Consider the following 215,518-nt stretch of genomic DNA (forward strand, 5'->3'; position numbering starts at 1 on the left):
GAACACCAGCGTCTTGCCGGCGAGTTCGTGGTTGAAGTCCACCGCGACGGCGTCGTCTCGCACCGCCGTCACGTCCCCGTGGAGCCCGTTCTCGGCCTCGACGTGGAGGCCCACCTCCGGCGACTTGCCGACCATCGCCTCGAACGTCTCCGGGTCGTACTCCCGGACCCGCTCCTCGTCGGCCTCGCCGTAGGCCTTCTCCGGCGGGACCGTCACCGTCGCCGTCTCGCCCTCTGCCATCCCGACGAGGGCCTCGTCCAGCCCCTCGATGATGTCGCCGGCGCCGACGGTGAACGCAAGTGGCGCGTAGTCCTGCGGGTCGGCGTCCTGTGCGTCCAGAAGACCCTCCTCGCGGGCCACGTCGAGTCGCGAGGTGTCGAAGACGCTCCCGTCCTCGAACCGGCCGACGTACTCGATGGAGACCCCGTCTCCGGGTTCGATTGCCATGGGCGGGAGTCAGTGGAGCAGGGAGATAAATCCCGGCACACGGCGGTCCGTCGTGAACAATCGGGAGGGATTCGCGAACGCTTAAGCCGACCCCGGTCCACGTCTCGCCCATGTTCGACCCCGACGAGCTGGACGAGATCCGCGAGGCGAAAGCCGAGTGGGAACAGGAGGACGTCCAGCCGACCGTCGACCGGTTCGGCGAGCGCAAGGAGACGTTCACGACGGACACCGAGGGGCACGAGGTACAGCGCCTGTACACGCCCGAGGACGTCGCCGACCTCGACTACGAGGAGGACCTGGGCTTCCCGGGCCGGGAGCCGTACACCCGCGGCGTCTACTCGACGGGCTACCGGGGCCGCCTCTGGACGATGCGCCAGTACGCCGGGATGGGCACCGCCGAGGAGACCAACGAGCGCTTCCACTACCTGCTGGACGAGGGCCAGACCGGGCTCTCGATGGCGTTCGACCTGCCGACCCAGATGGGGTACGACTCGGACCACGCGATGGCGGCCGGCGAGGTTGGCAAGACCGGCGTCGCCATCGACTCGCTGGACGACATGGAGACGGTGTTCGACGGCATCCCGCTGGACGAGGTGTCCACGTCGATGACCATCAACGCGCCCGCCGCGGTGTTGCTGGCGATGTACATCGCCGTCGGCGACAAGCAGGGCGTCGACCGCGAGGAGCTGCGCGGGACCATCCAGAACGACGTGCTCAAGGAGTACATCGCCCGGAACACGTTCATCTACCCCCCGGAGCCGTCGATGCGGCTCATCACCGACATCTTCGAGTTCTGCGCGGCAGAGGTGCCCAACTTCAACACCATCTCCATCTCGGGCTACCACATCCGCGAGGCCGGGTCGACGGCCGCCCAGGAGATAGCGTTCACGCTGGGCGACGGCATCGAGTACGTCGAGGCCGCCATCGAGGCGGGACTGGACGTCGACGACTTTGCGCCGCAGCTGTCCTTCTTCTTCGCCTCCTACAACAACATCTTAGAGGAGGTGGCGAAGTTCCGCGCCGCCCGCCGCCTCTGGGCGAAGATAATGGACGAGCGGTTCGACGCCGAGAACCCCAAGTCCAAGCAGTTGAAGTTCCACACCCAGACCGCCGGGTCGACGCTGACCGCCCAGCAGATAGAGAACAACGTCGTCCGCGTCGCGTACCAGGCCCTCGCCGCCGTGCTCGGCGGCACGCAGAGCCTCCACACCAACGGAAAAGACGAGGCCATCGGCCTGCCGACCGAGGAGTCGGTCCGGACCGCCCTGCGCACCCAGCAGATTCTCGCCCACGAGTCCGGCGCGGCCGACACCATCGACCCCCTCGCCGGGAGCTACTACGTCGAGTCCCTGACCGACGAACTCGAGGCGGACGCCCGCGCGCTCATCGAGGAGGTCGACGAGCGCGGCGGGATGCGGCGGGCCATCGAGGACCAGTGGGTCCAGCGTCAGATTCAGGACGTGGCCTTCGAGCGCCAGCGCGAACAGGAGGCCGGCGAGCGCGTCATCGTCGGCGTCAACGAGTACGAGGTCGAGGAGGAGGGCGAACAGGACATCGAGGAGGTCGACGAGGCCGTCGAGGCCGCCCAGCAGGAGAACGTCGCCGCCGTCCGCGAGGAGCGAGACGACGACGCCGTCGAGGCGGCGCTGAACGACCTCGCAGACGCCGCGGCGGGCGACGAGAACCTCATGCCCTACATCGTCGACGCGGTGAAAGCGTACGCCACGACCGGCGAAATCTGTGACGTGCTCCGGGACGTGTTCGGCGAGTACCAGCCCGGCTCCTCGATGTAGCCGACTTTCGAATCGAAGATTTCCGCCGCCACTCTGTTCAGTATCGTAACAGGAACGCCATTGAATCAGGCCCGTGTACCTCTAGGTATGCACCCGACCCGACACGCCGGAGGTGTGCGACGATGAGCGCGACCGAACGAGACAGCCGTCTCGTGGTGCTGGTCCTCCTCGCCCTCGGAGCCCTGCTCCTCCTGCCGGCCCTCGTCATGGGGTTCGGGATGATGGGCTACGGGATGATGGGGAGCGGCATGTGGGGCGGTGGCGGGATGTGGGGCGGGGCCGGTACGGGGTGGCTGTGGCTCGTCGGCCTCCTGTTCCAGCTGCTGTTCCTCGCCGCCATCGTCGGCCTCGGCTACCTCGTCTATCGGGCGGTCGCCGGCGGCGACGGCGGCCGTGACGCGGCCGTCGCGGAACTGCGCGAGGCGTACGCCCGCGGCGACCTGAGCGACGAGGAGTACGAGCGGCGGCTCGAACGGTTGCGCGAGGAGTGAGTCGGGGCCCTCTCAGTGGGTGTGCCCGAGAATCTCGTTACAGCGGTCGTTGAGCGTCTCGATTTTGTGTCGCGTCTCCTCGGGGAGTGACTCGGGCGGTTCCTCGAGCGCAGGTTGGTCGTGGGGGTCGGGGTCGCCGACGATGACCGTGCCGACCATCCCGAGGGACTCGTGGGGTTCGCAGTAGTAGTGATAGACGCCGGGCGTCTGGAAGGTGTGTTCGAACGCTGCACCGTCGCCGCTTATGATGCCGCTGTCCCAAGACGCCGCACCCTCGGGGACGAGTCGTGGTTTGTCGTTGTCGGGGTGATAGGCCGCCGACGCGTGCGACCCGCTCTCGTTGACGAAGGTGACGGTCCCACCCTCGTGGACGCGGACGACGTGCGGCGCGAAGTGGTAGCCGTCCTCGGTGGTCTGCATCGCTACGTCCGCCGTGTCGGTGGGTTCGCTCGCTGCCTCGTGCATGTGCCCATCGTCGCTCCCGTCGTGGTGGCCGCCCTCCTCGATGTGTTCGGTCTCGCTGTGGGAGTCGGCGTGGTCGCCCGACTCAGTGTGGCTCTCTTCGGTGTGTTCGCTCTCGCTGTGTGCAGTCGTCGATTCTTCCACTGGTTGCTGTCCACCGGTCTGCGAACAGCCAGCGAGTGCGAACGCACCGACGGCTGCCGCACGAATCACCTGTCGTCGGGAGAGACGTTGGGTCGTCATGGTGGGATACAGTCGGAGCTACGACGGGGTAGGATAAAGCCCCAGACGGCGATTTGCTGGGCCTGCAAACCGGCGGTCATTTTTATACCACACTCGTGCAACTGTCGTATGTGAGCCCGGACTACGCCCCGGCGGACGTCTTCGCCGTCCTCGACGACGACTACTCCCGGGCGATACTCGAAGCCACGCGGACGAGCCCGAAGTCCGGGAAAGAACTCAGCGAGGAGTGTGACATCTCCCGGGCGACCGTTTCCCGGCGGGTGAACGACCTGTTGGACCGGGGGTTCCTCGTCGAGCGGACTCACGTCGACCCTGACGGGCACCACTACAACGAGTACGAGGCCGTCCTCGACAGAGTCGACGTCCATCTCGACGGGGACGGCTTCGACGTCCGCATCGAGGTAGAGGAAGACGCTGCCGACCGGTTTGCTCGTATCTGGACCGAAATGCGTAACGACTGACCATGCACATCGAACTCGTCATCGCCAAACTCGTCACGACCGCCCTCGGTATCGCCATCGCGTATCAGGCGTACCGGGCGTACCAGCGGAGCCGGATGAGCCCGCTACTGTACGTCGCTATCGGGTTCGTGTTCATCAGCGTCGGTGCGGTCCTCGAAGGCGTGTTGTACGACGTCGTAGGGTTCTCGATATTCGATGCCGGGACGATTCAGACGGCTATCGTCGCTGTGGGGATGGTGTTCATCCTGTACGCGCTCTACGGTGGCAACCGTGACCTCTCCGAACGGGGTGACGAGCCGTGAGTGGGGTCTCGACTGCGGTTCTGACGGGAGCCAGACTGGTGGTCCTCGCCCTCGGCGTGACAATCACCTACTACAGCGCGGCGGCGTACCGGCGGACCGGTGCGGCGTACCTCCGGAGCGCCACTGCGGGGTTCGCCATCATGACCGCAGGCGTCCTCGTCGAGGGGGTCCTGTTCGAGTTCGGTGGACTGGACCTCACCGCCGTCCACATCGTCGAGTCCGTCGCCATCGGACTCGGTTTTCTCGTGTTGCTGTTCTCGCTGCGACAGTAGCGGCGGTTCGACGGACCACCGGCGACCGGAGTTAAATACGGCCCGCCCGAACCGTCGCGCATGCAGTTCGACCACGCCGGCGTCGCCACCGACGACACCGACACGCTGGCGGCGCTGTACGAGACCGTCTTCGACGCCCCGGTCGCCCACGAGGAGGAGTTCGACGGGCTCCGGGTGACGTTTCTGGACCTCGGGAACGGCTACTTCGAACTCCTGGAACCCCTGCCGGACGCTCAGGGCGCGATACCGCGCTACATAGAGCGCAACGGCCCCGGCCTCCACCACGTCGCCCTCGCGACCGACGACATCGCGGCGGCGTTAGAGACCGCCCGCGGCGCCGGCGTCGACCTCGTCGACGAGACGCCCAGAGCGGGGGCGTGGGGCCACGACGTCGCGTTCTGCCACCCGCAGTCGACCGGGGGCGTCCTCGTGGAGTTCGTCGAGCACTGAACGGGCGCGGTCAGGCCTCGTCGGCCGCCGTCTCGCCGTCGCGTTCGTCGCCCCGGTCGCGCGCTTCGAGGAACCGCTCCCAGAGCCGCTCGGCGCCCTCGGTCATGTGTTCCGGCGGCTCCGCGAACCACGCCGCGCCGACGAGTTCGGACTCGTCAACGTCTATCGCCCCGCTGGCGTACTCCGCGCGGAAGTAGACGTCGAGCGTGTGGACCGACCCTTCGGCGTCGGTCTCCGGGTAGTACTTGCGGTGGAACACCTCTTCCACGCCCTCGATGGTCCCGCGGACGCTCGTCTGCTCGGCCATGCGGCGGAGCGTCGTCCCCTGCATGGACTCGTACTCCTGGCCCTGTCCGCCGCCCGGGAGCGCCCACAGGTCGGCCCCGCGACCCAGCACCATCAGGACGCGGTCCCGCGTGTCGTGGCCGGCCTGTTCCGGGATGTTCTCGCTCAGCTCCGGGAACGTCTCCCCGTCACGGACGAGGAAGGCGACGCTGTTGCCGTCGTACCCCGTGCTGTCCGTCGCGGCGAACACCTCCGCGTACTCGCCGGCCGAGAGCTCGTACGTCTCCTCGGTCACCGGCACCTCGTACATCGCCCGGAGGTCGTCGAGCTTCTGCTCGACGTTGACGTGGTTTATCTTGTCGATGACGTTCTCCCCCTGCTCGGCGGCCGTCTCGGCCAGTGCCGAGTCGAACGTGTCGTCGGCCGTCGCGTCCTCGCCACCCGCGTCCTGCGTGCCGTCGTCCCCAGTCATACGTGGGACGTTCCCGCCGACGCCGATAAATGGACCGGTGCCGTCAGATGAAAAGGAACTTGTCCGTCGGTGGTGTCGCCCCCGGTATGAAAGCGATAGTCCTCGCCGGTGGGTACGCGACGCGGCTGTGGCCGGTCACGAAACACCGGCCCAAGATGCTCCTCCCGGTGGGCGACTCGACCGTCATCGACCGCATCCTCTCGGACCTGGAGTCCGACGACCGCATCACGGACATCTTCGTCAGCACGAACGAGCGGTTCGCCGACGACTTCGAGGCCCACCTCGCCGAGAGCGGGTACGAGCACGTCTCGCTCACCGTCGAGGACACCACGGAGGAGGACGAGAAGTTCGGCGTCGTCGGGGCGCTGGCCCAACTCGTCGACCGGGAGGGCCTCGGCGACGAGGACCTCCTGGTCGTCGCCGGCGACAACCTCATCAGCTTCGACATCTCGGAGTTCATCGACCGCTTCGAATCGTACGGCGACCCGACGCTCGCGGCCTACGACGTGGGGTCCCTGGAGAAGGCCAAGTCCTACGGCCTCATCGAGACGGCCGGCGACGAGGTCGTCGACTTCCAGGAGAAGCCCGACGATCCGAAGAGCACGCTCGTCTCCATCGCCTGCTACGCCTTCCCGGCCGACGCCATCCGCTTCGACGAGTACCTCTCGGGCGGGAACAACCCCGACGAACCCGGCTGGTTCATCCAGTGGCTCGTCCAGAACGGCACCGTCCGCTCGTTCACGTTCGACGAGGCCTGGTACGACATCGGCACCCCCGAGAGCTACCTCGAGGCCGTCGGCTGGGAGCTCGACGGCGAGAACGTCGTCGCCGAGGACGCCACCATCGAGAACACGACGCTGGGGGACAACGTCCACGTCCTCTCCGGGGCGGAGGTCGTCAACTCCAGTCTGGACAACACGGTCGTGTTCCCGAACGCGACCATCGTCGATGCCGACATCCGCAACTCCATCATCGACAAGGACACCCACATCGAGAGCCTCGACCTCGCCGGCGCGCTCATCGGCGCGCACACCCAGTTGACCAACGGGAACTGACCCGTCGCCGCTTCTCAGGCCGCCGTATCGAACAGCGTCGTCGCCAGTGCGCCCGCCAGCGCGACGCCCGTCGCGACGGGGACGCTCGTCGTCGCGGCGTCGACGTCCGCGGCCCACGCCTCGTACTCCTCGTCGTCGGCGAACACGTGGACGTAGCCACACACCTGTCGGTAGATGCGCTCCAGCGTCGGGTCCGCGTCGGGGTCGACGTGGTCGGAGACGCCGATGGAGACGACGGCGTCCGCGTGCGAGCGGGCGATGCCGTCCGGCGCGACGCCGACTTCGACCGTCTCGCCGCGCTCGGGCGTCGTCGACCGGACCGTCCCGGGTTCGTCGCGCAGGAACGGCACGACGAGCGGGTCCAGCACGCAGACGTACTCCTGCCGGTAGTCGGTCCCGACGAACGCGTGCAGGCCGTCGTCGGTCGTGCACAGGTCGTCGACCGTCGGGTTCCGCCCGTCCAGTTCCCGCTTCGTCGCCCGCATCTCCGCGACCCACTCCGCACCGGTCTCCGGCGGGTCCGACCCGAACAGCGTCCCGAGGTTCGCCGCCACGTCCGGCGGGAGGGCGAAGCTATCGAGGTCCAGTTCCAGACCGAGCGCGTCCGCGTCGATGGTGTCGTCGGACATTGCGCCTTGACTTTGCGATGCGAAGTTATTAAGCTGTGAAGTCCAAAGTATCAGAGCAAGTCCACGGAGACGAAGCTATGGAAGGATTCGACTGTGCCACCGACGACCCCCGGTGTTACTGCCTGCTCTCGGACGTGCTGGACCTGCTCGGCCGGAAGTACGTGATGGACGTCGTCTGCGTCGTCGCCGTCCACGGGACGGTCCGGTTCGGGACGCTGGAGGACCACGTGCCGGAGGCGAGTACGTCGACGCTGTCGGCCCGGCTGGACGCGCTGGAGGACGCCGGCCTGCTCACCAGAGAGCAGTACGACGAGATTCCGCCGCGCGTCGAGTACGAACTGACCGACGACGGCGCGGAACTGGCCGAACGGCTCCTGCCAGTGCTGGAGTGGGCGCAGGAACGAGAGACGGGTGCGGCGTAGCGATTATTCGGCCAGCCACGCGTCCTCGACGACGATAGTGCCACGAGTCCCGTCCCACTCCGTCTCGTACTCCAACGCGATGCGCCGGTCCATGTGCGGGCCGTCGGTCACTAGCGTCTCGAACTCCCCTGCCGTACCTTTTTCGTCGTCGGGTTTCCTCGCGCCGACGGCGCTGCGGGAACCGCTCCTCGAAAAATCTACGCTAAAAAGGCCGGCCACTCGTTCGCACGACTCACTCGTGGCCGGTTGGCATCACTCCAGCCACGCGTCCTCGATTTTGAGCGTTCCCCGCGTCCCGTCCCACTCCGTCTCGTACTCCAACGCGATGCGCCGGTCCATGTGAGGGCCGTCCGTCACCAGCGTCTCGAACTCGCCGCCCTCGCCGAGGATGTGGACGCCGTACTCGTCGTTGAGCGCCTCGAGTTCGTCGAGCGCGTCGGCGTCGAGGCGGCGGCCGAGCCACGACTCGTCGAGTCCGTAGGCGGCGACGCGGATGATGCGAATCTCGAAGCCGGCGTCGAGCATCGCGTCCGCGAGGTCACGGGGGTCCTCCTGCCAGAGCGGGGCGAAGACGTTCGCTTCGAGCCGTTCGGCCATCGCCTCGATGCGGGTGGTCTGGTACTCGCTCTCGACGGCCCCGGCGGTGAGGCCGCCGACGCCGTCCGGCAGGTCCGCGTCGAGGTCCCGCAGCGCGGCCTCCAGCGGTTCGAGTTCTTCGTCGCCCTGCTGTCCCGAGTCCGAGACGTCGTCGGCCCCGAAGTCGTCGGGTTCGACCTCCAGGAGCGGGATGCCGATGCTCTCGGCGGCCAGCGAGGCCAGATGCGTCGCCGGGACGTGGTACATGTAGGAGTCGCCCTCGGGGTGGACCGTCACCAGTCGCTCGACGGGGTAGCCGCGCTCGAGGGCCCGGTACAGCGCCCACGAGGAGTCCTTGCCGCCGGAGAACAGCGAGACCCACGCGCCGTCTGTCATGCTCGTCCGTAGCCTGCGGCGGCCTAAATCGCTGTCTATTCGACCAGTTCCTGCTCGATGTCGGACTGGCTGACGTAGGCGGCGACGCGGACGCCGACGAGGCTGATGAGAATGCCGGCGAGGATGAAGATGGCCAGGCGGGTCCCGGCCTCCATCGGGAAGCTGTTGACCTCGACGATACCGAAGTCCATCGCGGGCACGCGGAAGGCGTCGAAGACGCCGGCCCGTTCGAGGAAGTACGCGGAGAAGCCGCGGACGACGAGGCCGACGGCGACCGCACCGAACGGGAGGTTCACGTACGCGTTGCGGACGCCCTCGCGCTGGAGGAGTTCGTCCAGCAGGCGTCCGAGCGAGGCCGCGAGCGCCGCCGCGGTCAGCCACGGGACGCTCTCGAAGAGGAACCGGTTGCCGAGGATGAAGGGACTGGTCGACGCGACCGACGATATCTCCAGCACACCGGCGAACACGCCGACGACCGAGAGGCCGGCGGCGACGACGTAGGTGACGAGCGACACCTGCCCGGAGTACAGCGCCTCCCGTATCTGGCCGGGCAGGCGCGAGAGGTAGGTGTCGATACCCAGCCCCTTGTAGATGAGGAACACGCCGAAGGCCGCCGCGATGGCGCCGACGGCGATGGTGGTGCTGTCGGCGACGATGAGCAGGACCGGGAAGGCGAGCATCGCGAGTCCCAGCGGGACCAGCACCGTCTTGCGGAGCTCCTCGTCGGCGAGGAACTGCTTGAGCAGGTAGTAGGTGGACTCGATGTCGCGGGCCTGCCGGACGACGACGCGGTCGACGGCGTCGACCCGGACGCGGCTCTCGATTATCGGGACGAGGCGCTCGTCGTCGGCGCTGTCGACGACGACGACCGCGGAGTCGGGGTCGTACTCGGCGACGAGGTCGTCGGTCTGGTCGGCTATCTTGCGGTCGGTCCCCACCGAGTCCCCGCCGCCGCCGACCACCGCGACGACGGTGTCGTCCCCGTCGGCTTCGAGGTCGTCGGCCACGCGGAGGCCCTCCAGCAGGCAGTTGATGCGACTGTCCTCCGGGTCGACGATACCGGTCTCGGTGATCATCGACTCGACGGCGTCGCTGCCGACCACCGGGCACTCGTCCGCTACCGGGCTGTCCCGGTCGATACACACCACCAGCGTGGTCACAGTACCCGAGAGAGGGGCCCGGAACAAAAAACCCTCGCGACCCTCAGCGGCGGAAGGAGAGGCCGTCGACGTCGCCGTCGACGGTGCTGGCGAGACCAGCGCCGAGCGCGAAGGCGACGCGCTGGGCGCCGCTGCGGAGTTTCCCCATCAGGCCTCGCTGGGGTTCGAACTCGGCGACCGTCACCGCCTCGCCGAGGCGTGCTTCGAGGCGGTCCTCGACGTCCGCGCGGGTGCCGATGTCGTCGACGAGGCCCCGTTCGTGGGCCTCGCTCCCGAGGAAGATGCGGGCCTCGGTCTCCCTGAGGGTCTCGTCGTCCATGTCGCGGCCCTCCGCGACGGTCTCGACGAACTGGTCGTAGTAGTCGTCGACGATGCCCTGCAGGTACTCGCGCTCCGCCTCGGTCATCTCCTTCAGCGGCGTCCCGGCGTCCTTGTACTCGCCGGCGGTGAACTGCTCGTAGGAGAGGCCGGCGCGGTCGGCGAGGTCCTTGGCGTTGACGCGGGAGCCGATGACGCCGATAGAGCCGACGATAGAGCCCTCCCGCGCCCACAGTTCGTCACAGCCGGCGGCGATGTCGTAGCCGCCGCTGGCACAGACGTCGGTGGCGTAGGCGACGGTCGGGCCGTCGAACCGCTCGGCGGCGAGGCGGATGTCCTCGCTCGGGACGATCTCGCCGCCGGGCGTGTTGAGCTTCAACAGGAGGGCATCGGCGCCCGTGTCCTCGTCGGCCCGCTCTATCTGCTCGACCACGTCGTCGGCGCTGGCGCCGACCGGCGGACTCGTGATGCCGCCACCGCCGTCCCGCGAGATGGGGCCCTCGACGGCGACCTCCGCCACGTTGTGGGCCGGGACGACCGAGCCGGCGACGTTGCTCCCGAAGCGGGCGGCGACGACCACCGTCGCCAGCACCAACAGGACGCCGACCAGTTCGGCGAAGTCGTCGGGGATGGCGACGAAGACGACCCAGCCCAGCAGCACCGCGAGGACCACGGCGGCGAGGACGATACCCCCGCGTTCGAGTGTGTCGGCGTCCACCATTACTGATACATCCCCAGCGGTCGCGCGCTCGTGCTCTCCTCGTCGGCCTCGCGCATCTGTTCGGCCAGCCGTTCTTTGGCCTGTCCTATCTCCTCGGCCTGTTCGACGAGCGCCTCTGTGTCGACCTCGAACGAGCCGAGCGGGCCGATGGCGGTGTTCAGGAGCGCGCGGGCGGCCTCCGGGTCGGGGAACTGCGGGTCGGCCTCGACGACGAGGCCGACGCCGGTCAGGCCGACGCGCTGGGCTTCGTGGACCAGCGCCCCCGTCGGCCCGGTGACGGCGCCGGACTCCGTGGGTGCGCTCACCTCGGCCTCCTCCAGCAGGGCCGCCCCGTCGCCGGTGGCGATGCCGTAGACGGACGGCACGTCGCCGTCCTTCTCCGCGGGCATTCCGCTGAGGAATATCGGCGTCACGTCGTGGCTGACGAACCACCCGACCATGCACGTGGCGAACTCCTCTGCGGCCGACGGCGAGACGGGCGCGTCGCTCTGGAGGACCAGCAGGTCGCGCTCCTCGTCGGCGTAGATGCGGACCGGCGCCTTGACCGTCGGGTCGCCTTCGCTGTACACCGCAATCTCCGGGAGACCCTCGCAGTGGGCCGTCCCGTAGTGGACCATGTCGTAGGCGTCGACCAGATGGTCGGCCGCTATCTTGCCGACCAGTCCCACCCCTGGGAGCCCCTCGACGAGCGTCGGCTCGTCGAGTTCGACGTCGTCCCGATGGACCTGTACGTGTGCCATACCCGGAGACAGGACCGCCGTACGCTTGAAAGGCATGGCTACTGGGGGCCGAGTCCGGGCGAGGAACCGAGGCGTCGGCCCGTCGAGACGCCGTCCACAGCTTCGAAACCCACAAACAGACTCCCGCCGAACCCCGTTCCAATGGAACCCATCGAACGGTATCGCCCCATCGTCGACGACTGGGCGGCGTTCCGGGCGGCCTGCGACCGCCCCCTCCCGTCGGCGATACGGGTCAACACCCTCAAGGCCACCGTCGCGGACGTACGGACGGCTCTGGACGAGGCCGGCGTCGCCTACGACCCGGTGGACTGGCACGACCTGCTGTTCGTCCTGCCCGAGGACTCGCCCGGGCGGAACTGGCCGTACTTCCACGGGTGGATTCACGGACAGGAGGAGGTGTCGGCGGTACCGGCCACCGTCCTCGACGCTCAGCCCGGCGAGCGGGTGTGGGACGCCTGCGCCGCGCCGGGGACGAAGACCACCCAGCTGTCGGCCCAGATGGACGACACCGGCGAGGTGGTGGCGACGGACAACAACCTCGGGCGCATCTCTGCGCTCCGGTCGAACACCGAGCGACTGGGCGCGACGAACGTCGCCGTCACCCACGAGGACGGCCGCAACCACTCGCTGAAGCCCTTCGGCGGCGCCGAGTACGACCGCGCGCTCGTCGACGTCCCCTGTTCCTGTGAGGGGACCATCCGGAAGAACCGCGACGCCTTCGACGACTGGTCGCTCTCGCACGTCGAGGGCATCGCCGGCGTCCAGAAGGGCATCCTCACGCGGGCCGTGCAGGCGACGAAACCGGGCGGCACCGTCGTCTACTCGACGTGTACGTTCGCCCCGGAGGAGAACGAAGCGGTGCTCGACTACGCGCTGGCCGAGGAGGACTGCAGCGTCGTCGACTACGACCTCGACCTGACCCACCGCGAGGGCGTCACCGAGTGGGAGGACGAGGCGTTCGACCCGAGCGTAGCGAAGGCCAAACGCATCTACCCGCACCACAACGACACGGGCGGGTTCTTCTGTGCGAAACTGGAGGTGACGGGATGAGCAACGACAGCACGCAGTTCACCCGCCTGCCCGCAACGGCAGCCGAGCGCGAGGACGACGGGCGGGCGACCCGCGAGGAGGTGCTGGACTTCTGGGCGGACCGCTTCGGCGTCCCACGGGAGACGTTCGCCGACCACACCTTCTGGGAGCGCGGGGCCGGGAAGATATGGTGTTACCGCGGCGACCCGCCGTCGCCCGTCGACGTCGAGGGACTGGGGATGACGTTCCTCCGGACGCGGCAGGAACACTGGAAGCCGACGCTGGAGGCCGTCCAGCGGTTCGGCGACCGCGCCACGGAGAACGTCGTCCACCTCTCCGAGGGCGAGGCGACGGCGTTCGCCGCCGGCCACGACCAGGAGCTCGACTGGGAGGGCGACTGGGGGTATCTCGTCGTCACCCACGACCTCGCGGGGCGAACCGAACCCGTCGGCGTCGGCCTGTACGTCTACGGCGAACTCCGCTCGCAGGTCCCGAAAGGGCGGCGGCGGGACCTCGACGACTAGGTCACTGCTGGTGGTGGACGGGGAACGCCACCTCGACGGTGGTCTTGTACTCCGTTATCTGTCCGTCCTCGACGTTGGCCGTCCAGTCCTCGACTTCGACCCCGTGGATGTCCTCGATGGTCTCGCTGGCCTGTGCGACCGCTTCGCGGGCGGCGTCCTCCCACGACTCCGTGGACGTGCCCAGTACCGTGACTATCTTGACTGCTGTCATGCGGTCCCCAGTCGAGGGAGCGACGGCTTAGCTATGCTTCGGCTATCGCCGACGCGGCGAGGTAGGCCGGTGTTAGCCGAGCGCGGGGTCGGCCTTACCCCGCCTCAGCCCTCGCGCTCTCGGACGGTCCCGCCGCCCAGTCCCTCCCACTCGACGCGGTAGCCGAGGCGTGCGAGGACGGCGCTGTCGTCGTCGACGCCGTACCCCTCGAGGACGGTCGCCGCGTCCGAGAGGGCCATCCCGGCCTCGATTTCGTCGCCGAGGTCCTCGAGCACCGTCGGTCGAAGCAGCGTGCGGCCGACGCGCTCGTGGGCCGGGAACGTCTTGTCCTCGACGGCCTCCTCGCTGACGCCGTACTCCTCGGCGAGCGCCGCGAGCGACACCACGTCGGCGTCGGGCCGCAGTTCGTCGGGGATGTCCGCCGCGCTCTCGGCGACCAGTTCGTCCTCGTAGGGCCGGAGGACGTCCCGGACGTCCTTGACCCGGACCGTCCCGGAGTACGGGATCGCGCGGTGGTCGCTGGCCTCGATGGCCTCGCCGACGCCCAGCGACTCGTCGACGGCGACCAGCATCTCGACGCCCGCCATCGCGGCGAGGCGGTCGAGCTTCTTCGCGACGTACTCCGGCGTCCAGAAGCCCATCACCTCGAAGAAGACGCGGAACGGGGCGTCGGGGTCGGTGGTGTCTCGCACCGTTCCGTCGCCGCCCGGCGCCCACTCGAAGGCGAAGTCGGGGACGACGACGTGTTCGCCCGCCTCGAGCGGTTCGGGTTCGCGGACCAGCCGCCAGTCCAGCCCCAGCGCCGAGAACCGGGCGGCGAAGTCGGCCTCGACGCCGCTGTCGTACGTGACCTCTGTCACCGGGTCGACGCCGGGGACCGATACGTCGGCGTCCGAGAGGTGGAGTTCGCGCTCCGTCCCGCGGTCGTCGACCGTCGCCGTCAGCTCCCACTCGCTCGCCTGCGCGACGGTCCGCAGGAGGCGAGCGAAGCGCGTGCCGTAGCGGCGCGTGTTCGAGAACAGGGCGTCCGGGCCGGTGACGACCACCTCCCGGCCCGTCGGCGTCGTCCGTATCTCGTACATGAGGCGGAGCCGCTTGACCGCCGAGACGAGCGTGGTCGGGTCCGAGGAGCGCACCCGGACCTCCGTGGCGTCGAACAGCGCCGTCTGGGCCAGCGAGAGGTTGTACTGCGTGACGAGGTCGGCCGGTGTCCAGCGCGAGTCGACGTCGGTGAGCACCTGCCGGTCCTCCAGGTCGGCGTACAGGGCGGCCGCCGTGGCCTCGGCGTCCACGCCGAGCCTGTCCGCCGCCCGGTCGAGGGCCTCGCGTCGCTCCGCTTCGGTGACGACGCCGACGGCCTCTGCGGCCTCGAACACCCGTCGTCGCGCCCGCTCCGGCGGGACCGCCGCCCGCGTCTCGAAGGTGGCCTCCCGTTCGACGAGCTTCGCGAACCCGCGGACGAGTTTGAAGTCCTCGGCCTCGCCCTCGAGGTCGGTCAGCGCCGCCTGCAGGTCGGCCCGCGTCTCGCCGACGTGGCCCTGATACACGCCGAGGACGCGGGCGGCGAGTCGCTCCCGAGCGTCGTCGACGAACTGCGGGTGGTAGCCGCCGCCGGCCCGCGAGACGCGCAGGAGGTCCTTCGTCAGCACGTCACCCACTCCGGCGGCGACGGACAAAAACGCCGCGTGTCGCTCGGGCGGTGCAGCGACGCCGGCGACCCGACGGCGACGGCCCGGCCGACGGCGTAGTCGCGCTACGACGCGGAAGCCTGCCGATCGACGAACGTCACCTCGACGGTCGTCTCCTCGTCGATGGCCTCGGTTACTTCGGCCGCCAGCCTGTCGGCCAACGACGGATAGGCCGCGTCGTCGGGCCGACTCACCTCCACGGATACCTCGCGGTCGAGTCGGTAGACGCTGACGCCGCCGAATCGGGTCCGGACCGAAAGCAGGTGGAGGTCCTCGTACGCCGCCTCCGCCAGCACCTCCTCGACGGCGTCGTTGACCGACGTCTCGACCTGCATCTGTCGCACCGTCACCGTGCTCGCGCCGGCGAACGTCGCCAGCAGGACGAGCAGCGCCATCGCCGTCGGGGCGTACCTGCGCGCCGTGCCCAGCGACGGGCGGCCGTCGGGCCAGTCCCGGGGTCGGAAGCCGAGGCCCCAGAGGACGAGGAAGCCGGTGAGGTTGATGGACGCGGCGTTCACCAGCAGGAGGATGCCAGCGCCGAGCGCCACCGCCGGGAGGCCCCAGGCGATGCCGACGCCGACGGCGGCCGCGGCCGGGATGAGCGCCGCGGCAATCATCACGCCGACGAGCGAGACCGGGAGCGCCGTCGCCAGCCCGACCGCGCCGGCAGCGCCTGCACACAGCCCGACGGCCAGCGAGAGAAAGCCCGGCGAGATGCGCTGGGCAATCTGCTGGACCGTCGTCACGCGCAACTGACCGGGGACGAATCCGACGTTCCGCACGGCGACCCCGAACGCGGCCGCGCTCACGACGGCCAGTAAGAGGCCGAGTATCTGGTCGCGGAACCCCTCCCGTACCAGCGGTCGGTCGTCCAGCGTCGTCCCGACCGCGGCGATGAGCGCCGACCCGACCTGCGGCGCGATGACCATCGACCCGACGACGATGGCCGGCGAGTCCAGCAGGAGGCCAGCCGTCGCGACCACCGCGCTCAGGACGGTCATCCCGTAGTAGGTCACGACGCCGGGGTTCATCCCGACCGCCCGGCCCCGCAGTTCGTCGTGGGAGATGCGGTCCTCGTGGTCCTCCGCGGCGACGGACTGGTCCGGCCTGGCCGTCTCCGCGGTGGCGACGACGGCGTACCGGTCGGGGTCCAGCCCCGCCGCCTCCAGTTCCTCGAACACCTCGTCGACGGCCTCCGGTGGGATGGGGAACTGGAGGAGCGAGGCCTCGCCGTCGGCGCTCTCCTCGTCCGTCTGGACGTAGCTTATCTCGCGGTCGTCGAGGACCTCCCGCACCGTCGCGAGGTCCTCGTCTTCGACCCGTATCTGTATCAGTCGCACCGCTCGCGCCTCCGCGCGACCGTCGAGCCGAGAGAGAAAACCGACTGCATCCGTCTCGGTCAACCCACCGTACCCCGTTATTTATGCGGCTCCTATGCGGCCGTGGGTCGACCTACCGACGGCCGGCCCCCGAGAGTGCGAGCGCTACCGGCGCCGGCGGGCCACGCGCTCCTCGGCCGTCGACTCGGTGACGAGTTCGTAGAGGAGCGCCCGTCCGCCGTCGTCTTTCGGGCGCAGGATGCGCCCGAGTCGCTGGGTGAACTCCCGCTCGCTCCCGCTCCCCGAGAGGACGACGGCGACGTTCGCGTCGGGGACGTCGACGCCCTCGTCGAGGACGTTCGCGGTCACCACCCGGGAGTAGGTGCCCTCGCGGAACCGCTCCAGAATCTCGCGGCGCTCGCTCGCCCCCGTCTCGTGGGTGATGGCCGGCAGGAGGAACCGCTCGGAGAGGCGGTAGACGAGGTCCGTGTAGGCGGTGAAGACGATGACGCGGTCCCCCCGGTGTCGGTCGAGGATGTCGGCCAGTCGGTCGACCTTCCGCTGGGCGTTCATCATCACCTCCCGGGCGCGCTGCTTCGCCAGCAGGGCCTCGCGGGCGGCGGGGTCGGTGCCCGAGCGCTTGACCAGTTCCTGGTAGTCGCTCCCCGAGCGCAACTGGATGTCAGACCGCTGCAGGTAGTCCGTGAACGTCCCCTGTTCGGCCTCGTAGCGCTCCCGTTCGTCGTCGGTGAGTTCGACCGCGACGCGCTTGATGTCGTAGTCCGCGAGGTGGTCGCCGGCGAGGTCGTCGACCGAGAGGTCGTAGACGAGGGGGCCGACGAGCGTCTCGACGACCTCGTGGGCGCCGTCGGGGCGCTCGAACGTCGCCGTGAGACCCATCCGGGCCGGCGCGGCCAGCAGTCGGGCGATGTCGCGGTACCCCTCGCCGCCGAGGTGGTGGACCTCGTCGAAGACGACGAGGCCGAACCGGTCGCCCAGTTCGTCGGCCCGGAGGTACGCCGAGTCGTAGGTGGCGACGGTGACCGACTCGACGCGTTGCTCGCCGCCGCCCAGCCGGCCGATGGGGCGGTCGAACTCCCGTTCGAGTTCGCGCTGCCACTGCTCCAGCAGGTCGATGGTCGGGACGACGACGAGCGTCGGCGTGTCCAGGGCCACCATCGCCGCGATGCCGACGACGGTCTTCCCGCTCCCGGTCGGGAGTTCCAGACAGCCACGGTCACCGGCCTCGCGCCACGCCGACAGCGCCGCCCGCTGGTACTCGCGCAGGTCGTACGTCGTCGAGAGCGAGAGCGGTGCCGTATCGAGGACGCGGTCGGTGTAGTCGACCCCCCGTGTGTCCAGCGCGGCCCGGACGTCTGCGTAGCGGTGGGCGGGGGCGCGGGCGCTCTTCGAGCGGTCGTCGCGCTCGACGCCCGGCAGGTCCGGTGGCGGGTCCCCGTCGAGTCGGACGGTGCCCGACTCGAAGGTCAACTCCAGCACGGACGGCGGTTCGGCGGGCCCGCCGATAACGGTTTCGCGGCGTCACCGGCGCCCGGCGAGGACGGCGTTGAGGACCCCGCCGGCGAGGACGATGGCGCTCCCGAAGAACAGCCACGTCACGAACAGCACGACGGCACCGAGCAGGCCAGAGACCGTGCGCGACCCGACGGCGAGGTAGAGGTCGAAGGCGATGCGGAGCAGTTCCCATCCGCCGGCGGCGAGGACGGTGCCGGGGAGCACCTCGGTCACGGCGAGGTCCGCGTCGGGGAGCGTGTAGTACAGCGGCCAGAGGAGGACGGCGACGACGACCACCCGCACCAGCGCTCCCGCCGGGCCGGTCGCGGTCGCGCCCGTGGCGTCGGCGAGGAGGCGGGCGCCGAGGATGACGGCGACGGCCCCGCCGACGCCCAGCATCGCGAGGATGCCGCTGGAGAACCGACCGCCGACCGAGGACTCCGTCCGGTACACCCGGGCGAGTGCGGCGTCGAGCCCCCGGAACAGTCGGAGGACGCCCCAGACGAGGACGACGGCGCTCCCGAGCGAGGCCTGCCACCGACCGGCCGCGCCCGTGACGGCGTCCCGGAGCAACCGCGTGCCCGCCGGGGAGAGTGTCTCGCCCGCCGCGGTGACGAGCGCATCCGCGACCGCCTCGCCCCAGACGGCGGTCACGGCGACCGTCGCGAGGACGGTGGCGGGGACCAGCGCGACCAGTCCGTAGTACGCGAGCGCCGCCGCCGTCAGGCCGAAGTCCATCTCCCGACCGACGGCGACGACCCGGCGTCCCGTCTCACGGAGCGTCGCCGGCCGGTCGGTGGCGTCCATACGCCGTTCGGTGGCCGTCGGCGGTTAGCTATTGCCAGCATACCGGCGGGGGACCGATTAACGACGAGATTACCGCTCATTATCAGCCCGGTAACAATGTTCGGCCGGGTCCGTACGTTCGGTATGGCCAGTTCTATCGCCACGGTACCGCTCCAGTTCAGTGGCGAGTTCTTAGAGTACGCGCTCGTCTTCTTCGTCCTCGCAGTCGTGGCCGGACTGGCCGGGTTCCGTGGTATCGCCGGCCTGAGCATGAGCATCGCGAAGCTACTCGTCGTCATCTTCCTCGTGCTCATGGTGGTCTCGCTCGTCCTGTGAGCGACCGGTAACCGAACCAACACCTATACGCCTGCGAGGGCTACGCTCGGTATGGACCGGTGGGTCGACCCGGACGAGACGGACCCGCGGACGTGGCGGGGCAGCGGACCGCACGACGACCTCCGCCGGGGCGAGGAGATAGGGACCGTGCTCCAGCGGGCGGCGCGGACCCCGCTCCCGTACCAGTACGAGGAGGACCGCTACTACGCCGAGGACGTCGCCGAGACGTTCCGGAGCCGCCAGTTCACGAACGCCCGGGTCATCTACAACTGCGGCGTCGACACCGAGCGCCGCGTCAAGATGCTCACCAGAGGGCTGTTCTGGGGCGGGGGCGAGGACCACCAGCGGTTCAAAGCCCAGTACCGCCGGTCGCCGCCGCCGACCGACAGCGTCCCGTTCGACGAGTACACCGTCTGGACCCGGTACCAGTACGGCCACATCGAGCGCACGGACGACGGCGTGAGCTTCACGCCGGACGAGCGTGCACCGGAAGAGCGGCTCGACACCCTCGCGTGGGCCGAGCTCTACGAACCGGTGCGGCAGCGGCTCGTCGAACTCGAACTCGTGCGGAACCCGCCGTTCGCGAGGTACCGGTTGCGGGAACTGGACGAGTGGGACGACTACCGGACGCAGTTCCGGTACGACGACGACGCGTTCGCCATGGGGCCGTGACGTTTCTGAATCCTTTTATTCGTGTGACGACTCCTGTCGTGTATGACCGAGCAGGACGCCGCCGAGGAGGAGACCCCGTCGAGCGAGGACGCTCCCGAGGACGTCGAGGTGGAAGCGGCCCCCGACGACGTCGACGCCGACGACATCGACCTCGACGACGTGACCGGGACGGACGAACCGGTCGACGAGGACCTGGTCGACCGCGTCGCCGAGTCCGACCCCGAGGACGTCGCCCGGGAACTCGCGGCGCTCCGGACCCGTACCGAGAGCCTGGAAGGGCAGGTCGACGACCTCGAGGCGGAGGCCGAGGAACTCGAAGACAAGCTCAAGCGCAAGCAGGCGGAGTTCCAGAACTACAAGAAGCGGATGGACAAGCGCCGCGAGGAGGAGAAACAGCGCGCGACCGAGGACCTCGTCACGCGGATACTCGACGTCCGGGACAACCTCGAACGCGCCCTTCAGCAGGACGAGGACGCCGAGATCCGGAGCGGCGTCGAGTCGACGCTGCGCCAGCTGGACGACGTCCTCGCGGCGGAGAACGTCGAGGTCATCGACCCCGAACCCGGCGAGGACGTCGACCCGACCCAGCATCAGGTGCTGGCCCGCGTCGAGAGCGAGGAGGCCGGTGGCTCCATCGCCGACGTGCACCGCCCCGGCTACGAGATGGCCGAGAAGGTACTCCGAGAGGCCCAGGTCACCGTCAGCGAGGAGTAGCGGGGGCGAGGACCGAACGGTAGTGCGGGAGCCGCCCCGCCGAGAGTGGTCGCTCCAGAGGGCGGCGAACGGTCGGATTGCGGTACTTCATATATTCTCCGGTCGTCGCCGTCGAGAGTGTCGAAAACCGCCGGGAGGCGGCCACTCGTCGCGGTTCACGAGTCGACCCATCTAGCAACTTTTAACCGGCCGAGTCCGCTATCAGCGGGTAAGATGGCGAGCAACAAGATTCTGGGTATCGACCTCGGGACCACGAACAGCGCGTTCGCGGTCATGGAAGGTGGCGACCCCGAAATCATCGTCAACGGCGAAGGCGAACGGACGACACCCTCCGTCGTCGCGTTCGACGACGGGGAGCGCCTCGTCGGCAAGCCGGCGAAGAACCAGGCGGTCAAGAACCCCGACGAGACGATACAGTCCATCAAGCGGCACATGGGCGAGGACGACTACTCGGTGACCCTCGACGGCGAGGAGTACACGCCCGAGCAGGTCTCGGCGATGATCCTCCAGAAGATCAAGCACGACGCCGAGGAGTACCTCGGCGACGAGGTGGAGAAGGCCGTCATCACCGTCCCGGCGTACTTCAACGACCGCCAGCGACAGGCGACGAAGGACGCCGGCGAGATCGCCGGCTTCGAGGTCGAGCGCATCGTCAACGAGCCGACCGCGGCCGCGATGGCCTACGGCCTCGACGACGAGTCCGACCAGACCGTCCTCGTCTACGACCTCGGCGGGGGCACGTTCGACGTCTCCATCCTCGACCTGGGCGGCGGCGTCTACGAGGTCGTCGCGACCAACGGGGACAACGACCTCGGCGGCGACGACTGGGACCACGCCATCATCGACCACCTGGCCGACGAGTTCGAGGCCGAGCACGGCATCGACCTGCGCGACGACCGGCAGGCCCTCCAGCGGCTGACCGAGGCCGCCGAGGAGGCCAAAGTCGAACTCTCCTCGCGCAAGGAGACCCGCATCAACCTCCCGTTCATCGCGACGACCGACGACGGCCCCCTCGACCTCGAACAGAAGCTCACCCGCGCGACGTTCGAGTCCCTGACCGAGGACCTCATCGAGCGCACCGTCGGCCCGACGGAGCAGGCCCTCTCGGACGCGGGCTACGACAAGTCCGACATCGACGAGGTCATCCTCGTCGGCGGGTCCACCCGGATGCCGCAGGTCCAGGAGAAGGTCGCCGAGATGACCGGCCAGGAGCCGAAGAAGAACGTCAACCCCGACGAGGCCGTCGCACTGGGTGCAGCCATCCAGGGTGGCGTCCTCTCCGGCGACGTCGACGACATCGTCCTGCTGGACGTGACGCCGCTCTCGCTGGGCGTCGAGGTCAAGGGGGGCCTCTTCGAGCGACTCATCGACAAGAACACCACGATTCCCACGGAGGAATCGAAGATATTCACCACGGCTCAGGCCAACCAGACGCAGGTCCAGATCCGCGTCTTCCAGGGCGAGCGTGAGATAGCCGAGGAGAACGAACTGCTCGGCGCGTTCACACTCTCTGGCATCCCGCCGGCCCCCGCCGGAACGCCCCAGATAGAGGTGTCGTTCAACATCGACGAGAACGGCATCGTCAACGTCGAGGCCGAGGACAAGGGCTCCGGTAACAAGGAGGACATCACCATCGAGGGCGGCGCTGGCCTCTCCGACGAGCAGATAGAGCAGATGCAGGAGGAGGCCGAACAGCACGCCGAGGAGGACGAACAGCGCCGCGAGCGCATCGAGGCCCGTAACGAGGCCGAGGCGTCCATCCGCCGCGCCGAGACCCTCCTCGAGGAGAACGAGGAGGAGCTCGACGACGACCTCACCTCGGACATCGAGGCCAAGATCGAGGACGTCGAGGAGGTCCTCGAGGACGAGGACGCCACCAAGGAGGACTACGAGCAGGTGACCGAAGAGCTCTCCGAGGCCCTGCAGGAGATCGGCAAGCAGATGTACGACGGACAGGCCCAGCAGGCCGCCGGCGGTGCCGGTGGTGCCGCGGGCGCCGGACCGGGTGGCATGGGCGGCGCCGGCCCCGGTGGCGCCGCAGGCGGCGCCGCGGGCGGTGCGGCCGGACAGGGCGAGGAGTACGTCGACGCCGACTTCGAGGACGTCGACGACGAAGATGAGGACTGAACACCGCGTCGTCTGCCGATAGACGCGTTCGTTTTTCGATGCTCTCGGACCGTAGCCGCGCTACTCCTCGCGGTGAATCGACTCGCCGCGGAACAGGCGATGGGCGATAGTGAACGTCTGCTCCCGTTCGCGTCGCGTCGGGAAGTGGGCGGCGAGGTATCGGGCGGTCGCAATCAGCGGGAGACGTCGTTCGGCGTCGGTCTCAGCGAAGGCCGCCTGTCGGAACGCGGCCTCGACGTTCTGGAGTTCGTGGAAGCCGGCGTCCTCGCGGAGCAGTCCCTCGCCGAGGGTCTGTTTCAGCGCGTCGACGTCGCCGCCCGCGTCGAAGTGTTCGGCGACCAGTTCGCCCGCCTCGTTCACGCGGCCCTGTTCGTCGAACGTCGCCAGCAGGTCGTCGCGAACCGTCTCGGGGTCGCGGTCGGACTCGCCGGCGTCCGGTATCGGCGCGGGCGGGGTGTTGAGGAAGCGGTCCAGGTAGACCGACATCGCGCCGTCGAAACAGGGCTTGTAGGCCTCGAGAGCGTCGGTGCGGGCGGCCAGCGCGTGGGCGGCGTTGGCGTAGCTGAACGTGTGGTGGACCGTGTTCCAGTCGCCGAACTCGTTGCTGGTGGCGAACTGGGCGACGCGGCGGGTGGCCGCCAGCGCGACGGCGCGGGTCACCTGTTCGGCCGTCGCGCCCTCGCGGATGGCGGTCCGGAGCGCGTCGAGCACGGTCTCGGGGTCGTCGGCGAGCAGCGTCTCGACGAAGTCGTCGGGTCGGTCCCACTCGCGGCCCTCGCCCGCGGCCACGAGGTCTGGGAGGGCGTCGTGGGCGTCGAAACACAGGGCCGCCACGTCTATCGGCTGGCGCCACTGGGAGAGCTCCTCGCTCCTGCTGGCGTCGGTGAACTGGTCGACGAGCGAGGCGAGGACGTCCTCGGCGTTCCCCCACCCGACGTGGTCGAGCGTCTCGACGGCCTTGTTCACGAAGTCGAGCGTGTGGCTCGCGTTCATGTAGAGGTGGTCCGTCGCCGCGGCCAGCAGGACCTCGACCACCTCGTCGGGCGGGAGGACGGCGGCCGCGGTGCGGAGGCAGCGCTCGGCGCCGTCGCCGTCACGGACCTCGCAGGTCTCGCGGAACCACGACTTCAGGCGGGCCTTCGAGAGGGCGTCGTTGCTGAGTTCGTACTGGTCGAAGCGCGGCGGTTCGCCCGAGCAGTCGTCGGCGACTTCGGTGACGCCGACGTACATCGCCCGCAGTTTCTCGTCGTGGGCCACGTCGTCGTAGAGGTTCGCCATCGCACCGAGCGTCGTCAGACCGCGGCCCCACCCCATCGAGCGGTACGTCGTCCCGAAGTCCACGGCGGTCTCCAGCGGCGTCGAGAAGCCCTCGCCGAGGTCGTCCAAGTTGATGATGGCCTTCGCCGCGACGAGGTCGATGTCCTCCTGCATCGCGTCGGCCAGTCGGTTCCGCCAGTGGGTCTCGGGCGGCACGTCCGGTTCGGGGTCGGGGTCGACGTACACGTCGCCGTCGCGTATCTCGACGGGGAACGTCTGGACGTCGTCGGCCCACGGGTCCAGCGTGTCACCGCGGGCCAGCTCGAAGCGCGCGTGGTGCCAGTGGCAGGTCAACAGGCCGTCGTCGACGGTCCCCTGCGAGAGGGGAAACCCCATGTGCGGACAGCGGTTGTCGACGGCGTAGACGGTGTCCTCGTGGTGGAAGAGGGCGATGGACCGCCCGCCGACCCGCGCCACCTGCGGCGCGTTCTCGGCGAGGTGGTCAAGGGGGAACAGTTCGCGGTAGGCGTCCTCGGTAGCCATGTGTGAACGGTCGACACAGACGAGTGTAAAGATTCGCCGAAACGACTTCGAGTTGGGTTCCCGACAGTTATCCGGTCCCGTTCCCGACCGTGACCGTCCCCAGCGTCGCCGTCCGTTCGTTCGGGGCACCGACGAGTCGACCCGTCCAGACGACGGCGACGGTGTCGCCCGCGTCGAGGTAGAAGCCGACCGACCCGTCGCCGTCGAGGTAGTCGCCGTCGCCGTCGCCGTCGACGCGCGGGTCGTCGACGGTGAAGGCGTCACCCGCGGTGACGGGGAACTCGGCCTCCTCGTCTGCCCACGTGAGGGCCGTCGTCGCGTTGCGGTCTACGTCCGTGACGACGACGGCGAGTCGGGTCGTGCTCGTGGCCGTCAGCCGGTCCCCGCCCGCGTGTGACACCGTGACCGCCCCGGCCTCGGCGTCGTAGGTGCCCTGCACGTCGACGCTGGGAGTCGCCGTCCGCAGGTCGGCGCCGGGGCCGGCGACGAGCGCCGCCAGCCCCGCCACGGCCAGCGCCGCCAGTAGCCAGACGGCGACGCGTTCGACGGTCACGACTCCGCGCGAGTCCGACCGGGGAGTCCCCCTCATTGGTGCAACCCTCCAGCGGCACGGAGATAAGCGCCCCGGTCACGCGTCGGTAGCGACCGGTACCAGACCCGTTCCGTTGAAGTGGCTGAATCCAGTATCCACGCACAACGAATGAGTCAGGATTTCTACGAGATACTGGGCGTCTCGCGGGACGCCTCCGAGGACGAGATACAGGAGGCGTATCGCGAGAAGGCCCGGGAGTTCCACCCGGACGTGAGCGACGACCCGAACGCCGAGGAGAAGTTCAAGAAGGCGAAGAAGGCCAAGGAGGTGCTCACCGACGAGGAGAAGCGCCAGATGTACGACCAGATGGGCCACGAGCGCTTCGAACAGGCCGAGAAGCGCGGCGGCGCCGGGGGCGGTGCCGGCGGCCGCGGCGGGATGGGCGGCGACCCGTTCGGCGGCGGCGCCGGCGGGTTCGACATGCAGGACATCTTCGACCAGTTCTTCGGCGGCGGCGGTCGCCGCGGTGGCGGCAACCGCCCGCGGCAGGGCCAGGACCTCCAGACGCGTCTGGAGATAGACCTCGAAGACGCGTACGACGGCGTCACGAAGCAGCTGACCGTCACGCGCCCGGAGACCTGCGACGACTGCGACGGCAAGGGACACCCGCCGGGCGCCGACTCACAGACCTGTCCGGAGTGCAACGGGCAGGGCCAGACCACGCGGGTCCAGCAGACCCCGATGGGGCGGGTCCAGCAGACCGCCACCTGTCGCCGCTGTGAGGGCGAGGGGACGCTGTACGACGAGACCTGTTCGACCTGCGGCGGGAACGGCACCGTCCAGAACGAGGCCACACTGGAGGTGGAGGTCCCGCCGGGCGTCGAGGACGGCCAGAGCCTCCGGATGGAGCGCGAGGGCGCACCGGGCGAACGGGGCGGCCCCAACGGCGACCTCCTCATCCAGTTGTCGGTCCGGGACCACCCGGACTTCGAGCGCGAGGGCGACGACCTCTCGCACCAGCACCCGATATCGTTCCCGCAGGCCGTCTTCGGCGACACGGTCAGCGTGCCCACGCTGGACGGCGACGTCGAGATGGACGTCCCCTCCGGCACCCAGAGCGGCGAGGTGTTCCGGCTGGAGGGCAAGGGGATGCCGCGTCTCCGCCGCCGGGGGAACGGCGACCTCTACGTGCAGGTGCAGGTCGTCACGCCCGACAGCCTCAACGACGAGCAGCGCGAGGCCCTCGAGCAGTTCGCCGAGGCCGGCGGCGAGGAGGTCGACGTCGAGGAGGGCTTCTTCGAGAAACTGAAGAACTCGCTGTAACCGACGGCTCGACGACCCCGCTCGGAGCGAGTTCCGTCTGGCTTTTGTCCGCTGACGCCCAACAGAGGGACATGCAGGTACTCGGCGACCTCGTCGCAGACGGCCGCGGGCGTGAGGGCTCCCTGTTCACCGCACCGGAGCGAACGGCGCCGTACAGCTATCGGGACTTCTGTACGAACGTCTGGAAGGGCGGAAACCTGATGCGTCACTACGGCGTCCGGCACGGGACCCGGGTGGCCGTCGTCGCCGGCCCGAAGAACCCCGTCGACGGCGACGAACCGGGGTCGCTCGGGGACGCCCCCGACCCACTGCTGGCCGTCCTCGCGGCGACGCTCGACGGCGCTGTCGTCGACGTGGACCCGCCGGGCGCGGTGGACGCGACGGCGCTCGTCGCCCCGGCGGCGTGGCTCGACCGCTACGAGCTCGGGCCGGGGACGAAGGCGCTGGCCTACGGCGGGCCGAGCGACGACCCGACCGTCGCCCAGTTCGAGCGCGAACTGTGGAGCGAGAACCCGCTCCAGCCACCGGGCGAGGTCGGCCCCGACGACCCCGCGCTGGCCGGCGACCGGACCTACACGCACGGCGACCTGCTGGCGGCGAGCGAGCGAGTCGTCGCGGACCACGACCTCGATGGCGACACCGAGGTGGCGCTGCGGGCGCCGGTCACGTCCGCGGGCGCGCTCGTGGCCGGCCTGCTCGCGCCGATGCGGGCGGGCGCGACGGTGCTCTTAGGCGGCGAGGGCGACGTGGCCGTCGCGCCCGAGGGGACGACCGTCCCCGAGGAACGGGTGATACGGCCGACCGACGCGGTGTGAGACGCGAGTCGCCGCCGGAACCGTGGGGAGAGGCCGAACCAGGCGGCTCTCCGTGCGCCCCCGGACCGTCCGGTTCCAGGCCACTCCCTGTCGGTCCGGTCCCCCGATGACTCCGATTTCTTAACGGTTTTGTCCGTTCGCCCGTAAGAGCGGGTATGGAATTCGACTTCGCGCGCTCCGTTGGCCCCCTCGTCGTGATTGTCGCCGTCGCGGCGGTCATGCTCACGAACGTGATGGCCCCCTCGACAGTGTTCATGATGGTCCTCCCCTCGATGATCGTCTTCTCGGTCGTCGCGTTCCTCTTCGGGATGAAGTACGGCGAGTTCCGCGCCGGCGCGTAAGACGGGGAGAAATTCTGAGGACCGACCGGAACCGGTCTGTCCCGTTCCTCGACACGGTGGCCGATACAGTTCCTCGGCTACTCGGTCGGGCGAGCGAAGTCCGCGAGCGTCACCAGCAGTCCCAGCAGCCAGCCGACGGGGAACGAGATTGCGACCCACATCACCACGTACGCCGAGCCCTCGAGCTCGAAGGTCCGGGAGAACAGCTCGGCGAGGCCGACGGGGGCCAGCGCGTTGTCGAGGAGCCACTGCGCGAGGGCGGTGCTGTTGGGGAGGACGACGGCGGCGAGCGTCTTCGAGAACAGCGCCGCGACGACGGGCGGGAGGAAGATGGCGGTCATCGCGAACGGGTAGGCCAGCGCGACGGTCGTCCCGCGGCCGCCGAGGGCGCGGGTCCCGACCGCCAGCGCCGCGGAGACGGTGGCGACGGCGCCCGCGAGGCCGATGGCGAGGACGCCGCCGGCGACCAGGTCCAGTTCGAAGCGCGCGAGCGCGGTGAGGCCGCCCCACACCAGGACCGAGAGGAGGACGACCCCGACGAGGCCCAGTCGCGTCGCCGTGCCGTCGATGCGACGGGTCTGGAACCGGACGAACGCGCCGAGCAACACGAGCGGGTAGACCAGGCCGATGACCGGGACGCCGACGGCCGACCAGAGCCGGTACAGCAGCATCCCGAACTGCGAGTCCGGCGTCCACGTGCCCAGTACGGTGTCGCCCGCGTTGCGCTGGCGCGGGTAAACTATCTCCATCCACGTCTCGTGTAACCGCCTGAGGTCGACGCGTATCCCACTGACGACCCCGTCGCTCCCGGTAGCCATACCCGCCAGTTTACCCCTCCCACCGTTAAAGGTTTCAGGCCGAGACGGCCGTCCTGACAGCGCAGCGATAGGGTTGCGGCCGAACTCGCGTCAGTCCCAGGCGTCCGGACCGAAGTCGGGGTCGACGCGGCGGTCGGTCCGCTCGATGTCGTCGATGCGGGCCACCTCCTCGTCCGAGAGGTCGAGGGTGATGCTCGACAGGTTGTCGACGATGTGGTCGCGACCGGTCGCCTTCGGGATGGCCGTGACGCCCTTCTCGCGGAGCCACGCGAGGCTGACCTGTGCGGCGCTGACGCCGTGGTCGTCGGCGATTCCGGTGAGCACGTCGCTCTCGAACACCTCGCCGCGGGCCAGCGGCGAGTAGGCGACGAGCTCGTAGTCGTTCTCGGCGGCGTGGGCGCGTAGCTCCTCCTGCGGGAGGAACGGGTGCATCTCGACCTGGTTGGCGAACACCGGCGCGTCGAGCACGTCCATCGCCTCCTCGACGTGGTGGGGTTCGAAGTTCGAGACGCCCACGTTGCGAATCGACCCCTGGTCGTACAGTTCGTCGAACGCGGCCAGCGTCTCCTCGGCGTCGTACTCGCCGCTGGGCCAGTGGACGTACAGGAGGTCGACGGCGTCGACGGCGAGGTCGTCGAGGCTGTCGGCGACGCTGTCGAGGACGTCGTCGTGCGCGAGGTTCGAGGTCCACACCTTCGTCGCGAGGAAGACGTCCTCGCGGTCGACGTCGGCCGCGGCGATGCCGTCGCCGACGGCGTCCTCGTTGCCGTAGGCCTGTGCGGTGTCGACGTGCCGGTAGCCGGCCTCCAGCGCCGTCTGGACGCTCGTCGCACACTCCGCGGGGTCGTCGTTCTGCCACGTTCCGAGGCCGAGCATCGGCATCCCGCTCGCGCGCGGGACGCTATCGGCGTTCGGGTCTTGTCGAGACATGTACCGGACCCAGGTGCCTGCGCCCGAAAGGGATTGGGAAAGCGGCCACGGGGGCCGATTGGAAACCGACATATTGACGACGGGGACCACCCAAAGCCCGAGTATGACAGACGGTAGTGCGGACGTGTCTCGCCGGGCGTTCATGCGGACCGCCGCAGGGGCCACCGCGGCCTCCGCCGCCGCGGGGACCGCTGCTGCACAGGAGAGCGGCGGAAACAACACGAGCGACGGCGGCGGAGGTGGCGGCAGCGCCGGCCCGCCGGACTACGGGAGCTGGTTCAGCGGCGTCGGGAACTTCGACGGTGAGACCGTCGACGCGACCGGACAGGACGAGGTGACCGTCACCGTCGGTGCCGACGGCAACGGCGGCGCGTTCGCCTTCGACCCGCCCGCGGTCCACGTCGACAACGGCGCCACGGTCAAGTTCGAGTGGACCGGCAACGGCGGCGGTCACAACGTCAAGTCCGACGGTGACGGCCCCCTCGACTCCGGGTCGGCGGTCGCCTCCTCCGGCGTCAACTACGAACACACCTTCGAGAACGACGGCATCTTCAAGTACGTCTGTGTCCCCCACGAGGGGCTCGGCATGAAGGGTGCCATCGTCGTCGGCACCGACTACCCGACCTCGGGCGGCGGTGGCGGCGGGGGCGGCGGGGGCGGTGGCTCCCCCGAGGTCCCGGGCAGCGCGAAGACGCTCGGCGTCGCCACGTCGTTCGTGATGGTCGCGACGCTGGGGCTCGCGTACTTCTTCATGCGGTACGGCGGCGACTACGAGACCCCCGACGTGGAGTGACAGACGGGTACTAGAGACTCAGACCGAGTCCGGTCCGGTGTGTATCTCCAGGTCGACGTCGCGACGCTGTCCTTCGATGTCCGCGACGACCCGCTCGACGATCCGCGTCGCCTCCTTGCGGATCAGCGGCTTGACCTTCTCGACGACCCAGTCCAGCGAGACGAGTCTCGGCAGGTCGACGGCGTTCGACGACGCCGAGTCGGGGTCGAACTCGATGTGGAGGACGACCCGCGAGGCGACGTCGACGCCGTCGGGCGCGGGCACCTCCTCGACCTGCCAGTACCCGTCGGCGTCGATGTCCTTGACGATGCGCCAGTCGATGCGTTCGGGTTCGTCGACGCCGGTCACCTCCGAGCGCGCGGTGTAGGTGAGCTTCCACCACGAGAACACGAGGTCGTAGTTGGTCCCCGGCGTCCCGTCACCGTCCTGCGTGACCCGGTCGATGTACTCCGAGTAGCGCGCGTACCCCGGAAAGTCGAGCAGGAACTCGTACATCTCCTCGGGGGGTGCGTACACGACCGTGCTGACCTCGACTTCGTCCACACGCGCAATGCGGTGGGGTCCGGAGGTAAACTTTCGGGCGTGACCGCCGAACGCGGCCGATAATGTTGCCGGAAGATTTCTGGTACGCATGAGACAGAAGGAGAAATATTATTATCCTGTATGCGATAGGGGAGAGCACATGAGTGCATCCGACGTCCAACACGTCGACGACGAGGACGACGACGCGGTCGGGTGGGAGGCCGTCAGAGACCTGCCGCCGAGCGCGAAACTCGTCGCGAAGGTGCTGGAGTACAACGAGACGCTCACCCAGAGCCAACTCGCCGACGAGACGTTGCTGCCGCCCCGTACCGTCCGGTACGCGCTGAACCGTCTCGAAGAGGTCGGCGTCGTCGACTCCCGGTTCTCCTTCGCGGACGCGCGAAAGCGCATCTACACGCTCAGCATCGAGTGAGCACGCCCGCGGTGGGTCGCTGAGCGTTCCCCAGCGACCGGTGTGGGCTGGCCGTCGTCCGCCAGCGGGGCAACGTTGATTAGTTCCCCGACAGAGACCTTGCACATGAAAGTCGTCCTGATTGGTGTGGGACAGGCCGGTGGGAAGGTCACACAGTCCCTCGCAGAATTCGACTACGACATGGGGTTCGACGCCGTCCGCGGCGCGCTCGCGGTGAACACGGCCCGACCGGACCTCCAGAACCTCGACATCGACACGGCCCTCATCGGCCAGGACCGGGTGAAGGGCCACGGTGTCGGTGGCGACAACGAACTGGGCGCTCAGATAATGCAGGAGAACGCGACGGAGGTGCTCGACAACCTCGACGGCCGCATCACCACCGAGGCGGAGGCTGTCGTCGTCGTCGCCGGCCTCGGCGGCGGGACCGGCTCGGGGGGCGCGCCGATGCTGGCCCGCGAACTGAAGCGCATCTACGAGATGCCCGTCTACGTCCTCGGCATCCTCCCGGGCAAGGACGAAGGCGGTCTCTACCAGGCCAACGCCGGTCGCTCGCTCAAGACGGCCGCCCGCGAGGCCGACTCCCTCCTGCTCGTCGACAACGACGCGTGGCGCGGGAGCGGCGACAGCGTCGCCGAGGGGTACGAGCGCATCAACGACGCCATCTCCCAGCGGGTCGGCCTCCTGCTCGCCTCCGGTGAGGCCGTCGAGGGCGTCGGCGAGAGCGTCGTCGACTCCTCGGAGATAATTAACACGCTCCGGGGCGGCGGCATCTCCTCCATCGGCTACGCCAGCGCACAGGCCAGCGAGGACCCCGGCGAGAACGTCAACACCATCACGAGCGTCACCCGCAACGCCCTCCTGACGAGCATGAGCCTCCCCAACGCCGTCGAAGCCGAGTCCGCACTGCTGGTCGTCGCGGGCGACCCGGAACGCCTCTCCCGGAAGGGCGTCGAACGCGCCCGCCGCTGGGTCGAGGACCAGACCGGCAGCATGGAGGTCCGTGGCGGTGACTTCCCGCTCGGGTCCGACAAGATAGCCGCGCTGGTCGTCCTCTCGGGCGTCGAGCGCTCCGGCCGCATCGACGAGTTCATGCAGAAGGCAAACGAGGCCGCGAAGTCACAGGGCGAGCGTGTCGACCCCGACGAGTTCGACAACGAGGACCTGGACAGCCTCCTCTAGAGCGGGTTCTCAGCGAGCCGGTCCAGACCAGCGACGTCCGGCCCGCGGACGGAGAGCGTCTCAGACCAGACTGCTGCCGTCGAACTCCGTCCGGTCGTAGTCGTGCTCCAGCAGGTCCAGGATCGTCGGCGCGATGTCGTAGAGGTCGGCGTCGTCGATGCGCGCGTCGGCGTCGTCGACGAGGAGCGTCGCGTTGTCGAACGAGTGCATCCCGTTACGCGGGCCGACGTCGAAGACCTCCTCGCTCCCCTTGAACCCGGCCTTGAGGTCGAAGCCGTGGTTCGGGACGACGACGAGGTCCGGTGCGATGTCGTCGTGGTCGCCGCGGAACGCGTCCTCGCGGGTGACCACGCGGTCGGCGACCTTCTTGCCGTTCGGTCCCTCGAGAGCCTCGATTTTCTCCTTGAGGTCGGCCCGGACCGACTCGTACTCCTCCTCCGGGACGCCACCGTTCGGTTCGCGGCCGTCTAAGTTGATGTAGAACCGACCCGGGATGAGCGAGTAGGCCTGAGCGTCCTCGCCGATGTCGCCGAGTTCGGAGTGGTCGTCGGTCTCGTACTCCAGCCACCCCTCCTGTTCGAGCCACTCGTTGAAGTGGACCTCGTACTCAAGCGTGGTGAAGCCGTGGTCGGAGGCGACGACCATCGTCACGTCGTCGGCGAGCTGCTCGCGGAGCCGCCCGAGGTACTCGTCGACCTTCCTGTAGAAGTCGAAGAACTCCTGCTGGTACTCGCCGTCCTGCTCGTAGTGCTTGAACAGGAAGTGGTTGACCCGGTCCGTGGTCATGAACACGCCGAAGAAGAGGTCCCAGTCGTCCTGCTGGACGTAGTGCGAGAACGTCTCGTAGCGCTTCTCCAGCGTCTCGTGGGCGTCCTCGACGAACTCCGTCTTGTCCTCGTCGTGGCCCAGCTTGGCGTTGACGTCGATGCGGTAGTTCGTCTCCTCGAGCCGGTCACGGAGTTCGTCCGGGTAGGCGGCCTTGTCGACGCCGGGCGAGAGGAAGCCGGAGACCATCCGCTGGACGTTGCGCTGGGGCGGGAACGTCACCGGGACGTTCAGCACCGTCGCGTCGCGGCCATCGTCGGTCACCCGGTCCCAGAGGCGCGTGGCCTGTACGTCCCGACCCATGGGGACGTACGTGTCGTAGGAGCCGACTTCGCGGTCCTGGAAGCCGTAGACGCCGGTCTCGCCGGGGTTGACCCCCGTCGTCAGGGCGGGCCAGCAGGCGCTCGACTCGGGCGGCACGATGCTGTCGATGGGGCCGCCGCTGCCCTCCGTCTTGAGTTCGGTGAGGTTCGGGAACACGTCCGGATGCTCGTCGATGAGGCTGTACGGCACGCCGTCGATGCCGAAGAAGGCGACGCGGGGGGCGTCGTCACCTTTCAGACGGTCGAATAGACCCATGCCCGTCGTTAGACCGGTCGGGGACAAGAAGCTTCTTTTCGTGGCTCTGTCACTGACACCGGCAAGACGCTCGTCGCCGCCGCCGACCCGCCTACCGCTCGGCGTTCTCCGGGACAACCGTCAGGTGTGCGATTCCCGGCGTCGTCGGGTCCTCTCGCTCCGGTCCGCCTGCGGGGTCGGCCAGCGTCGTCTCGGACTGGTCGGTTGCCATCGTGTCCGTACCACCGGCCGCCACGCTGAAAAGATTACCCATGCTCATACATAATCGGCAACGCCTGCCGATATTATCTGCGGACATACCTCGCGTCTCGCGAGCGGGTGCAGCGGCTGACGTGGACGGCGACGCGACCGGCGAGAAGCTGGCGTCGGGCGAGGTCAGTTGAAGTGCTCGTCGTAGAGGTCCTGAGCGTGCTTGATGGCGTCCATCGCGGCCTGTTTGTCCTCCCATCCCAGCGTCTCGACTTCCTTGCCCTCTTCGAGGTTCTTGTACGTCGCGAAGAACTCGTCTATCTCGTCGAGTTGCTGCTGGGGGATGTCGTCGAGGTCCTCGATGTGGTCGTAGCGCGGGTCCTCGGTGGGGACGGCGATGACCTTGTCGTCCTGTTCGCCGTCGTCGTCCATCTTCATCAGGGCGACGGGACGGGCCTCGATGATACAGCCCGGGAACGTCTGGTCCTCGACGAGGACGAGGACGTCGAAGGGGTCCTCGTCGTCGTAGTACGACTGCGGGATGAAGCCGTAGTCGGAGGGGTAGTGGACGTTGGAGTGGAGCACGCGGTCGAGGACGACGCCGGGGACGTCCTTGTCGTACTCGTACTTGTTGCGCTCGCCCTTGAGGCACTCGACGACGGCGTAGATCTCTTCGGGCGGGTTCGGTCCGGTCTCGAGGTCTTCCCAGAGGTTCGTCATCACCCGCGACTGCGCGGCGGCGTCAAAAGTTACTTTCGTAATCGTCCCGGAGCGAGGGAGCGCGCCGGAGTCCGGTGGTGGTCGGGCCACAGTGGCGTCGGGGCCGTCCGGCGTGCTTCGGAAGGCGCAAAGTATTTATCCAGTACTCTTGCACGATTATCTAACAGGCGCCAGCGTCCGGTTCAGTCACACCCTACGCGCCGACGACCGGACCCGTTTCGGCCGTACAGCCACAACACATACCGTGTTTTCGATAGTTGTTGCTACGTGAGATATGGGTCCCCGTCGTCCGGTCGTAATCGTCCGTACGTCGAAGTTAACAAGTGTTAAATAGCTTGATGACATTTAGCTAACCATGTCAGAGGCACAATCCATCAAGGGCAGCCCCGGCGTTGCAAAGGACCTGACCGCGTTCCAACAGAACATCCTCGTCATCCTCGCAGAGGAGCCGCGATACGGTCTCGCTATCAAGCGGGAACTCGAGGAGTACTACAGCGACGAGGTCAACCACGGCCGTCTGTACCCCAACCTCGACGACCTCGTCGAGATGGGGCTGGTCGAGAAGAGCGAGCTGGACAAGCGTACCAACCAGTACTCGCTGACCGACGACGGCAAGGACGCCGTCCTCGACCAGCTCGGCTGGGAGTTCTCGAAGTTCGTCACCGGTGAGGACCGCGCCGACGAACTCCGCGACCTCGTCGACGCGCAGGAATAGACGGCTTACCGCTCCGGTACCCGTCCACCGGCTTTTTCGACGGTCAGACGAACGGACTCTTCGAGGAGCGCCCGCTGTTCGTCTGTCGGCCAGACGTTCCGCGGGAAGTACTCCTCGCGGAACTCACGCAGTTCGTCGGGCGTCGCGTCGGCGATAGGCTTCGCGTAGTGGTTCCCCATGAAGTCGGCGAGCGCGTCGGCCGTCGCGCCGTGAGCCTCCCCGTGGTCGGCGCGAACCGCCTCGACGACGGCCCGGTTGGCCTCGTCGACGGTGTCCCACTCGTCCGGGTCCTCGGGCCCGGACAGTCGGATTTCGACGCCGCGGTCGGTGTCCTCGACGCGGTCGGGTCGGATGACGCCGTCCTCGACCCACTCGGCGGGGTGACAGACGAGCACCTCGCCGGTGTCCTCCTCTCGAATCCGCGACGTGTACCCGTGGTCGTCGAGGAGCGACTCGCGTTCGGCCCGGTAGGCCGCCGCTTCGTCCTCGTCGACCGCGTCGCGGGCGAGTTCGGTGAGTCGTTCCACCTCGTCGACCGTCTCGCTTGGCAGGTCAGTCATCGAGTGCGTCGTTGGCTAGTTTGTCCGCGCGGTCGTTTATCTCTCGCGGAACGTGCTCGATGTCCCACTCGTCGAACTGCGCGAGCAGTTCGCGGACCCGGACGCGTTGCTCGCGGAGGTCCGGGTCGTTCGTGTTCCACTCGCCGCGGACCTGCTTGACGATGAGCTCCGAGTCCCCGCGGACGTGCACCTCGTCGAACCCGAAGTCGGCGGCGACCTCGAGGACCTTGACGAGCGCTGCGTACTCGGCCTGGTTGTTGGTCGCGCGGCCGATGGTCTCGCCGCCCTCGGCGACGATACCGCTGTCGTCGACCAGCACGTACCCGACCGACGCCGGGCCGGGGTTGCCGCGACACGCGCCGTCGAAGTAGGCGTGCACCCGTCCCCCGTCCCCGCCACGCAGGAGTGCCTCCAGTCTGGCCGTGTCCTCGCCCTGCACGACGACCTTCCCCTCGTAGGCGACCGCGGTGGCGCCGCCGTACTCCGCCCGCCAGCGCTCGTGGTCGGTGTTGCCCGCCTCGATACTGACGCCAGCGTCGGCTAACTGCGCTCGGGCGACACTCTCGTCGCACTCTATGACCGGCATCGTTCGAGAAGCGCCCGGGAGCCGCAAAAACCGTTGTGGTCCGCCCTAGTTGCCGGACCGCTTCGCGATGCGCTGGGCGCCGGTCTCCCGGCCCTCCTCGCCCAGCACGTAGCGCTCGGCCAGCGAGGCCACCGCGCTCGCCGTGACGACCAGCCCCAGCAGGAGCATCAGCGTCAGGAACGGGTCGACGGGGTACAGGAGTATCGGCGACACCGTCAGCAACAGCCCGGCGACGAGCGCCCCCACGGCGGCCGCCGGTGCGGCCTGTTTCGTCGACGCCGCGCGGTACGCGGAGTGACCGACGGTGAGTGCGGCGATCTCGCCGAGCAGGAGGTTCCCGAGCGCCTGCGTGTGCGGCACCGGGAACACCGAGGGCAGCAGGATGATCGCTATCGCCGCGACGGTGCCGACCACGCCGAGCCACTTCGTGACGTTGATCATGATTTATATCACCTGTTGTTACTGAGTCCAGGTACGTAATACTTGTTCACGCAGGTCCGTCGGGGACAGGTTCATGCCCGACAGGATCGAACCGTGGGTAGATGCAGCTCGACGAGTTCATCGAGGGGTTCGAACGCGACGCGGCCGCGGAGAAGCGCCGCCTCGCCGAGGAGAAGTCCTACGCCATCACCGACCATCTCGAGGACGTCGAGCGGCAGTTCGAGGAGACGGTGCAGGGCGACGCCCTGTTCGGCTCGACTGCCCCCGAGATATTCGTCGGTCGGTCGGGCTACCCGAACGTCTCGACGGGCCTGCTCTCGCCCGTCGACCGCGACGCCGCCGCCGAGGGGTTCGCCACCAGTAGCGAGTGGTACGAGGCCGGCCTCGGCATCGAGGACGTCCTCCAGCGACGGACGGGGATGCTCAACTCGACCCGACCGACCGCCGTCGACGCCGTGAGTACGGGGGGTCGCCGCGGGAGCGACGCGGGTGGTGCCTACGACGTCTGGAACGGGTTCGTCGGCGTCCAGCGCGAGGTCGCCATCGCCGACCACCCGGTCGACGTCGAGGTCGGCCTCGACGGGACGCCGGAACTGGACGTGCAGTTCGACGACGTGGGGACACCGACCGGGCCGCGGGCCCACGCGACCGGCGCCGACCTCGCGGAGAACCCCCACATCCCCAGACCGGTCGAGAAGACCCTCTCGGACGACGACTGGCAGGCCGAAGGGGCGATGACGTACCTCTACCGGCGGGGCTTCGACGTCTACGACATCAACACCATCCTCTCGGCCGGGGCGCTGGGACAAGCCAGCGAGCGGTCGCTCGTGCCGACCAGGTGGTCCATCACCGCCGTCGACGACACCGTCGGCCAGTACCTCCGCGGGACGACGCGCAACAGCGACACCATCGACAAGCCCGAGGTGTGGTACAACGAGTACATGGGGAACCGCTACTGGGTCCTGCTGGCGCCCGGCCGCTGGGAGTTCGAACTGGTCGAGATGAAGGCGCCCGAAAGCGTCTGGAACCCCCGGCCGGGCACGGGCTACTACATGTCCAGCGCGCACGAGGGGTACGAGGGAAGGACGGGGTACGTCGAGGAGACGGCCGGTGCGTACTACGCCGCCCGGTTGGGCGTCCTCGAGCACCTGCAGGAGCGCGGGCGACAGGCGAAGTGTCTCGTCCTGCGGGAGATCACCGACGACTACTGGGCGCCCGTCGGCGTCTGGCAGGTCCGCGAGGGGGTCCGCAACGCGTTCGACGGCGAACCCGGCGTGGGCCAGTCGTTCCGCGAGACGCTCTCGGCGGTGAGCGACCAGCTCCCGGTGAGCACGGGTGCGCTCCGCCGGAAGTCCGAACTGGTCGCCGGCCTCCAGTCACAGCTCTCGGACTTCTGAGGGGCGGCGTCCCAACGGTTAAGCCGCGCTCGTCGGTACGGTGACGTATGCGCCCTCCCCTCCTCCTGTTTCCCGGCCTGCCCGGCGGGATAGAACTGCTCGTCCTGTTCGTGATGATGCTGTTCCTCGTCGTCCCGCTCGCCCTCGTCGTCGTCGCGTACCTGTTCGGAAAGCGACGCGGTCGGGCCGAGATGGCCGACGGCGACGGGACCGAGCGTGTCGAGTAGGAGACAGTGAGTCGGCGACTCACGGCCGCTGTGGCCCGAATCGACTGGTTTAACCGTCCGAATCCGTGAGTTCCGGTGTGTCCCCTCAGCCCGCAGACACCGCCCCGGCAGAGGAGCTGACGAGTCAGGCCTACCACATCACCGTCGACGACGGCCGCGACTCGTTCTGTGCGCTCAGCATCGAGTCGCCCGACGTCGAGACGGCGTGGCTCATCTCCGACACGGTCCGCTCGCTCGAGAACATGCGATAGCGTCGCAAAAGCGGTTTGAGCCCACCCGTGTTACCCCCAGCCATGTATCTGCTACTGCAGGGGCCGGACCCCGGCGGGTTGGTCGTCGTCCTCCTCCTGCTGCTGGCGATGGTGGTGCCGGTCCTCGTCGTCCTCGGTATCGCCCTCTATCTCACTCGCGACCAGTGGGACGACCGGAAGGACGTGGTCGGGACGCCCGCGGACCCGACGGTGGACGCGGACGAGACGTCCCCAGAAGACCAGCGCGCCGACGACGAGTCGGCGTAGTCACTCGGTCGGGACCGGACCGGTGCCGACGACCTCTCGCACCGCGGCCTCGAACTCGTGGCGGTCGGCGAAGTACGGTTCGTCGACGTCCGCCATGACCTCGGCCAGTTCCTGCGGCCCGTCGGGCGTCCTGATGGTGGTGTCGCCCTCGCGGTCGACGACCGTACTGTGTTCGATGCCCCACGTGAGCCGTGCGGTGACGCGGGCCAGCGGTGCCCCCTCTACGTCGGGACCCGAACCGAGTTCGACGGCCGGCGCCTCCTCCTCGCTGTCGTCGTCGCTCATACCCGAACTGTTCCCGCCGGCCCGATTAGTGCTTTCGGAATGTGAGCGGCCCGCTGGCGGCGCCTCCGCGCGTCGCTCGCGCGCACGTCATGCGCCCGTCTGACGGGTAGTTTTGGGGAACGCCGTCCTAGAGGCCCCTATGACCAGTTTGACGGACGTCTACGAGGGGGAGGTCGGCCGCGTCGCGTCGCGCCGCCAACAGCTCGTCGGGTCGGGGCTGTTCCTCGGGGGGGTCGCCGGACTCGTCGCCGCCATCGCGCTGGCGACGACGGACGTGGGGGTGACGGTCGGCACTGGGGAGTACGCCGGCCGGCGGGCCGCCGGCATCCTCGCGGGCGTCGGCCTCCCGGCCGTCGTCCTCGGCGTCTTCGCGGTCCTCCCGGCCAGCAGACGAATCCGGGCGACGGCGGTGCTCGGGGCGAGCGTCTCGCTGCTCGGCGTCGCCGTCTTCCAGCACATCTACCCGTACGACTGGATGACGAACGCGCCGCTGCAGGCGCTGGGGACCAGCATCGTCTACGCCGCCGGCGTCCTGACGACCTTCTGGTGTCTGTTCGCGGCGCTCGCGACGTTCAACACCCGGAAGTCGCCGGGCGGCACTGCCCGGATGGAGGTCACCGAGGAGGGCACTATCGAACTCGTCGAGGAGGCCCGCTCCATCCCCGGGATGGGCGGTATCGGCTTCTTCGGCGACGACCCCGACGGTGGCGTGGAGACCCAGACGAACCGACGTGACGAGGGGCGTGGCACCGTCAGCGACGGCGGCGACGGGAGCGAGGTGCTCCGGTCGCCGACCGGCTCGGGCGGACCTGGCGAGACGGCCTCCCCGACCGGCCCAGGGCGCGGCGGTGGGCAGTCGGCCGACGAGGGCCGTCAGCGGGCGGCGCGAACCGGCCCGTCGGAGCACGACCTCGACCCGAGCGTCGCCAGTGCCGGACCGGAGTCGTCCCACAGCACGGACGGGGGGACCACGCCACACACCGGACAGGACCCCATCACGGAGACAGCCGTCCACCGTGGCGAACCCGACAACTACTGTGGCAACTGCCGGCACTTCCAGTACGTCATGGACGGCGACGACGTCGAACCGTACTGTACGTTCCACGAGGAGAAACTGGACGACATGGACCCGTGTCCGGCGTGGGTCGACAACGGCTGAGCCGAACCCGGGTGTTTAACACGGGCGCGTTGCCTACGGATGGACAACAATGGAGTTCTGCGACGACTGCGGTTCGATGATGAAGACAGAGGGCGATATGTGGCTCTGCGAGAGCTGTGGCTACGAGAAGGCGCGCAACGCCGACGCCGAACGGGAGATGGCCGTCACCACGCAGGGCCAGGAGGAGTCCGAGGTCGTCGACACCTCCGAGGTCGAGGCCGAGGACATGGGACCGACGACCGGTGCCCGCTGTCCCGAGTGTGGCAACGAACGTGCCTTCTACGAGATGAAACAGATCCGGGCCGCCGACGAGTCCGAGACGCGCTTCTTCACCTGCACCGAGTGCGAGCACAAGTGGCGCGAGGACGACCACTGAGGCGGTAGTGTGTCCGACGACGCCTCGTTCCCGGACGTTCCCGCTGACCGCCTGCACGACGAGGGGTGGGAACTGACCGACGAGAGCGTCGAGACGGTGTTCAAGCTGCCGACGGCCAGCGTCGTCGGCGCGACCGAACTGTACGACGACGTGCGGACGCGCGAGGCCGTCGAGGCCGCCACCGGTATCGACCACCAGTGGCGCTTCTTCTTCGCGACGGCGCTGACCTTCCGGCCCCCGCTGGCCCCGGGCATCGGCCCGGCCATGATCCTCCCGACGGTCCGCTCGGAGGCCAACTCGACGTTCGCCGACGAGCTGCGTGACCGTGGCTTCGAGAACGTCGACCGCGGCCGGCGAGAGCGGGTCCGGACCGACAGCGGCGACCGGGCCAGACTGCGGGAGTACACGGCGTCGATGCCGCTCCCGGCGGCCGACACGACGCTCTCGATAACCGGCTGGGTCGGGGTGTGGCACGGCGACGGGTTCCGCATCGCCGCGGGTGCCTATCCGAACGAGGCGGTCGGCGAGACGCTGGGTCTGTCGGACCCGCCGGACCGACTCCGGCGACAACCACGCGACTACCGCGACGAGCTGCTCTCGCTCATCCGCGCCGTCGAGTGAGGACGGCGAGGAGCGGCCCCTCGGGGACGAGTTCGACGGGGCCGAGCCCCAGGCGGCGAGCGACGGCGCTCGGGTCGGCGGCGTCGCCGACGCGTGCGACTGGGACGCCGCGGACGGCCAGTTCGGCGGTCAGACCGACGGAGGCGAGCGCGGCCGCCGCGTCCATCGTCTCGACCGGGACCTGTCGCCAGAGCGAGAGCGCGGCGGGGAGCGACGACACGTCGACGGTGACGACGTCGTCGTAGCCGACTACGGAGAGGCCGTGGCCCGCCACCTCGACGTCGAGGTCGGCCTCGACGGCGAGCGACGGCCGGCTGTCGAGGGCGTCCAGTAGCTCCGCGACCGTCTCGATGGGTTCACGCCGGCCTCGCTCGGTGGTCGTAGTCACTCGTTCTCGCGGGTAGTAACAGTCAGCGTGCCGTCGACGCGCCAGTGTGCGTAGTCGGCGTCGTCGCCGGTCTTGCTCGGTACGTCGACCTCCATGTCCTCGAACTCGTAGGTTATCTCCGCGTTACGGCCGGTGAGTCGGTCGTACAGTCCGATCGCGAGTTCGGGCCACGTCGTCGTCTCGTCTGGAGCTTCGGCTTCGCTCATGCAATCGGTCATACGTGTCAATGGGGCTTGAAACCACGGCCCAACTAGTCGGGGAGGGGGAGTTCGGGCCTGAAATTTCAGGGCCGTCTGGCGAACGTGAGATAGCCCGTGTGTCCGACGCCGCCGGTGGCAGGGCGGGACCCCCTGTCGTCGAAGTCCATCTCTCGCTGGATGGTGTCCAGCGTCTCTATCTGCTCCAGCCCCACCTCCTCGGCGGCCGCGACGGCCGCGCGCGTGTTCTCGACGAACGGCGAGTACACCGCGAGGGACCCGCCCCGGTCGAGCAGCGTCGGCGTTCGCTCGACGACGGTCGGCGCGTCCTCGGTGTCGAGCGTCACGACGTCGAACCCCGAGAGGTCGTCGAGATCGTCGGTCACGTCGCCGGTCCGGACCTCGACGGCGTCCTCGACGCCCGCGACCGCCATGTTCTGGCGGGCCACCTCGGCGAAGTCCGGGTCTCTCTCGTAGGTCACCACGTCGGCGCCCAGTCGGCCCATGTACGCGCTGAGGATGCCGGTGCCGGTCCCCGCGTCGAGGACCCGGTCGCCCGCGGCGACGCCCGTCTTGCCGACGACGAGGCCCACGTCGCGGGGCATCATCGGCGCGCCGGTCCGTTCGAGGTGGTTGAACAGGTCCGGGCCGCGGAGGCGGCGGACGGTGAAGCCGGTGCCCAGATGCGTCTCGACGACGTCGCCGGGCGCGACGTCCTCGGGGACCTCGAGGATGCCGAGGTCGGACTCGAAGCGCTCGCCCGGGTCCAGCAGGTACTCGCGGTCCTCGTGGACGAACAGGTAGGACACGCTACTCCAGCTGGTCGACGGCGTCCGCGAGGTCGCCGTCGTTCTCTTCGAGGGCCTCGCGGGCCGTCTCCTCGTCCACGCCGGTCCGCATCGAGACGAGCTCGACGTCGTCGGCATCGACGACGTTCCCGTCGTCGCTGGCCGCGTCGCCCTCGTCGGCGCTCTCGGCATCGCTCGCGGCGCCGCGCTCACGGGACTCCGGGTCGCCGACGACCTGGTAGGTCTTCTGGCCCTGCGCCTCCATCAACTGGACCTCCGCGTCGGTGAAGACGAGCTCCTCGTCGGGTGTCCGGATGATTACCTCTTCGGCATCGATGTCGTCCATGTCGATGCCCATCTGTTCCATCATCTGCTTCATCTTGCGCGGGTTCATGCCCCCGCCGCCGCCTCCAAACATACTCTGGACTGCGCGTTCTGGGTAAAAAAGGCTAGCGACCCACCGTCTTCGGCGGGGGCGTCGGGCGCGCAGTTCCGCGACCGGTGGAGAGCCGACGACTGTCCCGCGACACACCGTGTGACCGTCGGCGTCCGGGAGCTGAGAGGACGCGAGCGGGTGTTCGCCGACGCCTCCCGGTCGTCACTCCTCCCAGTAGACGTTGATTCCGTCCGCACCGACGTCGACGAAGTGGTTCGACCCCATCCGGACGTCGTAGGAACCGATGGCGAGCGTCATCGTTCGCTGCGGTCCGTTCTCGACGGCCACCGCGAGTTCGTAGTCGCCGGGCGACCGGATGCGGCTGTCGAACTCCCGTGAGGCGCCGGGAGCGAGCGTCACCGACTCGTCGATGAACGTCTGGTCGGTCCGCGTGAGCGTCAGCGACACGGTCCGCTCGACGTCGGCGCCGTTGCTGACGACGAACAGAATCGGGTCGTCCGGGGCGGGCGTCACCGTGTCCATGTCGGTGTCGGTGTCGGTCGGTGACGACGTGTCCGTCGGTTCGCCGGTCGGCGTCTCGTCCGGCGACCCGGGGCCGGTGCACCCGGCGAGCGATGCGACGGAGAGGGCGGCGGCCGTGAGGACCTGCCGGCGGCGCATGTCGGCGCTTCCGGTCGACGGCGTAAGTGCTTTGTCTCAGTCGCCGTCGGCCCCGCGGCGGACCTTCACGGCCATCCCCGTCTCGAAGTCGGCCATGCCGTGGCCCGGCAGTTCCGCGCGGCCGACGGCCAGCAGGTCGCCGTCCTCGTGGACGACGAGCGCCTCGTCGCCGGGCCGCAGGCCGGGGTCGGCCCGCTGGACGAACTTCGCGAAGGCGTTGCGCCCCTCGCGGACGAACGGTTCGCTCTCGTCGCCGACGACGACGCGGTGGCGCGGCGCCTCGAAGTGGGCCTGGAGGCGGCGGCCGCCGGTCAGCCCCAGCGTGTAGCGGCCGTCGGTGCCGTAGGTGACCAGACGGCCCTGGTCGGCGATGACCTGCCGCGGTCGGCCGGAGCTGGTATGCGTTACCTCGACGGCGTCGGCCGACGGGAACAGGGCTCGGCCCGCGCCGCGGCCGAACTGGTAGTCGGCCCCGCGACGGAGGCCACGGAACTCGCTGTCGCTCATGGGCGGTGTTCGCCCCCGGGGCGACAACCGCCTTTCGGTCCGACGGCACCCCCGCGTTCGTGATAGAGTGTTGATGGAATCCCGTGATACTGTGGTGTTTGTGACTGTCTAACGCACTCTCTTCCGTCGGTTTTGGGGAAATTTATACCGGATGAACGCGAAGTGAGAGGTACAATGGCTACCGACAACCGGAAAGTGATGCTGGGCGCGCTGCTGCTGTTCGTCAGCACGGCGCTCATCCTCGGGACAGGACCGATAGACGTCGCCATCCCGGCCGTCGCCGCCGGCGTCGCGGCGCTGGGGCTGGCGGCGGGCGCGCTCCTCGTGGGCACCTCCGAAGACGGCCGTCCGGTCTGACGCCTCCGACCCTTCTCCCGGACACAACGCTCGCGAGTGACGACTACAGCAGGAACCGGTCCGGGTCCTCGCTCAGGTCGACGAAGCCGTCGACGGCGCCTTTCAGGTCCTCGGAGGAGGACTCCTCGAAGCCCATCGCCTCGATGCGACACCCCTCGTGCCGGACGTAGCGACAGACCCTCGCGAAGTCGCCGTCCCCGGTACAGAGGACGACGGCGTCGTTGTGTTTCGCCAGCGTGACGGCGTCCAGGCTCATCCCGACGTCCCAGTCGGCCTTCTTCGACCCGTCCTCGAACGTCTTGATGTCCTTGATGCGCGTCTCGAAGCCGATGTCGACGAGCGCGTCGAAGAACGTCTCCTCCTCGGGCGAGTCCGCACGGATGACGTAGGCGATGGCACGGGTGAGTTCGCGACCGTCGACGGCCTCCTCGAGCAGGGCCGAGTAGTCGATGTTCCGCGTGTAGAGACTCCGGGCGGTGTGGTAGAGGTTCTGCGCGTCCGCGAGAACGGCCACGCGCTGGCCCGGGTGTGATACGGTCATACTCGGTGTTGGCGTCCGCGCTCGGATAGGTTTTCGGATGCGGTGGGCGGAACACAACAGCTAAGTCCCTCACGGTCTGTCACTCGTGTATGCCACGGCGCCTCGACGCGACGGGCCGGCCGGTCGCGAGCGGCGTCTGTGTCGTCGCCAAACCGAAGCGCACGCACCGCTACTGACTCGCGGCGGGCGTAGCGCCCCCGTCCCGGGTCGACTTCTCTCGCACCGTCTCCAACCGGACCACATATCCCACAGCGACACCACACCACTCAGCAATGACAGACCTCGACTTCCGCGGCGTCTATCCCGCGATGTGCACGCCGTTCAACGACGACGACGAACGCAGTATCGACTTCGAAACACTCCGAGAGGACGCCCAGCGACTCGAAGCGGCCGGCGTCGACGGCCTCGTCCCGGTCGGCTCGACGGGCGAGTCCGCGACGATGACCCACGACGAACACGTCGAAGTCGTCGAGGCGGTCGTCGACGCCGTCGACGACGTGCCGGTCATCGCCGGCACCGGGTCGAACAACACTCGCGAGGCCCTCTCGCTCTCTCGGCGTGCGGTCGACGCCGGCGCCGACGCCCTGCTCCTCATCTCGCCGTACTACAACAAGCCCGAACAGCAGGGCCTCGTCGACCACTACACCACCATCGCCGACGAGGTGGACTGCCCGCAGATCGTCTACAACGTCCCCTCGCGGACCGGGCGCAACATCGAACCGGACACGGCCGTCGAACTGGCGGGTCACGAGAACATCCGCGCGTACAAGGCAGCCAGCGGCGACATGAACCAGATCTCCGAGATCATCGAGCGCACGCGCGACGAGGCGTTCGCGGTGCTGTCGGGCGACGACGGCATGACCCTGCCCATCCTCTCGGTGGGCGGCCACGGCTGTATCTCCGTCTCGGCGAACATCGAACCCGAGCGGACCTGCGCCATGGTCGGCGCGGCGCTGGCGGAGGACTACGAGCGCGCACGCTCGCTCCACCACGAACTCGGCCCGCTGTTCCGGGCGATGTTCGTCGAGACGAACCCCATCCCGGTGAAGGAGGCCATGCGCATCCGCGGCTACGGGCCCGCCAACGTCCGGTCGCCGCTGACGCGCCTCTCCGAGGAACACCTCGACGACCTGCGTGACGTGCTCATGATGCTGGAGAACGAGGACCTCGAGGACGAGTACGCGGAGCGGGAACGATGACACGGGTCGCCGTCAACGGTATCACGGGTCGGATGGGCGGGGCCGTCGTGGAGGCGGCGGCCGACCGCGACGTCGAGGTCGTCGTCGGGTTCGCCACGAGCGACGTCGAGTCGGCCCACGGCGTCCCGGTCGTCCACCCCGACGCGGCCGCCGACGCTCTCGTCGAGTACGACGTGGACGCCGTCGTGGACTTCGCGGTCCCGGAGGGTGCGCTGACCGTCGCCGAGGCCTGCGCCGAGACGGGCGTCGCGATGGTCGTCGGCACTACGGGGTTCGACGAGGACGGCCGCGACCGACTCGACGCCGTCAGTGCCGAGGTGCCGCTCCTGAAGGCGAGCAACTTCTCGCAGGGCATCCAGGTGCTCCAGCGCCTCGTCGGCGAGGCCGTCCGCGCGCTGGACGACTACGACCTCGAGCTGCTGGAGAGCCACCACAACGGGAAGGTCGACGCGCCCTCGGGGACGGCCAACAGCATCCTGGAGACCATCCAGGCCGAGCGGGACGTCGAACCGGTGTACGGCCGCGAAGGCCACGCGCCCCGCGAGGACGACGAGATCGGCGTCTTCGCCCGTCGGGCCGGGGACATCCGCGGCGAACACGAACTCGTCCTCGCCGGCAACGACGAGGTGGTGACCCTCGCCCACCGCGCGGAGGACCGCGGCGTCTTCGCGGCGGGCGCGCTCGACGCGGCGACGTGGCTCGTCGGCCGTGACCCCGGCCGGTACGAGTTCGGTTCGGTCGTCGACGCCTCGTAGGCACCTTCCACGACCTTATACAGTTTCGTCAATATATAGCATAGCCTTATACGACACACCGCCGGACTCACAGGTATGGCTACGAACCACAGCAGCCGACTGCCAGCGTCGAAGTGCCCGCACTGTTCCGGCGAGTTCGAGATCGCGACCAGCGTCGGTCTCTGTCCCGACTGCGGCTACGTGCCGGGACAGGGCGCGGACTGAGACACGCACGGTTCTCGAACGCGGATTCTCCCCAGCCGGTGTCGTCGCCGCGACCGGTCGAAATCCCCGGTCGCTATACGTTCGGAGACGGTACCGACGCCCAAGATGCTCGGACAAGACCTCGAACAGAACATCGGGGACCTCTGGACGGCGTACGAACAGGGCGCGACGGTCGACGACATCGAACCGCCGCAGCTGGACACGCTCGACGCCTTCCTCACCGCACTCGAGAACGGCGACGTCCGCGCGGCCGAGAAGGTCGACGGCGAGTGGCAGGCCAACGAGTGGGTCAAGCGGGGCATCCTGCTCAACTTCGCCTTCCGGAAGACCCACGCCAGAGAGTACGGCGACGTCGAGTACCACGACGTGCTCCCGCTCCGGGACACCGCCGACCTCGGCGAGCGCGGTACCCGGAACACGCCGGACGGGACGACCATCCGCCGCGGCGCGTACCTCGGCGAGGACTGCATCATGATGTCGCCCTCCTTCGTCAACATCGGCGCGCACGTCGGCGACGGGACCCTCATCGACTCCTGTGACACCGTCGGCTCCTGTGCCCAGATAGGCGAGAACGTCAAGCTCGGCGCGAACACGCTCATCGGCGGCGTCCTCGAACCGGTCGAGAGCGCCCCGGTCATCGTCGAGGACGATGTCTCGCTGGGTGCCGGCTGTCGGGTGACGAGCGGGTTCGTCGTCGGCGAGGGAAGCGTCGTCGGCGAGAACACGCTCCTGACCCCGCGCATCCCCGTCTACGACCTCGTGGAGGACGAGGTCATCTACGGCGAACTGCCGCCCGAGCGCCGGGCGTTCCAGCGCTTCGTCGACTCCTCGGTCGGCGACAACGACCTCATCCCCGGCGGGGCGTACAAGCCGGCCGTCGTCGCCACCGACGTCGAGGAGGAGACGCTGGAGGCGACCGAGCGAGAGGACGCGCTTCGGGACTAACGAGGGGCGAGACCAGCGCCCACCGTCCACGCGCGGGACGACCGACGGCAGGCGCGAGTCGCGAGGGTCGACGGCCCGCGGTCACAGCGGTCGGCCGAGCGTAAGCGCGCGTTACCCACACGGACGCCGTCGTACACTATCTGTTGTATATTTGTTACCAACTCGCATAGTCGTCGGTATGAGCGAGCGACTCGTCACGTCACGGTTCGTCCACTCGCTCCGGTACGAGTGGAGCGCGGGCGTCGCCGGTGGAGCCGTCGCCGGCGTCGGGATGGGTATCGTGTTCCACGCCGGCGCGAACCTCATGCCGTTCGTTGGCGCACTGTACGGGTGGCCGACGGTGGTCGGTGGGTGGGCCGTCCACCTCCTGAACAGCGTCCTCGCCGGTGTCGTGTTCAGTATCATCGTCTCGCACCCGTGGATAAGCGAGCAGACGACGACCGTCCGCGAGTGCGTCGCGGCGGGGGTCGTCTACGCCGCGGCTATCGGTCTGCTCTCGACCGGGGTGTTGTTGCCCGTCTCGATGCAAGCACTGGGCGTCCAGTCGTTCCCGGAGCCACTGGTGCCGCTCCCGGGGCTACTCGGTACCTTCCTCGTCGTCGTCTCGGTCGGCGTCGCTCACGTCGTCTACGGCGTCCTCCTCGGGGCGACCTATGCCGTCGTTCGGGGCCGACTGCGGACGGGCGTCGAGACCGCAGAGAGTATGCCGTGAGGAGCTATCGAAGCGGAACCCTTGTTAGCCGCCGTCGCCGTTGTACGGCCAATGAGTCACGACTCGCCGCCCGTCCGCCGCCTCGCGGACTGGGACCACGACCGACTCGGTCGGCTCGCGGCCGAACACGGGACGCCGCTGTACGTCCTCGACGTCGACCGCGTCGCCGAGAACTACGAGCGGTTCGCGTCGGCGTTCCCCGACGCCCACGTGATGTACGCCGCGAAGGCCCACACCGGCCGCGCCGTCCTCTCGAAACTGCTGGCGACCGGCGCCGACATCGAGTGTGCCGCGTGGGGCGAGCTCCAGCGAGCAATCGAAGCCGGCGCGGACCCGAACACGCTCCAGTACACCGCGGTCAATCCGCCGGACCACGACCTCGACTACGCCGTCGACCTCGCCGAGGACAACCCCGGACTCACCGTCACCGGCGGCGCGCGGGACACCTTCGACCGCCTCGAGGCGCGCGGCTACGACGGCCGCGTCGCCATCCGCGTCAACCCCGGCATCGGCACGGGCCACCACGAGAAGGTCGCGACCGGGAAGGACGCGAAGTTCGGCATCCCCTACGAAGAGGTGCCCGAGGTGGCCGCAGACGTCGCCGAGCGGTTCGACCTCGTCGGCATCCACGCCCACGCCGGGAGCGGCGTCCTCCACGACGACCTCGACGACCACTGCCGCGCCATCGGCAAGGTGGCGGACATGGGCCGGCAGATAGAGACCGAAATCACCCCGCTCGACTTCGTGGACTTCGGTGGCGGGTTCGGCGTCCCGTACCGCGAGGACGAGGAACCGCTGGACATGCAGGTCGTCGGCGAGAAGGTCCGCGAGGCCGTCGGCGAGTTGGACGCCCAGATGAAACTCGAACCCGGCCGCTACGTCGTCGCCGACGCGGAACTCATCCTCACCGAGGTCAACACCGTCAAGGAGACGCCCGCGGCCACCGTCGTCGGCGTCGACGCCTCGCTGGCGACGCTCATCCGCCCCGCGATGTTCGGGTCGTACCACCCCATCCGGAACGTCACCGCGCCCGACCGGGCCGACGAACCCGTCTCCGTCGGCGGCCCCTGCTGTACGAGCGCCGACGTGTTCTGTACGGACCGCCCGGTCGCTCGCCCGGAGCGCGAGGACCTGCTCGCCATCGGCAACGCCGGCGCGTACGGCTACGAACTGGCCAACCAGTTCCACTCCCAGCCCCGCCCGGCCGAGGTGGCCATCGAGGACGGCGAGACCCGCGTCGTCCGCGAGCGGGAGACGCTCGACGACGTGACCGGTCTGGAGCGATGAGTTCGGCCTACGACCTCGCCGCGTTCCACCGGCGGGCCGTCGAGACGGACTCCACCGAGTCGGTCGACGAGATGCGCGAGGTCCTCCTCGACACCCTCGACGCGGCCGGCGTGGCCGCGCACGTCGACGACCTCGGCAACGTCGTCGCCACGCGCGGCGCGACCGACCACGAGGCCGCCGCGAACGCCGACACGCATCTGGTCCTCAACACGCACATCGACACCGTCCCGCCGCACGTCCCCTACGAGCGACGGGCCGAACGACCCGGCGACGAGGCGGTCGACGGGAGCGCGGACGCGGGCGAGGGCGACGTGGTCTGTGGCCGGGGCGCCTGTGACGCGAAGGGGCCCCTCGCGGCGCTGCTGGACGCCTTCCTCACCGTCACCCCCGACGACGGCGCGATGACGCTGGCCGTCTCCGTCGACGAGGAGACCACCCAGACCGGCGGCGCGCACCTTGCCGAGACCATCGCCGCCGACGGCTACGTCGTCGGCGAACCGACGGGTCTGGACGTCTGTACCGCGGCGAAGGGGCAGTTCGAGGGCACCGTCACCATCCACGGCGAGAGCGCCCACGCCGCCGACCCGGGGAGCGGGCTGAACGCGATCCGGGCCGCGGCGCCCGTCCTGCAGGCGATGGAGAGTTACGACGAAACCGAGGGACCGGACGACCACGAGACGCTGGGCCGCCCCATCCTGACGCCGTCGATGGTGGAGGGGGGCGAGGCGACCAATCAGGTCCCCGCCGAGTGCACCATCACCTTCGACCGGCGGAGCGTCCCGCCGGAGACGAGCGACGGGTTCTGTACAGACCTCGAAGCCCACCTCCGGCAGTGGCTCCCCGACGCGATGGACCTCGACGTGGCGCTCATCCGCCCGGACACGCCGTTCCCGGAGGCGTTCGCCACGGACGCCGACGCGGACCTCGTCCGGACCCTGCAGTCGGCCAGCGGCGGGGCCATCAGGCCGTTCGAGGCCGCGACGGAGGCCTCCTACTTCGCACAGCACGCCCCCACCGTCGTGTTCGGGCCGGGCGTCCTCACCGACGACGTGGGCGCCGTCGCGCACTCGAAGCGCGAGTACGTCAGGCTCTCGGACGTGCGAACCGCCGCCCGCGCCGTCCGCGAGACGGTCGAGCGGCTACTCTAGCAGGGCTCTCGCTTCCTCGTCGGAGACCTGCGAGAAGTCGCGGTAGAACTGCCCGACGGCGCCGAAGTTCGCCGGTTCCTCCAGCGTGACGACGCCGTCGGTGACGCGTTCGACGGCGTCGGCCGTCTCCGGCGAGGCGACGGGCACCGCGACGACGACGCTCGCGGCCCCCGCGGCCTTCACCCGGTCGACGCAGGCCCGCATCGTCGCGCCCGTCGCGAGGCCGTCGTCGACGACCAGTACGCGCTTGCCCGTGAGGTCGAGCGGCGGCCGGTCGGCGCGGTAGCGGTCGAACTTCTCTTTGGCCGCGCGCTGTTCGTGTTCGGTCTGGCTCTCCAGGTACTCTGTCGTCAGGTCGAGCGAGCCGATGAGCGACTCGTTGCGCCACGTCGTCCCGTCGTCGGCGACGGCCGCGACGGCCAGTTCCGGGTTCCCCGGCGCGCCCACCTTGCGGGCGACGACGACGTCCAACGGGACGGCGAGTGCGTCAGCGACGGGTCGCGCGACCGGGAGGCCGCCACGGGGGATGGCCAGCACGATGTCCGCCTCGGCGCCCTGCCGCCGGAGTTCGTCGGCGAGTCGGTCACCGGCGTCCGTGCGGTCCGCGAACATGTCAGGAGCTACGACGGTCGCCGGCTTAACGCTCGCGGTCAGTCCTGCGGTGCGGGCCCCGGCGACTCCTCGCCCACGGCCAGCGTCTCCTCGACCTGCCAGTATGTCAGTCCGAGCGCGAACAGCGCCATCGCCGCGCCGACGGTGAAGGGAGTGCTGAAGCCGCCGAGGTTGAACAGCACGCCGGACGCGAGGGGGCCGACGGCGACGCCGAGGCCGAAGGCCATCGTCAGCACCGACAGCGTCGTCCCCGACCCGCGCGCCCCCGCGAGGTCGCCGGCCAGCGCCAGCGACGGCGCGAACACGAGGGCGACGGCGATACCCTGTACGAACCGCGCGCCGAGCATCAGCCACGGGTCGGTGACGATGCCCTGCGCGTAGACCGCCGGGACGAGGACGACGAACCCGGCGACGACGAACGGCCGGCGGCCGAACCGGTCGCTCGCCCGGCCGATGGGTACCTGCAGGAGGACGTTCGCGATGACGACGGCGGCGAACTGGACGCTGAACATGAACGTCGACTCGTCGAGTCGCATCCGGATCGGGCCCTCCAGCGTCGCGAACAGGGCGATGGTCGTCGCCATCATGAACGTGCCGACGCCGAGGACGAACACCGAGTCCAGTCCGTCGCCGTCGGGGTCGAACACGGCGAGCGAGAGGTCCTTGCTGGCGGCGTCCTCGGCGACGGGCGGGTCCTCGATGAGGAGGGCGACCAGCGCGAAACTGACGACGGCCCCGAGGACGGCGACGGCGAACGCGGCGGTGAACCCCGAGAACGCGACGCCGCCGAGGATGTAGGAGACGACGCCCTCCGCGCCGAGGCCGCCGGTGATGACGACGCCCGCGACGATGGGGCCGAACCCGAAGCCGACGAGGCGGAAGGTGTTGAACACGCCGAAGTTCCCACCCCGCTCGCTGTCGCTCTCGGCGTAGTCGTTGACGAGCGCGATGGTGGCGGGGATGGTGAAGGCCGCGCCGATGCCCTGGAACGCCCGGGCCGCCAGCACCGTCCAGTACGAGGTGAGGAATGGGTAGGCGGCGCTCCCGACGGCGAAGAGGACCAGCCCCGTGAGGACGAACGCGCGACGGCGGCCAGTCCTGTCCGAGAACCGTCCGGTGAGCGGTTGGCCGAAGGAGTTCAGCAGACCGAACAGCGAGAGCACCAGCCCGATGAGCGTCTCCTGACGGAGGACGAAGCCGAACAGTTCGGTCCCGACGATGCCCGCCAGCGTCACCTGCCCGCTGGCGATGTAGAGCGGGAGGACGATGATGAGAAAGGAGTTGCCCAGCGCGTCGGCCATCCGGGCGAACGCCAGCGTCAGGATGCGGGAGTCGGTACCGAGAACCATCAACGGGCACGAGGGTCGGACGCCACCTGAGCGTTGCGTTCTCCCGTCGCTGTTGTGCTTGCACATACGCCCTCGCACGCGCTGTCCGAGCGGCGAACTGTTCCTGTAAGGCACACTTACGGCCACCAGAGATTCAAAGGCCCAGTCGATACCGGCCGGTATGGATTCGGACGACCAACTGAGCAACAGAGTGGTGATGGCCGTAGCGGAGGCGGAGGGCGTCGACCCGACGGACCTCTCGGAGACGCTCTATCCCACCATCGACGGCGACGCGCTCGACGCGCTGTTCTGCGAAGGCTCCGGCAGCGTCACCTTCGAGTACAGCGGTTACGAGGTGACCGCCGACAGCGCGGGCGACGTCTCGGTCGTGCCGCTCGAGCGAGCGTGAACCCGGCCCGCCGGCGAGTGCCCCCTACGCGTCCTCGGCCAGTTCGGCCGCGAGGCCCGTGTACCCCGCCGGCGTCAGCGCGTCGAGTTCCGCCCGCACCGACTCGCTCACGTCGAGGTCGGCGAACATCTCGCGGAAGTCCTCGATGGACACGTCGCGGCCCCGCGTGGCCTTCTTGACCTGTTCGTAGGCGTCGTCGTGGCCCTCGCGGCGGAGGATGGTCTGGACGGCCTCGCCGATTATCTCGGGGGTGGCGTCGAGGTCGTCGCGCATCACCTGCTCGTTGGGGACGACCTTCGCCAGCCCGTTCTGGCACTTGCCGTAGCCGACCAGACAGTGGGCGAACGCCGCACCCATGTTGCGCTTGACCGTCGAGTCCGAGAGGTCGCGCTGCAGGCGGGAGTTCGTGACGTAGTCCCCGAGGAAGACGAGGTCTGAGTTGGCCTTCGAGAGGTTCCCCTCGCTGTTCTCGAAGTCGATGGGGTTGACCTTGTGGGGCATCGTCGAGGACCCCGTCTCGCCCTCGACGGCCTCCTGTCCGAGGTAGCGGTCCGAGACGTACAGCCACATGTCGAGGTCCATGTCCAGCAGGACGTTGTTCGCGCCGCGCAGAGCGTCGAACAGGGCCTCGAGGTCGTCACACGGGTTGACCTGCGTGGTCAGCGGCTCGTGCTCCAGCCCGAGCGAGGCGACGAACGACTCGGCGAACGCCGGCCAGTCGACGTCCGGGTAGGCCGCGTGGTGGGCGGCGTAGGTGCCCGAGGCCCCGGCGAGTTTCCCGGTGAGGTCGTCGGCGGCGCGTTCGACCCGCGCGATGGCCCGGCCGAGACGGGAGGCGTAGACGGCCATCTCCTTGCCGAACGTCGTCGGCGTCGCCGGTTGGCCGTGCGTGCGGGCCAGCATCGGCACGTCGCCGTACTCGTGGGCCATCTCGACGAGCGCGTCCCGAATCTCGCGCAGTTCCGGCACCAGGACCTCCTCGGCGGCCGGTTGTACGAGCAGCCGGTGCGCGAGGTTGTTGACGTCCTCGCTGGTGAGGCCGAAGTGAATCCAGTTGTCGGCGTCCAGCCCCTCGGGCATCCCCAGCCGGACGAAGTACTCGATGGCCTTCACGTCGTGGTTGGTCGCGGCGTACTCGCCGTACCCCTCCGTCTCCAGTCGCTTGACCACGTCGGCGTCCTCGTCGTCGAACTCCTCGTAGAGTGCGCGCAGGGTCGCCCGCTGGTCGGCGTCGACCTCCAGCGGCGTCGCGTCGAGGTCGGCGAGCGCCAGCAGGTACTCCACTTCGACTTCGACGCGAGCGCGCATCAGCGCCCGCTCGCTGGCGTACGGGACGAGCGGTTCGGTGTAGCGGGCGTACCGCCCGTCGAGCGGCGACACGGCGGATAGTGGCCCTCTCTCGGTCATGCTCGACCCTCCGAGGGAGGCCCGAAAAAGCGTGTCGCTCTGGCCCTACGCGGCGGTCGCGCGCTCGTAGTGGTCGTGGTACCGCCGGAGCTTCCGGTACAGCAGGTAGCCGACGGCGGCGTCGAAGGCGACCACGAAGCCGACGAAGACGACCGTGTTCCACGGCACCAGCCGCGGGAGGTACGTCACGGAGGTGTTGTAGACGGCGTGGATGAGCGCCGCGACGACGATGCCCTTGACGACGATGGGGCCGGCGTCGTCGGGGTTGAACTTCGCCAGTCCGAGGTAGTAGCCCGCGAACGACGAGTACAGCACGTGGCCCGGACCGACGAAGGCGCGACTGGTGGCGGTCTGGAGCGCCGCCGCGATGGGTTCGGCGCTCTCGCTGGCCGCCCGCGTGTAACCCTGTGAGATGTACAGCGCGTTCTCGATGGTCGCGAAGCCGAGGCCGGCGACGGCGCCGTACACCACCCCGTCGACGACGGCGTCGATGGTGCCGTAGCCGCCGACGCGGATCGCGAGCCACTTCACCGTCTCCTCGATGGGGCCGACGACGACGAAGAAGAACAGCGCCATCCCGACGACGGGAATCCAGGTGAACAGCGGCTGGAGCAGGGTGTTGACCAGCGCGGCGATGCTGGCGAACAGGATGGCGAGGACGAACGTGATGGCGAGCGGTTCGAGCGGTTCGCGCATCGTCGGGTCGCCGTACCAGAGGTAGCCGACGATGGCCAGCGCGGGGACGACCGACAGCGCCCCCAGCACACCGAGCTCCGGCTGTCGAATCGCCAGCAGGACCGTCCCGGCCAGCTGGGCGACGAACAGGACGAGGCCGAGGGCGATGAGGAGCCAGCGCCGCGAGGCGTGCAGTACACCGTAGAGTCTGACCGAGAAGTCGTCGAGCGCCGAGCGCGGCTCCCACTCGGCGATGTCGTAGAGGTCTGTCGACCCGGAGAGCGCCGACGCGACCGGGTCACTGTCTTGGTCGGGCACGTGCGCCAAGTCACGAGGAAGCCACCTCAGGCTTTCGACGCGGCGACTGCCCGCCGCTCCGGTCGCGACCCCGTCGCTCCACGGCCACGCTGGTCGTCGCCGGACTGCGTCGGGACCGCCCGGGCGTCCGGACCCCCGCTATCGCAGCCAGCCGTAGTCGGCGTTCGCGTCCCCGAACCGACCGTCCGGCGGCTCGTACCGGTAGAGGTCCTGTCCGAGCGCGACCCACGCCAGTCCGTACGGGAGCGCCGTCCACGCCGAGATCTCGAACCCGAGGAACGCGACGGTCCCGACCGCCAGCAGGACGCCGAGCCACGGCGGCTGGATGCGTGTCCTGACGAGGCCGGCGCTGGTCAGTAGCGACCCGCCCACGAGCGCGAGGACGCCCAGCCCGACGACGACCTCGCCGGCCCCGGTGAGAATCCGGAGCAGCTGGCCGACCGCGAAGACGACGCCGCCGGCCGCGCCCAGCCACGCCCCGCCGGTGCCCGGTCGCTTCATGCGTGCGCCGTGGAAGCTCTCGACGGCGTAGTGGCCGGCGACGACGCCGAGCGACGAGAGGACGACGAGCGCCAGGACCCCGTCGCTCTCGCGTCCGGTGACCCCCAGAGCCACGGCCCAGACGACCCACAGGAGTCCGCCGAGCGCCGTGACGGCCCCAGCTCGCTGACACCGAAGCTTCGACATACCCGCGACTGGACGGGCCGGCTACAAAGGGACATCGACACGCGGTGACTCGTGTGACAGTCTCGCTCGTGGTCGACGTGTACACACACGCAACGTTCGTTTCGCAACTACTTTGCACGGCCCCACCACCCACTCAGGTATGAAACTCGCCGGTATGGCCAGTAACCGTGGCCGGAACCTCATGAACATCGCCGACCGCGCCCCGGGCGGGGCGGAGTTCGCCGTCGTGCTGACCAACGACGCCGACGCGCCCGTGCTGGAGGCCGCCGCCGAACGCGGCATCCCGACGGAAGTCGTCGAGCGCAGCGAGGGGGAGGCCCGCGAGGCCCACGAAGAGCGGGTCCTCGACGCGCTCTCGGAGTACGACTTCGACCTCGTGACGCTGGACGGCTACATGCGGATCCTCAGCGAGACGTTCCTGGAGAACACGCCGACGACGCTGAACGTCCACCCCTCGCTGCTGCCGAACTTCGCCGGGGACGACGCACACCGCCAGGTGCTGGAGTCGGGCGTGAAGGTCTCGGGCTGTACGGTCCACGTCGTCGACGAGACGGTCGACGGCGGCCCCATCGTCACGCAGGAGCCCATCCCGGTCTTCGAGGACGACGACGAGTCCGCCCTGAAAGAGCGCGTCCTCTACGAGGGCGAGTTCACGGCCTATCCCCGCGTCGTCAAGTGGTTCGCCGAGGACCGCGTCGACGTCGACTGGGAGAGCGGGACGGTCGCCGTCGAGGGCGACGAGGGCGGGGCCTTCCCCGCGCGCCGGCTGGTCTCCGACGACCGGGCGGCCGACCTTCGCTACGGGGAGAACCCCCACCAGGACGCCGCGTTGTACGCCGACACGACCGTCTCCGAGGCCAGCGTCGTCCACGCCGACCAGTTGAACGAGGGCGCGAAGGCGCTGTCGTACAACAACTACAACGACGCCGACGGCGCGCTGAACCTCATCAAGGAGTTCGAGGAGCCCGCCGCCGCCGTCATCAAACACACCAACCCCGCCGGCTGTGCGACGGCCGACGAACTCGCCGACGCCTACGAGAAGGCGCTCTCGACGGACCCGCAGAGCGCCTTCGGCGGCATCGTGGCCCTCAACCGCGAGTGTGACGCCGCCACGGCCGAGCAGATAATCGACTCGTTCAAGGAGATCGTCGTCGCGCCGGGGTACACCGACGCCGCGCTGGACGTCCTCTGCCAGAAGGAGAACCTCCGCGTGCTGGACGTCGACGGCGGTTTCGAGGTCACCGACGCGCTGACCGAGAAGCCACTCGTCGGCGGCCGACTGGTGCAGGAGCGAGACACCCAGCACCTCACGGCCGACGACCTCGAGGTCGTCACCGAGCGGGAGCCGACAGACGAGCAGATAGAGTCGATGCTGTTCGCGTGGCACACGCTGAAACACGTCAAGTCCAACGGCATCCTGTTCGCGAAGGGCACCGAAACGGTCGGTATCGGCATGGGACAGGTGTCCCGCGTCGACGCCGTCCGGCTCGCGGCGATGAAGGCCGAGGAGCACGCCGAGGGGAAGGACGCCCACGGCGCGGTCATGGCCTCGGACGCCTTCTTCCCGTTCCCGGACGGCATCGAGTACGCCGCCGAGGCCGGCATCGAGGCGGTCATCCAGCCCGGCGGGTCGAAGAACGACGAGAGCGTCGTCGCGGCCGCCGACGAACACGACATGGCGATGGTCATGACCGGGCAGCGCTCCTTCCGGCACGACTGAGCGACGGGGACCGCCGGCGCCCGAGTCGGTCCAAAAAGGGCTTCAAGACCGACGGTGAATCGGCTGACGATGTCGAGCGACTCAGACAGAGAGACCGCCGTTCGCGATGCCGTCGACGTCTCACAGAGTGGCGCGCCGGCGGGTGGGCACACCATCCGGGACCGCTTCTCGGCCGACGAGATATTCCAACGCATCGTCGTCGCGGCGGACGAGGAGATCTCGTCCAGCACGCGCGAACTGGTGTTCAGTGGGTTGGCGGCCGGGTTCGCCATCACCGTCACCTTCCTGCTGTACGCGTCGCTGTACGCCTCGACCGACGGCGACCCCATACTGAGTGCGCTCCTGTACCCGCTCGGGTTCGTCTTCATCATCCTCGGCGACTACCAACTGTACACGGAGAACACGCTCCCACCCGTGGCGCTGACGCTGGAGCGCCTCGCGAGTCTGCCGGCGCTGATGCGCATCTGGGGGGTCGTCCTCCTCGCCAACCTCGCGGGCGGTCTGCTCGGCGCGCTCGCGCTGGCCTCGACCGGCGTGCTCTCGCCGGCGGCGGCCACCGCGGCCGAGGGGTTCGCACACAAGGCCATCGAGACGCCGTGGTGGACGCTGTTCGCGAAGGCGGTGTTCGCCGGCCTCATCGTCGCCGGCGTCGTCTGGGTCGACTACTCGCTCCGTGACAGCGTCTCGCGGCTGGTGCTCGTCTACGTCTCGTTCCTCGCCATCCCGTTCGGGAACCTCTACCACGTCGTCGTCTCCGCCACGGAGATGCTGTACCTCGTCTTCGTCGGCGAACTCGCCCTCGCCGTCGGCGTCACGCAGTTCGTCGTCCCCGTGTTGCTGGGCAACTCCATCGGCGGTGTGGTGCTGGTCACCGTCGTCAACTACTTCCAGACCACCGAGCGCCGCCTGGAGACGGCCCGGGAGAGTGGGCAGAAGCGTCAGCTGACGTTTCGGGAGTGGGTGCTGGGCCCCTTCTCCGAGTCAGGTCGCTCCTACGTCCCGGTCAACGGGCACGGCGGGGACCGATGACCAAAGCCATTTGACTCGACTGTGACTAGGTGCGTGTGTGAACTGGGTCGCCGAGAACCGCCACTGGCTGTTGTTCGCCGGCGTCGTCCTGACGACGCTGGGGACCGTCGGCGTCGCCATCGTGGGTCTCGTCGCGACGCTGTCGACGCTCGTGACCGGGGGCCCGATTCTGGGTGTCGTCGCCGCGTGGGTCCTCGGAACGCTGGTCCTCGCCGGTCTCGACGTGCTCTGTCTCGCCGCGCTGGTGTCCGAACTCGCCAGCCGTGCGTCCCTGCCCGAGAGCCAGCGCGCGGCCGACGTCTTCCACCGGGTCGAGGCTGCCGTGCCGCCGCTCGCCTCGCTGGGGCTGGGGGACAGGTTCGAACCGTCCGTCGAAGCCCGCCGGGCCGCGCTCACCGAGCGGTACGTCGACGGCGACCTCTCGGAGGCCGAACTGGAAGCGGAGCTGCAGGCGCTGCTGGACGAGGCCGAAGCGGACCCAATCGGTCACGACGAGATACCGCGAGCGGACGCCGTGCAGGCGGCCGAGCGGCGTGACCTCGACGACGACCGAGAGGTCGAGACGGAGACGTAGCGGCGCGGTCACGGCCGGCGGGCGGCCCCGACGGTGGGCACGCGGATTTAAACCGTGTCCGGCCGTCGGTCCCGGTATGGGCGACTACACGATTCTCCGAGTCGACGTGGACGCCGGCGTCGCCGCGCGGGTACTGGAGGCCGTTCCCGGCGTCGCCGTCGCCGAGGCCGAGGCGTCGACGGTGGCCGACGAGGCGGTCCCAGAGACCGCACCCGCAGACGGCCGGGCCGCCACGGCGGAGACAAGGTGCGGCCCCGGCACCGACACGGGAGGCGAGGAGGCGGAGCCGTCGACACTCCGAGAGTGGGGGCTGCTGGGCGTCGGCGTCTCGCTGGTCCTCCTCGGGATAGCGACGGTCGGCATCTGGTGGTACCGCCGCCGCGACGGTGGCGACGACGAGACGCCCCCGACCGGAGAGACGCCACCCCCCTCGACGAGCGTCGGCCGGCCGACTGCGGGACCGACCGACGAGGGGGCGACCGCCGCCGGGTCGAGTCCGGCGGCTGCGGGGGCCGACGCGGCCGACGAGACACCGGCCCCGGACGACTCCGAGACGGCACCCGACGACTCTGTCGCGAGTACCGTCCTCGACGAGGACGCGACGTCCGAACAACCCGGCCCGAGGGGGCGGACCGAGGACCGGTCGGACGTCGAGTGGGCGCCCAGAGATACCCCGGTCAGCGAGACGGCGGCCGACAGTGGCGACGCCGAGACGGCCGACGAACCGGCCCAGCGGCCCGGTGGGGCCGGTGAGGTCGACGTCGCGCCGTTGCTCGGGGTGGCGTTCCTCGCGGTGAGCGGGGCCGTCGTCCGGTGGGTACAGGGACGCGAACGCGAGAGCCAGTAGCGTCCGTCCGGCGACGCTGCGGCGGCGTCGCGTCGAGCGGGCCTGTGGCGCGGTTTCTCGTCGTCCGACAGGCTAAAGCGCGCGGCTCCGATACTCCGGACATGGAGTTCCACGAGGCCGCGAACTTCCTCTTCGAGTTGCGCCGGTTCCCCTCTGGGGCCGGTACCGACGCCACGCGGGACCTGTTGTCCGCCGTCGACGACCCACACGAGGGTCTCCGCTGTGTCCAGATAGCCGGCTCAAACGGGAAGGGGTCGACCGCCCGGATGGTCGAGCGGTCCCTCCGGGAGGCCGGACTGGACGTCGGCCTCTACACCTCGCCACACCTCGACGACGTCCGCGAGCGCATCCGGGTCAACGGCCGGAAGGTCCCCGAGACCGAACTCGTCGAGTTCGTCGAGACGGTCGCACCGCACGTCACCGAGCGGGGCGCCGACGGCGAGTCGCCCACGTTCTTCGAGACGCTGACCGCCTTCGCGCTCTGGGAGTTCGACCGACAGGACGTCGACGTCGCGGTGCTGGAGGTCGGCATCGGCGGCCGCTACGACGCCACGAGCGTCGTCGACCCCGTCGCCAGCGCGGTGACGTCCGTGACGCTCGAACACACGGACGTCCTCGGGGACACCGTCGCGGAGATAGCCACCGACAAGGCCCACGTCGCGCCGGACGGCGCGCCGCTCGTGACCGGGACGACCGGCGACGCCCTCGACGCGGTCCGCGAACAGGCCGGCGACGTGGTGACCGTGGGGGGCGCCGACGCCGACGTGACCGTCACCTACGGCGGCCGGGACGGCCTCGAGGGCGCGGTCACCGTCGACGGCCCCGACTGGCACGTCGACACCCACCTCCCGCTACTGGGCGAACATCAGGCCCAGAACGCCGGTATCGCGGCGACGCTCGTCCGGCAGGTCGCCGACGTGACGCGGGCGGACCTCGAACGCGGCCTGCGGAACGCCCACTGGCCGGGCCGCTTCGAGGTGATGGGCGAGGCCCCGCTGGTCGTCCTCGACGGCGCGCACAACCCCGGCGGCCTCGAGCGGACCGTCGAGACGCTCGCCTCGTTCGACTACGACGACCTGCACGTCGTCGTCGGCGCGATGGTCGACAAGGACCACGCCGGCGCCGCCGAGGCGCTGTCGGTGGCCGACCACGCTATCGCCTGTGAACCGGACGTCGACCGGGCCGAGAGCCCGGCGGTCGTCGCCGAGGCATTCCGGGCCGCCACCGACGCCGACGTCGAGACGCGCCACGACGTGGCCGGCGCCCTCGGGCTGGCACTGGACGCCGCAGACGACGGGGACGCCGTCCTCGTCACCGGGTCGCTGTACGCGGTCCGGGAGGCCCGCACGCGCTGGTCGCGGACGATGGTCCCCAAGCGCGTCGATTCCGTCGAGGAGTCCCGAGAGACCATCGAGGCCGCCCACGTCACCGACGCCGGCGCGTGGCGGATGCGCGGGAAGGGGGTCCACCGCGTCCTCCGGACCCGCGTGCAACCCCGACAGGCCCAGTACCTCAAGGAGGAACTGCTGTCGCTGGGCGGCGAGTGTGCCGTCTCCGGCCTGAACGACCAGGACGAGGAGCGCGTCGACGTCGTGACGATGGCGACGATGGCCCAGTACCGCCGGCTCGCGGACAAGCTCGACGGCCAGCCGTACGGCCTCTCGACGTTCGCCGACGAACTGCGCGCGGCGCTGGACATCCAGCAACCCGACGACTCGGGCGGCTACCCGTGGGACGACGGCACCGCCGTCATGGGCATCCTCAACATCACGCCGGACTCGTTCCACGACGGCGGGGAGTACAACGCCGTCGAGGACGCCGTGGCCCGCGCCGAGCAGATGGTCGCGGACGGCGCGGACATACTCGACGTCGGCGGCGAATCGACCCGCCCGGGCGCCGACCCCGTCCCGGTCGAGGAGGAGATAGACCGCGTCGTCCCCGTCGTCGAGGCGCTCGCGGACGTCGACGTCGCCATCTCCGTCGACACGCGGAAGGCGGCCGTCGCGCGGGCGGCGCTGGACGCGGGGGCGGACATCCTCAACGACGTCTCGGGGCTCGAGGACCCGGAGATGCGACTGGTCGCCGCCGAGTACGACGTGCCCGTGGTCGTGATGCACTCCATCGAGACGCCCGTCGACCCGGACAGCGACATCCACTACGACGACGTGGTCGAGGACTGCATCGACCAGTTGACCGAGCGGGTCCTGCTGGCCGAGAAGGCGGGGCTGGACCGCGAGCAGATTCTCGTCGACCCCGGCATCGGATTCGGGAAGTCCGCCGCCGAGAGCTTCGAACTGCTCGACCGCCTCCCGGAGTTCCGGGCGCTTGGCTGTCCCGTCCTCGTGGGCCACTCGCACAAGTCGCTGTTCGGCCTCGTCGGCGAAGACCCGGGCGACTGTCTGGAGGCGACCGTCGCGGGGACGACGCTGGCGGCCGAACGCGGTGCCGACGTCGTACGGGTCCACGACGTGGCCGAGAACGCCGCCGCGGTGAACGTCGCCGAGGCGACCCGCGACCCGGAGCGGTTCGACGCTAACTGAACCCGACCACGAGGTCGCAGTTCTCGCAGTGCCAGAGCGTCACAGTCTCGTCGCTCACGACGGTCACGGACCCGCTGTCGTCGATGGTCAGTCGGTGGACGCGGCGGCCGGCCCCGAGGTCGTCAGCGTCCTCGACCTGCGCGCCGCAGTCGGGGCAGGTCATGGCGGCGGCCATACCACCGGTACGTGCCGTAGTGTCATAGGCGCATCTGCAATTCATTGAAGCGCCGCGGCCGGCGGCGGGCTATACAGGTAGCCATGGGTCGATACGCCGGCAGAAGACACTTGACGCCCGGCGCTGGAGTCGGGCTATGGACCAGCGAGCCGTCGTTCGGTCGGGGTACGACGAGATGGGGGCGACCTACACCGCCGAACGGGAGGACCATGGCCCCGACCGGGAGCTCGTGGCGTCGCTCGCGTCGAGACTCGCGGACGGGAGCCGGGTGCTAGACGCCGGGTGTGGTAGCGGAACGCCGGGGAGCGACGTCCTCGCGGCGACCCACGACGTGGTCGGCCTTGACATCTCGCGGGGGCAGTTGCTCGCCGCCGCCGAACGATACTCGTTCACGAGACTCGCACAGGGCGACCTCGCCGCCCTTCCCTTCGCAGCGTCGACGTTCGATGCCGTCGTCTCCTTCCACGCCGTCATCCACGTCCCGCGAGAGGAACACGGGGCCGTCTTCGAGGAGTTCGAGCGCGTCCTCCGTCCGGACGGGGAGCTGCTCGTTGCCGTCGGGGCCGGCGCGTGGGCTGGCGAGAACGACGACTGGTTGGGCTCCGGCGAGCGGATGGCCTGGAGTTTCCACGGTGCCGACCGAAACCGCGAACTGCTAGAGAACGCAGGCTTCGACGTGAGCAGCGTCGAAGAGGTCCCCACCGAATTAGGCGACCGGTGGGCGGTCGTGCGGGCGCACACTTAGTCCTCGGCGACGGGCGGGTCGACGGCCTCGGCCTCCGTCTCGTTGACCCGGATACCCTTCGAGGCGAGGTGGCGCATCTGGCGGCGGACGAAGTCCTCCTCGGTCGTGCCGCGGGTCGCGAGGACGACCATGCGCGCGTCGCCGGCGGGCCGCATCGTCCGCCCGGCGCGCTGTGCGCCCTGTCGCCGGGACCCGCCGAGGCCGGAGGCGACGATAGCGAGCTCGGCGTCCGGCAGGTCGATGCCCTCGTCGCCGACCCGGGAGACGACCAGCGTGTCGCGCTCGCTCCGGCGGAACTCGTCGAACAGCTTCTCGCGCCGGGCGTGGGGCGTCTCCCCGCTGATGAAGGGGGCGTCGATGGCCTCGCTGATGGCCTCGCCCTGCTCCAGGTACTCGACGAACACCAGCGCCTTCGCGGCGGGGTGTTCGGCGAGCGTGTAGCGTATCTCGTCGACCTTGCCGGTGTTGTTCGCCGCCGCCTGCCGCCGGTCGTGGCCCGACGTGGCGGCGTACTCAGAGCGCTCGCCGTCCTCGCCCCACGGGACGAGGCGTATCTCGACCTCGGGTTCGGCGACGTACCCCTCGTCGAACAGCTTCCCCCAGTCGGTGCCGATGGGCGGGCCGACGAGCGTGAATATCTCCTCCTCGTCGTCGCTCTCGCGGGTGGGCGTCGCCGTCAGCCCGAGGCGGTGTTTGGTCTGGAGGTCGGCGCTCCGGCGGTGGATGGGACTGGGGACGTGGTGGACCTCGTCGTAGACGATGAGGCCCCACTTGCGCTGGTCGAACAGCTTCCGGTGGCGGTCCATCCCGGCCGTGCGGTAGGTGGCGATGGTGACCGGCCGTATCTCCTTCGTCCCGCCGTGGTACTCGCCGACGTCGGCGTCGGAGAGCGAGGTGTGGCGGACCAGTTCGTCGTGCCACTGGGTCGCGAGTTCCCGCGACGGGACGAGGATGAGCGTCTCGCCGCCGATGGCGGCCATCGTCCCCATCGCCGCCACCGTCTTGCCGGACCCCGGCGGCCCGACGAACACGCCCGACCCCTGCTCGGTGAACCGCTCGACCCAGTCGGCCTGGTAGTCCCGCAGGCGGAGCAGGAGGTCCATCTCCAGGGCGTCGCCCTCCTCCAGTTCGCGGTCGTCTCGGACGGGGTAACCGGCCTCGTACAGCGTGCGCTTGACCTCGGCGGTGGCGTCCTCGTTGACCCACGCCTCCGAGTCCGAGATGGGTGCCCGCAGCGTCTCCTCGTCGAGTTTCTGCCGGGCGACGTTGCCCATCAGGTCGTCGCTCTCCGCCTCTAAGACGACGTACCCGTCCTCGTGGGTGTAGAGGCGGAACTTCCGGGCGCGCTCCCACTGGCTCGTCACCCACTCCTCGAGGTGGAGCGAGCGCTCGCCGAGGACGTCCCGCATCGTCGCGAGCAAGCCGTCCAGGGACTCGTGGGGGGCCGCCCAGACGTCCGCCTCGCGTATCTCGTAGACGTAGCCGCCCGAGCGGTTGGAGTCCTGCAGGCGGGCGAACTGCGAGAGCTGGGCCCGCGTGAACTGGTCGGGGTGCTCGACGACGACCTCCCGGCGGTCCGGGAAGAGGACGACCCGTTCGCGGTCGGTCACCTCGGCGACGTCGGTGGGGTACCAGACGGACTCGACCTCGGTCACGTCCTGTCGCTGGATGTCACCGTCGGCCGCGAGCGCCGCCAGCGCCTCGCGGGCCTCGTCGGGGGTCAGGTCGGTCTTCCGCGAGAGCTCCGTCGCTGTCAGGTGTGGCCGGCCGACGGCGTCGATGGCGTCGTACACTGCGTCGAGTTCTATCCCCGGGTCGCCGCTGGCCGCCGTCTCGTCGGCTGACTCCTCTGCTGTCACTACTCCGTGTGAGGGGCCAGAGGGCCAAACGGGTTTCGTCTGGTCGGGCGGGCCGACTCAGAAGAGCCCGTGGTCGTCGACGAGTCGCTCGTACAGCGCCTCGTACTCCGCTCGCACGGCGTCGTGGTCGAACTCGGAGAGCGACTCGTCGACGGTCCGGCGCTCCACGTCCGCGGACTCGACTATCCTGTCGGCGATCTCCTGTGGGGTGGTCACGCGGAAGGCCCGGTCGCGCTGTTCGACGAGTTCGTGTGCGCTAGAGCCCGCCTGGTACTCCACGATGCCGATGCAGCCGGCCGCGAGCGCCCACAGGAGGTCCGTCGCGAAGTACTCCCGGAACGCCGTCTGGACGAACACGTGCGCGCCCTTGTAGATTGAGACGCGCCGTTCGACGTCGCACGACCCGACGAACTCCACCCGGTCGTCGATGCGGAGGTCGGCGGCCTCCTGCTCGTAGGTCGCACGCTCGGGGCCGTCGCCGACGATGGTCGCCGACCAGTCCTTCTGTCGGAGCTCCGCCAGCGCGAGGAACAGCGACTCCACGTTGGCGCTCTCGTCCAGCGGGTGGGCGTACACCACGTCGACCGCCTCGGCCGGGTCCGCCTCGCGGACGAGGTCCATGTCGATGCTCTCGGGGACGATGGTGGTCCGGTCGTCCGGCGCACCGGCCTCCCAGAGCGACGTCTGGACGAGCTCCGAGGGCGTGACGAACTGGTCCGGCGCGCGGAGCGACCAGTCGGTCCGGCGGGCCTCTGGCAGGGCCTCGTCGCCGTACCACTCGGTGACGAGCGGGGCGCGTGAGAGCGTCCCGCCGAGTGCGGCCGCGAGCAGGACCGACGGCGGCGAGGGCACCGCGTGAATCACGTCGGGGCGGTAGTTCGCGAGCAGCGCTGGCAGGCGCGTACAGAACGAGGGGACGGTCGGCGAGACGGTGACGGCGCGGTACGTGACCCCGTCGGGCGCGAACCGCTTGTCCATCCCGCCCCACCACTGCGAGCAGAACACCGACACCTCGTGCCCGGCCTCGGCCAGATTGCGGGCGACGCGTTCGATGCGGCGACGCCCCTCGGTGTCCCGGTAGTGACTCGTCTCCATGGCGACGACCGCGACACGCATATACAACCTCTCACCGGGGGTTCTCAAAAAGCCACCCGTTCGCCAGCAAGGGTTTTGGGCGCGCCACCCCTCCGGAGAGGCGTGTACGACTACGACCTCGAACGCTATCTCAACGTCCGCAGCGCCTACGGGGCCTCGGTCTCGCCGGACGGGACGCTGGCCTTCCTGATGGACACGACCGGCGTCGGGCAGGTCTGGACGCTGGACGACCCCGGCGGCTGGCCCGAGCAGCGGACCTTCTACGACGAACCGGTGAGCTTCGTCGACTACTCGCCGACCCGCGAGGAGCTCGTCTTCGGGATGGACGAGGGCGGCAACGAGCGCGCCCAGCTGTACCGGCTCGACGACGGCCGCGTCACCGAACTGACCGGGATGCCCGAGGCCAAACACCGCTGGGGTGGCTGGCGCCCCGACGGCGAGGCGTTCGCCTTCGCCTCGAACCGGCGCGACGAGGCCGTCTTCGACGTGTACGTACAGGAGCGCGACGCCACCGGCGACGACGCCGACCTGGTCTACGAGGGCGACGGCTGGTTCACGGTCGACGGGTGGTCGCCGGACGGCCGGCACCTCGCCATCAGCGAGGCCCACTCCAGTTTCGACCAGGACGTGTACGTCCTCGACGTGGCGACGGGCGAGCGGACCCACCTGACGCCACACGAGGGGAGCGTCAGATACACGAGCGTCTCGTGGGGGCCGGAGGGCGACGCGCTGTACCTGGTCACCGACGAGGGCCGGGACACGCTGGCGCTGGCGCGGCTCTCGCTCGACGGCGACCTCGAGGTCGTCCGCGCCGACGAGGAGTGGAACATCGACGGCGTCGCCGTCGACCAGGACAGCGGCCGACTGGCCTACTCCCGGAACGTCGAGGGGTACAACGAACTCACGGTCGGCGAGTTCGACGGGCCGACCGACGTCGCCGAGTTCCCGCCCCCGGACCTGCCAGGCGGCCTCGCCGGCGGCGTTGCGTGGGGGCCCGACGCCGAGCGGTTCGCCGTCAGCGTCACCGGCCGCACCGTCAACACGAACGTCTTCGTCGTCGACGCCGAGCGCGGGGAGAGCGAGCGCTGGACGGCCGCGTCGACGGCGGGCATCCCGCGGGAGACGTTCGTCGAACCCGAGGTGGTCCGCTTCGAGTCCTTCGACGGCCGGGAGATTCCCGCGCTGTTCTCGCTGCCGCCGGCGGCCGAGAACGACGGCTCGACCCCCGTCGTCGTCGACATCCACGGCGGTCCGGAGAGCCAGCGCCGCCCCTCCTTCGCCGGCCTCACCCAGTACTTCCTCTCGCGTGGTTACGCCGTCCTCGAGCCGAACGTCCGCGGGTCGACGGGCTACGGGAAGGCCTACACCCACCTGGACGACGTGGAGAAGCGGATGGACTCGGTGAAGGACATCCGTGCGGGTGTGGACTGGCTTCACGACCACCCGGCGGTCGACCCGGACCGTATCGTCGCCATGGGCGGGTCCTACGGCGGGTTCATGGTGCTGGCATCGCTGACGGAGTATCCCGACCTGTGGGCCGCGGGCGTCGACGTCGTCGGCATCGCCAACTTCGTCACGTTCCTCGAGAACACGGGCGACTGGCGGCGCGAACTGCGCGAGGCCGAGTACGGTTCCCTCGACGAGGACCGCGAGTTCCTCGAGTCCGTCTCGCCCATCAACAAGGTGGCGCGCATCACCGCACCGCTGTTCGTCCTCCACGGGGCGAACGACCCGCGCGTGCCCGTCGGCGAGGCCGAGCAGATAGCCGAGGAGGTGGCCGCCCACGGCGTTCCCGTCGAGAAGCTCATCTTCGACGACGAGGGCCACGGCATCAGCAAGCGGGAGAACCGCATCGAGGCGTACACCCGCGTCGTCGAGTTCCTCGACGAGCACGTCTGAGCGACGGGCGCATATAAACCGGCCTCGAGAGCGCCGTCGGCGACCACCGGACGGCAGCGGGGCGGTGTCGGCGATACCACTGCCGTCTGTCGGTCCCGCCGAGTATCCGCGCTGAGAACGATTGATTGGGTTTATACACGGTCCGCCCCAGCCACGGTGCATGGACGTATCCGACCGCTCTCGGGCCCGCGTCGAGGAGCGACTGACGCGACTCGACGAGGAGTTCGGATCGCCCTCGGTCACCCAGACGACGTTCGAGGTGGGCGAAGAGAGCTACCAGCGAGCGGTCGAGCAGTCGCGCGACGGCCAACTCGACGTCCACGCTATCGTCCGCGACGAGGACGGGGCGGTGCTCCTCCGGGAGGGCGACGGGGAGTGGCTCCTCCCGCGGGGCCAGACGAACCCGGGCGAGAACGTCGAAGCGGCGGCCGAACGCATCGTCCGCGACGCCGCCGGCGTCGACTGCACCGTCACGGACGCCGTGCGCGCGAACATCTCCGGCGTGCGGAACGCCGACGACGAGGACGACGAGACGGTGTACCGGCTCAGCGTCGTCTTCACCGCGGAACTGACAGAGGACGACCAGTCGGCCGACGAGGCGGTCCGCTGGGACGCGAACCCCGACGCGGTCGGCGAACTCGTCTAGACGACGCCGGTGACCGTCGCGGCCTCGACGGCGGCTTCTTCGCTCATCCCGTCGCCCAGGATCGTGTAGCGGTCGCGAATCTCGTGGGCCGTCGTCAGCGCCTCGATGACCGTCTCGCGGTCGATGCCGAGGTCGTCGGCCGTCGTCGGGGCGCCGAGCCCCCCCAGCGCGTCGCGGACGTCGCGCCAGCGGCCGTTCGGGCCGCTGTGGAGGTACTCGGTCATGATGGCGCCGACGCCGACCTGGTGGCCGTGGAGCGCGGCGCCGGGTGCGATGCGGTCGAGCTGGTGCGAGAAGAGGTGTTCGGCGCCGCTGGCGGGCCGGGACGACCCCGCGATGGACATGGCGACCCCGGAGGAGACGAGCGCCTTCACGACGATCCACGAGGACTCCTCCAGCCCCTTCTTGATGGAGTCGGCGTTGTCGACGAGCATCTCGGCGGTCATCTGTGAGAGCGCGCCGGCGTACTCCGAGTACGGGACGTTCTTGAGGCGGTGGGCGAGCTCCCAGTCGCGCACCGCCGTGTAGTTCGAGATGATGTCGGCACACCCGGCCGTCGTCAGGCGCCACGGGGCTTCGGCGAGGATCTCGGTGTCGGCGACCACCGCGAGCGGCGGTTCGGCCGCGACGCTGTGGCGGGTGTCCCCCTCCGGGACCGACCCGCGGCCGGAGACGATGCCGTCGTGGCTGGCCGCGGTCGGGACGGAGACGAACCCGAGACCGAGGTCGTCGGCCGCCATCTTCGTGATGTCGATGGCCTTCCCGCCGCCGACGCCGATGGCGAACCCCGCGTCGACCTCCTCGGCGTGAGCGATGACGCGCTGGACGGCGTCGAAGCTCGCCTCCTCGATGACGATCTCCGCCGGGTCGTACCCCGCCACCGCGAACTGGTCGACGACCTGCTCGCCGGCGACGGCGTGCGGTGTCGGACTGGAGACGACCAGCGGTCGGCCCGAGAGGTGGAGTTCCTCCACGGCGTCGAGCGTCTGGCCGAGCACCCCGTGCCCGATGACGACGTTCCGCGGGAGGCGTATCCACGTGGATTTGTCGAACATACCCGCAACTCTGCGCCGTGACGGAAAATGGTTTGTTCTCCGCGGACCGCCGTGCGCGCCGACACCCCCGAGACCGCCCTCGGAGCCGAGACTGGGTCGAGTGCGTCGGGGGCGGTGGGTGGTGCTCTGCCGCGAAAGCAGCGCGCGTGAGCGGACGCTCCTCAGACTGGCGTAATCCCCGATTACTCCGGCACTCTGACCACGGTCGCGCTCGCCCACCAGTCCGGTCGGCTGTCCGTCGGAGGGGCGGTAACCGGTGGCAAACTATACTGTCAAATATCGATATCTTTCCAGTCGAGGCGGACATCTGGGTCGCCAGCGCCGCCGACGCATCTCAGCAATGATAGCGACACACGTCGAATCGAGCGGTCAGGTACCGACGACGGGTCCGACGAGGCGTGCCGTTCCTGCGACGACGTGGCTGTCCCGGAGAGAACACGGACGGAGCCACCCATGCTGACGCCGGTGTTACAGGTCCCGGTGCTGGGCATCGAGTTCTCGACGCTCGTCATCCTGTTCATCGCGGCGTTCGGCGGGGGCGCCTTCGGCGCGGCGCTCGGGGCGCTCCCGGCGTTCTGTTTCACGGGGTTCATGGTCATCGCGGGGGAGGCCGCCGGGTTCGCGGAGGCCGAGATGGCCGCGAACGTCACCGGACTGGTCGCCTTCGGTCCGGTGTTCGGCCCCCACGTCTCCTTCGCCGGCGGGGCGGCCGCGGCGGCCTACGCCGCCAGAGGGAACGAGATGGGGGCGGGGTTCGACTACCACAACGCGAAGGCGATTACCTTCGCGCTGGGCACCGAACCGAGCCACCTCGTCGCCGGTGGACTGTTCGGTATCGCGGGCATGCTCATCACGCAGTTCTCGGCGGCACTCGCGCTCCCGTGGGACCCCATCGCCGTCGCCGTCACGCTCAGCGCCCTGCTCCACCGCGTCGTGCTGGGGTACTCCGTCATCGGCGTCGTCGCCGGCGACGGCCTCTTCGACATGACGCCGTTCGAACGCGGGGAGAAACGTGCGGCGGGCGAGGTCGACGGCGACGCGGACAAGGGCGGCGAGGAGCGGTTCGCCGTCGAACCGTGGCTCCCCCACCAGTACGAGTGGAGCGGGGTCGCCCTCATCGGGCTGGTCACCGGCATCCTCGGGGGGTACATCTGGTTGCGGACCGGGAGCTACTTCCTCGGGTTCGGCATCAGCGCCGCCTCGTTGACGTTCCTCAACCTCGGCGTCGAGAAGATCCCGGTCACACACCACATGACCTTGCCGGCGTCGACGGGCGGCGCCGCCGTCGTCGCCAGCGATCCCACCGCGAGCGGGGTGTTGGTCGTGGTCGTCGGGGCCGTCTTCGGCGTCTACGGCGCGCTGCTCGGCGAGGTGTGGCAACGGATGTTCTACGCCCACGCCGACACGCACTGGGACCCGCCCGCCGCGGCCATCACGCTCGCGACGTTCACCATCGCGGTGCTGTACATCGTCGGCGTGCTCCCGGGGTCGGCGTGGGTCCCGGCGCTGGGCGTCTGAGCCGGCGGACCCCGTACCGCCGCCCGCGCTCCCCGCTTACTCCGTGAGGGCGTCGAGTATCTCGCGCTCCGTCTCCCGGTCCGGGCCGAACTGGCGCCCGGTCCGCTCGTTCTCGCGGTGTTCGGCGACCGTCCGCTGGAGCGCGACCCGGTGGGGCGTCGACGACCAGCCGAGGTCCCGGAGTTTGGTCACGTCCAGCAGGTGAGGCGAAGCCCGATACATGGGGAAGTCCTGCGGTTCGAGGCCGTGGCGCGCGAGGTCGCGCGCGGTCGCTCCGACCGTCTCGACGCCCGTCTCACAGGTCTCGGCCAGCAGGTCGACCCACTGGCCGAGCATCGGCGCGTGTTCGTCGCCGACGTTGTAGGCCTCGCCGGCCGCTCCCGCCTCGGCGACGATGCGGAGCGCGCTCGCCACGTCCTCGACGTAGGCCATCTGCCAGAGACTCAGGCCGTCTCCGGGGAGGACGACGCGGTCCTCGACGTCGACGCGGTCGACCCAGTAGGCGAACCGCTCGGTGTAGTCGTGGGGACCGTAGACGACGGTCGGCCGGACGCTCATCGCCCGGACGCCCTCGTCGGCGGCGGCGAACACCTCGCGGTCCCCCTCGGCCTTCCGGGGGCCGTACGTCTCCGCGCTGTCGGTCGTCGCCTGCTCGTCGGAACACGGTTCCAGCGCCGTGTCGTCCTCGCGTTTCGGCACGCGCTCCTCGCCGTAGGCCGCCCCGCTGGAGACGTAGACGTACGCGTCGACGTCGGCGAAGACGTCGGTGGCGACCCGGACGTCCTCCGGGTAGTACGCGACACAGTCGACGACGACGTCCGGGTCGACGGCGGCGTACACGTCTTCGAGCGCGTCCCGGTCCCGTCGGTCACCCTCGAAGTGGGTCACGCCCGCGTCCTCTTCGAAGGGGTTCGCTCTGGTCCCGCGGTTGAGCATCGTCACATCGTAGTCGGCGTCGCGGAACTCCGTGACCGTGTGGCGGCCGATGAAGCGGGTCCCGCCGATGACGAGTACGTCGTCCATACCGGCGTATGGAGTGGCGGCGTCAAAACGGGTCGGGTGAGCGTCGGCCGGTTCCCGCCGGTCCGGAGCGACCGCGGTCGTCGACAGAGCCGAGCAGACCTGCACACTTTGCTCACCTGCGAACGATTCGTGCACAGTATTGTTCACAGTTCTCGGCAGCCGACCACCGAGAATCGAGATGCAAAATTCGTACTCTAAGCGCCTTATGGGCCATATGAACCCATTTTGCCCACTTCAATTCTGCGTGTTACGTAATACTTCGTCGTGATTATACACGAACGATAACCCGCATAATTTATTAACCATGCACAAATGCTGTTCATTTGCATGCAGCGACAACCCAAGCGAACTCGACGACGGTTCATCAAAGGTGCAGGCGCTATCGGTACGGTCGCACTCGCGGGGTGCGGCGGCAACGGGAGTTCGGACGGCGGGAGCGGGTCCGATGGGTCCGACGGGTCCGACGGGTCCGGCGAGACCACCGGGACCGGCACGGAGTCCATGGCCGACAGCATCGTCTTCTACAACGCCGGGAGCCTCAAGTACGACCCCGGGACGGAGGCGAACATCGAACGGTTCGAAGAGGAGACCGGCATCTCCGTCGAGGTGAACGAGGTGCCGTGGAACAACCTCAAGACCAGCCTCACCACGATCTGGCGGAACAAGGACGCGACGGTCGACGCGTTCAACGGCCCGACGTGGTGGCTGGCGGACTTCGTCGCCTCGGACTGGCTCGAACCTCTCGAGCTGGGCGACGGCCACATGTCCAACTTCCCGACGAACCTCCAGGACCTCGTCACGCTGGACGGCAAGACGTACATGGCTCCCGAGTTCGGCAAGTGGGGGACCTTCCTCTACGACCAGGCCCACTTCGACGCGCAGGGCGTCAGCGAGCCACCGAGCACCTGGGACGAGGTCGTCTCGAAGGGCCAGCAACTGAAGACCGAGGACACGTCGCCGTTCGCGTTCACGTGGGCCAACAAGGACGTGTTCACGTTCAAGCAGTTCCTGTATCAGGCCGGCGGACAGCTGTTCAACGATAGCAACGAGCCGGTGTTCGTCGACGCCGGGATGGACGTGATGGACTTCTTCACGGAGCTGCGCGAGCAGGACCTCATCCCCGACGGAATCTCCAGCATGGGCGAGGGCGGTACCGGCGACACGTTCATCGCCGGCCAGCTGGCCACCGTCGAGTCGTGGACACCGCTCGGCGCTCGCGCCCTCGACGCCGACAGTTGGGGGAAAGACCGACTCGCCAGCGCGAAACCGCCGAAGGGCCCCGAGTCTCGCGCGACCTTCCAGGACACGAACGGCATCAGCGTCTCGGCGTTCTCGGAGAACAAGCGCGCGGCCAAGAAGTTCGCGAAGTTCATGACCACGCCGGAGTCCTCGAAGACGAACATGAAGGTGGAGGGGAACCCCGCCGTCATCCCGTCCGTCTACGAATCCGAGGCCATCCAGAGCCAGTATCCGTCGTGGCTGCTCGAGGACATGAAGTTCAACCTCGAACACGCCAAGAGCGAGACGTACCTCGCGCAACCGCAGGTCGACGACTACCTCTCCGAGCAGATCACGCCGGCGCTACTGGGCGACAAGGACCCGCAGAAGGCGCTCGAAACGGCCCAGAGCAACATCCAGAGCCTCTACAAGGACATCGGGTTGCTCTGAGCAGTCACACCACGGCATCGCCATCTGAGTACACACGCACCTCACTACATGTCGACAGAAAAACAATCACTGCGACGAAAACTCGACCGGCTGTTCGTCCCCCTCACCGTCGGCCCGACGATGCTCTGGATAGCCGGCATCATCGTCTACCCGACCCTGAAGTTGCTCTGGAGCAGCGCCTTCTGGACGAACCCCATCAACGGCCAGAAGGAGTTCGTCGGGCTCCGGAACTTCAAACGGCTCATCTTCGCCGAAGGGGGCAACGGGACGGTCTTCGGTCTCGCACCGGACTTCGTTTCGATCACCTGGCACACGTTCGTCTACGTCGGCCTGAGCGTGAGCATCTCGTTCGCGCTGGGACTGGGCATCGCGCTCCTCCTCGACAAGGACCTCAAGGGACGCGGGTGGTTCAGGACCGCCGTCATCGTGCCGTGGATTCTCCCCTACGTCATGAGCGGCCTGATGTGGCGCTGGATGTTCAACTCCGAGTACGGCGCCATCAACGGGATACTCACCCAGTCGGGACTCCTGTCCAGCAAGATCGCGTTCTTCTCGGACGGGACCCTCGCGATGATGGCGCTCGTCATCGCCGACATCTGGGTGTTCACGCCGTTCATCATCATCATCCTGCTCGCGGGCCTCCAGAACGTCCCCGAACAGTTGTACGACGCCGCCGAAGTCGACGGCGCCGGGAAGATATCACGGTTCGTGAACGTCACCTACCCGTTCCTGAAACCGTCCATACTGGTCGCGCTGACCATCCGGATCATCTTCGACATCCGCGCGCTCGACCTCGTCTGGGTCATGACCCAGGGTGGGCCGGGGAAGTCGACGGAGGTCTGGGCCTCCTGGCTCTACCGCACCGCACAGGTCTTCAACCGCCCCGGAGAGGGTGCAGCACTCGGCGTGGTCCTCCTCGCCGTCACGTTCCTCATCGTGGCAGTGCTGTACCGAGTCTTCGGTGAGTCCCCCTACTGACAATGAGCACGAAACAATCAACTATCGGCCAACTGATAGCGGCGCTGGGACTGGACACCGAGAACGAGTGGTCCCACGTCGTCCGTGAGCGCCTCATCGCGTACGCACTGCTGGGGCTGTACGTCTTCGTCATCTGGTTCCCCATCTACTTCATCTTCATCACGAGCATCAAACCGACGTCGGCGGTGCTGGACATCCCCATCTCGTTCCTCCCGACCCAGCCGACGGTCAGCAACTACGTCGAGATATTCCAGAACCGGCCGTTCGAACTGTACACGCTGAACAGCCTCATCGTCGCGAGCACCACCACCGTCATCTGTGTCACGCTCGGGACGGTCACGGGGTACTCGTTCTCCCGGTACGACTTCGTGGGCAACAAGACGCTGTTGCTATCGATCGTCGGTGCGCGGATGATCCCGCCCATCGCGCTCATCGTGCCGTTCTTCAGCATCATGTCGAACCCGCCGCTCATCGGCGGGCTCACCGGGAGTCTGTACGACACGCGCATCGCGCTGATACTCACGTACACGTTCTTCAACCTCCCGTTCGCCGTCTGGATAATGAAGAACTACTTCGACGGCGTCCCCGAGTCGCTGGACGAACAGGCCCGCATCGACGGCTGTTCGCGCTGGGAGGGGTTCGTCAAGATCATCCTGCCGATGGCGAAACCCGGCATCGCCGCGACGGCGATTCTGGCGTTCATCTTCTCGTGGAACGAGTTCGTCTTCGCGCTCGTTCTCACGTCCTCCGAGCAGGCACAGACGCTGCCCATCGCGGTCTCGCTGTTCGTCGCCGACGACTTCGTCGACTGGGCACACCTCGCCGCCGGTGGCATGATAGCGGCCCTGCCGGGCATCCTGTTCGGCCTGTTCTTCCAGCAGTACATCGTGAGTGGACTGACCCAAGGAGCTGTCAAGGAGTAACCAACAATGGCACACGTAGAACTCAACGACCTCGTAAAGGAATTCGACGACGTCACGGCCGTCGACGGCATCTCGCTGGACATCCCCGACGAGAGCTTCACCGTCTTCGTCGGCCCCTCCGGGTGTGGAAAGACGACGACGCTGCGACTCATCGCCGGCCTCGAACGCGCCACGGACGGCGAGATCCGCATCGGCGACGAAGTTGTCAACGACCGGCGCGCGTACGAGCGGGACATCGCGATGGTGTTCCAGAACTACGCGCTGTACCCCCACAAGACCGTCCGCGAGAACATGCGCTTCGGGCTGGAACAGCACGACACGCCCGAGGACGTCATCACCGAACGGGTCACCGAAGCCGCGGAGCTCCTCCAGATACAGGACTTGCTCGAACGCAAGCCCTCGGAGCTCTCGGGGGGCCAGCAGCAACGCGTCGCGCTGGGGCGGGCCATCGTCCGCGACCCCGCGGTGTTCCTGATGGACGAACCGCTCAGTAATCTGGACGCGAAGCTCCGCGTGCAGATGCGCGCCGAACTCAACAAGCTCCACGAGGAGCTGTCGACGACGACGGTGTACGTCACGCACGACCAGGTGGAGGCGATGACGCTGGCCGACCAGATCGCAGTCATGGACGACGGCCAGATTCAGCAGGTCGGCGCGCCGACACACGTCTACTCGAACCCGCGCAACATGTTCGTCGCGGGCTTCCTCGGGTCCCCCAGCATGAACTTCATCGAGGGGACGCTCGAGCGCGACTCCGCGGGGAAACTCCAGTTGGACATCGGGACCGAGACCCACGACGTGCCCGACGAGTTCGACGAGGAACTCGAGTCGTACCTCGGCGACGAGGTCGTCCTCGGCATCCGGCCCGAGAACATCTCGCTCAACCAGGACGGCATCGCCGCGAACGTCCACCCCGCCACCGTGCAGGTGGTCGAGCCACAGGGCGAGAAGACGGTCCTCGAAGTCGGTCTCGACACCGGCCAGACCATCAAAGCCGCCGTCGACCCCGACACGACGGTCCAGATGGGTGACGACGTCAACCTCCGCTTCGACCGCGACTCGCTCCAGTACTTCGACCCACAGACCGGGGAGTCACTCACCTACGAGTCGAAGTCCGAGCAGAAACTGACCGCCTGACGATGCACTTCGACACCAGCCCTGGCCCGTCACGCGTCGCCGTGACCGCGTTCGGCATCGCCGGGATACTGGCGGCTATCGCCGTGTACAACTACGCGACCGGCGTCCACGGCGGCGCCGTCGTCAGCAGTGTCGGCACCGTCGTCGCGACGCTGTTCGGGGTCCTCAGCGAGTAATATGAGGCATGCATATTTATGAGCACCACACCGACCGTGCTTACAACGACCCGCGGCAGGCGAGAGTGTCAGTCGTAGACGTATGCAGGACCGTTCGTACCCGATTCCGGTGGGAGGGCTCCTCTAGGTGTCGAGCATGTCGACTACAAACAAGGCTATACGCGTCGCTGCCGTAACTACGGACAGACCACCGGCGCGTGTGATACGGAACAACTCGTGACTATGTTGCCCGAGGAACGACGACAGGAGATAGTTAGGAAAGTGAACAGCAGTGACAGGGTCACTGTCGAGGAACTCACGGAGGCGTTCGGTGTCTCGGGGGCGACGATCCGGCGCGACCTGGCATCGCTGGCCGAGGACGGCCTCATCGAGCGGTTTCACGGCGGTGCGCTGCCGGCCTCTGACGGCCGGGCGGACGACACGGGGAACGGGGTGGAGAGCAGCGTCCAGAACCCGAACGGCAAGCGCGCCATCGCGGAACGGGCGGTCGAGGAACTGAGCGACGGCGACGCCGTCTTCTTCGACACCGGCCAGACGACCATGGAGGTGGCCAAAGAGCTTCCCGAGTCGGTGTCGCTCCTCGTCGCGACGAACTCCCCGGAGAACGCGTTCGAGCTCCGGGAGACCTGCGGAGAGGTGAAGGTCGTCGGTGACTCGCTCCGCCGGACGTCCGACGCGCTGGTCGGCCCGAGCGGCGAGTCGTATCTGCGCAAGACGAACTTCGACGTCGTCTTCCTCGAGACCGACGCCATCCAGCAGGACGGGAGCCTCTCCGTGTCCAACGAGGACGAGGCCCGCATCAAGTCACTGCTCGTCGACGGCGGTCACCGCGTCGTCCTCGTCGCCGACGGGAGCAAACTGGGCCAACAGAGCTTCCGCGAGTTCGCCACCGTCGACGACATCGACGTGTTCATCACCGACGTCTCGCTCGGCGAGGACATGCGTGCCGTGTTCGACCGGGCCGGCGTCGACGTGGTGGACAACCTACTCGTCGTGAGCTAGCGACGGACCGTCGGGCGGTGCGACGTCGGTCGGCCTCCGGCTGATACCTCGTCGAACCTGCCGAAAAAGGACCCCGCCTCAGTCGTCGGAGGAGGCGGCGAAGTCGGCCTCGCTGGCCTCAGCGACGGCCGTCGCGGCGGCCGGCGGTTCGTTGCGCACGTCGTCGCGTTCGCGGTCGGAGATGACCTCGGCGTACGCGTCGGGCATCACCATCGTGAAGTTCTCCAGTTCGGCGTCCCAGTCGTCGAGGAGCGCGTTCGCGCGGTCCGAGTCGGTGTAGGCCGCGTGGTTCTCGACGAGGCGGGTGATCATCTGTCGGTCCTTCGCCTCCAGCGTCTCCCGGATGGAGACCATGCCGGTGTTGGCCTGCTCGGCGAAGGAGCCGTCGGGGTCGTAGACGTAGGCGACGCCGCCGGACATCCCGGCCGCGAAGTTCTTGCCCGTGTCCCCGAGGACGACGATGGCGCCGCCGGTCATGTACTCACAGCCGTGGTCGCCGACGCCCTCGACGACGCCCTTGATGCCGGAGTTGCGGACGCCGAAGCGCTCGCCGGCCATGCCGTTGATGTACACCTCGCCCTGGGTCGCACCGTAGAGGGCGACGTTGCCGATGACGATGTTGTCGCTGGCCTCGTAGGGCGCGTCCTCGGGCGTGTTGACGATGAGCTTCCCGCCGGAGAGGCCCTTGCCGACGTAGTCGTTGGCCGTGCCGGTCAGCTCCATCGTCACGCCCTGTGCGAGGAACGCGCCGAAGGACTGGCCGGCAGTACCGTCGAAGTCGACCCGGATGGTGTCGTCGGGCAGGCCGTCGCCGCCGTGGGCCCGACAGATGCGGTTCGACAGCGTCGCACCGACCGCGCGGTTGACGTTGTCGATGCTCGTGTCGATGGCGACCGGTTCGCCGTTCTCGATGGCGGGTTCGGCCGCGTCGAGCAGGTCCCAGTCGAGTTGCTCGTCGACCTCGTGGTCCTGTTCGCGCTGCTTGTACCGGCCGTCGTTGTCGGCCGGCTCCGCGATGACAGAGGAGAGGTCGAGCTTCTTGGCCTTCGGCTGCGTGACGTCGTCGCGCTGGTCGAGGACCCCGGCGCGGCCGATCATCTCGTCGACCGTCTCGAAGCCGAGCTCGGCCATTATCTCGCGCAGTTCCTGCGCGACGAAGGTCATGTAGTTGACGACGTGCTGGGGCTCACCGGGGAACCGCTCCCGCAGGTTCTCGTTCTGCGTGGCGATGCCGACCGGGCAGGTGTTCTCGTGGCACTGGCGGGCCATCACGCACCCGGACGTGACCATCGACGCGGTCCCGAAGGTGTACCCCTCGGCACCCAGCAGGGCGGCGACGGCCACGTCGCGGCCGGTCTTCATCCCGCCGTCGGTGGTGATCTTGATGCGCGAGCGCAGCCCCGTCGCGCGGAGCATCTGGTTGGCCTCGGCGACGCCCAGTTCCCACGGCAGCCCCGCGTTCTTGATGGACGTCTTCGGCGACGCGCCGGTGCCGCCGTCGTGGCCCGAGATGTGGACCACGTCGGCGTTGGCCTTCGCGACGCCGGCCGCGATGGTGCCGATGCCGTCCTCGGCGACCAGTTTGACGTTGATGTCGGCCTCGGGGTTCGAGGCTTTGAGGTCGTGGATGAGTTGCTTCAGGTCCTCGATGGAGTAGATGTCGTGCAGCGGCGGCGGCGAGATGAGGCCGACGCCCGGCGTCGCGTAGCGGACGTGGGCGATCATCTCGTTGACCTTCTTCCCGGGGAGGTGGCCGCCTTCGCCGGGCTTCGAGCCCTGCGCCATCTTGATCTGGAGCTCGTCCGCCGCGGCGAGGTACTCCGAGGTGACGCCGAAGCGACCGGAGGCGACCTGCTTGGTCGTACACTCCTTCTCGGTGTGGAACCGCTCGGGCGGTTCGCCGCCCTCGCCGGTGTTGGCGTTGGCCCCCAGCCGGTTCATCGCGATGGCGTTGTTCTCGTGCATCTCCGGGGAGAGCGACCCGAGCGACATCGCCGCCGTCTCGAAGCGCGTGACGATGTCCTCGACGGGTTCGACGTCCTCGATGGGGATGGACTCGCGGTCCGAGTCCAGTTCGAGGAGGCCCCGCAGGGTCTGGAGCTGCTCGTTCTGGTCGTTGACGAGTTCGGCGAACTCCTTGTAGGTCTCGTAGTCGCCCATGCGGACGGCCTGCTGGATCTTGCCGACCGTGTTGGGGTTCCACTGGTGGTGGATGCCGTTCGAGCGGAACTCGTACTCGCCCTGCCGGGGCATCTCCGGTTCCTCTTCGCTCCACGCCACGTCGTGGCGCTGGAGCAGGTCGTCCTCAATCTCCTCGATGCCGATGCCCTCCGTGCGGCAGGTCGTGCCCTCGAAGTACTCGGCGATGAAATCGGAGGAGAGGCCGACGGCCTCGAATATCTGGGCGCCCTGGTAGGACTCCACGGTGGAGATGCCCATCTTCGCCATCGTCTTCAGCAGGCCGTCCTCGACGGCCGTGATGTAGGCGTCGATGGCGTCGGCCAGGTCCGCGCCGTCCGGACCGGCGACGAGGTCCTCGATGGTCTCGTAGGCGAGGTAGGGGTTGACCGCGCCCGCACCGTAGCCGATGAGCGTCGCGAAGTGGTGGACCGCACGCGGGTCGCCCGACTCGAGGACGAGGCCGACGTGGTTGCGCAGCCCGTTGCGGACGAGGTGGTGGTGGATGCCGCCGACCGCCAGCAGCGAGGGGATGGGGACGCGGTCCTCGCCGGCTCCCTTGTCCGAGAGCACGATGATGTCGTGCTCCTGGGCCGCGGCGTCGGCCTCGGCCCGCACGTCTTCGATGGCCTCGCGGAGGTCCGTCCCCTTCTCGTAGGTGATGTCGACGACCTTCGTCGACATGCCGTTCTCGTCGATGTCCTTGATGGCCGCCGTCTCGGCGTCGGTGAGAATCGGCGAGTCGAGGACGAGTTGGCGGGCGTGGTCCTGGGTCTCGTCGAGCAGGTTGCGCTGGAAGCCGAGCCGCGATTCGAGCGAGGTGACCAGTTCCTCGCGGATGTAGTCAAGCGGCGGGTTCGTGACCTGTGCGAACAGCTGTTTGAAGTAGGTAAAGAGCGGCCGGTTGAACTGCGAGAGGACCGACAGCGGCGTGTCGTCACCCATCGAGCCGACGGGGTCTTTCCCCTTCTCGGCCATCGGCTCGATGAGGTGGTCGACCTCGTCGTACGTGTAGCCGTACATGGCCTGGTGGCTCCGCAGGCCACTCACCTCGTGGCGCGGCGTGTTGTCCGAGCGGTCGGCCACGTCGTCGATGTCGACCTGTTCTTCGGCGACCCACTCGCCGTACTTGTCGTCGGCGATGTTCTCGAAGACCTCCTCGTCGGGGATGACGCGGCCTTCTTCGGGGTCGGCGAGGAAACACTGTCCGGGCTGGAGGCGCCCGCGTTCGGCGATTTCGCTGGCGTCGTGGTCGAGCGCGCCGGCCTCAGAGGACATCACGAGCGTGTTGTCCTGCAGGACGTCGTAGCGACACGGACGCAGGCCGTTGCGGTCGAGGACGGCACCGATGCGCTCGCCGTCGGTCGCCGCGACCAGCGCCGGTCCGTCCCACGGTTCGACGAGCGACGCGTGGTAGTCGTAGAAGTCGCGTCGGTCGCCGGAGACGTTGTTCATCTCGCCGCGCCACGCCTCGGGGATGAGCATCCGGAGCGCGTGCGGGAGGTCGCGGCCGCCCTGCAGGAGCAGTTCGAGCGCGTTGTCGACGCTCGCGGTGTCGGACTGGTTCGGGTCGTCGATGATGGGTTTGATGGTCTCGATGTCGTCGCCGAACCGGTCGCTCTGGATGTCCGTCTCCCGAGCGCGCATCCAGTTGATGTTGCCCTGGATGGTGTTGAACTCGCCGTTGTGGATGATGCGGCGGTACGGGTGTGCGAGGTGCCACGCGCCGAGCGTGTTCGTCGAGAAGCGCGCGTGGACCATCGCGAACGTCGACTCCAGACGGTCGTCGGAGAGGTCCGGGTAGTACGCCGGAAGCTGTTCGGCCGTCAGCAGACCCTTGTAGACGACGACGTCGGTGGCCAGCGAGACGACGTAGAAGCGTTCGTGGCCCGGCGGCTGCTCGGACTCGACGGTGTTCTCCAGCGCGCGGCGGGCGACGTAGAGCTGGTTGTCGAGTGCCTCGCCCGTCTTCCCCTCGGCGGACTCGGCGACGAACTGGACGATCTCGGGCTCGGATTCGATGGCGGTCGCGCCGAGGTCGTCGTTGTCGGTCGGGACCGCCCGCCAGTCGAGCACGTCCAGTCCCTCGCCGGCGAGTTCCGTCTCGACGAGGTCTTTCAGACCCTCGGCGGCCTCGTCGTCGTCCTTCGGTAGAAAGAGCGTCCCGACGGCGTACTCGCCCGGCGCGGGCAGGTCTGCGTCCAGTTCCTCGGCGAAGAACTCGTGTGGAATCTGGAGCATGATACCGGCACCGTCACCGGTGTTCTGCTCGGCCCCGGTCGTCCCGCGGTGTTCGAGGTTCTCGAGGAGGTCAAGTCCGTCAGATACTGTGCCGTGGTCGCTGCCGCCGTCGAGGTCCATGACGACCCCGACACCGCAGTTCGACCGTGCGTCTGTCGGGTCTACGAGCCCGGCCTCACTCGCAGACTGGTCACTGTCGTGTCGCTCAACCATGTGTGCGCGCTTCTAGTTGGGGCCCCCATAAGAGGATGTTCATGAAGGTATTAGTGTTCTTTACCCCCACATTAGGACATATATATTTGTCACGATAGTTGGCGCTGTATTGCGGTTGACAGGATTATTCCAGCGCCACCGGTCCGGAAGCGACGGACCACAGCCGGCAAATATTGCGCCGTCCTCGACGAATCCTATCTCGACGCGCGGGCCGGCGTCGGGTCCTCGATGCCCGAGAGGTACGCCGTGAGGTCGGTGGTCGTCAGCATCCCGACGACCCCCTCGGTGTCGTCGACGACGGGGACGTGGTGGATGCCGTGCTCTATCAGCAGGTCCGCGACGGCCTCGATGGGTTCGTTGGCGGTCGTCGTCACCACGTCGGTCGTCATGTAGTCGGCGACCGAGAGCGTCTCCGTCGACTCGTCGGCCGCGGCGATGGCCACGAAGTCCGTCGACGTGAGGATGCCCGCGAGCTGGCCCTCGTCGTCGGTCACGACCACGGAACTGATGCCGGCGTCCAGCATCAGTTCTGCGGCTCGTTCCGCCGGCGTGTCGGCCGATACGGTCGTTACGGGTGAGGACATCAACCGTCCGACAAAGATGTCGTCCATGGGTGTGAGTGGCGTTCACACGCGAATAAGGCTGTTGTTACCTGCAGGGTAGGCAGTGTATACGACGGCGCCCGTCCGACCGGTCGCGGTCGACGGAACCTGTTACGTTTCGAGACAATCCGGCCGCTGTCTGCCGTTTGTATGACCCGAGTCTGACGCCGATTTATATACTCCGGTGTAACACTCCTCTGTGGGGGCACGGAGAAAGTCACACGCTCCCTGAGCCCCATCCTTTCCTTCGGTTATGAGACCGGTAGCCAGCGGCCGCGCTATCGGACGCCGTCGTCTGCGTCGTCGACGGGCAGCGTCAGAGCGACGGTGGTGCCGTCGGGCGACGTGTCGACGTCGACGTCGCCGCCCAGCGCCCAGACGCCCCAGTATGTGAGCCAGAGGCCGAGCCCGCTCGCGTGCTTCAGGGCCGTCTCCTCGCCGTCGCGGATTGGTTCGAGTTCGTCGGGGTGGATCCCCGGGCCGTCGTCGTGGACCGAGAGGCGGTAGCGGTCCCCCGAGCGCTCGCCGGTGAGACGGACCCCCGGGTCCGGTCCGGCGTGTTGCAGCGCGTTCTCCACGACCTCGCCGAGGACCAGCGCGAGGAGGTCCCGGTTGGTCGTCAGCTCGGTGCGGCCGTCGTCGAGGGCGACGTCGACGGTCGGGTCGGCCGACTCGAACCGGGCGACGACGGCGTCGACGACGTCGGCGACGACGATCGAATCTCTGTACGACGACTGGTCGAACACCCGTTCGATTCGTATCGCCTTCTCGCTGATGTCGGTGAGCCGTTCGGCCTGCGTCGCGACCGTCGTCGCGAGACTCGCCACCTCCCCGTTCGTCCGCTCCGCGATCTCGTCCGCCGCCCCGAAGGCGACGGTCATGCTGTTCCGGACGTTGTGTCTGAGAATCCGGTTGAGGACCTGCAGCCGCTGTTGACGGCGGTCCAGACGCGTCACGTCGCGGACGACGAGGGCGTGGCCGACCGGACGCGAGCCGGGACCGGTCACCGTCGACGCGGTCACCTGGAACGTCTGGCCGTCCCGCCTGTCGCGCGTCGGCAGGTCGTCGACCGTCTCGACGCCGAACCCGTCGAGTACCGGGCTGACCGACCGGCCGACCAACTCGTCGGCGCCGAGGTACGACCGTGCCCGGGCGTTCGCCCGCAGGATGGTGTCGTCGTCGGCCACGACGAGGATGCCGTCGTCCAGTTCGTCGAAGACGGTGCGCTCGCCGATGCGGGCGATGGCCGGGACCGTCGCCAGCACCTCCTGGCGGAACACGGCGTACGCGAAGAACAGCGACTGGCCACCCACCGCGACTTCGATGAGCGGGTAGCCATCGACCGGAGCGACACCGAGGATCTGTGCCGCGCCGGCGAGGACGCTCACGAGCGACCCGAGCACGAGCGCCAGCGACTGGCCGAGGAACAGCGTCTCGCCGTCCGCGGCGGTCTTCAGCACCACGGCGAATCCGCCGAGGAACACCGCGTAGAGGTACAGGCCGAGCGCACCGCCGACGGGTCCGATGGTGGCCGCCACCACGGTCCCGGCCGCGACCGTCTGCTGGGTCACCCCCTCGACGAGGAGGGGCCACGAGGGAGCGACGGCGTAGCTCACCGCACCCGCGAGGAGCGGGGCCGTCACGACGCCGAACGGGCGCGGCCGGAGCCACCACTCTCGCCCGGTGTACCGGAGGACGAACGCGAGCCAGACGACGCCCGCGAGCAGGCTCAGTCCCGTCGTCACGCCCCACATCCTGAGTCGGAGTGGCCCGGTGTCCAACACGAGGCCGACGGCCGCCGTGGACACCCAGACGGCCGTGACAGCCTGTAGGCCCGCGAACAGCCGGCTCCCGGGCGTCTGTCGGTGTCGCCAGCCGACGACCCCCAACCCCAGCACCACCGCGACCACGACGAGGAGAACGACTACGGTGACACTCATCCCACGACCATGGGAACACGTTGCGTGGCACCCTTCTTATCGTTTATCCGTAAATTACCAGCAAGTGATACTCGAGCGGCGACGGCTCGGTCCCGGCCGAACTGGCGACGGTAGCAGCCGCCAGTTCGGACTCAGTAGCTCTTCGCGAAGTACGCCGTCTCCTCGGCGTCCTCGCCGCAGATGGCACACTCGTCGTGGATCGGTTCCTCGTCGCGGTCCAGCGGCACCATCACGATCTCGGCGGCGATGGCCTCCTTGATGGGGTCCTCGCAGTCCTCGTCGCCGCACCAGCCGCACTTGACGTAGCCGCCGTGCTGGCCGATGGTGCCGAGGATCTCCTCGCGTGACCCGGCCTCGCGGATCTCGCCCTCCAGCGTCTCCTCGGCGCTGGCGTACAGTTTGGCGTGGATTGTGTCGAGGTGGTCCGCGACGGTGTCGTCGATGTCCTCGCGGTCGACCGTCTCGCTCTCGCCGTCGGGACGGTGGACCAGCGTCGCCTCCTCGTCCTCGACCTCGTGGGGCCCGACCTCGATGCGCAGCGGGACGCCGTTGAGTTCGTGTTCGTTGTACTTGAAGCCGGGATTGCGGTGGTCCCGGTCGTCGAGTTCGACGCGGACGCCGGCCTCCTCCAGTTCGGCGGCGAGGTCGGCGCTGTACTCCAGCACGTCGTCTTTGGTGTCCTCCTGCCAGATGGGGACGACGACGACCTGCGTGGGTGCGAGGGCGGGCGGGAGGACCAGCCCCTGGTCGTCGGAGTGGGTCATGATGAGTGCCCCCATGGCACGCCACGAGAGTCCCCACGAGGTGGTGTGGGCCACGTTCTCCTCCTCGTTCTCGTCGGCGTAGGTGATGTCGAACGCCTCGGCGAACGACGTCCCGAGGTAGTGGGAGGTGGCGGCCTGCACGCTCTTGCCGTCGGGCATCAGCGCCTCGACGGTGGTGGTCGTGTGTGCCCCGGGGAACTTGTCGTGTTCGGGCTTGCGGCCCTTCAGCGGCGGCATCGCCATGACCTCCTCGTAGAGGCGCTCGTACTGGTCCAGCCGGGTCATCGTCTCGTCCCACGCGCCCTCCTCGTCGGCGTGGGCCGTGTGGCCCTCCTGCCAGAGGAACTCCTTGGTGCGGAAGAACGGCTTCGTCTCGGTGGCCTCCCAGCGGACGACCGAACACCACTGGTTCAGTCGCAGGGGGAGGTCACGGTGCGAGCGGGTCCAGTCGGCCATGAACGGCGCGATGATGGACTCGCTGGTGGGCCGGACCGCCAGTCGCTCCTCGAGTTCGTCGTGGCCGCCGTGGGTGACCCACGCCACCTCCGGGTCGAACCCCTCGACGACGTCCTTCTCCCGCTCGAGGTAGCTCTCCGGGATGAACAGCGGGAAGTAGGCGTTCTGCGCGCCGGTGTCCTTGAACCAGCCGTCGAGGTGGTTCTGGATGCGCTCCCAGATGGCGTACCCCCGCGGGCGCGTGACGATGAACCCGCCCATGGGGGCGTAGTCCGCGAGGCCGGCCTTCTGGACGACTTCGGCGTACCACTCGCCGGGTGAATGCTCCTTGCTCTCCGTGATGCCGAGTTCCTGCTCGCCGCTCATTACCGGAATCGTGGCCCACGCCGCTAATAAACTCCCCGAAGGTGTGCCACTACGCGCCGATGGTGGTCAGCGACGCCACGGAGTCGGCGATGCGTCGGTCCATGTCCGTCCCGCCGAACGTCGGCACCGGCGTCGTCCTGAGGGCGTAGAACGCGCCGTCCTCGCCGCGGGTGAAGTCGACGGCGACGGCCCGGGCACCGAACCGCTCCAGCAGCTCGCGGACCCGCGTGGCCAGCGCCACGTCGACGTCGGTCCGCGAGACCAGCGGGCCGGCGTCTGACAGGGCGGTCCGCAGCTCCAGTGCGCGGACGTGGGTCTCGCGCCCGTCGTCGACGGCGTAGTACCGGTGGTCGAGCGGTTCGGTCCGGACCGACTCGACGTAGACCGACGGCTGGTCTCCCCCTGGGGACCGACCGCGCCACGCGAACGGGTTGGCCACCTCGAAGCCGGCCGTCGGGCCGTCGAACCGGACCTCGGGGACGCGACACCCGAGTTCGCCCAGGGCGTCGAGCGCGACGACGCGGGAGGCGAGGGCCGTCGTCGCGAGGAACCCGTTCCACGTCGGGACGTCCCGCCGGTCCGCGTAGCGGAGGGCGCCGAACGACTCCGGGTGTAACGTGCCGTTGACCAGGGCGTCGAGACCGTCGACGTCGGCCCGACGAATCGGGTCCACCGGCCGGAGGAACTCGACCTCGAACCCGCGTGCGGCCAGTCGTTCCGCGACCGGCCAGAAGGCGGGGTGGTCCGGTTCACAGACGAACCCGATGCTGTCCATACCGTCGGGTCTCGCGGACGGCGTAAAAAAGTCAGCCAGAACCGAGAGAGTCAGGTGGCTCCGCCGTCTAGGTGTCGGCATGACATGGCCGGGACACATGGGCGTCCACCTGGGCGAGTTCCACGTGGACTTCGGCGCCGTCCTGCTCGTCTCCGGCCTGGCGACGGCGGCCCTCTGTGCGCTCGGGCTGGCCGCCTACCGCCGGCGCGGGTCGCGGGCGTACCTCCTCGTCGCGCTGGCGCTCGGGGCGCTCGTCGCCCGACCGATGCTGGCGGGGCTGTCGATGGTCGGGGCCATCAGCCCGACCAGCCACCACACCCTCGAACACGCCGCCGACGCGCTGCTCGTCGCGCTGGTCTTAGGTGCCGTCTATTATTCCAGACAGGTCGAGAAACGACTCGATAACGGCGACACATGACGAACGAGACCCGACAGGCGATTCGGAACCACATCGACCGCGACCCCGGCGTCCACTTCCGCGAGTTGACGCGGGTGCTCGACCTCGCGACGGGACAGGTCCAGTACCACCTCCGGCGACTCGACGACGTCACCACGGAGACGGTGAACGGCCGCACCCACTACTACCCGCCGGAGTACGACGGGTGGGAGCGGCGCGTCCTCGCCCTCCTCCGCCGGGAGACGGCCCGCGACGTCGTGGCGACGCTGTTCGAGACCGACGGCGCCAGACCCGACGCCGTGGCCGACCACCTCGGCATCGCCCGGAGCACGCTCGAGCACCACCTCGACGGACTGGTCGAACACGGCGTCGTCGCGAAGCGCCGCGACGGCGGCCGCGTCACCCTCGAACTCGTCGACCCGGTGGAGACGGCCCGACTGGTCCGGGTCCTGGAGCCGAGTCTCCCGGCACGGCTCACCGACCGGTTCGAGCGGTTGGTCGACAACCTGCTCGACAGTCCGGACGGGAGGGGGTGACGCGCTCGCCGGGACGCGTGGGCGGCACCCGCGTTCGGCTGGTGTACCAGAATCGAGTAATGGGTCGACCCCCTAGCCCGTGTCGATGACAGACCGCGGTATCTCCCGACGCGAGTTCGCGAAGAGCGCCGTCGCCATCGGTGGGACGGCCGCGCTCGCCGCCTGTCTCGACCGTGGCACGCCCGACGTCCCCGAGGGGACCGACGACACCGCCAGTCTGCCGGCCCGCCAGCACGCCTGGAACGACGCGCTGGCGACCGACGACGCCGGCAACCACCGGATGGCACACCACCACGTCCTCCTGCTGCTCGACTACGAGGGCGACGGGACGCCGACCGACGACGACCGGACGCAGGTCGAGGACGCGCTCACGTCGCTCGAGCGGGCCTACGAGTGGAGCAACGACGGGCTCCTGTTCACGCTCGGCTACAGTCCGGCGTACTTCGACCGGTTCGGGGCGAGTCCGGCGGGCGTCGAGGTGCCGGAACCGGAAGCGCTGGCGCCGTTCGAGGACCCCGCCTTCGACACGCCCGACGCGCTCCTCCACCTCGCCAGCGACCACGAGAGCGTCGTGCTGGCGGCCGAGGAGGCGCTGAAAGGGACCGAGGCGTCGGTGAACGACCACGAGATGGCGGCGTCGTTCGAGGGCGTGTTCGAGGTGGCCGACCGACGGACCGGGTTCGTCGGCGGTGGCCTCCCGGCCGAGAACCAGGACGTCGACGGCATCCCGGACTCCGAGCCCGTCCCCGAGGACGCGCCGCTGTTCATGGGCTTCAAGTCCGGTTTCAAGGGCAACCAGGCCACCGAGGACCGCGTGACGGTCGATTCGGGGCCGTTCGCCGGCGGCGCGACACAGCACCTCTCGTTCATCCGGCTGCACCTCCAGCAGTGGTACGAACAGGACTCCCGCGACCAGCGGGTCTCGAAGATGTTCTGCCCGGCCCACGCCGACGAGGACAAGGTGGACGGCGTCGGCGAGAACCTCGGCCAGCACAGCGGCGTCAAGGACTGCGCGGCGGACGTCGTCGAGAGCGGCCGCCGGGAGGGCGTCGTCGGCCACTCGCAGAAGCTCTCGCGCGCTCGCGAGGACGACAGTCCGACCATCCTCCGCCGGGACTTCGACTCGACCGACGGCGGCGAGGCCGGGCTGCACTTCCTCTCGCTCCAGCGGTCCATCGCCGACTTCGTCGCGACCAGGGAGGCGATGAACGGCGCGGACGTCTCCGAGAACTCCGCGGTCGGCCAGCGCACCAACAACGGCATCCTCCAGTACATGACCGTCGAGCGCCGGGGGAACTACCTCCTGCCGCCGCGTTCCCTGCGGGCGCTCCCGCCGGCCGACCCGACCTGATTCGCCCACCGTACCAGAACCGTCTTTGAGGGACGGCGGCTACCCGAGCGTATGCACCGACGACGCTTTCTCGCCAGCGCCGGCCTCGCCGGCGCGTCGCTCGTCGCCGGCTGTGGCTCTTTCCAGACCCAGTCGACGCGCGCGCCGCCGCCCGTGGAGGACCGCCCCGACGCCACCTACCGCCCGACCCACGTCGAGGGGATGGGGATGGCCGGGATGGCCGAGGCGGGCGACTACATGCTCGGGTTCACCTACTCGTTCCCGCACCGCTTCTGGACGGTCACGGGGACGGACGCCGAACGGGTCGACATCCGCGACGCGGACAGCGTCCACCTGATGGCGACCGTCTGGGACCCCGAGACCGAGATGGTCCTCCCCATCTCCGCCGGCGTCTCCATCGCCATCGAGAAAGACGGGGAGACGGTCGACGAGAAGTCGCCGTGGCCGATGATATCCCAGAACATGGGCTTTCACTACGGCGATAACTACGAACTCGACGGCGACGGCCTGTACACGCTGACCGCCCGCGTCAACGCGATGGACGAGCGCCGCCTGGGGTCGTTCGCCGAGCGGTTCGGCGACGCCGCCGAGGCCAGCGTCGAGTTCGACTTCTCCGAGTCGGCCCTCCAGAAGCTCTCCTACGAGGAGTTCCCCGAGACGCAGGGCGAGCGGGCCGCCGTCGACCTGATGGAGATGTCGATGGTCCCGACCTCGCAGGCGCCGGTCGCCGGCGAGTTGCCCGGGACGCTCCTCGGGACGAAGAAGGGCAGCGACGGCGTGTACGCCGCGACGTGGCTCTCCGAGGCCGACTTCCTCGCCGACGGCGAGTCGTACCTCGCCGTCTCGGTCCGCACGCCGTACAACCGCGTCCCGCTACCGATGATGTCGCTCGACGGCACCGTCGAGGCGGGCGGCGAGACGGCGTTCGACGACGCGCTGACCGCCGCCGTCCACCCGGCCCTCGGCTACCACTACGGCGCCGTCGTCGAGACGACGGAGACGGACCCCGCGGTCGGCGTCGACGTCGTCGCGCCGCCGCAGGTCTCGCGCCACGAGGGGTACGAGACGGCGTTCGTGGGGACGCCCTCGTTCTCATTCTAGCCCGAAGGGGCTCTGGCCCTCCTGCCACGGCCACCCGGGCAGTCGGGTCTGGACGCCGGCCGCCAGCGCCGCGTCGAGGTCGTCCGCCCCCGCGGCCTCGTCCTCGGCCCCGTGGGTCCGCACGTCGGCGACGTGGAACGTGGCTTCGGCGAGCAGTCGGAGCGGTTGGTCGCCCGCCAGCATGGCCGCGAGCTCCCGGCCCAGCAGTTCGTCGACGACGAATCCCGGGTAGTCGCCTTCGACGTCGAGGTCCCGGAGCAACCGGATGAGGGCCGCGACGTTGACCGCCCGGTCGCCGTCGGCGAACACCGCCTCGACGCTCTCGCGGTAGGCCCGCTCGTCGATGGACGCGACATCGGCGCCGAACAGGTCGCCGAGGTGCTCGCGTGTATCGTTGACCAGCGGGACTATCGTGTCGGCCCGTCCGAGACACCACTCGTACTCCTCGGCGACGACGGCAGGGGTGACGTGCATGTGTCGTCCTCGTCCGCCGTCGCCTTCGGTGTGGCGACGGGCGGGGCCGGAGCGGTCGGTCGGAGCGGGTGTGACCGAACACGAGACTTATCCCGTTCGGGGGCGACGGCCTCCAGACGATGGTCCCTCCAACACGCCGTCGCCTCCTCCACGGAGCCGCAGGCCTGGCGAGCGCGCTCGCCGGGTGCGGTGGCCTCCTCGACGGGAGCGCCGACTCGAGTCGAACGTCGCCGACCGCGACCGCCGGCGAGACCGACTTCGCCGGGTCCGAGGCCGACCCCGAGAACCTCGCCCTCAGGGCCGACACCGACCGGCCGCCGGTCTGGCTCGCAGACCCCGACCAAACGGACGGCGGGCGACCCACCGAGTCGGAACACTCGTACCTCCGGACGAACGCCGTCGTCGACAGCCCCGAACGCGCCGAGCGCGTCGCGGTCGCCGACATCCCCGGCGCTGACCGCGTCGGGGCGTTCCTCGACGAAACCGCGTTCGACAGCGAGACGGTGTACGTCGAGATGCACCGGGTCGGCGAGTGCTTCCGCCTCGAACTCTGCAGTGTCTCCTGGCAGCCCGACGAGGTCCAGACCGACTACACGCGCGTCACCCGCCCCTACGACGAGGCCTGCCGGGCCGACCGGGAGGTGTTCGCGGTCCGGCTCGTCAGGATTCCGGCCGCACTCGACGCTGACTCGGTGAACGGGTTCGGCTCCTCTATCGGCACCGGCGGGTGTCGACGCGGCCCGGCGGCGGAAAGCGGTTCGCCGACAACGAGCGACGACGCGACCACCCGGACCGAGACGGAGACGCGGACGACCGGGGGTGGGCAGTGATGGCACCGACGGACGGGGCGACCCGCCGCGGGTTCCTCGCCGTCGTCGGCGCGAGTGCGCTCGCCGGGTGCGGTGCCATCGAGAACCTCGGCGACGAGGAGCGCTCGACGATACGGAGTCACGAACTCCCCGACGTCGACCAGGAGGACGGCCCCCACCAGCTGGTCGCGCCGGCCGTCCCCGTCGCCATCGACGGCGCGTACCTGAGGGCGGCCCGCGACCGGACCACGGAACTGCTCGCGGACCTCCCGACGCCGCTGGGCGCCGACGAGATTCCGAACGGCTACGTCCGGGAGCGGCTGCTCGACGCATCGACGGACGCGTCCAACGCGCTCGACGAGGCTCGGCGCGCCGAGACGGCGTTCGCCTCGATGCAGGAACTGCGCCACGCTCGGGAGCACGCGCGGTACGCCGCCGCCGGGTGGCAGTTCGTCGACGGGGGCCAGTCGGTCGCCGACCTCCGCGAGGAGCGCCGGACGGCGACGTCGGCGGCGCGGTCGATGCGGTCGTCCTACGACCACCGCGGGGCCGACCCCGTCCGGGCGGCGCTGGTCCACGCACGGGTCGAGCGAGCGCTGGAGCGGGCGACCGACGACGAGCGCCCCCACATCAACTACGACGGGTCGGCGCTCCTGGCCGTCGCGGAGTGGGGCGAGGCGGCAGAGTCGACCCGAGCGCTCCTCGAGGACGCCCGGCACCTCGACTCGCGGTTCCGGGCCTCGCTCCCGTCGGACGCCGGGACCGTCGAACCGCGCCTCCGCCGGGCCGCCGAGACACTCCTCTCGACGGTCGGGTCGCGCCTGTCGACGCTCGCGCCGGAGTCGGACGCCGAGGACTGGGACACCGCCCAGCGCGTCGTCGACGACCTGCGGTTCGAGGCCGAGAGCGGCCCGAGTCGGGTCGCCGACGCCGCCGGCCCGGCCGCTGCCGTCGTCGACGCGACCGGACGGCTCGCACACTTCGACGCGCTGGAGCGCGTGCAGAACCGCGTCGAGTCCGGCGACCGGTTCCGCGTCGAGAGCGCCGCCGACGTCCGCCGGTTCAGGCAGACGGCGCTCGACGCGCTGTCGACGGCACTCGCCGACAGCGCCGAACCCGGGCTCGCAAGGACCGTCCTCACCGACGCCGCCGAACAGATCTGGAGCGCGGACTGGGAGCTGAGTCGGTCCCGGGGCGAGACCACGCCCGAGCAGTTGTCCCACCCGGTCGCGTCCTACGTCGTCGCGACGGCGCTCGCACGGGCCACACCGGCAGCGAGTCGGCGGACCGCGCAGACGCTCGAGTCCGCGTAGACGGCCGCCGACCCGGTCCGGAGTGCGAAGTCTTTAATAATTCGAGCGGGGTACTGACGTGTACAATCGGTTTTCCGGGCAGTTCTCCGCCTGGAGGGCGTTCACCGAACAACGGACAACTGTATGACCGTACGAGACACTCGGTCCAGGCCGACCCGCGACGGAGTCCACGCCACCAGCAGGCCGCCCGCCCGTTCTACACTATGAGCACGGTAGACAAGCAACTCGAAGAGGTACGAGCAACGATAGACGAAGAGGTTCCGAACCACATCTCCATCTCCGACGTCACCTACGAGGGCCCGGAACTGGTCATCTACACCCGGGACCCGAAGGAGTTCGCCGCCGACGGCGACCTCGTCCGCCGTCTGGCGTCGAAGCTCCGCAAGCGCATCACCGTCCGGCCCGACCCGGACGTGCTGACGCGACCGGAGACCGCCGAGGAGCAGATTCGGGAGATAATCCCCGACGACGCCGGCGTCAGCGGCCTCCAGTTCCTCGCCGACACCGGCGAGGTGCTCATCGAGGCCGAGAAGCCCGGCCGCGTCATCGGTCGGCGCGGCGAGACGCTCCGGGAGATAACCAAGGCGGTCGGCTGGACGCCCGACGTGGTCCGCACACCGCCCATCGAGTCCCCGACCGTCTCGAACGTCCGCGACTTCCTCACCCAGGAGCGTGACGACCGCCGGGACATCCTCGAACGCGTCGGTCGGCAGATCCACCGCGACCCGATGTCCAGCGAGGAGTGGGTCCGAGTGACCACCCTCGGTGGGTGCCGAGAGGTCGGCCGTGCGGCGTACATCATCTCGACGGCCGACACGCGCATCCTCGTCGACTGCGGCGACAAGCCCGGCGAGCGGACCGAACAGCCGTATCTCGACGTGCCCGAGGCCATCGGGTCCGGGGCGTCCTCGCTGGACGCCGTCGTCCTGACCCACGCGCATCTGGACCACGCGGCGCTGGTCCCGCTGCTGTTCGAGCACGGCTACGACGGCCCTATCTACTGCACGGAGCCCACGCGGGACCTGCTGGGCCTGATGACGCTCGACTACATCGGCCGGGCCGACGCCGCCGGCCGCAAGCGCCCCTACGAGAGCGAGATGGTCCGCGAGGCGGTCAAACACTGCATCCCGCTGGAGTACGGCGACGTCACCGACATCGCGCCCGACGTGAAGCTCACGCTCCACAACGCCGGCCACGTCCTCGGCAGCTCGGTCGTCCACTTCCACATCGGCGACGGCCTCTACAACGTCGCCTTCTCCGGAGACATCCACTACGGCAGCACCCGCCTGTTCGACGGCGCGGTCAACGAGTTCCCCCGCGTCGAGACGCTCGTCCTCGAGTCCACCTACGGCGGTCGGAACGACTACCAGACCGACCAGGACGACTCCGAGCGGAAGCTCAAGCGCCTCGTCAGGGAGGCCGCCGACCGCGACGGGACCGTGTTCATCCCCGTCCACGCGGTGGGCCGCGCACAGGAACTGATGGTCGTCCTCGAAGAGGCGATGCGCGAGGGCGACGTGCCCGAGATGCCCGTCTATCTCGACGGGATGATATGGGAGGCCACGGCGGTCCACACCACCTACCCCGACTACCTCCGCAACGAGGTCAAGGACCGCCTCCACGACGCCGACAGTAACCCGTTCCTCGCCGACCAGTTCACGCCCGTCGAGGACGGCGACGACCGCGGGGCCATCGCCGACCGCGACGAGGCCAGCGTGGTCCTCGCGCCGCCGAGCATGCTCACCGACGGCCCCGCCCGGACGTGGCTCGGAGAGCTCGCGCCCGACGCCGACTCGACGCTGGCCTTCGTCGACTACCAGGCACAGGGGACGCTGGGCAGGCGCGTCCAGCGGGGCGCCGACGAGGTGCGCATCGACGGCGACAGCGTGCCGGTGAACCTGCGCGTCGAGACGATAGACGGCTTCTCCGGCCACGCCGACCGGCAGGGACTGGAGAACTTCGTGAAGACGATGCACCCGCGACCCGAGAAGGTGCTCTGTGTCGACGGCGACGAGTCCGCCACGCAGGACCTCTCGTCGGGACTGTACCACGACTACAACGTCCGGACGTTCACGCCGGAGAACCTCGAGACGTTCCGGTTCGTCTGAGCCCACTTTTTACTGCGGGAGGTTCGCGTAGCGAACGCTCGCTTGCAGAAACATGGGGAAAACGGCCGGAAATCTCGGTCTCCGAGCTCGATTCCGGTGAACCGGTGGTTCCGCCACCGGCTGCTCGTCACTGCCTGCCCTCCCCCGCTCGCCGGCGACGGAGCGCCGGCGAGGCCACCACCGACTACGCCCGCGGTGGCACCCACCACCGCACGCAACGCTTTTTCCGACGGCGCACGCTTCCACACTCGTGAACTGGCGAGACGGTGACGGTGGGGTCCCCTTCGATTGTCGGTCGCTCCTCGCGTTCGGAACGCTGGTCGCGCTGGTGGCCACCACGGGGAGTCTCTACCTCTCGCTGGGCCTCGGCCTGACGCCGTGTCGGCTCTGCTGGTACCAGCGCATCCTCATGTACCCGCAGGTGGTCGTCCTCGGCGTCGCCGCCGCCGAGCGTCGGCCCGCCGTCGCGTACACGGCCCTGCCGCTGGTCGGTCTCGGCGGCGTGCTCGCGGCGTACCACTCGTGGCTGCAGGTGACCCAGACCACCTGCAGCGTGGGCGCGATAAGCTGTGCGCAGATCCAGTACCGCGTGCTGGGGCTGACGATACCGAACCTCTCCTTGCTCGCGTTCTGTCTCGTGGGGGTCGCCGTCGCGGTGGCGTGGCGACGCGGGTGACCTGCACGGGTTGCCGGGCGCCCCAGCGTTTTTGTCGTCGGCCACGTTGGGCCGGCTATGGAGTACACCAGACTCGGCTCGACAGGGACGACGGTCTCACAGCTCTGTTTCGGGACGTGGCGCTTCGGCCGCCAGACGGGCGACGTCGTCGAGACGGACCGCGAGGAGGCCCACGAACTGCTCGACGCGGCGTGGGAGCGCGGCATCAACTTCATCGACACCGCCAACGTCTACGGGAACCCGAACGGCACCAGCGAGGAGTACATCGGCGAGTGGCTACAGGACTACGACCGCGAGGACGTCGTGCTGGCCTCGAAAGTGTACTTCCCATTCGACGGGTGGGGCGAGCCCGGCCCGAACGACTCCGGGCTCGGCCGCAAGCACATCCGCGCCCAGATAGAGGGGACCTTGGACCGGCTCGATACGGACTATCTGGACCTCTACTACATCCACCGCTGGGACGAGGAGAGCGACATCGAGGAGACCCTGCGGACGCTGAACGACCTCGTTCGCGAGGGCAAGGTCCACTACCTCGGCGCGTCGACGATGGCCGCGTGGCAGCTGACGAAGGCCCTCTGGAAGTCCGACGTCGAGGGCCTCGAACGGTTCGAGGTCACCCAGCCGCTGTTCCACGCGGGCTACCGCGACGACGTGAAGGACTACCTCGACGTCTGTGCGGACCAGGACATCGCGGTCTGTCCGTACTCGCCGCTCGCCGGCGGGTTCCTCACCGGCAAGTACGAGCGCACGGACGACGAGGACCCGACGGCCTTCGAGGGGCCCGAGGGCGCCCGTGGCTCGCTCGACGACCGGTTCGAGGACTACTACCTCTCGGAACGCGGCTGGCACGTCCTGGACGAGATCCGTGCCGTCGCGGACGAGCTCGACGCGACGCCGGCGCAGGTCGCGCTCCGCTGGAACATCGAACAGCCGGAGTTCACCTGCGTCCCCATCGTCGGCGCCCGCACCGTCGACCAGCTCGACGAGAACGTCGGGGCGACGGACATCTCGCTGTCGGACGAGCAGTTCAACCGCATCGTCTCGGCCCGCTACGCCGAGGACGGCGAGCGGTGGGGCCACCGACGCTGAGTGGGGCCGCGGCCGCATGCGTGGGCAGGCGTACTCTTTTTCGTGTTGGACGACGGATAGTCGACGATGGCGACCGTCGCAGAGTTCACGATGCCCCCGGAGACGTTCCTGCTCGGAGCGGTCTTCGAATCGTACCCGGACGCCGTCGTCGAGATAGAGCGCGTCGTCCCGACCGGGTCGACCGTGATGCCGTACTTCTGGATCGAGGGCGTCGACGGCGAGACGGTTTGTGCGTCCCTCGCGACAGTCGGGGAGTTCGAGTCGGTCACGGTGGTCGACAGCGTCTGCGGACGGTCGCTCCTCCGGTGTAAGTGCGTGGGGACCCACGAGGGACTCCTGGGGGCAATCGTCGACAGCGACGTGACGATGCTGTCCGCGGTCGGGACCGAGTCGGGGTGGCGCGTCGACGTCCGCGGCGACGAGCAGAGCGCCATCACGGCGTTCGACCGTGCCTGTCGAGCCGCCGGTATCGTCCCGACGCTGTCGGAGCTGACCGACGCCGGGGCGGCGGCCGCCGACGGGACCCCCGAACTGACCGACAGACAGCGCGAGGCGCTGACGCTCGCCCACGAACGGGGCTACTTCAGCGAGCCCCGGACGACCACGTTAGAGGAGGTGGCCACCGAACTCGGCATCTCTCGGCAGGCGCTCTCGAACCGGCTCCGCCGGGGCTACCGGACGCTCGTCGAATCGTACGTCCTCGAGAGCTGACCAGCCGCTGACGGTATCAAGAGATTACATAGTCAACCCGCTCCGCTTTATTGCTGTCGGGACTCTTTGAATTCGATGACCGACCGGACGCCATCGACTGTCCGCGGACAGTCGGGGCACGACGCCGTCGCAGACGGCACAGCGTGTGACTTCACAGACGTATCGACCCACACTCGGACACACGAGACCCGTGCCGAGTTCGACGTGACCACGGATTTCGCGAGCCTCGCGGTCCCCGAACTCGTGGGCCGCCTCGAGGGGACAGACCCCTGTTCGTTGCCGTCGCTGTACGAGAGTGTCAACCCCGAGGCGCTGGACGAGTTGTTCGCCGACGACCGGGGAGCGAACTGCAACCTCTCGGTGACCTTCGACTACGTCGGGTACAGCGTGACGGTGCGTGACGGCGCGGTGTCCGTCTCACCGGCCGAGTAGTCCGCTCACTCCGACGCGTCGGCGGGGTCCACCACCTCGCCCGTCTCCGGATAGACGCCGACCTGCGCACACTGGTCCGCGAGCGGACAGGCCTCCGGGTCGTCGAGACACGCCGGCTTGCGCGCCGTGCAGTACTCCCGGCCGAACTGTATCATCGCCGTGTGACCGAAGCCGCACTTCTCGGGGGGTACGTCGCGTTCGATGTGCTCCCGGACCGTCTCGTGGTCGGCGTCGGCGGGTGCCAGTCCCATCCGCCGGGCGATGCGGTGGACGTGCGTGTCGACGGGGAAGACGCCGCCGCGCCCGCCGGCGAACAGGAGGACGCAGTCGGCCGTCTTCGGCCCGACGCCGTTCATCGCCAGCAGGCGGTCCCGGACCTCGTCCGGGTCGGCCTCGCGGACGAACTCGTCGAACTCGTCGGCACCGCCGTACTCCTCGCAGACGCGCTGGGCGATGGCGATTATCCGCTCGGACTTCTGGTTGTACAGGCCCGCCGACGAGATGGTCTCGGCCAGCGTCTGCTGGTCGGCCTCGGCGAGGGTGGCGGCGAGGTCCTCGCCGTCCCCTCCCGGGCCGGTCCCCTCCCCGCTCGGACCGTCCGAGGCGCTTCGCGCCTCGCTCCCGCCATACCGCTCCATCAGCGAGTCGTGTGCGGGCTGGCTGGCCTTGTCCGACGTGTTCTGGCTGAGGATCGTGCGCACCAGACACTCGAAGGCTGGCCGGCCACCGTAGGTCTTGGTCCAGTACAGCTCGCCGAGGCGGTCGACGACGGCCTCGGCCCGGGTCGCTGCCGTCGACGGGTCGAACGTCGCCGCCCGCCCGCCGCCCGACTCGCCCCCGCTGATGTTCTCCTCCGGTTCCGGGTCTGCCATGTCTGTCCGGTGGGTCCCGAGCGGCAAAACCCCTTCACCAAACACGGTCGGTACGGCCCTCCGGAGTCGCTTCGAGTGGTCGTAGCGAGCGCCTATGTCGTCGCGGCCCCTCCATCTGGTATGAGCCAGACAGTCCTCGTGACCGGCGCGACCGGAACCGTCGGGTCGGCGCTCCGCGCGGCGCTGGCCGATGGCGACGCCGTCGTCCGTGCCGCGGCCCGGTCACCACCGGGCGACGGCCCCGCCGACGAGTGGGTCACGTTCGACTTCGAGCGACCGGAGACGTGGGGCGTGGCACTGGCCGGCGTCGACGCACTGTTCCTGTTGCGGCCGCCCGAGGCTTCGCGAGTCGGCCGCCTGCGGGAGTTCGTCGACGCCGCGGCCCGTGTGGGCGTCGAGCGCTGTACCGTCCTCTCGGTGCTCGGCGCCGACCGCAACCCGCTGCTCCCGCACCGCCGGGTCGAGCGCCACGTCGCGGCCTCGGGCCTCGAGTGGACGTTCCTGCGGCCTTCCTTCTTCACACAGAACCTCACCGAGGTCCACGGTGAGTCACTCCGGGCCGGCGAAATCGCGGTCCCGGCCAGCGACGGGGCGACGAGTTTCGTCGACGCCCGCGACGTCGGGGCCGTCGCCGCACGCACGCTCACCGAGTCCGGTCACGCCGGGGCGGCCTACGACCTCACCGGCCCCGAAGCGCTGACCTACGGCGAGGTGGCGGCCGTCGCCAGCGACGTGCTCAGTTACCCGGTCGAGTACACGGCTCCGTCGCTCCCGGGGTTCGTCGTCGGCGAACTCCGCCGCGGCCGACCGTTGGCGTTCGCACTGGTGATGGGCGGTATCTACACGACGTCGCGCCTCGGCCTCGCGGGCCGGGTGACCGACGACGTGCGGCAGGTCCTCGGTCGCGACCCGCGGGACGTGCGGGCGTTCTTCGAGGACTACGCGGCGGAACTCGTGAGCGACTGAGCCAGTCGCTCAGGCGGGGTCGACGGTCAGCGTCAGGGTCAGGTCCGCGCCGTCGGCGAGCGCCGCGACGAGGTCGCGGTCCACGTCGCCGGCGGCCGCGTCGGCGCCGACCATCACGGTCCGGTCGTCGACGTAGTCGCTGGTCCGCAGGACGTGGCTCCGGTCGCTCTCGAAGGTGAGGTCGGGGTGGCCCGACCCCTCGACGGTGACCGTGTGGCCGTCGGCCTCGATGGTCGCGGTGACGGTGGCGTCGGCGTCCCGACACGCCCGGACGAACGCGTCGTCGAAGTCGGCGGGCACCGTGTCGGCCTCGATGCCGAGGATACAGTCGCCTGCGGGCGTCAGAAAGTCGTCGCTCGTGACCTCCAGCGTGCTCGCGTGCTCGCCGCTGACGTGTTCGTGGCCATGTGCGGTGACGACCGCTTCGAGTGACATACGCCGCCGTAGCCCGCGGGCGTATTTCAACGGGACGACTCGGGCCGGGCGACGGTGACCGTCACCGCACCGCACACACACTCGTAGGCCTCGCGCCGACCCCAGTCCGTCTCGAACGCCAGCGCCGGGTCGCCGAGCGCCCTGTCGCAGTCACTCGCGTCGCAGGTCGGCTCCGTCGTCTCGCGCAGGTCGTTCAGCATACACCAACAGAGGGACCGAGGCCACCTTAATCCGAGCCGTCCCCGGAGTGAAAGTGAAAGTGATGGCCGGCGCGGCCGTCGGGACGCATCCCGTCAGACAGGCGTCAGCCGTCGTCGAGACCGCCGCCTGGGGGTAAAGGATATGCCCCCAGCGAACGGGCCACAAGGTATGTCGCTGGAGTGGCGGGGCGCGGCGGTAGCGCCGGACGACGAGATGCCGACGCCGGACGAGTGGGAACCGGTGTCCGTCCCGGGCCGGCCGACGGCGTTCGCCGGTGCGGAGGCCGTGGCCTACGAGACGACGTTCTCGGACCCGCGCGACGAGGACGAGGCACACGCCGCCCTGCTCCTCCGGGGGACGTACGCACAGACACGCGTCTGGTGTAACGGCGACCGGGTCGCGACACACGACGCGTACTTCGCCCCGCTCCGGGTCCGACTGCCCGACGCCGAGGAGTACCGCGTCGTCGTCGAGTGTCGGACCCCCGAGGACCGCTTCGGCGGCCTCCACGCCACCGACGCCCTCCCCGACGACCGGTGTGTCCCGGGCATCTGGTGGGCCGCACGGCTGGAGACGTACCCGGACCCGTACGTGAGCGCGATGCGGGCGCGCCCGCGCCTGACCGATGCGGGGGCCGCCGTCGACGTGACCGCCGACGTCGTGACGACGGAGGCCATCGACGACCGCCTCACGTTCTCCCTCCGGCCGGAGGGGAACGCCCGCGGCGGCGGGATGATGGACCGCGCTCGGGTCGCGACCGGGTCGGGCCACACCACGGTCCAGCACACTATCGACGTACGCGACCCGTCGCTGTGGTGGCCACACGACCGGGGCGACCAGCCGCGGTACGTCGTCCGGGCGAAACTCGACGACGCCGCCAACGAGGTCACGACGGGGCTGCGGAGGGTCAGCTACGACGACGAGGGACTCCGGGTCAACGGCGAGCGGCTCCCTGCACGCGGCGTGACGTTGCTGGACCCGACCCCAGCCGACGTCGAACGGGCCGCCGAGGCGAACGCGAACCTCGTCCGCGTGCGTGCGCAGGCGGCCCCGCCCGCCGTCGCCGACGCCTGCGACGAACACGGCCTCCTCCTCTGGCAGGACCTGCCGCTGACCGGGCCGGGGGCGTTCGACCCCGAGCGAGGGCGCGAGTTGGCAGACGAACTGACGCGGAGCTACGGCCGGCACCCGAGCCTCGCGGCCGTCGGCGTCCACGACGACCCCGTCAGGCCGTACGCGGACGGCCTCGGCTCGGGGTTCCTCGACCGCCTGCGCTTCCGCTTTCGGGCGTGGCGGACCGACTACGACGCCGGCCCCGCCGAGGCCGTCGCGGACGCCGTCGACGCCGTTCCGACGTTTCCCGTCGTCGGACCGCCGGGCGTCGACCCCGACGCCGTCACGCTGTACCCCGGGTGGCAGTACGGCACCGTCGGCGACCTCGCGTGGCTCTGTGACCACTACGGCGTCGGCGACGTGGTCGGCGGGTTCGGGGCCGGGTCGCTCGGTAGCGACGACCCCGCCGACGAGACGGGCTTCGACCGGACCGTCCACGACGCTCGCGTCGACGGCGGCGCCACCGACTCGCAGGCCTACCAGGCACGGGTCGTCCACGCGGTCACCGAACACCTCCGCCGGCAGGCCAGCGAGGTCGCGGTCCTCGACAGTCTCCGGGACGTCGGCGGCGCCGGGATGGGCGTCCTCCGCGAGGACGGCACGCCGAAACCCGCGTACGGCGTGCTAACAGACAGCTACGAACCGACGCAGGTCCTGCTGTCGGACCCGACGCCCGGCGAGAGCGACGTGGTCGTCTGCCACGACCGACCCGAGACGGCGACGGTCACCGTCGAGTGGGACCACAACGGGGAGCGACAGCAGGAAGAGCACACCGTGGGACCGTTCGGCCGCGTCACCGTCGGGTCGCTGACGCTCGCGGCGGGCGACGAGCTGACGCTCGCCGTCGCCCTCGGTGAGAACGTGGTGACGAACGAGTACGAGATAGACGACAGTATATAAGCTATCTCGAAAGTGTGTGAATCCTTCACGACCCCGTATTCGGGTGTGTGAGGCGTCGCCACGGTATCGAGTGCACCGGAATATTTAAACAATATCCCCCGGTACTAGCAGGTACCAGAACGCTCACGCGTTCAGGCAGTATCGCGTCGCGCCCAACATGAGAGGGAACCCTTGTTATTGGTGCCAGCCCCTCGATAGCGGTGGGCCTGTCTGTGCGAGAGCGGTGATGGCATAGAGGTTTCAACAATGGCAGACTCGATAGACGAATCAAAGAACGTTACAGTAACAGAAGAGGATCTCGAAAACAAGTCGAAGGGCGAGCTCATCAAACTCGCCGGGCAGCTCCGCGACCGACGGAACGAGCTGAACCAGATGGCCTCCGAACGGGCCTCTGACCGCGACGAGCTCAACGCGAAGACCCGCGAGAAGGTCGACGAGGCCCAGGAACACCGCGAGAAGCGCGACGAGCTCAACGAGCAGGTCCAGGAGCACAAGGACAAGCGCAACGAGCTCAACGCCGAGGCCAACGAGCTGTTCGACAAGGTCGACAACGTCAAGAACGACCTCGAGCTCGACGAGGGCAAGTCCGTCGACGAACTCAAAGACGAGATCGAAGACCTCGAGTTCAAGCAGCAGACCGAGGTCCTCTCCTCCGAGGACGAGAAGGAGCTCATCGAGAAAATCGAGGACAAGCGCGAGAAGCTCCAGCAGAAGCAGGAGAAGCTCGACCAGAGCGGTGACCTCGAGGGGCTCAAGGAGGAGGCCGAAGAGGTCCGATCAGAGGCCTCGAAGCACCACCAGAAGGTCACGGAGCTCGCCGATGAGGCCCAGAAGCATCACAACCAGATGATAGAGGCCTACCGCGAGGCCGACGAGATCCGAGACGAGGCCGACGAGAAGCACGAGGAGTTCGTCGAGGCCCAAGAAGCCGCCGACCAGCACCACGAGGACTTCGTCCGCGTCCAGAAGCGCCTGCGCGAACTGGACAAGAAAGAGGAGAAGGAAGAGCGGTCCCAGCGCGAGGAGAAGCAGGAGGCCGCTCGCGAGGAGGCCGAGGAAATTTACCAGAAGTTCAAGGAAGGCGAGACCCTCGACACCGAGGACCTGATGAAGCTGCAGAAGGCCGGCAAGCTCTAGATTCCGCCATATCTTCTCTCCGTTCTCCCGTACTGTAGATGCATCACTGGCTCTCGACGCTGCTGACGAGTCACGCCGGATCACTCGCGCTCCTGCCGACGGCCGTCGGCGGCGTGGTCTTCGGGCTCGCCCTCGCGGCCCCGCCGGGACCGATGAACGCCGTCATCGCAGAGGAGAGTGCGCTCCGCGGGTGGCGGGCCGGCCTGCTCGCCGGGCTGGGAGCGATGACCGCCGACGCCTGCTTCTTCGTCCTCTCGCTGGTCGGAGCCGCGGCCGTGGTGACCGAGACGCCGGGCCTCCGGGACGCGATGGTCGCCGTCGGTGGGCTCCTGATGCTGTGGTTCGCCTACGGCGCCGTCCAGGACGCGAACGCGCTCTCGTCGGTCGACGTGGAGGCGGCCGCGACCGAGGAGAGCCGTGGCTTCCGGAAGGCGCTGGTACTGGCGCTCACGAACCCGTATCAGGTCGTGTTCTGGCTCACCGTCGGCGTCGGTCTCCTCCAACCCGGGACGCTGGACGTGCTCTCGTATCTCCCGGCCGTCGGTGCCGACGCGGCGGGTCTGTTGGTGGTCCAGACCGGCCACCCGGTACTGCTCGCGGGGCTGTTCGGGGGTATCGTCGTCTGGATAACGGGGTTCCCGGCGGCTATCGTCGCCGCCCGCCAGCGCGTCGAACGGCTGGCACCGGTGGTCGCGTGGGTGAGCGCGGCGGTCCTCGCAGGCTCTGGAGTGTTGTTCCTCGGGCGAGTCGCCGGGCCGCTGCTGGGACAGGTCCAGCGCGCCCTCGTCGACGTCGTCGTCGGACTCGGGTAGCCGCTACGAGTCGCCCATCCCGGTCGCGACGTCGTCGAGTCGCTCCGCGGAGTCCATCTCGGCGACTTCGGCTTCCAGCCACTCCTGGAACCAGCGCGTGCGCTTGAGCCGCTGGTGGACGATGGACTCCGCCGTGTCGCTCTCCACGCGGTCCTTCGCGTCCTCGCCGCGTTCGATGACGCGGTCGACCATCTCGGCGGCGTCCATGTGCGTCCGGGACTCGTAGCCCATCCGCAGGAGCATGAGCGCCGTCCCGTTGGCGCCGATCTTGTCGAGGATGTCGGCCTCGATGAGACAGCGCGTCTCCAGCGAGAGGTTCGAGAGGTCCCCCTGGTAGGAGTGGTCCTCGACGGCGCGACACACCTGGTCGACGAACGAGTCGGGGTAGTCACCGTGTGCGGTGAGGTACTCGCGGGCGATGCGAGCACCGGCCTCGGCGTGGACGTCCTGTTCGGCCTCCAACTTCGCGATGTCGTGGAAGAGCGCCGCGACCCGAGTGACGTCGACGTTCGCGCCCTCCTTGCGGGCGATCTTCGTCGCGATGTCGACGACGTTGAGGATGTGGTTGAAGCGGTACTCCGCGGAGTGCCACGGGTACCACCGCATCCGACCGCCCTCGTCCTCGTTCTCGACGCTGGCGGCGAGGTAGTCGTGGACGAACTCCTGCATCGCTTCGAACTCCTCGTCCGAGACTGGCGACTCCCTAATCTCGACGCCCACACCACCACCTCCGGCGACAGGTTCCGATATTCATCTTACAGACAAGAAGGTACGTTCGACTCTTTAGCGTTACGACAGGGCGAACGCTGTCTCTCGCGGGGATACCTCCAAGGAAACCACCGTACGACGACACGATTCCGAGTTGCCGAGGGGCGGTCCCGATGGTTGAGCGAGTGCGGGACGACAGCGCGGGTGGCACGAGTCACCCGTCGAGTCGCCGTGCACGTGCGGGACACCCCGGCAGACGGTCGGCCCGGACGACGCGACCGACAAATAACCACGTTCAGACAATTTTTGACCGCTTTAGCACTAGTCTACCGATCACACTCCCCGAATACGACACGCACGCCCACAAATATAAGTCTTTTCTCGATTTTCTGCGTTTCACATTAGGACTCGTCACGGCGGTCCGGTCGACGCGGCCGGGCTGTACGTTTATGCCAGTTCACGACCAGATTGGTGACATGGAACTTCGACCAGCAGAACCAGCCGACAGGCCGGCCATCAGGGACGTCGCACGCCGGTCGTTGCAAGCGTCGTACTCGCTCGGCCCGCAGGCGATAAACAGCGCCATCGAGGAGTGGTACGACGAGGACCGTCTCGAGGCGACGTTGGAAGACGGGGAGCGACTGCTGCTCGTCGCCGAGAAGGCGGGCCAGGTCGTCGGGTTCTCCGAGAGCGTCACCGCGGCAGACAACACCGGGACCCTGCTCTGGCTCCACGTCGACCCCGCACACCGCGGCGAGGGCGTCGCGTCGGGCCTGTTCGAGGCGACCCGTGAGCACCTCTCGGAGCTCGGTGCGACACATCTGCTGGGCCGCGTTCTCGCGGACAACGTCGAGGGGAACAGCTTCTACGAAGCACGCGGGTTCGACAAGGTCGGGACCGAGGAGGTGGAGATCGACGGCCGCACGTACGTCGAGAACCTGTACAGCGAATCCGAGCAGTGGGGCCGGGAACCCGTCGAGACGGAGGACGGTCGGACGGTGTACGTCGACCACGACAACCACGAACGGGGCTCTATCGCGCCGTTCCACATCGTCCACGTCGACGAAGGCGGCGACGACCGGTACGGCTACTTCTGTAGCAACTGCAACACGCTCGCCAACGCGATGGACTCGATGGGGCGCATCGAGTGTGACTCCTGCGGGAACGTCCGCAAGCCGCTCCGCTGGGACGCCGCCTACCTCTAGTTCCCGGTATCGTTCCGCGGCGGCGCGTCGTTCGACCCCTGGCGGGGCGGGGAGCGACGGGCCGGCCTGAGTACGAGCACGTAGTACAGCACGAACAACACGATGGCGATGCTGACGCCGACGAGGACGTCACGCACGACCGACCCGGTCGCGAGGAGTACGAGGACCATGCCACTGCCGACGAGGGGTGGGGGTGCCGCGACCATATCTGGATTATCGTTCGGCACTAATAAAACGGCGTGCGGTCGTTCTCTCTGCGTGGGAACGGCGAGTCGCAGCGGCTCTCACCGACGACGCCGCGACGAACGAGACGTGGCGCGTCGTGACAGCCGTGGTCGACAGGTGTCGACCGCTGTCACCGTGCGCTGGGCCGTCACGTCGGGTCGTACGGGCGAAGCGCATAATACCGAGAGTGACCGAGAGTAGGCATGGGTGCCGTTGGAACGAGACCGGACGGGACCGGTGTGGCCGGTGAGGTGTGAATGACGGACGACCTCGTCGATACGCTCCAGCGTATCGGCCTCACCGAGTACCAGTCGCGAGCCTACGTCGCCGCGGTTCGTGCTGGCGCCACTCGACTGCCGACGCTAGCGGACGAGGCAGACATCCCGCAACAGCGCATCTACGACGTGGCCGAGGATCTCGAATCGCTCGGCCTCCTCGAGGTGCACGAGGGCGGGCGGGCGAAGCAGGCCGTCCCCGTCCCACCCGACGTCGCGTTGACCGACCTGAAGGAGCGTCACCTCACCGAGACGCGGTCCGACTTCGATTCGGCGACCGAGAGCTTGAACCACCTGTTCAGCGAGGTCGAGACGGCCACTGGGTTCGTCACGCTCGTCGACCGAGAGCAGGCCATCCGACGCCACGTCCAGACGGGGATCGCCGCCGCGGAGTGGTGGCTCTTCCTCTCGGTGCCGCTGGCGTGGTACCGTGGCCTCGAAGGCGCCATCCGGACGGCGGTCGACCGCGGCGTGACCGTCCGCCTTCTCGTCATCTCCGACGACGAGGACGCCGTGGCGGCGACGACGTTCCCCGCGGCCGTCGCCGTCCGGCGTCGCCCCGGTGCCGACACGCTCGTCGCCGCCGACCGGGCGTACGGCGTCTTCCGTGCCATCGGCTCACCGTCGGTGACGCGGCCGGCGCTCGTGACGAGCGACGAGAACATCGTCGAGATGTTTCACCGCTACAGCGAGCAGTTCTGGTTGGCCGCCCACGTCGTCCAGGCGGCCCCGTCGGCCCCACGCCGGTTCCTGAACCCGTGGCAGGTCATCCAGACCGCGCCGGACCTGACGGCCGGCCACACCGCCGTCGTCGAGGGCCACGAGACGACGACCGGCCGGTTCGACACCTGGGAGGGGCGACTCGTCGACGCCGTGTGTGACCCGCCGATGTCGAGCGACCCACCGGGGTTCGTCCCGCGGGTCGCCAGCCTCGAACTGGCCACCGACGCCGGGCAGGTATCGGTCGGTGGCTGGGACGCGACGCTCGAGGACATCGCCGCGCACGGCATCGAACTCTCCGGCGCGGGGTGACCCCCGCTCGGACGCCCGTCGTCCTGACGTGGGCCAGCTCGAACCGCGCTCGTCACAGAGTCACGGCTCCCCGCTCGGTTCGTCACAGAAGCAGTAGTCCCGGGCGGATTCGAACCGCCGTCAAGGGCTCCAAAGGCCCTTATGATTGGCCACTACACCACGGGACTGCGCGTCGGTCGTCCATCGCGGCCCGTCCGCGAGCGGACTGTACCAGAACGAATCGCCGGAACGCACTTGAACGCTTCGAGAGTCAGTCGCTCGAGACCTCGGCCTCGAGCTCGAGCAGCCCGCAGACGTCCTCCTCCGCGTTGAAGCAGTCAGGACACTGCGGTTCGCGGTCGATGATGGTGTCGAGACGCTCGGCGACCGTCTCGTCGATGACGCCCTCGAGCTGCTTGGCCTCGGTCCGGAAGTCCTCGACTTCGAGCACCTCGACGAGGAACCGCTCGATGATGCAGTAGTTCTGGAGCGCGTCCCGCGCCTGTTGGATGCCTTCGTCCGTCAGGTCGACGCCCTTGTACTTCTCGTGGTCGAGCAACCCGCGGTCCTCCAGTTTGCCGATCATCTCGTTGGCGCTGGCGGGACTGACGTCGAGCAGTTCGGCGATGTCGCCGGTCGAGGCCGGGCCGTCCTCCTGTTCCTGTGTGAGATAGATAGCCTTCAGGTACTGTGCCTGCGTGTTCATTGTCGTTCCTCCATGAGGTCGGTCACTTCCTCGACGCCGTCGGCCTCCTCCTCGCGGATCGTCCGGAGGACGTCCAGCAACCGTTCCCGGTCGACGCTGAACGCCGTGTCGGAGGCCTCGATAGAGGCGATGAGGTCGTCGTAGAACTTGTAGGCGGTCTCCTCGTTACACAGCTGGTCGTAGAGGACGCCGTCGAAGTCCTCGTCGGCCTCGTACTGTGCCTCGACGAGCATCTGTATCTCCTCGAAAGGCACCGTCTCGGCCTCGAGGTCGTCGACCAGTTCCTCGAGTCGGCGCCGGTGGTCGGCCGACTCGGTGGCGGCGTGGTCGAGCAGGTCCCGCAGCGCCGTGTCGAGCGACGCGTCGGTCTCCTCGGCGTGTTTCGCCGCCCGCGCCTCGACGACTTCCTCCAGGACGATGCCGATCTGGAGGAGTCGGGCGAGCTGGTGGTCCGACCCGACGGGCTGTGTCAGACTCATACCGACACCCCCGGGCGTGGCGAAGTAATCATGCACGAACGTCGGGGAGGGCGTAACTTAAGCCGTTCCCTGTCACAGCGGCGCCGACGGGCTCGGTCACGTGGCGACGGCTGATGCGGGACGAGCGTGAGAGAAGAGAAGTACGGAAGACGCGGCCGCCTATTCGCGCAGGCGTTCGTAGATGAGGTCGTCGAGATCCTCGCGGAGTTCGTCGACCGCGACCTCCTCGAGGACGGGGACGAAGAAGCCCTCGACGAGCATGTTCTTCGCCGCCTCGGGGTTGACACCGCGGGAGGTCATGTAGAACATGTCCTCCTCGTCGACCTGCCCGACCGTCGCGGAGTGGGAGGCCTCGGTGTCGTGGTTGTTGATGATGAGCTTGGGCGACGCGTCGGCCTCGGATTCATCCGAGAGCATCAGCGTGTTCTCGCGCTGGTAGGAGCTCGTGTCCCACGCGTCCGTGCCGACGTCCTGGACCCCTTCGTACACCGAACGGGCCTCGTCGTCTAAGACGCCGCGGGTAACGAGGTCGGCGACGGTGTGTTCGGCCTCGTGCCAGACGCGGGAGGCGATGTCGAAGTGCTGGTCGTTGTGGCCAAAGAAGGCGCCGACGATCTGGGACTCGCTGGAGTCACCGAGCAGGCGCGTCTCGACGCTGGACTTCGTCAGGCGCGACCCGATGTTGCCCTCGATCCAGTCGATGGTGCCGTAGGTGTCGGCGTGGCCGCGCTTGACCTGGTAGTTGTAGCTCTCCTCGGAGAGGTTCTGGAGCGTGCCGTACTGGACGTAGGCGTTCTCGCCAGTGACGGCCTCGACGACGCCGGAGTAGTACCGCGACCCTTCGACGTCGTCGCCGGTGGTCTGGCGCTCGAGGATGGTGACCGAGGCGGACTCCTCGGCGACGACGAGCGTGTAGTTGAACAGCGACTGGCTGTTCATCGTCGTCCGGATCTTCACGTCCTCGGCGTCGACGCCCTCGGGGACGTAGACGACGGTCCCCGCCGAGAACAGCGCCGTCGACAGCGCGGTGAGGTAATCTCGCTGGGGGTCGACGACGGAGCCGAAGTGCTCCTCGATGAGGTCGCCGTGCTGGTCGAGCGCCTCGCTCCACGAGAGGACGTCGACGCCCTCGGCGTCGATGCGGTCCTTCTCCTGGGCGTAGTCGAGCGGGTCGACCAGCGTCTCGTAGTCGAGCGCGTCGAGGTTGGTCCACTTGCGGCCGGGCGTCTGGATGACGTCGGGCATCTCGAGGTCGTCGAGCGCCGCGAGCGCCTCCTTCCGGGTCTCGAGGAGCCACTCGGGCTCGTCGAGGTCCGACGAAATCTGTTCGACCTGGTCTTCGGAGAGTGTGGCGTGTACCTGCGTACTCATGATTATCCGAGCGAGCCCTCCATCTCCAGTTCGATGAGGCGGTTGAGCTCGACAGCGTACTCGATGGGCAGTTCCTCGGTGATGGGTTCGATGAACCCGGCGACGATCATCTGCTTGGCGTCGTCGTCGTCCAGTCCGCGCGACTGGAGGTAGAAGACGTCCTCGTCGCCGATCTTGCCGACGGTCGCCTCGTGGGCGACGTCGACCTTCGACTCCTGAATCTCCATGTACGGCATCGTGTCGGAGGTGGAGTCGTTGTCGAACATCAGCGCGTCACACTCGACGGACGTCGAGGAGCCCTCGGCGCCGTCGGCGATGTGGACCAGCCCGCGGTAGTTCGTGCGGCCGCCGTCCTTGCTGATGGACTTCGACTCGATGGTGGACTTCGTCTCCGGGGCGTTGTGGTAGACCTTCGCACCGGTGTCGATGTCCTGGCCCTCGCCCGCGAAGGCGATGGTGATGTGGTTGTCCGTCGCGCCGGGGCCCTTGAGGACGGTGGAGGGGTACAGCATCGTGGCCTTCGAGCCCATGCTGCCGGAGACCCACTCCATCGTGCCGTCGGCCTCGCAGATGGCGCGCTTGGTGTTGAGGTTGTAGGTGTTCTTCGACCAGTTCTGCACCGTGGAGTACTGGACGTGGGCGTTCTCGCCGACGAACACTTCGACGCCGCCGGAGTGGAGGTTGAAGGCCGAGTACTTCGGGGCGGAACAGCCCTCGATGTAGTGGACCTCGGAGTTGTCCTCGGCGATGATGAGCGTGTGCTCGAACTGGCCCATCCCCTCCGAGTTCATGCGGAAGTACGCCTGCACCGGCATCTCGACGGTGGTGTCCTCCGGGATGTAGACGAACGACCCGCCGGACCACACCGCGCCGTGGAGCGCGGCGAACTTGTTGTCGCTCGGGGGGACGCACTTCGTCATGAAGTGCTCCTTGACGAGGTCTTCGTGCTCCTGGACGGCCTTGTCCATGTCACAGAAGATGACGCCCTTCTCCTCCCAGCGCTCCTGCATGTTCTGGTAGACGATCTCGGACTCGTACTGGGCGCCGACGCCCGAGAGGGCGTTCTTCTCGGCCTCCGGGATGCCCAGTTTGTCGAAGGTGTCCTGGATCTCCTCGGGGAGGTCCTCCCAGGACTCCGCGCCGCCGCGGGTCTCGATGTCCGGGCGGATGTAGGGGACGATGTTCCCGATGTCGACCTCCGAGAGGTCCGGCGCACCGGGCCAGCCCTCGGGCATCGGCATCTCCTGGAACTGCTCCAGTGCGCGCAGGCGGCGCTGGAGCATCCACTCGGGTTCGTCCTTGTCCTCCGAGATGACCCGGACGGTCTCCTCGGTGAGGCCCTTCTCGGTCTCGAAGGCGGAGTTCTCCTCCTTCTTGAATTCGAAGCGAGCCTCGGTGTCGGTCTCTTTGAGGTGGTCTTGGTCTGAGCTCATTGTTGTGTAGGTGTTGTGGCTGTGAAGGGAAGGGTGTTACGCGGCCTCGTACGCTTCCTCGCGGACCCAGTCGTACCCCTCGTCCTCGAGCTGTTCGGCCAGTTCGGGGCCGCCGGACTTGGCGATCTGGCCGTCGAGCATCACGTGGACGTGGTCGGGTTCGACGTAGTCGAGGATGCGCTGGTAGTGGGTGATCTGGAGGATGCCGGCGCCCTGCTCGTCGCGGAGCGCGTTGATGCCGTTGGAGACGTCCTGCAGTCGGTCGATGTCCAGCCCGGAGTCGATCTCGTCCAGCACGGCGATCGAGGGCTCGAGGATGGCGGCCTGCAGGACCTCGTTCTGCTTCTTCTCACCGCCGGAGAAGCCGGCGTTGAGGTAGCGGGAGGCGAACTTCTCGTCCATGTCCAGCTGCTCCATCTTCTCCTGGAGGATCTCCTGGAACTCGGCGACGCCGATCTCGCCCTCTTCGACGTTGCCCTCCATCGGGGAGGTGTCGTAGCCGGCGGCGTCCTCGTTGGTCTCTCCGCCCTCGGCCTCCTCCTCGTCCTCGTCCTCGAACAGCTCCTCGCGCTCTTCGAGTTTGGCGTTGAGCGCCGTCCGGAGGAAGTTCACCATCGTGACGCCCTCGATCTCGGCGGGGTACTGGAAGCCGAGGAAGATGCCCAGTGCGGCGCGCTCGTTCGGTTCGAGGTCCAGGAGGTTCCAGGTGCGCATGTCCTCCGGGATCTCGAAGTCCTCGCCGAACTCGTCGTCCTCGAGGTGGATGAGGACCTCGCCGTCGGTGACCTCGTAGGCCGGGTGGCCGGCGATGATTTTCGCTGTCGTGGACTTCCCCGAGCCGTTCGGGCCCATCAGCGCGTGGATCTCGCCCGAGTTGACTTCGAGGTCGACACCGCGAAGGATGGTCTCACCGTCCTCTTCTGCGACTTCGGCGTGGAGATTGTTGATTTGGAGTACTGCCATGGTAGTCTCTTAGGTCAACCGAAAGGAGGTACGTTTCACCCATCAAGCTTTCGCATTGCGACGTACTCGAGTTCAGTATACAGAAACAATATTTCTCTGAGACGAAAAGCTACGTGACCGGGGTCACATGAAGCTCTCGAGTCCGGTCTGTTCCTGCCCGGACTTGACCTCGTCCCACGAGATGTCCAGCGCCTCCAGGATTCTGGCGATAGGGCCCTTCAGCGTCTTGTCGAGCATCTTGTCCCAGTCGATCTCGAACTCCGGAGGGATCTGGTCGGCGTACTCGAAGCAGATGACGTCGGGGTCCCGGCGGAACTCCCCGTACAGCGGGTCCCGCTTGGGGTCGAGGCCGAGTTCGTTCTCGACGCGCTCGAAGAAGTCCGCGTGGACCCGGTCGAGGTACAGCCGTTTGGGCTTCGACCCGCTCTGGAAGTTCGTGCCGAGGAGGAGGTTCGCGTACTTCGCGCCGCGGACCTGCGCGGTGTCGGTGTCGTAGTTGTCGAGTTTCTTCCCGATGCCGCCGGGGATGCCGACGTCGTCGTAGTCGACGTTGCCGTCCTGGTAGTCCTCGATGACCTCGCCGACGTACTCCTTGATGCTCGCGGCGTCTTCCCCGTGGACGATGCGGTCGATGACCTCCTTCTGGACTCGCTTCGTGATGGGGGCGATGTCCGAGCGCTGGTACTCGAAGCCGGTGATGTCGATGTCGTCGACCTGCTTGCCCTCCTTCCAGACGATGTGGCCGGCGTAGCGTTTCTTCTTGCCCGCCTGGAAGAACCGCCGGTACAGCTTCTCGAACTCTATTTGGAAGCGGTGGTCGTCAGCGTTGAGCCGCTCGCTGGCGAACTCGTCGTAGGAGGCGTTGATGACGTCCTCGAGTTCGAACCCCTTCTGGATGGTCGCCGCGATGGTCAGCAGCTCGTCGTCGTCCATCGTGGGGTACTTCTCGCGCATCTCGTCGGTGACGGTCACCTCTGCGTCGACGTCGTCCGGACCGACGTCGCCGACCTGCAACATCACCGAGTCCGTGTCGCCGTAGACGACCTCGTACCCCTCCCGGGCGACGACCGCGTCGGTGTAGTCGATGACCTCGCGGCCCGTCGCCGTCACCGCCGCACCCATCTCCTTGTCGTAGAGGCGGAACCGGTCCCACCCCAGCACGCCGTACAGCGAGTTCATGATGACCTTCACCGCGGCCTGCTGTCGGTCGTAGCGCTCGTACTCCGGGTCGTCCGGGTCGTGGCTGTTGCGCAGTTCCTTCTTCTCCTCGCGTTCGGTCAGCAGTTCGTCGACCATCTCCCGGATGACGCCGTCCGGTTCCTTCCGGAAGTGGGTCCCGTTGGGCGCGACGTACGTCTCGCCGTCGTAGGTCTCGGGGTCGACCTTCGTCTCGGGACTCGCGTTGGTCGTCACCATGCACATGGGATAGAGCGACTTCAGGTCCAGCACCGTGACGTTCTCGCGGACGCCGGTGATGGGGTCGAAGACGGCCCCGCCCTCGTAGTCCTCGCTCTCCTGTTGGCCCTTCGATGGGAGCGCGTACTCGCCGTACAGCTTGTGCAGGACGTACATGTCGACGGCGTCGCCGGGCGTCGTCGCGTCCTCGAGCTTGCACCCGACGAACGTGCGGACCTCGTCCCAGAAGTCGACGATGTCCTGCTCGCGGTCCAGTTCCACGCAGAGCTCGACGTCCCGGAGGTTGTACTCCAGCAGGCGTTCGGGGTCGTCCTCCCAGAGGTCCCCGATGTCGCCGGTGTACCGCTCCTTGCCGACGCCGAGCTCCTGTTCGCCGACGGCGTCCAGGCGGTAGGACTCCAGTTCGGTGAACTGCGTGCGCTTGTACGCGTACAGGAGGTCGAAGACGACCCGGCCCTTGATGTCCGGCCCCTGCCAGTCGCTGCGCCACACCTCGTCGACCCGCGAGAGGCGGTCGACGTCCAGGTCGTAGTCGTGGTCGTAGCTCTGGAGCGTCTCGATGCGGTCCAGCAGGTAGGGCGCGTCGAAGTCGTCGAAGTTCCACCCCGTCAGCACGTCGGGGTCGGTGTCCTCGATGTAGGAGACGAAGGCGTCGAGCATCGCCTCCTCCTCCTCGAAGACGCGCACGTCGGCGTCGAAGTCGGCGTCCTCGCGGATGGGGTCGTACCTCGCGAGAGCCTCGGGTCCCTCGATGCCGTCCGGCGACTCGTACAGCCAGACCACGTACTCGTCCGTGTAGGAGTCGTGGGAGGTGAGACAGACGACGGTCTGCTCGCCGTCCTCGGGGAAGCCGTGGCGGTCGTCCACCTCGATGTCGAACGTGTTCACGCGCGGGTCGGCGCTGGCCTCGACCGGCCGGACCTCCTCGTGGTGGACCTTGTAGCTCCCGTCGTCGAGTTCGCGGGCCGGCACCCGGACCCCGCTGGTGATGTCCTTGTCGATGAGCAGGCGGTTCGGGAAGAGGATGTCCGCCTCGTAGTGGTCGAAGTCGTCCCGCATCTGGCCGACGTCCCGCGGCGTCTGGCCGATGATTTGCAGCAGTCGTTCGCCCCGGATCGACTCGAAGGGCTCGCCCTGCTCGTCCTCGTAGCGCCAGTCGACGATGCGGTCGTACTGGCGCAGTCGGTCCTCCGTGACGCTGTCCGCCGGCACGTAGAAGTAGGGCTCGAACTCGTAGACGCGCGCGTGGACCGACTGCTGGTCCTCGGTCCGGCCGAAGACGTGGACGACGGGGTACTCGTCGTCGCCCTGTCCCTCCACCGTGTAGTCGACCTGCGTGACCACGAACTCGACTGTCTCCTCGACCTCGGGGAACTGGCGCTCGTCGATGTCGACGACGGTCGTCCCGCTCCCCCCGTTGCCGGCGACGGCCGCCGCCTCCTCGGCCGGCCGGTCGTCACCGCCCCCGCCTCCCCCGAAGTCCCCGAGGGCGCTCTGGCCTTCGTCACTCATGCTTGCCGACCCTTCGAGACGACCGATAAAAACGTCGGTGGTCGGCGGCGTTTGACACGGACAGAAGATATATGGTAGGGAGTGACATACCAGTCGGTGTCCCCATGTCGCACCACGGTTCAACGGCGGGCGAGTCGGACAGGGCGAACGACCTGCGGTCGGAGCCCGCGCTCCCGGACGCGGTCCAGACCACGGAGACGTACGAGACCGACGAGGGGACAGTGTTCTACGACGCGCAGAACCCCCTCGCGTGGGTCCAGACCGACACGACGATGTCGCTGGACGAGGTGGCCTGAACGCGGAAACCCTATTGTCGGCCGGGCCGATAGTTCTCGTGTGGTCGACATTCCCGGCGAGGACGACCCCGACGTCAGCGGGAACCCACTCACCGAGAAGAGCCCCTACGAACCGGAGGAGTTCGACCCGGACAGCCTCGGCCCCGACGTTCCGGAGGCCCCCTCGACGCCCGAGGTCGCCCCCGGCGAGGGCGGCGAAGTGGTGGGCCTGTTCTGGAAGCTGGTCGTCGTGTTCAACGTCGCGCTGTTCGCCGTCTCCATCGGTCCGATGCTCGCGTACTTCGAGGGCCGGGTCGACCTGGGCCTGCGCGTGTTCTTGCTCGGCGTGCTGGTCGGTGCGTACGGCGTCTACCGCTACGTCCAGTTCCGGCGGGACAGCGACGACCACAACGGCTAACCACGCGCGTCGGCTACGGCCGGTATGCGCACCGTTCGCGACGCGTCGGGGACCCACTACATCCTGCTGAAGGAGTCCGGCGACGCGAGTCTCGTCCGGGACCCGGCGACCGGCGCCGAGCAACACCTACCCAACGAGGACCTCGAACCGGTCGAGGGGGAGTCGCCGCTCGTGACGGCCGCAGACGCGGTGCCGGAGAACGTCCGGACCGTCGTCTCTGCCGCTCACGACGACCGGTCGCTTGGCCTCCTCGTGGAACTGGACGCCCGCGGTCCCCTCTCGGTCCACCAACTGCTGGACAGCTACGACCTCTGTGAGAGCGACCTGCACGGCCTGCTCGGGGAGTTCCGCGCGGCGGGACTGCTCGAAGAGACCGAGGTGATGGGACAGCGAGGGTACGACGTGACCGAGACGGCCAGCGCCGCCGTCGCGGCACTCACGGACCGTTAGGCCAGTTCCGCGACCGACTCCTCGATGCGCTCGACCCGGTCGACGTGCGAGCGGTTCGAGGTGGCGTCCTTCTCGACCCGCACGAGGTCGTCGGCGGCCCCGACGAGTTCCTCGTCGTGGCTGACGACCAGGATCTGCTCGACGCCGACCTCGTCGCGCATGTACTCGACGAGGTCCAGCAGCTGCGTGACGTGGCCGGCGTCGAGGAACACCGTCGGTTCGTCGAGGATGAGCGGGGGCATCGGCGCCGACCCCTCGATGCCCTCCGCCAGCAGCCGGTAGATGGCACAGCGCAGGCTGAGGTTGAACAGCGCCCGCTCGCCGCCCGACAGCTGCTCGGGTTCCAGCGGTTCGCCGTCCTTCTGGAACACCGTCAACTGGTACTCCCCGTCGAGTTCGATGTGGGAGTACGAGTCGTTCTGGTAGACCAGCGAGAACGTCTGGTTGAGCATCCGTTCGAGCGTCTCGACGTTGCGCTGGCGCAACTCCGCCCGGAGCGTGCCATACATCCCCTGTAGCTGTTCGGCCTCGTCGTACAGACCCTCCAGTTTCGCGAGGTCGTCGGCCAGTGCCTCGCGCTGGTCGCGCAGGTCCTCGAGTTCCGCGATCTCGTTCTCGACGGCCCCGATGGCGTTCTGTGTCTCGTCTCGCTGTTCGCGCAGCTCCTCGAGTCTGGCGTCGGCCTTCTCGATGTAGCTCTCGGCGCGCTGTCGCTCGTTCCGGGCCTCCTCGACGCGTGACTCGTCGACCTTCTCGGCCAGTTCCTGCTTGCGCTCGCGCTTCTCGGCGAGGCGGTCCCGCCGCTGGTCGTTCGTCTCGGCCTGCTGGGACCGCTGCCGACGGAGCTGTTCGATTTCGCTCTCGCACTCGTCGACCTCGTCCAGTAGGTCCGACACCCGTTCCAGCCGCTGGATGGACTGTTTGACCTGCTGGTGGTCCTGATTGCATTCGCCGATGACCGACCGGCACTCGGCGGCCCGCTGTTCGGCCTCCTCGGCGGCCTCGCGCTTCGCGTCGGCCTCGGCCTCGAGCTCGTCGGCCGCCTCGCGCAGGTCCTCGACGCGCCCCTCGTCGGCTTCGAGGCCCGACTCCTTCTCCTCGATGAGTTGCACGACGGTCGCGCGGTTGTCCTCGAGCGTCGCCAGTCGGTCGGCGGCGTCGGCCAGCGACTCCGCTCTCTCGAGGTCGGTCTGGAGCGTCTTGACCCGGTCGCGGGCGTCGGCGAGTTCGGCCTCCAGTTCCGCCACGCGTTCCCGGTCGTCCTCGATGGACTCGACGTGTGGCGATTCCTCGACGTCCTGCCCGCACTCGGGACACTTGCCGGCGTCGAGCAGGTCCTCGGCCTCGGCCAGCGCCTCGCGCTCGCTCTGGAGTTTGGTCTCCAGTTCCGTCACGCGCTGGCGGGCCTCCTCCAGGGTCTCGGCCACGGCGTCCCGGTGGCTCGCTGCCTCCTCTCGGTCCACGTCGGCGTCGTCGAACCGCGACTCCAGCGTCGCGATGTCGTCGTCGATGTCGTCGAGTCGGTCGCGTCTGTCGGCGACGCTCTCGCGGGCGTCCGCGAGGTCGGCCTCGAGGCCGGTGGCCTCCTCGCGCTTGGCGTCCGCACGGGACTGGAGGTCCTCGGCCTGCGATTCGAGCGAGTCCGCCTCGCCGCTGTGCTTCTGAGCCTCGACCCGCTGTTCCTCGATGCGCGAGCGGAGGTCGTCTGCGCGCGCATCTAGTTCGTCGAGTCGCGAGTCGACGGCCGTCTCGTCGGCCGCGTCCAGCTCGGTCTCCGCGAGCGTCTCGTCGAGGTCTGCTTCGAGCGACTCGCGCTGCTCCTTCAGGTCCGCGATGCGCTCTTTGAGGCGCTCGCGCTCGGACTCGGTCTCGGTTATCTCGGCCTCGAGGGCCTCGATGTCGGCGGTCAGTTCGTCCAGCGTCTCCCGGCGGTCCTCGTACTCCTCGAGGACGGACTCGGCCTGCTCCAGCGTCTCCGCGGCCGTCTCCCGCTGGTCCTCGATGCGTTCGATTTCGGCCTGGGTCTCCGAGAGGTCCGTCTCCAGCGCGTTCAGCCGCTCGTGGAGGTCCCGGCCCTCCTTGGCCGCTATCTGCTCGTCGAGCTGCGAGACGCGGCTCTGCTTGTCGTCGCGCACCCGCTTGACGCCCACGCGGGCGTCGCTGGCCCGTTCGCGGTACTCCTCCAGTTTGCCCAGTTGCAGGAGGTCGTCCAGCATGTCCTGCCGGTCGCCGGGCGAGGCGTTGATGAGTTTGTTGACCTCGCCCTGACGGACGTAGGCGCAGTTGACGAACGCCTCGCTGTCCATCCGCAGGAGTTCGGTGACGCGACGGCGGACGGCCCGAGCGCCCTCGAACGTGTCCTCGGGTGTCTCCAGCACGCACTTCGCCGTCGTCGCCCGTTCGCCCGTGTTCCGGACGCGCCGGGTGAGGTGGTAGTCGCCGCCGGCGTGGCTGAACCACAGCTCGACGGTGCAGTCGTCGGCCCCAATGGTGACGACCTCGTCTAAGTTCTCGTCGATGGCCTTCGACCCGTACAGGGCGAAGAAACAGGCCTCCAGCAGCGAGGACTTCCCGCTCCCGTTGAGGCCGTGGATGACGGTGACGCCGGGGTCAAGCGTGAGGTCGGCGTCGTCGTAGCACTTGAAGTTCGCCAGACGGACGCGCTGGAACCGCATCAGCAGGCCCCCCTCACAGGAACTCCTCCATGCTCGACTGGTCCTCGCCGTCCGCCGGGTCCCGCTCCGCTTCGGTGGCATCGGGCGTCTCCGCGTCTGTCGTCTCTGCCTCGCTCCCGGTCTCGCTCGACGTCGTGGCGTCCGCCTCGCCACCGTCCGCTTCGGCCGTCGCGGAAGTCTGGGCCGCGTCCTCGACAACATTCGTCGCCGTGTCTGCGGCGTCCGCGGTGCCCGCGGCGTCGGGTACGTCGGTCAGCGAGTCGGGGGTCTCCTCGACGAGTTCGCGAACCCGGCTTTCGACGGCGTCGGCGACGTTCGCGTCGGCGACTTTCGAGGCGCGTACCGTCTCGTCGATGTCCCTGGCAGCCTCGCTCAGACCCAGTTCGCGGACCCGCTCCACGACGGCGTCGTCGGGGTCGGCGAAACTCACGCTCGTCTCCCGCTCGTCGGCCGCGAGCTCCCGATGGTCGGTGACCCGGGCGACGAGTGCGCCCTCCTCCAGCGCGAACTCCTCGACGCTGGCCGGGGCGATGGGGTCGCCGTCGCCGTCGATGGAGACGATGACCACGGCGTCGTCGAGGTCGTGTTGGCCGACGCGACTGCGGACCCGTTCGACGCCCTCCTCGGGGCCCAGTTCCACGTCGACGAAGACGAACTCGCGGGTGTCGAGACCGCGCCGGGTGATGCGCGTCTCGCCGTCGAAGGTGACGATGTTGTAGCCGCGGTCCTCGCGTTCGCTGGCGCTCGCGCGCTCGGTGGACCCGCAGTAGGTGACCCACGCGCCCTCGACCTCCTGTTTCCCGGGCTTGTGGTTGTCTCCCAGTAGCAGGGCGTCGAAGTCGACAGAGGACTCCGAGAGCACCTCGGCGGCGTCCCAGTCGCCGTAGTCGAAGGGCTGGAACAGGCCGTGGGTCACGAGCGCCGCGTGGTCGGCGTCGTGGGGTGCGAAGTCGTACGCCAGCGTGTCGCGCTTCGACCGCGGCACGAAGTCCAGTCCGTAGAAGGCGGTGTCGCCGACGACGGTCGGCGTGTCGTCCAACCGCGTCGCCAGGCCGAGCGACGCGTAGAGGTCGAGCCACTGTGCGTCCCGTTTCGCCTCGTGGTTGCCCACGACGGCGAGAAACGGCACCTCTGCCTCCGCGAGGTCCTCCAGTACGTCCAGCGTCCCCATGATGTCCGAGAGCGTCGGCCGCCGGTCGTGGAACAGGTCCCCGGCGTGGACGACCGCCGCCACGTCGTCCTCGATGGCGTCGTGGACGACGCGACGGAAGGCGTCGAGGAAGTCCTGCCGGCGCTCGGGTACGTGGTACTGCTGGTACCCGACGTGCGTGTCGCCGGTGTGTATCACCCGTGTCATCTGTCCGGTGGTATGCCAGCGTCTCCTAAAGAGGTGTCGCGACCGCGGTGAAAGTGGTCGGCGGCGCGGGGGTCGGTCGGGCGCGGCCCCGGACTTTTGTCGCTCGCGGCGAAGGGAGGGGCATGGCGACAGCACTCCCAGCGTCGGCGTTTCGGGACCGAGTCGAAGCCGTCCGGCGGGAACTGGCCGAGACAGACGCGGACGCCGCCGTCTGGTTCGGCGCGACGGCAATCGAGTATGTCACCGGCTTCACCCACATCCAAACCGAGCGACCGGTGGTCCTCGCGCTCACGCAGGACCGAATCGAAATCACAGTGCCGCGACTGGAGGTCGAGCGGGTCGAAACGAACGACCGTATCGACGCCGTCCACCACTACTTCGACTACCCGCAGGGCCGGCCCATCGAGACGGCGGCCGAGATGCTCGACGGTCTCGACGCCGACCGCGTCGCCGCCGACGCCGACGGCGCGCCGGGCGTGATGGGGTACGAGGGGCCCGCCCTCTCCGAGTTCGTCGCCGTGGAGACCCAGTCGTGGGTCGACCGGATGCGCTGGGAGAAGAGCGACGCCGAAATCGACCTCATCCGGGAGTCCGCGAAGTGGGCCAACCTCGGCCACCAGTATCTCGCCGACTACACGGAGGTCGGCGCCCATCCCGCGACGGTGTCCCAGCGCGCGTCGATGGAGGCCTCCCGCGCGATGCTCGACACGCTCGGTGACCGCTACGTCGAGCGCGTCCGGGGGAGCGGGCCGGTCCACGCCGGCTACATCTCCGGCGAGGAGACGGCGCTCCCGCACGGCCACACGCCCAACGAGCGACTCGCCGAGGGGGACGTGCTCGTCACCGGCGCCTCGGCTAACGTCGACGGCTACCACTCCGAACTCGAGCGGACGATGTTCGTCGGCGAGCCCAGCGACGAGCAGCGCCACTACTTCGCGCTGATGAAGGAGGCCCAGGACATCGCTATCGACGCGCTCGGCCCGGGCGTCGAGGTAGCCTCCGTCGACGAGCGAGTCCACGAGTACTTCCTCGAACAGGGCGTCGCCGACCTCGCACAGCACCACGTCGGCCACAACATCGGGCTGGGCGCGCACGAACCGCCGTACCTCGACCGCGGGTGGAGCGACTACGACCACGTTGACGGCGACGACGCGGTGGTCCAGCCGGGACAGGTGTACACGATCGAGCCGGGCGTCTACACCGACGAGTTCGGCTACCGCCACTCCGACACCATCGCGGTCACCGAGGACGGTGTCGAGTGGCTCACCTATTTCCCGCGGGACGTCGAGGCCAACACGATCCGCGTGTAACCCACCGGAGTCACACATCGTGTCACTCGTCCGGGCCGGCGGCGGCCACCCGGAACTCCTCGAAGGCCGCGAGCGCTGCACGCCCCTCGTCGGCCAGCCCGCTCACCTCGCGTTCGGCGCGTTCGACGGCGTCTTCGAGCGCGTCGACGCCCGTCGATTCCGCGAACGTCGCCGCCGCCTCGAGGTCGTCGGTCGCCCGTATCGCCCGTTCGAGGACGGCCCGATAGTCGGTTCCCTCGCGGCCGGCTTCGGGGCGTTCCTGTGTCCTGCAGCTATCGTCTGTCGAATCGTGGACGCTGGCCCGCACCCGTGTCTCGCCGTCCCCGTCGGCGAGCGCCGCGAGCGCCGCCTTCACCGAGTCACTGTCGCTCACGGGCGCTCTGGCCTCGCCATCCCTCAAGAAGGTTCGTCTCGCGGCGGTGGTGCGAGCGTTCAAGTGCGAAGCCGGTAGCACGGCCGAGCATGACCGACGTGGAGACACTCGAAGAGCGGGTCCGGACCGTCGAGCGTGCCGTCACCGACGGCGACCACGACGTGCCGGCGGTCGAGGACCGAGCGGAACTGGACGCACGGCTGACCGCCGTCGAGGACCGCCTCGACCGGCTGGACGAGCGCACTGCGGAGCTCGAAGCGGCGACGCAGGCCCTCCGGGGGTACGTCGGCAACGTCCGCTCGGTCAACGAGGACATCGAACAGCGCGCCGACGCCGCACTCGCCGCGACAGAGCGCCTCGAAGGCCGTCTCGACGATGCGCTCGACGACGGACGGCAGTCGTCCCACCCTGACGAACCACCGCGAACAACGACAGGTCGCTCCAGTGGCCACCAGGAGGCCCCCGAGACGAGCGTCGACGCGGCGGACGCCGACCAGCCAACCCGGTCGGCCGCCGGGCGGGCGACCCCGGTCGCGGACGGTGGTGAGGGCGAGCGAGCGACGCCCGACGACGGCGTCCTCGAACGGATACGGGCGCTCCTGTGATACTCCGAGTGGTCCTCGGTGCGGTGCTCACCGCCGCCTTGCTCGGGGTGACCGCGCCCGCACTCTCGGTGGCACAGGCCGAGGCCACCGACGCCGCCGTCGAGCGACGGCTGACGACACTCTCGGAGCGACTGACGACGATGGTCGCCACCGACGACGCCACGACCGACCCGGGTGCACGTCGGTTCGCGGCGGTTCGGCTGCCCGCACGGACGCTGACGAGCGCCGGCGTCGATTTGCTCCGGTTCCACACTCGCGACGGCGTGGGCGTCGCCAGCTGGCGGACCGGGGACGCGAGCGGGGCCAGTGAGCGTCTCGTCGGCGTACCGATACGACCCGCCGACGGGTCGCTCACGCTCCGTGAACCAGGCGTCCACCGTCTCGCGTTCGGACTGCGGACCCGAGGCGGCCGGACGATCGTGACGGTTCGACGACTGGCCGGCGCCGCCGACAGCCACCGGGAGGACCGATAGATGCGGCGGTGGTTCCCGGGAGGCGACAACACCGACGACGCCGCCTGCCGCTGTCGCACCACCTTCGAGGGCGAGACGCTCGACGTGGCGGCAGACGACTGCCCGGAGAGCGGGCGGCTGAGCGAGTCGCCCGACTGTCGCGCGACGGTAGTCGACGCTCTGGGGACGACGGCCGTCGACGCCATCGTCACGAGGAGCGACGGCGTGGAGCGTGCCTACCTCGACGACGCGGCCGCACTGCTCGTCGCCGCTGGACGGTTCGCCACACGGGTCGAACCACTCGACCGGCGACTGGCCGAGCGGGCGCGCCGCGAGCCGCTGGCGGCCGCGACGGAGGCCACCGGGCGCACCGGCCAGGTGGCCGACCTCGCCGCGAGGACGGGGTTCGCGCTGGCCACCGAGCGGGCGACTGCGGCGTCGGCGCTCGAACCGTACGTCGGGCCGGCGGTCAGCGACGCGCGCATCGCCGCGAGTCCGCCGGCCGACGCGACACTCCGGGACCGTCGGACCGTCGAGACCGACGCGGTGGTGCGCCGGTACGACACGCCGACGTCGTCGCTCGACTGCTACCACGTACGCCCCCGGGAACACGAGTTCGACGCGGCGACGACGGCCACGCTCGCGTCGGCCGTCGAGCGGCTGGCGACGGGACCGCTCGGCGAGCACGAGACGCCGTATCAGGCCGCCTCGGCGGTCGCGGACGACGGCGGGACGGCGGCCGCAGTCGGTGCCGTCCTCCGGAAGCACACGCAGGGGCTGGGCGTCCTCGAGGACCTGTTCGCCGACCCGCGCGTCGCCGACGTGTTCGCGACGGCGCCGGTCGGCGAGACGCGACTGCGGGTCCGCGTCGACGGCGAGACGATGTCGACGAACGTCCGGTTGACCGCAGCGGGCGCACGGACGCTCGCGTCCACCTTCCGGCGGACGAGCGGCCGGGCCTTCTCCCGGGCGAGTCCGACGCTCGACGCGACGACCACCGTCGCCGACCGCACGGTCCGGGTCGCCGGCGTCACCGAACCGGTGAGCGACGGCCTCGCGTTCGCCTTCCGCGCCCACGACGACGCGCGGTGGCGACTCCCCGACCTCGTCGCGAACGGGACGCTCACACCTCGTATCGCCGGCGTGCTGTCGGTCGCAGTCGAGCGCGGAGCGGCGTGTCTCCTCGCCGGCCCCCGCGGCGCGGGGAAGACGACCGCACTGGGCGCGCTCCTCTGGGAACTCCCGCGCTCGGTCAGAACCGTCGTCATCGAGGACACGCCCGAGCTCCCGGTGACGGACCTCCAGTCCCACGGGCGGGACGTCCAGCCGCTACGGACGGCGAGCGGCGAGGGGCCGTCGGTCGACGCGAGCGAGGCCCTGCGGACCGCGCTCCGGCTCGGCGATGGCGCCCTCGTCGTCGGCGAGGTCCGCGGCGAGGAGGCGAGCGTGCTCTACGAGGCGATGCGGGTCGGAGACGGCGACAGCGCGGTGCTGGGGACGATTCACGGCAGTGGCGGGGAGAGCGTCCGCGAGCGACTCGTCTCGGACCTCGGCATCCCGGAGAGCGCGTTCGCCACGACGGACCTGCTCGTGACGCTCGCCCCGCCGACCGCCGAGGCCGGGCGGGGCGTGGCCGCCGTCGAAGAGGTCCGGGACCACGGCGACGGCGTGGGGTTCGCCTCGCTGTTCGAGCGCGACGGCGAGCGTGCGACGGCCACCGGTCTGCTCGACAGGGGGAACAGTCACGTGCTCGAGACGCTGTCGCACGCCGGCGAATCCTACGCGAGCGTGCTCGATGCTATCGAGGACAGAACCGCTGCGATGGCCGACAGGGCCAGACAGCCGTCCGGCGCGATGGCCGGAGCGAGCGACCCGTGACCGGGTGGCTGGCCCTGGACGCGCTCGTCGACCGGGTGACCGACGGTATCAGCGTTCCGGACGGGTACGAGAGGGCGACCCGCGTCCTCGCGGTCGGGTGGCGTCCCGAGCGACTCCTCGCCGCGAGTTACGCCGTCGCCGGTGTCTGGTGGCTCCTCGGTCTGGCGGCCCTCTCTCTCGGGTCCGGCGCGGCCGCCGTCGTCGGCGGCACTGCCTGTCTCCTGCTCGCGGTCGGCGTGCTCCTCGTCGGCCGCTACGGTGTCCCGCTGGCCGCACAGGCCCGACGGATACGCGCGCTGGGGGCCGCCCCGGCGCTCGTCGCGATGCTCGTCCTCGGCGTGACGCTGTGGCCGAGTGCCGAGCGAGCGACGGCGTTCGCTGCCGGCGCGGACGACGGCCGCCTCGCCGACCACCTCGACGCACAGCGGCGGCGAGCGTGCGGAACGCCGCGTGACGGTCTCGGCCGGTTCGCGGAGCAGTGGGGCGAGGAGTTCCCCGCGCTGGCGGCCGCCATACACCACGTCCAGCGAGCGGCCGTCGCGCCGGCCGACGAGCGAGCGGCAGTCCTCGAGACGGCGCGCCAGCGGGTTCTCGACGGGACGCGGGACGAGATGGCGGCGTTCGCCGCCGACCTGCGTGGGCCCGCGACCGGACTGTACGCCTTCGGCGTCTTGCTGCCCTTGGCGACGGTGTCGCTGTTGCCGGCGGCCACGGCGGCTGGTCTCCCGGTCACACCGTCGCTGCTCGTCGTCACCTACGGCCTGGTGCTTCCGGCGGCCCTCGTCGTCGCGAGTGCGTGGCTCCTCGCGCAGCGACCGGTCGCGTTCCCGCCGGCGGTGGTGCCGCGGAGCCACCCGGACGTCCCGTCGACGCCGGCCCGTGCCGTCGCCGGTGGTGTGGCCGCCGCTGTCGGTGGGTTGGTCGCCGGTGCCTTCGTCGCACCCGGCTGGGGGCCGCCACTCGCCGCGCTCGGGAGTGGGACCGGGAGCGCGCTGGTGATACACTACCGGCCGGTTCGCGAGGTCAGGAGCCACGTCACAGACATCGAGGCCTGCCTTCCGGACGCGCTGACGGCTATCGGCCGACGCGTCGACCGCGGGCAGTCGGTCGAAGCGGCGCTCGCGGCGGCGGTCCACGTGACGCCGGCACCGCTCTGTGACCGTTTGCGGGAGACACTCGACCGCCAGCGGACCCTCGGCCTCGGTGTCGAGGCGGCGTTCCGTGGCGAACACGGGACGCTCCGTACCGTCCCGAGCCCGCGCCTCGGGCGTGCGGCGGCGCTGCTGGACGCGGCGGCCACCATCGGCCCGCCTGCCGGCGAGACGATCACCACGATGGGGGAGCATCTGGCAGACGTCGCGGTGGTCGAACGGGAGACGCGGCGCGACCTCGCGCAGGTCACCGGGACGCTCTCGAACACCGCCGCGCTGTTCGGACCGCTCGTCGGCGGCGCCACCGTCGCACTCGCCGGGACGATGGGGAGCGGCGGCCCCATCGAGGCCGTGTCGACGGCGACTCTCGGCCCAGTAATCGGCTGGTACTGCCTCGTCCTCGCCGCCGTGTTGACGGCGCTCTCGACGGGGCTCCGTCGCGGGCTGGACCGGGCACTCGTCGGCTACCGGGTGGGGCTGGCGCTGTGCTCGGCGACGGCGACGTACCTCGCGGCCGTCGTTGCGACGGGGATGCTGGTGTGACGCCAGCGTTTAAACCGGAAGCCGAGGGCAGGCCTCCCCATGTTCGAGACACACGTCGACACGCTGTACGTCTGGGTGGCGCTCGGGGCCGTGAGTGTCGCCGTCTTCGGCGTCGTCATCTCGCTGCCCGCGTCTGCGCCGCCGGACGCGGCGGCAACGGCCGCGACAGTCGACGAGGTGGCGACCAGCCCACCCGGGTCCGTCGCTACCCGCGAGCTGGACGCCGAGGAGTGGACGCTGTCGGGACGGGCGATCGGCCTCCGGACTGACGCCGGCATCGCGCACGCGACGGTCCTCGAACCGTACGTCCCCGCACTCGGCGGGCGCCTCGCGGCCGTTCTCGACGGGGGAGTGCCGAGACGGTCCTTCCGGTCACCAGCGGCCCTGCGGCGGGCCGTCGAGCGGGCGCGTACTGCAGAGGCCGCGTGGCGACCGGCGCCGGAGCGGGTCACGGTCCGGCGCGTGGACTGGGGAGGTGTCGATGTCGTCCTCGTCGGGTAGGGGCGCGACGGAACCGCTCGCGGCGCTCGTGGCCGTCTTCGCCGTCTCGGCCGGACTGGCGCTGTACGCGGGCGTCCTCGACGGGGCGCTGACGTCTGCGACCGGCGAGCGGAACGTCGCGACGCCGACTGCCGATTCGGTCGAGCGGCGACTGAGTACCGCCGGCGTGGTCTCGCCGGGCCGAACGGCGGACGCGCTCGACGTCGTCCCCACCGGCTACGACGGGAACGTGACGGTCCGTGCCGACAGACGGTGGAGCGCCGGGCCCTCACCGCCCCCGGACGCGGCGCGTGCTCGCCGCACGGTCAGCGTCCGGGTCGCACCGGCGGCGGTCAGACGCGGGACGCTCCGGGTGACCGTCTGGTGACGCCTCGTGCCACCAGTACCGTCGTGGACGTGACGGTGTTCCTGTTGCTGGTCGGGGCCGCCGCCGCGGCCGTCGTCGGCGCCGTCGCGGTGGACCCACCGGAGACGGAGAATCCAGCGGCCGACACCGCCGAGTTACTCGCGACGAGCACCGCGAGCGTCGAGTACGCACTCGACCCGCCCGGCCGACCGCCGGAGTGGACCGCCAACGCCACGGCGAGCCACCGGCGGACGGCGCACGGAACCGTCGCGGAACTGCTCGCGGAGGCGGCGATGAGCGGCGTCACGGTACACGGGAAGCGGCTGTCGTCGGCCGGCACCGAGTTCGAGCGAGCGGTCGAGGCGACGACCCGGGAGCGGCTCTCCGGTTCCGGGAGACAGACGTCGGTCAGGGTTCGCTGGGAACCGTACCGCGGAGCGCCGGTCAGTGCGACGGCCCGCGTCGGTGAGCGACCGCCGCCTTCCGCCGACGTGCGGACGGCGACGCTCGGCGTGGCGAGTCCGATGCCGAACGCGACCGGCAGAGCGCGTCGGGGCGCTCGCGAGGCCGGCTACCGAGGGGTCGCGATAGCGGTCGCGTCGGCCGTCGTGGACGGCTTCTTTCCGCCGTCGCAGACACGGTTGGCGCTCCGGGGCGACTACCCCGGAGACCGGTTGATGGCGACGCGATACCTGCGGATGGGGCGTCTCACCGGCGCGGGCAGGTTGCCGCTCGGTTCGCGCTCTGTGGCGGACCTGAACGCTCGGCTGACGGTGCACCTCGCCGACGGTTTGGCCGCCGACATGCGCGAGCGCTTCGGCTCCCCGGCCGCCGCGGCCCGGGCAGTCCGCACCGAACGCGTCCGGGTCACCGTCAGGACGTGGTCGGCGTGACCAGCGACACGCGCGGCCGGGTGCCGTTCGCGCTGCTGGGCGTCCTCCTGCTGGTGAGCAGTCTCACGCTCGCGCCGACGCTGCGACCGGCGCCCGCACCGACCGACACGGCCGTCGAGCGCACGTTGGACCGAGCGACGGCGGAGACCCAGACGGCGATGCGCGACGGCGTCTCGCGGGCCGGACGGCGTGCGGCGGCGGACCCGGTGCTGGAACCGGCGAACACCTCGGTCGGCCGCGCACTGAACGACTCCCGACCGTTCCGGGCTGCACTCCGGCTACGGATATATCTGCGAGTCCGTGACCGGCTCCGCCGAGTCGGTGCGACGAGCGAAGGTGTCGAGGCGACGGCGGCGCTCCCACCGGTCGAGACGACCGCCGACTATCGGGCTGCGATAGCGCGCGTCGCCGTCGCACGGGCCGGCCCGAACGGGACCGCACTCCGGGCGACCGTCGAGAACGTGACGCTGACGGTGCGGCGCGGCGACCGGGTGGTCACCCGGCGCGACGTCTCGCCCACCGTCGTCGTCGCGACGCCGGTCCTCGCACTCCACGCACAGGTCCAGACCTACGAGCGGCGCGTCAACAGCGGCTTGGGGACGCCGGGACTGAGCCAGCGGTTGACCGCCCGGCTCTACCCCATCGTCTGGGCGCGTGGGTACGCCCAGTACGGGGGCGTCCCGATAGCGAACGTCCTCGCGAACCGGCACGTCAGCCTCGCAACCAACGGCGCGCTACTGGGCGTCCAGCGGTCGACGTTCGGCCGGAGCGACCCGGACGGCCGACGGTCGCTCACGGAGGCGACGGCGATGGTCGGCGTCGAGGACCTGATGGCGGGCAGCAACGGCACCGCGCTCGCTCGCGACGTTCTCGGGCGGGCATCCTACCGCCCAGCGGGTGACGACATCCGTACCGGGGGGACCGCCGGCGACCACCCGCGTGCGAACGGGACGATGCGCGTGGGAATCGACGGGACGGCCGACGACGCCTTCCACTCGGTCGCAGCACCCGACGCGCTCGGCCAGACGACGGCGGCCGCCTACACCGTCGACGTCCGGCGCGTAGTCGGAAGTCGGCAAGTGAGCGGCGGTCGCCCGTCCCGGCCGCCATCCCCGGGCGAGAACTGGACCCTGGTCGGCGAGCGGACGACCGACACCGTCGACGCGGTCGGCCCGGCCACCCCGGACCCGACCGTGCCCGACGGCTGGCACGAGCTCGATAGCTTCGGCCGGACGGTCGAGGTCGAGTACACCCGGGTGGCGCTCTGGGCGAACGGGACCGAGCGACGGTCGACCGCATCGCATCGGTCCGAGCGCCGCCGGGTGACCGTCACGGTCGTCGGCCGGCATCGGAGTGACTCCGTGGCGCCGGTCGAACGGCTCCGGACGGCACACGACCGAGCTGGCAGCCCGGTCGACGGGCCGAACCTGGCCGACGTCGAACGACGGGCCGAACGAGAGCTGGTCGGTCGCGCAGGCGGTCCCGACGCCGTCGCGGAACGCGCCGCCGGAGGTCGTCTCCATACGCGGACTGTGGACGTCACCGGGGCACGCCCGGGTGCGCTCCGGGCGTGGGTCTACCGGGACCTCAGACGGGTCCGAGAACAGGTCGCGGCGATGAACGTGACCGTCGAGCGTGGCGCCGTCGGCACGTTCGAGACGAACCCGGCGCGGAAGCTCCGAGCGAAACTCGACGACCGACGCGCGCGGCTCGTCGACGCACCCGACACCTACGACAGCGCCGCACACAAGGCGCGGGTGGCGGCGCGTATCGCGTACCTCGACGCGGTGGACGCGCGCCTCGCGGCCCGGGCACGGCGGCGGGATTCGGCCGGGCAGCGCATGGACGCTCGACTCAGAACCCGGACGAACGGCTCGCTGCGTGCCCTCCGGAAGGGCCTGACCGCCCGCGACACGCAGCGCCCGCGCTCACGGCCGGTGCCGACCGGGCCGGCCGGACCGGTTCGGACCCGCGTCGACGCACGACCGCAGTACCTCACGCTGGCCTCGGTGTCGGAGTCGTCCCACCCCGCGGTCGAAGGCGAGGAGCACCCGCTGGTCGCCCGGAACGTCAACGTGTTCACCGTCCCGTACGACGACGCGGCCAGCGCGGTGACGGACGGCGTGGCGGCCTCGGCAGACAGGGTGCGTCTCGCGACGGCGGCGACGACGCTGGCCGCGGCGAACGCGACGGCCGACGCGTCGTCGAACACCACGCTCGACGGCCGCCGTCGCCGGTTGCGTCGTCGGGTGGAACGGGCGAACGAGGGCGTCGCGGCCGAACTCGCCGCCACAGTCGGCGAGGAGACGGGCGCCGACGCGGCGGCGAGCCGGGCTCTCGTCGGAGACGCCCTCCGTCGTTGGGAGACGCCCGCCGCCCGCGGACGGGCGCTCGCAGACGGGTCGGCGGCCACGGCCGTCGCGAACGTCGCCGCCGACCGTCGGGACCTCTCGCTCCCGGAGCGCGACTGGCTCAGACTGCGGTTGGAGAGAGCGGCCAGCGACGCCCTCGCTCGGCCGGTAGCCCGGCCGAAGACACCGGTCGTCGACCGGACTGCCTCGGCGGTCCGGACGGTCGCACGGGACCAGCTACGACAGCGACTCGCCGACGCCGGCCGGCGACGTGCCGAGCGGGTGGCGAAGCGCCGACTGGGGACGAAGACCCTCCCGGCGGGGCTCCCGGTGGCGCCGCCGCTGGGCCCGTGGTACGCGACGACGAACGTCTGGTGGGTCACGGTCGAGGGGGAGTACGCCCGGTTCGCGGTGACCGCGAACCACGGCCCGCCGACGGCGCCGGGCGCGACGACGACGTACGCACGGGACGGCGGGCAGGTCCATCTCGACGTGGACGCGGACGCCGAGGCGGAACTGCTCGGGCGGAGTACGCGACTCTCCGTGCGTGCCCAGACGGGCGTCGTCGTCGTGGTACCGCCGAAACCCCGCGGCGTGGGCGACAAGGACGGCGTCGCCGTCGAGACGTCGGCCGGGTGGCCCAACGCCGGCGCGACTGAGAGTGACAGCGACTAATACCCCCCGTGCGTACCGGTGCCCATGCTCAGAGCGGAGTTCCCCGACGCAGGAACGCAGTCACCCGAGGCGCTGCTGGCCGCCTACGAATCGGTTCTGGCCGAGACGGTCGAGGCGGTCGGCGTCGACGCCGTCGTCGAGGCGACCGACCTCGACCGGGAGACGGTCGAAGCGGTGGCGGCCGGCGACGCGGCCGACCTCGCGCTCTCGGACGCCGCGGCCGTGCTCGCGACCGACCCGGAGCGGCCCGACGCCGACGCGATCCAGGCGGAGGCACAGGACATCCTCCTGATGGGGATGACGACGGCCGTGATGGACGTCGAGACGCTGGCCTCGGGCATCGACGACGAGATGGAGCCGAAGGAGATCCAACAGAAGATAGAGGGGCGCTACCCGGTGACGCTGGCCGAGTACGCCGTCCTCCACAGCTACATCGAGAGCCAGCAGCGATGACGGCACGCGTCGCGATACTCGGGTGCGGGTACGTCGGACTCGAACTGGGGCGACAGCTGCGGGACGACCACGAGGTGGTCGGCGTCCGTCGGTCCGACGACGGCGTGGCCGCCATCGAAGACGCGGGGTTCGAGGCCGTCCAGGCAGACGTGACCGACGCCGGCGCGCTCTCGGCCGTCCCGGACGTCGACTGGGTCGTGTTCGCTGCCAGCTCCGGCGGCCGCGGGGCAGAGGCGGCCCGCGAGGTGTACGTCGACGGCCTCCGGACGGCCATCGACCACTTCTGGGGCCGGAGCGACGCGCCGGAGCGCCTCGTCTACACGTCCAGTACCGGCGTCTACGGCGACCACGGCGGCGACTGGGTGGACGAGGAGACGCCCCTGGACCCGCAGACGGAGAAGACCGAGGTGCTGGCCGAGGCCGAGCGCATCGCACGCGAGCGCCCGGCGGAGTACGGCGGCTACGGGACCGTGGCCCGCTTCGCCGGCCTCTACGGGCCCGGCCGCTATCGGCTCGATCGGTATCTAGAGGGGCCGGTAACCGCGGGATACCTCAACATGGTCCACCGCGACGACGCGGCGGGCGCCGTCCGGTTCCTGTTGGAGGCGGATCACCGCGAGGCGGTCGTCCTCGTCGTCGACGACGAACCCGTCGAGAAGTGGGCGTTCGCGGACTGGCTGGCCGAGCAGTGCGACATCCCGTTCCCGCCGAAACAGACAAAGGACGAGCGGCTCGCCGACGCCGACCTCTCCTCGACGGCGAAGCGGCGCGTCCGCACGAGCAAGCGATGTTCCAACGACCTGCTCCGGTCGCTCGGCTACGAGTTCGCCTATCCGACGTTTCGTGCGGGTTATGCGGACGCTATACGGGAGTTTACAGCGCATTAACCGCGGGGGAACCTTCTTATCGTATCCGGCAGCATCTACGCCTATGTCACAGATGGCTGCCGGGGACCTCGCGACGCAGGCCGGACGGGTCACCGCCTTCGCCATCCAGAACCCGGCCATAGCCGTCGCCGCGCTCCTCGTCCTGCTCCTCGTTTTCGGCCTCGCCGTCGCCCTCTACCGCTATCTCACGCGCACACCGGCCGACCGCCTCGTGTCAGTGCTCGACCGGTACGACCGAGTGGCGGTGTTGATGCATCCGAACCCGGACCCCGACGCGATGTCCTCGGCGCTCGCCGTCAGCCAGCTGGCGGCGGCCGTCGACACCGAGTCCACGCTCTACTACCCCGGCGAGATTCGACGACCGGAGAACCGGGCCTTCGAGACGGTACTGGACCTCGACTTCGAGCGCATCGAGACGGCCGGCGACATCGCCACCGACCACGTCGTGCTGGTCGACCACAACGAGGCACGCGGGTTCCCGGGCGCGAGCGACGTCGACCCCGTCGCCGTCGTCGACCACCACCCGGGCGGCGGCACCGGGCGACAGTTCACGGACGTCAGAACCGACACCGGGGCGTGTGCGACCATCTTCGCCGAGTACTTCCAGTCGCGCGACTGGGAGTTCTACGACGTCGACACGGCACTGACCGACGGCGGCGTCGAGACGGGCGCCGTCCCCGAAGATGCGCTGCCGAGCCACGTCGCGACCGGCCTCATCTACGGCATCCAGTCGGACACGCGGTCGCTGACCAACGGGTGTTCGTCGGCCGACTTCGCTGCGGCGGCGTACCTCTACGAGGGTATCGACGGTGACCTGCTCAACCGCATCGCCAACCCGCAGATAGACGCGGAGGTGCTGGACGTGAAGGCCCGCGCCATCACCGAGCGGGTCGTGAACCCGCCGTTCGCGTACAGCGACGTCGGCGAGGTGTCGAACACGGACGCGATTCCCCAGGCTGCCGACGAACTCGAGACGCTGGAGGGCGTCTCGGCCGTCGTCGTCGTCGGCGAGTGCGACGGGACCCTCCGCATCGCCGGGCGCTCCCGCGACGACCGGGTCCACATCGGTCGGGCCATTGAGGCCGTCGTCGAGTCGATTCCGATGGGCGAGGGCGGCGGGCACGCGCGGATGGGCGGTGGGCAGATCCCCGTCGAGTACATGGCCGGCATCGGTCCGAGCGACGGTATCTCCCGCGAGGACCTGCGCCAGCAGGTGTTCGACGCGATGGCCGGCGAGCGCTGAATCTCGGTCCTTTTGTCCGGTCGGGACGAAGCGGTGGTATGGCAACACGGGAGGCGACCTGGGCGTACCGGGACGACCACGACGACTTCGCGCGCACCTTCTACCGCCGGTTCGGCGACGGCGTCGTCTCCAGCGTCGGCGTCGGGACGTACCTCGGCGACCCGACCGACGAACGCGACGACGCGTACCACGACGCGATCGTCACCGCGCTGGAAGGGGGCGTCAACGTCCTGGATACGGCCATCAACTATCGCCACCAGCGCTCCGAACGCGTCGTCGGCCGGGCGCTGGCCGACGCGGACGTCGACCGGGAGGCCGTCGTCGTGGCGACGAAGGGCGGCTTCGTCCCCTTCGACGGCGAGCGACCCGCGAACCCGGGTGCGTACGTCCAGTCGGAATACGTCGACACGGGCATCGTCGACGCCGACGCCCTCGTCAGCGGTCAGCACTGCATCGCGCCGGCGTTCCTCGACGACCAGCTGGACCGCTCGCTCGACAACCTCGGACTGGACACCGTCGACCTCTACTACGTCCACAACCCCGAGACGCAACTGGCCGAGCACGGCCGAGAGGAGGTGTACGATAGATTGGAGGCGGCCTTCGAACGACTGGAGGAGCGCGCGGCAGCGGGCGACCTGAAACACTACGGTGTGGCGACGTGGGAGGCGTTTCGGGTCCCCGAGAGTCACGACAGCTACCTCTCGCTCCCGGAGGTTGTCGAGCGGGCCCGGTCGGCCGCGAAGGCGGCCGGGAACACGGCGACGCACCTCCGAGCCATCCAGCTCCCGTTCAACGTCTTCATGGCCGACGCGTTCTCCGTCGCCGCCCACGACGGCGCCGACGGCCCGCAGTCGGCGCTGTGGTTCGCCCACGAGGCCGGTCTCGACGTGTTCACGAGCGCGTCCATCATGCAGGGGCGACTGGCCGAGGAGATGCCCGACAGCGTCGAGGCGAGACTCGACGGCGAGACCCGCGCCCAGCGGGCGCTCAACTTCGCGCGCAGCGCCCCGGGCGTGACCTGTTCGCTCGTCGGGACGGGGTCGGTCGAACACGCCCGCGAGAACGTCGACGCCGGGCGGTACGAGCCGCTTGGTGCGGAGGCGTTCGACGCGGTGTTCGAGTAAGTACGAGTCGAGCCCGGGCGTCAGCCGCTGGCGTCAGCCGAGTTCCTTCCACTCCGTACCGCACTCGGGACAGACCCGAACCTTGCCGACCTGGTCCGGGTCGTTGTCCGTCGACAGTGGCTCGTCACACGCCGTACACGAGAGTCGACCGTAGCCGTCTTTCTCGACATCACCCGCACGCAGGGCCTTCCTGACCGAGTCCATAGCGTTTGCTCCGACAGCCGTGGATAAAAAGACCGTGGCGATTCGGAACAATCTTCGGGGCGAGCGACGACTGTCCGGTGTGTCTCGACGGTCAGTGTTCGGCTCGCTGCTCGGGTTGGTCTTCCTCATCAACCTCTCTCGCGTTGTGTTCGCGCCGTTGCTCGAACCCATCCGGGTCGCGACGGGTGCGAGTAGCGCGACGCTGGGGCTCCTGGCGACGCTCGTCTGGGCCGGGAGCGCGGTGACGCGACTGCCGACGGGCTTCCTGTTGACGCGGGTGACCCGCGCACAGGCCGTCTTCGGCTCCGGCGTCGTGTTGACGGTCGGCGCGGCGTTCACCGCGCTGACGTCGGACCCGACGCTGTTGCTCGTCGGCGCGTTCACGATGGGGCTGTCCAGCGGCGTCTACATCATCGCCGCGAACACGCTCATCAGCGAACTGTACCCGGACGCGCCGGGCCGCGTCCTCGGCCAGCACGGCGTCGCCAGCCAGCTCGCCGCGGTCGGGGCGCCGGCGCTCGTCTCCGCGGCGCTCCTCGTCGGGAACTGGCGGGTGGCGCTGCAGGCGATAGCGGTCGGCGCGGCGGTGATGACCGTCGTGTTCACGCTGGTCGCCCGTCGGACGGCGTTCCCCGATGCCGGGCACGAAGACAGGGACGTACTGGGGGCGGTGATGGCACAGTGGCCCATCATCGTCACCGCGGTGGCGACGCTGGGCTTCACCACGATGGTGTGGAACGGGCTGTTCAACTTCTACGTCACGTACGTCGACAGCATCGGCCTCACGAAGGCGACGGGGCGGACGCTGCTACAGGTCGCGTTCGGCGCCGGCGTGCCGGCGTTCTACGTGAGCGGGCGGCTGGCCGACCGCCTACCGACGCTCCCGTACATCCTCGTCATCGTCGCGGCCTTCACTGGGTGCATCCTCGTCCTCCCGATAGTCCGGGGGTTCTGGCCGCTGGTGGTGTTCAGTGCCGTCATGGGCTACGTCATCCACAGTAGCTTCCCCGCTGTCGACACGTACCTGCTCGGGTCGCTTCCGGACCGCCATCGCGCCAGCGCGTACGCGGCGTACGGCGCCGGGATGATGGTGATACAGGCGCCCGGAAGCGTCGTCTTCGGCGTGTTGCTGGACGCAGACGTGGCCTTCCCGACCATCTTCGAGTGGATGGGCGCCGGGCTGGTCGTCCTCTTGCTCGCACTGCTGGCGCTGCACTTCAGCGGTCGCTTGCCGAGGACGGCCGCCGCCTGAGTCCGGAAACGCTGAAGCCGCTGGGGGTCGCGCACCCGGTATGGACCTGACAGCCGACGACATCGCCGGCGTCGTCGACGTCTTCGGTGCGCTGACCCGTGCCGAACTCGGGCAGGCGTGTTCCGAGCTGGCGTTCAAACGCGGCGAGGACGTCTCGACCGACGCGTTCGCCGAGGACGTCGAGAACGCGCTCACGTCGTACCACCTGCTCTCGGTCGCCGACCACGACGCGGACACCGACGAGGCGCTCCTCGTCGTGGGCCCGGCGGCGTTCCCGTCGCTGCCGGACGGGGCCGGCGACCTCCCACACATCATGGACGTTCCGGCGCGTGCGCTGGACGAGGAGACGGTCGCCCGTGCCGCCGAGGAACGGTTCCGTGAGGACGCCGTGCTCGCCGTCCAGGCGGGCGACGAGGACCGTATCGCCTCGTTACTGGACGTGAGCTACGACCTCGAGGCGTGGGGTCCGGTGGAACTGGGGACGGCACGGGACAGGCTGGACGACGCCTGACCGACGACGACACCCGACCGAGTTAAGGACGTACACCGCTTCGAGTGACGTATGGACTTCGACCGGTTGGCGGCACACGACCCCGTCGTCGTCGACGACGAGGAGCGCGAGGCGGCAGTCGTCGTGCCGGTCGTCACACGACCCGAGGGGGAGGCCATCCTGTTCACGAAGCGGGCCGACCACCTGACGGACCACCCCGGCCAGATGTCGTTCCCCGGTGGCGGCTACGAACCGGTCGACGACGACCTGCTCCGGACGGCACTCAGGGAGGCCAACGAGGAGATCGGCCTGGACCCACAGGCCGCCCACGTCGTCGGCCGCCTCGACGACATCCGGACCATCACGAACTACTCGGTGCGCCCGTTCGTCGCGCGCATCCCGGACCGAGAGTACGTCCCGAACGACGAGGAGGTCGCCGAGGTGGTCGTCCTCCCGGTGGCCGAACTCACCGACCTCGACAACTACGAGTCGGAACAGCGCGACCACCCCTACTACGGCGAGATCCGCCTGCACTTCTTCTACGTCGACGGCTACACCGTCTGGGGGGCGACGGCGCGGATGCTCGTGCAGTTGCTGGAACTGGCGACGGACTGGGAGATGCCGACCGAACCCGACCGCTACGCCGGCCCCGACGACGAGTTCCCGGAGTCGGTCCGGGACCAGATACGCTGAGAGCGACAGGGCTTTGCGCGCCGAGACGAACGGACAGACGAATGACCGGACTCGCGACCGAGGGGCTGGCGGTCGAATACGAGGGCCGTGCGCACGTCCCCGACCGGGAGACGACGGCCGACGACCAGTTGCGGGACGCGGGCGCCGACACCGTCGTCGGTTACCCGGCCAGCGGCCCCCGGCCGCTCCGCGGGTAGATGCGCGTCGCCGTCGTCGGCGGCGGCTGTGTCGGACTCGTCGCAGCCGGTGACCTCGCGACGCGCGGGGCCTCGGTCACTCTCTACGAACGTGCCGACCTCGGGAGCGGCGCGACCGGTCGCGCCGCGGGCATCTGCTACGACGCCTTCGCCGGACGGGTGGACGCCGCCGTCGCGGCGCGCGCGCTCGAACGCTACCGCGAGTGGGACCTCTTGACTCCGTGCCCGTACGTCTGGGCCGCCCGCGAGGACGGCGACGCGACGGCGATCCGCCAGCAGGTCCGCGAGATGCGGGCCCGCGGGCGGGACGTGAGCGAACTGTCGCCCGACGCGCTGGCGGCGCGGTACCCCCGGCTCGACACCGACGGCGTCGTCGCCGCCGGCATCGCCCACTCGGCCGGAACGCTGGCCCCGGACGCCGTCGTGACCGAACTGGCGGCGCGTGCCCGGTCTGCCGGCGCCACCGTCCGGACGGGGACACCCGTCTCCCTGGCCGGTCGGACGACCGTCCAGACTCCCGCCGGGACCGAGACGTTCGACGCAGTGGTCGTCGCGGCCGGCCCGGCGACGGACCCACTGGTGGCCGACGTGGGCGTCTCGCTCGCGCTGGAGACCTACCGGGCGCAGGCGCTCGTCACCGACGCCGTCGACGCGGCGCTCCCGTCGTTCTACGACGCGACCGAGGAGTTCTACTGGCGGCCGAAGGGCGACGGTATCCTCGTCGGCGACGGCGCGCACGCGGCCGACCCGGAGGACTGGAGCCGCGACGCGGACCCCGCCTTCGTCGAGTCGGCGCTGGCGAGGGTCGAAGCCGCGACCACGCTCTCGCCCTCGGTCCGGCGCTCGTGGGCCGGCCTCTGTACGGCGACGCCGGACCGGGACCCGCTGCTCGGGGCGGTCGCCGACGGGCTCTGGGTCGCCGCTGGCTGGCAGGGCCACGGGCTGATGCGAGCGCCGGCGCTGGGCGAGTACCTCGCCGAGCGAGTGGTGGACACGGAGCCGACGCTCGACGCGGCGCTCGGACCGCGGGTCGACCCGACGCGGTTCGGCGGTGACGAGTCGTTCGACCCGCTGGGCGACCCGACGGCCGACTGGTGACGTCTGCGTCGTAGAACAGCGTAAACAGCGGGCTCCGTTACTCCTCGGTGTCGTCGTCGACCGGGTCGTCGTGGTCGTCGGCGTCCTCGGAGACCGGTCCGTCGCCGGCTTCGTCCGCGGCCGTCTCGGACTTCGGGATACGGACCTGGAGCGTGCCGTCCTGTTTCAGCGTCGCGGACGCGGCCTCGGCGTCGACGACGGCGTCCTCGGGGAGCGTCACCGACCCGTCGAGCGCCAGTCCGCGACCGGGGTAGCGCATGTCGAAGCCGTCGTGGAAGTCCCGGAAGCGGTCGATCCGCACTTCGACGCGGTCCTCGACGTACCGGACCTGCACGTCGCTCGCGGTTGCACCGGGGGCGTCGAAGACGACGAGGTAGGCGTCCTCGGACTCCAGTAGGTCCGCCGGCAGCGGCTTGTTCTCCTGCACCCGACCGGCGGCCCGGCCGATGTTCTCGAAGATAGCGTTGCCGATAGACTCCCCGATGCCGCGGATCATAGCTCGACGGCCTCCAGCGTGTCGGCCTCACCGCAGTACGGACAGGTGAAGTCCTCGACGCCGGTGTCGTCGGGCATGTCGTAGGTGTAGTGGAGCTCGAACATGTCGAGCGTGCAGTCGTCGTCGGTGCAGACGACCTCCAGAGTGGCTGGCATGGTCACGGGTTGGTCCGTGAGGCTCAAACCGCTTTCGGAGGCGGAACCACCGTCGCAGGCGTCCGAACATTGATTAGCGCCCGTTGAGAGGGGACACGCATGGGTTCCGGTGTTCTGGGCGTGGACTTCAGCGGCGCGAGCGCGGCCGGGGACGCGCTGTGGGTGACCGAAGCCACGCGAACTGCGGCGGGGATGCGCATCGACGCGTGCTATCGCGCGACAGACGAGTGGGGTCGCGACCGCGAGAGCGCACACGCCGGCCTCGTGGAGCGAGTCCGGCACGGCGACGTCAGCGCGGTCGGACTGGACTTCCCGTTCAGTCTCCCCCAGTCGTTACTCGACGCCCGGTGTGGCGGCACCTGGCGGGGGTTCCTCGAGTGGGTCGGGAGCGATAGCGGTCCGGCCAGTCCCGACGCGTTCTCCGAGGTGTGTCGCCACACGGCCGAGATGACCGCTGGCAAGCGGGACGTTCGCCGAGCGACCGACGCCCGGCGCGCGGCGCTCTGTCCGTACACGAACCGGGTCCGGAGCATGACCTACCACGGCGCCCGGAACGTCCTCGGTCGCCTCGCCGACGACCCCGCCACGGCCGTCGCGCCGATGCAGGGCCACGACGCCGAGACGGTCGTCTGTGAGGTGTACCCCGCGGCCACCTTCGGGTGGCTCGGCTGTTACCGGGAGGGGTACAAGACCACCGACGGGGCGCGTGCCCGGCGCGAGACCAACCTCGAGGCCGTCGAGGCGTGTAGCGTCGCGCTGGACGAGCACCGCGAGACGTACCGCGAGAACCACGACGCGCTCGATTCGCTGGCGGCCGCCGTCTCCGCCGGCCGCGTCGCCGACGGCGCCCGGCCCACACCCGTCGGTACCGTCGAGGAAGGCACCATCTACGTGTAGCCCAAGCCGGTCATATTTCAGTCCGGACCCGATAGACCGTCTATGACCGACGAACACGGTGGGTTCGAGGGGGTCCGCGAGAACGTCGACGGCCACCCGATGGTGAACCTCGTCGCCTATGCGACGCCGTACTGGGCGCGTCTGCTCGTCGGCGTGCTCTCGGCCTTCTGTACTCGCTTCGCCCGCCTCGTCCCGCCCATCGTGGTCGCCGCCGCCATCGACCGCGTGATTCTCAACCGGGGGGAGCCGGGGCTGCTGACGGCCGCCGGACTGCTTCCGACCGGCACCATCGCGGGCGACGCCGCGAAAGTCGCGTTCCTCCAGCGACTCGTCGCCATCGCCGCCGTCGCGTATCTGCTCCGGTCGGCGACGCGCTTCGCCTCCCGCTATCTCCTCCAGTCGACCGCCCAGAAGATTCAGCGCGACCTCCGGAACGACACGTACGACCACCTCCAGCACCTCTCGATGGACTTCTTCGCGAACCACCAGACCGGGGGGATGATGTCCATCCTCAACAGCGACATCAACCGGCTGGAGTCGTTCCTGAACACCGAGTTCCGCCAGCTGATACGGGTCGTCGCCACCGTCGGCGGTATCGCGGTGGTCCTCTACTGGCACTCGCCGACGCTGGCGCTCATCGCCCTCGCCCCCGTCCCCGTCATCGGCGTCGCGAGCGGCTACTTCCTGACGTGGATTGAGCCGCGCTACCGGTCGATTCGCCGCACCGTCTCCCGGCTCAACACCCGGCTGGAGAACAACCTGAGCGGCGCGCCGGTCATCAAGGCCTTCGACCGCTACGAGTTCGAGAACGAGCGGGTCCGCGACCAGAGCCAGACCTACCACGACGAGAAGGTCGGCGCGCTCCGCATCCGGCGGGCCTTCTTCGCCGGGCTCCGCCTGCTGACCGGCGTCGTCTTCGTCGGTATCCTCTACGTCGCCGGGATGGACTTCATCACGAGCGCCGACGGCGAGGCCGCGCTGCAGGCGGGGACGTTCGCGCTGTTCTTCCTCTACCTGCGCCGCCTCTACTCCCCGATGCGTCGGGTCGGCAAGTCCGCGAACAAGTACCAGCTCGCGAAGTCCAGCGCCGAACGGGTGTTCGGCCTGCTGGGGCAGTCGCCGGCCGTCACCGACCCCGAGGACCCCTACGAACCCGAGAGTCTCGACGGGCGCGTCACCTTCGACGACGTGACCTTCGGGTACGAACCCGACCGACCGGTCGTCCGCGACGTCTCGCTCGACGTCCCGGCGGGCGCGACCATCGGACTGGCCGGGCCGACCGGCGCCGGGAAGTCGACGCTCCTGAAACTCGTCCCCCGGTTCCACGACGTGGACGCGGGCGCCGTACGGGTCGACGGCGTCGACGTGCGCGAGTACGGCCTCCAGTCGCTGCGTGACGACGTCGCCGTCGTCGAACAGCAACCGTACCTCTTCTCCGGCACCGTCGCCGAGAACGTCGCCTACGGCGACCGCGAGGTGCTGGACGGGGAGAGCGAGGGGCGCGAGGCCGCCCGCGAACGGGTCCGGGAGGCCGCCCGCGCCGCGCAGGCCCACGAGTTCGTCAGCGACCTCCCCGAGGGGTACGACACGCAGATCGGGGAGCGCGGCATCAAGCTCTCGGGCGGGCAGCGCCAGCGCGTCGCCATCGCCCGCGCCCTGCTGAACGACCCCGAGATAATCATCTTCGACGAGGCGACCAGCGACGTCGACACGGAGACCGAAGAGCGCATCCAGGCGAGCATCGAGCGACTGGTGGAGGACCGCACCGCCTTCGTCATCGCCCACCGCCTCTCGACGATACAGGACGCCGACCGCATCGTCGTGATGGACGACGGCGAAATCGTCGAGCGCGGGAGCCACGCCGACCTGCTCTCGGCGGAGGGCGACTACGCCGATCTCTGGTACGCGCAGGCCGACGAGCGGCCGGTGAGCGCCGACGACTAGCGCGCCGGCGAAATCGCTTATCTCTCCGGCGTCCGAACCGGGCGTATGGACACCGAACCGCCGTCGCTGGGCCGCCTCCGGACGCTCGCACACCTCCTCGACGAGAGCGTCCGGGTCCCCGGCACCGGGTTGCGCGTCGGTATCGACCCCCTGGTCGGTCTGCTACCCGTGGCCGGCGACCTCCTCACCGGACTGTGTTCGCTCGCCATCGTCGTGGCCGCGGCCCGTCGCGGCGTCTCCCGACGGACGCTGGCCCGGATGCTCCTGAACGTCGCGCTGGACGTGGTCGTCGGTGCGGTTCCGGTCGTGGGCGACCTCTTCGACGCCCTCTGGAAGGCGAACGTCAGGAACGTCGACCTCGCGGTGGCCGACCTCGAACGGCAGGGATAGCGGCCCGGCACCGCCGGCGAGCGCTCGACTACTGGGCCAGCGCCTCGTTGACGGTGTACAGCAACGCGCCGTACTTGTCGCCGTGGAAGTCCCACATCGTCATCCCGCCGTAGTCGTTGTCGAGGACGTACTCTGCTTTCAGCGCCACCGAGCGCATGTTGTCGTAGCTGACGAACTCGCGGTCGTTCTCCGAGTAGAGGTACGGCGCGGCCGCGTCGTCGTGCCAGTAGTACTCGTAGTCGTTGTCGGCGTTGACGTTGTACTCGATGTCCCAGAAGTCGTAGGTCCCCTGTTCCTCGGTGGGGAAGGTGCCGTCCGGGACGCCCTCGAAGGGCTGGTCGAACCCGCGGTTGGCGGGGTCGACGCCGGTGTAGCCGCGGCCGAACGTCGCGAAGGTCAGGTTCAGTTTGGCCGGGTCGATGGGACGGGCCTTCCACGCCTCCATCGCGTTCGCGGTGTAGTACTGGAAGTCCGGCACGCTGTCGGGGTAGGGGTTGTACAGCGGCGCGCCGAACCCGGTGTACTCGTCCCACGGGCCGGCGAAGTCGTAGCAGACGACGTTGACCCGGTCGACGGCGTCGGCCAGCTCCGCGACGACCAGTTCCTCGGCGAAGTTCGGGTTGATGGCGGCCGAGAGGCTCAGTTCGTACTCCGCGCCGTCCTCCTCACCGGCGGCGTCGAGTTGTCGGCGGACCTCCTGGATGAGCAGCGTGAACTGCCGGATGTCCCCGTCGCGAGTGTACTGGTCGGCGTCCTCGCCGCTGGGGTAGCGCCAGTCGAGGTCGAGGCCGTCGAAGTCGTACTCGCGCATGATCTCGACGGCGGTCCTGGCAAACCGGGCGCGGCGAGCGCTGTCGACCGTCACCCTCGAGTAGTACCGCGACGCGAAGAACCCCCCGATAGAGAGGATCATCTTCGTGTCCGGGTGGTTCTTCTTCCGTGCCTGGAACGCCGCGAGGTTGCGCGTGTCGGCGAACTGGTCGGCGTAGCCCACGCTCCCGTCCTCCTCGACGGAGAGGTAGGCGTACTGGAGGTGGGTGATCTGGTCCAACGGGACCTCGCCCGGCATGTAGTCGCGCTCGTAGCGCGACCACGCCGGGTAGATTCCGACGACGGACTTCCCCGGAGGCGGGGTGTTCGTGGCACCGAGTGCCGCGTGGATCGAACCGCTCCGCGCGCCGCGTGCGCCGCCGGCCAGGCCGACCGCGGCCGTCGCACCGAGGGCTCCCAGGAATTTTCTGCGTGACAACATGGTGTTCATAATATTAGTAATACATACGCAAATCTAATATATATTCGTTGTTACCGTGACGGTCTCGCAACCACGGCGACGGCTTCGGGTCGGCGTGACCGACCAGACACCGTTTTAGGCGTCCAGCGTCAAGCCGCGGCCATGACCGTAGACCCCGAGACGCTCGACGTGACCATCGTCGACGGCTACGTCGACGAACCCGCACACTTCGGGGTGCCGCCCTACATCTCGACGTACCCGCGGTACGCTGCCGGTGCGATGGTCGACGCCGGCGTCCCCCGCGAGCAGATCACGTACCACACCATCGACGAACTCCGCGAGGAACGCCGCCGCTGGCGCGACGTCGAGGCGGCGGACCTCATGGTGTACGTCGGCGGGATGACCGTCCCCGGGAAGTACGTCGGCGGGACGCCGGCCGAACCGGACGAGGTACGCGAACTGGCGTGGACCGCCGACGGGACGAGCGTCATCGGCGGCCCCGTCCGCTTCGGCGTCGGCGAGGCCAACGAGGGCGCCAGCGAGACGGCCCGCGACGACCTGGACTTCGACTTCCTCGCGATGGCCGACGTCGAGGCGGCCGTCTACGACCTCGTGCACTCCGGACTGGAGGGGTTCGAGAACCGCTACCGCTCCGTCGAGGAGGAGACCCGCTGGGCCCGCGACGGGGCGTTCGTCGTCGAACAGCACCCGAACCACCCCGACTACCTCATCTGCGAGATGGAGACCTCCCGGGGCTGTCCGTACCGCTGTTCGTTCTGCACGGAACCGATGTACGGCGACCCGGACTTCCGACCGCCAGAGAGCGTCGTCGACGAGGTGGACGCGCTCTCGGACCGCGGTGTCAGGCACTTCCGTCTGGGCCGGCAGGCCGACATCCTCGCCTACGGCGGCGACGGCGAAGCCCCGAACCCCGACGCCCTCCGTCGGCTCTACGGCGGCATCCGCGAGGTGGCGCCCGACCTGGAGACGCTCCACCTCGACAACATGAACCCCATCACCATCGTCAAGTGGCCCGAGAAGGCCCGCGAGGGGATCCGCATCATCGCCGAGCACAACACGCCCGGCGACACCGCCGCGTTCGGCCTCGAATCGGCCGACCCCGCCGTCCAGAGCGACAACAACCTCAACGTCACCGCCGACGAGTGCTTCGAGGCGGTCAAGGTCGTCAACGAGGTCGCCGGGTTCCGTCCGGGCGGTGACCGCGACTCGGCCCCGAACTTCGGCGACGACGCCGCGCGACGCCTGCCGAAGCTCCTGCCGGGCATCAACCTCGTTCACGGCCTGAAAGGCGAGACCCGGGAGACGTTCGAACACAACAAGCGGTTCCTCCAGCGCGTCTACGACGAGGGCCTGATGCTCCGACGGGTGAACATCCGACAGGTGATGGCCTTCGAGGGGACGGACATGGCCGACACCGGCGCGGACATCGCCAAGGACCACAAGCAGCTGTTCAAGCAGTACAAGCAGGAGGTCCGCGAGGAGATAGACAACCCGATGCTCAAGCGCGTCGCGCCCCCGGGGACCGTGCTACCGGACGTCCACCTGGAGTACCACCAGGACGGCAAGACGTTCGGCCGCCAGCTCGGGACCTACCCGCTACTGGTGGGCCTGCCCGGCGAACGCGAACTCGGGCGGACGATAGACGTCGCCATCACCGGCCACGGCTACCGCTCGGTGACCGGCGTCCCCTACCCGCTGGACGTCAACAGCGCCTCGATGGACGAACTGACGACGATTCCCGGCGTCGGGCGGAGTCGCGCCGGCGACATCGTCGTAGGCCGACCCTACGAGTCCGAGACGGAGGTCGGCGAGGACCTCTCGCGGTTCGTCACGGCCCGGTCGCCGGGCGACGCGGACTGAGCGACGCGCCGACCGTGTCTTAGCACCTGTTTAGGCGATTAACGCGCCGTTGGTCGGTCAGCGCGCCTCCGAACGAACAGAAGGTACTTTTGGCTCCCTCGCGCAGTGGACACCAATGACCGACGTCGAGGTGAGCGTCGTCCTGCCCGCCTACAACGAGGCGGACACCATCGAGCGGACCGTCTCGGTCACGCTGGAGACGCTCGCCGACTTCCTCCCCGACGACGCGTTCGAGGTCATCGTCGCCGAGGACGGCTGCGACGACCGCACACCGGAGATAGCGACCCGCCTCGCCGCCGAGGACGACCGGGTCCGTCACATCCACTCCGACCGACGCCTCGGCCGCGGGGGCGCGCTGGAGTACGCCTTCGAGCGGGCCGAGGGACAGACGCTGGTGTACTTCGACACCGACCTCGCGACGGACATGTCCCACCTCGAGGAACTCGTCGAGAGCGTTCGCTCGGGCGAGTACGACGTGGCCACCGGGTCGCGCTGGATGCCCGAGAACCGCGCGGACCGACCGGCCAGACGCGGCGTCCCGAGCATCGGCTACAACACGCTCGTCCGCACCATCCTGCGCTCGGACCTCAGGGACCACCAGTGCGGGTTCAAGGCGTTCGACCGGCAGGCGTTCGAGGTGCTCGCCCCGGCCGTCGACGACGAGCACTGGTTCTGGGACACCGAACTGCTCGTGAAGGCCCAGCGGCGCGGGTTCCGCGTCAAGGAGTTCCCCGTCGACTGGGAACCGAAGGGCGATTCGAAGGTGGACATCGTCCGGGACGTGTTCGGGATGGGGAGCCAGATCCTGCGGACGTGGTGGGAACTCTCCGTCAGTCCGCGCATCACCCGTCGCGTCTCGCTGGGCGCCGGGACGGCGCTGGTCGCGGTGGCGCTCCTCCTGATGACTCAATATCTGAACCCCCAGACGGTCCTGAACGAGATGGCCGGCGCGGACCCCGCGCTGGTCGGCGCCAGCGCCGTCGTCTACGCCCTCTCGTGGCCGCTGCGTGGCGCACGCTATCGGGACATCCTGCAGTCGATGGGCTTTCGCGAGCGCTGGGACTTCCTCACGGGCGCGGTGTTCATCAGCCAGACCGGGAACCTCGTGTTCCCCGCGCGGGCGGGCGACGCCGTGCGTGCCTACGTCGTGAAGGCCCGGCGCTCCATCCCGTACCCCTCCGGGTTCGCGTCGCTAGCCGTCGAGCGCGTCTTCGACCTGTTGACCATCACGCTACTGGCCGGCGTCGTGCTGATGGGGCTGGCGGCGACGGGGTCGGCCGATACGCTGGTCGGCGCGGTCACCGGCGACGTGGCCGGCGGTGACGCCGCCGCGAGCGGGCAGACGGCCATCGCCGTCGCCGCGTTCGTCGGTGTGGCCGCCATCGGCGCCGTCGTCGCCATCGTCGCCAGCGCCCGGACCGACCGGAACCTCGTCCGCCGGACGGTGGGCCGTCTGAGCGACGACTCCTACGCCGACTACGTCGCGGGCGTCGTCGAGCGGTTCGTCGGCGACGTGCAGACGGTGGCCGGCGACGGCCGCTCGTTCGCCCGCGTGGGCCTCGCGAGCCTCGCCATCTGGGCGCTGGACGTGGTGACGGCGCTGCTCGTCTTCGCCGCGTTCGGCTATGCGCTGACGCCGTCGCTCGTCGCCGTCGGCTTCTTCGCCGTCAGCGTCGGGAACCTCGCGAAGGTGCTCCCGCTCACGCCCGGCGGCGTCGGCCTCTACGAGGGGGCGTTCACCGTCATCGTCGTGCCGCTGACCCCCGCGGGCATCGGCGTTGCGACGGCGCTGTCCGTGGCCATCGTCGACCACGCCGTCAAGAACGCCGTCACCATCGTCGGCGGCGTCGTCTCGATGGCCTGGCTCAACGTCTCGCTGACGAAGGCCGTCGAGGAGTCCCGGACCGCCGCGGACGTCGAACCCGAGGCGACGGACTGAGACCGGTCAGCGGCCATCGTATCGGTCGGTCAGGAACGGTCCGAACGCGCCGGCGACGGCGTCGGCGAGCGCCTCCGACCGCGTGAGTCGCCCGTCGGTGTAGACGCCGACGGCACCCTCCCGTCTGGCGACGGCCTCGCGGCCGAGTCTGTCGTCGAGGACCGGGCCGAGCTCCTCGCCGTCACGGACGCGACTGGCGACGGCCTCTGGGAGCCGGATGGACGGGCCCTCGCCGTACGCCGCCCGGTCGCCGTCGGTGACGGCGGCCCACATCACGAGCCAGAGTCCCGGCGGCCGGTCGCGCTCCGTGACGCCGCCCTCGATGCCGACCCCGAAGTCGGCGTCGGTGACGGACAGCGCCGACATCGCTCGGTTTTCCGCGCCCGTGACCGTCTCCTCGCGACCCCGTGGCTGTTCGGCCACGCCGGAGTCGACGCCGACCGAGACGACATCGGCATCGGGCAGAGTTCGTTCCACAGCCGTCCGTTTGACCGGGTTCGCGCTCCCGACTGCGACGTCCATGTCGCTGGAAACTACCGGATGATTCATGACTGTTGTTATTTGAATGGTCGTGCGTTCCGTACACAAACACGTGTTTCGTGGCGTGAATCGCCCGTCCTCGTTTCGATACCACAATTTTTAAATCTCTTTCGGACAGACGCAGTATTACCGATTGCCTCCGGGTTCTACGGCGAGTCCCACCCGGTGAGCACCCGCCTTCGCAACCAATGAGCGAACACACGCGAACACGACGACGGACGGACGAGCAGACAGAGGAATCGACGTCGACTTCGACCGCCTGCCCCGAGTGCAGCGGCTCCCTCGTGATGGACGACGAACACGGAGAGACGGTCTGTGAGGACTGTGGCCTCGTCGTCGAGTCCGACGAGATCGACCGCGGCCCCGAGTGGCGCGCGTTCGACTCCAGCGAGAAAGACGAGAAGTCCCGCGTCGGCGCGCCGACGACGAACATGATGCACGACAAGGGCCTCTCGACCAACATCGACTGGCGCGACAAGGACGCCTACGGCAACTCCCTCTCCGGGAAACAGCGCCAGAAGATGCAGCGGCTGCGCAAGTGGAACGAGCGGTTCCGCACCCGCGACTCCAAGGAGCGCAACCTCAAGCAGGCCCTCGGTGAGATAGACCGCATGGCCTCCGCGCTCGGCCTCCCCGAGAACGTCCGCGAGACGGCGAGCGTCATCTACCGCCGGGCGCTCGACGAGGACCTGCTGCCCGGCCGCTCCATCGAGGGCGTCTCGACGGCGTCGGTGTACGCCGCCGCCCGACAGGCCGGCGTCCCGCGCTCGCTCGACGAGATCACGGACGTCTCCCGCGTCGAGAAGAGCGAGATCGCTCGCACCTACCGCTACGTGGTCCGGGAACTCGGCCTCGAGGTGAAACCGGCCGACCCCGAGAGCTACGTCCCCCGGTTCGCCTCCTCGCTGGAGCTCTCCGACGAGGCCGAACACCGGGCCCGACAGCTCCTCCAGAACGCGAAGGAACAGGGCGTCCACTCCGGGAAGTCACCCGTCGGTCTCGCGGCCGCCGCCGTCTACGCCGCCGCGCTACTGACGAACGAGAAGACCACGCAGGCCGCCGTCAGCGAGGTCGCCGACATCTCCGAAGTGACAATTCGGAACCGCTACCACGAGCTGCTCGAGGCCGAGCAGGACCTGCCCGTCGCGTAGGCACCGCTCCGCCGACCGGAGGAGAATCAGGGCTGATAACCACGGAGACACGTTTAATCTGCTGGACCCGTGCGGTGAGAACATGGCTTCAGATTCGGGCGACGCCGCCCAGAGCGTCGCCGGGTCCAGCGACCGGGACCTCGGCACCGCGATCGACGAGCTGTTGCGCACCTCGGAGAGCGTCTCCGCGAGTTCACAGGAGATTAGCGACCTCGCGAGCGAGCAGTCCGAGAACATGCGCGAGGTGGCCGGCGAGGTGTCGAACCTCTCCGCGACCGTCGAGGAGGTCGCGTCGAGCGCCAGTCAGGTCCGGCAGGTGAGCGACCGGGCCAGAGAGCTCGCCGACGAGGGACGCGACGTGGCCGACGACGCCATCGACGCGATGGAGTCGGTCGACGAGGCCAACGAGGCGGTCTCCGAGGACGTCGAGCGACTGCGCGACCGCATCGACGAGATAGACGAGATAGTGGAGGTCATCAACGACATCGCCGACCAGACCAACATGCTGGCGCTGAACGCGTCCATCGAGGCCGCACGCGCCGGCGAGGCCGGCGAGGGGTTCGCCGTCGTCGCCGACGAGGTGAAATCCCTCGCCGAGGAGTCCCAGCAGAACGCCACCGAGATAGAGCAACTCGTCTCGAACATCAAGGCCGACACCGAGGACACCGTCGAGAGCATCGACGACGCCAACGAGCAGGTCGAAGCGGGCATCGAGCAGGTGAGCCGGACCGTCGAGATTCTGCGTGACATCGACGAGGCCGTCGAGGAGGCCGCCCGCGGTGCCGAGGAGGTCGCCTCCGCCACCGACGAACAGGCCGCCTCCACCGAGGAAGTCGCCAGTATGGTCGACCTGACCGCGGAGAACGCCGAGGAGGTCGCCGACGAGATAGAACAGATCGCCGCGGCCAACGAGCAACAGACCGCGAAGATAACCGAGATCCAAGGACTGCTGGACGGTCGCTAACCGCAAGACCCGAGTCCCAGCCACTGCAGAAACCGGTATGGAGACGAGCCACCGGGTCGTCACCGGCGACGCCCGAGAGTTGCCACTGGCAGACGACAGCGTCGAACTCGTCGTCACCTCGCCCCCCTACCCGATGATAGAGATGTGGGACGACATCTTCGCCGCACTCGACCCGGCGGTCGGGTCGGCGCTGGCGGCGGACGACGGGGACCGGGCCTTCGAGTTGATGCACGACGTGTTGGACGCGGTGTGGGCCGAAGTCGAACGCGTCCTCGTGCCGGGCGGCATCGCCTGTATCAACGTCGGCGACGCCACCCGGTCGCTGGCCGACGGGTTCCGGTCGTACCCGAACCACGCGGAGATAACCGACCGGCTGACCGACCGCGGCCTGCGGGCGCTCCCGGACGTCCTCTGGCGGAAACCGACCAACAGCGGCGCGAAGTTCATGGGGTCGGGGATGGTCCCGCCGAACGCCTACCCGACGCTCGAGCACGAGCACATCCTCGTCTTCCGCAACGGGGAACGGCGGCGCCTCGAGCCGGGCGCCGACCGGCGCTACGAGAGCGCGTACTTCTGGGAGGAGCGCAACGAGTGGTTCTCGGACCTCTGGGAACTGCCCGGCGAAGCACAGGACATCGACGACGGCCTGCGCGACCGGTCGGGGGCGTTCCCGATGGCGATTCCGTACCGCCTCGTCTCGATGTTCTCCGTGTACGGCGACACCGTCCTGGACCCGTTCCTCGGGACCGGCACCACGACGCTGGCGGCGATGGCGGGCGCACGCGAGTCCGTCGGCGTCGAGCGTGACCCCGACCTCGTAGAGGCGCTGGCCGAGCGTGTGGGACGCATCCCGGACCGTTCGCAACAGTTGGCCCGCGAGCGGCTGGCCGACCACCGCGAGTGGGTCGAGCAGTACCGGGACCGGGGAAGGAACCGGGCTACGAGGCCGAGCACTACGACTTCGCGGTCAACACGAAACAGGAACGGCGCATCCGTCTGTACGCCGTCGACGGCGTCGAGCGAACGGACGAGGGGTACCGCGTCACCCACACGCCCGTCGAGTGACCGGGTGGGCGGAGGACGGGGCGGAGCCGCTGGCCGTCGGCCCGACGGACATCGTGCTAGTTGTTAACACGCTAAGGTGAGAACAGGATGGTGGGGACACCTGCGATGACCCTGACAACCGTACCCAGATACGACCGGGAGGAGGTCGATACGGTCGGAGACCACGCGGTAGTCGTCGGCGCGAGCATGGCGGGGTTGCTGGCGGGGCGCGTGCTGGCGGACGGCTTCGAGTCGGTGACGATCGTCGAGCGTGACTCGTTGCCGGAGGAACCGACCACCCGCCGAGGCGTGCCACAGGGCGACCACGTCCACGCGCTCCAAGAGGCGGGCCGGGCCACCCTCGAAGACCTGTTCCCGGGCTACAGCGAGGAACTCCTGTCGGCCGGCGGCCTGCTCGTCGACACCATGAGCGACTTCCGCCACTACGAGAAGGGCGGGTTCCTCGCGGACGGCGAGACGCGCATGCCGATGTACTCCGCGACGCGCCCGCTGCTCGAACAGGTGGTCCGTCGTCGTCTCGGCGCCGTCGAGGGCGTCACGCTCAGGACCGAGTGCCGGCAGGTCGACTACCTGACGACCAGCGACGGCACGGCAGTGACGGGCATCGAGCTGCGAGCCGACGGCGGCCGCGACGAGGTGGACGCCGACCTCGTGGTCGACGCGACCGGGAGGACGAGTCAGACGGCGTCGTGGCTCGGTGACCACGGCTACGAGTCACCCCCCGTCGACGAGGTCCACATCGACATCGCCTACAGCACGATCAGCGCCGAGCGACCGGCCGGGGACCGCCGGGCATTCTTCGTGCCGCCGGACCCGCCGCGCACCCGCGGGGCCGGTGTCTTCCCGGTGGAGGACGGCCACTGGGTCGCGACGTTCGCGGGCGTCCACGGCGACCACCCGCCGACTGACCCGGCCGAACTGCGTGCGTTCGCCGCGACCCTGCCGGTCCCCGAACTGGTCGAGATGGTCGACGAGCAGGAGCTGACCGAGGCCGACGTCGCCCACTACCCGTTCCCCTCCAACCGCCGGCGCCGCTTCGAGGCCCTCGACCGGTTCCCGGACGGCCTGGTCGTCACCGGGGACGCGCTGTGCAGTTTCAACCCCATCTACGGGCAGGGGATGTCGGTCGCTGCCCTCGAGGCGCTCGTGCTCCACCACACGCTGGCGTCGGCCGAGGGCACCGGGTTCGGACTGCGGTTCTTCGAGGCGGTCGAACCTATCGTCGACGTGCCGTGGTCGATAGCCGTCGGCGGTGACTTCGAGTTCCCGGCGACGACCGGGCCGAAGCCCCGCGGCACCGACCTGTTCAACCGCTACATCGCACGGCTGATGCGGCAGGCCCAGTCGGACTGGCGCCTGCGCGAGGCACTGGTGCGCGTGTTCATGATGGAGACGCCTCCGAGCACGCTGCTGCGGCCGGCGACGTCGTGGCGCGTCCTCAGGCCGACTCGGTCAGACGTCGCGACGCTCTCGGGGCGGCCGTTCGCGAGCGGGCACTGGGGACGCCCCTAGCGGCCCGCGGGGCCGCCACGGAGGCGCGGCTTTTTAGGCCGTCTCGACCGAGCGTCGGGCATGGACTTCACATCGTTCACGCTGCTCGCGGCCGGGTCGGACCTCTCGATGGAGCCGGCCGCGCGCGAGGACGCCGACGGCGTCGAACTCCGGATGGACTTCGCCGAGGACCCGCTGGGCCAGCTCGACGCCTACGACGGCGACCTGCCGGTCCTCGTGACCAACCGGGTCGCGTGGGAGGGCGGGGAGGCCGCGGACGACGCCGGCCGGCTCGACGCGCTGGAGCGCGCCGTCGAGCACGACGCGGTGACGGCGGTGGACCTCGAACTCGCGGCGCTGTCCGGCGAGGGCGCCCACGACGCCGGTCGGGTCGCCGACCACGCCCGCGACCACGGCGCGTCGGTGGTCGTCTCGACCCACGACTTCGAGGCGACGCCGGACCGAGAAACCATCGCCGAGCGTCTCGAACGGGCCTGCGACCACGGCGACGTGGGGAAGATGGCCTCGACGGCACACTCGCCGGACGACGTGCTGGCGATGCTCGGGGCGACCCGCGAGCTGTCGGCGGCCGGCGAACAGGTGGCGACGATGTGCATGGGCGAGGCCGGCCGGCACTCGCGGGCCGTCGCCCCGCTGTACGGGTCGCGCATCGGCTACGCCCCGGTCGACCCCGCCGAGGCGACGGCGCCCGGGCAGTACGACCTCGCGACCCTGCGGTCGCTCGTCGAACAGCTACAGAGCGAGTCAGCTACCCACCGCTGAAGCGGTGGGCTTGTCGGTGGACTCTCGTTCTGTCGACACTGGCGTGTCGGACGCCACTTCAGTAGCGTTCACGGTCATGATCCCCGACTTCAGGGCGTACTGACTGAACGCCCCTCCAGCGGGGGACTTCTGCCCCTGCTGGAGCTTGAGCGCGACTTTCCGAGCGACGTTCTTCGCCGCGTTATAATCGGCGTTAGCCGTGTACGAACAGTCAAGACACGCGAAGTGTTGCCCGTCGCGGTTCTCCGCAAGCGTACACCCGCACTTTGAACACTGCTGGCTGGTGTAGGACGGTTCGACTGTCTCAACGACGATCCCAGCCAGTTCCGCTTTGTTCTCGGTTTGTTCTTGCAACTCGCGGAACGCCCACTGCTGGAATTTCTTCCCGTCGCTGATTCGGGCACGAATCTGTTCCAAGTCCTCGAACGCGATATGCGTACACCCGTGGCGGTGGGCTTCTGCGACGATTGCTTTCGAACACTGATGGAGGTAGTCTGCACTCCACCGCCGGAACCTATCACCGATGCGCTGGAAGGTCAGGTGGGCGCTTCGTGTGCCAGTCTGTTGGAGGCTGGCTCGCCGCTCTTCGAACTCGTTACGCTTGTGGTTGAGAGAGTCTGCGTTGCCGATGAACTCGCCTGTCGAAGTTACAGCGATGTGGTCGTCAACGTTGCAGTCCACGCCAAGGACTCTCGAATCCTCGGCTTTCTCAGGACTGCTCGCGTCGATTTCCCGTTCCATCGCCGCGTGCAGATAGAACTCGTCGGTGTCGCTGTCGTAGTGGACGGTACTGGTCGAAAAGTCGTAGTCGTCGTTCAGTAAGTACTCGCCATGTGGCGTCCCGTCAGGGTCGTCAGGCAGGTCGTAGTCGCATTCGACTCTGCCGTTGACGGTGGCGAGACTCACCTTGTCGCGGTAGTAGGTGGCGGCTCGCTTGTCGTAGACGATGCTGAACGTATCGTACTCTGGCTTGCTGGTGTGTTCGCCGTCTGCAAGCCTGTCGACGCAGTTGTCGATATCGTCGGTGGCGCGTTTGATAGCTTTCTGCACGAGGTTCGCGTGCAAGCCGTCTGTTTCGTTGCGGAGGTCGTGGTAGATGGCAGCTTCGGCTTCACTTTTGCTGGTTACGCAGTCTTCATCGGGGTAGCGCCATGCCCAGTCTGCGGTGCGGTTCGCGCAGTACTGGAATTTGGTATTGGTGGCGTGGAGATCGCTCTTGCGGTCGTCAGGCACGTCGAGTCGGACGCGAACCGTTCGAGTTACCTCCCACGCCATGCATGTCACAATAAAGGTTGGTCTTTATTAATAATTTTCAGCAGCGTTGGAGAGTCAGTAATGCAGGTTAGCGGTGGATTGGTTCACGGAGTGTACGCGCTTCCTCCCACCCGTAAACGGGTGGGCTTCCGCGCTGTACTCCTGTGAACGGGGCGGCGTCGCCACTGGGCCACGTTACGGGACCGCCCGCCGACCGTCGGCCGGCGACCGTGACCTAGCGGCCGTAGGTCAGCCGCGTCGCCACGTCGTCGAGGCGACGCTTGACCCCCGAGAGCCACGCGCCCGGCGAGACGGCCCGAGCCTCCTCGTCGGACACCTCGATGCGCTCGGACCCGAACGCGCTGGACCCGTCGCCGTCCGAGACGTCGACCACGGTGGTCATGCTACACCGACCGCAGGTTTCCGTCTTCTTGCCCATGATATACCGTGATGGTTGTCGAGAGAGACGAATAAACCTTGCCGCTGTGCGCGACGGGCGGGGAACCGTCACCCTAGCGGGGAAGCCCCCGTCAGGCGACGGGGTGGCGGAGAATCGCGCCGACGCCGTCGAACCCCTCGGCGAACCGTTCACCGCGGTCGTACCCTGTCGGGACGACGACGGTGTCCGCGCCGGTCGCTGCCGCCCGTCTGGCGAGTATCTGGGCGTCCGCCGCGTCGAGCGAGTCGGCCAGCAGCACCGTCTCCGCGGCGCCGTGTTCGACGGCCTCCGCGGTGTCCTCGCGACCGTAGACGGCCGGGTCGTCGCCGTCGAGGTCCGCGAAGAAGGTGTCGAGCGTCTCGCGGGCCTCGCCGACGTCGAGCGCGTCGACGTCCTCGGCCGCCTCGACCAGTTCGCGGAGTCCCTGCTCGGAGGCGTAGGCCACCTCGAACGGACCGACGACCCGGTCCGCGAGGCGGTCGGGGAGGTGGTCGCCGTCGTCGAACCGTTCGACCATCACCTCGCTACCGCCGAGCACCAGTCGGTCGACGCCGGCGTCGGGGTCGTCACCACCGGTCCCGGCGTCGGCGAGGAACACCCGTTCGGCGGCCGCACCGACCGCGTCGAAGAACTCGTCGGCGCGTTCGTCGCTCCGCCCTTCGAAGCGGTCCTCGGACCGGCCCTCGGCGGCCTGCTTGCTGGGGACGTCGCTGGCCACTTCGTCGACCAGTTCGACCGTCTCGGCGTCGTAGCGGCCGAAGACGGCCGATTCCCGCGTGACTATCAGCAGTCCGTGGGTCGGGGCGTCGGCCGCCGGTGTGACGCGCACGTCGAGCGGCGACGTGTCGAACTCGTTCGAGCGGTCGTACACCGACTCGGTCACCGGTTCGGCGAGGTCGTCGAAGACGTAGGTCCGGAGGTCGCCGTCGACGACGCCGGCGTAGACGACGAGGCCGTTCTCCGGCGTCCGCTCGTAGTCGTGGAGGATTCGGCGGATCTCTTCGAGTGCGTCCTCGACGTGCGTCTGTGTCGCCTCGTCCGTGTCGAGGTAGTTCGCCTCGGCGTGGTCGGCCTCGACGCGCTCCAGCGTCTCGCCGAGCGGTGCGGTGGCGGGGACAGCGACCGTCAGCAGACGGTCCGTGTCGGCGGTCGCTGTGTCGACTGCCTCGATTCGTCCTCGGAAGTCGTCCGCGTGTGTCGTGTCAGTCATTGCGTGTTGTCGTGGACGCCAACGGTTGGTCGTCGGGCCCTGTGCGAACGTCGACACTGCGAGCGGCGTCTCCGGGACTGCGAGATGGTCGCATCGGACGGGTGGCGGAGGGAACGTGTTAAAAGCAATGGTGTCTGTTCGCTGTCATGTGGGCGCGTTACACACCGACACGACCGGGCGCGCGGGACCGACGTTTTAGGTGGGTCGCCGACGAGTGTGCGATATGGGGTATCACCACATCACGCCGGACGACGTCGACGCCACACCGGACCGACCATGTGTCCAGCGCTCGATCGGGGACGCCGCGGGGTTAGAGCAGATGGCTGCGAACGTGTACGAAGTGGCCCCCGGCGAACAGATTCCGCTGGCCTACCACTACCACGACGACCAGGAGGAGGTGTTCTACGTCCTCTCCGGGACGCTCTCCGTCGAGACGCCCGAGGGAACGTTCGAGGTCGGGGCCGACGAGGTGTTCGTCGTCGAACCGGACAGCCCACAGCGGGCGTTCAACCCGGAATCGGCCACCGAACCAGCCGAGACGTTCGTCGTCGGCGCACCGGCCGTCGACGACGTCCACCCGTACGACCCGGACGAATGAGCGAGTTCGACGACACCCGACGCACGGCGGAGGCCCCGGAGACGGCGGCCGAGGCCGACGCCGACCTGCCGTCGTGGGACGACGACTACCTCCAGCGCGTCGCCGACCGCCTCAAGTTCAACTACGACCTCGAACGGGACTACACGGCCGGGAGCGAGCGCTTCGAGATGTACGGCCGCCTGTACGTCGAGAGCCAGAAGCAGTTCCTCCACCAGTCCATCAACTGGGCCAACTACGAGACGGTCGAACACCTGTTCGTGCGGCGGGCCGACGGGGTCTCGCGGGCGGACCTCGACGCGCTGGTCGAGCTCGGGCACGACCTCGCCGACGAGTGGATAGACGCCGACGAGGAACACCAGGGGACCGACTTCACGTTCGTCCTCGTGGTGCCCGACATCCCCGACGACGTGCACTCGTACGTCGAGGGGTTCCGCGACCGGACGTTACTGAAGTACGGCTACTACGGTGCCTACGAGGTGAACCTCGCCGTGGTCGCCCCCGACCGCGAGGACGCCGTGGGGAGTTCGGAAGCCGACGTGACCGCGGCCTTCGAACTGTGGCGCGACCTCGAGGCGGGCCCGGACGGACTGCTGGGTCGGCTTCGGGCCTGGCTGGGATGACCAGACCGGCACTCGCCGTCGCGCTCGTCGCGCTCGTCGCGCTGGCGGGATGTTCCAGCGGCGGTCCGTCACGCGTGGTCGCCGCCGGGACGCCGGCCACGGTCGACGCCTCGGCCCTCGACGGGACCGGCTACGAGCGAGTCGGGACGACCAACAGGACGTTCAACACGACGGTCGGCGCGACCATCAGCGGCGACGTGAAGATGAGCGCCGAGCGCCCGGTGACGGCGACGACGCCCGTCACGACCTACCGTCGCGGGACCGACGGCGGCCCCGCCCTCGTCCTCGTCGCGACGGCGCCGGCCGTCCACCCGATAGAGAACCAACCGGTCGTCAGGGACCCCCTCGCGACCCTCTCGCCGACCGAGCTCGTGACCTCCCTGCAGTCGACCTACGCCGTCGAGTCGCTGGAGCGAGGCGAGAACACGACGGTCCGACTGCTCGCCAACGAGACGACGGCCCGGACCTACACCGGCACGGCGACCCGCGACGGGGAAGCGGTCCCGGTCCGCGTCACCGTCGCTTCGGTCCGCGACGGCGGCGAGTTCGTCACCGTCGTCGCCGTCGCGCCGCACTCGGCGGCCGACGACGAGCGGGTCCGGCAGGTCGTCGCCGGCGTCACGCACTGAAAAAGTACCGCGAAACGTCGTCTGCGAACGGGCACCGATGCCCGCGGTCGGCCGCTCAGTCGTCGGCCGGCGCGCCGCTGGGCCGTTCGCGCACGGTCCGGATGTTCTTGTAGCCGATCCAGACCAGCGAGAGCGCGAGGCCGACCAGCACCAGCGCCAGCACGATCTGGACGGCGACCGAGATGCGGGCGAAGATGCCCGCGCCCTCGGCGAAGCCGCCCTGGATGAACTGCTGGTAGAGGTTCTGGTACAGCGAGAGGTACAGCAGCGCACAGACGGTGATGACGGTCATCAGCGCCATCGGGACGCCGGTGCTGATGAGCTGTTTGTCGTCGTCCCAGTTGGCCAGCCACACCGTCGCGGTCAGCAGCGCCAGCGCGGCCAGGAGCTGGTTCGCACCGCCGAACAGCGGCCACAGGCTCGCCCAGGAGCCGCTGGCGACCAGCGCGTAGGCGACGAGACACTGGATGGCCGCGTTACTGTAGCGGTTGGTGCCGACCTCCTGGACCTGCCGGACCGCCGAACTGCTGGCGTCGGGCGTGCCGACGATCTCCTCGGCCATGTAGCGACCGAGTCGGACCGCCGTGTCCGTCGAGGTCAGCAGGAAGCTCACGAGCACGAGCGCCATGAACGGCGCACCGATGGACGTCGGGATGCCGAAGCTCGTCAGCATCACGCTACCACCGGACGCGAAGTTCGGGAGCGCACGACCGATACCGCCACCGGCGGTGACGCCCGCGACGGCGACGGTCCCGAGCGCGACGGTGGCGAGCAGGCCCTCACCGAGCATCCCACCGTAGCCGATGGGGCGGGCGTCCGTCTCCTTGTTCAGTTGCTTCGCCGTCGTCCCGGAGGACACCAGCGAGTGGAAGCCGCTGATGGTCCCGCAGGCGATGGTCACGAACAGCAGCGGGAACAGCGGCAGACCCGCGGTCCCCATGAAGCCGTAGTACGGTTCGAGCTGGATGACAAGCGGTTCAGCGGAGGTCCCCAGCAGGGTGCCGACGATGACCGCCAGCAGCGCCCCACCGACGCCCGCGTACAGCAGGAACGACGAGAGGAAGTCACGCGGCTGGAGCAGCGTCCACACCGGGAGCACCGACGCGATGGCCGCGTACAGCAGGATGACCGGAATCCAGCCGGCGGTGTTCGCGCCGAGCGTGCCCGCCGCGGGCACTATCGACGCCAGTCCGGACCCGAACAGCACGATGGTCTCGCTCGGGAGTCCCTCGGCCGGGAACAGCGCGATGGGGAACTCGATACCGACGAAGACCCCGCCGAACACCGCGAGGACGAACGCCGCCGTCCCCGGGATGAACGGGAGGTCGAGCTGGTAGAGGTACACCCCGAACACCAGTGCCAGCGCGATGTAGACGAAACTCGCCGTCGCGGCCTGTGGGTAGGCGTTGAACACGATGGCGACGACGAGTGCGAACACTGCCACCACGAGGATGATGGTCAGGAACGCGAACCACAGCAGCATCTTCTTCCCCCGCTCCCCGACGTACTCGCCGATGATGTAGCCGATGGACTTCCCCTCGTGTCGGAGGCTCCCCGACAGCGAGACGAAGTCGTGGACGCTCCCCATCAGCGGGTTGCCGATAGCGATCCACAGCAGGGCCGGCACCCACCCCCAGACGACGCCGGCGGTGATGGGGCCCACGATGGGTGCACCCCCGGCGATGCTCGAGTAGTGGTGTCCCAGCAACACCGGTTTCTTCGACGGGACGTACTCCTGACCGTCCTCGTATTTGTGCGCCGGTGTCTCGTTTTCGTCACTCAACTCTACGAACTGTGCGAGATACCGTGAGTACCCGAGGTATCCAACGCTGAACGTCAACAGCGTCGCTACGACGAGCCACAGTACTTGTACCATGTTATAGACCCTCAACCGTATCTGTGGGCAAAAAGTATTTAATAATTGTGGACGTCAGTCGTCAGAATCGCCAGAGAGAAACGGAGCAGTGGCTACCGCGCCCCCGTCGAACCCCCCGGGAGTATCAGGCCTGCGGTGGGGACGCGGCCGTCTCGATATCGAGTTCCTCGGTGACCTCCGAGAGGAGGTCGCCCTTGATCTCCGAGACGCGCTGTTCGATGACCGCGACGACCGGCTGGTCGAACTCCGAGTGGATGCGTTCGAGCCGGTCCTGTTCGGTCCGGTGTCGCTCCCGCAGATACATCGCGCCCTTGCCCGTCTCGTCGTCGTCGGGGGCGGGTGCGACCTTGTTGACGACGAGGCCGCCGACGGTCAGCCCGGCGTCGGTCAGGTCGGAGACCGCCCGGTGGGACTCCTCGATGGAGAGTTCGTCCGGGTTCAACACGAGGTAGAACGCCGACTGTTCGCGCAGCGTCTCGCCGGCGAACTCGAACATCTCCTTGCGCTCGGTGAGCCGGCGGATGATGGGGTCTTCCTTGAGCTTCTGTCTGGCCTCCTTGTCGCCGATGGCCGCCTTCTCGAAGAGGTCGACGCTCTCCTTTCGCTTCTCGGTGAGCCGTTCGATCCACGACTCGAGGAACTCCGGCAGCGCCAGCAGTCGGAGCGTGCCGCCCGTCGGCGACGTGTCGAAGACGACGCGGTCGTACTCCTCGCTGTTCCGCATCACGTCGATGAACCGGTCGAACAGCGCCGCCTCGTAGGCCCCGGGCGTCCGGTGGGCCAGCTCTATCTGGCGGTCTATCTCGTTGACGATGGCCGGACTCACCTGGTCGGACATCGTCGATTTTATCTCCCGCATATGGCGCTGGACCTCCTCGTCGGGGTCCAGCTCCATGGCGAAGAGGTTGTCGTGGCCCTCGACGGGCTTCGGGTCGTCGTCGAACTGCTGGTCGAAGACGTCCGAGGTGCTGTGGGCCGGGTCCGTCGAGACCAGCAGGGTCCGCAGACCGTCGCGAGCGCACTTCAGGCCGTAGGCGGAGGAGACGGTGGTCTTGCCGACCCCGCCTTTCCCGCCGAAGAAGACGAACTTGTTCATGTCAGAAGTGGTACTGCTGGCCCTTGCGTTCGATGTACGACTGGCGGTCCCACATCCGGCGCTCCCACTGGACGAACTCGTCGGTCAGGTACGGGAGGAGTTCGGCCGTGTAGTAGGAGACGGGGCTCGGGATGCCGAAGGCGTCCGCGAAGCAGGCGAACATGAACACGTCTGCCGTGTCCTCGGCTTCCTTCTCTATCTTCTCGAAGGACGGGTGTTCTATCATCCCGTGATAGAGGCCGTGGAACCACTCCTCTAACGTATCGAGGTAGGCCTGGATTCGTTTGTCTACGTTCATGGATACTGGTAGCAGGCGCGTCGCAGATACGTGTTCCGCCGGTCAGCACGCACACCCGGTCGACCCCTGAGACCGCTCGAACCGCATCTCGTCCCCACACGTCGGGCAGTCCGGAGCCCCGTCGCCCTCGACGTCGACGTCCCGGATCCGTTCGTCGCAGTCGTCACACCAGTAGGCACCGTCCGACAGTTCCTCCGTGACATCGCCCCGGTTGGCCGACTGCGTCGACGCCTGCAACACCTCCTTGACCGTCGTCAGGATACTCATGGAACGAATTACCTTCGTAACGGCAATAAACGTTCCTGCAGGACTGCGCTGCCGGCGCACAACCGCCACGTTGCCCTCCGTCAGGAGACGTGGTCGGCCAGTCCGTCCAGCATCCGGTCGAGCTCCCCGCGGCGCTTCCACGCGGCGATACGGTCGGTCAGCGAGGCGAGAGGGAGTCCGAGACTGACCGACGACCGGACGGTCACCTCGCTCCCGTGGTCGCGCGCGGTGTAGGTCACCGTCGTCTCCATCGCCTCGAACGGACCCCGCTGGCCGACCTGTCGGTAGCGGAGTCCGTCGGTGCGGTCCTCGAACTCGAACACCGCCTCCATCCCGCCGCCGCGGGCCGTGACCCGCTGTCCCCCGTCGACCGCCTCCGTCTCGACGACGGTGAACGTGCCCGCCGCCTCGAGGACCGTCGACGGCGAGAGCACACGTTCGAGTTCGGCCGGCGTCGCGTCTACGAACCGCGTCTGGACGACCTCGCGCATGGCTGTGCTGTCACCGTCACCCGCCATAGTTCCACGGGCTACTGGGCGAGGAGGGGCAGGGCGAGCGCCGCGACCGCCAAAAAGCCCGCGACGACGCCGTAGATGAGCCGTCTGAAGCGCACCTCGGCGGGTATCTCCTCCCTGAGCGAGGGACGCTCGGTCCAGACGTAGCGGTGGTAGGCGACGGCGGCCGTCAGGCCGGTCAGCAACGCCGCGACGGTCAGCGCCATCGGGAGCGAGGCCCCCAACGCCATGACGTAGATGGGGCCGAAGGAGAAACTCACCGTGAACCCGAGCCCGCTCACGACGAGGAACGGGACGGGGTCGACCGGTGTGCCGTCGCGGTTGTGAACCATCACCACCCTCTTGGGCCAGACGGAATATGAACCCACCTATCACGACAGCACCTCGACAACTAATCCACACACATAAGGCCGCCCCAACCGCCACGGAGAGGTATGGCATCCGACGGAGACATCCGCGTACTGCTGGTCTTGGACCTCGTCCTCTCGCTCGTGTTCAGTACGGTCGTCGTCTGGGGGCTGAGCTTCTTCGGCCTCGCGTCGTTCACGCTTCGGAGCGTCGCGACGACGGCGCTGGCGCTGGCGGTGCTGACCTACCTCCTCGTCCTCCGGTAGTCACTCCAGCCAGTCCGGGTTCGGTCGGGGGGGACTGAAGACGTCGATGGCGAGGAGGTCCACGTCGCCGCGGTTCTCGGCGGCGTGGACCTCGTGGCTCCGGAGCCAGTAGGAGCCGCCCGGTTCGACGGTCACCGCCGCGCCGTCTTCGAGGACGAAGGTCTGTTCGCCCTGGTAGACGAACCCGACCTGTTCGTGGTGGTGGCTGTGTTCCGGCACCCGCCCGCCCGGTTCGATGCGGAGGTGCTGGATGCTCATCTCCTCGCCCGCCGCCAGCTGCGCGAGGTGGACGCCCGGTTCGACTTCGACCGTCTCCGTGGGGGCTTCTGGCACGACTTCCATACAGGTACGTACAGAGCAACGGTGAAAACCGTATCTCCCGCGACCGTCCGGTCGTCGCCGGCGACGGCCCGGCGGCTACGGCGCGTCGGGTCGCGCCGCGTCCGGAATCGCGTACGGTTGGCCACAGCCGTGTATCTCGAGCGTACACGACGGACAGACGGTGTGCTTCTCGCGGCGGTGGGCCACGGACTGGCGCTGTCGACGCTCGTCGGCCTCCAGTCGCTCCCGGACGTCCGCCGGCAGCTCGGTGAAATCGACCAGTGCCGTCTCACAGGCGGGACACGTCGGTTCGGTCATACCCGACGCCTAGTCGGCCAGCCACTAAACGGCACGCATCGGTGCTGTCCGTGGCCGGTGGCCGACCGATGCCGTCGACGGCATCGGCCGAGGGACCGCTCGCCGACACCCCAGTCGTTCGGAAGATATAGGGGTATGTGTGTCCGACGTTCCGGATATGACCGACACTGGGCGCAAGCGGCCGTGGCTCGCCGCGACGCTCGCCCTGCTCTACCCCGGTTTGGGACACGTCTACCTGCGGGAGTGGCTTCGTGCGGTTCTCTGGTTCGGCCTCGTCGTCAGCACGTCGATGCTGCTCATCGGTGACGAGGTGGTGGCACCGATTCAGGACGGGTTCACCGTCGACGGCGTCCTCGCCGTCTCGAGAGCGCTGCCGGTCGAGGTGGCGGTGGCGCTGCTGGCCATCAGGGCGCTCTCGATGGCCGACGCCTACCTGATGGCGACCCGAGAGAACGAGGCCGCCGACGTCGTCGAGGGGGCGAAGTGCCCCAACTGCGGGAAGGAGCTCGACGAGGACATCGACTTCTGTCACTGGTGTACGACCGAACTCGAACGGCCGCAGGCGAACCCCGACAAGTAACGCGTGGTTCGGGACGGAGACGCACGCTGGCTGTTGGTCGGCGTCGCCGCGGCCGTCATGGGTGCGGCGGGGACCTACCAGTTCGTCTGGACGACGGTCAGCGGTGCCGTCGGAGCGCGCGTCGGCGCGTCGCCGGCCCAACTGGGGACGGTCTTCACCGCCTACGTCGTCGGCCAGACGCTGGTCCAGTTCCCCGCGGGGAGCGTCAGGGACCGCTACGGCCCACGGCCGGTGCTCCTCGCGAGCGCGCTCCTGCTGTTCGTCGGCTACGCCGGACTGGCGCTGGCGGAGTCCTACGCCGTGGCCGCGGTCACCTACGGCGTCGGTGGGCTCGGCTGCGGGAGCGCCTACACCGTCGCGGTCAACACGCCCGTGAAGTGGTTCGACGACCGGCGCGGCCTCGCGACGGGCGTCGTCACGATGGCCTTCGGCGGGGCCAGCGTCGTCGTCATCCCGCTGGTGGGGCCCCGTATCGAGGCGTCCTACGCCGGGACGCTCCTCGGGCTCGGGGCTGTCGTCGGGCTCGTGGGCCTCGTCGCGGCGCTCGTCGTCCGTGACCCCGACCGAGCGGGCGAGCGCACATCGCCGAACCGGAGCGACCGGCCCGAGACGTCGCCGGGCGTCGGGTGGCAGACCGTCGTCCGGACGTGGCAGTTCTGGGTGCTCTTCGGCGTGATGACCGTCGTCAACGGCGTCGGCCTGATGCTCATCGGGCAGTCGGTGGGGTTCACGACGGGGCTGGGCCTCTCGGCGGCCACGGCGACGACCGTCGCCTCCGCCGTCGCACTCGCGGACGCCGGCGGCATCGTCGTGATATCCGGCCTGTCCGACCGGTTCGGGGGCGAGCGGACCGTCGGCGTCTCGCTGGTGCTCTGTGGCGCTTCGCTGGGCGCGGCAGTGGTGGCCGGCACCGCCGGCGTCGCGCCAGCGTTCGTGCTGCTGGTCGGCGCGACGGCGTTCTTCAGGAGCCCGGCCTTCGCCGTCGTCCCGTCGCTCGTCGGCGAGTACTACGGACGAGCGCGCTCCTCGGAGAATTACGCGCTCGTCTACTCGGCGAAGGTCCCCGGCGGCGTCTTCGGCGGGACGGTGGCAGGCGTCATGGTCGCCCGACTCGGGTGGGTCGACTCGTTCGCCATCGGGGCCGGCCTCCTCGTGGTCGCCGGCCTCGCGGCGCTGACGCTCCGACCGGGGACACACAGCGAGGAGCGGGCCGAGACGACCGCGGACGGGTGAGAATCCAGTCGGACCGCCGCGACGGCTCGTCACGCCGGCGCAGCGGCGCGGTGCGAGCGTTACTTCTCGATGATGCTCTCCTCTATCTTCTCGCCGAAGTGCGTCGCCGTGTCCTCGTAGTGGACGAGGATCTCGTCGCCCGGTTCGAGGTCGGTGACCGCGGTGCGACCGTCGCGGGTGTGGACCTTGATGGTCTCGGCGTTCTGCAGGAGCGTCTCGATGCGGTCGCCGGCCTCGGTCTCGGCCTGTACCCGGAACATCGGGCGCTTCTCTATCTTCGCACGGCCGACGATGGCCTCGCGGGTGTGTCCCTGTGCGTCGACTATCTGGACCTCGTCGCCGGACTGCAGTTCCGAGAGGTACTTCGTCCCGCCGTCGGGTGTGCGGACGTAGGCGTGGACCGCGCCGGCGTTGACTCTGAACGGCCGCGAGGCGACGTAGGGCGACTCGGCGGTCTCGGCGTGGACGAAGAAGAGCCCGCGCGCCATCGACCCGACGAGCATCCCCTCGTCGTGTTCCATCAGCGTGCCCGTATCGATGCAGACGCGGTCGGCGGAGCCCGTCTGTTCGACCGCAGTGACCTCGGCGTACTCCAGTTCGAGCTGCTCGCGGCCCACCTCGTCGCGGACCTCGACGGTCTTGCGTATCTCGTCGACGTCGTCGGTGTCGAGCAGGACGCCGTCGGCGCCGCGCTCGAGCGTCTCGTAGGCGGTGCGGGCGTCCTCGGCGGAGGTGACCCCGGCGATGAGGTCCGTCTCCTCGCCGACGCGGGCGATGAGGTTCTCCAGCGGGATTATCTGCCAGTTCTCGCTGACGACGATGGTGTAGTCGGCCTCCGTCGCGACGGCCTCCGCGAAGGCCTCGTAGTCCTCGTCGAAGATGCGGACGTAGCCGCCCTCGGGGGCGGCCCCGTTCTGACGGAGCGCAGAGAGGTCGGCGGAGCCAGAGAAGTCAGAGGGGAGGTCGACGGTGCCGTCGCCCTCGCCGTCCTTGCCCACGACGGTCGCGTCGGCGTTCGACTCCCCGGCCTCGGCCTCCATGACGTGGACGTCCCCGTTCGTGAAGGCCGCGACGTCGACGGCGCCGAGGTCCTGGACCCGCTCTACGTCCTCTTCGTCGACCAGTACCCAGTCGACCCCGGCCTCCAGGCCGGCGGTGATGCGCCGCTTTCGCGTCTCCCAGTCGCCGACCTCGTCGTCGGCTTTGAGCCACACGCTTCGTGTCATACCGCCACGTCCGCGACGGCGGGGCTTGAACGTGGCGGAACCTGCAGGCGGCCCGAGGACGGCCCCCGGCGCGGCCGCCGACCGCCGCTGGGCCGGCGGCGGCCAATATTCACGAGTGAAACTGTGGCCCCTAGAGTTATCACTGAGAATGATAGACTCTAAATGTAACATAAGGGCAGATAGCTGGTAACAATGGTCACGAATCACGTCTACACGGTGGCGGGGGCGAAAGGGGGAGTTGGGAAGACGACGACCAGTATCAATCTCGGGGCGGCACTGGCCCAGTCGGGGTACTCGACAGTCACCGTCGAACTGGACCTCGCGATGGCGAACCTCGTCGACTTCCTGGAGATAGACATCGACGTGACCGAGGCGACGACACTCCACGACGTCCTCGCGGGCGACGCGGAGGTAGAGGCCGCCATCTACGAGACCGACACCGGTCTGTCGGTGGTGCCCAGCGGGACGGACCTGGCGGGCTACGCCGGGACGGACCTCGACCGGCTGCCCGAAGTCGTCGAGACGCTCCGATGGCACCACGACGTGGTCCTTCTGGACACCCCCGCGGGCCTGAGCGAAGAGACGATGCGACCGATACAGCTGGCCGACGACGTCCTCCTCGTCTCGACGCCCCGCGTGGCCTCGATACGCAACGTCCGGAACACGCTGGAACTGGCGGACCGCGTGGACACCGACGTCCGCGGCCTCGTGCTGACGAAGTCCGGAACGGGCGCCTCGCCGGGAGCCGACCGAATCGCGGACTTCCTCGACGTCGAGTTGCTCGGGCATGTCCCGGAAGACGACGCCGTCCCCCACTCGCAGGACAAGGGGCTGCCCGTCATCTCGAACGCGCCCAAGAGCGGCGCGGCCATCGCCTACCGGAAGATAGCGCGCCAGCTGGTCGACCACCCGCCGACGCCGGATGCGACGGCGGATGAGGTCGACGCCCCGGAGCCGGAGAACGCCCGCGATTCCGAGCAGCCCGACGGTGAAGCCGACGACGGGCAGACCGTCGCGTCGGAGGAGTACGGCCGGGCAGTGTCGGTCGGTCCCGTAGAGGCGGACGCGGAGGCGGAACCGGGACAACAACGGTCACCCGCGGACGAACAGGCGGCCGCGGGTCCCGACCCGCAGCCGGCCGATTCGGGGCGAGCGGACGGCGCCACATCCTCGGAGAAGGACCCGTCCGCAGGGGCGTCGGTGGCCGACGACCACGCGCCAGAACCGGCCACGGAGACCGACGAACCGGCCCGCGAGGAGACGACCGCCGACGGCGGGGCACCGACCGCGCCGGCGAGCGAGGCGGAGCAGGCGTCGGCGACGGACGGTTCCGGCGACGACACCGACCGGTCCGCCCACGCCGACGGGACGAGCAGCGACGAACAGAGCAGTAACGGGTCGAGCGACGCCGAACGGTCGGCCGGTGCACGGACGGCCGAGGCTGCCGAGAGGGAGGGTGCGGCAGAGAGCGAGACGACCGAGGACGACGGCACGTCGCTCGGCGCCCAGATACGGTCGCTGTTCGGCTTCTAGGCCTCGACGGCGAGGCCGGCCTCGTGGAGGGCGTCGGCGGCGTCGGCGTCGTCGTGGACGACGCTGGCGACGGCGCGCGTGATCTTCTCGGGGTCCTCGTGCTGGAAGATGGAGCGGCCCATCGAGACGCCCGATGCCCCGGCGTCGACCGCGCCGCGGACCATGTCGAGCGTCTCCTCGTCGGTGCCCTTCGCGCCGCCGGCGATGACCACCGGGAGCGAGGTTGACTCGACGACGTGCTGGAAGCTCTCGGCGTCGCCGGTGTACCCCGTCTTCACGACGTCGGAGCCGAGTTCCTCGGCGAGTCGGACGGCGTGGCCGACGTACTGGTTGTAGTCGTCGGCGTCGGGGTCGATGTCCGGCCCGCGGGCGTAGGCCATCGCCAGCACCGGCAGCCCGTAGCGTTCGGCCTCGCTGGTCAGGTCCGAGAGCGCGGCGATCTGCTCGCGCTCGTACTTACTGCCGACGTTGATGTGGAAGGAGACGGCGTCGGCGCCGGCGCGGATGGCGTCCTCTACGGTGCCGGTCTGGCGCTTGTCGTTCTCGTCGGGACCGATGGTCGTCGACCCGTTGAGGTGGACGATGTAGCCCGCGTCGTTCTTGTGCGGGTGGACGCGGTCGGCGATGCCCCGCTGGGTGAGGACGGCGTCGGCGCCGCCGCGCGTGATGGCGTCGATGGTCGATTCGATGTCCTTGAGCCCCGTTACGGCGCCCATGGTGATACCGTGGTCCATCGGGACGACGACGTACTGCCCGTCTGTCCCGATGCGTTCGAGTCGTGCGCGTGTCCCTGCGTTCATGATATGCGAGAGTGTGGCAAGAACGATTATGTGCGTTCCGGTTGCGGCCGTTCCTGTGCCCCGCGGAGTGCGCCCTGCTTGAGTTCGCGGGCGAGTGATTCGAGTCGGTCGGCGACCGCCGCGGTGGAATCGCCGTCCTCGTGACCCTCGGCGACGATGTCGACCAGCGCGGAGCCGACGATGACGCCGTCCGCACCGGCGGCCACGATCTCCTCGGCGTGCTCGCCGGTCTTGATGCCGAAGCCGACGGCTTTGGGCACGTCCCAGTCCGAGAGCCGGGCCAGCGACGCCTCGGTGGCGTCGTCGACGTCGTCCCGCGCGCCGGTGACGCCCAACCGGGCCTGCACGTAGACGTAGCCCGACACCTGTTCCAGCATCCGTTCGAGGCGGTCGCCCCGGGTCGTCGGCGCGACGATGAAAACGAGGTCCAGTCCGAACTCGTCGCAGGCCTCGCGGAGCGGGGCGGCCTCCTCCGCGGGCAGGTCGGGGACGACGAACCCCTCGATGCCCACGTCGGCGGCCGTCTCGACGAAGGGCCGGGGGCCTTCCTCGTCGCCGTACTGGTAGATGAGGTTGTAGTAGGTCATACACACCAGCGGCACGTCGACGTCGAGGTCCTCGACGAACTCGAAGAAGCGGTCGGGGGTCATCCCCGACTCCAGCGACCGGACGATGGCGTCCTGGATGGTCTTGCCCTCGGCGATTGGTTCCGAGAACGGCAGGCCGAGTTCGATGACGTCGGCCCCGCCCTCCGCGAGGGCCTCGACGTAGGCAAGCGAGTCCTCGTAGTTCGGGTCGCCGGCGGCCAGATACGGCACGAAGGCCGGTTCGTCCGCGAAGGCGCGTTCCAGCCCCATCAGATGCCACCTCCGCCGACGCGGTTCAGGATGGACATGTCGGGCGCGATGTCGAGGTCGCGCTTGCTCGTCTCCTCGATGACCGTCTCGAGGTCCTTGTCGCCGCGGCCGGAGACGTTGACGACGACGGTGTCGCCCAGTTCGTCGTGGTGCTCCTCGAGGTAGCCGAAGGCGTGGGCCGTCTCCAAGGCCGGGATGACGCCCTCGTCCTGCGAGAGGCGGTGGAAGGCCTCCAGCGCGGCGTCGTCGTCGACGTTGACCGGCGTCACGCGGTCCTCGTCGACGAGGTGGGCGAGTTCCGGGCCGACGCCGGCGTAGTCGAGTCCCGCCGAGACGGAGTGTGACTCCATTATCTGGCCGTCGGAGTCCTGGAGGAGTTTCGTCCGCGCGCCGTGGAGCACGCCCTCGTCGCCCGTCGAGAGGGTCGCGGAGTTGGGCGCGACGCCCTCGTCCTCGTCGACCTGCAGCGAGGAGCCGCCGGCCTCGACGGCGACGAGGTCGACCGACTCGTCGGGGACGAACTCGGCGAAGGCGCCCATCGTGTTCGACCCGCCGCCGGCGCAGGCGAGGACCGAATCCGGGAGGCCGCCAGTCTCTTCGATGGCCTGTTCGCGGGCCTCCTCGGAGATGACCGCCTGGAAGTCCCGGACCATCTTCGGGAAGGGGTGCGGGCCGACGATGCTCCCGATGACGTAGTGGGTGTTCTCGACGGTGGTCGCCCAGTCCCGCATCGTCTCGGAGATGGCCTCCTTCAGCGTGCCGCGGCCGACCGTGACCGGGTTGACCTCGGCGCCGTTGATACGCATGCGGAAGACGTTGGGCCGCTGGCGCGCGATGTCGGTCTCGCCCATGTATATCTCGCAGGGCATGTCCAGGTGGGCGGCGGCCATGGCCGTCGCGGTGCCGTGCTGTCCGGCGCCCGTCTCTGCGATGATGCGCTCCTTGCCCATGTACTTCGCCAGCAGGACCTGTCCGAGTGCGTTGTTGAGTTTGTGCGCGCCGCCGTGGAGGAGGTCCTCTCGCTTGAGGTAGACGTCCGTGTCGTACCGGGCCGAGAGTTGCTCGGCGTACTGGAGCGGGGTCGGGCGGCCGCCGAAGTCCGCCAGCCGCTCCCGGAACTCGTCCATGAAGCCGTCTTCGTTCTCCAGTACGTACCGTCCGTAGGCGTCGGCCAGCTCCTCGATAGCCGGCATCAGTGCCTCTGGCACGTACTGTCCGCCGTACTCGCCGAACTTGGGGTCGTGTGCGTCGTCAGTGCTCATGTCTGTGTCTCCGCGTCTGTCAGCCGTCGCGTGTTCTCGGCCACGTCCGAGTCGCCGCCGTGGTCCATGATAGCCGACCCGACGAGCAGTGCGTCGGCGCCGGCCGCGCGCATCCGTGCGACGTCGTCCGGTGTTCCTATGCCGCTTTCCGCAATGAGGGTGACGCTCTCGGGGGCCGCCTCGGCCGCCCGCGGGAACGTCTCGAGGTCGACCTCCAACTGCGCCAGGTCGCGGTTGTTCACGCCGACGACGTCGGCGCCCGCGTCGACCGCCCGCCGGACCTCCTCGGCGGTGTGGGCCTCGACGAGCACCTGGAAGCCCCGCTCCCGGGCCGCCGAGAGCAGGGTCTCGAGGTCGTCGGTCCCCTCCTCGTCGAGGAACCGGACGATGAGGAGGACGACGTCGGCCGCGACCACGTCCAGTTGGGCCTCGTGGAGCACGAAGTCCTTCCGGAGGACCGGCACGTCGACGGCCTCTCGCACCCGCTCCAGCGTCGCCGCGGACCCGCCGAAGTGGTCGGGTTCGGTCAACACCGACAGGGCCGCCGCGCCCCCGTCGACCATCTGCTCGGCCAGGTCGACGGGGTCGTCGGTCCGCTCGCCCTCGGCGGTCGGACTCGTGGGCTTGACCTCCGCGATGATCGGAACGCGGCCGTCGGCCGCCGCGGCCTCGAAGGCGTCGGTGAGCGACCGCGCCTCGACGGCGACCCGGTCGCCCCCGCCGCCTCGCTCGCGTGCCGCCGCGAGTATCGACTCGACTTCCCGTGCCAGTCCCGCATCGGATTCCATTACTGAACATTAACGTACAGAAGTGTACATAAGTGTTGTCGTCGTCGGCCGGTGCCAATCTTGAAGGCCCGACCGGCCCTCGACGCCACCATGGAGACTCCGACGAGTGATGCAGGCATCTACGCCCGGGAGTCGGCGTATCTGGACCGGTTCGTCCAGTTCGGCGAGGCGGGCGACCGGGTCATCTCCCTCTCGTTCCCGACGGCGCCCGAGGCCGACAGTCGGGATGACCACCCGCTCCTCGACCGCATCGAGGACTACCTCAACGGCGCCGAGGACGACTTCGCGGACGTGACCGTCGGTCTGACGGTGCCGACGGGCCAGCGCAAGGTCCTCGAGGCCGTCCGGGAGATCCCCTACGGCGAGGACGCGACGGTCGAGCAGGTGGCCCGGATGACCGCCGGCATCGACCCGAGCGAACAGGACGACCTGACGCAGGTCCGCGAGGCGCTGGCGGCCAATCCCGTCCCGCTGCTGATTCCCGACCACCGCGTCCGGGACGGTCCCAGTGCGGCGCCGCCGCCGGTCGAACAGAAGCTGCGGGCCGTCGAGGGGCTCTGACGGGGCCTCCGGCACCGCTCAGCCGAGCGCCGTGAGCCGGTCGACGCCCAGCCCCTCGTGGACGACGAGCTCCAGCGCGTTCACGAGGTAGTGGGCGACGACGACGGCGAGGAGGCTGTCGGTCACCACGAACAGCACCGCCAGCGCCGCGCCGAGCACGCCGGTGACGACGATGCCCGCCCGTCCCTGTGCGCCGTGCCCGAGCGCGAACGCCACCGACGAGAGGAGGACCATCACCCAGGCGGGCGCGCCCAGTCCGGCGACGGGGACGCCGATGGCCGCCGCCCGGAAGAGCAGTTCCTCGACGACGGCGATGGTCGGGAGGACGAGTCCGAGCAAGACCACCCACCCGCCGGCCGAGTCGGGCGCGAGCAGCTCCCTGAGCGACTCGTCGAAGGCGATACCGAAGCCGTCGGCGACCACCGCCGCGAGTTCGTTGCCGACCCAGAACCCGACGCCGGCGGCGACGCCGAGGCCGAGCGCCGGCAGTCCCGTCGAGAGCGGCGCCCCGGTGACGCCGAACGCCGAGAGCGGAATCTGGAAGTAGAACCCGCCGCCCACCAGCAGGGCGCCGAACAGCCCCTGTGTGAGCGCGACGTTGGCCAGCAGCGCACCGGGCGAGACGTCGCCGGGAGAGAGCTGGGACTCCAGGTGTGCGCGTCGCCGTGCGACCGCCTCCGTCTCGAAGCGGGGAATCGTCGGGTCCCGCGGACCGTCCGACTCGACGCCACCGAAACCGTCGGTGCGAGCGGCCCGGTCGCCGTCGCTCCCGGGGAGCGCACGCTGTGAGAGTCGCGCGAGCGCGAGCAGCGCGGTTAGAAGGAATCCCGTCAGGCCGACGAAGGCGGCCCACTGGGGCATCTACTGCGGGCTGGGACTGCCGCTACCCTGTCGTCCGACCTCGTGTTCGAGCGCCTTGCCCGTGATGGACTTGAGGCGGTCGACCAGCGAGTCCTTCTCGGGCTCGCCGGCGAGGGCGACCTCCAGCACCTCTGAGATGTGGGAGACGGGGATGATCTCGATCATGTCCTCGTACTCCTCCTCGATCATCACGTCCTGCGTGTTGGCTTCGGGGATGATGACCGTGTCGAGGCCGGCCTTCGCGGCGGCCTCTATCTTGTGGGTGACACCGCCGACCGGGAGCACGTCGCCCCGGACCGACAGCGACCCGGTCATGGCGATGTTCTGCTCGACGGGGACGTTCTCCAGCGCGCTGATGACCGCGGTGGCGACGGTGATGGAGGCGGAGTCGCCGTCGACGCCGCCCTCACCCGCCTGCACGAACTGGATGTGGACGTCCTTCTCGGAGATGTCCTCGTCGCTGAACTTCTTGATGATGGCCGAGACGTTCTGGACGGCCTCTTCGGCCATCTCCTGCAGTTGGCCGGTCGCGATGACCTGGCCGGGGCCCTGCGAGGGCGTCACTTCGGCCATCACGGGGAGGACGATACCGCTGTCCTCACCCATGACCGCGAGGCCGTTGACGCGGCCGACGACGTCGCCGTCGTTGACCGTGAGCTCGTAGTCCTTGCGGCGTTCGATGTAGTTGTCCGCGAGCTGTTGCTCGATGGAGCGGGAGCGGCGCTTGGCCTGCAGCACGTCCTCGCGCGTGGTGAAGTCCTTGTCCTCGGCGCGGGCGATGTCGCCGGCGACGCGGACGAGGCCACCGAGGTCGCGGAACTTCAGGGTGAGGTGACCCTTCCGGCCCGCGCGGCGGCGGGCCTCGAGGATGACCTCCTCGACTGCCTCCTCGGTGAAGTGGGGCAGACGGCCGTCGTTCTCGACCTCCTGGGCGACGAACCGGGTGTACTTCCGGCGCATCTCCGGGTCGTCCTCGATGGTGTCGTCCATGTACACCTCGTAGCCGTACCCCTTGATACGGGAGCGCAGCGCGGGGTGCATGTTCTCCATCGCGTCGAGGTTCCCGGCCGCGATCATGATGAAGTCACACGGGACCGGTTCGGTCTGGACCATCGCGCCGGAGGAGCGCTCGGACTGGCCGGTGATGCCGAACTCGCCCTCCTGGATGGCCGTCATCAGCTTCTGCTGACTGCGGATGTCGAGCGTGTTTATCTCGTCGACGAACAGCACGCCCTTGTTGGCCTTGTGGATGGCGCCGGGTTCGACGCGGTCGTGGCTCGGCGTCTCCATCCCGCCGGACTGGAACGGGTCGTGCCGGACGTCGCCCAGCAGCGCACCGGCGTGGGCGCCGGTCGCGTCCTCGAACGGCGCGGTCTTCTGGCTGGCGTTGTTGACCAGCAGGTTCGGGATCATCGCGTCGCTGCCGCGAGAGCCGTAGCGGAAGGCGAGATAGATGACACCGGCCGCGAGGATGCCCAGCAGCAACTGCTGGACGATGATGAGCGAGTAGCCCATCACGATGGCGATGATGATCCACATCAGGAAGGTCCGCATCTGGTTGCGCTTGCGGGCCTCTTCCTTGTGTGCCTCGACGATCTGTTCGCCCTTGCCGCCGGGGACGGTGCGAACCTTCGGCTCGTTGCCGTCGTCGGGGTTGTGGTAGACGAGCACGTCCTGCAGCTCCTCGCGCGGGAGCAGCTGGCTCATCGCTTTCGCGAGCATCGACTTGCCCGTCCCGGGCGAGCCGATCATCATCACGTGGCGGCGCTGCTTGGCCGCTTTCTTGATGACGTCACGTGCGTGGTCCTGTCCGATGACCTGGTCTACGAGACGCTCTGGCACCTCGATCTCGGCGGTCGAGTCGATATCGAGACCGCCCAGTAGGTTCTCCTCGTCGTCCTGGAGGCTGGATTCTCCCTCCACCTCGACGTCGCTGCCGAGAGTCGTATCCGACGTTGCTCCGTCCCCGTTCGTGGGCTCGTCGACCGATGGCTCGGACGGCTGCTCGTCGGTCGTCTCGTGACCGTCGTCGACCGTCCTGGGCTCGTCGGCGTCCTCGCTCTCCCGGTCGGGGTCGGGAGCCGCGTCAGTGTCGGTGTTGTCGCTCATACAAACGTTGCTAACACTCTGTTGGAAGGACTGTCGACTGATATACTTTCTCCCCGCGTCCGACCTTGCCACACCCCCGTAATCGCATGACAGCGCCGGGGTAAGCGGTTCCGAACGGGCGACGGATGGGCCGTCGTCGGGTTTATCAAACCACCCACCACACACTCGGGTATGCGAGGGTTCTACATCGGCCGCTTCCAGCCGTATCACGACGGCCACCACGCGATGGTCGGCCGCATAGCCGACGAGGTTGACGAACTGGTGCTGGGCATCGGCAGTGCGGACGACTCACACACGACCCACGACCCGTTCACCGCGGGCGAGCGCATCATGATGATAACGAAGGCCGTGAAGGACTTCGACCTGACCACCTACGTCGTCCCGTTGGAGGACATCAACCGCAACGCGGTCTGGGTGAGCCACGTCCAGAGCATGTGCCCGGACTTCGACGTCGCGTACTCGAACAACCCGCTGGTAGTCCGCCTCTTCGAGGAGAGCGGTATCGAGGTGCGCCAGTCGCCCATGTTCGACCGGGACAGGCTGGAGGGGTCGGAGATACGTGAACGGATGATAGCCGACGAGTCGTGGCGGGACCGCGTCCCCGACCCCGTCGTCGCCACCATCGAGGAGATAAACGGCGTCAAGCGGCTCCAGCACGTCTCGGACTCGGACTCGCTGGACCGCTACACCGCCGAGGACGAGACCGTCGACGAGCCGACGATCGGCGACGAGGGATGATAACGCTCAGCTCCGACTTCGGCTCGCCCTATCCGGCGGCGATGAAGGGCGTCATCTGCCGGGAGAGCGACGCTCGCATCGAGGACGTCGCCCACGACTTCCCCCGGCAGGACGTCCGCACGGCGGCGTTCTGGCTGACGCAGACGCTCCCGTACTTCCCGCCGGCCGTCCACTGCGTGGTCGTCGACCCCGGCGTCGGCACCGACCGCGACGCGATAGTCGTCCGCGCGGGCGAGCACGCACTCGTGGGGCCCGACAACGGCGTCCTCATCCCGGCGGCCCGCGAACTGGCCGACGAGTTCGAGGTGTTCACCTGGGCCTACGACGACCCGGCGAGCTCGACGTTCCACGGCCGGGACGTGTTCGCCCCCGCGGCGGCGACGGTCCACGACGCCGGCGTCGACGCCCTCGGAGCGCTCGCGGATGCCACGCCGACCGACGCGTACGAGGACCTGCGCTTCCCGACCCCGACCGTCGAGGACGACCGTGCGACGGGCGAGGTGCTGGTCGTCGACGACTTCGGGAACGCTATCACGAACGTCCCGGGGGACGTCCTCGCCGACCGCTTCGGCGGGGAGGTCGCGGTCGACGGCGCGCCCGTCCCGGTAAGACGCGCCTACGCCGCCGTCGGTGCCGGCGACCGTCTCGTCACCGTCGGGAGCCACGGCAACGTCGAACTCGCGGTCAACCGCGGCCGGGGCGACGACGCCTTCGGCGTGGCGGTCGGCGACAGCGTCGCTCTCCGCTGGTGAGGCGAAGTCGTCCCGCGCGAGGTTGTGGGGATGGAAGGGACCGTGGTCGGCGAGGAGTGAGAGCCCGTGTGGGTCCGGCCGACGACCGATACGTTTTAGTGTTTTAGGCCCGCCTAAACAAACACATGGTGAACCCGGCGGCACGGTGGCGGACGGGTGGCCCCCGCCCGAGCGACGAGACAGTCGCCACCAGCCGGCCCGTGGTCACAGACCGAGCGACGGGAGGTGTTCCCTGAAGTCGTCGACCCCCCGCAGTTCGGCCTTCGCGGCGACGGCTACCGTGGGCACGGTTCGTCGGTCCGGTCGGACCGACGGCGTCGCCGCACCACGAGTTCCGACTCGTGCCCATTTTCACTCGCGGTCCCAGCGACGCCGGGGGTCGACCGACGCCCGGCACTCAGTTTACGACTTCCTCGACGGCCAGTTCCTCGAGCAACAGGAGCAGGTTGTACGCCGCGGTGGCGAGGAACCCGGCGGCGAGATAGACGACCACGGGACGTCGGTTCCCGGCGACGGTGACGAGGAGGGACACCGCCGCCAACGTCCCGCCCGTCGCGACGACGTGTATCGTCGAGGCGACCAGCGAGGACTGCGCCTCGGGCGGCGCCGCCGTCTCCGAGACGCCCCGGAACGCGAGCACCGCGAGCGTCCCGAACCCCGCCAGCGCGCCGGCGACGTACGCCATCGCCCACGTGACGCCGGGGATACCGAACGTGTGGATGAGCAGGGCCCCGCCGCCCCATATCGACAACGTGTAGCCGTACGCCTCTGATTCGGCCGCCAGGTTCGACTCCAGGCGAGTCCGTGCGTCCATCGGGCCGACCGAGACGCGCGAACGGAGTAAAAGTTCAGTCTCCGAGCCCGACCGTCTCCGTGAGGCCCCCGTCGGCCACGTCCAGCTGTTCGACTTCTCGCTCCAGATACGAACGCTCGAAGTACACCAGTTCGACGGCGAAGACGACGACGGCGACCACCAGCACGGTGTAGAAGGTGTTTGGCTCCCGGTTGTACAGGTTGTACAGCATCAACGGGAAGAACGCCGTCGCGCCGAGGGCCCCGACCGCCGGCAGGACGGTGCTCACCGCGTCCTCGCGTTGGCGGAAGGCGAGGTAGCTCATCCCGCCGAACACGAGGATGAACGAGAGCGACGCGAACGAGGTGATGGCACCGAGGCTCCCGACGGCGGAGAACGCGGCCGTGACGCCGCCGATGAACAGCATCGTGCGCTCGGGCGCGCCGTCCGAGTCTGCGTCGCCGAGGTCGTCGGGCAGGAGGTCGTCTGTGAGCATCCCCTTCGCGAAGTGCGCCGCCGAGAACAGCGTCGCGTTGATGGCGCTCCCGGTGGAGAACAGCGCCGACACCGAGAGGAGGACCGCGCCGGCCGCGCCGAGGCCCCACGGCGACAGCATCGTCGAAGCCGCGTCTTTCAGCGCGACGTGCGGGTGACTGGTCAGCGCCTGCGGCGCGAGGTTCACGGTCACGACGCCGACGAGGACGTAGACGACGACGGCCGCCGGGATGGAGATGTACACCGCCTTCCGGATGGTGTCGACGGGGTCCGCGATGCGCCCCTGGTCGTAGAACAGCAGTTGCCACCCCTGAAACGCTACGAACGAGATGGCGGCCGCCACGATGGGGCTCACGGTCGTGAGTCTGCCGAAGCCGAGTTCGAGTGGCTGGCCGCTGTACCCGAAGGCGTACACCAGGCCGAGGACGCCGAAGCCGACCAGGATGGCGACTTTCAGCGCCACGAGGACGTTCTCGGCGACGCCGGTCGTGCGGGCGCCCAGCAGGTTCAGCCCGACGAACCCGGCGACGGCCAGCACCGACACCAGCGGCCGAATCGGCAATCCGGCCACCGACTGCGGGAGTCCCAGGGTGATGGCGAACTCGGCGAACGCGAAGGCGTACATCGCCATCGACCCGACGTAGCCGAACAGCAGCGTCCAGCCGACCATCCCCGCGAGCGTCGAGTTGCCGATGTACTGCTGGACGAACGACACCGACCCGCCGTGGGTGTCGCTCTTGGCGTTGAGCCGGTTGTACGAGTAGCCCGCACACATCGCGACGACGCCGGCGAGGACGAACGCCGCCCACGTCGCCGTCATCGTGATCTGCGTGACGACGCCGAGGACGGCGTATATCCCGCCTCCTATCATGCCGCCGAGGGCCATCGAGACGCCCTCGGTCAGGCCGAGGTCGGAGTCACTCATTCCGTCGTGGCCGTTCTCGCCCCGCTCGGGAATACGCCACGCCTGCATGTGCAAGTCACGGGCGCGGGTCACACGGGACGTGAATCCGGAAAATCGGCCGAGCAGTCGTCACGGACGACCGCGCGCGACGGCCGGTGGCGTGCGGCGATACTGCTTGCGGTCGGTGGTCGGCGACGGCCGTCTTAGCTCGACGAGATGACGTCGTCGATGCGGACGATCATCGTCGCCGCCTCGGTCGCGGAGTCGATGGCCTCGCGCTTGACCGCCGCGGGGTCGAGGATGCCGTACTCGACGGGGTCGCCGACGACGCCCGTCTGGCCCTCGCTGATGACGCCGGCGATGCCCTCGCTCTCGTGCTCCGAGCGGAGGTCGACGAGCGCGTCGATGGCGTCGAGGCCCGTGTTCTCGGCCAGCGTACGGGGCAGGACGTCGACGGCGTCGGCGAACGCTTCGACGGCCAACTGCTTGCGGCCCTCGATGGACGCCGCCGTCGAGCGGATGTGGTCCGCGATGGCGATCTCGGTCGCGCCGGCACCGGGGACGACGCCGCCGGCGTCGAGCGCGGCGACGACGACGTCGAGTGCGTCGTTGAGTGCGCGCTCGATCTCGTCGACGACGTGGTCGGTCGAGCCGCGGGCAAAGACCGTCACGGACTCGGCGGCCGCGCCGCCCTGGATGAACGTGACCTCCTCGTCACCGTGCTTCTGGACGCTGATGCTGTCGGCGTGGCCCAGCGCGTCCTCGGAGAGCGCGTCCACGGAGCCGAGCCGCTTCGCACCGGTCGTCTCGACGACGTCCTTCGCGGTCGAGGAGCTGACGCTCTCGATGGCGAGGACGCCTTCCTTCGCGAGCTGGGAGGCGACGCGGTCCGCGATGTCGTCCGTGACGAAGACGACGTCGGCACCGGAGTCGACGATCGCCTGTGCGTAGCCGCGGAGCTCCTCTTCCTCGGCGTCGAGCGCGGCGTTGAGCTGGTCGACGTTGGTGACGTTGTACTCGGCGTCGACGTTGCTCTCGCGGACGTCGAGCTCGGTGTCGAGGACGGCGACGGACGCGTCCTCGACCGAGCGGGGCATGTTGTCGTGGACGGGCGTGTCGTCGATGATGACGCCCTCGACGAGCTCCGTCGCGGACGTGGCCGCGCCCGTCTGGGTGTGGATCTCGATGTTGTCGCGGACGACGCCGTTGTCGCTCTTGGCGTGCCGGACGGCCTCGACGACGACCTCGGCGAGGCGGTGGGCGTCGACGTCGCCCGTGCCCTTCCCCGTCATCGAGGACTCGGCGACCTCGACGAGCGTGTCGTCGTCGAGGTCGACGTCGAGCACTTCCTCGTCGATGGCTTCCTGTGCCAGCTGAGAGGCCTCGTGGTACCCCTCGACGATGGTCGTCGGGTGGACGTCGTCGTCGAGCAGGTCCTCGGCCTTCGCGAGCAGTTCGCCGGCCAGGACGGACGCCGTCGTGGTCCCGTCGCCGACCTCGTCCTCCTGGGTCTCGGCGACCTCGACGATCATCTGTGCGGCGGGGTGCTCGATGTCCATCTCCGAGAGGATGGTGGCGCCGTCGTTCGTGATGACGACGTCGCCGCTGTCGGAGACGAGCATCTTGTCCATGCCGCGGGGACCGAGCGTGGTACGTACCGACTCGCTGACGGCCTTGCCGGCGGAGATGTTCGACGACTGTGCGTCCTTGCCGTGTGTGCGCTGGGCGTCCTCGTCGAGAATGAAGAGGGGCTGGCCGCCCATGCGTCGCTGGCCAGATGACATAGCTGTGTAACCTCACCTAAATCATCGTAAGCGGTTCTATATAAAGTTTTTGAAGGTGCGTCCGGTCGAGTCCGCACCCGACCGGCAGACGTGACACCGATGCGGCGGCCCGACCGGGTCCGGCCGGCCGCGCCCGGCCCGATGATTTAATACCGGGTTCCGCACACAGTGGGGTAGATGCTGGAGTTGGAACACGGGTTCCGGGTCGTCGACGTCCACGCGCGGGTCGAACCGGACGAACAGCGCCGGCCCAGACCCGGACTGGGCGACCCCGAACAGGTCGAACGGGAGATGCATCAGGCGGGGGTGGTCCGTAGCGTCGTCCACCCGGACACCCGCGACGGCGGGTATCTGAAGGCCAACAACGCCGTCGCCCGCATGACCGTCGAGCGGCCGCTCGTCGCGTTCGCCAGGTTGAACGGCGCTCGCGACGCCGGCAGCGGCCCCGGGTCGACGCTCCGGAACCTCACCAGCAGCCGTGGCGAGCAGCACACGTCGCCGGAAGACGTCGAGAAGTACGCCTACGACGACCGGTTCGCCGGGTTCAAGCTCCACCCGCCGGAAGACGGCCTCCCCGACGAGGAGGTACTGGCCGAACTCGCCGACGTCGCTCTCCCGGTCCTCGTCCACGGCGGGGAGTCCTTCCCGCCGAGCGCCGTGGCGCGGGAACTGCTCGACTACGAGTTCCCGGTCGTCCTCTCGCACTTCGGTGCCCACCCGCTCCGACGGGAGCTGATGGACGAGGCCATCGACCTGCTGGGCCGGTACGACGACCTCTATCTGGATACGAGCGTCGTCCGTTACCGGACGCCGCTGGAGCGGGCCATCATGGAACACCCCGACCGGGTCCTGTTCGGCAGCGGGGCGCCGAGCGCCCACCCGAACGTCGCGGTGATGGAGATACTCACGCTCGACGTGCCGGAGGACGCGATGAAGAAGGTGTTCTCGAACAACCCGGGCCGCGTCGTCGACGAACTCGCGCCCTGAGTCACCGCCGGTCGTAGACTGCGACCGCGCGGTCGGCGCGGACGGAGCGTCCGTTGGGGTTTCTGACGTCGCTGCGGTCGCGATAGCGCGCGACGAGCCCGTCCTTGCTGCCGAGGCCGAGTCCGCGGAGCACGTCGCGGCCGGTGCCGAGCCACTTCGACGGCGGCGTCTCGCCGCGGGCGACGTCCTTCAGCGCCTCGGCGCCGTCCCGCACGGCGTGACTGAGGACCCGGCGCGCGACGGTCGGTCTGACCCCGTAGTTCTTCAGCAGGCGGTAGGCCAGCGAGCGGTACTTCCAGTCCCAGTCCGTCTCGCGGATGCCGCCGTCGGCCTCGAACTCGCGGCTGACGCACATCCCGGCGTCCCAGTCGACCGTGTAGCCGCGTGCGGCCAGCCGGTGGGCCACGTCGCGGGACCCGCCGATCTCCAGGTACTCGTCGAACCCGTCCAGCGCGTCGATAGCCGTCCGGCGGAACGCGACGTTCCCGGGGTTGAAGTACGTCACCGCTCTGCCGGCTATCGTCCGCGTCTCCTTCGACTCGGTGGTCATCCCCGCGACGAGTTGCTCGTGGGTCGGTCCGGTGACCGCCTCGCCCGATTCGACGCCGGACCGGACCGCCTCGGCCCACCCGGACTCGACGGAGAGGCTCTGGCTCACCATCGCGACGGCGTCGCCCGTCGCCCGGTCCAGCCCCGCGTTGCGCGCGACGTTGACCGAGCGGTCCGCTATCTCGACCAACACGTCGACGTCGTCCCGGTCGCGGACCATCCCCGTCGTCCCGTCGGCCGAGGGGCCGTTGACGACGATGGTCTCCGCGTCGGGCACCTCCTCGGCGAGTGCGTCCAGACACCCGGCCAGTTCCTCGCGGCCGTTCAGCGTCGGGACCACCACCGATAGCTCCATACTCCTCGGTTGCTCTCTGGAGGCGCTTAAAAGTCGCGGGCCGCGGCGGCCCGCTGGGTCAGGAACAGGTGACAGAGCGGTTATAAGTCGGCAACTGTGTCGCAATCGACGGACGGTACCCGCAGACGGCCCTGATAGTGCAAGCCGAGCGGGTCAGACGTGCGTGTTCCAGTACGACACCGATGCCAGTTTGTCACCGAGGGGCGTCCCGCCGATGGCGGTGTCGATAGAGCGGAACGAGGCGGCCAGCTCGTTCGGAATCTTCCGGTAGAAGCCGTAGGGGAGCACCCAGTCGTGGGACTCCTCGGTGAGTTCCAGTCCCGCGCCGTCGAGCAAGCGGTCTATCTCCCACCGGGAGTAGAGCCGAGACCCCATCGGGAGCGCCCAGTTGTACAGCGACCGCGTCGAGAACCGGTTGAACGTGTCGAAGAACACCTGTTCTTTGGCGACCCGGCGCATCTCCGCGAGGAACGCGGCGGGCGTATCGGCCAGGTGGAAGAAGCGCATCGCCAGCACCGTATCGAAGTAGTCGTCCGGGAACGGGAGACGGGCGGCGTCGCCGCGCATGAACTCCACGTGGTCGGCGACGTCGGCGGCCTGTGCCTTCTGCCGGCCCTGCTGGAGCATCGGGCCGGAGATGTCGAGGCCGGTGATGTCCGCCCCGCGTTCGGCGAGCATCACGGTGAACCGACCAGTGCCACAGGCGACTTCGAGAACCTTCTTGTCGTCGACCGGGCCGATGGCGTCGAGCACCGCCTGTTTCTCCCGGCGGTCGATGAGACGGCCGCCTCGGGAGAACCGCTTGGCCTCGTACTCTTCGGCCACGGTGTCGGCCTGGTACCACTCCTGCCCTTTCACGCTACAATCGTCGCCGCCGGGGGGATAAAACGATACTGGAATCGGAGTTCGGTGTGGCCGTCACCGCCGTCAGCGCGGGGCCGAACGTCCCGTCCGGTCGCCAGTTCCGCCCCGGGCGGGACCCAGCGACGGCGAGCCTGTATAAGGAGACATTATACACATTTCACAATCTGTATTGTTTGGTCACACATATAGCCAAGTTTTACCAGTGTAGTTGGACCAGCGTTCAGTATGAGCACCACGACCACCGAGGACGTAACTGCTTCCCCGTTCGCCGAAGACGAGTTCCGCGACCGCCTGCGCGAACTCCCGCCCAGTGCGAAGCTCGTCGCGAAGGTACTCGAAGACGACGCACCGCTCTCGCAGGGCCAGCTCGCGGAGTCGTCGCTCCTGCCGGACCGGACGGTCCGGTACGCACTGAACCGCCTCGAGGAGTCCGGACTCGTCGAGTCGCGGTACAGTTTCACCGACGCACGCAAGCAGGTCTACTTCCTCACAGCGTAACTGCCGACCCACGGAGTTTTCCTCGCCCGGGGCGACACACCGCTGGATGACGTGGACACGCTTCGACGTCCCGGTGGCGACCCGCGCACCGACCGGCCGGACGGCCGCGTACCTCGGCACCGGGCCCGACGCACTGCTCGTCGACCCCGCCGGCCGGACCGACGCGCTGGACGACGCCGTCAGCGACGCCGACGTCGGCCACGTCGCGGTCACACACCATCACCCGGACCACGTCGGCGGGGTCGCACACTACGCCCGCGAGACGGACGCCACCGTCTGGGCGCGCCGCGGGCGTGCGGACGCGTTCGAGTCCGCCACGGGCGTCACTGCCGACCGCACCTTCGCCGAGGGCACGACGATACCGGCCGGCGACGGGGTCGAAGTCCTCGGGTTGCCCGGGCACGCGCCGGAACACGTCGGCTTCGCCACGGAGTCCGGCGTCGTCAGCGGGGACGTCGCCGTCGCCGAGGGGAGCGTCGTCGTCGGGGCACCGGAGGGCGACATGCGGGCGTATCTGACCTCGCTCAGACGCCTCAACGCCCGGTGCCCGCCACGCCTCTACCCCGGCCACGGCCCCACCGTCACGGAGCCGCGCGAGGTGTGTTCGCGACTCCTCCGTCACCGTCTGGACCGCGAACGACGGGTCCGTGCGGCGGTCGAATCGGGTGCGACGACCCTCGACGAGGTGCTCGACCGTGCCTACGAGAAGGACCTCGGCGGCGTCCGTGACCTCGCGCGGGCCACCGTCGTCGCACACCTCGAGAAGCTGGCCGTCGAGGGTGCGGTACGCTGGGACGGACGGACCGCGACGCCGGCGTGATGACGCGACGCTCGTCGGCGGCTCCTGGTAGGCACCCTCCGTTCGTGTGTGAGTAAACATTTTGAGAGGTGTGTAACTATTACCATGGTAACGGTTACACCCACTCTCCGGAACGCTATGGCGAGTTAGCTGGCGTGTACATTGGTACCACTCGCCGCTACCTCTCCGAAATCATATACTTTTTCACCGGCGGAGTGCAACGTCCGTGTATCGACGCCGGCCCCGTGGCCGGTCCCCGTTCAGACACCCATGACACGACTCTCACCCACGCCGCCCGCGTACGGTACGACGACCACAGACCGCACAACGCTCGGCTCCGCACTGGCGTTCCCGCTCGTCCTGACGACGCTCGTCCTCCTGGCGAGTTACCCGCTGCTGACCACGGCGGTGCTCCTCGCCATCGGCGCCCTCACGAAGGCCACGCAGCTCGGCCTCGCGGCGGTCGTTCGGCGGGCTGGCGACCGTATCGGCCGGTTCGAACTGCCGGGCATCGGCACGGTCAGCATCCACATCTCGCCGCGATAGCCGGACAGTCACCCGCTCGACGTGACGCGCCCTTTTTGCCCGTCGACGCCAACGAGTAGCCATGGAGTCGCTCGAATCCGAGCTCGAACGCGCCCGCGAGTTAGACGTGGGAGCGCTGGCCGACGCCATCGAGACCATCGGGTTCGAGTGTACGCGCTGTGGGGCCTGCTGTAAGGCCGGCGAGACGGCCTGTGGCGACGACGGCGAGGCCGACCCCGAACCGCACACCGCGACGGTGTTCCCCGACGAAGTTCGGGCGCTGCAGTCGGCCGGCGACTACGACTTCCGTGACGTGGCCCGTCCGATGCCCTACGGCGTCGAGGCGACGCCGGACGGCCCACAGGGCGAGACGTTCGAGTGGGCCCTCCAGACCGACGACTGCGGCGACTGTACGTTCTACGCCGAGGACGACGACGGCGTCGGCGCGTGTACCGTCCACGGCGACCGGCCGCTCATCTGCCGGACCTACCCGTTCAGCGTGGCGCTCGGCGGGACCAGTCAACCGATGGGCGAGGCCGTCGACGCGGAGGGGATGGTCCGGGCCCACGAGTGTGAGGGGCTCGGCCGGGACATCTCGCGGGACGAGGCGGAGGAACTGGCAGCCGCGCTGAAAGAGCGGGCCGTCAGAGAACTCGAAGAGGCGATAGGAGTCCGCGAGAACTACCGACCCGTGGACGTGGCGGGCGTCGTCGTCCACGACTCGGAGGGGCAGAAGCGACCGGACGGGACACCGCTCGATGGGTCGTAGACGACGCAGTCGCTGTGGGGAGCGGCCACGACGTGGGGCGTGACCTACACGTCCTCGTCGAGAATCTCGCCGACGGCGAAGTTGGACTTGACCTCCGTCACCTCTATCTTCACCCGTTCGCCGATGTCGGCGCCCGGGACGATGATGACGTAGCCGCGTTCGACCCGAGCGATGCCGTCGCCCTGCTTGCCGATGTCCTCGATCTCGACGTAGCGGGTCTCGCCCGGTTCGACCGGCGGTTGTGGCTGGTCGGGCGGCGTCTCGGTCTCGGTACTCTCGGCAGTCTCGCCGCTCTCGGCGTCCGCGGAGATGAGCGCGACGCGGTACGTCCCCCCGGCGTCGACGGCCCCCGTCTCGACTTCCCGGCGTGGCACTTCGACGACGTAGCGGTCGCCGTCGTCGCTGACCTCAGCACTGAACAGACACAGGAGTTCGTCGGAGATTTCCAATGTAATAGACCTCCGTTCGGCATACTTGCCGCCCACTATTAAAGAACTGCCGGACGGTCAGACCGGAGTGTTCGACGGCGCACTCGCGTGTTTCCCCGACGTACCAACCCGTCCGGTATCGGGACGGTAGCCGTCATCCACGGGCCCATGCCGGCGCCAAAACCGCAAGACAGCGGCCCGTTAACCGACTGTACCAAACCCACTAAGGGTACACCTACCGAACCACCGAGTGTAGCAATGAGCGCGACTGCACAGGCGGCCGACAGCCCACTCTCGGACAAACAGCGTCGCATCCTGGAGTACCTCCAGTCGAACGCCGGCGAACAGACGTACTTCAAGTCCCGTCTCATCGGCGACGAACTGGGACTCTCGGCGAAGGAGGTCGGGACGAACATGACTGCCATCGCCAGCGGCGACCACGACATCGACGTCGAGAAGTGGGGCTACTCCTCCTCGACGACGTGGATGGTCGAGGCCTGATACAACCCTCGTAGTTCGGGATTCGATTACGGGGCCGTCGACCTCCGACGAACGGTACCCGACAGTCCGGCTGCTCCGCACGGTTGCACCACCGTCTCCTGTCTCGCTCTGTCCTCGAACCCGCGAGCGCCCGCTACGGGTCGTACCGGAACAGCGAGTCAGCCTGGCTCGCCAGTTCGGCCGCGTCGCCGCCGAACGAGTCCGCGTAGCGAACGAGCAGCGTCAGAATCGTCTCCGGTTCGGTGACGGCGTAGCCGTCCTCGCGCGAGAGGAGGCCCGCCGATTCGAGGTCCGCGGCGTAGTTGCTGATGGTCGGCCGGGAGACGTCGAGCGTGGCCGCCAGTTCCGAGGCGGTCACCGTCGGGTCCCGCAGCAGCGTGACGAGCATCCCGCGCGGCGTCGCCCGTCGGAGGTAGCCGAGCGTCGTCCGCTCGAACTCGGTGAACTGGTCGGCAGGGAAGTACCGCCGGTAGTCGCCGTCCTTCTGTGAGGCGACGACGCCCTCGTTCTCGAGGCGGTGGAGGTGGTGCTGGGCCTCCCCGGTGCCCAGTTGCAGGTCGTCGCGCAGTTTCGAGAAGTGGGTGCCCGGGTGGGCCGAGACGTAGCCGGCGATGGCGTCCGGCGCGTCGCTGTCGCTCCCGTCGTCGGTGAACCGGACGAAGGGGCTGGCAGCGCCGAGGGCGGCGAAGCGGCGCAACGTCGCGCGCTTGTCCTCGTCGACGCCACCGTCCCGTGTCATACACGGGGAGAAGCGATTCTGCTACAAAACGTCTTCGGCTACGCTTATCGTTCCTCGCCCGTCGTGTCGTCCGGGCCGCCGGCGACGTCGGTCTTCTCGCCGTCTATCTCGGCGTCCATCTGCTCGATGACCTCGTCGGCGCTGTCGACGCCCGAGTCCTCGCCGTGCTTTATCTTCTGGGCCTCCTGCTCCATGGCTTCGACGTCGACCTCGGCCTCCTCGTCTATCTGGCCGAGGATCTCCTCGATGTCGTCCAGCCCGAGCATCTCGCGGGTCTCCTCGTCGAAGTCCAGTGCGTCGAGGACGTGGCCGTTCTCCTTGACGTCGGACCCGGTGAGGTGCTTGCCGTAGCGGCCCACGAGCGACGTGAGCTCCTGCGGGAGGATGAACGTCGTCGACTCGGACCCGCCGATGTCGGCGAGCGTCTCCATCCCCTTGTCGATGACGGCGCGTTCGCCCATCGACTCGGCGGACTTCGCACGGAGCACCGTCGAGATGGCGTCACCCTGCGCCTCCAGGATCTGGCTCTGCTTCTCACCCTGGGCGCGGATGATGTTGGACTGCTTGTCACCTTCCGCCGTCTCGATGGCAGAGCGACGCTCACCCTGCGCTTCGAGAATCATGGCGCGGCGTTTCCGCTCGGCGGAGGTCTGTTGCTCCATGGCCTGCTGGACGTCCTTCGAGGGGTTGACCTCACGGACCTCGACGGACTCGACCCGGACACCCCACTCGTCGGTGGGCTCGTCCAGTTCCTTCCGGATGCGCGCGTTGATCTCCTGGCGCTTGTTCAGCGTGTCGTCCAGTTCCATGTCGCCCAGCACCGCACGGAGCGTGGTCTGGGCGAGGTTCGAGACGGCGCGCTCGTAGTTGTCGACCTCGAGGAACGCCTTCTTCGGGTCCATCACCTTGATGTAGACGACGGCGTCGGCGGTCACCGGCGAGTTGTCGCGGGTGATGGCCTCCTGCCGCGGCACGTCGAGCGTCTGGGTCCGCATGTCGAACCGTGTGACGTCCGAGACGAAGGGATAGATGAAGTGAATCCCCTGGTCGAGGATGCCACGATAGGTGCCGAGGACGGTGTAGGCACCTTTCTGGTACGGGCGGATGATGACGACGCTGGAGTACACCAGCGCGATGGCGATGAGGAGGAAGATCACCGTGACGAACCCGATGATTCCCCCGATTTGCAGCGGCACTAGCGCGGGGAACATAACGGTTGAGACTCCGGGACGCTGAAAGAAAAGCCTTCGGTGCCTGTGTCACATACTGACGGTTCGCACAGTTACGCCCGCTCGGACTCGGTGTCGCGTTCCGGTTCGCTCGACCGGTCGCGTTCCAGCGCCCGGTCGATGTCGTCGTCGGTCGCGCCGACGGCCTCGACGGTGATGACGTTCCCGCCACCGGGGTCGACGACCATCACCTCGGCCCCCTCCTCGATGACGCCGTCGACGCTCCGGGCCTGGTAGTAGGGGTTGAAGCCGCCGTCCTCCAGTTTCACCTCGCCGGAGCTCTTGGTCACCCGCTCGGTGACGGTGCCGAACTGCCCCTGCAGGGAACTCGACGAGAGCGTCTGGCCCCGACCCGGCGCGGCGAAGTCGAGTTTCCGGTACCCCCACAGGGTCGCCGCCGTCGTGGCGAGGACGACGGCGGCGAGGATAATCGGCGCGAGGATGCCCAGACTCGCCGGGATGAACAGCCCCACGAGACCGGCGGTCAACAGCGCGATGCCGAGGACGAAGAAGTGCGTCCCCGGTGCGAGGGCCTCCGCCACGACGAGGCCGGCCCCCGCGAGGAACAGCAACAGCGAGAGCGACAGACTGAACAGTGGGTCGACCTGGGCGGGTGCGAGAGAGAGGGAGACCAGGGGGACTACCATATCCGAGTGTAGGGCGGGCGCGGGATTAAGTGTCGGGGTCGGTCCGGGTGAGCAGCGCGTAACAGACCGCCGTCCCCACCACGACGACGGCGGTGATCGTCGCGAGCGTCGTCGGCGCGTAGATGCCCGGTCCGGCCACCATCTGGCCGAGGACCAGCGCCGAGAGGTACACGCCGAGGGCGACGAAGAGGGTGTTCTCCAGCGTCGGCGTCCCCGGCGTCACCTCGACGTCGGGCGCGAACGACCCCGCGACGGCGCCCTCCTGGGTGTCGTCGGCGTCGCCCGCAGTGTCGATGACGTCGGCCTCCGTCGCGAACTCGTACGTCTCGACGAAGTCGTCGCTCGACTCGTCGAGGCGGTCGTCGTCGGACCCGTCAGCAGCCATATGCCCCCACGTATGCGTGTCTGCTACAAAAAGGGACGGAGAGCTACTGGACGCGCGTCCCGAGTGGCGCGTCCTCGTGGGTGGTCAGCAGGTCCGCCTCGTCGCCCGCCGCCAGCACCATCCCGTCGGACTCGATGCCGAACAGCTCCGCCTTCTCCATGTTGGCGAGCAGGATGACCCGCGTCCCCGGCAGGGCCTCGACCTCGTGGAGCTCGGCGAGGCCGGCGACGACCTGTCGGACCTCGTGGCCGATGTCGACCTCCAGTTTGAGCAGTTTGTCGGCCCCGTCGACGGGTTCGGCGGAGACGATCTCGCCGACGCGCATGTCGATGCCCTCGAAGTCCTCGAAGCCGATGCGCTCGGAGACGAGCGGTTCGAGGTCGGCGGTCTCGGCCCCGTCGTCAGCGGCTTCCTCGTCGTCCTCGTTCGCCGCCTCGATACGCGCCTGCAGTTCCGCGTTCAGCTCCTCGATGTGGTCGTCCTCGACCTGTTCGAACAGTTCGTCGGGGTCGTCGAACTCGGCGGGCGGTGCCTCCAGCGCGGTGTCGAGCGAGACGTTCGCGACCGAGCCCTCCTCGCCCAACTGCCCCCAGAGCCGTTCGGCCTTGCCCGGCAGGACCGGTTGCATGACGACGGCGACGGCCTTCGTCAACTGGACGCAGTCGCGGATGACCTGTTGGGCGCGCTCGGGGTCGTCGTCGACGAGGTTCCACGGCTCGTTGCGCTGGATGTACTCGTTGCCGTAGTTCGAGAGGTCGATGGCGACGTCGGCGAGCGTCCGCACGTCGTAGTCGCGCACGGCGGCCGCGAAGTCGTCCAGTGCGTCCTCGATGCGGTCGCGCACGTCGTCGCTGACGCTGGCGTCCGGGGTGCCGTCGTAGTTGCGCTCGGCGAACAGCAGCGAACGGTAGATGAAGTTGCCGACGTTGCCGACGAGTTCGCCGTTGACCCGCTCCTGGAAGCGGTCCCACGAGAAGTCGACGTCGGTCTCCAGGCCCGCGCCGGTCGCGATGTAGTACCGGAACAGGTCGGGGTGGAAGCCGGCGTCTAAGTACTCGTCGGCCCAGACCGCCCGGTTCCGGGATGTCGAGAGGGCGTTGCCGTCGATGCCGACGAACCCGGTGGCGAGGATGGTCCGCGGCTCGTTGTAGCCCGCGCCCCGCAGCATGGCGGGCCAGAAGACGGCGTGGTGCTGGATGATGTCGCGCCCGATGACGTGGATTATCTCCCCGCTGTCCTCGCTCCACTCCTCGTCCCACTGGGTGCCGTGTCGGGCCTCGCCGTCGACCTTCCAGACGTCCTCCCAGTCGTACTCGTCGGCGCCGACGCGCTCGGAGTACTGCTTCGTCGAGGCGACGTACTCGATGGGGGCGTCGACCCAGACGTACAGCACGAGGTCCTCGCCCTCGTCGCCGGGGTAGTCCACGCCCCAGTCCATGTCCCGCGTGATACAGAGGTCCTGCAGTTCGCCCTCGATCCACTCGCGGGGTTGGTTCTGCGCGTTGTCGGTGCCCTCGACGCGGTCGAGGAAGCCCTGCAGGTACTCCTGGAAGTCCGCCAGTCGCAGGAACTTGTGTTCGCGGGTGCGGTACTCCGCGGGGTTGCCGGTGATGGTGCTGACCGGGTCCTCTATCTCGCCGGGTTCGAGGTGGCGCTGACACCCCTCGTCGCACTCGTCGCCGCGGGCCTGTTCGCCGCAGTACGGACAGGTGCCCTCGACGAAGCGGTCGGGGAGCGGCTGGTCCTCCTCGGTGTCCCACGCGACCTGGATCTCCTTCTCGTGGACGTGGTCGTTGGCTATCCACGAGCGGACGAACTCCTGGGTGAGTTCGGTGTTGGTCTCGTCGTCGGTGTGGCCGTAGTTGTCGAACTCGACGTTGAACTGCGGGAACGTCTCGGCGTACGTCTCGTGGTACTCCATGGCGAACTCGCGGGGCTCGACGCCCGCCTCGGCGGCGTTGACGGCGACCGGGGTGCCGTGCATGTCGGACCCGCAGACGAAGGCGGTCTGCTGACCGAGGCGTCGCAGGGCCCGCGAGAGGGCGTCCCCGTCGACGTAGGTCCGCAGGTGGCCGACGTGCAGGTCGCCGTTCGCGTACGGCAGCCCGCAGGTCACCACCGCTGGCTGCTCCGTCGGGAACTCGTCGTGGCTCATACCTGTCCGTGAACCGCCGACGGGTCAAAAGGAGGTTGGTTTCCGCCGGTGGCGCACGGTACCGGACCAGGCAGTGCGAGCCCCGACGGAACGGGGACGAAGGGGTCGGCCAATCGTGTCGAGACGCGGGCCTCCCGCGATAGTTTAACGTAGTAGTCGGCAGACGGGGGCCCTATGTCCCGAAACGAGGACTACGAATACGAACTGACCGCCACTCGCGCGGAGACCGCTGCCGTACTGAGCGACGTCGCGGCGGGGCTTCTCGCTGGATCGGTCCGCTTCGGCGACGGCCCGGACGCCGTCGCAGCCGACGTCCCGGAAGAGGTCGAACTCGAAGTCGAGTTCGAGACGGACGAAGACGGAGCGAGCCTCGAAGTCGAGATGGAGTGGCCCCACTCGAACGGCGAGGAAGCCGCCGCGCCGGTCGAGGGACAGCCCGGGCCGGCAGACGAAGACCCCACTCCCGCCGAGACAGCGGACGAACAGTCCACCGCCGGTGAGCCGGTCGAAGGGCACCACACTCCCGGTGAGTCGGCGAACGAAGACTCCGCTCGCGTTGAGCCAGCGGACGAACACCCCGCTCTCGCTGAGTCAGCGGACGAACAGCCCACCCCCGTCGGGGCCGCGGACGGGACGGAGTCGGCGGCCCGGTTCGAACTCTTCCGTGACCGGGCCGACGAGTGGCGCTGGCGGCTCCGCCACCGAAACGGGAACGTCATCGCGACCAGCGGCGAGGGGTACACGCGTAAACACAACGCCCGGAAGGGCCTCCGGAGCGTCGTGCGGAACGCACCGGCCGCGGCGGTCGAGGAAGAGCGCTAGTCACGGACGGTGGTCGGAGGCGACGCCGGAACGGCTCTCCCGTCGTTCTGCACCCCGACCGATAGAGAACTCACAGCAGCGCCAGCGTCCCGCTCGCCAGGCCGAGCGTGAAGAGCAGTCGCCCGGCGCTCCCGGCGAAGGTGGCCGCCCCGAAGCGGAGGTAGTCCTCCTCCAGCACAGTGAACGCGTAGATAGAGAGCGTGTCGGGGAAGAACGGGACACAGAGCGCCAGCGCGAGGCCGACGTAGCCGTACCGTTTGGCGAGCTTGATGGTCTTCTTCTCGGACCACGAGATGATGTCGAACCGGGAGCGCTGGATCCACCGGACGAGCGGGCCGTACTCCTTGGCCTCCTGCCCGATGTGGAAGGCGAAGAGGCTCCCGACGGCCTTCCCGAACGCGCTGACGACGATGATGGCCGCGAGGTTACCCGTCGTCGAGAACCCGAGGCGGAGCGTCTCGGCCGGTACGAGGACGACTTCGCTGGGCAGTGGGAGAATGAAGGCGATGAGGAACGAGTAGACGGCGATGATAGCCAGCCCCGTCGGTCCGGTGGCGGTACAGACGGCCTCCTCCAGGGGCGAGAGGGCGGACCCTGTCGTGCATTCGCCGACCAGCGCAATCAGCGTCGGGAGCGGGGCTACCGAATCCACACTGGCCGATTACCCATACGGGGTCCTAAAGCTTGGTATGTGCGCTCCGGAGACGTTGGTAGCGAGCCGTCGACGACCTGACAGAACCGGGCGCTCGGGGACGGGTCCCGCGCTCAGTACCAGTCTAAGTCCGCGACGAACGACCGGAGCATCGACCGGTTGACGTGGGGCATGCAGACGACGCGCATCTCGCCGGCGCCCGTCTTCGAGACCCGCCAGCCGCGGTCGCGCAGTTCGTCGGTCATCGGCACCGAGAGGTCGGCGGCGACGAGCGGGAGTTCGGGGTCGACGACGTCGTGGCCGCGGGCGCGTAACTGGTCGGCGAGCCACTCGGCGTTCGCCATCGAGCGCTCGTACTGCTCGCGGTAGCCGGCCGGCCACAGCGCCTCCATCGCGGCGACGGCCGACGCGACGCCGGCCCCCGACCGCGTGCCCGTCAGCGTCAGCTGGCTCGTCGACTCGAGGTAGGGCGTCTCGACGGCCAGTTCGTCCAGCAACCGCTCGTCGCGGGCGAGCAACCCGCCGGCGGGCACCGCGGCCTGTCCGACCTTGTGGGGGTCGATGGTCATGGTGTCCACGTCAGCGTGGCCGAAGTGCCAGTCGTGGTCGGTGAATGGAAGGTAGAACCCGCCCCAGGCGGCGTCGACGTGGCAGAGCGCGTCCGCGTCGTGCGCGAGTCCGGCGATGGCCGGGATGGGGTCGACGTAGCCGTACTCCGTCGACCCGGCGACGCCGACCACACAGACCGTATCCTCGTCGACCAGTTCGGCCATCGCGTCGAGGTTCACGCGGTGGTCCTCGGCGGGTGCCGTCCGCAACTCGACGCCGAGGACGTCTGCCGCCTTGGTGAACGAGAAGTGGGCGTGGACCGGCGCCACGACGTTGGGGTCGTCGGTGTCGGCGCGGTTACGCGCGATGCGGACCGCCTGAACGTTGGCCTCCGTGCCGCCGGAGGCGACGTAGCCCGCCGGGTCCGGCAGGCCGGTCACTTCGCCGAGGTAGTCGACGGCCTCGGCCTCGAGGTCGGCGACCGTCTCGTACGTGCCGGGGTCGCCGGGGTTGGTCGCGAGGAAGCGTTCGGCGGCGTCGCGGGCCGCGGGGTGAGGGACGGTACACATCGAGGAGAGTACCCGGTCGAAGTCCTGTGGCTCGGCCCGCTGAAGCATTCTACCGGGAGGCACGAGTGCGAGCCGTTTAGCCGTTTTGCTCGGCCGAGCGTCACGTCGGCGTCGCCCGACTCACCAGTTCGACGGGCCGATCTTCTTCGTCGCCTTCGCGCGGAACCCCGTCGGTCCCACCTGCGACTCGAAGACGGTCTGGCGCTCCGTGTCCAGCGCGCCGCCGAAGGAGCCGACCCGCATCGTCCGGTAGGTCTCGAACCCCTTGTCGTTCGAGTAGAAGTACACCGCGCCGTGGAGCAGGCCGTGTATCTGCTCGTCCGCGCGCACCGCGCTGGCCTGCCGGTCGAGTTTGACGTAGGCGACGTTCCCCCAGTTGACCACGGCCTCACGGAGACCGATCAGGAACGCGGTCACGCGGCCCTGCGAGAGGCCGAACTGCCGGGCGCGTTCGAGGTCGGTGAGCGAGTCGACGACGACGATGTCGTCCTCGGCGGCGGTGATGCGGTCGCCGATGTCGTTCAGGAGGTCGGCGAACGTCTCGTCGTCGGGCGCCGCCGCGACCGGCTCGTCCGATTCCGGGGCCTCGATGTCGCCGTCGCTCCGCCGGGCCTCGAACAGGGCGGGCGGCACCGGGAGCAGTTCCATGAACCGCTGGGAGAAGTCGGCGACGGTGAGGTTCTCGGTCAGCGCGTCGAACTGGTAGCCGTCGAGGACCGCGTCGAGTTCGCTGTAGACGTGGTCGCGGTCGTTCGTGAGCGTGATGTAGGTGACCTCGTCGGGAATCACGTCCCGTCGCCGCGAGATGCCGCCCGGGACGAGGTCCGGGTCGTGTCTCGCCAGCATCAGCGTCGCCAGACTCGTGTACGTGAACGCGTCGCCGCCGGCGTCGGCCGCGCCGGCGAGCAACACCGTACTGCCCGTCGGAATCCCGCGGACGTTCCCGTCGAGGCCGGGGATGCCGAAGGGGATGTAAGAGACCCCCTCGCTGATGCTCTTGGCTTCCGCCGTGGATGGCCGAGACATACCCGTCGCAGGACGCGAATTGCAAAAAATCTGGTGTCCGTCGAGGCGGCTGTCAGCGGACGGATTCGAGCAGGAGGCGCTGCTCGACCCGCTTGACCTCGTGCTGGACGTCGCGTACGGCGTCGATGTTCGCAGAGATGGAGGTGACGCCCTCGTCGACGAGGAACTGGACCATCTCCGGTTTCGAGGCCGCCTGCCCGCAGATGCTCGTCGCCACGTCGTGCTCGCGGCAGGTGCCGATGACCTGTCCCATCAGGTCCAGCACGGCGGGGTGGAGTTCGTCGAAGCGGTCGGCGACGTTGCCGTTGTTACGGTCGACCGCCAGCGTGTACTGGGTGAGGTCGTTCGTGCCGAACGAGACGAAGTCCAGCCCCGTCTCGCACAGGTCCTCGATGCAGAGCGCGCTGGCGGGCGTCTCGACCATCACGCCCCAGTCGCGCTTCTCGGGGTCGATGCCGACCTCCCGCATCAGCGACTTCGCGCGGAGGACGTCCTCGGCGTCGGTCACCAGCGGCAGCATCAGTTCGACGTTGTCGTAGCCGAGTTCGTAGAGGCGCTCGAACGCCCGGAGTTCGAGTTTGAACTCGCCGGGGCGGTCCAGTGAGCGCCGGATGCCCCGATACCCCAGCATCGGGTTGTGCTCGCTGGGTTCGTCCTCGCCGCCCTGCAGCTGGCGGAACTCGTCGGAGGGGGCGTCGAGCGTGCGGACGCGTACCGGCCGCGGGTAGAACGCCTCGGCGACGCTCCGTACCCCTTCGACGATCTCCTCGATGTAGGCGCGTTCGCCGTGGTCCTCAACGTAGCGGGCCGGCGTCTTGTCCGTCGAGAGGATCATGTGCTCGATGCGGAGCAACCCGACGCCGTCGGCGCCAGTCGCGGCGGCCCGCTCGGCGGCCTCCGGAATCGAGACGTTGACCTTCACCTCGGTGCCGGTCATCGGCTTGACCGGCGAGTGCTGCTGGTCGACGTCCGGGGCGGCCGGTTCGGACGCCTCGTCGTCGGCCTCGTCTATCTCGGTGCCCTGTTCGACGGTGCCCATGTCGCCGTCGATGGTGACTATCTGGCCGTCGCGGAGGCGTTCGGTGGCGTCGTCGGCGCCGACGACGGCGGGCACGCCGAGTTCGCGCGAGACGATGGCCGCGTGACTCGTCATCCCGCCCTGGTCCGTGACGATACCGGCGGCACGTTTCATCGCCGGCACCATGTCCGGCGTCGTCATCTCCGTGACGATGACGTCGCCCTCCTCGACCTTGTCGAGGTTGTCCAGTTTCGTCACGATGCGGACCTCCCCGGTCACGCGGCCCGGACTGGACCCGATGCCCGAGAGGCGGACGTCCTCGCCCTGGCCCTCCATCGACCCGCCGTCGGCGACGCCGGCGCTCTCGCCGGACGCCGCGGCGTCGACCCCCTCGTCGATGGTCGTTATCGGGCGGGACTGGAGGACGTACACCTCGCCCTCGTAGATGGCCCACTCGACGTCCTGTGGGGTACCGTAGTGGTCCTCGACGCGTTCGCCGACCTCGACGAGGCGGTGGATCTCCTCGGCGGAGAGGACGCGCTCGGTGCGCTTCTCCTCGGGGACCGACCGCTCGACCGTCTCGCCGTCCTCGCCGCGGACGCACATCACCTTCTTGTCGGCGACGGTGACCTCCTCGATCTCTTCGGTGTCGCGGTCGACCACGTAGTTGTCCGGCGAGACGGCGCCGGAGACGACCGCTTCGCCGAGACCCCACGCGGCCTCGAGGATGGCCGTGTTCGCGCCGGTCGAGGGGTGGCTCGTGAACATGACGCCCGACTTCTCGGCGTCGACCATCTGCTGGACGACGACGGCGATGTCCACCATGTCGTGGTCGAACCCCTGCTCGTTCCGGTAGTAGATGGCCCGCTGGGTGAACAGCGACGCCCAGCACTCCTTGACCCGGCGCAGGAGGTCCGCCCGCGAGACGTTGAGGTAGGTGTCCTGTTGGCCGGCGAAGGAGGCGTCGGGCAGGTCCTCGGCCGTCGCCGAGGACCGGACCGCCACGTCCTCGTCACCCATCTCGTCGTAGGCAGCGAGCAGGTCCTCCCGGACCGACTCGGGCGCGTCGGTGTCCAGGATGAGTTCCTGTGCCCGCTCGGCCGCCTCCGCGAGAGCGTGTGAATCGTCGCTGTCGACGTCGACCACCGAGAACAGTTCGTCGTCGATACCGGTTGCTTCGATGAACGACCGGTACGTGTCGGCAGTGACGACGAACGCCGACGGGACGGGCAGTCCCGCCGCGGTCAGTTCTCCGAGAGACGCCGCCTTGCCGCCGACCCGCTGCAGGTCGTCGGCACCGATCTCGTCGAGCCACAATGTAGGCATTGACTCGTGTGCTGGTTTACGAACGACCGTTATGGACTTTCCGGTGGCGGCATCTTCGGGGGGGCGTTCACTCGAATCCGAGCGAACCTACACCTCGAGGATCTCGTCGTCCTCGTCGGCCGCAGGCACCGTCAGCGCCCCGTCGAGCGTCGTGACGGCCCGCCCACCGACCCACACCTCGTGTCCGTCCGTGTCGACTTTTACCGTGCCCGGCCGGTCGAGGAAGTGGCCCTGTTCGACGACCACCTGTTCGACCGTACTGTCGATGGCGCCGTAGCGGCGGATGTACGCCCCACAGGCCCCGGCGGCCGTGCCGGTCACCGGGTCCTCGGTGATGCCAGCCCGGGGTGCGAACGCGCGGCCGTGGAGCGTCGACCGGCCGTCGACGGTGTCGAAGGTGAAGGCGTACAGACCCATCGCGTCGACCGACTCACAGAGCGCCTCGATGGCCGCGGGGTCCGGGTCGGCGCCGCTGAGGTGCTGGAAGTAGTTGACCGGGACCAGCAGCCACGGGAACCCGGTGTCGCCGACGGCGAGCGGGAGGTCCGCCCCCACGTCCTGTAACGTCGCCACGTCGACGCCGACGGCGTCGGCCGCGTCGTCGAGCGAGCAGTCGACCTCCCGGATGTCGGCCTCGCCCTGTTCCATCCACACCGTCCCGTCCGCCTTCGTCTCGACGTCGAGGACGCCGCGTCCGGTCGCCATCGTGTGCTGGCCCGTCTCGACGGTGCCGCGGTCGAAGAGGGCGGCGTGGGCCGCGATCGTCGCGTGGCCACAGAGGTCCACCTCCCGCTCGGGCGTGAAGTAGCGCAGGCGCCGGTCGGCGTCCGCGCTGTCGAGGACGAACGCCGTCTCGCTGGCGCCCAGTTCGCCGGCGATAGCCTGCATCTGGTCGTCGGTCAGTCCGTTCGCGTCCGGCACCACCCCGGCCGGGTTGCCCGCCATCGGTTCCGCGGCGAACGCGTCGACGAGCAGGGCCTGTCGCGTCTCCATGGCACCGTGTTGTGGGACCCCGCGGATAACAGTTCGTGCTACCCGGCGCGGTTACAGCCGTGAAAAGTGGTAACAAACGACGAACGACTAAACGGCCCCCCTGCGAAGTGTAGCACGTATGACGGTACTGGAACCGCTCGCGTTCGAGACCGAGTCGGACCGGCGCATCTACCAGTTCGTCGACCGACACGGCGCCCCCTCGGTGGCCGAGGTGCGCGACGCCGTCGACGTCCCCGACGACGAGTTCGACGAGCGTCTCGGCTACCTGCAGGACCGCGGCTACGTCGACCGACAGGACGGGACGGTCGAACTCGGGCTGGACGCCGGGGCAGAGACGGAGTACGAGACGCCGGACTTCACGTACGTCGTCCGGCCGGCCCGCGAGGAGGACTTCGAGGCGCTGGTCGACACGATACGGACCGTCACCGACCGACAGACGTACGTCATCGGTGAGAACCTCGTCGAGGAGCTACAGTACGAGAACACCGTCACGCGGCACAACACCGTCTGGTCGCGCCTGTTCTTCGTCGCCGCCGTCGACGACTACATCGTCGGGTGGTCACACCTCACCCTGCCACAGACCGAGAAACTGCAGGGGACCGCCGAACTGACGCTCGGCGTGCGCCGGGACTACCGCGGCTACGGCATCGGCGAGCGGCTGCTGGACCGGGCGCTGGACTGGGCGGAGGCCCACGGCTACTGGAAGGTGTACAACAGCCTCGCGCGCACCAACGGCAACGCCATCACGTTCCTCGAACGGCACGGCTGGGAGCAGGAGGCGGTCCGGGAGAACCACTACCTGCTCGGCGAGAAGCGCGTCGACGAGGTGATGCTCGCGTACACGTTCTGAAACCGTTAAGGCCGCCCGCCCACGCCCCTCTGTATGGGCGAGTTACCGGAGGAGTTCCCGTGTACCATCACCAACTGGGAGTACATCTACGGCCTGTGTCGCGACGTGGCCGACGACGTGAAGGCCGCCGACTTCGAGCCGGACGTGGTCGTCGCGCTCGCGCGCGGTGGCTGGTTCGCCGGCCGCTGTCTGTGTGACTTCCTCGGCCTCGACGACCTCGCGAGCCTGAAGGTCGAACACTACGTCGGCACCGCCCAGCAGGGCGGCGAACCCGAGGTGCGGTACCCGCTGGCCGACGGCGCCGTCGAGGGGAAGGACGTCCTCGTCGTCGACGACATCGCCGACACCGGCCAGTCCATCGAGACGGCCGCCGAGTGCGTGCGCGACCGGAACCCGAACAGCGTCCGCACCGCCACGCTCCAGCTGCTCCAGACCAGCGAGCACGAACCCGAGTTCGTCGGCGAGCGGTTGGACGAGTGGGCGTGGGTCGTCTACCCGTGGAACTTCGTCGAGGACATGATAGAACTCGTCGCCGGCGTCATGCAGAAGAGCGACCGAGAGGTCCACACCGAAGACGACGTCCGGGCGCTCCTCCGGGAGTACCACGACGTGAGCCACACGGCGATGGAGATAGCACAGCCGGACCGGTTCGACGAAGTGATGACCGAGATGGTCCGCCGGGACGTGGCCGTCGCTACGGACGACGGCTGGCGACTCAGCGACGGCTAGAACGGGCCGTCCTGCGACGGGAACCGGCCTCAGTGACTGCGGCGGCCGTCGTCACGCACGTACTCCAGCGCGGAGACGAGTTGCTCGGTGTCGACGCGGCCCTCCGACTCTTCGAGGCGTTCGCGTATCTTCGTCGGAGTCATGGTCACTGTTACCATACGACGCCCTCGGACATAGTTCTTTCTCCATACCCAACAGATATGCGGTAGAGCGGCGTCAGTCGCCGTCAGCGGCCTCTTCGACGGGGATGCTCACCGAGTCAGTGTCCGTCTCACAGGTCGCCCCCGCCAGTCCGTAGCCGACCGCGTACCCCGTCGACCCGCCGACGAGGCCGCCGATACCGGCGCCCAGCGGTCCGGCGCCGGCACCGGCCACGGCGCCGAGGAACCCGCCAACCGTCGCCGACCGTTCGGCCGCACGCTCCGGGTCGTCAGTCGCGCAGGTGTCGCGAGACATACGCGGTGGTTCGGCCGGGACGACCGAAACGGTTTCGCGTCCAACAGGCTCTTCGACGCGGGGCGCGTGCGGGTCCGTATGGCACGAACCGCCGTCGTCGCCGGTGTCGGCCCCGGCCTCGGCGCATCGCTCGCCCGTCGATTCGTCTCGGAGGGCTGTACCGTCGGCCTGTTCGCACGCTCGGACGCGTTCGTCACCGACCTCGCCGACGACCTCGGCGAGCAGGCCATGGCCGTCCCGACGGACGTCACCGACCCGGAGGCCGTCGCCGAGGGGTTCGAGCGAGTGCGGGAGGCGTTCGGCCCCGTCGACGTCCTCGTCAACAACGCCAGCGGCGGCGCGTGGAAGGGCCTGCGGGACATCTCCGACGACGAGTTCGCCCACGCACTCGACGTGGGGCCGACGGGCGGCCTCTACTGCTCACGGGAGGCCGTCGGGGACATGCTCGAGAACGACGGCGGGACAGTTCTCTTCACCGGCGCGACCTCGGCGGTCCGCGGTCGTGAGGGTGCTATCGGCTTCAGCGCCGCGAAGTTCGCCGTCCGCGGGATGGCCGAGTCGATGGCCCGCGAACTCGGCCCGGAGGGCATCCACGTCGCCCACGTCGTCGTCGACGGCCAGATTCTCGGCCCGGACGCCCCGGCCGCCGACCGCGACGCCGAGGAGTACCTCGACCCCGACGAGATAGCGGCGTCGTACTGGCACCTGGTCGAGCAGGACCGCTCGGCGTGGACGCTCGAACTCGACCTGCGCCCGCACGTCGAGTCGTTCTAGTCGTCGCTGGGTGGCTCGACGGTACGCTCCTCGTGAAGGTCTATCCACTCCCGGAGCGGCTGTCGGATACCGTCGACGGTGATGGTCACGTCGCCGTCGAACCGCCACCGCGCCCGCGGGGAGTCGTCGCCGAACCGTATCGGCACGTCCACCTCCAGGTTCTCGACGGACACCGCCAGCGTGTCCTCGCGGTCGACCGTCTCGTCGAGGAGGCGCTCGACCGCCGCACGGAGCTCCTCGAAGTCGGGCTCGGGGACCCCTGCTGACTCGCTCATGTCGCAGTGTTCGCACCCACGCCTATTTCGTGTTTCCCCGGCCGGCCCCAAACAGCCATGCCCGTCGAAGCCCGACCGGGAACACGATGGAGCTTCCGACGCCGTACCACATCGGCGGCCACTACTACGTCGACGACGTCGCCGTCGGCCGACTGCCGGACGCGGAGACGGTGCGGGACTGCGCGGGCTGTCGGGGGTACGTCTACGACGACCGGTGGCACGTCGTCGCCCGCGTCCGCGACACCGCCGCCGGTACGCGCCAGACCCACCACTACTGCAGCGACGACTGCCTGACCGCCTGGCTCCGACTGGTCACGTCGTAACCCCCGGAGTCTTACCGGCCCGGCCGATAGTGTCCCCATGGAGCATCGCACGGGTCGGTTCCGAGTCTATCGGGTCGTCGAGTCCGTCCCGCACATCAACTTCTTCGATACGGACGCCACGCGCCTGTACACGGTGTACCAGTCGGGCTACGGCGAGCGACAGGCGCACGTCGACTCGCTGCGGACCGGTGACCTCGTGGAGGCGACGCTGGCCGGCGACGCGGACGACGCGGAGGAGGCGTGGTCCATCCAGTCGCTGGAGCGGGTCGGCGGCGTCGGGATGTCCTTCGCCGTCGACGCCGAGATGCCCGCCCTCGCCGAGGACCTCTGGTCGGCGGGGCAGACACACCCGAGCAGCAGCGTCGTCGAGGAGGACGGCGAGCCAGTCGCGGAGCTGCACGTCCAGCCCCGCGAGCCACTCCCCGGCGGGTCGTTCGTCCCGAGCGTCCTCACCGGGCTCGTCCCGCTGGAGGGCCCGCTCTCGGTGCTGCCGGTCGTCGGTGGCGCCGCGGCCCACGCGCTCTTCCTCGACCCCGACCCGCCCGACGCCGACCGGTACTCGCGCCCCTTCGGCGTGGTCGTCCTCTTCGGCGAGGACGCCGACGCGGTGCTGACCGAGTGGCACGACCGGTACGACGTCGACCCGGAGGCGGACTCCCGGCCGACGTACGACCCCTACGGCATCTGAGCTACAGCGAGATCGCGATGGGGACCGGGACGAAACACAGCAGGCCGAGGACCAGCGTCAGCACGCCGATGGCCTGCCGCTTCGGGCCGAGGGCCGTCTCGTCCAGCGGCGTCACCGAGCCGGCGCGGCTGAACAGGAGCGTCAGCACGCCCCAGAATCCCCACAGCGCCGCCGCGTCGCCGTTCTCGAAGACGAAGAGGTAGCCCGCCAGTCCGAACAGCACGACGGGCACCGCCGTCTGGAGGGCCGACATCCGCTCGCCGAGCAGCGACCGGGTGACGTGTGCGCCGTCGAGTTGGCCAACCGGCAGGAGGTTCAGGAAGGTGACGAACGCGCCGACCCACGCCCCGATGACGACGGGGTTCGGGATGACCGCGGGGTCGGCGTAGACGACCTGTTCGCCCATGAGCGCCGCGATACCTCGAATCAGCAGCGGGTAGCCGAGCTCTATCTGCGTGGCGACGCCGCCGGTGACCCGGATGGGGTCGAGCGTCACGCCGATAGCCGTCACCGCTATCGTCGCTATCAGTCCGGCGAGCGGGCCGGCGACGCCGATGTCGAACAGCGCCTCCCGGTCGGGCATGTTGTCGTTCATCCGGATGACGGCCCCGAGCGTCCCGATGACGTTGAACGGCAGCGGGATGAAGTACGGCAGACTGGCCTGCACCTCGTGGTACCGGGAGAGGGCGTAGTGGCCGAACTCGTGGACGGCGAGGATGCCGAGGACGGCGGCCGCGAAGGGCCACGCCCGTACGATGGCGGTCGGGTCCGCGGCGACCGAGAGGCCGTACCACCGGCTCCCGGCGTACAGCGTCGAGAGCAGCGTCGCCACCGCCAGGAGGACGTTCGTCCAGGGGACGCCGTCGACGCCCAGGGAGCGCTCGCTCGCGACGAGGACGTGCTCGCCCATCTCGCGCTGGAGGCTGACGCGATAGCCGCGCTTGCGGAACGTCGGCCCGACCCGCTGGAGGACCTGCTCGGACTCCGTCAGTGGCTCGCCGTAGTAGCGCACACCGTCGTCCGCACTCGGGTCCACTTCGTAGACGTGGAAGGCGTCGGCGAGTCGCTCGGGCTCCGGGAGCTCCGTCGGCAACGACTGCTGTGCCATTGCCAGTAGTAGGGACTCGACCCGTTTGAACCTGTTTGCCACCCGACCGTCGCGCGGCCGCCGGTCAGTCGGCCAGCGCCTCTTCGGACCCGCTCACCGCGTTGGGGTCCTGTATCCAGAGGTCGCCGAACACGTCGTCCTGCTGGAGCACGACCTGTCCGCGGTGGGCCAGGAACAGCAGCCCGAGGAACGTCTCGACGCGCGACCCGCCGGCGTGTTCGACCTCCCTGTAGAGCACCTCGTCGCGGCCCTGGTCGTACTGCTCGCGGACCGCCGCGTACACGTCGTCGATGATGTCGTCTATCTGCTCGGCGTGGGCGGTGCCGGTGACGTCGGCCGCGGAGGGCTCGTCGTCCAGCCGCATGTCGTCGGCGCTCCGGTAGTCCAGTTCCTGCGTGCCGCGCTGGAACCCGCTGGGCGACCCGCTGGTGTCGTACTCGCGGGACTCCTTCCACCACGAGTCCCGCTCGGCGTCCCGCAGGTCACGGACGAGTTCGTCCAGCGTCTGGGGCATCCCGCGGGCCCGGCGGCGTTCGAGTCGGCGGTCCATCTCGGATTCCAGCGCCGAGAAGGGGTCGGGCTCCTCGATGGGGGCGTCCTCGGTCATCGCCTGCTCCCACGGCTCGGCCGGCGGGTCCTCCGGCTCGTCTTCGCCGAGCATCGCGTCGCTCTTCATCCGGACGAGGACGGAGGCGTAGAACAGCGCCCGCCCGCCGGTGCGAAGGTCCCCCTCGTCGATGCGGGCGAGGAACTTGTCGGTGACCTCCACGACGTCGATGTCCCAGGGGTCTATCTCGCCGTCGTCGGCCAGCTGGACGAGCACCTCGACGGGTTCGGCGACGTCCTCGTCGTCGCCGTCCGCGTCGCCCGCCTCGTTCAGCAACTCAACGTCCTCGGGAGTGTCGTCCTCGTCAGCGTCTTCGGCGTCGTCCCCGAACAGCGACGACGCCGACTCGCCCGGCGGCTCGCGGTCTTGCGGGTCGGTCCCCTCCCCGCGCGACTGCTTCGAGCCGCGTGGCGGCTCGCGGTCCTCGTGCCCCGTGATGTCCAGCGGGATGTCGTCGGTGGCGTCTCGCGGGTCGCTCCGCTCCCCGCTGGACGTCTCCGAGGACCCCCCGTCGCTTCGCTCCGGCGGCCCCTCGCTAGTCATCGCTCACCACCGCCTCCTCGTCGTCGGGCCCCTCGCCCGAGAGGTCGATACCGGTCACGGCCGAGACGTTGTCGCCCTGCATCATCACGCCGATGGCCCGTTCCGAGCGTTCGAGCAGTGCCGAGCGGTGCGAGACGACGACGAACTGGGCGTCGCCGGCGAGTTCGTCGACCATCTCGCCGACGAGGTCGGCGTTCGCGGCGTCGAGGAAGGCGTCGACCTCGTCCAGCGCGTAGAACGGCGCGGGGTTGTGCCGCTGGATGGCGAAGATGAACGCCAGCGCCGTCAGGGACTTCTCGCCGCCGGACATCGCCGCCAGCCGCTGGATGGGCTTGTCGCCGGGCTGGGCCTTCATCGTCAGGCCGCCCTCGAATGGGTCGTCCTCGTTCTCCAGGTGGAGGTGCCCGGTCCCGCTGGAGAGGCGCTCGAAGATGTCCTCGAACTGGTCGTTGATGGCCTCGAACGACTCCATGAACGTCTCCTTCTTGCGGGCCTCGTAGGTGTCGATGCGGTCCCGGATGCCCTCGGCCTCCTCGACCAGCGTCTCCTTCTGGTCCTCGAGGTCCGCGAGGTCGTCGGCCACGCGGTCGTACTCCTCGATGGCGCGCATGTTGACCGGCTCTAAGGCCTCCATCTCGGCGGTCAGCCGTTCGATCTCGGCCTCGACGGTGTCGTGGTCGGGGACGTCCTCGGGGTCGTAGTCGCCGACCTGCGCTTCGAGTTCGTCTATCTCCCACGCCAGTCGCTCCTCGTCCTCGCGTTCGTCTTCGAGGTCACGTTCGACGTCGGTGACCTTCGACTGCTGTTCGTCGCGGGCCTCCTTCGCGGATTGGAGGTCCTCGCGGAGGTCCTCGCGCTCCGCCTTCAGGTCGGCGAGTTCGTCCTCCAGCTCGGCGACCTCCTGCTCTTTCTCGGCTTTGCGTGCCTGCTTCTCCTCGACCTGTGCTTCCAGTTCGGCGATGCGCTCTTCCTTCTCGGCCTTGCGGTTCTGTGCGGCCTCGATGTCGTCGTGGAGGTCCTCGATGGCGTCCTCGGCGTACTGCTTCTCCAGCTGGAGTTCGTTGAGTTGGGCGTCGAGGTCGTCGAGGCGGTCCTCCAGCGTGTCTATCTCGTTCTCGATGGCCTCGCGTTCGTCGGTGAGGTCCGGCAGGTCCGAGTCCTGTACCTCCGTCTCCAGGTCGTCGATGGCCGCCTCGACCTCGGCGATGGCCTCGTTCTTGGCCTCGATGTCGGCCTCCAGTTCGTCCATCTCGTCGGCGACGGCCTCGCGGTCGGCGGCGATGTCCTCGAGGTCGGCCTCGAGCGCCTCGATGCGCTCGCGGGTCTCCGTGAGTCTGGTCTCCTTGCGCTCGATGCTCGTCTCGATGTCCCGGACCTGCTCGGTCGCGTCGGACTCGCGGTCGCGGGCGTCGTCGAGTCGGTCCTCGACGTCCCGCAGGTCGTCGCGCACGTCGGCGCGTTCGTCCTCGAGTTCGTTGATGCGCTGTGCGACCCGTTCGAGTTGCCCGGCGCCGCCGGAGAAGGAGTAGCGGGTCCCCGACGACGACCCACCGGTCATGGCACCTGACTTCTCGACGAGGTCGCCGTCCAGCGTCACCATGCGGTAGTCGCCCATCAGGTCGCGGGCGGTGTCCATGCTGTCGACGACCACGGTGTCGCCGAGGACGTACGAGAAGATGCCCGCGTACTCGGGGTCGAAGTCCACGAGGTTGTAAGCGAAGTCGACCACGCCGTCGGCGCTCGGCAGCGACGGGAGCGAGCGGTTCTGCATCTGCGTGATGGGCAGGAACGTCGCTCGCCCGGCGTTCCGGGCCTTGAGGTACTCGATGCAGGACTGGCCGACGCCGTCGTCGTCCACGACGACGTGGGCGAGCCGCCCGCCGGCGGCCGTCTCACAGGCCGTCGCGTACTCGGGGTCGACACCGCCCAACTGTCCGACGGTGCCGTGGACCCCCTCGCGGTCGGCGTTCAGGATGGCCGTCACCGCGCGGCCATAGGAGGAGTCGCCGTCCTCGCCGGCCTTCGCCTCGAGCTGGGCGTACTCCTGCTGTTTCGCGCTGATCTCGTCTTCGAGGTCGTCTAGGTCCGACTGGAGTTCCCGCTTCTCGGCGCGCAGGTCGTCGACCACCTCGCCGATGGTGTCCTTGTTCTTCTGGGCCTTCGCCAGTTCGGACTCCAGGTCCTCGATGTCGGCCTCGAGCTCCGGTATCTCCGCCTCGGCCTCCTCGATGGCGGTCCGCTTCTCGTCCTCCTCGTTGGAGCGGCGGCGGGCCTCGTCGAGCAGGCGGTCCTGCTCGCGCTGGAGGTCGTTGCGCTCGCTCTTGAGCTGTTCGAGGCGGTCGCGCTTCGTCTCGAGTTCGTCCTTTATCTCCTCGAACTCCTCGCCGATGTCGTCGATTCGCTGCTGGACGTCGGCCAGTTCGGCCTCCTTCTCGGCGACGTCGGCCTTGACGTTGGACTTCTCGACTTTCGTCTCGCGGATGTCCGACTCGAGGTCGTCGATGGTCTCCTGCTTGCGGTCTATCTGGACGAACGCCTGTCGGCGCTCGTTCTCGGCGTCCTCGACGGCCTCCTCGGCGGTCGCTATCTTGTCTTCGAGCCGCGAGATATCGCCCTTTATCTCCTCGATGTCGCGCTTGATGGCGAGTTGCTCGTCCTCGCCCTTGCGCTCTATCTCCTGGTTGAGTCCGTGGAGTTCGTCCTCGAGACGGACGACCTTGCCCTGTCGGGCGTCGAGTTCCGCCTGCAGGTCCGCGAGTTCGGCCTCCAGCTCGGCGATGCGGGCCTCGACGGCGTCGAGTTCGTCGCGCTTGTCCTCGAGCTCGGCGGCCTTGCGGTACCCCTCGTACTCCTCTTTCTCCTCGCGGAGCGACTGGTACTCCAGGGCCGTCTCGCGTTCGTCTTCGAGCTGGTCGAGCCGGGTCTGTTTCTCCTCGATGCGGAGCTCCGCCTCGTCGATGCGCTCCTCGACGACCTCCAGTTCCTCGAAGGCGTCGGCCTTCTTCTGGTCGAACTGGGCGACGCCGGCTATCTCGTCGATAATCTCTCGACGCGACCCCGGCGTCATGTTGATTATCTCGGTGACGTCGCCCTGCATGACGACGTTGTACCCCTCGGGCGTGACGCCTGCCTGGGCGAGTAAATCCTGGATGTCCGAGAGGTTGACCGAGCGGCCGTTGATGTAGTAGTACGAGTAGTAGTTGTCCTCGGTCTCCTTCACCCGGCGCTTGATGGCTATCTCGTCGACGTCGCCGACGTCCTCGGTGCCGGCGGCGTTGACGACCTGCGCCCGGTCGAGGGTCCGGTCCTCGTTGGCGAGGATGACCTCGACGCTGGCCTGACGCTCGCCCGAGACGTCGACGTCCTCGTCTGCGTGCCCGGGGTTGTAGATGAGGTCTGTCAGTTTCTCCGCGCGGATGCCCGACGTGCGGGCGAGTCCGAGCGCGAACAGGACGGCGTCGATGATGTTCGACTTCCCGGAGCCGTTCGGGCCGCTGATGGTGGTGAAATCTTCGTAGAACGGGATGCGAGTCTTCCGCCCGAAGCTCTTGAAGTTGTCGAGGACGAGCTCTTTGATATGCATACGGTGGTTGGCCGTCTCCTACGCGACGATGATGTCGGAGCCGGAGTCCTCCTCGGACTCCGACTCGGACGCGGCCTCGGCCTCCTTGTCGGTGTCGTCGGTGGCCTCCGTGTTAGGTGTGTCGGCCTCTGGCGCCAGAATCTCGTCCTCGTTGGTCGTCGGTTCCTCGGGCGCTGCGGCGTCGTTCTGGGCGTTGCCCTTGTGGGCGTCGGCCCCGAACCCGCTGTCCTCGTCGACGGTGTTCTCGAGTTCGCGGAGACGAACCTTGCACTCGACGAGTTCGTCGGTCAGCCCCTCGACCGAGGCCTGCAGTTCCTGAACCTGCTCTTCTAGTTCCTCGACGCGGTTACCGCACATATCACAATCCCAGCCACGCTATCGTGATAAACTTACGTCAGACATTGACAGTTAATTTGATACTTCGCCACGAACGCCGAAAGCCGCAGTAGGGCCCTCGGAGACGGGCTCGGTGGGGACCGGTCCCGCCGGCCGGAATCCAATGTTCGAACGGCTGATAGTGACCGATGAGAGAGAAGTGGCCCCAGCGGGGGTCGGTCGGACCCCCTAGCGTTATGTGTAATTCAATCTAAGCTTCACGGTGGGCTACCATGGTATCAGTTAACGAACTACGAGAGATGTACGTCGACATGGTGACGGCGCGCCATTACGAGGAGCGGTTGCAGGAGGAGTATCTGGAGGGGAAACAGCCGGCGTTCGACATCTCGGCGGGGCCGATTCCCGGCGAGCTGCACCTCGCCGCCGGTCACGAAGCGTCCGGCGCGGGCGTCTGCCAGCACCTGCGTGACGACGACACGGTGACGGCACCGCACCGGCCCCACCACGTCGCCATCGCGAAAGGCGTCGACCTCGAACGGATGACCGCGGAGATATTCGGCCGCGAGACGGGTCTCGGCAAAGGTAAGGGCGGCCACATGCACCTGTTCGACCCCGACGTGGGGTTCGCGTGTAGCGGCATCATCGCGGAGGGGTGTCCGCCCGCGGCCGGTGCGGGACTGGCGGCGAAGAAGCGCAACACCGACAGCGTCGCCGTCGCCTACCTCGGCGAGGGCGCCATCGACCAGGGGGCGTTCCTGGAGTCGCTGAACTTCGCGGCGGTCCACGACCTGCCGGTCGTCTTCGTCGTCGAGGACAACGACTGGGCCATCAGCATGCCCAAGGGCCGGGTCACCGACGTCGAGAACGGGGCCCAACGGGCCGGTGGGTTCGACATGCCGGGCGTCCGCGTCGACCACGACGACGCCGTCGCTATCTACGACGCCGCGAAGGAGGCCATCGGCCGCGCCCGCGACCGGAACGGGCCGACGCTCATGGAGGTGCAGGTCCACCGGCGGATGGGCCACTTCATGGGCGACCCGGAGAGCTACCGCCCGGAAGAGGACCAGGAAGCGGCCGCCGCGCGAGACAGCATCGCCAGACTGGAGGCCGACCTGCAGGCACACGGCGTCGACGAGGAGAGTATCGAGGAGATGCGTGACGACGCGCACGAGCGCGTCGAGGACGCCATCGAGTTCGCGAAAGACCAGCCGGAACCGGACCCGAGCGCGGCACACGAGGACGTGTTCGTCAACCCACCGAGCGGCGTGACAGACACGGAACCGGAGTACGACCTCGCGGGAGGTGACGACTGATGGCACAGCAAGAACGCTCGAAGGTCGTCGAACGCGACCTGACGATGAGCCGGGCGATGGTCGAGGCCATCGCCCACGAGATGCGCGAGAACGAGGAGGTGTTCTACATGGGCGAGGACGTCGCCGACTACGGCGGCATCTTCGACTCCACGCAGGGCCTCCTAGACGAGTTCGGCTACGACCGCATCATGGACGTCCCCATCAGCGAGACGGCCTACCTCGGGGCGGCCGTCGGCGCCGCACAGGAGGGGATGCGGCCCATCGCCGAACTGATGTTCGTCGACTTCTTCGGCGTCGCGATGGACCAGATCTACAACCAGATGGCGAAGAACACGTACATGAGCGGCGGCAACGTGAGCGTTCCGCTCGTGTTGACGGCCGCCGTGGGCGGCACCTACAACGACGCCGCCCAGCACTCCCAGACGCTGTACGGGACCTTCGCGCACGTGCCCGGACTGAAGGTCGTCGTGCCGTCGACGGCGTACGACGCGAAGGGGCTGATGCACAACGCCATCCGGGACGACGACCCGGTGATGTACATGTTCCACAAGCGCCTGATGGGCATCGGGTGGCTCCCGGCCCCCGACGGGCCGAAGACGCCCGTCCCCGAGGAGGACTACACCATCCCCTTCGGCCGCGCCGACGTGAAACGCGAGGGCGACGACGTGACCATCGTCACCCTCGGCCTGCACGTCCACCGGGCGCTGGAGGCGGCCGAGTCGCTGGCCGACGACGGCGTCAGCGCGGAGGTCGTCGACCTGCGCTCGCTGGTCCCGCTGGACACCGACACCGTCGTCGAGTCCGTCGAGAAGACCGGGAACCTCGTCGTCGTCGACGAGGACTACCGCTCCTTTGGCGTCACCGGCGAGATTGTCGCCAGCGTCGCCGAGGAGTCGCTGGCGTCGCTCGACAGCGTGGAGCGCCTCGCCATCCCGGACGTGCCGATTCCGTACTCCCGGCCCCTGGAGAACGAGGTCGTCCCCGACGTGGGCGATATCGAAGCGGCGGTCGAACGGACCCAGTGACCGATGAGCGGGGACGCAGACAGGGTCGAGGTGACGGTCGGGGAGTGGCCGGACGACGCCGACAGCGACGAGGGCGTCGTCGTCAACTGGTTCGCCCGGGAGGGCGCCGCAGTCACCGAGGGCGAGAGCCTCTGTGAGGTCCAGATAGAGAAGGTGAGCCTCGACGTGCTCGCGCCGACCGACGGGACGCTTGACGAAGTCGTCCGCGGCGAGGACGACGAGTTCACGCGCGGGGACACGCTCGCGTGGGTGGCCCCGGCATGAGCGGCGACGAGGCCGCGGCACGGACCGTCAGCGAGGAGCGGTCACTGAGTCCGATGCGCAAGACCATCGCCAGTCGGTTACAGGAGAGCTATCGGGAGGCCGTCCACGTGACGGTCACCCGCAACGTGGACGCGGAGGCGCTGCTGGGTGCCGTCGACGCCGCGGAGACCGAGGCGGGCGTCAGTCCCTCCATGGTCGACGTGCTCCTCGCCGCGCTCTCGGACACCCTCGACGAACACCCCGCGTTCAACGCCACCTTCGAGGACGGGACGCACGTCCTCTACGAGGAGCACAACGTCGGCGTCGCGGTGGCTATCGAGGACGGCCTCGTCACGCCCGTCGTCGCCGACGTCGGGTCGAAGTCGACGGGGGACCTCGCGAGCGAGCGGCGGGCGTTGACCGAGC

232 protein-coding genes, 1 tRNA gene and 1 pseudogene (2 of these 234 only partly in view) are annotated in these 215,518 nt (G+C 68.9%); 126 read left to right on the forward strand and 108 right to left on the reverse strand.

The features are described 5' to 3' along the window. Positions 1-447, reverse strand: partial view of an FKBP-type peptidyl-prolyl cis-trans isomerase gene (locus ACV7GQ_RS10740; RefSeq protein WP_470310237.1) — the 5' portion only. It extends 27 nt beyond the left edge of the window; only the first 447 of its 474 coding nucleotides appear in the window; it begins with the start codon at positions 445-447; the stop codon falls past the left edge of the window. A gap of 110 nt (positions 448-557) precedes the next feature. Here ACV7GQ_RS10740 and ACV7GQ_RS10745 point away from each other — a divergent pair, with 110 nt between their 5' ends. Further along, complete coding sequence (locus ACV7GQ_RS10745) at positions 558-2,240, forward strand: acyl-CoA mutase large subunit family protein (protein ID WP_470310238.1); 1,683 nt, start codon at positions 558-560, stop codon at positions 2,238-2,240. 122 nt (positions 2,241-2,362) lie between these two features. After that, a complete protein-coding gene (locus tag ACV7GQ_RS10750; RefSeq protein WP_470310239.1) occupies positions 2,363-2,731 on the forward strand; it encodes an SHOCT domain-containing protein in 369 nt (122 codons plus the stop codon). 12 nt (positions 2,732-2,743) lie between these two features. On the opposite strand, the gene ACV7GQ_RS10755 is transcribed toward ACV7GQ_RS10750, so the two are convergent. Beyond that, positions 2,744-3,436 carry a cupredoxin domain-containing protein gene (locus tag ACV7GQ_RS10755; RefSeq protein WP_470310240.1) on the reverse strand — a complete coding sequence of 231 codons (693 nt, stop codon included), beginning with the start codon at positions 3,434-3,436 and terminating at the stop codon, positions 2,744-2,746. Positions 3,437-3,546: 110 nt separating this feature from the next. On the opposite strand from ACV7GQ_RS10755, the gene ACV7GQ_RS10760 reads away from it, so the two are divergent. Genes ACV7GQ_RS10760 through mce form a run of 4 tightly spaced genes read left to right on the forward strand, consistent with a single transcriptional unit; the run spans position 3,547 to position 4,921 of the window. Continuing rightward, positions 3,547-3,897, forward strand: coding sequence for an ArsR/SmtB family transcription factor (locus ACV7GQ_RS10760; RefSeq protein ID WP_470310241.1), 351 nt, complete (start codon positions 3,547-3,549; stop codon positions 3,895-3,897). A 2-nt stretch (positions 3,898-3,899) separates the two neighbouring features. Further along, positions 3,900-4,199, forward strand: a complete 300-nt coding sequence (locus tag ACV7GQ_RS10765; RefSeq protein WP_470310242.1) for a DUF7521 family protein — start codon at positions 3,900-3,902, stop codon at positions 4,197-4,199. Between the two features lie 38 nt (positions 4,200-4,237). Beyond that, a complete protein-coding gene (locus tag ACV7GQ_RS10770; RefSeq protein WP_470310243.1) occupies positions 4,238-4,471 on the forward strand; it encodes a DUF7521 family protein in 234 nt (77 codons plus the stop codon). A 60-nt stretch (positions 4,472-4,531) separates the two neighbouring features. Beyond that, positions 4,532-4,921 (forward strand): methylmalonyl-CoA epimerase, encoded by a 390-nt coding sequence (gene mce / locus ACV7GQ_RS10775; protein ID WP_470310244.1) that lies wholly within the window; start codon positions 4,532-4,534, stop codon positions 4,919-4,921. Positions 4,922-4,931: 10 nt separating this feature from the next. On the opposite strand, the gene ACV7GQ_RS10780 is transcribed toward mce, so the two are convergent. Continuing rightward, positions 4,932-5,678 carry an NUDIX hydrolase gene (locus ACV7GQ_RS10780; protein WP_470310245.1) on the reverse strand — a complete coding sequence of 249 codons (747 nt, stop codon included), beginning with the start codon at positions 5,676-5,678 and terminating at the stop codon, positions 4,932-4,934. Positions 5,679-5,764: 86 nt separating this feature from the next. On the opposite strand from ACV7GQ_RS10780, the gene ACV7GQ_RS10785 reads away from it, so the two are divergent. After that, entirely contained in the window at positions 5,765-6,733 is a 969-nt protein-coding gene (locus ACV7GQ_RS10785) for a sugar phosphate nucleotidyltransferase (RefSeq protein ID WP_470310246.1), read from the forward strand. Positions 6,734-6,747: 14 nt separating this feature from the next. Here ACV7GQ_RS10785 and merB read toward each other — a convergent pair whose 3' ends face one another. Then, entirely contained in the window at positions 6,748-7,362 is a 615-nt protein-coding gene (merB, locus tag ACV7GQ_RS10790; RefSeq protein ID WP_470310247.1) for an organomercurial lyase, read from the reverse strand. A gap of 77 nt (positions 7,363-7,439) precedes the next feature. Here merB and ACV7GQ_RS10795 point away from each other — a divergent pair, with 77 nt between their 5' ends. Then, the gene (locus ACV7GQ_RS10795) at positions 7,440-7,784 is read left to right on the forward strand and encodes a winged helix-turn-helix transcriptional regulator (RefSeq protein WP_470310248.1); all 345 of its coding nucleotides are present in this window, start codon (positions 7,440-7,442) and stop codon (positions 7,782-7,784) included. 252 nt (positions 7,785-8,036) lie between these two features. Here ACV7GQ_RS10795 and ACV7GQ_RS10800 read toward each other — a convergent pair whose 3' ends face one another. Genes ACV7GQ_RS10800 through ACV7GQ_RS10815 form a run of 4 tightly spaced genes read right to left on the reverse strand, consistent with a single transcriptional unit; the run spans position 8,037 to position 11,695 of the window. Beyond that, positions 8,037-8,756, reverse strand: a complete 720-nt coding sequence (locus ACV7GQ_RS10800; protein WP_470310249.1) for a diphthine--ammonia ligase — start codon at positions 8,754-8,756, stop codon at positions 8,037-8,039. Between the two features lie 35 nt (positions 8,757-8,791). Then, positions 8,792-9,916, reverse strand: a complete 1,125-nt coding sequence (locus tag ACV7GQ_RS10805) for a DUF373 family protein (protein ID WP_470310250.1) — start codon at positions 9,914-9,916, stop codon at positions 8,792-8,794. Between the two features lie 43 nt (positions 9,917-9,959). Further along, positions 9,960-10,955, reverse strand: coding sequence for a signal peptide peptidase SppA (sppA, locus tag ACV7GQ_RS10810; protein ID WP_470310251.1), 996 nt, complete (start codon positions 10,953-10,955; stop codon positions 9,960-9,962). Continuing rightward, complete coding sequence (locus ACV7GQ_RS10815; RefSeq protein WP_470310252.1) at positions 10,955-11,695, reverse strand: proteasome assembly chaperone family protein; 741 nt, start codon at positions 11,693-11,695, stop codon at positions 10,955-10,957. The genes sppA and ACV7GQ_RS10815 overlap by 1 nt, the downstream gene beginning before the upstream one ends. 141 nt (positions 11,696-11,836) lie before the next feature. Between ACV7GQ_RS10815 and ACV7GQ_RS10820 the strand changes: the two genes are divergently transcribed. After that, positions 11,837-12,745, forward strand: coding sequence for an RsmB/NOP family class I SAM-dependent RNA methyltransferase (locus ACV7GQ_RS10820; protein ID WP_470310253.1), 909 nt, complete (start codon positions 11,837-11,839; stop codon positions 12,743-12,745). Continuing rightward, the gene (locus ACV7GQ_RS10825; protein ID WP_470310254.1) at positions 12,742-13,248 is read left to right on the forward strand and encodes a DUF7122 family protein; all 507 of its coding nucleotides are present in this window, start codon (positions 12,742-12,744) and stop codon (positions 13,246-13,248) included. Before ACV7GQ_RS10820 ends, ACV7GQ_RS10825 begins: the two co-directional genes overlap by 4 nt. Position 13,249: 1 nt before the next feature. Here ACV7GQ_RS10825 and ACV7GQ_RS10830 read toward each other — a convergent pair whose 3' ends face one another. From ACV7GQ_RS10830 to ACV7GQ_RS10850, 5 genes are all read right to left on the reverse strand, one after another. Then, positions 13,250-13,459 carry a dodecin family protein gene (locus ACV7GQ_RS10830; protein ID WP_470310255.1) on the reverse strand — a complete coding sequence of 70 codons (210 nt, stop codon included), beginning with the start codon at positions 13,457-13,459 and terminating at the stop codon, positions 13,250-13,252. Positions 13,460-13,563: 104 nt separating this feature from the next. Next, entirely contained in the window at positions 13,564-15,108 is a 1,545-nt protein-coding gene (locus ACV7GQ_RS10835; RefSeq protein WP_470310256.1) for a DUF790 family protein, read from the reverse strand. Between the two features lie 104 nt (positions 15,109-15,212). Beyond that, positions 15,213-16,487: a TIGR00341 family protein gene (locus tag ACV7GQ_RS10840; RefSeq protein ID WP_470310257.1), complete on the reverse strand. Its 1,275-nt coding sequence runs from the start codon at positions 16,485-16,487 to the stop codon at positions 15,213-15,215. A 144-nt stretch (positions 16,488-16,631) separates the two neighbouring features. Further along, positions 16,632-17,966, reverse strand: coding sequence for a DEAD/DEAH box helicase family protein (locus ACV7GQ_RS10845; RefSeq protein ID WP_470310258.1), 1,335 nt, complete (start codon positions 17,964-17,966; stop codon positions 16,632-16,634). Positions 17,967-18,008: 42 nt separating this feature from the next. Continuing rightward, entirely contained in the window at positions 18,009-18,788 is a 780-nt protein-coding gene (locus ACV7GQ_RS10850; RefSeq protein ID WP_470310259.1) for a YihY/virulence factor BrkB family protein, read from the reverse strand. A 123-nt stretch (positions 18,789-18,911) separates the two neighbouring features. Between ACV7GQ_RS10850 and ACV7GQ_RS10855 the strand changes: the two genes are divergently transcribed. From ACV7GQ_RS10855 to dnaK, 4 genes are all read left to right on the forward strand, one after another. Then, the gene (locus ACV7GQ_RS10855; RefSeq protein WP_470310260.1) at positions 18,912-19,103 is read left to right on the forward strand and encodes a DUF1328 domain-containing protein; all 192 of its coding nucleotides are present in this window, start codon (positions 18,912-18,914) and stop codon (positions 19,101-19,103) included. Between the two features lie 51 nt (positions 19,104-19,154). Then, positions 19,155-19,775 carry a hypothetical protein gene (locus tag ACV7GQ_RS10860; RefSeq protein ID WP_470310261.1) on the forward strand — a complete coding sequence of 207 codons (621 nt, stop codon included), beginning with the start codon at positions 19,155-19,157 and terminating at the stop codon, positions 19,773-19,775. Positions 19,776-19,817: 42 nt separating this feature from the next. Next, the gene (locus tag ACV7GQ_RS10865) at positions 19,818-20,489 is read left to right on the forward strand and encodes a nucleotide exchange factor GrpE (protein WP_470310262.1); all 672 of its coding nucleotides are present in this window, start codon (positions 19,818-19,820) and stop codon (positions 20,487-20,489) included. A gap of 213 nt (positions 20,490-20,702) precedes the next feature. Beyond that, the gene (dnaK, locus tag ACV7GQ_RS10870; protein WP_470310263.1) at positions 20,703-22,616 is read left to right on the forward strand and encodes a molecular chaperone DnaK; all 1,914 of its coding nucleotides are present in this window, start codon (positions 20,703-20,705) and stop codon (positions 22,614-22,616) included. Positions 22,617-22,676: 60 nt separating this feature from the next. Here dnaK and ACV7GQ_RS10875 read toward each other — a convergent pair whose 3' ends face one another. Together ACV7GQ_RS10875 and ACV7GQ_RS10880 are read right to left on the reverse strand one after the other, a co-directional pair. Continuing rightward, on the reverse strand, positions 22,677-24,416 hold the full coding sequence (locus ACV7GQ_RS10875) for a Rieske (2Fe-2S) protein (protein ID WP_470310264.1): 1,740 nt from the start codon (positions 24,414-24,416) through the stop codon (positions 22,677-22,679). Positions 24,417-24,483: 67 nt separating this feature from the next. After that, entirely contained in the window at positions 24,484-25,005 is a 522-nt protein-coding gene (locus ACV7GQ_RS10880; protein ID WP_470310265.1) for a hypothetical protein, read from the reverse strand. A 111-nt stretch (positions 25,006-25,116) separates the two neighbouring features. Between ACV7GQ_RS10880 and dnaJ the strand changes: the two genes are divergently transcribed. The 3 genes from dnaJ (at position 25,117) to ACV7GQ_RS10895 (ending at position 27,427) form a co-directional block, all read left to right on the forward strand. Then, positions 25,117-26,271 carry a molecular chaperone DnaJ gene (gene dnaJ, locus ACV7GQ_RS10885; protein WP_470310266.1) on the forward strand — a complete coding sequence of 385 codons (1,155 nt, stop codon included), beginning with the start codon at positions 25,117-25,119 and terminating at the stop codon, positions 26,269-26,271. Positions 26,272-26,342: 71 nt separating this feature from the next. Beyond that, the gene (locus ACV7GQ_RS10890; protein WP_470310267.1) at positions 26,343-27,086 is read left to right on the forward strand and encodes a hypothetical protein; all 744 of its coding nucleotides are present in this window, start codon (positions 26,343-26,345) and stop codon (positions 27,084-27,086) included. Between the two features lie 155 nt (positions 27,087-27,241). After that, complete coding sequence (locus ACV7GQ_RS10895) at positions 27,242-27,427, forward strand: DUF7333 family protein (RefSeq protein ID WP_470310268.1); 186 nt, start codon at positions 27,242-27,244, stop codon at positions 27,425-27,427. Between the two features lie 77 nt (positions 27,428-27,504). Here the strand turns inward: ACV7GQ_RS10895 and ACV7GQ_RS10900 are convergent, their stop codons facing one another. Together ACV7GQ_RS10900 and ACV7GQ_RS10905 are read right to left on the reverse strand one after the other, a co-directional pair. Continuing rightward, on the reverse strand, positions 27,505-28,245 hold the full coding sequence (locus ACV7GQ_RS10900) for a hypothetical protein (protein ID WP_470310269.1): 741 nt from the start codon (positions 28,243-28,245) through the stop codon (positions 27,505-27,507). Positions 28,246-28,335: 90 nt separating this feature from the next. Beyond that, positions 28,336-29,127, reverse strand: coding sequence for an aldo/keto reductase (locus tag ACV7GQ_RS10905; RefSeq protein ID WP_470313157.1), 792 nt, complete (start codon positions 29,125-29,127; stop codon positions 28,336-28,338). A gap of 151 nt (positions 29,128-29,278) precedes the next feature. Between ACV7GQ_RS10905 and ACV7GQ_RS10910 the strand changes: the two genes are divergently transcribed. After that, positions 29,279-29,968, forward strand: a complete 690-nt coding sequence (locus ACV7GQ_RS10910; RefSeq protein WP_470310270.1) for a halocyanin domain-containing protein — start codon at positions 29,279-29,281, stop codon at positions 29,966-29,968. 18 nt (positions 29,969-29,986) lie between these two features. Here ACV7GQ_RS10910 and ACV7GQ_RS10915 read toward each other — a convergent pair whose 3' ends face one another. Beyond that, positions 29,987-30,511: a type II toxin-antitoxin system RatA family toxin gene (locus ACV7GQ_RS10915; protein ID WP_470310271.1), complete on the reverse strand. Its 525-nt coding sequence runs from the start codon at positions 30,509-30,511 to the stop codon at positions 29,987-29,989. A 139-nt stretch (positions 30,512-30,650) separates the two neighbouring features. Between ACV7GQ_RS10915 and ACV7GQ_RS10920 the strand changes: the two genes are divergently transcribed. Both ACV7GQ_RS10920 and ACV7GQ_RS10925 read left to right on the forward strand, forming a co-directional pair. Continuing rightward, complete coding sequence (locus ACV7GQ_RS10920; RefSeq protein WP_470310272.1) at positions 30,651-30,923, forward strand: MarR family transcriptional regulator; 273 nt, start codon at positions 30,651-30,653, stop codon at positions 30,921-30,923. A 105-nt stretch (positions 30,924-31,028) separates the two neighbouring features. After that, on the forward strand, positions 31,029-32,102 hold the full coding sequence (locus ACV7GQ_RS10925) for a tubulin/FtsZ family protein (protein ID WP_470310273.1): 1,074 nt from the start codon (positions 31,029-31,031) through the stop codon (positions 32,100-32,102). A gap of 60 nt (positions 32,103-32,162) precedes the next feature. Here the strand turns inward: ACV7GQ_RS10925 and ACV7GQ_RS10930 are convergent, their stop codons facing one another. Together ACV7GQ_RS10930 and ACV7GQ_RS10935 are read right to left on the reverse strand one after the other, a co-directional pair. Next, positions 32,163-33,506, reverse strand: a complete 1,344-nt coding sequence (locus ACV7GQ_RS10930; RefSeq protein WP_470310274.1) for an alkaline phosphatase family protein — start codon at positions 33,504-33,506, stop codon at positions 32,163-32,165. A gap of 375 nt (positions 33,507-33,881) precedes the next feature. Continuing rightward, positions 33,882-34,415 (reverse strand): inorganic diphosphatase, encoded by a 534-nt coding sequence (locus tag ACV7GQ_RS10935; RefSeq protein WP_470313158.1) that lies wholly within the window; start codon positions 34,413-34,415, stop codon positions 33,882-33,884. A gap of 355 nt (positions 34,416-34,770) precedes the next feature. On the opposite strand from ACV7GQ_RS10935, the gene ACV7GQ_RS10940 reads away from it, so the two are divergent. Continuing rightward, positions 34,771-35,130 (forward strand): PadR family transcriptional regulator, encoded by a 360-nt coding sequence (locus ACV7GQ_RS10940; RefSeq protein ID WP_470310275.1) that lies wholly within the window; start codon positions 34,771-34,773, stop codon positions 35,128-35,130. 5 nt (positions 35,131-35,135) lie between these two features. Here ACV7GQ_RS10940 and ACV7GQ_RS10945 read toward each other — a convergent pair whose 3' ends face one another. From ACV7GQ_RS10945 to ACV7GQ_RS10955, 3 genes are read right to left on the reverse strand one after another with little or no spacing between them, the layout of a single operon-like run. After that, entirely contained in the window at positions 35,136-35,690 is a 555-nt protein-coding gene (locus ACV7GQ_RS10945; protein WP_470310276.1) for a DUF7108 family protein, read from the reverse strand. Next, positions 35,683-36,276: a ribonuclease HI gene (gene rnhA, locus ACV7GQ_RS10950; RefSeq protein WP_470310277.1), complete on the reverse strand. Its 594-nt coding sequence runs from the start codon at positions 36,274-36,276 to the stop codon at positions 35,683-35,685. The genes ACV7GQ_RS10945 and rnhA overlap by 8 nt, the downstream gene beginning before the upstream one ends. Positions 36,277-36,321: 45 nt before the next feature. Continuing rightward, the gene (locus ACV7GQ_RS10955; RefSeq protein ID WP_470310278.1) at positions 36,322-36,717 is read right to left on the reverse strand and encodes a hypothetical protein; all 396 of its coding nucleotides are present in this window, start codon (positions 36,715-36,717) and stop codon (positions 36,322-36,324) included. 101 nt (positions 36,718-36,818) lie between these two features. Here ACV7GQ_RS10955 and nreA point away from each other — a divergent pair, with 101 nt between their 5' ends. The 4 genes from nreA (at position 36,819) to ACV7GQ_RS10975 (ending at position 38,859) form a co-directional block, all read left to right on the forward strand. Beyond that, positions 36,819-38,114, forward strand: a complete 1,296-nt coding sequence (nreA, locus tag ACV7GQ_RS10960; protein ID WP_470310279.1) for a DNA repair protein NreA — start codon at positions 36,819-36,821, stop codon at positions 38,112-38,114. Between the two features lie 47 nt (positions 38,115-38,161). Beyond that, positions 38,162-38,341, forward strand: a complete 180-nt coding sequence (locus tag ACV7GQ_RS10965) for a hypothetical protein (protein WP_470310280.1) — start codon at positions 38,162-38,164, stop codon at positions 38,339-38,341. 77 nt (positions 38,342-38,418) lie between these two features. Next, positions 38,419-38,592: a hypothetical protein gene (locus ACV7GQ_RS10970; RefSeq protein WP_470310281.1), complete on the forward strand. Its 174-nt coding sequence runs from the start codon at positions 38,419-38,421 to the stop codon at positions 38,590-38,592. A gap of 42 nt (positions 38,593-38,634) precedes the next feature. Next, positions 38,635-38,859 carry a hypothetical protein gene (locus ACV7GQ_RS10975; RefSeq protein WP_470310282.1) on the forward strand — a complete coding sequence of 75 codons (225 nt, stop codon included), beginning with the start codon at positions 38,635-38,637 and terminating at the stop codon, positions 38,857-38,859. On the opposite strand, the gene ACV7GQ_RS10980 is transcribed toward ACV7GQ_RS10975, so the two are convergent. Further along, a complete protein-coding gene (locus ACV7GQ_RS10980; protein ID WP_470310283.1) occupies positions 38,860-39,144 on the reverse strand; it encodes a DUF5789 family protein in 285 nt (94 codons plus the stop codon). 139 nt (positions 39,145-39,283) lie between these two features. Between ACV7GQ_RS10980 and ACV7GQ_RS10985 the strand changes: the two genes are divergently transcribed. Genes ACV7GQ_RS10985 through ACV7GQ_RS10995 form a run of 3 tightly spaced genes read left to right on the forward strand, consistent with a single transcriptional unit; the run spans position 39,284 to position 41,300 of the window. Then, the gene (locus ACV7GQ_RS10985; RefSeq protein WP_470310284.1) at positions 39,284-40,303 is read left to right on the forward strand and encodes a cell division protein CdpA domain-containing protein; all 1,020 of its coding nucleotides are present in this window, start codon (positions 39,284-39,286) and stop codon (positions 40,301-40,303) included. A 49-nt stretch (positions 40,304-40,352) separates the two neighbouring features. Then, entirely contained in the window at positions 40,353-40,679 is a 327-nt protein-coding gene (locus ACV7GQ_RS10990) for a transcription factor S (RefSeq protein ID WP_470310285.1), read from the forward strand. A gap of 9 nt (positions 40,680-40,688) precedes the next feature. Continuing rightward, the gene (locus ACV7GQ_RS10995; protein ID WP_470310286.1) at positions 40,689-41,300 is read left to right on the forward strand and encodes a DUF6517 family protein; all 612 of its coding nucleotides are present in this window, start codon (positions 40,689-40,691) and stop codon (positions 41,298-41,300) included. On the opposite strand, the gene ACV7GQ_RS11000 is transcribed toward ACV7GQ_RS10995, so the two are convergent. From ACV7GQ_RS11000 to ACV7GQ_RS11025, 6 genes are all read right to left on the reverse strand, one after another. Continuing rightward, a complete protein-coding gene (locus ACV7GQ_RS11000) occupies positions 41,281-41,688 on the reverse strand; it encodes a hypothetical protein (RefSeq protein WP_470310287.1) in 408 nt (135 codons plus the stop codon). The two genes, ACV7GQ_RS10995 and ACV7GQ_RS11000, sit on opposite strands and share 20 nt — an antisense overlap. Then, positions 41,685-41,894, reverse strand: coding sequence for a hypothetical protein (locus ACV7GQ_RS11005; RefSeq protein WP_470310288.1), 210 nt, complete (start codon positions 41,892-41,894; stop codon positions 41,685-41,687). The genes ACV7GQ_RS11000 and ACV7GQ_RS11005 overlap by 4 nt, the downstream gene beginning before the upstream one ends. A 77-nt stretch (positions 41,895-41,971) precedes the next feature. Continuing rightward, complete coding sequence (locus ACV7GQ_RS11010; protein ID WP_470310289.1) at positions 41,972-42,694, reverse strand: methyltransferase domain-containing protein; 723 nt, start codon at positions 42,692-42,694, stop codon at positions 41,972-41,974. Between the two features lies 1 nt (position 42,695). Continuing rightward, positions 42,696-43,091, reverse strand: a complete 396-nt coding sequence (locus ACV7GQ_RS11015) for a nascent polypeptide-associated complex protein (protein WP_470310290.1) — start codon at positions 43,089-43,091, stop codon at positions 42,696-42,698. Between the two features lie 180 nt (positions 43,092-43,271). After that, positions 43,272-43,730, reverse strand: a complete 459-nt coding sequence (locus ACV7GQ_RS11020) for a hypothetical protein (protein ID WP_470310291.1) — start codon at positions 43,728-43,730, stop codon at positions 43,272-43,274. A gap of 36 nt (positions 43,731-43,766) precedes the next feature. Further along, entirely contained in the window at positions 43,767-44,237 is a 471-nt protein-coding gene (locus tag ACV7GQ_RS11025) for a PUA domain-containing protein (RefSeq protein ID WP_470310292.1), read from the reverse strand. A 174-nt stretch (positions 44,238-44,411) separates the two neighbouring features. Here ACV7GQ_RS11025 and ACV7GQ_RS11030 point away from each other — a divergent pair, with 174 nt between their 5' ends. Then, complete coding sequence (locus ACV7GQ_RS11030) at positions 44,412-44,594, forward strand: DUF8178 family membrane protein (protein WP_220616769.1); 183 nt, start codon at positions 44,412-44,414, stop codon at positions 44,592-44,594. Positions 44,595-44,637: 43 nt separating this feature from the next. Here the strand turns inward: ACV7GQ_RS11030 and ACV7GQ_RS11035 are convergent, their stop codons facing one another. Then, complete coding sequence (locus ACV7GQ_RS11035) at positions 44,638-45,135, reverse strand: LabA-like NYN domain-containing protein (RefSeq protein ID WP_470310293.1); 498 nt, start codon at positions 45,133-45,135, stop codon at positions 44,638-44,640. A 272-nt stretch (positions 45,136-45,407) separates the two neighbouring features. Here ACV7GQ_RS11035 and dapA point away from each other — a divergent pair, with 272 nt between their 5' ends. The 7 genes from dapA to ACV7GQ_RS11070 all read left to right on the forward strand — a co-directional run bounded on the left by dapA (position 45,408) and on the right by ACV7GQ_RS11070 (position 51,385). Beyond that, positions 45,408-46,334: a 4-hydroxy-tetrahydrodipicolinate synthase gene (dapA, locus tag ACV7GQ_RS11040; RefSeq protein ID WP_470310294.1), complete on the forward strand. Its 927-nt coding sequence runs from the start codon at positions 45,408-45,410 to the stop codon at positions 46,332-46,334. Then, a complete protein-coding gene (gene dapB, locus ACV7GQ_RS11045; RefSeq protein WP_470310295.1) occupies positions 46,331-47,089 on the forward strand; it encodes a 4-hydroxy-tetrahydrodipicolinate reductase in 759 nt (252 codons plus the stop codon). Before dapA ends, dapB begins: the two co-directional genes overlap by 4 nt. A 75-nt stretch (positions 47,090-47,164) precedes the next feature. Next, the gene (locus ACV7GQ_RS11050) at positions 47,165-47,293 is read left to right on the forward strand and encodes a hypothetical protein (RefSeq protein WP_268899037.1); all 129 of its coding nucleotides are present in this window, start codon (positions 47,165-47,167) and stop codon (positions 47,291-47,293) included. 105 nt (positions 47,294-47,398) lie between these two features. Then, on the forward strand, positions 47,399-48,238 hold the full coding sequence (locus ACV7GQ_RS11055; protein ID WP_470310296.1) for a 2,3,4,5-tetrahydropyridine-2,6-dicarboxylate N-succinyltransferase: 840 nt from the start codon (positions 47,399-47,401) through the stop codon (positions 48,236-48,238). A 178-nt stretch (positions 48,239-48,416) separates the two neighbouring features. Next, positions 48,417-48,950, forward strand: a complete 534-nt coding sequence (locus ACV7GQ_RS11060; RefSeq protein WP_470310297.1) for a hypothetical protein — start codon at positions 48,417-48,419, stop codon at positions 48,948-48,950. A gap of 51 nt (positions 48,951-49,001) precedes the next feature. After that, complete coding sequence (gene lysA, locus ACV7GQ_RS11065; protein WP_470310298.1) at positions 49,002-50,237, forward strand: diaminopimelate decarboxylase; 1,236 nt, start codon at positions 49,002-49,004, stop codon at positions 50,235-50,237. Further along, positions 50,234-51,385: a M20 family metallopeptidase gene (locus ACV7GQ_RS11070; protein WP_470310299.1), complete on the forward strand. Its 1,152-nt coding sequence runs from the start codon at positions 50,234-50,236 to the stop codon at positions 51,383-51,385. Before lysA ends, ACV7GQ_RS11070 begins: the two co-directional genes overlap by 4 nt. Here ACV7GQ_RS11070 and ACV7GQ_RS11075 read toward each other — a convergent pair. Then, the gene (locus ACV7GQ_RS11075; RefSeq protein WP_470310300.1) at positions 51,377-51,997 is read right to left on the reverse strand and encodes a phosphoribosyltransferase; all 621 of its coding nucleotides are present in this window, start codon (positions 51,995-51,997) and stop codon (positions 51,377-51,379) included. The genes ACV7GQ_RS11070 and ACV7GQ_RS11075 overlap by 9 nt on opposite strands. 38 nt (positions 51,998-52,035) lie before the next feature. After that, on the reverse strand, positions 52,036-53,346 hold the full coding sequence (locus tag ACV7GQ_RS11080) for an MFS transporter (protein WP_470310301.1): 1,311 nt from the start codon (positions 53,344-53,346) through the stop codon (positions 52,036-52,038). A gap of 160 nt (positions 53,347-53,506) precedes the next feature. Here ACV7GQ_RS11080 and ACV7GQ_RS11085 point away from each other — a divergent pair, with 160 nt between their 5' ends. Beyond that, positions 53,507-53,734, forward strand: a complete 228-nt coding sequence (locus tag ACV7GQ_RS11085; protein WP_470310302.1) for a HalOD1 output domain-containing protein — start codon at positions 53,507-53,509, stop codon at positions 53,732-53,734. Positions 53,735-53,758: 24 nt separating this feature from the next. On the opposite strand, the gene purB is transcribed toward ACV7GQ_RS11085, so the two are convergent. From purB to ACV7GQ_RS11100, 3 genes are all read right to left on the reverse strand, one after another. Continuing rightward, on the reverse strand, positions 53,759-55,141 hold the full coding sequence (gene purB / locus ACV7GQ_RS11090) for an adenylosuccinate lyase (protein ID WP_470310303.1): 1,383 nt from the start codon (positions 55,139-55,141) through the stop codon (positions 53,759-53,761). Positions 55,142-55,186: 45 nt separating this feature from the next. After that, positions 55,187-56,134: a PrsW family intramembrane metalloprotease gene (locus ACV7GQ_RS11095; protein ID WP_470310304.1), complete on the reverse strand. Its 948-nt coding sequence runs from the start codon at positions 56,132-56,134 to the stop codon at positions 55,187-55,189. A 138-nt stretch (positions 56,135-56,272) separates the two neighbouring features. Continuing rightward, positions 56,273-56,821, reverse strand: coding sequence for a hypothetical protein (locus ACV7GQ_RS11100; RefSeq protein ID WP_470310305.1), 549 nt, complete (start codon positions 56,819-56,821; stop codon positions 56,273-56,275). A 139-nt stretch (positions 56,822-56,960) separates the two neighbouring features. Here ACV7GQ_RS11100 and purH point away from each other — a divergent pair, with 139 nt between their 5' ends. The 5 genes from purH to folP all read left to right on the forward strand — a co-directional run bounded on the left by purH (position 56,961) and on the right by folP (position 63,531). After that, complete coding sequence (gene purH, locus ACV7GQ_RS11105) at positions 56,961-58,541, forward strand: bifunctional phosphoribosylaminoimidazolecarboxamide formyltransferase/IMP cyclohydrolase (protein WP_470310306.1); 1,581 nt, start codon at positions 56,961-56,963, stop codon at positions 58,539-58,541. Between the two features lie 69 nt (positions 58,542-58,610). Continuing rightward, entirely contained in the window at positions 58,611-59,570 is a 960-nt protein-coding gene (locus ACV7GQ_RS11110) for a formate/nitrite transporter family protein (protein ID WP_470310307.1), read from the forward strand. Positions 59,571-59,607: 37 nt separating this feature from the next. Continuing rightward, entirely contained in the window at positions 59,608-60,144 is a 537-nt protein-coding gene (locus tag ACV7GQ_RS11115; RefSeq protein WP_470310308.1) for a hypothetical protein, read from the forward strand. A gap of 76 nt (positions 60,145-60,220) precedes the next feature. Further along, entirely contained in the window at positions 60,221-60,991 is a 771-nt protein-coding gene (locus ACV7GQ_RS11120; RefSeq protein ID WP_470310309.1) for a hypothetical protein, read from the forward strand. A 101-nt stretch (positions 60,992-61,092) separates the two neighbouring features. Beyond that, the gene (gene folP / locus ACV7GQ_RS11125) at positions 61,093-63,531 is read left to right on the forward strand and encodes a dihydropteroate synthase (RefSeq protein ID WP_470310310.1); all 2,439 of its coding nucleotides are present in this window, start codon (positions 61,093-61,095) and stop codon (positions 63,529-63,531) included. Here the strand turns inward: folP and ACV7GQ_RS11130 are convergent. Continuing rightward, entirely contained in the window at positions 63,524-63,706 is a 183-nt protein-coding gene (locus ACV7GQ_RS11130; protein ID WP_470310311.1) for a hypothetical protein, read from the reverse strand. The two genes, folP and ACV7GQ_RS11130, sit on opposite strands and share 8 nt — an antisense overlap. A 136-nt stretch (positions 63,707-63,842) precedes the next feature. On the opposite strand from ACV7GQ_RS11130, the gene ACV7GQ_RS11135 reads away from it, so the two are divergent. After that, entirely contained in the window at positions 63,843-64,451 is a 609-nt protein-coding gene (locus ACV7GQ_RS11135; RefSeq protein ID WP_470310312.1) for a class I SAM-dependent methyltransferase, read from the forward strand. Here the strand turns inward: ACV7GQ_RS11135 and ACV7GQ_RS11140 are convergent. Both ACV7GQ_RS11140 and ACV7GQ_RS11145 read right to left on the reverse strand, forming a co-directional pair. Beyond that, positions 64,448-66,310: a DEAD/DEAH box helicase gene (locus ACV7GQ_RS11140; protein WP_470310313.1), complete on the reverse strand. Its 1,863-nt coding sequence runs from the start codon at positions 66,308-66,310 to the stop codon at positions 64,448-64,450. The genes ACV7GQ_RS11135 and ACV7GQ_RS11140 overlap by 4 nt on opposite strands. A 57-nt stretch (positions 66,311-66,367) precedes the next feature. Beyond that, positions 66,368-67,426, reverse strand: a complete 1,059-nt coding sequence (locus tag ACV7GQ_RS11145) for a glycosyltransferase (RefSeq protein WP_470310314.1) — start codon at positions 67,424-67,426, stop codon at positions 66,368-66,370. Between the two features lie 81 nt (positions 67,427-67,507). On the opposite strand from ACV7GQ_RS11145, the gene ACV7GQ_RS11150 reads away from it, so the two are divergent. Beyond that, positions 67,508-69,304 carry a S9 family peptidase gene (locus ACV7GQ_RS11150; protein WP_470310315.1) on the forward strand — a complete coding sequence of 599 codons (1,797 nt, stop codon included), beginning with the start codon at positions 67,508-67,510 and terminating at the stop codon, positions 69,302-69,304. A 160-nt stretch (positions 69,305-69,464) separates the two neighbouring features. Further along, a complete protein-coding gene (locus ACV7GQ_RS11155; protein WP_470310316.1) occupies positions 69,465-69,950 on the forward strand; it encodes an NUDIX hydrolase in 486 nt (161 codons plus the stop codon). Here the strand turns inward: ACV7GQ_RS11155 and ACV7GQ_RS11160 are convergent. Next, the gene (locus tag ACV7GQ_RS11160; protein ID WP_470310317.1) at positions 69,947-71,005 is read right to left on the reverse strand and encodes an NAD(P)-dependent glycerol-1-phosphate dehydrogenase; all 1,059 of its coding nucleotides are present in this window, start codon (positions 71,003-71,005) and stop codon (positions 69,947-69,949) included. The two genes, ACV7GQ_RS11155 and ACV7GQ_RS11160, sit on opposite strands and share 4 nt — an antisense overlap. A 453-nt stretch (positions 71,006-71,458) precedes the next feature. Between ACV7GQ_RS11160 and ACV7GQ_RS11165 the strand changes: the two genes are divergently transcribed. Then, positions 71,459-72,523 (forward strand): DUF7973 family transport facilitator, encoded by a 1,065-nt coding sequence (locus ACV7GQ_RS11165; protein ID WP_470310318.1) that lies wholly within the window; start codon positions 71,459-71,461, stop codon positions 72,521-72,523. 36 nt (positions 72,524-72,559) lie between these two features. Here the strand turns inward: ACV7GQ_RS11165 and ACV7GQ_RS11170 are convergent, their stop codons facing one another. Continuing rightward, a complete protein-coding gene (locus tag ACV7GQ_RS11170; protein WP_470310319.1) occupies positions 72,560-73,546 on the reverse strand; it encodes an NAD-dependent epimerase/dehydratase family protein in 987 nt (328 codons plus the stop codon). A 327-nt stretch (positions 73,547-73,873) separates the two neighbouring features. Here ACV7GQ_RS11170 and ACV7GQ_RS11175 point away from each other — a divergent pair, with 327 nt between their 5' ends. From ACV7GQ_RS11175 to glpR, 6 genes are all read left to right on the forward strand, one after another. Then, positions 73,874-75,214, forward strand: a complete 1,341-nt coding sequence (locus ACV7GQ_RS11175; RefSeq protein ID WP_470310320.1) for an extracellular solute-binding protein — start codon at positions 73,874-73,876, stop codon at positions 75,212-75,214. A gap of 48 nt (positions 75,215-75,262) precedes the next feature. Further along, complete coding sequence (locus ACV7GQ_RS11180) at positions 75,263-76,192, forward strand: carbohydrate ABC transporter permease (protein WP_470310321.1); 930 nt, start codon at positions 75,263-75,265, stop codon at positions 76,190-76,192. A 2-nt stretch (positions 76,193-76,194) separates the two neighbouring features. Beyond that, positions 76,195-77,115 (forward strand): carbohydrate ABC transporter permease, encoded by a 921-nt coding sequence (locus ACV7GQ_RS11185; RefSeq protein ID WP_470310322.1) that lies wholly within the window; start codon positions 76,195-76,197, stop codon positions 77,113-77,115. 6 nt (positions 77,116-77,121) lie between these two features. Further along, entirely contained in the window at positions 77,122-78,252 is a 1,131-nt protein-coding gene (locus tag ACV7GQ_RS11190; protein ID WP_470310323.1) for an ABC transporter ATP-binding protein, read from the forward strand. Positions 78,253-78,254: 2 nt separating this feature from the next. Further along, positions 78,255-78,428, forward strand: coding sequence for a hypothetical protein (locus ACV7GQ_RS11195; protein WP_470310324.1), 174 nt, complete (start codon positions 78,255-78,257; stop codon positions 78,426-78,428). Between the two features lie 222 nt (positions 78,429-78,650). Then, complete coding sequence (glpR, locus tag ACV7GQ_RS11200; RefSeq protein ID WP_470310325.1) at positions 78,651-79,430, forward strand: HTH-type transcriptional regulator GlpR; 780 nt, start codon at positions 78,651-78,653, stop codon at positions 79,428-79,430. Between the two features lie 78 nt (positions 79,431-79,508). On the opposite strand, the gene gltB is transcribed toward glpR, so the two are convergent. The 5 genes from gltB to ACV7GQ_RS11225 all read right to left on the reverse strand — a co-directional run bounded on the left by gltB (position 79,509) and on the right by ACV7GQ_RS11225 (position 88,965). Then, positions 79,509-84,062 carry a glutamate synthase large subunit gene (gene gltB, locus ACV7GQ_RS11205; protein WP_470310326.1) on the reverse strand — a complete coding sequence of 1,518 codons (4,554 nt, stop codon included), beginning with the start codon at positions 84,060-84,062 and terminating at the stop codon, positions 79,509-79,511. A 194-nt stretch (positions 84,063-84,256) separates the two neighbouring features. Next, positions 84,257-84,673: a CBS domain-containing protein gene (locus ACV7GQ_RS11210; protein WP_470310327.1), complete on the reverse strand. Its 417-nt coding sequence runs from the start codon at positions 84,671-84,673 to the stop codon at positions 84,257-84,259. Between the two features lie 269 nt (positions 84,674-84,942). Then, positions 84,943-86,604: a histidine kinase N-terminal 7TM domain-containing protein gene (locus ACV7GQ_RS11215; protein ID WP_470310328.1), complete on the reverse strand. Its 1,662-nt coding sequence runs from the start codon at positions 86,602-86,604 to the stop codon at positions 84,943-84,945. A 131-nt stretch (positions 86,605-86,735) separates the two neighbouring features. Next, complete coding sequence (gene proS / locus ACV7GQ_RS11220; RefSeq protein WP_470310329.1) at positions 86,736-88,190, reverse strand: proline--tRNA ligase; 1,455 nt, start codon at positions 88,188-88,190, stop codon at positions 86,736-86,738. Between the two features lie 49 nt (positions 88,191-88,239). Then, entirely contained in the window at positions 88,240-88,965 is a 726-nt protein-coding gene (locus ACV7GQ_RS11225) for an ATP-grasp domain-containing protein (RefSeq protein ID WP_470310330.1), read from the reverse strand. Between the two features lie 79 nt (positions 88,966-89,044). Here ACV7GQ_RS11225 and ACV7GQ_RS11230 point away from each other — a divergent pair, with 79 nt between their 5' ends. The 4 genes from ACV7GQ_RS11230 to ACV7GQ_RS11245 all read left to right on the forward strand — a co-directional run bounded on the left by ACV7GQ_RS11230 (position 89,045) and on the right by ACV7GQ_RS11245 (position 92,350). Continuing rightward, entirely contained in the window at positions 89,045-89,383 is a 339-nt protein-coding gene (locus tag ACV7GQ_RS11230; protein ID WP_470310331.1) for a DUF7471 family protein, read from the forward strand. After that, positions 89,380-89,898, forward strand: a complete 519-nt coding sequence (locus ACV7GQ_RS11235) for a winged helix-turn-helix transcriptional regulator (RefSeq protein ID WP_470310332.1) — start codon at positions 89,380-89,382, stop codon at positions 89,896-89,898. The genes ACV7GQ_RS11230 and ACV7GQ_RS11235 overlap by 4 nt, the downstream gene beginning before the upstream one ends. Before the next feature lie 85 nt (positions 89,899-89,983). Then, positions 89,984-91,249 carry a DUF7405 family protein gene (locus tag ACV7GQ_RS11240; protein ID WP_470310333.1) on the forward strand — a complete coding sequence of 422 codons (1,266 nt, stop codon included), beginning with the start codon at positions 89,984-89,986 and terminating at the stop codon, positions 91,247-91,249. Positions 91,250-91,300: 51 nt separating this feature from the next. Continuing rightward, positions 91,301-92,350 carry a DUF7350 domain-containing protein gene (locus ACV7GQ_RS11245; protein ID WP_470310334.1) on the forward strand — a complete coding sequence of 350 codons (1,050 nt, stop codon included), beginning with the start codon at positions 91,301-91,303 and terminating at the stop codon, positions 92,348-92,350. Here ACV7GQ_RS11245 and ACV7GQ_RS11250 read toward each other — a convergent pair. After that, entirely contained in the window at positions 92,342-92,824 is a 483-nt protein-coding gene (locus ACV7GQ_RS11250; protein ID WP_470310335.1) for a DUF7984 family protein, read from the reverse strand. The two genes, ACV7GQ_RS11245 and ACV7GQ_RS11250, sit on opposite strands and share 9 nt — an antisense overlap. 119 nt (positions 92,825-92,943) lie before the next feature. Between ACV7GQ_RS11250 and ACV7GQ_RS11255 the strand changes: the two genes are divergently transcribed. From ACV7GQ_RS11255 to ACV7GQ_RS11285, 7 genes are all read left to right on the forward strand, one after another. Beyond that, positions 92,944-93,654, forward strand: coding sequence for a hypothetical protein (locus ACV7GQ_RS11255; RefSeq protein WP_470310336.1), 711 nt, complete (start codon positions 92,944-92,946; stop codon positions 93,652-93,654). Continuing rightward, positions 93,654-94,946 carry a hypothetical protein gene (locus ACV7GQ_RS11260; RefSeq protein WP_470310337.1) on the forward strand — a complete coding sequence of 431 codons (1,293 nt, stop codon included), beginning with the start codon at positions 93,654-93,656 and terminating at the stop codon, positions 94,944-94,946. The genes ACV7GQ_RS11255 and ACV7GQ_RS11260 overlap by 1 nt, the downstream gene beginning before the upstream one ends. A gap of 203 nt (positions 94,947-95,149) precedes the next feature. Continuing rightward, positions 95,150-97,054, forward strand: coding sequence for a beta-CASP ribonuclease aCPSF1 (locus ACV7GQ_RS11265; protein ID WP_470310338.1), 1,905 nt, complete (start codon positions 95,150-95,152; stop codon positions 97,052-97,054). A 250-nt stretch (positions 97,055-97,304) separates the two neighbouring features. After that, positions 97,305-97,730, forward strand: coding sequence for a disulfide bond formation protein B (locus ACV7GQ_RS11270; protein WP_470310339.1), 426 nt, complete (start codon positions 97,305-97,307; stop codon positions 97,728-97,730). 57 nt (positions 97,731-97,787) lie between these two features. After that, complete coding sequence (locus ACV7GQ_RS11275; RefSeq protein WP_470310340.1) at positions 97,788-98,819, forward strand: aldo/keto reductase; 1,032 nt, start codon at positions 97,788-97,790, stop codon at positions 98,817-98,819. Positions 98,820-98,885: 66 nt separating this feature from the next. Further along, the gene (locus tag ACV7GQ_RS11280; RefSeq protein WP_470310341.1) at positions 98,886-99,530 is read left to right on the forward strand and encodes a helix-turn-helix domain-containing protein; all 645 of its coding nucleotides are present in this window, start codon (positions 98,886-98,888) and stop codon (positions 99,528-99,530) included. A gap of 75 nt (positions 99,531-99,605) precedes the next feature. Beyond that, positions 99,606-99,962, forward strand: a complete 357-nt coding sequence (locus ACV7GQ_RS11285; RefSeq protein ID WP_470310342.1) for a HalOD1 output domain-containing protein — start codon at positions 99,606-99,608, stop codon at positions 99,960-99,962. Between the two features lie 5 nt (positions 99,963-99,967). On the opposite strand, the gene ACV7GQ_RS11290 is transcribed toward ACV7GQ_RS11285, so the two are convergent. After that, complete coding sequence (locus ACV7GQ_RS11290; protein WP_470310343.1) at positions 99,968-100,834, reverse strand: endonuclease III domain-containing protein; 867 nt, start codon at positions 100,832-100,834, stop codon at positions 99,968-99,970. A gap of 120 nt (positions 100,835-100,954) precedes the next feature. On the opposite strand from ACV7GQ_RS11290, the gene ACV7GQ_RS11295 reads away from it, so the two are divergent. Further along, positions 100,955-101,800, forward strand: coding sequence for an SDR family oxidoreductase (locus ACV7GQ_RS11295; protein ID WP_470310344.1), 846 nt, complete (start codon positions 100,955-100,957; stop codon positions 101,798-101,800). A 9-nt stretch (positions 101,801-101,809) separates the two neighbouring features. On the opposite strand, the gene ACV7GQ_RS11300 is transcribed toward ACV7GQ_RS11295, so the two are convergent. Continuing rightward, a complete protein-coding gene (locus ACV7GQ_RS11300) occupies positions 101,810-102,235 on the reverse strand; it encodes a DUF371 domain-containing protein (RefSeq protein ID WP_470310345.1) in 426 nt (141 codons plus the stop codon). 26 nt (positions 102,236-102,261) lie between these two features. Then, a complete protein-coding gene (locus ACV7GQ_RS11305; RefSeq protein WP_470310346.1) occupies positions 102,262-102,435 on the reverse strand; it encodes a hypothetical protein in 174 nt (57 codons plus the stop codon). Between the two features lie 169 nt (positions 102,436-102,604). On the opposite strand from ACV7GQ_RS11305, the gene ACV7GQ_RS11310 reads away from it, so the two are divergent. The 3 genes from ACV7GQ_RS11310 to ACV7GQ_RS11320 all read left to right on the forward strand — a co-directional run bounded on the left by ACV7GQ_RS11310 (position 102,605) and on the right by ACV7GQ_RS11320 (position 106,398). Beyond that, complete coding sequence (locus ACV7GQ_RS11310) at positions 102,605-104,449, forward strand: glycoside hydrolase family 2 protein (protein WP_470310347.1); 1,845 nt, start codon at positions 102,605-102,607, stop codon at positions 104,447-104,449. Positions 104,450-104,695: 246 nt separating this feature from the next. Then, the gene (locus tag ACV7GQ_RS11315) at positions 104,696-105,586 is read left to right on the forward strand and encodes a coiled-coil protein (RefSeq protein WP_470310348.1); all 891 of its coding nucleotides are present in this window, start codon (positions 104,696-104,698) and stop codon (positions 105,584-105,586) included. A gap of 38 nt (positions 105,587-105,624) precedes the next feature. Beyond that, on the forward strand, positions 105,625-106,398 hold the full coding sequence (locus tag ACV7GQ_RS11320; protein ID WP_470310349.1) for a LysE family translocator: 774 nt from the start codon (positions 105,625-105,627) through the stop codon (positions 106,396-106,398). Positions 106,399-106,401: 3 nt separating this feature from the next. Here the strand turns inward: ACV7GQ_RS11320 and ACV7GQ_RS11325 are convergent, their stop codons facing one another. Then, positions 106,402-107,118 carry an HD domain-containing protein gene (locus tag ACV7GQ_RS11325; protein ID WP_470310350.1) on the reverse strand — a complete coding sequence of 239 codons (717 nt, stop codon included), beginning with the start codon at positions 107,116-107,118 and terminating at the stop codon, positions 106,402-106,404. Positions 107,119-107,582: 464 nt separating this feature from the next. Here ACV7GQ_RS11325 and ACV7GQ_RS11330 point away from each other — a divergent pair, with 464 nt between their 5' ends. After that, on the forward strand, positions 107,583-108,311 hold the full coding sequence (locus ACV7GQ_RS11330) for a GNAT family N-acetyltransferase (protein WP_470310351.1): 729 nt from the start codon (positions 107,583-107,585) through the stop codon (positions 108,309-108,311). Here the strand turns inward: ACV7GQ_RS11330 and ACV7GQ_RS11335 are convergent. Next, positions 108,308-108,517, reverse strand: a complete 210-nt coding sequence (locus tag ACV7GQ_RS11335; RefSeq protein ID WP_470310352.1) for a hypothetical protein — start codon at positions 108,515-108,517, stop codon at positions 108,308-108,310. The genes ACV7GQ_RS11330 and ACV7GQ_RS11335 overlap by 4 nt on opposite strands. A gap of 276 nt (positions 108,518-108,793) precedes the next feature. Here ACV7GQ_RS11335 and ACV7GQ_RS11340 point away from each other — a divergent pair, with 276 nt between their 5' ends. Next, the gene (locus tag ACV7GQ_RS11340) at positions 108,794-109,843 is read left to right on the forward strand and encodes a TrmB family transcriptional regulator (protein WP_470310353.1); all 1,050 of its coding nucleotides are present in this window, start codon (positions 108,794-108,796) and stop codon (positions 109,841-109,843) included. Positions 109,844-109,937: 94 nt separating this feature from the next. On the opposite strand, the gene ACV7GQ_RS11345 is transcribed toward ACV7GQ_RS11340, so the two are convergent. The 7 genes from ACV7GQ_RS11345 to ACV7GQ_RS11375 all read right to left on the reverse strand — a co-directional run bounded on the left by ACV7GQ_RS11345 (position 109,938) and on the right by ACV7GQ_RS11375 (position 117,702). After that, positions 109,938-110,010: transfer RNA gene (locus ACV7GQ_RS11345), tRNA-Gln, on the reverse strand. 83 nt (positions 110,011-110,093) lie between these two features. Beyond that, a complete protein-coding gene (locus ACV7GQ_RS11350; protein ID WP_220616829.1) occupies positions 110,094-110,528 on the reverse strand; it encodes a metal-dependent transcriptional regulator in 435 nt (144 codons plus the stop codon). Then, a complete protein-coding gene (locus ACV7GQ_RS11355; RefSeq protein ID WP_470310354.1) occupies positions 110,525-111,007 on the reverse strand; it encodes a ferritin-like domain-containing protein in 483 nt (160 codons plus the stop codon). The genes ACV7GQ_RS11350 and ACV7GQ_RS11355 overlap by 4 nt, the downstream gene beginning before the upstream one ends. A 159-nt stretch (positions 111,008-111,166) precedes the next feature. Next, on the reverse strand, positions 111,167-112,378 hold the full coding sequence (gene sufD / locus ACV7GQ_RS11360) for a Fe-S cluster assembly protein SufD (protein WP_470310355.1): 1,212 nt from the start codon (positions 112,376-112,378) through the stop codon (positions 111,167-111,169). Between the two features lie 2 nt (positions 112,379-112,380). Next, on the reverse strand, positions 112,381-113,811 hold the full coding sequence (sufB, locus tag ACV7GQ_RS11365) for a Fe-S cluster assembly protein SufB (protein WP_470310356.1): 1,431 nt from the start codon (positions 113,809-113,811) through the stop codon (positions 112,381-112,383). Between the two features lie 36 nt (positions 113,812-113,847). Further along, the gene (locus tag ACV7GQ_RS11370; protein ID WP_470310357.1) at positions 113,848-114,774 is read right to left on the reverse strand and encodes an ATP-binding cassette domain-containing protein; all 927 of its coding nucleotides are present in this window, start codon (positions 114,772-114,774) and stop codon (positions 113,848-113,850) included. Between the two features lie 123 nt (positions 114,775-114,897). Continuing rightward, complete coding sequence (locus ACV7GQ_RS11375) at positions 114,898-117,702, reverse strand: DNA-directed DNA polymerase (RefSeq protein WP_470310358.1); 2,805 nt, start codon at positions 117,700-117,702, stop codon at positions 114,898-114,900. A gap of 104 nt (positions 117,703-117,806) precedes the next feature. Here ACV7GQ_RS11375 and ACV7GQ_RS11380 point away from each other — a divergent pair, with 104 nt between their 5' ends. Genes ACV7GQ_RS11380 through ACV7GQ_RS11390 form a run of 3 tightly spaced genes read left to right on the forward strand, consistent with a single transcriptional unit; the run spans position 117,807 to position 118,845 of the window. Beyond that, a complete protein-coding gene (locus tag ACV7GQ_RS11380) occupies positions 117,807-117,998 on the forward strand; it encodes a DUF7331 family protein (RefSeq protein ID WP_470310359.1) in 192 nt (63 codons plus the stop codon). Positions 117,999-118,038: 40 nt separating this feature from the next. After that, complete coding sequence (locus ACV7GQ_RS11385; protein WP_470310360.1) at positions 118,039-118,395, forward strand: DUF7322 domain-containing protein; 357 nt, start codon at positions 118,039-118,041, stop codon at positions 118,393-118,395. Between the two features lie 24 nt (positions 118,396-118,419). Next, positions 118,420-118,845: a DUF7346 family protein gene (locus tag ACV7GQ_RS11390; protein ID WP_470310361.1), complete on the forward strand. Its 426-nt coding sequence runs from the start codon at positions 118,420-118,422 to the stop codon at positions 118,843-118,845. On the opposite strand, the gene rad50 is transcribed toward ACV7GQ_RS11390, so the two are convergent. Together rad50 and mre11 are read right to left on the reverse strand one after the other, a co-directional pair. Next, positions 118,842-121,520: a DNA double-strand break repair ATPase Rad50 gene (gene rad50 / locus ACV7GQ_RS11395; protein ID WP_470310362.1), complete on the reverse strand. Its 2,679-nt coding sequence runs from the start codon at positions 121,518-121,520 to the stop codon at positions 118,842-118,844. The two genes, ACV7GQ_RS11390 and rad50, sit on opposite strands and share 4 nt — an antisense overlap. 13 nt (positions 121,521-121,533) lie before the next feature. After that, positions 121,534-122,877 carry a DNA double-strand break repair protein Mre11 gene (mre11, locus tag ACV7GQ_RS11400; RefSeq protein ID WP_470310363.1) on the reverse strand — a complete coding sequence of 448 codons (1,344 nt, stop codon included), beginning with the start codon at positions 122,875-122,877 and terminating at the stop codon, positions 121,534-121,536. A 122-nt stretch (positions 122,878-122,999) separates the two neighbouring features. Here mre11 and ACV7GQ_RS11405 point away from each other — a divergent pair, with 122 nt between their 5' ends. After that, a complete protein-coding gene (locus tag ACV7GQ_RS11405; RefSeq protein WP_470310364.1) occupies positions 123,000-124,187 on the forward strand; it encodes a M24 family metallopeptidase in 1,188 nt (395 codons plus the stop codon). Positions 124,188-124,209: 22 nt separating this feature from the next. On the opposite strand, the gene ACV7GQ_RS11410 is transcribed toward ACV7GQ_RS11405, so the two are convergent. Next, positions 124,210-124,560: a DUF7966 family protein gene (locus ACV7GQ_RS11410; RefSeq protein ID WP_470310365.1), complete on the reverse strand. Its 351-nt coding sequence runs from the start codon at positions 124,558-124,560 to the stop codon at positions 124,210-124,212. 89 nt (positions 124,561-124,649) lie between these two features. Here ACV7GQ_RS11410 and ACV7GQ_RS11415 point away from each other — a divergent pair, with 89 nt between their 5' ends. From ACV7GQ_RS11415 to ACV7GQ_RS11470, 12 genes are read left to right on the forward strand one after another with little or no spacing between them, the layout of a single operon-like run. Next, a complete protein-coding gene (locus ACV7GQ_RS11415) occupies positions 124,650-125,165 on the forward strand; it encodes a DUF7310 family coiled-coil domain-containing protein (protein ID WP_470310366.1) in 516 nt (171 codons plus the stop codon). Continuing rightward, the gene (locus ACV7GQ_RS11420; protein WP_470310367.1) at positions 125,162-125,638 is read left to right on the forward strand and encodes a DUF7311 family protein; all 477 of its coding nucleotides are present in this window, start codon (positions 125,162-125,164) and stop codon (positions 125,636-125,638) included. The genes ACV7GQ_RS11415 and ACV7GQ_RS11420 overlap by 4 nt, the downstream gene beginning before the upstream one ends. Continuing rightward, positions 125,639-127,495, forward strand: a complete 1,857-nt coding sequence (locus tag ACV7GQ_RS11425) for an ATPase, T2SS/T4P/T4SS family (protein WP_470310368.1) — start codon at positions 125,639-125,641, stop codon at positions 127,493-127,495. After that, on the forward strand, positions 127,492-129,189 hold the full coding sequence (locus tag ACV7GQ_RS11430; RefSeq protein WP_470310369.1) for a type II secretion system F family protein: 1,698 nt from the start codon (positions 127,492-127,494) through the stop codon (positions 129,187-129,189). The genes ACV7GQ_RS11425 and ACV7GQ_RS11430 overlap by 4 nt, the downstream gene beginning before the upstream one ends. 39 nt (positions 129,190-129,228) lie before the next feature. Beyond that, positions 129,229-129,690 (forward strand): DUF7283 family protein, encoded by a 462-nt coding sequence (locus ACV7GQ_RS11435; RefSeq protein ID WP_470310370.1) that lies wholly within the window; start codon positions 129,229-129,231, stop codon positions 129,688-129,690. Beyond that, a complete protein-coding gene (locus tag ACV7GQ_RS11440) occupies positions 129,671-130,057 on the forward strand; it encodes a DUF7285 family protein (protein ID WP_470310371.1) in 387 nt (128 codons plus the stop codon). The genes ACV7GQ_RS11435 and ACV7GQ_RS11440 overlap by 20 nt, the downstream gene beginning before the upstream one ends. Then, positions 130,054-130,929 (forward strand): DUF7284 family protein, encoded by an 876-nt coding sequence (locus ACV7GQ_RS11445; RefSeq protein WP_470310372.1) that lies wholly within the window; start codon positions 130,054-130,056, stop codon positions 130,927-130,929. Before ACV7GQ_RS11440 ends, ACV7GQ_RS11445 begins: the two co-directional genes overlap by 4 nt. Continuing rightward, positions 130,926-133,955 carry a DUF7286 family protein gene (locus ACV7GQ_RS11450; RefSeq protein ID WP_470310373.1) on the forward strand — a complete coding sequence of 1,010 codons (3,030 nt, stop codon included), beginning with the start codon at positions 130,926-130,928 and terminating at the stop codon, positions 133,953-133,955. The genes ACV7GQ_RS11445 and ACV7GQ_RS11450 overlap by 4 nt, the downstream gene beginning before the upstream one ends. Positions 133,956-133,979: 24 nt before the next feature. Further along, a complete protein-coding gene (locus ACV7GQ_RS11455; RefSeq protein ID WP_470310374.1) occupies positions 133,980-134,408 on the forward strand; it encodes a DUF5791 family protein in 429 nt (142 codons plus the stop codon). Then, positions 134,405-135,295 carry an SDR family oxidoreductase gene (locus tag ACV7GQ_RS11460; RefSeq protein ID WP_470310375.1) on the forward strand — a complete coding sequence of 297 codons (891 nt, stop codon included), beginning with the start codon at positions 134,405-134,407 and terminating at the stop codon, positions 135,293-135,295. Before ACV7GQ_RS11455 ends, ACV7GQ_RS11460 begins: the two co-directional genes overlap by 4 nt. A gap of 43 nt (positions 135,296-135,338) precedes the next feature. Next, positions 135,339-136,538, forward strand: coding sequence for a DHH family phosphoesterase (locus ACV7GQ_RS11465; RefSeq protein WP_470310376.1), 1,200 nt, complete (start codon positions 135,339-135,341; stop codon positions 136,536-136,538). Positions 136,539-136,576: 38 nt separating this feature from the next. Next, positions 136,577-137,662: an aldo/keto reductase gene (locus tag ACV7GQ_RS11470; RefSeq protein WP_470310377.1), complete on the forward strand. Its 1,086-nt coding sequence runs from the start codon at positions 136,577-136,579 to the stop codon at positions 137,660-137,662. A 33-nt stretch (positions 137,663-137,695) separates the two neighbouring features. Here ACV7GQ_RS11470 and ACV7GQ_RS11475 read toward each other — a convergent pair whose 3' ends face one another. Next, positions 137,696-137,866 carry an HVO_0758 family zinc finger protein gene (locus tag ACV7GQ_RS11475; protein ID WP_220616853.1) on the reverse strand — a complete coding sequence of 57 codons (171 nt, stop codon included), beginning with the start codon at positions 137,864-137,866 and terminating at the stop codon, positions 137,696-137,698. 115 nt (positions 137,867-137,981) lie between these two features. On the opposite strand from ACV7GQ_RS11475, the gene ACV7GQ_RS11480 reads away from it, so the two are divergent. From ACV7GQ_RS11480 to ACV7GQ_RS11500, 5 genes are read left to right on the forward strand one after another with little or no spacing between them, the layout of a single operon-like run. Next, complete coding sequence (locus ACV7GQ_RS11480; protein ID WP_470313159.1) at positions 137,982-139,118, forward strand: MFS transporter; 1,137 nt, start codon at positions 137,982-137,984, stop codon at positions 139,116-139,118. A gap of 40 nt (positions 139,119-139,158) precedes the next feature. Continuing rightward, positions 139,159-139,629, forward strand: a complete 471-nt coding sequence (locus ACV7GQ_RS11485) for a DUF7109 family protein (RefSeq protein ID WP_470310378.1) — start codon at positions 139,159-139,161, stop codon at positions 139,627-139,629. Positions 139,630-139,680: 51 nt separating this feature from the next. Beyond that, positions 139,681-140,301 carry an NUDIX hydrolase gene (locus tag ACV7GQ_RS11490; protein WP_470310379.1) on the forward strand — a complete coding sequence of 207 codons (621 nt, stop codon included), beginning with the start codon at positions 139,681-139,683 and terminating at the stop codon, positions 140,299-140,301. A gap of 41 nt (positions 140,302-140,342) precedes the next feature. Further along, positions 140,343-140,498 carry a hypothetical protein gene (locus tag ACV7GQ_RS11495; protein WP_470310380.1) on the forward strand — a complete coding sequence of 52 codons (156 nt, stop codon included), beginning with the start codon at positions 140,343-140,345 and terminating at the stop codon, positions 140,496-140,498. Beyond that, on the forward strand, positions 140,499-141,596 hold the full coding sequence (locus ACV7GQ_RS11500) for an NAD(P)/FAD-dependent oxidoreductase (RefSeq protein WP_470310381.1): 1,098 nt from the start codon (positions 140,499-140,501) through the stop codon (positions 141,594-141,596). It abuts the gene before it with no gap. Between the two features lie 37 nt (positions 141,597-141,633). On the opposite strand, the gene ACV7GQ_RS11505 is transcribed toward ACV7GQ_RS11500, so the two are convergent. Both ACV7GQ_RS11505 and ACV7GQ_RS11510 read right to left on the reverse strand, forming a co-directional pair. Further along, positions 141,634-142,092, reverse strand: a complete 459-nt coding sequence (locus ACV7GQ_RS11505; RefSeq protein ID WP_470310382.1) for an Hsp20/alpha crystallin family protein — start codon at positions 142,090-142,092, stop codon at positions 141,634-141,636. Continuing rightward, complete coding sequence (locus tag ACV7GQ_RS11510) at positions 142,089-142,247, reverse strand: DUF7559 family protein (protein WP_220616859.1); 159 nt, start codon at positions 142,245-142,247, stop codon at positions 142,089-142,091. Before ACV7GQ_RS11510 ends, ACV7GQ_RS11505 begins: the two co-directional genes overlap by 4 nt. 99 nt (positions 142,248-142,346) lie before the next feature. Between ACV7GQ_RS11510 and ACV7GQ_RS11515 the strand changes: the two genes are divergently transcribed. The 3 genes from ACV7GQ_RS11515 to ACV7GQ_RS11525 are packed head-to-tail and all read left to right on the forward strand — an operon-like array spanning position 142,347 to position 145,478. Continuing rightward, a complete protein-coding gene (locus ACV7GQ_RS11515) occupies positions 142,347-143,144 on the forward strand; it encodes a DUF429 domain-containing protein (RefSeq protein ID WP_470310383.1) in 798 nt (265 codons plus the stop codon). A 42-nt stretch (positions 143,145-143,186) separates the two neighbouring features. Further along, positions 143,187-145,088 (forward strand): ABC transporter ATP-binding protein, encoded by a 1,902-nt coding sequence (locus tag ACV7GQ_RS11520; protein ID WP_470310384.1) that lies wholly within the window; start codon positions 143,187-143,189, stop codon positions 145,086-145,088. A 45-nt stretch (positions 145,089-145,133) separates the two neighbouring features. Then, the gene (locus ACV7GQ_RS11525; RefSeq protein WP_470310385.1) at positions 145,134-145,478 is read left to right on the forward strand and encodes a DUF4112 domain-containing protein; all 345 of its coding nucleotides are present in this window, start codon (positions 145,134-145,136) and stop codon (positions 145,476-145,478) included. 28 nt (positions 145,479-145,506) lie between these two features. Here the strand turns inward: ACV7GQ_RS11525 and ACV7GQ_RS11530 are convergent, their stop codons facing one another. Then, a complete protein-coding gene (locus ACV7GQ_RS11530; RefSeq protein ID WP_470310386.1) occupies positions 145,507-146,739 on the reverse strand; it encodes a glycoside hydrolase family 18 protein in 1,233 nt (410 codons plus the stop codon). Between the two features lie 132 nt (positions 146,740-146,871). Between ACV7GQ_RS11530 and ACV7GQ_RS11535 the strand changes: the two genes are divergently transcribed. Together ACV7GQ_RS11535 and ACV7GQ_RS11540 are read left to right on the forward strand one after the other, a co-directional pair. Beyond that, on the forward strand, positions 146,872-148,590 hold the full coding sequence (locus ACV7GQ_RS11535) for a radical SAM protein (RefSeq protein ID WP_470310387.1): 1,719 nt from the start codon (positions 146,872-146,874) through the stop codon (positions 148,588-148,590). Between the two features lie 115 nt (positions 148,591-148,705). Then, entirely contained in the window at positions 148,706-150,529 is a 1,824-nt protein-coding gene (locus ACV7GQ_RS11540; protein WP_470310388.1) for a flippase-like domain-containing protein, read from the forward strand. 6 nt (positions 150,530-150,535) lie between these two features. Here ACV7GQ_RS11540 and yjjX read toward each other — a convergent pair whose 3' ends face one another. Then, complete coding sequence (yjjX, locus tag ACV7GQ_RS11545) at positions 150,536-151,051, reverse strand: inosine/xanthosine triphosphatase (RefSeq protein ID WP_470310389.1); 516 nt, start codon at positions 151,049-151,051, stop codon at positions 150,536-150,538. Between the two features lie 206 nt (positions 151,052-151,257). On the opposite strand from yjjX, the gene ACV7GQ_RS11550 reads away from it, so the two are divergent. From ACV7GQ_RS11550 to ACV7GQ_RS11570, 5 genes and pseudogenes are all read left to right on the forward strand, one after another. Continuing rightward, the gene (locus ACV7GQ_RS11550) at positions 151,258-152,220 is read left to right on the forward strand and encodes a transcription initiation factor IIB (RefSeq protein ID WP_470310390.1); all 963 of its coding nucleotides are present in this window, start codon (positions 151,258-151,260) and stop codon (positions 152,218-152,220) included. An 82-nt stretch (positions 152,221-152,302) separates the two neighbouring features. Then, complete coding sequence (locus ACV7GQ_RS11555) at positions 152,303-153,184, forward strand: methyl-accepting chemotaxis protein (RefSeq protein ID WP_470310391.1); 882 nt, start codon at positions 152,303-152,305, stop codon at positions 153,182-153,184. A 37-nt stretch (positions 153,185-153,221) separates the two neighbouring features. Further along, positions 153,222-154,249: pseudogene (locus ACV7GQ_RS11560) on the forward strand (DNA-methyltransferase). 105 nt (positions 154,250-154,354) lie between these two features. Further along, positions 154,355-155,761, forward strand: a complete 1,407-nt coding sequence (locus ACV7GQ_RS11565) for an FAD-dependent oxidoreductase (RefSeq protein ID WP_470310392.1) — start codon at positions 154,355-154,357, stop codon at positions 155,759-155,761. Between the two features lie 60 nt (positions 155,762-155,821). After that, on the forward strand, positions 155,822-156,523 hold the full coding sequence (locus ACV7GQ_RS11570; RefSeq protein ID WP_470310393.1) for a type I 3-dehydroquinate dehydratase: 702 nt from the start codon (positions 155,822-155,824) through the stop codon (positions 156,521-156,523). Here the strand turns inward: ACV7GQ_RS11570 and ACV7GQ_RS11575 are convergent. The 3 genes from ACV7GQ_RS11575 to ACV7GQ_RS11585 form a co-directional block, all read right to left on the reverse strand. Then, a complete protein-coding gene (locus ACV7GQ_RS11575) occupies positions 156,506-157,798 on the reverse strand; it encodes an RNA-guided endonuclease InsQ/TnpB family protein (RefSeq protein ID WP_470310394.1) in 1,293 nt (430 codons plus the stop codon). The genes ACV7GQ_RS11570 and ACV7GQ_RS11575 overlap by 18 nt on opposite strands. 214 nt (positions 157,799-158,012) lie before the next feature. Further along, positions 158,013-158,216 (reverse strand): DUF8007 family protein, encoded by a 204-nt coding sequence (locus tag ACV7GQ_RS11580; RefSeq protein ID WP_470310395.1) that lies wholly within the window; start codon positions 158,214-158,216, stop codon positions 158,013-158,015. A 91-nt stretch (positions 158,217-158,307) separates the two neighbouring features. Beyond that, complete coding sequence (locus ACV7GQ_RS11585) at positions 158,308-159,426, reverse strand: baeRF10 domain-containing protein (protein ID WP_470310396.1); 1,119 nt, start codon at positions 159,424-159,426, stop codon at positions 158,308-158,310. 223 nt (positions 159,427-159,649) lie between these two features. Here ACV7GQ_RS11585 and ACV7GQ_RS11590 point away from each other — a divergent pair, with 223 nt between their 5' ends. Genes ACV7GQ_RS11590 through ACV7GQ_RS11600 form a run of 3 tightly spaced genes read left to right on the forward strand, consistent with a single transcriptional unit; the run spans position 159,650 to position 161,273 of the window. Then, positions 159,650-160,024: a cupin domain-containing protein gene (locus ACV7GQ_RS11590; RefSeq protein ID WP_470310397.1), complete on the forward strand. Its 375-nt coding sequence runs from the start codon at positions 159,650-159,652 to the stop codon at positions 160,022-160,024. Continuing rightward, on the forward strand, positions 160,021-160,644 hold the full coding sequence (locus ACV7GQ_RS11595; protein ID WP_470310398.1) for a DUF8052 family protein: 624 nt from the start codon (positions 160,021-160,023) through the stop codon (positions 160,642-160,644). The genes ACV7GQ_RS11590 and ACV7GQ_RS11595 overlap by 4 nt, the downstream gene beginning before the upstream one ends. Further along, positions 160,641-161,273 carry a DUF6517 family protein gene (locus tag ACV7GQ_RS11600; protein WP_470310399.1) on the forward strand — a complete coding sequence of 211 codons (633 nt, stop codon included), beginning with the start codon at positions 160,641-160,643 and terminating at the stop codon, positions 161,271-161,273. Before ACV7GQ_RS11595 ends, ACV7GQ_RS11600 begins: the two co-directional genes overlap by 4 nt. A 55-nt stretch (positions 161,274-161,328) precedes the next feature. On the opposite strand, the gene ACV7GQ_RS11605 is transcribed toward ACV7GQ_RS11600, so the two are convergent. From ACV7GQ_RS11605 to ACV7GQ_RS11630, 6 genes are all read right to left on the reverse strand, one after another. Beyond that, complete coding sequence (locus tag ACV7GQ_RS11605; RefSeq protein ID WP_470310400.1) at positions 161,329-163,149, reverse strand: carbon starvation CstA family protein; 1,821 nt, start codon at positions 163,147-163,149, stop codon at positions 161,329-161,331. Between the two features lie 124 nt (positions 163,150-163,273). Continuing rightward, positions 163,274-164,245, reverse strand: coding sequence for an ArsA family ATPase (locus ACV7GQ_RS11610; RefSeq protein WP_470310401.1), 972 nt, complete (start codon positions 164,243-164,245; stop codon positions 163,274-163,276). 1 nt (position 164,246) lies between these two features. Next, positions 164,247-164,543, reverse strand: coding sequence for a DUF7990 family protein (locus ACV7GQ_RS11615; protein WP_220616879.1), 297 nt, complete (start codon positions 164,541-164,543; stop codon positions 164,247-164,249). Between the two features lie 42 nt (positions 164,544-164,585). Beyond that, positions 164,586-164,810, reverse strand: coding sequence for a hypothetical protein (locus ACV7GQ_RS11620; RefSeq protein ID WP_470310402.1), 225 nt, complete (start codon positions 164,808-164,810; stop codon positions 164,586-164,588). 80 nt (positions 164,811-164,890) lie between these two features. Beyond that, positions 164,891-165,301, reverse strand: coding sequence for an SRPBCC family protein (locus ACV7GQ_RS11625; protein WP_470310403.1), 411 nt, complete (start codon positions 165,299-165,301; stop codon positions 164,891-164,893). A 38-nt stretch (positions 165,302-165,339) separates the two neighbouring features. Further along, positions 165,340-165,657 (reverse strand): hypothetical protein, encoded by a 318-nt coding sequence (locus ACV7GQ_RS11630; protein WP_470310404.1) that lies wholly within the window; start codon positions 165,655-165,657, stop codon positions 165,340-165,342. Positions 165,658-165,759: 102 nt separating this feature from the next. Between ACV7GQ_RS11630 and ACV7GQ_RS11635 the strand changes: the two genes are divergently transcribed. After that, complete coding sequence (locus ACV7GQ_RS11635; RefSeq protein ID WP_470310405.1) at positions 165,760-165,939, forward strand: DUF8107 family protein; 180 nt, start codon at positions 165,760-165,762, stop codon at positions 165,937-165,939. Here the strand turns inward: ACV7GQ_RS11635 and ACV7GQ_RS11640 are convergent, their stop codons facing one another. Both ACV7GQ_RS11640 and ACV7GQ_RS11645 read right to left on the reverse strand, forming a co-directional pair. Continuing rightward, positions 165,940-166,281 carry a cupin domain-containing protein gene (locus tag ACV7GQ_RS11640; RefSeq protein ID WP_470310406.1) on the reverse strand — a complete coding sequence of 114 codons (342 nt, stop codon included), beginning with the start codon at positions 166,279-166,281 and terminating at the stop codon, positions 165,940-165,942. It abuts the gene before it with no gap. Positions 166,282-166,356: 75 nt separating this feature from the next. Next, positions 166,357-166,578, reverse strand: a complete 222-nt coding sequence (locus ACV7GQ_RS11645; RefSeq protein WP_470310407.1) for a hypothetical protein — start codon at positions 166,576-166,578, stop codon at positions 166,357-166,359. A 157-nt stretch (positions 166,579-166,735) separates the two neighbouring features. Between ACV7GQ_RS11645 and ACV7GQ_RS11650 the strand changes: the two genes are divergently transcribed. Further along, positions 166,736-167,158: a zinc ribbon domain-containing protein gene (locus ACV7GQ_RS11650; protein WP_470310408.1), complete on the forward strand. Its 423-nt coding sequence runs from the start codon at positions 166,736-166,738 to the stop codon at positions 167,156-167,158. A 3-nt stretch (positions 167,159-167,161) separates the two neighbouring features. Next, on the forward strand, positions 167,162-168,391 hold the full coding sequence (locus tag ACV7GQ_RS11655) for an MFS transporter (protein ID WP_470310409.1): 1,230 nt from the start codon (positions 167,162-167,164) through the stop codon (positions 168,389-168,391). 59 nt (positions 168,392-168,450) lie between these two features. Here the strand turns inward: ACV7GQ_RS11655 and ACV7GQ_RS11660 are convergent, their stop codons facing one another. Beyond that, positions 168,451-169,617 (reverse strand): 3-dehydroquinate synthase II, encoded by a 1,167-nt coding sequence (locus ACV7GQ_RS11660; protein WP_470310410.1) that lies wholly within the window; start codon positions 169,615-169,617, stop codon positions 168,451-168,453. Between the two features lie 192 nt (positions 169,618-169,809). On the opposite strand from ACV7GQ_RS11660, the gene ACV7GQ_RS11665 reads away from it, so the two are divergent. Then, positions 169,810-171,150: a P-loop NTPase gene (locus tag ACV7GQ_RS11665; RefSeq protein ID WP_470310411.1), complete on the forward strand. Its 1,341-nt coding sequence runs from the start codon at positions 169,810-169,812 to the stop codon at positions 171,148-171,150. Here the strand turns inward: ACV7GQ_RS11665 and ACV7GQ_RS11670 are convergent. The 4 genes from ACV7GQ_RS11670 to trpC are packed head-to-tail and all read right to left on the reverse strand — an operon-like array spanning position 171,147 to position 174,857. Next, on the reverse strand, positions 171,147-171,950 hold the full coding sequence (locus tag ACV7GQ_RS11670) for a 2-amino-3,7-dideoxy-D-threo-hept-6-ulosonate synthase (RefSeq protein ID WP_470310412.1): 804 nt from the start codon (positions 171,948-171,950) through the stop codon (positions 171,147-171,149). The two genes, ACV7GQ_RS11665 and ACV7GQ_RS11670, sit on opposite strands and share 4 nt — an antisense overlap. A gap of 26 nt (positions 171,951-171,976) precedes the next feature. Next, positions 171,977-172,807: a tryptophan synthase subunit alpha gene (gene trpA / locus ACV7GQ_RS11675; protein WP_470310413.1), complete on the reverse strand. Its 831-nt coding sequence runs from the start codon at positions 172,805-172,807 to the stop codon at positions 171,977-171,979. Beyond that, positions 172,807-174,069: a tryptophan synthase subunit beta gene (trpB, locus tag ACV7GQ_RS11680; RefSeq protein WP_470310414.1), complete on the reverse strand. Its 1,263-nt coding sequence runs from the start codon at positions 174,067-174,069 to the stop codon at positions 172,807-172,809. Before trpB ends, trpA begins: the two co-directional genes overlap by 1 nt. Continuing rightward, entirely contained in the window at positions 174,066-174,857 is a 792-nt protein-coding gene (trpC, locus tag ACV7GQ_RS11685; RefSeq protein ID WP_470310415.1) for an indole-3-glycerol phosphate synthase, read from the reverse strand. The genes trpB and trpC overlap by 4 nt, the downstream gene beginning before the upstream one ends. Before the next feature lie 90 nt (positions 174,858-174,947). On the opposite strand from trpC, the gene ACV7GQ_RS11690 reads away from it, so the two are divergent. Continuing rightward, positions 174,948-175,418: an MGMT family protein gene (locus ACV7GQ_RS11690; protein WP_470310416.1), complete on the forward strand. Its 471-nt coding sequence runs from the start codon at positions 174,948-174,950 to the stop codon at positions 175,416-175,418. 18 nt (positions 175,419-175,436) lie between these two features. On the opposite strand, the gene ACV7GQ_RS11695 is transcribed toward ACV7GQ_RS11690, so the two are convergent. Together ACV7GQ_RS11695 and lonB are read right to left on the reverse strand one after the other, a co-directional pair. Next, complete coding sequence (locus ACV7GQ_RS11695) at positions 175,437-176,279, reverse strand: lysostaphin resistance A-like protein (protein ID WP_470310417.1); 843 nt, start codon at positions 176,277-176,279, stop codon at positions 175,437-175,439. After that, a complete protein-coding gene (lonB, locus tag ACV7GQ_RS11700; RefSeq protein WP_470310418.1) occupies positions 176,280-178,388 on the reverse strand; it encodes an ATP-dependent protease LonB in 2,109 nt (702 codons plus the stop codon). It abuts the gene before it with no gap. Between the two features lie 171 nt (positions 178,389-178,559). Between lonB and ACV7GQ_RS11705 the strand changes: the two genes are divergently transcribed. Continuing rightward, complete coding sequence (locus ACV7GQ_RS11705; protein ID WP_470310419.1) at positions 178,560-179,126, forward strand: nicotinamide-nucleotide adenylyltransferase; 567 nt, start codon at positions 178,560-178,562, stop codon at positions 179,124-179,126. Continuing rightward, complete coding sequence (locus ACV7GQ_RS11710; RefSeq protein WP_470310420.1) at positions 179,123-179,878, forward strand: SAM hydrolase/SAM-dependent halogenase family protein; 756 nt, start codon at positions 179,123-179,125, stop codon at positions 179,876-179,878. The genes ACV7GQ_RS11705 and ACV7GQ_RS11710 overlap by 4 nt, the downstream gene beginning before the upstream one ends. A 397-nt stretch (positions 179,879-180,275) precedes the next feature. Here the strand turns inward: ACV7GQ_RS11710 and ACV7GQ_RS11715 are convergent, their stop codons facing one another. The 3 genes from ACV7GQ_RS11715 to thsA all read right to left on the reverse strand — a co-directional run bounded on the left by ACV7GQ_RS11715 (position 180,276) and on the right by thsA (position 183,833). Then, entirely contained in the window at positions 180,276-180,692 is a 417-nt protein-coding gene (locus ACV7GQ_RS11715; RefSeq protein ID WP_470310421.1) for a hypothetical protein, read from the reverse strand. Positions 180,693-180,726: 34 nt separating this feature from the next. Next, positions 180,727-182,091: an APC family permease gene (locus tag ACV7GQ_RS11720; RefSeq protein ID WP_470310422.1), complete on the reverse strand. Its 1,365-nt coding sequence runs from the start codon at positions 182,089-182,091 to the stop codon at positions 180,727-180,729. Positions 182,092-182,273: 182 nt separating this feature from the next. After that, the gene (thsA, locus tag ACV7GQ_RS11725) at positions 182,274-183,833 is read right to left on the reverse strand and encodes a thermosome subunit alpha (protein WP_470313160.1); all 1,560 of its coding nucleotides are present in this window, start codon (positions 183,831-183,833) and stop codon (positions 182,274-182,276) included. A 198-nt stretch (positions 183,834-184,031) separates the two neighbouring features. Between thsA and ACV7GQ_RS11730 the strand changes: the two genes are divergently transcribed. Beyond that, positions 184,032-184,841 (forward strand): amidohydrolase family protein, encoded by an 810-nt coding sequence (locus ACV7GQ_RS11730; protein WP_470310423.1) that lies wholly within the window; start codon positions 184,032-184,034, stop codon positions 184,839-184,841. 1 nt (position 184,842) lies between these two features. Here the strand turns inward: ACV7GQ_RS11730 and ACV7GQ_RS11735 are convergent, their stop codons facing one another. Both ACV7GQ_RS11735 and ACV7GQ_RS11740 read right to left on the reverse strand, forming a co-directional pair. Next, entirely contained in the window at positions 184,843-185,745 is a 903-nt protein-coding gene (locus ACV7GQ_RS11735) for a glycosyltransferase family 2 protein (protein WP_470310424.1), read from the reverse strand. A gap of 153 nt (positions 185,746-185,898) precedes the next feature. Then, a complete protein-coding gene (locus ACV7GQ_RS11740) occupies positions 185,899-186,603 on the reverse strand; it encodes a class I SAM-dependent methyltransferase (protein ID WP_220616902.1) in 705 nt (234 codons plus the stop codon). A 231-nt stretch (positions 186,604-186,834) separates the two neighbouring features. On the opposite strand from ACV7GQ_RS11740, the gene ACV7GQ_RS11745 reads away from it, so the two are divergent. From ACV7GQ_RS11745 to ACV7GQ_RS11760, 4 genes are all read left to right on the forward strand, one after another. After that, a complete protein-coding gene (locus ACV7GQ_RS11745; RefSeq protein WP_470310425.1) occupies positions 186,835-187,107 on the forward strand; it encodes a MarR family transcriptional regulator in 273 nt (90 codons plus the stop codon). A gap of 46 nt (positions 187,108-187,153) precedes the next feature. Further along, a complete protein-coding gene (locus tag ACV7GQ_RS11750) occupies positions 187,154-187,927 on the forward strand; it encodes an MBL fold metallo-hydrolase (RefSeq protein WP_470310426.1) in 774 nt (257 codons plus the stop codon). A 249-nt stretch (positions 187,928-188,176) separates the two neighbouring features. Continuing rightward, the gene (locus tag ACV7GQ_RS11755; RefSeq protein WP_470310427.1) at positions 188,177-188,452 is read left to right on the forward strand and encodes a hypothetical protein; all 276 of its coding nucleotides are present in this window, start codon (positions 188,177-188,179) and stop codon (positions 188,450-188,452) included. Between the two features lie 61 nt (positions 188,453-188,513). Beyond that, positions 188,514-189,200: a YkgJ family cysteine cluster protein gene (locus ACV7GQ_RS11760; protein ID WP_470310428.1), complete on the forward strand. Its 687-nt coding sequence runs from the start codon at positions 188,514-188,516 to the stop codon at positions 189,198-189,200. A 44-nt stretch (positions 189,201-189,244) separates the two neighbouring features. Here ACV7GQ_RS11760 and ACV7GQ_RS11765 read toward each other — a convergent pair whose 3' ends face one another. Continuing rightward, positions 189,245-189,649, reverse strand: a complete 405-nt coding sequence (locus ACV7GQ_RS11765) for a TRAM domain-containing protein (protein WP_470310429.1) — start codon at positions 189,647-189,649, stop codon at positions 189,245-189,247. 237 nt (positions 189,650-189,886) lie between these two features. Between ACV7GQ_RS11765 and ACV7GQ_RS11770 the strand changes: the two genes are divergently transcribed. After that, complete coding sequence (locus ACV7GQ_RS11770; protein WP_470310430.1) at positions 189,887-190,129, forward strand: DUF7123 family protein; 243 nt, start codon at positions 189,887-189,889, stop codon at positions 190,127-190,129. Positions 190,130-190,262: 133 nt separating this feature from the next. Here ACV7GQ_RS11770 and ACV7GQ_RS11775 read toward each other — a convergent pair whose 3' ends face one another. From ACV7GQ_RS11775 to metG, 5 genes are all read right to left on the reverse strand, one after another. Beyond that, the gene (locus tag ACV7GQ_RS11775) at positions 190,263-190,868 is read right to left on the reverse strand and encodes a winged helix-turn-helix transcriptional regulator (protein WP_470310431.1); all 606 of its coding nucleotides are present in this window, start codon (positions 190,866-190,868) and stop codon (positions 190,263-190,265) included. 44 nt (positions 190,869-190,912) lie between these two features. Further along, on the reverse strand, positions 190,913-192,079 hold the full coding sequence (locus ACV7GQ_RS11780) for an SPFH domain-containing protein (RefSeq protein ID WP_470310432.1): 1,167 nt from the start codon (positions 192,077-192,079) through the stop codon (positions 190,913-190,915). A gap of 71 nt (positions 192,080-192,150) precedes the next feature. Beyond that, on the reverse strand, positions 192,151-192,744 hold the full coding sequence (locus tag ACV7GQ_RS11785) for an NfeD family protein (RefSeq protein WP_470310433.1): 594 nt from the start codon (positions 192,742-192,744) through the stop codon (positions 192,151-192,153). Positions 192,745-192,769: 25 nt separating this feature from the next. Further along, positions 192,770-193,129: a DUF7312 domain-containing protein gene (locus tag ACV7GQ_RS11790; protein WP_470310434.1), complete on the reverse strand. Its 360-nt coding sequence runs from the start codon at positions 193,127-193,129 to the stop codon at positions 192,770-192,772. A gap of 43 nt (positions 193,130-193,172) precedes the next feature. Continuing rightward, a complete protein-coding gene (metG, locus tag ACV7GQ_RS11795; RefSeq protein WP_470310435.1) occupies positions 193,173-195,284 on the reverse strand; it encodes a methionine--tRNA ligase in 2,112 nt (703 codons plus the stop codon). A gap of 174 nt (positions 195,285-195,458) precedes the next feature. Between metG and ACV7GQ_RS11800 the strand changes: the two genes are divergently transcribed. Then, complete coding sequence (locus ACV7GQ_RS11800; protein WP_470310436.1) at positions 195,459-196,106, forward strand: HVO_2922 family protein; 648 nt, start codon at positions 195,459-195,461, stop codon at positions 196,104-196,106. Between the two features lie 70 nt (positions 196,107-196,176). Here the strand turns inward: ACV7GQ_RS11800 and ACV7GQ_RS11805 are convergent, their stop codons facing one another. The 5 genes from ACV7GQ_RS11805 to ACV7GQ_RS11825 all read right to left on the reverse strand — a co-directional run bounded on the left by ACV7GQ_RS11805 (position 196,177) and on the right by ACV7GQ_RS11825 (position 202,239). Then, on the reverse strand, positions 196,177-196,758 hold the full coding sequence (locus tag ACV7GQ_RS11805; protein ID WP_470310437.1) for a YqaA family protein: 582 nt from the start codon (positions 196,756-196,758) through the stop codon (positions 196,177-196,179). A gap of 113 nt (positions 196,759-196,871) precedes the next feature. Beyond that, complete coding sequence (gene mfnA, locus ACV7GQ_RS11810; RefSeq protein WP_470310438.1) at positions 196,872-197,924, reverse strand: tyrosine decarboxylase MfnA; 1,053 nt, start codon at positions 197,922-197,924, stop codon at positions 196,872-196,874. Positions 197,925-197,996: 72 nt separating this feature from the next. After that, positions 197,997-198,902 (reverse strand): RAD55 family ATPase, encoded by a 906-nt coding sequence (locus ACV7GQ_RS11815; protein ID WP_470310439.1) that lies wholly within the window; start codon positions 198,900-198,902, stop codon positions 197,997-197,999. Between the two features lie 52 nt (positions 198,903-198,954). After that, positions 198,955-201,246 carry a phosphoenolpyruvate synthase gene (gene ppsA / locus ACV7GQ_RS11820; protein ID WP_470310440.1) on the reverse strand — a complete coding sequence of 764 codons (2,292 nt, stop codon included), beginning with the start codon at positions 201,244-201,246 and terminating at the stop codon, positions 198,955-198,957. 87 nt (positions 201,247-201,333) lie between these two features. Next, on the reverse strand, positions 201,334-202,239 hold the full coding sequence (locus ACV7GQ_RS11825) for a PhzF family phenazine biosynthesis protein (RefSeq protein ID WP_470310441.1): 906 nt from the start codon (positions 202,237-202,239) through the stop codon (positions 201,334-201,336). A 118-nt stretch (positions 202,240-202,357) separates the two neighbouring features. On the opposite strand from ACV7GQ_RS11825, the gene ACV7GQ_RS11830 reads away from it, so the two are divergent. After that, positions 202,358-203,089 (forward strand): GNAT family N-acetyltransferase, encoded by a 732-nt coding sequence (locus ACV7GQ_RS11830; protein WP_470310442.1) that lies wholly within the window; start codon positions 202,358-202,360, stop codon positions 203,087-203,089. Positions 203,090-203,122: 33 nt separating this feature from the next. Then, a complete protein-coding gene (locus ACV7GQ_RS11835) occupies positions 203,123-203,818 on the forward strand; it encodes a phosphoribosyltransferase (RefSeq protein ID WP_470310443.1) in 696 nt (231 codons plus the stop codon). A gap of 29 nt (positions 203,819-203,847) precedes the next feature. Here ACV7GQ_RS11835 and ACV7GQ_RS11840 read toward each other — a convergent pair whose 3' ends face one another. Continuing rightward, positions 203,848-203,976 carry a hypothetical protein gene (locus ACV7GQ_RS11840; protein ID WP_470313183.1) on the reverse strand — a complete coding sequence of 43 codons (129 nt, stop codon included), beginning with the start codon at positions 203,974-203,976 and terminating at the stop codon, positions 203,848-203,850. Between the two features lie 58 nt (positions 203,977-204,034). After that, positions 204,035-204,274, reverse strand: a complete 240-nt coding sequence (locus ACV7GQ_RS11845; RefSeq protein ID WP_470310444.1) for a hypothetical protein — start codon at positions 204,272-204,274, stop codon at positions 204,035-204,037. 78 nt (positions 204,275-204,352) lie between these two features. Here ACV7GQ_RS11845 and ACV7GQ_RS11850 point away from each other — a divergent pair, with 78 nt between their 5' ends. Then, positions 204,353-205,048 (forward strand): SDR family NAD(P)-dependent oxidoreductase, encoded by a 696-nt coding sequence (locus ACV7GQ_RS11850; RefSeq protein WP_470310445.1) that lies wholly within the window; start codon positions 204,353-204,355, stop codon positions 205,046-205,048. Here the strand turns inward: ACV7GQ_RS11850 and ACV7GQ_RS11855 are convergent. Further along, positions 205,045-205,323 carry a hypothetical protein gene (locus ACV7GQ_RS11855; protein ID WP_470310446.1) on the reverse strand — a complete coding sequence of 93 codons (279 nt, stop codon included), beginning with the start codon at positions 205,321-205,323 and terminating at the stop codon, positions 205,045-205,047. The genes ACV7GQ_RS11850 and ACV7GQ_RS11855 overlap by 4 nt on opposite strands. An 86-nt stretch (positions 205,324-205,409) precedes the next feature. Here ACV7GQ_RS11855 and ACV7GQ_RS11860 point away from each other — a divergent pair, with 86 nt between their 5' ends. Together ACV7GQ_RS11860 and ACV7GQ_RS11865 are read left to right on the forward strand one after the other, a co-directional pair. Continuing rightward, positions 205,410-205,646, forward strand: a complete 237-nt coding sequence (locus tag ACV7GQ_RS11860; RefSeq protein ID WP_470310447.1) for a DUF7576 family protein — start codon at positions 205,410-205,412, stop codon at positions 205,644-205,646. A gap of 37 nt (positions 205,647-205,683) precedes the next feature. After that, positions 205,684-206,334: a hypothetical protein gene (locus ACV7GQ_RS11865; RefSeq protein WP_470310448.1), complete on the forward strand. Its 651-nt coding sequence runs from the start codon at positions 205,684-205,686 to the stop codon at positions 206,332-206,334. 1 nt (position 206,335) lies between these two features. Here ACV7GQ_RS11865 and ACV7GQ_RS11870 read toward each other — a convergent pair whose 3' ends face one another. From ACV7GQ_RS11870 to ACV7GQ_RS11885, 4 genes are all read right to left on the reverse strand, one after another. Continuing rightward, positions 206,336-207,442, reverse strand: coding sequence for a site-2 protease family protein (locus tag ACV7GQ_RS11870; RefSeq protein ID WP_470310449.1), 1,107 nt, complete (start codon positions 207,440-207,442; stop codon positions 206,336-206,338). A gap of 64 nt (positions 207,443-207,506) precedes the next feature. Continuing rightward, positions 207,507-208,592, reverse strand: a complete 1,086-nt coding sequence (locus tag ACV7GQ_RS11875; RefSeq protein ID WP_470310450.1) for a segregation/condensation protein A — start codon at positions 208,590-208,592, stop codon at positions 207,507-207,509. Continuing rightward, on the reverse strand, positions 208,585-212,175 hold the full coding sequence (smc, locus tag ACV7GQ_RS11880; RefSeq protein ID WP_470310451.1) for a chromosome segregation protein SMC: 3,591 nt from the start codon (positions 212,173-212,175) through the stop codon (positions 208,585-208,587). The genes ACV7GQ_RS11875 and smc overlap by 8 nt, the downstream gene beginning before the upstream one ends. Before the next feature lie 18 nt (positions 212,176-212,193). Further along, complete coding sequence (locus ACV7GQ_RS11885) at positions 212,194-212,532, reverse strand: DUF7518 family protein (RefSeq protein WP_470310452.1); 339 nt, start codon at positions 212,530-212,532, stop codon at positions 212,194-212,196. 278 nt (positions 212,533-212,810) lie between these two features. Between ACV7GQ_RS11885 and ACV7GQ_RS11890 the strand changes: the two genes are divergently transcribed. The 4 genes in view from ACV7GQ_RS11890 to ACV7GQ_RS11905 are tightly spaced (at most 3 nt apart) and all read left to right on the forward strand, a layout consistent with a single transcriptional unit that may run on beyond the window. Then, the gene (locus ACV7GQ_RS11890) at positions 212,811-213,824 is read left to right on the forward strand and encodes a thiamine pyrophosphate-dependent dehydrogenase E1 component subunit alpha (protein ID WP_470313161.1); all 1,014 of its coding nucleotides are present in this window, start codon (positions 212,811-212,813) and stop codon (positions 213,822-213,824) included. Beyond that, a complete protein-coding gene (locus tag ACV7GQ_RS11895) occupies positions 213,824-214,849 on the forward strand; it encodes an alpha-ketoacid dehydrogenase subunit beta (RefSeq protein WP_470310453.1) in 1,026 nt (341 codons plus the stop codon). Before ACV7GQ_RS11890 ends, ACV7GQ_RS11895 begins: the two co-directional genes overlap by 1 nt. Before the next feature lie 3 nt (positions 214,850-214,852). Next, positions 214,853-215,113 carry a lipoyl domain-containing protein gene (locus ACV7GQ_RS11900; protein WP_470310454.1) on the forward strand — a complete coding sequence of 87 codons (261 nt, stop codon included), beginning with the start codon at positions 214,853-214,855 and terminating at the stop codon, positions 215,111-215,113. Next, positions 215,110-215,518 carry the 5' portion of a 2-oxo acid dehydrogenase subunit E2 gene (locus ACV7GQ_RS11905; protein WP_470310455.1) on the forward strand. It continues 299 nt past the right edge of the window, so the window shows 409 of its 708 coding nt (coding positions 1-409); it begins with the start codon at positions 215,110-215,112; its stop codon lies beyond the right edge, outside the window. The genes ACV7GQ_RS11900 and ACV7GQ_RS11905 overlap by 4 nt, the downstream gene beginning before the upstream one ends.

The organism is Haloarcula sp. MBLA0163 (assembly GCF_055632435.1).

What these genes read in the sequence shown, in the direction of transcription:
- ACV7GQ_RS11840 (WP_470313183.1), bottom strand. Translation starts at nt 203,976, where the DNA reads ATGGTAACAGTGACCATGACTCCGACGAAGATACGCGAACGCCTCGAA.
- ACV7GQ_RS11510 (WP_220616859.1), bottom strand. Translation starts at nt 142,247, where the DNA reads ATGCCAGCCACTCTGGAGGTCGTCTGCACCGACGACGACTGCACGCTC.
- sppA (WP_470310251.1), bottom strand. Translation starts at nt 10,955, where the DNA reads ATGGTGGACGCCGACACACTCGAACGCGGGGGTATCGTCCTCGCCGCC.
- ACV7GQ_RS10795 (WP_470310248.1), top strand. Translation starts at nt 7,440, where the DNA reads ATGGAAGGATTCGACTGTGCCACCGACGACCCCCGGTGTTACTGCCTG.
- ACV7GQ_RS11715 (WP_470310421.1), bottom strand. Translation starts at nt 180,692, where the DNA reads ATGGACGCACGGACTCGCCTGGAGTCGAACCTGGCGGCCGAATCAGAG.
- rnhA (WP_470310277.1), bottom strand. Translation starts at nt 36,276, where the DNA reads ATGCCGGTCATAGAGTGCGACGAGAGTGTCGCCCGAGCGCAGTTAGCC.
- rad50 (WP_470310362.1), bottom strand. Translation starts at nt 121,520, where the DNA reads ATGCGGTTCCAGCGCGTCCGTCTGGCGAACTTCAAGTGCTACGACGAC.
- metG (WP_470310435.1), bottom strand. Translation starts at nt 195,284, where the DNA reads ATGAGCCACGACGAGTTCCCGACGGAGCAGCCAGCGGTGGTGACCTGC.
- ACV7GQ_RS11145 (WP_470310314.1), bottom strand. Translation starts at nt 67,426, where the DNA reads ATGCGTGTCGCGGTCGTCGCCATGGAGACGAGTCACTACCGGGACACC.
- ACV7GQ_RS11690 (WP_470310416.1), top strand. Translation starts at nt 174,948, where the DNA reads ATGGAGACTCCGACGAGTGATGCAGGCATCTACGCCCGGGAGTCGGCG.
- ACV7GQ_RS11745 (WP_470310425.1), top strand. Translation starts at nt 186,835, where the DNA reads ATGAGCACCACGACCACCGAGGACGTAACTGCTTCCCCGTTCGCCGAA.
- ACV7GQ_RS11070 (WP_470310299.1), top strand. Translation starts at nt 50,234, where the DNA reads ATGAGTTCGGCCTACGACCTCGCCGCGTTCCACCGGCGGGCCGTCGAG.
- ACV7GQ_RS11830 (WP_470310442.1), top strand. Translation starts at nt 202,358, where the DNA reads ATGACGGTACTGGAACCGCTCGCGTTCGAGACCGAGTCGGACCGGCGC.
- ACV7GQ_RS11080 (WP_470310301.1), bottom strand. Translation starts at nt 53,346, where the DNA reads ATGGTTCTCGGTACCGACTCCCGCATCCTGACGCTGGCGTTCGCCCGG.
- ACV7GQ_RS11580 (WP_470310395.1), bottom strand. Translation starts at nt 158,216, where the DNA reads ATGGGCAAGAAGACGGAAACCTGCGGTCGGTGTAGCATGACCACCGTG.
- nreA (WP_470310279.1), top strand. Translation starts at nt 36,819, where the DNA reads ATGCAGCTCGACGAGTTCATCGAGGGGTTCGAACGCGACGCGGCCGCG.
- ACV7GQ_RS11255 (WP_470310336.1), top strand. Translation starts at nt 92,944, where the DNA reads ATGGTCCCTCCAACACGCCGTCGCCTCCTCCACGGAGCCGCAGGCCTG.
- dnaK (WP_470310263.1), top strand. Translation starts at nt 20,703, where the DNA reads ATGGCGAGCAACAAGATTCTGGGTATCGACCTCGGGACCACGAACAGC.
- ACV7GQ_RS11035 (WP_470310293.1), bottom strand. Translation starts at nt 45,135, where the DNA reads ATGACCGTATCACACCCGGGCCAGCGCGTGGCCGTTCTCGCGGACGCG.
- ACV7GQ_RS11710 (WP_470310420.1), top strand. Translation starts at nt 179,123, where the DNA reads ATGATAACGCTCAGCTCCGACTTCGGCTCGCCCTATCCGGCGGCGATG.
- ACV7GQ_RS11135 (WP_470310312.1), top strand. Translation starts at nt 63,843, where the DNA reads ATGGACCAGCGAGCCGTCGTTCGGTCGGGGTACGACGAGATGGGGGCG.
- ACV7GQ_RS10755 (WP_470310240.1), bottom strand. Translation starts at nt 3,436, where the DNA reads ATGACGACCCAACGTCTCTCCCGACGACAGGTGATTCGTGCGGCAGCC.
- ACV7GQ_RS11600 (WP_470310399.1), top strand. Translation starts at nt 160,641, where the DNA reads ATGACCAGACCGGCACTCGCCGTCGCGCTCGTCGCGCTCGTCGCGCTG.
- ACV7GQ_RS11190 (WP_470310323.1), top strand. Translation starts at nt 77,122, where the DNA reads ATGGCACACGTAGAACTCAACGACCTCGTAAAGGAATTCGACGACGTC.
- ACV7GQ_RS11110 (WP_470310307.1), top strand. Translation starts at nt 58,611, where the DNA reads ATGTCGAGCGACTCAGACAGAGAGACCGCCGTTCGCGATGCCGTCGAC.
- ACV7GQ_RS11890 (WP_470313161.1), top strand. Translation starts at nt 212,811, where the DNA reads ATGTACGTCGACATGGTGACGGCGCGCCATTACGAGGAGCGGTTGCAG.
- mre11 (WP_470310363.1), bottom strand. Translation starts at nt 122,877, where the DNA reads ATGACACGGGTGATACACACCGGCGACACGCACGTCGGGTACCAGCAG.
- ACV7GQ_RS11275 (WP_470310340.1), top strand. Translation starts at nt 97,788, where the DNA reads ATGGAGTACACCAGACTCGGCTCGACAGGGACGACGGTCTCACAGCTC.
- ACV7GQ_RS11535 (WP_470310387.1), top strand. Translation starts at nt 146,872, where the DNA reads ATGACCGTAGACCCCGAGACGCTCGACGTGACCATCGTCGACGGCTAC.
- ACV7GQ_RS11120 (WP_470310309.1), top strand. Translation starts at nt 60,221, where the DNA reads ATGGGCGACTACACGATTCTCCGAGTCGACGTGGACGCCGGCGTCGCC.
- merB (WP_470310247.1), bottom strand. Translation starts at nt 7,362, where the DNA reads ATGTCCGACGACACCATCGACGCGGACGCGCTCGGTCTGGAACTGGAC.
- purB (WP_470310303.1), bottom strand. Translation starts at nt 55,141, where the DNA reads ATGACCGAGAGAGGGCCACTATCCGCCGTGTCGCCGCTCGACGGGCGG.
- ACV7GQ_RS11735 (WP_470310424.1), bottom strand. Translation starts at nt 185,745, where the DNA reads ATGGAGCTATCGGTGGTGGTCCCGACGCTGAACGGCCGCGAGGAACTG.
- ACV7GQ_RS10905 (WP_470313157.1), bottom strand. Translation starts at nt 29,127, where the DNA reads ATGCCGATGCTCGGCCTCGGAACGTGGCAGAACGACGACCCCGCGGAG.
- ACV7GQ_RS11020 (WP_470310291.1), bottom strand. Translation starts at nt 43,730, where the DNA reads ATGCGCCGCCGGCAGGTCCTCACGGCCGCCGCCCTCTCCGTCGCATCG.
- ACV7GQ_RS11640 (WP_470310406.1), bottom strand. Translation starts at nt 166,281, where the DNA reads ATGGAAGTCGTGCCAGAAGCCCCCACGGAGACGGTCGAAGTCGAACCG.
- ACV7GQ_RS10955 (WP_470310278.1), bottom strand. Translation starts at nt 36,717, where the DNA reads ATGATCAACGTCACGAAGTGGCTCGGCGTGGTCGGCACCGTCGCGGCG.
- ACV7GQ_RS11180 (WP_470310321.1), top strand. Translation starts at nt 75,263, where the DNA reads ATGTCGACAGAAAAACAATCACTGCGACGAAAACTCGACCGGCTGTTC.
- ACV7GQ_RS11460 (WP_470310375.1), top strand. Translation starts at nt 134,405, where the DNA reads ATGACGGCACGCGTCGCGATACTCGGGTGCGGGTACGTCGGACTCGAA.
- ACV7GQ_RS10825 (WP_470310254.1), top strand. Translation starts at nt 12,742, where the DNA reads ATGAGCAACGACAGCACGCAGTTCACCCGCCTGCCCGCAACGGCAGCC.
- ACV7GQ_RS11215 (WP_470310328.1), bottom strand. Translation starts at nt 86,604, where the DNA reads ATGAGTGTCACCGTAGTCGTTCTCCTCGTCGTGGTCGCGGTGGTGCTG.
- ACV7GQ_RS11155 (WP_470310316.1), top strand. Translation starts at nt 69,465, where the DNA reads ATGGACGTATCCGACCGCTCTCGGGCCCGCGTCGAGGAGCGACTGACG.
- trpC (WP_470310415.1), bottom strand. Translation starts at nt 174,857, where the DNA reads ATGGAATCCGATGCGGGACTGGCACGGGAAGTCGAGTCGATACTCGCG.
- ACV7GQ_RS10945 (WP_470310276.1), bottom strand. Translation starts at nt 35,690, where the DNA reads ATGACTGACCTGCCAAGCGAGACGGTCGACGAGGTGGAACGACTCACC.
- ACV7GQ_RS11515 (WP_470310383.1), top strand. Translation starts at nt 142,347, where the DNA reads ATGGGTTCCGGTGTTCTGGGCGTGGACTTCAGCGGCGCGAGCGCGGCC.
- ACV7GQ_RS11455 (WP_470310374.1), top strand. Translation starts at nt 133,980, where the DNA reads ATGCTCAGAGCGGAGTTCCCCGACGCAGGAACGCAGTCACCCGAGGCG.
- thsA (WP_470313160.1), bottom strand. Translation starts at nt 183,833, where the DNA reads ATGGGCGGCCAGCCCCTCTTCATTCTCGACGAGGACGCCCAGCGCACA.
- ACV7GQ_RS11790 (WP_470310434.1), bottom strand. Translation starts at nt 193,129, where the DNA reads ATGGCTGCTGACGGGTCCGACGACGACCGCCTCGACGAGTCGAGCGAC.
- ACV7GQ_RS10920 (WP_470310272.1), top strand. Translation starts at nt 30,651, where the DNA reads ATGAGTGCATCCGACGTCCAACACGTCGACGACGAGGACGACGACGCG.
- ACV7GQ_RS11665 (WP_470310411.1), top strand. Translation starts at nt 169,810, where the DNA reads ATGGTCACGAATCACGTCTACACGGTGGCGGGGGCGAAAGGGGGAGTT.
- ACV7GQ_RS11750 (WP_470310426.1), top strand. Translation starts at nt 187,154, where the DNA reads ATGACGTGGACACGCTTCGACGTCCCGGTGGCGACCCGCGCACCGACC.
- ACV7GQ_RS11475 (WP_220616853.1), bottom strand. Translation starts at nt 137,866, where the DNA reads ATGGACTCGGTCAGGAAGGCCCTGCGTGCGGGTGATGTCGAGAAAGAC.
- ACV7GQ_RS11660 (WP_470310410.1), bottom strand. Translation starts at nt 169,617, where the DNA reads ATGACACGAAGCGTGTGGCTCAAAGCCGACGACGAGGTCGGCGACTGG.
- ACV7GQ_RS11565 (WP_470310392.1), top strand. Translation starts at nt 154,355, where the DNA reads ATGACCCTGACAACCGTACCCAGATACGACCGGGAGGAGGTCGATACG.
- trpB (WP_470310414.1), bottom strand. Translation starts at nt 174,069, where the DNA reads ATGAGCACTGACGACGCACACGACCCCAAGTTCGGCGAGTACGGCGGA.
- ACV7GQ_RS11605 (WP_470310400.1), bottom strand. Translation starts at nt 163,149, where the DNA reads ATGGTACAAGTACTGTGGCTCGTCGTAGCGACGCTGTTGACGTTCAGC.
- ACV7GQ_RS11780 (WP_470310432.1), bottom strand. Translation starts at nt 192,079, where the DNA reads ATGTTCCCCGCGCTAGTGCCGCTGCAAATCGGGGGAATCATCGGGTTC.
- ACV7GQ_RS11695 (WP_470310417.1), bottom strand. Translation starts at nt 176,279, where the DNA reads ATGCCCCAGTGGGCCGCCTTCGTCGGCCTGACGGGATTCCTTCTAACC.
- ACV7GQ_RS11495 (WP_470310380.1), top strand. Translation starts at nt 140,343, where the DNA reads ATGACCGGACTCGCGACCGAGGGGCTGGCGGTCGAATACGAGGGCCGT.
- smc (WP_470310451.1), bottom strand. Translation starts at nt 212,175, where the DNA reads ATGCATATCAAAGAGCTCGTCCTCGACAACTTCAAGAGCTTCGGGCGG.
- ACV7GQ_RS11630 (WP_470310404.1), bottom strand. Translation starts at nt 165,657, where the DNA reads ATGGTTCACAACCGCGACGGCACACCGGTCGACCCCGTCCCGTTCCTC.
- ACV7GQ_RS11240 (WP_470310333.1), top strand. Translation starts at nt 89,984, where the DNA reads ATGACAGACCGCGGTATCTCCCGACGCGAGTTCGCGAAGAGCGCCGTC.
- ACV7GQ_RS10910 (WP_470310270.1), top strand. Translation starts at nt 29,279, where the DNA reads ATGACAGACGGTAGTGCGGACGTGTCTCGCCGGGCGTTCATGCGGACC.
- ACV7GQ_RS10815 (WP_470310252.1), bottom strand. Translation starts at nt 11,695, where the DNA reads ATGGCACACGTACAGGTCCATCGGGACGACGTCGAACTCGACGAGCCG.
- ACV7GQ_RS11195 (WP_470310324.1), top strand. Translation starts at nt 78,255, where the DNA reads ATGCACTTCGACACCAGCCCTGGCCCGTCACGCGTCGCCGTGACCGCG.
- yjjX (WP_470310389.1), bottom strand. Translation starts at nt 151,051, where the DNA reads ATGGACGTCGCAGTCGGGAGCGCGAACCCGGTCAAACGGACGGCTGTG.
- proS (WP_470310329.1), bottom strand. Translation starts at nt 88,190, where the DNA reads ATGAGCGGCGAGCAGGAACTCGGCATCACGGAGAGCAAGGAGCATTCA.
- ACV7GQ_RS11425 (WP_470310368.1), top strand. Translation starts at nt 125,639, where the DNA reads ATGCGGCGGTGGTTCCCGGGAGGCGACAACACCGACGACGCCGCCTGC.
- ACV7GQ_RS10750 (WP_470310239.1), top strand. Translation starts at nt 2,363, where the DNA reads ATGAGCGCGACCGAACGAGACAGCCGTCTCGTGGTGCTGGTCCTCCTC.
- ACV7GQ_RS10925 (WP_470310273.1), top strand. Translation starts at nt 31,029, where the DNA reads ATGAAAGTCGTCCTGATTGGTGTGGGACAGGCCGGTGGGAAGGTCACA.
- ACV7GQ_RS11405 (WP_470310364.1), top strand. Translation starts at nt 123,000, where the DNA reads ATGGCGACAGCACTCCCAGCGTCGGCGTTTCGGGACCGAGTCGAAGCC.
- ACV7GQ_RS11320 (WP_470310349.1), top strand. Translation starts at nt 105,625, where the DNA reads ATGCATCACTGGCTCTCGACGCTGCTGACGAGTCACGCCGGATCACTC.
- ACV7GQ_RS11505 (WP_470310382.1), bottom strand. Translation starts at nt 142,092, where the DNA reads ATGATCCGCGGCATCGGGGAGTCTATCGGCAACGCTATCTTCGAGAAC.
- ACV7GQ_RS11850 (WP_470310445.1), top strand. Translation starts at nt 204,353, where the DNA reads ATGGCACGAACCGCCGTCGTCGCCGGTGTCGGCCCCGGCCTCGGCGCA.
- ACV7GQ_RS11030 (WP_220616769.1), top strand. Translation starts at nt 44,412, where the DNA reads ATGGCTACCGACAACCGGAAAGTGATGCTGGGCGCGCTGCTGCTGTTC.
- ACV7GQ_RS11835 (WP_470310443.1), top strand. Translation starts at nt 203,123, where the DNA reads ATGGGCGAGTTACCGGAGGAGTTCCCGTGTACCATCACCAACTGGGAG.
- glpR (WP_470310325.1), top strand. Translation starts at nt 78,651, where the DNA reads ATGTTGCCCGAGGAACGACGACAGGAGATAGTTAGGAAAGTGAACAGC.
- ACV7GQ_RS11585 (WP_470310396.1), bottom strand. Translation starts at nt 159,426, where the DNA reads ATGACTGACACGACACACGCGGACGACTTCCGAGGACGAATCGAGGCA.
- purH (WP_470310306.1), top strand. Translation starts at nt 56,961, where the DNA reads ATGAAACTCGCCGGTATGGCCAGTAACCGTGGCCGGAACCTCATGAAC.
- ACV7GQ_RS11555 (WP_470310391.1), top strand. Translation starts at nt 152,303, where the DNA reads ATGGCTTCAGATTCGGGCGACGCCGCCCAGAGCGTCGCCGGGTCCAGC.
- ACV7GQ_RS11300 (WP_470310345.1), bottom strand. Translation starts at nt 102,235, where the DNA reads ATGTCACTCGAAGCGGTCGTCACCGCACATGGCCACGAACACGTCAGC.
- ACV7GQ_RS11785 (WP_470310433.1), bottom strand. Translation starts at nt 192,744, where the DNA reads ATGGTAGTCCCCCTGGTCTCCCTCTCTCTCGCACCCGCCCAGGTCGAC.
- ACV7GQ_RS10830 (WP_470310255.1), bottom strand. Translation starts at nt 13,459, where the DNA reads ATGACAGCAGTCAAGATAGTCACGGTACTGGGCACGTCCACGGAGTCG.
- ACV7GQ_RS11435 (WP_470310370.1), top strand. Translation starts at nt 129,229, where the DNA reads ATGTTCGAGACACACGTCGACACGCTGTACGTCTGGGTGGCGCTCGGG.
- ACV7GQ_RS11610 (WP_470310401.1), bottom strand. Translation starts at nt 164,245, where the DNA reads ATGAACAAGTTCGTCTTCTTCGGCGGGAAAGGCGGGGTCGGCAAGACC.
- ACV7GQ_RS10745 (WP_470310238.1), top strand. Translation starts at nt 558, where the DNA reads ATGTTCGACCCCGACGAGCTGGACGAGATCCGCGAGGCGAAAGCCGAG.
- ACV7GQ_RS10940 (WP_470310275.1), top strand. Translation starts at nt 34,771, where the DNA reads ATGTCAGAGGCACAATCCATCAAGGGCAGCCCCGGCGTTGCAAAGGAC.
- ACV7GQ_RS10990 (WP_470310285.1), top strand. Translation starts at nt 40,353, where the DNA reads ATGGAGTTCTGCGACGACTGCGGTTCGATGATGAAGACAGAGGGCGAT.
- ACV7GQ_RS11265 (WP_470310338.1), top strand. Translation starts at nt 95,150, where the DNA reads ATGAGCACGGTAGACAAGCAACTCGAAGAGGTACGAGCAACGATAGAC.
- mce (WP_470310244.1), top strand. Translation starts at nt 4,532, where the DNA reads ATGCAGTTCGACCACGCCGGCGTCGCCACCGACGACACCGACACGCTG.
- ACV7GQ_RS11845 (WP_470310444.1), bottom strand. Translation starts at nt 204,274, where the DNA reads ATGTCTCGCGACACCTGCGCGACTGACGACCCGGAGCGTGCGGCCGAA.
- ACV7GQ_RS11755 (WP_470310427.1), top strand. Translation starts at nt 188,177, where the DNA reads ATGACACGACTCTCACCCACGCCGCCCGCGTACGGTACGACGACCACA.
- ACV7GQ_RS11175 (WP_470310320.1), top strand. Translation starts at nt 73,874, where the DNA reads ATGCAGCGACAACCCAAGCGAACTCGACGACGGTTCATCAAAGGTGCA.
- ACV7GQ_RS11490 (WP_470310379.1), top strand. Translation starts at nt 139,681, where the DNA reads ATGGACTTCGACCGGTTGGCGGCACACGACCCCGTCGTCGTCGACGAC.
- ppsA (WP_470310440.1), bottom strand. Translation starts at nt 201,246, where the DNA reads ATGCCTACATTGTGGCTCGACGAGATCGGTGCCGACGACCTGCAGCGG.
- ACV7GQ_RS11335 (WP_470310352.1), bottom strand. Translation starts at nt 108,517, where the DNA reads ATGGTCGCGGCACCCCCACCCCTCGTCGGCAGTGGCATGGTCCTCGTA.
- ACV7GQ_RS11075 (WP_470310300.1), bottom strand. Translation starts at nt 51,997, where the DNA reads ATGTTCGCGGACCGCACGGACGCCGGTGACCGACTCGCCGACGAACTC.
- ACV7GQ_RS11375 (WP_470310358.1), bottom strand. Translation starts at nt 117,702, where the DNA reads ATGAGTGACGAAGGCCAGAGCGCCCTCGGGGACTTCGGGGGAGGCGGG.
- ACV7GQ_RS11025 (WP_470310292.1), bottom strand. Translation starts at nt 44,237, where the DNA reads ATGAGCGACAGCGAGTTCCGTGGCCTCCGTCGCGGGGCCGACTACCAG.
- ACV7GQ_RS11485 (WP_470310378.1), top strand. Translation starts at nt 139,159, where the DNA reads ATGGACCTGACAGCCGACGACATCGCCGGCGTCGTCGACGTCTTCGGT.
- ACV7GQ_RS11055 (WP_470310296.1), top strand. Translation starts at nt 47,399, where the DNA reads ATGCTCGGACAAGACCTCGAACAGAACATCGGGGACCTCTGGACGGCG.
- ACV7GQ_RS11050 (WP_268899037.1), top strand. Translation starts at nt 47,165, where the DNA reads ATGGCTACGAACCACAGCAGCCGACTGCCAGCGTCGAAGTGCCCGCAC.
- lysA (WP_470310298.1), top strand. Translation starts at nt 49,002, where the DNA reads ATGAGTCACGACTCGCCGCCCGTCCGCCGCCTCGCGGACTGGGACCAC.
- ACV7GQ_RS11250 (WP_470310335.1), bottom strand. Translation starts at nt 92,824, where the DNA reads ATGCACGTCACCCCTGCCGTCGTCGCCGAGGAGTACGAGTGGTGTCTC.
- ACV7GQ_RS10860 (WP_470310261.1), top strand. Translation starts at nt 19,155, where the DNA reads ATGGACCGGTGGGTCGACCCGGACGAGACGGACCCGCGGACGTGGCGG.
- ACV7GQ_RS10800 (WP_470310249.1), bottom strand. Translation starts at nt 8,756, where the DNA reads ATGACAGACGGCGCGTGGGTCTCGCTGTTCTCCGGCGGCAAGGACTCC.
- ACV7GQ_RS11900 (WP_470310454.1), top strand. Translation starts at nt 214,853, where the DNA reads ATGAGCGGGGACGCAGACAGGGTCGAGGTGACGGTCGGGGAGTGGCCG.
- sufB (WP_470310356.1), bottom strand. Translation starts at nt 113,811, where the DNA reads ATGAGCTCAGACCAAGACCACCTCAAAGAGACCGACACCGAGGCTCGC.
- ACV7GQ_RS10895 (WP_470310268.1), top strand. Translation starts at nt 27,242, where the DNA reads ATGGAATTCGACTTCGCGCGCTCCGTTGGCCCCCTCGTCGTGATTGTC.
- ACV7GQ_RS11230 (WP_470310331.1), top strand. Translation starts at nt 89,045, where the DNA reads ATGACATGGCCGGGACACATGGGCGTCCACCTGGGCGAGTTCCACGTG.
- ACV7GQ_RS11885 (WP_470310452.1), bottom strand. Translation starts at nt 212,532, where the DNA reads ATGTGCGGTAACCGCGTCGAGGAACTAGAAGAGCAGGTTCAGGAACTG.
- ACV7GQ_RS11085 (WP_470310302.1), top strand. Translation starts at nt 53,507, where the DNA reads ATGGATTCGGACGACCAACTGAGCAACAGAGTGGTGATGGCCGTAGCG.
- ACV7GQ_RS10965 (WP_470310280.1), top strand. Translation starts at nt 38,162, where the DNA reads ATGCGCCCTCCCCTCCTCCTGTTTCCCGGCCTGCCCGGCGGGATAGAA.
- ACV7GQ_RS11815 (WP_470310439.1), bottom strand. Translation starts at nt 198,902, where the DNA reads ATGTCTCGGCCATCCACGGCGGAAGCCAAGAGCATCAGCGAGGGGGTC.
- ACV7GQ_RS11590 (WP_470310397.1), top strand. Translation starts at nt 159,650, where the DNA reads ATGGGGTATCACCACATCACGCCGGACGACGTCGACGCCACACCGGAC.
- ACV7GQ_RS11770 (WP_470310430.1), top strand. Translation starts at nt 189,887, where the DNA reads ATGAGCGCGACTGCACAGGCGGCCGACAGCCCACTCTCGGACAAACAG.
- mfnA (WP_470310438.1), bottom strand. Translation starts at nt 197,924, where the DNA reads ATGCTTCAGCGGGCCGAGCCACAGGACTTCGACCGGGTACTCTCCTCG.
- ACV7GQ_RS11875 (WP_470310450.1), bottom strand. Translation starts at nt 208,592, where the DNA reads ATGACTAGCGAGGGGCCGCCGGAGCGAAGCGACGGGGGGTCCTCGGAG.
- ACV7GQ_RS10765 (WP_470310242.1), top strand. Translation starts at nt 3,900, where the DNA reads ATGCACATCGAACTCGTCATCGCCAAACTCGTCACGACCGCCCTCGGT.
- ACV7GQ_RS11550 (WP_470310390.1), top strand. Translation starts at nt 151,258, where the DNA reads ATGAGCGAACACACGCGAACACGACGACGGACGGACGAGCAGACAGAG.
- lonB (WP_470310418.1), bottom strand. Translation starts at nt 178,388, where the DNA reads ATGAGCGACAACACCGACACTGACGCGGCTCCCGACCCCGACCGGGAG.
- ACV7GQ_RS11415 (WP_470310366.1), top strand. Translation starts at nt 124,650, where the DNA reads ATGACCGACGTGGAGACACTCGAAGAGCGGGTCCGGACCGTCGAGCGT.
- ACV7GQ_RS11730 (WP_470310423.1), top strand. Translation starts at nt 184,032, where the DNA reads ATGCTGGAGTTGGAACACGGGTTCCGGGTCGTCGACGTCCACGCGCGG.
- ACV7GQ_RS10785 (WP_470310246.1), top strand. Translation starts at nt 5,765, where the DNA reads ATGAAAGCGATAGTCCTCGCCGGTGGGTACGCGACGCGGCTGTGGCCG.
- ACV7GQ_RS10980 (WP_470310283.1), bottom strand. Translation starts at nt 39,144, where the DNA reads ATGAGCGACGACGACAGCGAGGAGGAGGCGCCGGCCGTCGAACTCGGT.
- ACV7GQ_RS11860 (WP_470310447.1), top strand. Translation starts at nt 205,410, where the DNA reads ATGGAGCTTCCGACGCCGTACCACATCGGCGGCCACTACTACGTCGAC.
- ACV7GQ_RS11775 (WP_470310431.1), bottom strand. Translation starts at nt 190,868, where the DNA reads ATGACACGGGACGGTGGCGTCGACGAGGACAAGCGCGCGACGTTGCGC.
- ACV7GQ_RS11650 (WP_470310408.1), top strand. Translation starts at nt 166,736, where the DNA reads ATGACCGACACTGGGCGCAAGCGGCCGTGGCTCGCCGCGACGCTCGCC.
- ACV7GQ_RS11645 (WP_470310407.1), bottom strand. Translation starts at nt 166,578, where the DNA reads ATGACCGAACCGACGTGTCCCGCCTGTGAGACGGCACTGGTCGATTTC.
- ACV7GQ_RS10865 (WP_470310262.1), top strand. Translation starts at nt 19,818, where the DNA reads ATGACCGAGCAGGACGCCGCCGAGGAGGAGACCCCGTCGAGCGAGGAC.
- ACV7GQ_RS11390 (WP_470310361.1), top strand. Translation starts at nt 118,420, where the DNA reads ATGCGCACCGTTCGCGACGCGTCGGGGACCCACTACATCCTGCTGAAG.
- ACV7GQ_RS11295 (WP_470310344.1), top strand. Translation starts at nt 100,955, where the DNA reads ATGAGCCAGACAGTCCTCGTGACCGGCGCGACCGGAACCGTCGGGTCG.
- ACV7GQ_RS11620 (WP_470310402.1), bottom strand. Translation starts at nt 164,810, where the DNA reads ATGAGTATCCTGACGACGGTCAAGGAGGTGTTGCAGGCGTCGACGCAG.
- ACV7GQ_RS11465 (WP_470310376.1), top strand. Translation starts at nt 135,339, where the DNA reads ATGTCACAGATGGCTGCCGGGGACCTCGCGACGCAGGCCGGACGGGTC.
- ACV7GQ_RS10975 (WP_470310282.1), top strand. Translation starts at nt 38,635, where the DNA reads ATGTATCTGCTACTGCAGGGGCCGGACCCCGGCGGGTTGGTCGTCGTC.
- ACV7GQ_RS11130 (WP_470310311.1), bottom strand. Translation starts at nt 63,706, where the DNA reads ATGGCCGCCGCCATGACCTGCCCCGACTGCGGCGCGCAGGTCGAGGAC.
- ACV7GQ_RS11305 (WP_470310346.1), bottom strand. Translation starts at nt 102,435, where the DNA reads ATGCTGAACGACCTGCGCGAGACGACGGAGCCGACCTGCGACGCGAGT.
- ACV7GQ_RS11060 (WP_470310297.1), top strand. Translation starts at nt 48,417, where the DNA reads ATGAGCGAGCGACTCGTCACGTCACGGTTCGTCCACTCGCTCCGGTAC.
- trpA (WP_470310413.1), bottom strand. Translation starts at nt 172,807, where the DNA reads ATGGGGCTGGAACGCGCCTTCGCGGACGAACCGGCCTTCGTGCCGTAT.
- ACV7GQ_RS11760 (WP_470310428.1), top strand. Translation starts at nt 188,514, where the DNA reads ATGGAGTCGCTCGAATCCGAGCTCGAACGCGCCCGCGAGTTAGACGTG.
- dapA (WP_470310294.1), top strand. Translation starts at nt 45,408, where the DNA reads ATGACAGACCTCGACTTCCGCGGCGTCTATCCCGCGATGTGCACGCCG.
- ACV7GQ_RS11440 (WP_470310371.1), top strand. Translation starts at nt 129,671, where the DNA reads ATGTCGTCCTCGTCGGGTAGGGGCGCGACGGAACCGCTCGCGGCGCTC.
- gltB (WP_470310326.1), bottom strand. Translation starts at nt 84,062, where the DNA reads ATGGTTGAGCGACACGACAGTGACCAGTCTGCGAGTGAGGCCGGGCTC.
- ACV7GQ_RS11520 (WP_470310384.1), top strand. Translation starts at nt 143,187, where the DNA reads ATGACCGACGAACACGGTGGGTTCGAGGGGGTCCGCGAGAACGTCGAC.
- ACV7GQ_RS11575 (WP_470310394.1), bottom strand. Translation starts at nt 157,798, where the DNA reads ATGGCGTGGGAGGTAACTCGAACGGTTCGCGTCCGACTCGACGTGCCT.
- ACV7GQ_RS11635 (WP_470310405.1), top strand. Translation starts at nt 165,760, where the DNA reads ATGGCATCCGACGGAGACATCCGCGTACTGCTGGTCTTGGACCTCGTC.
- dnaJ (WP_470310266.1), top strand. Translation starts at nt 25,117, where the DNA reads ATGAGTCAGGATTTCTACGAGATACTGGGCGTCTCGCGGGACGCCTCC.
- sufD (WP_470310355.1), bottom strand. Translation starts at nt 112,378, where the DNA reads ATGAGTACGCAGGTACACGCCACACTCTCCGAAGACCAGGTCGAACAG.
- ACV7GQ_RS11525 (WP_470310385.1), top strand. Translation starts at nt 145,134, where the DNA reads ATGGACACCGAACCGCCGTCGCTGGGCCGCCTCCGGACGCTCGCACAC.
- ACV7GQ_RS10880 (WP_470310265.1), bottom strand. Translation starts at nt 25,005, where the DNA reads ATGAGGGGGACTCCCCGGTCGGACTCGCGCGGAGTCGTGACCGTCGAA.
- ACV7GQ_RS11355 (WP_470310354.1), bottom strand. Translation starts at nt 111,007, where the DNA reads ATGAGTCTGACACAGCCCGTCGGGTCGGACCACCAGCTCGCCCGACTC.
- ACV7GQ_RS10855 (WP_470310260.1), top strand. Translation starts at nt 18,912, where the DNA reads ATGGCCAGTTCTATCGCCACGGTACCGCTCCAGTTCAGTGGCGAGTTC.
- ACV7GQ_RS10930 (WP_470310274.1), bottom strand. Translation starts at nt 33,506, where the DNA reads ATGGGTCTATTCGACCGTCTGAAAGGTGACGACGCCCCCCGCGTCGCC.
- ACV7GQ_RS11540 (WP_470310388.1), top strand. Translation starts at nt 148,706, where the DNA reads ATGACCGACGTCGAGGTGAGCGTCGTCCTGCCCGCCTACAACGAGGCG.
- ACV7GQ_RS11165 (WP_470310318.1), top strand. Translation starts at nt 71,459, where the DNA reads ATGCTGACGCCGGTGTTACAGGTCCCGGTGCTGGGCATCGAGTTCTCG.
- ACV7GQ_RS11260 (WP_470310337.1), top strand. Translation starts at nt 93,654, where the DNA reads ATGGCACCGACGGACGGGGCGACCCGCCGCGGGTTCCTCGCCGTCGTC.
- ACV7GQ_RS11615 (WP_220616879.1), bottom strand. Translation starts at nt 164,543, where the DNA reads ATGAACGTAGACAAACGAATCCAGGCCTACCTCGATACGTTAGAGGAG.
- ACV7GQ_RS10875 (WP_470310264.1), bottom strand. Translation starts at nt 24,416, where the DNA reads ATGGCTACCGAGGACGCCTACCGCGAACTGTTCCCCCTTGACCACCTC.
- ACV7GQ_RS11800 (WP_470310436.1), top strand. Translation starts at nt 195,459, where the DNA reads ATGTCCCGAAACGAGGACTACGAATACGAACTGACCGCCACTCGCGCG.
- ACV7GQ_RS11170 (WP_470310319.1), bottom strand. Translation starts at nt 73,546, where the DNA reads ATGGACGACGTACTCGTCATCGGCGGGACCCGCTTCATCGGCCGCCAC.
- ACV7GQ_RS10985 (WP_470310284.1), top strand. Translation starts at nt 39,284, where the DNA reads ATGACCAGTTTGACGGACGTCTACGAGGGGGAGGTCGGCCGCGTCGCG.
- ACV7GQ_RS11825 (WP_470310441.1), bottom strand. Translation starts at nt 202,239, where the DNA reads ATGGAGACGCGACAGGCCCTGCTCGTCGACGCGTTCGCCGCGGAACCG.
- ACV7GQ_RS11670 (WP_470310412.1), bottom strand. Translation starts at nt 171,950, where the DNA reads ATGAACGCAGGGACACGCGCACGACTCGAACGCATCGGGACAGACGGG.
- ACV7GQ_RS11895 (WP_470310453.1), top strand. Translation starts at nt 213,824, where the DNA reads ATGGCACAGCAAGAACGCTCGAAGGTCGTCGAACGCGACCTGACGATG.
- ACV7GQ_RS11310 (WP_470310347.1), top strand. Translation starts at nt 102,605, where the DNA reads ATGTCGCTGGAGTGGCGGGGCGCGGCGGTAGCGCCGGACGACGAGATG.
- ACV7GQ_RS11855 (WP_470310446.1), bottom strand. Translation starts at nt 205,323, where the DNA reads ATGAGCGAGTCAGCAGGGGTCCCCGAGCCCGACTTCGAGGAGCTCCGT.
- ACV7GQ_RS11625 (WP_470310403.1), bottom strand. Translation starts at nt 165,301, where the DNA reads ATGCGCGAGGTCGTCCAGACGCGGTTCGTAGACGCGACGCCGGCCGAA.
- ACV7GQ_RS11380 (WP_470310359.1), top strand. Translation starts at nt 117,807, where the DNA reads ATGTCGCACCACGGTTCAACGGCGGGCGAGTCGGACAGGGCGAACGAC.
- folP (WP_470310310.1), top strand. Translation starts at nt 61,093, where the DNA reads ATGGAGTTCCACGAGGCCGCGAACTTCCTCTTCGAGTTGCGCCGGTTC.
- ACV7GQ_RS11570 (WP_470310393.1), top strand. Translation starts at nt 155,822, where the DNA reads ATGGACTTCACATCGTTCACGCTGCTCGCGGCCGGGTCGGACCTCTCG.
- ACV7GQ_RS11225 (WP_470310330.1), bottom strand. Translation starts at nt 88,965, where the DNA reads ATGGACAGCATCGGGTTCGTCTGTGAACCGGACCACCCCGCCTTCTGG.
- ACV7GQ_RS10850 (WP_470310259.1), bottom strand. Translation starts at nt 18,788, where the DNA reads ATGGACGCCACCGACCGGCCGGCGACGCTCCGTGAGACGGGACGCCGG.
- ACV7GQ_RS11185 (WP_470310322.1), top strand. Translation starts at nt 76,195, where the DNA reads ATGAGCACGAAACAATCAACTATCGGCCAACTGATAGCGGCGCTGGGA.
- ACV7GQ_RS11005 (WP_470310288.1), bottom strand. Translation starts at nt 41,894, where the DNA reads ATGAGCGAAGCCGAAGCTCCAGACGAGACGACGACGTGGCCCGAACTC.
- ACV7GQ_RS11285 (WP_470310342.1), top strand. Translation starts at nt 99,606, where the DNA reads ATGACCGACCGGACGCCATCGACTGTCCGCGGACAGTCGGGGCACGAC.
- ACV7GQ_RS10820 (WP_470310253.1), top strand. Translation starts at nt 11,837, where the DNA reads ATGGAACCCATCGAACGGTATCGCCCCATCGTCGACGACTGGGCGGCG.
- ACV7GQ_RS11370 (WP_470310357.1), bottom strand. Translation starts at nt 114,774, where the DNA reads ATGGCAGTACTCCAAATCAACAATCTCCACGCCGAAGTCGCAGAAGAG.
- ACV7GQ_RS10900 (WP_470310269.1), bottom strand. Translation starts at nt 28,245, where the DNA reads ATGGCTACCGGGAGCGACGGGGTCGTCAGTGGGATACGCGTCGACCTC.
- ACV7GQ_RS11280 (WP_470310341.1), top strand. Translation starts at nt 98,886, where the DNA reads ATGGCGACCGTCGCAGAGTTCACGATGCCCCCGGAGACGTTCCTGCTC.
- ACV7GQ_RS10935 (WP_470313158.1), bottom strand. Translation starts at nt 34,415, where the DNA reads ATGACGAACCTCTGGGAAGACCTCGAGACCGGACCGAACCCGCCCGAA.
- ACV7GQ_RS11870 (WP_470310449.1), bottom strand. Translation starts at nt 207,442, where the DNA reads ATGGCACAGCAGTCGTTGCCGACGGAGCTCCCGGAGCCCGAGCGACTC.
- ACV7GQ_RS11290 (WP_470310343.1), bottom strand. Translation starts at nt 100,834, where the DNA reads ATGGCAGACCCGGAACCGGAGGAGAACATCAGCGGGGGCGAGTCGGGC.
- ACV7GQ_RS11720 (WP_470310422.1), bottom strand. Translation starts at nt 182,091, where the DNA reads ATGAGTGACTCCGACCTCGGCCTGACCGAGGGCGTCTCGATGGCCCTC.
- ACV7GQ_RS11160 (WP_470310317.1), bottom strand. Translation starts at nt 71,005, where the DNA reads ATGTTCGACAAATCCACGTGGATACGCCTCCCGCGGAACGTCGTCATC.
- ACV7GQ_RS10890 (WP_470310267.1), top strand. Translation starts at nt 26,343, where the DNA reads ATGCAGGTACTCGGCGACCTCGTCGCAGACGGCCGCGGGCGTGAGGGC.
- ACV7GQ_RS10780 (WP_470310245.1), bottom strand. Translation starts at nt 5,678, where the DNA reads ATGACTGGGGACGACGGCACGCAGGACGCGGGTGGCGAGGACGCGACG.
- dapB (WP_470310295.1), top strand. Translation starts at nt 46,331, where the DNA reads ATGACACGGGTCGCCGTCAACGGTATCACGGGTCGGATGGGCGGGGCC.
- ACV7GQ_RS11100 (WP_470310305.1), bottom strand. Translation starts at nt 56,821, where the DNA reads ATGTCGAAGCTTCGGTGTCAGCGAGCTGGGGCCGTCACGGCGCTCGGC.
- ACV7GQ_RS11500 (WP_470310381.1), top strand. Translation starts at nt 140,499, where the DNA reads ATGCGCGTCGCCGTCGTCGGCGGCGGCTGTGTCGGACTCGTCGCAGCC.
- ACV7GQ_RS11865 (WP_470310448.1), top strand. Translation starts at nt 205,684, where the DNA reads ATGGAGCATCGCACGGGTCGGTTCCGAGTCTATCGGGTCGTCGAGTCC.
- ACV7GQ_RS11470 (WP_470310377.1), top strand. Translation starts at nt 136,577, where the DNA reads ATGGCAACACGGGAGGCGACCTGGGCGTACCGGGACGACCACGACGAC.
- ACV7GQ_RS11315 (WP_470310348.1), top strand. Translation starts at nt 104,696, where the DNA reads ATGGCAGACTCGATAGACGAATCAAAGAACGTTACAGTAACAGAAGAG.
- ACV7GQ_RS11015 (WP_470310290.1), bottom strand. Translation starts at nt 43,091, where the DNA reads ATGTTTGGAGGCGGCGGCGGGGGCATGAACCCGCGCAAGATGAAGCAG.
- ACV7GQ_RS11530 (WP_470310386.1), bottom strand. Translation starts at nt 146,739, where the DNA reads ATGAACACCATGTTGTCACGCAGAAAATTCCTGGGAGCCCTCGGTGCG.
- ACV7GQ_RS11330 (WP_470310351.1), top strand. Translation starts at nt 107,583, where the DNA reads ATGGAACTTCGACCAGCAGAACCAGCCGACAGGCCGGCCATCAGGGAC.
- ACV7GQ_RS11350 (WP_220616829.1), bottom strand. Translation starts at nt 110,528, where the DNA reads ATGAACACGCAGGCACAGTACCTGAAGGCTATCTATCTCACACAGGAA.
- ACV7GQ_RS11245 (WP_470310334.1), top strand. Translation starts at nt 91,301, where the DNA reads ATGCACCGACGACGCTTTCTCGCCAGCGCCGGCCTCGCCGGCGCGTCG.
- ACV7GQ_RS11210 (WP_470310327.1), bottom strand. Translation starts at nt 84,673, where the DNA reads ATGGACGACATCTTTGTCGGACGGTTGATGTCCTCACCCGTAACGACC.
- ACV7GQ_RS11235 (WP_470310332.1), top strand. Translation starts at nt 89,380, where the DNA reads ATGACGAACGAGACCCGACAGGCGATTCGGAACCACATCGACCGCGAC.
- ACV7GQ_RS11340 (WP_470310353.1), top strand. Translation starts at nt 108,794, where the DNA reads ATGACGGACGACCTCGTCGATACGCTCCAGCGTATCGGCCTCACCGAG.
- ACV7GQ_RS11705 (WP_470310419.1), top strand. Translation starts at nt 178,560, where the DNA reads ATGCGAGGGTTCTACATCGGCCGCTTCCAGCCGTATCACGACGGCCAC.
- ACV7GQ_RS11595 (WP_470310398.1), top strand. Translation starts at nt 160,021, where the DNA reads ATGAGCGAGTTCGACGACACCCGACGCACGGCGGAGGCCCCGGAGACG.